Annotated in this window: 198 protein-coding genes, 3 tRNA genes, 1 other RNA gene and 7 pseudogenes (2 of these 209 running past the window's edge); 108 read left to right on the top strand and 101 right to left on the bottom strand. The window is 58.0% G+C overall.

Annotation, left to right across the window (positions count from 1 at the left end):
* The 3 genes from BLW70_RS09835 to BLW70_RS09825 all read left to right on the top strand — a co-directional run.
* Positions 1 to 1,163 carry the 3' portion of an S-type pyocin domain-containing protein gene (locus BLW70_RS09835; protein WP_074873836.1) on the top strand. It extends 1,135 nt beyond the left edge of the window, so only the last 1,163 of its 2,298 coding nucleotides appear in the window; its start codon lies beyond the left edge, outside the window; it ends in the stop codon at positions 1,161 to 1,163.
* 2 nt (positions 1,164 to 1,165) lie between these two features.
* Entirely contained in the window at positions 1,166 to 1,432 is a 267-nt protein-coding gene (locus BLW70_RS09830; RefSeq protein ID WP_074873835.1) for a bacteriocin immunity protein, read from the top strand.
* Between the two features lie 225 nt (positions 1,433 to 1,657).
* Complete coding sequence (locus BLW70_RS09825) at positions 1,658 to 2,425, top strand: N-acetylmuramoyl-L-alanine amidase (protein WP_074873834.1); 768 nt, start codon at positions 1,658 to 1,660, stop codon at positions 2,423 to 2,425.
* Positions 2,426 to 2,504: 79 nt separating this feature from the next.
* Here the strand turns inward: BLW70_RS09825 and BLW70_RS09820 are convergent, their stop codons facing one another.
* The 5 genes from BLW70_RS09820 to BLW70_RS09800 all read right to left on the bottom strand — a co-directional run bounded on the left by BLW70_RS09820 (position 2,505) and on the right by BLW70_RS09800 (position 6,422).
* Positions 2,505 to 3,416 (bottom strand): SDR family oxidoreductase, encoded by a 912-nt coding sequence (locus tag BLW70_RS09820; RefSeq protein WP_074873833.1) that lies wholly within the window; start codon positions 3,414 to 3,416, stop codon positions 2,505 to 2,507.
* 111 nt (positions 3,417 to 3,527) lie between these two features.
* Positions 3,528 to 4,430 (bottom strand): alpha/beta fold hydrolase, encoded by a 903-nt coding sequence (locus BLW70_RS09815; RefSeq protein WP_074873832.1) that lies wholly within the window; start codon positions 4,428 to 4,430, stop codon positions 3,528 to 3,530.
* On the bottom strand, positions 4,430 to 5,212 hold the full coding sequence (locus tag BLW70_RS09810; RefSeq protein ID WP_074873831.1) for a class II aldolase/adducin family protein: 783 nt from the start codon (positions 5,210 to 5,212) through the stop codon (positions 4,430 to 4,432). The genes BLW70_RS09815 and BLW70_RS09810 overlap by 1 nt, the downstream gene beginning before the upstream one ends.
* Before the next feature lie 147 nt (positions 5,213 to 5,359).
* Positions 5,360 to 6,046 carry an LrgB family protein gene (locus tag BLW70_RS09805; RefSeq protein ID WP_074873830.1) on the bottom strand — a complete coding sequence of 229 codons (687 nt, stop codon included), beginning with the start codon at positions 6,044 to 6,046 and terminating at the stop codon, positions 5,360 to 5,362.
* Positions 6,036 to 6,422, bottom strand: coding sequence for a CidA/LrgA family protein (locus BLW70_RS09800; RefSeq protein ID WP_074873829.1), 387 nt, complete (start codon positions 6,420 to 6,422; stop codon positions 6,036 to 6,038). Before BLW70_RS09800 ends, BLW70_RS09805 begins: the two co-directional genes overlap by 11 nt.
* 96 nt (positions 6,423 to 6,518) lie before the next feature.
* On the opposite strand from BLW70_RS09800, the gene BLW70_RS09795 reads away from it, so the two are divergent.
* Positions 6,519 to 7,415, top strand: a complete 897-nt coding sequence (locus BLW70_RS09795) for a LysR family transcriptional regulator (RefSeq protein ID WP_074873828.1) — start codon at positions 6,519 to 6,521, stop codon at positions 7,413 to 7,415.
* On the opposite strand, the gene BLW70_RS09790 is transcribed toward BLW70_RS09795, so the two are convergent.
* Positions 7,396 to 7,851: a flavodoxin gene (locus tag BLW70_RS09790; protein ID WP_074873827.1), complete on the bottom strand. Its 456-nt coding sequence runs from the start codon at positions 7,849 to 7,851 to the stop codon at positions 7,396 to 7,398. The genes BLW70_RS09795 and BLW70_RS09790 overlap by 20 nt on opposite strands.
* Before the next feature lie 153 nt (positions 7,852 to 8,004).
* Here BLW70_RS09790 and BLW70_RS09785 point away from each other — a divergent pair, with 153 nt between their 5' ends.
* Positions 8,005 to 8,481, top strand: a complete 477-nt coding sequence (locus tag BLW70_RS09785) for a PAS domain-containing protein (protein WP_074873826.1) — start codon at positions 8,005 to 8,007, stop codon at positions 8,479 to 8,481.
* A gap of 54 nt (positions 8,482 to 8,535) precedes the next feature.
* Entirely contained in the window at positions 8,536 to 9,141 is a 606-nt protein-coding gene (locus BLW70_RS09780) for a hypothetical protein (RefSeq protein WP_074873825.1), read from the top strand.
* A 1-nt stretch (position 9,142) separates the two neighbouring features.
* On the opposite strand, the gene BLW70_RS09775 is transcribed toward BLW70_RS09780, so the two are convergent.
* Entirely contained in the window at positions 9,143 to 10,102 is a 960-nt protein-coding gene (locus BLW70_RS09775) for a MerR family transcriptional regulator (RefSeq protein WP_074873824.1), read from the bottom strand.
* A gap of 211 nt (positions 10,103 to 10,313) precedes the next feature.
* Between BLW70_RS09775 and BLW70_RS09770 the strand changes: the two genes are divergently transcribed.
* The 11 genes from BLW70_RS09770 to BLW70_RS09720 all read left to right on the top strand — a co-directional run bounded on the left by BLW70_RS09770 (position 10,314) and on the right by BLW70_RS09720 (position 19,118).
* Positions 10,314 to 10,883, top strand: coding sequence for an antibiotic biosynthesis monooxygenase (locus tag BLW70_RS09770; RefSeq protein ID WP_074873823.1), 570 nt, complete (start codon positions 10,314 to 10,316; stop codon positions 10,881 to 10,883).
* Positions 10,884 to 11,000: 117 nt separating this feature from the next.
* Positions 11,001 to 11,711 (top strand): dihydromonapterin reductase, encoded by a 711-nt coding sequence (gene folM, locus BLW70_RS09765; protein WP_074873822.1) that lies wholly within the window; start codon positions 11,001 to 11,003, stop codon positions 11,709 to 11,711.
* A 22-nt stretch (positions 11,712 to 11,733) separates the two neighbouring features.
* Positions 11,734 to 12,309 (top strand): GTP cyclohydrolase I FolE, encoded by a 576-nt coding sequence (folE, locus tag BLW70_RS09760; protein WP_074873821.1) that lies wholly within the window; start codon positions 11,734 to 11,736, stop codon positions 12,307 to 12,309.
* Positions 12,310 to 12,311: 2 nt separating this feature from the next.
* On the top strand, positions 12,312 to 12,683 hold the full coding sequence (gene folX, locus BLW70_RS09755; protein ID WP_008150698.1) for a dihydroneopterin triphosphate 2'-epimerase: 372 nt from the start codon (positions 12,312 to 12,314) through the stop codon (positions 12,681 to 12,683).
* 68 nt (positions 12,684 to 12,751) lie between these two features.
* Entirely contained in the window at positions 12,752 to 13,048 is a 297-nt protein-coding gene (locus tag BLW70_RS09750; protein ID WP_074873820.1) for a DUF1244 domain-containing protein, read from the top strand.
* Positions 13,041 to 13,379: a HopJ type III effector protein gene (locus BLW70_RS09745; RefSeq protein WP_074873819.1), complete on the top strand. Its 339-nt coding sequence runs from the start codon at positions 13,041 to 13,043 to the stop codon at positions 13,377 to 13,379. The genes BLW70_RS09750 and BLW70_RS09745 overlap by 8 nt, the downstream gene beginning before the upstream one ends.
* A 279-nt stretch (positions 13,380 to 13,658) precedes the next feature.
* Positions 13,659 to 14,909: a 2-aminoadipate transaminase gene (locus BLW70_RS09740; RefSeq protein ID WP_074873818.1), complete on the top strand. Its 1,251-nt coding sequence runs from the start codon at positions 13,659 to 13,661 to the stop codon at positions 14,907 to 14,909.
* Positions 14,910 to 15,040: 131 nt separating this feature from the next.
* Positions 15,041 to 16,015: an amino acid ABC transporter permease gene (locus tag BLW70_RS09735; protein ID WP_074873817.1), complete on the top strand. Its 975-nt coding sequence runs from the start codon at positions 15,041 to 15,043 to the stop codon at positions 16,013 to 16,015.
* Between the two features lie 60 nt (positions 16,016 to 16,075).
* Entirely contained in the window at positions 16,076 to 16,804 is a 729-nt protein-coding gene (locus BLW70_RS09730; RefSeq protein WP_139273434.1) for an amino acid ABC transporter ATP-binding protein, read from the top strand.
* 46 nt (positions 16,805 to 16,850) lie between these two features.
* A complete protein-coding gene (locus BLW70_RS09725) occupies positions 16,851 to 17,678 on the top strand; it encodes a transporter substrate-binding domain-containing protein (protein ID WP_083383398.1) in 828 nt (275 codons plus the stop codon).
* 156 nt (positions 17,679 to 17,834) lie between these two features.
* Positions 17,835 to 19,118 carry an NAD(P)/FAD-dependent oxidoreductase gene (locus tag BLW70_RS09720; RefSeq protein ID WP_074873814.1) on the top strand — a complete coding sequence of 428 codons (1,284 nt, stop codon included), beginning with the start codon at positions 17,835 to 17,837 and terminating at the stop codon, positions 19,116 to 19,118.
* A gap of 235 nt (positions 19,119 to 19,353) precedes the next feature.
* Here BLW70_RS09720 and trxB read toward each other — a convergent pair whose 3' ends face one another.
* Complete coding sequence (gene trxB, locus BLW70_RS09715; protein ID WP_074873813.1) at positions 19,354 to 20,310, bottom strand: thioredoxin-disulfide reductase; 957 nt, start codon at positions 20,308 to 20,310, stop codon at positions 19,354 to 19,356.
* Positions 20,311 to 20,627: 317 nt separating this feature from the next.
* On the opposite strand from trxB, the gene cysZ reads away from it, so the two are divergent.
* Both cysZ and BLW70_RS09700 read left to right on the top strand, forming a co-directional pair.
* Positions 20,628 to 21,380 (top strand): sulfate transporter CysZ, encoded by a 753-nt coding sequence (cysZ, locus tag BLW70_RS09705; protein WP_074873812.1) that lies wholly within the window; start codon positions 20,628 to 20,630, stop codon positions 21,378 to 21,380.
* A gap of 40 nt (positions 21,381 to 21,420) precedes the next feature.
* Positions 21,421 to 22,620, top strand: a complete 1,200-nt coding sequence (locus tag BLW70_RS09700; protein WP_074873811.1) for a glycosyltransferase family 4 protein — start codon at positions 21,421 to 21,423, stop codon at positions 22,618 to 22,620.
* A 113-nt stretch (positions 22,621 to 22,733) separates the two neighbouring features.
* Here the strand turns inward: BLW70_RS09700 and BLW70_RS09695 are convergent, their stop codons facing one another.
* The 3 genes from BLW70_RS09695 to BLW70_RS09685 all read right to left on the bottom strand — a co-directional run bounded on the left by BLW70_RS09695 (position 22,734) and on the right by BLW70_RS09685 (position 25,086).
* The gene (locus BLW70_RS09695) at positions 22,734 to 23,837 is read right to left on the bottom strand and encodes an NADH:flavin oxidoreductase (RefSeq protein ID WP_074873810.1); all 1,104 of its coding nucleotides are present in this window, start codon (positions 23,835 to 23,837) and stop codon (positions 22,734 to 22,736) included.
* Positions 23,838 to 23,992: 155 nt separating this feature from the next.
* Positions 23,993 to 24,475, bottom strand: coding sequence for a glutathione peroxidase (locus tag BLW70_RS09690; RefSeq protein ID WP_074873809.1), 483 nt, complete (start codon positions 24,473 to 24,475; stop codon positions 23,993 to 23,995).
* Positions 24,476 to 24,600: 125 nt separating this feature from the next.
* Positions 24,601 to 25,086, bottom strand: a complete 486-nt coding sequence (locus BLW70_RS09685; RefSeq protein ID WP_008150718.1) for an FKBP-type peptidyl-prolyl cis-trans isomerase — start codon at positions 25,084 to 25,086, stop codon at positions 24,601 to 24,603.
* Here BLW70_RS09685 and BLW70_RS09680 point away from each other — a divergent pair.
* Genes BLW70_RS09680 through BLW70_RS09670 form a run of 3 tightly spaced genes read left to right on the top strand, consistent with a single transcriptional unit; the run spans position 25,055 to position 28,462 of the window.
* Positions 25,055 to 25,393 (top strand): DUF3565 domain-containing protein, encoded by a 339-nt coding sequence (locus BLW70_RS09680; RefSeq protein WP_074873808.1) that lies wholly within the window; start codon positions 25,055 to 25,057, stop codon positions 25,391 to 25,393. The genes BLW70_RS09685 and BLW70_RS09680 overlap by 32 nt on opposite strands.
* Before the next feature lie 60 nt (positions 25,394 to 25,453).
* Positions 25,454 to 27,553 (top strand): phosphate acetyltransferase, encoded by a 2,100-nt coding sequence (gene pta / locus BLW70_RS09675; RefSeq protein ID WP_074873807.1) that lies wholly within the window; start codon positions 25,454 to 25,456, stop codon positions 27,551 to 27,553.
* Positions 27,554 to 28,462 (top strand): acyltransferase, encoded by a 909-nt coding sequence (locus BLW70_RS09670; protein WP_074873806.1) that lies wholly within the window; start codon positions 27,554 to 27,556, stop codon positions 28,460 to 28,462.
* Positions 28,463 to 28,640: 178 nt separating this feature from the next.
* Here the strand turns inward: BLW70_RS09670 and cysN are convergent, their stop codons facing one another.
* The 3 genes from cysN to BLW70_RS09650 form a co-directional block, all read right to left on the bottom strand.
* Positions 28,641 to 30,539, bottom strand: a complete 1,899-nt coding sequence (gene cysN / locus BLW70_RS09665; protein ID WP_074873805.1) for a sulfate adenylyltransferase subunit CysN — start codon at positions 30,537 to 30,539, stop codon at positions 28,641 to 28,643.
* 9 nt (positions 30,540 to 30,548) lie between these two features.
* On the bottom strand, positions 30,549 to 31,466 hold the full coding sequence (gene cysD / locus BLW70_RS09660) for a sulfate adenylyltransferase subunit CysD (protein ID WP_030128620.1): 918 nt from the start codon (positions 31,464 to 31,466) through the stop codon (positions 30,549 to 30,551).
* A 248-nt stretch (positions 31,467 to 31,714) separates the two neighbouring features.
* Positions 31,715 to 32,473 (bottom strand): Nif3-like dinuclear metal center hexameric protein, encoded by a 759-nt coding sequence (locus BLW70_RS09650; protein ID WP_074873803.1) that lies wholly within the window; start codon positions 32,471 to 32,473, stop codon positions 31,715 to 31,717.
* A gap of 102 nt (positions 32,474 to 32,575) precedes the next feature.
* Between BLW70_RS09650 and algW the strand changes: the two genes are divergently transcribed.
* From algW to BLW70_RS09635, 3 genes are all read left to right on the top strand, one after another.
* On the top strand, positions 32,576 to 33,736 hold the full coding sequence (gene algW, locus BLW70_RS09645) for a Do family serine endopeptidase AlgW (protein WP_074873802.1): 1,161 nt from the start codon (positions 32,576 to 32,578) through the stop codon (positions 33,734 to 33,736).
* 110 nt (positions 33,737 to 33,846) lie between these two features.
* Complete coding sequence (locus BLW70_RS09640) at positions 33,847 to 35,952, top strand: TonB-dependent siderophore receptor (protein ID WP_074873801.1); 2,106 nt, start codon at positions 33,847 to 33,849, stop codon at positions 35,950 to 35,952.
* A gap of 12 nt (positions 35,953 to 35,964) precedes the next feature.
* Complete coding sequence (locus BLW70_RS09635; RefSeq protein WP_074873800.1) at positions 35,965 to 36,684, top strand: DUF4198 domain-containing protein; 720 nt, start codon at positions 35,965 to 35,967, stop codon at positions 36,682 to 36,684.
* 116 nt (positions 36,685 to 36,800) lie between these two features.
* On the opposite strand, the gene hisC is transcribed toward BLW70_RS09635, so the two are convergent.
* The 10 genes from hisC to BLW70_RS09585 form a co-directional block, all read right to left on the bottom strand.
* On the bottom strand, positions 36,801 to 37,853 hold the full coding sequence (gene hisC, locus BLW70_RS09630) for a histidinol-phosphate transaminase (RefSeq protein ID WP_074873799.1): 1,053 nt from the start codon (positions 37,851 to 37,853) through the stop codon (positions 36,801 to 36,803).
* Between the two features lie 2 nt (positions 37,854 to 37,855).
* Positions 37,856 to 39,181: a histidinol dehydrogenase gene (gene hisD / locus BLW70_RS09625; RefSeq protein ID WP_074873798.1), complete on the bottom strand. Its 1,326-nt coding sequence runs from the start codon at positions 39,179 to 39,181 to the stop codon at positions 37,856 to 37,858.
* Between the two features lie 125 nt (positions 39,182 to 39,306).
* Entirely contained in the window at positions 39,307 to 39,942 is a 636-nt protein-coding gene (hisG, locus tag BLW70_RS09620; protein ID WP_007901570.1) for an ATP phosphoribosyltransferase, read from the bottom strand.
* Positions 39,943 to 40,069: 127 nt separating this feature from the next.
* Positions 40,070 to 41,335, bottom strand: a complete 1,266-nt coding sequence (murA, locus tag BLW70_RS09615) for a UDP-N-acetylglucosamine 1-carboxyvinyltransferase (protein WP_046052892.1) — start codon at positions 41,333 to 41,335, stop codon at positions 40,070 to 40,072.
* Between the two features lie 22 nt (positions 41,336 to 41,357).
* Entirely contained in the window at positions 41,358 to 41,597 is a 240-nt protein-coding gene (locus BLW70_RS09610; protein ID WP_007912386.1) for a BolA family protein, read from the bottom strand.
* A gap of 113 nt (positions 41,598 to 41,710) precedes the next feature.
* A complete protein-coding gene (locus BLW70_RS09605; RefSeq protein WP_074873797.1) occupies positions 41,711 to 42,016 on the bottom strand; it encodes an STAS domain-containing protein in 306 nt (101 codons plus the stop codon).
* The gene (locus BLW70_RS09600; protein WP_074873796.1) at positions 42,013 to 42,669 is read right to left on the bottom strand and encodes an MlaC/ttg2D family ABC transporter substrate-binding protein; all 657 of its coding nucleotides are present in this window, start codon (positions 42,667 to 42,669) and stop codon (positions 42,013 to 42,015) included. The genes BLW70_RS09605 and BLW70_RS09600 overlap by 4 nt, the downstream gene beginning before the upstream one ends.
* A gap of 11 nt (positions 42,670 to 42,680) precedes the next feature.
* Positions 42,681 to 43,148, bottom strand: coding sequence for an outer membrane lipid asymmetry maintenance protein MlaD (gene mlaD / locus BLW70_RS09595; protein ID WP_008150743.1), 468 nt, complete (start codon positions 43,146 to 43,148; stop codon positions 42,681 to 42,683).
* A complete protein-coding gene (mlaE, locus tag BLW70_RS09590; RefSeq protein WP_008150745.1) occupies positions 43,148 to 43,945 on the bottom strand; it encodes a lipid asymmetry maintenance ABC transporter permease subunit MlaE in 798 nt (265 codons plus the stop codon). The genes mlaD and mlaE overlap by 1 nt, the downstream gene beginning before the upstream one ends.
* On the bottom strand, positions 43,945 to 44,754 hold the full coding sequence (locus BLW70_RS09585) for an ATP-binding cassette domain-containing protein (protein WP_046045860.1): 810 nt from the start codon (positions 44,752 to 44,754) through the stop codon (positions 43,945 to 43,947). Before BLW70_RS09585 ends, mlaE begins: the two co-directional genes overlap by 1 nt.
* Positions 44,755 to 45,030: 276 nt before the next feature.
* On the opposite strand from BLW70_RS09585, the gene BLW70_RS09580 reads away from it, so the two are divergent.
* The 10 genes from BLW70_RS09580 to BLW70_RS09535 all read left to right on the top strand — a co-directional run bounded on the left by BLW70_RS09580 (position 45,031) and on the right by BLW70_RS09535 (position 52,058).
* Positions 45,031 to 46,005 (top strand): KpsF/GutQ family sugar-phosphate isomerase, encoded by a 975-nt coding sequence (locus BLW70_RS09580; RefSeq protein WP_074873795.1) that lies wholly within the window; start codon positions 45,031 to 45,033, stop codon positions 46,003 to 46,005.
* Positions 46,005 to 46,529 carry a KdsC family phosphatase gene (locus tag BLW70_RS09575; RefSeq protein ID WP_074873794.1) on the top strand — a complete coding sequence of 175 codons (525 nt, stop codon included), beginning with the start codon at positions 46,005 to 46,007 and terminating at the stop codon, positions 46,527 to 46,529. The genes BLW70_RS09580 and BLW70_RS09575 overlap by 1 nt, the downstream gene beginning before the upstream one ends.
* Before the next feature lie 7 nt (positions 46,530 to 46,536).
* Positions 46,537 to 47,109 carry an LPS export ABC transporter periplasmic protein LptC gene (gene lptC / locus BLW70_RS09570; protein WP_046052887.1) on the top strand — a complete coding sequence of 191 codons (573 nt, stop codon included), beginning with the start codon at positions 46,537 to 46,539 and terminating at the stop codon, positions 47,107 to 47,109.
* The gene (gene lptA, locus BLW70_RS09565) at positions 47,096 to 47,644 is read left to right on the top strand and encodes a lipopolysaccharide transport periplasmic protein LptA (protein WP_046052886.1); all 549 of its coding nucleotides are present in this window, start codon (positions 47,096 to 47,098) and stop codon (positions 47,642 to 47,644) included. The genes lptC and lptA overlap by 14 nt, the downstream gene beginning before the upstream one ends.
* Complete coding sequence (lptB, locus tag BLW70_RS09560; RefSeq protein WP_008150757.1) at positions 47,644 to 48,369, top strand: LPS export ABC transporter ATP-binding protein; 726 nt, start codon at positions 47,644 to 47,646, stop codon at positions 48,367 to 48,369. Before lptA ends, lptB begins: the two co-directional genes overlap by 1 nt.
* A gap of 184 nt (positions 48,370 to 48,553) precedes the next feature.
* Positions 48,554 to 50,047, top strand: a complete 1,494-nt coding sequence (locus tag BLW70_RS09555) for an RNA polymerase factor sigma-54 (protein ID WP_074873793.1) — start codon at positions 48,554 to 48,556, stop codon at positions 50,045 to 50,047.
* A gap of 74 nt (positions 50,048 to 50,121) precedes the next feature.
* Positions 50,122 to 50,430, top strand: coding sequence for a ribosome hibernation-promoting factor, HPF/YfiA family (gene hpf, locus BLW70_RS09550; RefSeq protein ID WP_007941242.1), 309 nt, complete (start codon positions 50,122 to 50,124; stop codon positions 50,428 to 50,430).
* Between the two features lie 12 nt (positions 50,431 to 50,442).
* A complete protein-coding gene (ptsN, locus tag BLW70_RS09545; RefSeq protein WP_056742951.1) occupies positions 50,443 to 50,907 on the top strand; it encodes a PTS IIA-like nitrogen regulatory protein PtsN in 465 nt (154 codons plus the stop codon).
* Between the two features lie 2 nt (positions 50,908 to 50,909).
* On the top strand, positions 50,910 to 51,767 hold the full coding sequence (gene rapZ / locus BLW70_RS09540) for an RNase adapter RapZ (RefSeq protein ID WP_074873792.1): 858 nt from the start codon (positions 50,910 to 50,912) through the stop codon (positions 51,765 to 51,767).
* 15 nt (positions 51,768 to 51,782) lie between these two features.
* The gene (locus tag BLW70_RS09535) at positions 51,783 to 52,058 is read left to right on the top strand and encodes an HPr family phosphocarrier protein (RefSeq protein WP_074873791.1); all 276 of its coding nucleotides are present in this window, start codon (positions 51,783 to 51,785) and stop codon (positions 52,056 to 52,058) included.
* 42 nt (positions 52,059 to 52,100) lie between these two features.
* On the opposite strand, the gene BLW70_RS09530 is transcribed toward BLW70_RS09535, so the two are convergent.
* The 6 genes from BLW70_RS09530 to pmbA form a co-directional block, all read right to left on the bottom strand.
* Entirely contained in the window at positions 52,101 to 52,994 is an 894-nt protein-coding gene (locus tag BLW70_RS09530; RefSeq protein ID WP_074873790.1) for a ZIP family metal transporter, read from the bottom strand.
* A 30-nt stretch (positions 52,995 to 53,024) separates the two neighbouring features.
* Positions 53,025 to 53,636, bottom strand: coding sequence for a superoxide dismutase (locus BLW70_RS09525; protein WP_074873789.1), 612 nt, complete (start codon positions 53,634 to 53,636; stop codon positions 53,025 to 53,027).
* Between the two features lies 1 nt (position 53,637).
* Positions 53,638 to 54,066, bottom strand: a complete 429-nt coding sequence (locus BLW70_RS09520; protein ID WP_074873788.1) for a hypothetical protein — start codon at positions 54,064 to 54,066, stop codon at positions 53,638 to 53,640.
* Positions 54,067 to 54,093: 27 nt separating this feature from the next.
* Positions 54,094 to 55,470, bottom strand: a complete 1,377-nt coding sequence (locus BLW70_RS09515) for a class II fumarate hydratase (protein ID WP_074873787.1) — start codon at positions 55,468 to 55,470, stop codon at positions 54,094 to 54,096.
* Positions 55,451 to 55,858, bottom strand: coding sequence for a FagA protein (locus BLW70_RS09510; RefSeq protein ID WP_074873786.1), 408 nt, complete (start codon positions 55,856 to 55,858; stop codon positions 55,451 to 55,453). The genes BLW70_RS09515 and BLW70_RS09510 overlap by 20 nt, the downstream gene beginning before the upstream one ends.
* Positions 55,859 to 56,104: 246 nt before the next feature.
* Entirely contained in the window at positions 56,105 to 57,451 is a 1,347-nt protein-coding gene (gene pmbA / locus BLW70_RS09505) for a metalloprotease PmbA (RefSeq protein WP_046045848.1), read from the bottom strand.
* Between the two features lie 108 nt (positions 57,452 to 57,559).
* On the opposite strand from pmbA, the gene yjgA reads away from it, so the two are divergent.
* Positions 57,560 to 58,084 carry a ribosome biogenesis factor YjgA gene (gene yjgA, locus BLW70_RS09500; RefSeq protein WP_074873785.1) on the top strand — a complete coding sequence of 175 codons (525 nt, stop codon included), beginning with the start codon at positions 57,560 to 57,562 and terminating at the stop codon, positions 58,082 to 58,084.
* 48 nt (positions 58,085 to 58,132) lie between these two features.
* Here the strand turns inward: yjgA and tldD are convergent, their stop codons facing one another.
* The 8 genes from tldD to mreB all read right to left on the bottom strand — a co-directional run bounded on the left by tldD (position 58,133) and on the right by mreB (position 69,540).
* Positions 58,133 to 59,575 carry a metalloprotease TldD gene (gene tldD / locus BLW70_RS09495; RefSeq protein ID WP_074873783.1) on the bottom strand — a complete coding sequence of 481 codons (1,443 nt, stop codon included), beginning with the start codon at positions 59,573 to 59,575 and terminating at the stop codon, positions 58,133 to 58,135.
* Between the two features lie 18 nt (positions 59,576 to 59,593).
* Positions 59,594 to 60,442 (bottom strand): carbon-nitrogen hydrolase family protein, encoded by an 849-nt coding sequence (locus BLW70_RS09490; protein WP_074873781.1) that lies wholly within the window; start codon positions 60,440 to 60,442, stop codon positions 59,594 to 59,596.
* Between the two features lie 234 nt (positions 60,443 to 60,676).
* Complete coding sequence (locus BLW70_RS09485) at positions 60,677 to 64,480, bottom strand: YhdP family protein (RefSeq protein WP_074873779.1); 3,804 nt, start codon at positions 64,478 to 64,480, stop codon at positions 60,677 to 60,679.
* A gap of 75 nt (positions 64,481 to 64,555) precedes the next feature.
* A complete protein-coding gene (rng, locus tag BLW70_RS09480) occupies positions 64,556 to 66,013 on the bottom strand; it encodes a ribonuclease G (protein ID WP_074873778.1) in 1,458 nt (485 codons plus the stop codon).
* Between the two features lie 57 nt (positions 66,014 to 66,070).
* Positions 66,071 to 66,667 (bottom strand): Maf family protein, encoded by a 597-nt coding sequence (locus tag BLW70_RS09475; protein ID WP_074873776.1) that lies wholly within the window; start codon positions 66,665 to 66,667, stop codon positions 66,071 to 66,073.
* Positions 66,668 to 66,711: 44 nt separating this feature from the next.
* Positions 66,712 to 67,203, bottom strand: coding sequence for a rod shape-determining protein MreD (gene mreD / locus BLW70_RS09470; RefSeq protein ID WP_074873774.1), 492 nt, complete (start codon positions 67,201 to 67,203; stop codon positions 66,712 to 66,714).
* Complete coding sequence (gene mreC / locus BLW70_RS09465) at positions 67,203 to 68,360, bottom strand: rod shape-determining protein MreC (protein ID WP_074873772.1); 1,158 nt, start codon at positions 68,358 to 68,360, stop codon at positions 67,203 to 67,205. Before mreC ends, mreD begins: the two co-directional genes overlap by 1 nt.
* Before the next feature lie 142 nt (positions 68,361 to 68,502).
* Positions 68,503 to 69,540: a rod shape-determining protein MreB gene (gene mreB / locus BLW70_RS09460; RefSeq protein ID WP_002555108.1), complete on the bottom strand. Its 1,038-nt coding sequence runs from the start codon at positions 69,538 to 69,540 to the stop codon at positions 68,503 to 68,505.
* 214 nt (positions 69,541 to 69,754) lie between these two features.
* Between mreB and gatC the strand changes: the two genes are divergently transcribed.
* The 6 genes from gatC (at position 69,755) to BLW70_RS09430 (ending at position 74,967) form a co-directional block, all read left to right on the top strand.
* Entirely contained in the window at positions 69,755 to 70,042 is a 288-nt protein-coding gene (gene gatC / locus BLW70_RS09455) for an Asp-tRNA(Asn)/Glu-tRNA(Gln) amidotransferase subunit GatC (RefSeq protein ID WP_074873770.1), read from the top strand.
* A 16-nt stretch (positions 70,043 to 70,058) separates the two neighbouring features.
* A complete protein-coding gene (gene gatA, locus BLW70_RS09450) occupies positions 70,059 to 71,510 on the top strand; it encodes an Asp-tRNA(Asn)/Glu-tRNA(Gln) amidotransferase subunit GatA (protein WP_074873769.1) in 1,452 nt (483 codons plus the stop codon).
* 10 nt (positions 71,511 to 71,520) lie between these two features.
* A complete protein-coding gene (gene gatB / locus BLW70_RS09445) occupies positions 71,521 to 72,966 on the top strand; it encodes an Asp-tRNA(Asn)/Glu-tRNA(Gln) amidotransferase subunit GatB (protein WP_074873768.1) in 1,446 nt (481 codons plus the stop codon).
* Positions 72,967 to 73,103: 137 nt separating this feature from the next.
* The gene (locus tag BLW70_RS09440; protein ID WP_038978953.1) at positions 73,104 to 73,478 is read left to right on the top strand and encodes a septal ring lytic transglycosylase RlpA family protein; all 375 of its coding nucleotides are present in this window, start codon (positions 73,104 to 73,106) and stop codon (positions 73,476 to 73,478) included.
* Between the two features lie 50 nt (positions 73,479 to 73,528).
* On the top strand, positions 73,529 to 74,590 hold the full coding sequence (locus tag BLW70_RS09435; protein ID WP_074873767.1) for a calcium/sodium antiporter: 1,062 nt from the start codon (positions 73,529 to 73,531) through the stop codon (positions 74,588 to 74,590).
* A complete protein-coding gene (locus tag BLW70_RS09430; RefSeq protein WP_074873766.1) occupies positions 74,587 to 74,967 on the top strand; it encodes a carboxymuconolactone decarboxylase family protein in 381 nt (126 codons plus the stop codon). Before BLW70_RS09435 ends, BLW70_RS09430 begins: the two co-directional genes overlap by 4 nt.
* Before the next feature lie 157 nt (positions 74,968 to 75,124).
* Here BLW70_RS09430 and BLW70_RS09425 read toward each other — a convergent pair whose 3' ends face one another.
* From BLW70_RS09425 to kdgD, 5 genes are all read right to left on the bottom strand, one after another.
* Complete coding sequence (locus tag BLW70_RS09425; protein WP_074873763.1) at positions 75,125 to 76,066, bottom strand: AEC family transporter; 942 nt, start codon at positions 76,064 to 76,066, stop codon at positions 75,125 to 75,127.
* Between the two features lie 168 nt (positions 76,067 to 76,234).
* Entirely contained in the window at positions 76,235 to 77,788 is a 1,554-nt protein-coding gene (gene garD / locus BLW70_RS09420; protein WP_074873761.1) for a galactarate dehydratase, read from the bottom strand.
* 11 nt (positions 77,789 to 77,799) lie between these two features.
* Positions 77,800 to 79,167, bottom strand: coding sequence for an MFS transporter (locus BLW70_RS09415; RefSeq protein WP_074873759.1), 1,368 nt, complete (start codon positions 79,165 to 79,167; stop codon positions 77,800 to 77,802).
* Positions 79,168 to 79,348: 181 nt separating this feature from the next.
* Positions 79,349 to 80,794: an aldehyde dehydrogenase family protein gene (locus BLW70_RS09410; RefSeq protein ID WP_074873757.1), complete on the bottom strand. Its 1,446-nt coding sequence runs from the start codon at positions 80,792 to 80,794 to the stop codon at positions 79,349 to 79,351.
* Between the two features lie 60 nt (positions 80,795 to 80,854).
* Complete coding sequence (kdgD, locus tag BLW70_RS09405; protein WP_074873756.1) at positions 80,855 to 81,766, bottom strand: 5-dehydro-4-deoxyglucarate dehydratase; 912 nt, start codon at positions 81,764 to 81,766, stop codon at positions 80,855 to 80,857.
* A 236-nt stretch (positions 81,767 to 82,002) separates the two neighbouring features.
* Here kdgD and BLW70_RS09400 point away from each other — a divergent pair, with 236 nt between their 5' ends.
* Together BLW70_RS09400 and BLW70_RS09395 are read left to right on the top strand one after the other, a co-directional pair.
* The gene (locus BLW70_RS09400) at positions 82,003 to 83,319 is read left to right on the top strand and encodes a phospholipase (protein WP_074873754.1); all 1,317 of its coding nucleotides are present in this window, start codon (positions 82,003 to 82,005) and stop codon (positions 83,317 to 83,319) included.
* Between the two features lie 14 nt (positions 83,320 to 83,333).
* Positions 83,334 to 83,525, top strand: coding sequence for a hypothetical protein (locus BLW70_RS09395; protein WP_074873753.1), 192 nt, complete (start codon positions 83,334 to 83,336; stop codon positions 83,523 to 83,525).
* 52 nt (positions 83,526 to 83,577) lie between these two features.
* On the opposite strand, the gene BLW70_RS09390 is transcribed toward BLW70_RS09395, so the two are convergent.
* The 5 genes from BLW70_RS09390 to BLW70_RS09370 all read right to left on the bottom strand — a co-directional run bounded on the left by BLW70_RS09390 (position 83,578) and on the right by BLW70_RS09370 (position 89,354).
* Positions 83,578 to 84,327, bottom strand: a complete 750-nt coding sequence (locus BLW70_RS09390) for a FadR/GntR family transcriptional regulator (RefSeq protein ID WP_046045828.1) — start codon at positions 84,325 to 84,327, stop codon at positions 83,578 to 83,580.
* 241 nt (positions 84,328 to 84,568) lie between these two features.
* Positions 84,569 to 86,296: an ABC transporter ATP-binding protein/permease gene (locus tag BLW70_RS09385; RefSeq protein ID WP_074873751.1), complete on the bottom strand. Its 1,728-nt coding sequence runs from the start codon at positions 86,294 to 86,296 to the stop codon at positions 84,569 to 84,571.
* Positions 86,297 to 86,393: 97 nt separating this feature from the next.
* The gene (locus BLW70_RS09380; RefSeq protein WP_008148925.1) at positions 86,394 to 86,960 is read right to left on the bottom strand and encodes a response regulator transcription factor; all 567 of its coding nucleotides are present in this window, start codon (positions 86,958 to 86,960) and stop codon (positions 86,394 to 86,396) included.
* Positions 86,953 to 88,215: an ATP-binding protein gene (locus tag BLW70_RS09375; RefSeq protein WP_074873750.1), complete on the bottom strand. Its 1,263-nt coding sequence runs from the start codon at positions 88,213 to 88,215 to the stop codon at positions 86,953 to 86,955. The genes BLW70_RS09380 and BLW70_RS09375 overlap by 8 nt, the downstream gene beginning before the upstream one ends.
* Positions 88,216 to 88,406: 191 nt before the next feature.
* Positions 88,407 to 89,354 (bottom strand): IS110 family RNA-guided transposase, encoded by a 948-nt coding sequence (locus BLW70_RS09370; RefSeq protein ID WP_074871984.1) that lies wholly within the window; start codon positions 89,352 to 89,354, stop codon positions 88,407 to 88,409.
* Positions 89,355 to 89,707: 353 nt separating this feature from the next.
* On the opposite strand from BLW70_RS09370, the gene BLW70_RS09365 reads away from it, so the two are divergent.
* The 9 genes from BLW70_RS09365 (at position 89,708) to BLW70_RS09325 (ending at position 101,675) form a co-directional block, all read left to right on the top strand.
* The gene (locus BLW70_RS09365; RefSeq protein WP_074873748.1) at positions 89,708 to 90,424 is read left to right on the top strand and encodes an SIMPL domain-containing protein; all 717 of its coding nucleotides are present in this window, start codon (positions 89,708 to 89,710) and stop codon (positions 90,422 to 90,424) included.
* A gap of 487 nt (positions 90,425 to 90,911) precedes the next feature.
* Complete coding sequence (locus tag BLW70_RS09360; protein WP_074873746.1) at positions 90,912 to 92,537, top strand: ABC transporter substrate-binding protein; 1,626 nt, start codon at positions 90,912 to 90,914, stop codon at positions 92,535 to 92,537.
* A gap of 308 nt (positions 92,538 to 92,845) precedes the next feature.
* Positions 92,846 to 94,447, top strand: a complete 1,602-nt coding sequence (locus tag BLW70_RS09355) for an ABC transporter substrate-binding protein (protein WP_074873745.1) — start codon at positions 92,846 to 92,848, stop codon at positions 94,445 to 94,447.
* A gap of 170 nt (positions 94,448 to 94,617) precedes the next feature.
* Positions 94,618 to 96,033 carry an OprD family porin gene (locus BLW70_RS09350; protein WP_074873744.1) on the top strand — a complete coding sequence of 472 codons (1,416 nt, stop codon included), beginning with the start codon at positions 94,618 to 94,620 and terminating at the stop codon, positions 96,031 to 96,033.
* Positions 96,034 to 96,113: 80 nt separating this feature from the next.
* Positions 96,114 to 97,709 (top strand): ABC transporter substrate-binding protein, encoded by a 1,596-nt coding sequence (locus BLW70_RS09345; protein ID WP_074873743.1) that lies wholly within the window; start codon positions 96,114 to 96,116, stop codon positions 97,707 to 97,709.
* A 74-nt stretch (positions 97,710 to 97,783) separates the two neighbouring features.
* Entirely contained in the window at positions 97,784 to 98,794 is a 1,011-nt protein-coding gene (locus BLW70_RS09340; protein ID WP_007900379.1) for an ABC transporter permease subunit, read from the top strand.
* A 10-nt stretch (positions 98,795 to 98,804) separates the two neighbouring features.
* Positions 98,805 to 99,716 carry an ABC transporter permease subunit gene (locus BLW70_RS09335; RefSeq protein ID WP_074873742.1) on the top strand — a complete coding sequence of 304 codons (912 nt, stop codon included), beginning with the start codon at positions 98,805 to 98,807 and terminating at the stop codon, positions 99,714 to 99,716.
* Between the two features lie 10 nt (positions 99,717 to 99,726).
* On the top strand, positions 99,727 to 100,695 hold the full coding sequence (locus BLW70_RS09330; protein ID WP_074873741.1) for an ABC transporter ATP-binding protein: 969 nt from the start codon (positions 99,727 to 99,729) through the stop codon (positions 100,693 to 100,695).
* The gene (locus BLW70_RS09325) at positions 100,695 to 101,675 is read left to right on the top strand and encodes a peptide ABC transporter ATP-binding protein (protein WP_074873737.1); all 981 of its coding nucleotides are present in this window, start codon (positions 100,695 to 100,697) and stop codon (positions 101,673 to 101,675) included. Before BLW70_RS09330 ends, BLW70_RS09325 begins: the two co-directional genes overlap by 1 nt.
* A gap of 110 nt (positions 101,676 to 101,785) precedes the next feature.
* Here BLW70_RS09325 and BLW70_RS09320 read toward each other — a convergent pair whose 3' ends face one another.
* The 6 genes from BLW70_RS09320 to BLW70_RS09295 form a co-directional block, all read right to left on the bottom strand.
* Complete coding sequence (locus BLW70_RS09320; protein WP_074873734.1) at positions 101,786 to 102,031, bottom strand: hypothetical protein; 246 nt, start codon at positions 102,029 to 102,031, stop codon at positions 101,786 to 101,788.
* A gap of 146 nt (positions 102,032 to 102,177) precedes the next feature.
* Positions 102,178 to 103,416: an MFS transporter gene (locus tag BLW70_RS09315; protein WP_074873731.1), complete on the bottom strand. Its 1,239-nt coding sequence runs from the start codon at positions 103,414 to 103,416 to the stop codon at positions 102,178 to 102,180.
* A gap of 289 nt (positions 103,417 to 103,705) precedes the next feature.
* Positions 103,706 to 104,941 (bottom strand): MFS transporter, encoded by a 1,236-nt coding sequence (locus BLW70_RS09310; protein ID WP_074873729.1) that lies wholly within the window; start codon positions 104,939 to 104,941, stop codon positions 103,706 to 103,708.
* Positions 104,934 to 105,986 carry a hypothetical protein gene (locus BLW70_RS09305; RefSeq protein ID WP_235864992.1) on the bottom strand — a complete coding sequence of 351 codons (1,053 nt, stop codon included), beginning with the start codon at positions 105,984 to 105,986 and terminating at the stop codon, positions 104,934 to 104,936. The genes BLW70_RS09310 and BLW70_RS09305 overlap by 8 nt, the downstream gene beginning before the upstream one ends.
* Entirely contained in the window at positions 105,983 to 107,368 is a 1,386-nt protein-coding gene (locus BLW70_RS09300; protein WP_074873728.1) for a DUF6002 family protein, read from the bottom strand. Before BLW70_RS09300 ends, BLW70_RS09305 begins: the two co-directional genes overlap by 4 nt.
* 371 nt (positions 107,369 to 107,739) lie before the next feature.
* Positions 107,740 to 109,323, bottom strand: a complete 1,584-nt coding sequence (locus BLW70_RS09295) for a peptide chain release factor 3 (protein ID WP_074873726.1) — start codon at positions 109,321 to 109,323, stop codon at positions 107,740 to 107,742.
* Between the two features lie 363 nt (positions 109,324 to 109,686).
* On the opposite strand from BLW70_RS09295, the gene BLW70_RS09290 reads away from it, so the two are divergent.
* The 7 genes from BLW70_RS09290 (at position 109,687) to BLW70_RS09260 (ending at position 117,048) form a co-directional block, all read left to right on the top strand.
* The gene (locus BLW70_RS09290) at positions 109,687 to 110,403 is read left to right on the top strand and encodes an ABC transporter permease (RefSeq protein ID WP_074873724.1); all 717 of its coding nucleotides are present in this window, start codon (positions 109,687 to 109,689) and stop codon (positions 110,401 to 110,403) included.
* 20 nt (positions 110,404 to 110,423) lie between these two features.
* Positions 110,424 to 111,317: a glycine betaine ABC transporter substrate-binding protein gene (locus BLW70_RS09285; protein ID WP_074873722.1), complete on the top strand. Its 894-nt coding sequence runs from the start codon at positions 110,424 to 110,426 to the stop codon at positions 111,315 to 111,317.
* A 12-nt stretch (positions 111,318 to 111,329) separates the two neighbouring features.
* Positions 111,330 to 111,983, top strand: coding sequence for an ABC transporter permease (locus BLW70_RS09280; protein ID WP_074873720.1), 654 nt, complete (start codon positions 111,330 to 111,332; stop codon positions 111,981 to 111,983).
* Positions 111,980 to 113,137 (top strand): osmoprotectant ABC transporter ATP-binding protein OsmV, encoded by a 1,158-nt coding sequence (locus tag BLW70_RS09275; protein WP_074873718.1) that lies wholly within the window; start codon positions 111,980 to 111,982, stop codon positions 113,135 to 113,137. Before BLW70_RS09280 ends, BLW70_RS09275 begins: the two co-directional genes overlap by 4 nt.
* A gap of 496 nt (positions 113,138 to 113,633) precedes the next feature.
* Positions 113,634 to 114,797 (top strand): type III PLP-dependent enzyme, encoded by a 1,164-nt coding sequence (locus BLW70_RS09270; protein ID WP_074873716.1) that lies wholly within the window; start codon positions 113,634 to 113,636, stop codon positions 114,795 to 114,797.
* A 161-nt stretch (positions 114,798 to 114,958) separates the two neighbouring features.
* Entirely contained in the window at positions 114,959 to 116,014 is a 1,056-nt protein-coding gene (locus tag BLW70_RS09265) for an alpha-xenorhabdolysin family binary toxin subunit A (protein WP_074873714.1), read from the top strand.
* 32 nt (positions 116,015 to 116,046) lie between these two features.
* Complete coding sequence (locus tag BLW70_RS09260; protein WP_074873713.1) at positions 116,047 to 117,048, top strand: alpha-xenorhabdolysin family binary toxin subunit B; 1,002 nt, start codon at positions 116,047 to 116,049, stop codon at positions 117,046 to 117,048.
* A gap of 41 nt (positions 117,049 to 117,089) precedes the next feature.
* Here the strand turns inward: BLW70_RS09260 and BLW70_RS09255 are convergent, their stop codons facing one another.
* Both BLW70_RS09255 and BLW70_RS09250 read right to left on the bottom strand, forming a co-directional pair.
* Complete coding sequence (locus BLW70_RS09255) at positions 117,090 to 117,842, bottom strand: tetratricopeptide repeat protein (protein WP_074873712.1); 753 nt, start codon at positions 117,840 to 117,842, stop codon at positions 117,090 to 117,092.
* Complete coding sequence (locus BLW70_RS09250; protein WP_074873711.1) at positions 117,839 to 118,519, bottom strand: Fe2+-dependent dioxygenase; 681 nt, start codon at positions 118,517 to 118,519, stop codon at positions 117,839 to 117,841. Before BLW70_RS09250 ends, BLW70_RS09255 begins: the two co-directional genes overlap by 4 nt.
* 205 nt (positions 118,520 to 118,724) lie before the next feature.
* Here BLW70_RS09250 and BLW70_RS09245 point away from each other — a divergent pair, with 205 nt between their 5' ends.
* Together BLW70_RS09245 and BLW70_RS09240 are read left to right on the top strand one after the other, a co-directional pair.
* Positions 118,725 to 120,986 carry a TonB-dependent receptor gene (locus BLW70_RS09245; RefSeq protein WP_074873709.1) on the top strand — a complete coding sequence of 754 codons (2,262 nt, stop codon included), beginning with the start codon at positions 118,725 to 118,727 and terminating at the stop codon, positions 120,984 to 120,986.
* 237 nt (positions 120,987 to 121,223) lie between these two features.
* Positions 121,224 to 123,752: a PepSY domain-containing protein gene (locus tag BLW70_RS09240; protein ID WP_074873706.1), complete on the top strand. Its 2,529-nt coding sequence runs from the start codon at positions 121,224 to 121,226 to the stop codon at positions 123,750 to 123,752.
* 79 nt (positions 123,753 to 123,831) lie between these two features.
* Here BLW70_RS09240 and BLW70_RS30140 read toward each other — a convergent pair whose 3' ends face one another.
* A complete protein-coding gene (locus BLW70_RS30140; RefSeq protein ID WP_139273373.1) occupies positions 123,832 to 124,248 on the bottom strand; it encodes a hypothetical protein in 417 nt (138 codons plus the stop codon).
* Between the two features lie 140 nt (positions 124,249 to 124,388).
* Positions 124,389 to 125,930 (bottom strand): alkaline phosphatase D family protein, encoded by a 1,542-nt coding sequence (locus BLW70_RS09235; protein WP_074873704.1) that lies wholly within the window; start codon positions 125,928 to 125,930, stop codon positions 124,389 to 124,391.
* Positions 125,931 to 126,260: 330 nt separating this feature from the next.
* Here BLW70_RS09235 and BLW70_RS31270 point away from each other — a divergent pair, with 330 nt between their 5' ends.
* Genes BLW70_RS31270 through BLW70_RS09225 form a run of 3 tightly spaced genes read left to right on the top strand, consistent with a single transcriptional unit; the run spans position 126,261 to position 127,848 of the window.
* On the top strand, positions 126,261 to 126,386 hold the full coding sequence (locus tag BLW70_RS31270; RefSeq protein WP_268877118.1) for a hypothetical protein: 126 nt from the start codon (positions 126,261 to 126,263) through the stop codon (positions 126,384 to 126,386).
* A 15-nt stretch (positions 126,387 to 126,401) separates the two neighbouring features.
* Entirely contained in the window at positions 126,402 to 127,586 is a 1,185-nt protein-coding gene (locus BLW70_RS09230; protein WP_083383354.1) for an S-type pyocin domain-containing protein, read from the top strand.
* 7 nt (positions 127,587 to 127,593) lie between these two features.
* The gene (locus tag BLW70_RS09225) at positions 127,594 to 127,848 is read left to right on the top strand and encodes a bacteriocin immunity protein (RefSeq protein WP_074873702.1); all 255 of its coding nucleotides are present in this window, start codon (positions 127,594 to 127,596) and stop codon (positions 127,846 to 127,848) included.
* A gap of 172 nt (positions 127,849 to 128,020) precedes the next feature.
* Here BLW70_RS09225 and BLW70_RS09220 read toward each other — a convergent pair whose 3' ends face one another.
* From BLW70_RS09220 to ptsP, 3 genes are read right to left on the bottom strand one after another with little or no spacing between them, the layout of a single operon-like run.
* Positions 128,021 to 129,760, bottom strand: coding sequence for a PTS fructose-like transporter subunit IIB (locus BLW70_RS09220; protein WP_074873700.1), 1,740 nt, complete (start codon positions 129,758 to 129,760; stop codon positions 128,021 to 128,023).
* An 11-nt stretch (positions 129,761 to 129,771) separates the two neighbouring features.
* Positions 129,772 to 130,713, bottom strand: coding sequence for a 1-phosphofructokinase (gene pfkB / locus BLW70_RS09215; RefSeq protein WP_074873698.1), 942 nt, complete (start codon positions 130,711 to 130,713; stop codon positions 129,772 to 129,774).
* Positions 130,714 to 133,575: a phosphoenolpyruvate--protein phosphotransferase gene (gene ptsP, locus BLW70_RS09210; RefSeq protein ID WP_074873696.1), complete on the bottom strand. Its 2,862-nt coding sequence runs from the start codon at positions 133,573 to 133,575 to the stop codon at positions 130,714 to 130,716.
* Positions 133,576 to 133,863: 288 nt separating this feature from the next.
* On the opposite strand from ptsP, the gene cra reads away from it, so the two are divergent.
* Together cra and BLW70_RS09200 are read left to right on the top strand one after the other, a co-directional pair.
* Positions 133,864 to 134,859, top strand: a complete 996-nt coding sequence (gene cra / locus BLW70_RS09205; RefSeq protein WP_074873694.1) for a catabolite repressor/activator — start codon at positions 133,864 to 133,866, stop codon at positions 134,857 to 134,859.
* Positions 134,860 to 134,862: 3 nt separating this feature from the next.
* Positions 134,863 to 135,642: a TatD family hydrolase gene (locus BLW70_RS09200; protein ID WP_074873693.1), complete on the top strand. Its 780-nt coding sequence runs from the start codon at positions 134,863 to 134,865 to the stop codon at positions 135,640 to 135,642.
* 118 nt (positions 135,643 to 135,760) lie between these two features.
* Here the strand turns inward: BLW70_RS09200 and BLW70_RS09195 are convergent, their stop codons facing one another.
* From BLW70_RS09195 to BLW70_RS09180, 4 genes are all read right to left on the bottom strand, one after another.
* Positions 135,761 to 137,791, bottom strand: a complete 2,031-nt coding sequence (locus BLW70_RS09195) for a methyl-accepting chemotaxis protein (RefSeq protein WP_074873690.1) — start codon at positions 137,789 to 137,791, stop codon at positions 135,761 to 135,763.
* A 296-nt stretch (positions 137,792 to 138,087) separates the two neighbouring features.
* Positions 138,088 to 138,924: a regulatory signaling modulator protein AmpE gene (gene ampE / locus BLW70_RS09190; protein WP_074873688.1), complete on the bottom strand. Its 837-nt coding sequence runs from the start codon at positions 138,922 to 138,924 to the stop codon at positions 138,088 to 138,090.
* Complete coding sequence (gene ampD / locus BLW70_RS09185) at positions 138,921 to 139,481, bottom strand: 1,6-anhydro-N-acetylmuramyl-L-alanine amidase AmpD (protein WP_074873686.1); 561 nt, start codon at positions 139,479 to 139,481, stop codon at positions 138,921 to 138,923. Before ampD ends, ampE begins: the two co-directional genes overlap by 4 nt.
* Positions 139,482 to 139,545: 64 nt before the next feature.
* The gene (locus BLW70_RS09180) at positions 139,546 to 141,756 is read right to left on the bottom strand and encodes a DUF1631 domain-containing protein (RefSeq protein ID WP_074873684.1); all 2,211 of its coding nucleotides are present in this window, start codon (positions 141,754 to 141,756) and stop codon (positions 139,546 to 139,548) included.
* 276 nt (positions 141,757 to 142,032) lie between these two features.
* Here BLW70_RS09180 and nadC point away from each other — a divergent pair, with 276 nt between their 5' ends.
* Positions 142,033 to 142,881 carry a carboxylating nicotinate-nucleotide diphosphorylase gene (gene nadC / locus BLW70_RS09175; RefSeq protein ID WP_074873682.1) on the top strand — a complete coding sequence of 283 codons (849 nt, stop codon included), beginning with the start codon at positions 142,033 to 142,035 and terminating at the stop codon, positions 142,879 to 142,881.
* Between the two features lie 50 nt (positions 142,882 to 142,931).
* Here nadC and BLW70_RS09170 read toward each other — a convergent pair whose 3' ends face one another.
* The 17 genes from BLW70_RS09170 to rlmE all read right to left on the bottom strand — a co-directional run bounded on the left by BLW70_RS09170 (position 142,932) and on the right by rlmE (position 158,888).
* Positions 142,932 to 143,237, bottom strand: coding sequence for a DUF6388 family protein (locus BLW70_RS09170; protein WP_074873679.1), 306 nt, complete (start codon positions 143,235 to 143,237; stop codon positions 142,932 to 142,934).
* A gap of 137 nt (positions 143,238 to 143,374) precedes the next feature.
* Positions 143,375 to 143,447 (bottom strand) — tRNA-Thr (locus BLW70_RS09165).
* Between the two features lie 139 nt (positions 143,448 to 143,586).
* Positions 143,587 to 145,692 carry a polyribonucleotide nucleotidyltransferase gene (gene pnp, locus BLW70_RS09160; RefSeq protein ID WP_008005453.1) on the bottom strand — a complete coding sequence of 702 codons (2,106 nt, stop codon included), beginning with the start codon at positions 145,690 to 145,692 and terminating at the stop codon, positions 143,587 to 143,589.
* 197 nt (positions 145,693 to 145,889) lie between these two features.
* Positions 145,890 to 146,159 carry a 30S ribosomal protein S15 gene (gene rpsO / locus BLW70_RS09155; RefSeq protein WP_003176135.1) on the bottom strand — a complete coding sequence of 90 codons (270 nt, stop codon included), beginning with the start codon at positions 146,157 to 146,159 and terminating at the stop codon, positions 145,890 to 145,892.
* Positions 146,160 to 146,276: 117 nt separating this feature from the next.
* Positions 146,277 to 147,194: a tRNA pseudouridine(55) synthase TruB gene (gene truB, locus BLW70_RS09150; RefSeq protein ID WP_074873678.1), complete on the bottom strand. Its 918-nt coding sequence runs from the start codon at positions 147,192 to 147,194 to the stop codon at positions 146,277 to 146,279.
* A 3-nt stretch (positions 147,195 to 147,197) separates the two neighbouring features.
* Positions 147,198 to 147,599, bottom strand: a complete 402-nt coding sequence (gene rbfA, locus BLW70_RS09145; protein ID WP_008149016.1) for a 30S ribosome-binding factor RbfA — start codon at positions 147,597 to 147,599, stop codon at positions 147,198 to 147,200.
* A 159-nt stretch (positions 147,600 to 147,758) separates the two neighbouring features.
* Positions 147,759 to 150,287: a translation initiation factor IF-2 gene (gene infB, locus BLW70_RS09140; protein WP_033058116.1), complete on the bottom strand. Its 2,529-nt coding sequence runs from the start codon at positions 150,285 to 150,287 to the stop codon at positions 147,759 to 147,761.
* Between the two features lie 27 nt (positions 150,288 to 150,314).
* A complete protein-coding gene (gene nusA, locus BLW70_RS09135; protein ID WP_008024459.1) occupies positions 150,315 to 151,796 on the bottom strand; it encodes a transcription termination factor NusA in 1,482 nt (493 codons plus the stop codon).
* 47 nt (positions 151,797 to 151,843) lie between these two features.
* Complete coding sequence (gene rimP, locus BLW70_RS09130; protein WP_010463487.1) at positions 151,844 to 152,302, bottom strand: ribosome maturation factor RimP; 459 nt, start codon at positions 152,300 to 152,302, stop codon at positions 151,844 to 151,846.
* A gap of 138 nt (positions 152,303 to 152,440) precedes the next feature.
* Positions 152,441 to 152,517: transfer RNA gene (locus BLW70_RS09125), tRNA-Met, on the bottom strand.
* A 96-nt stretch (positions 152,518 to 152,613) separates the two neighbouring features.
* Positions 152,614 to 152,699: transfer RNA gene (locus BLW70_RS09120), tRNA-Leu, on the bottom strand.
* A gap of 22 nt (positions 152,700 to 152,721) precedes the next feature.
* The gene (secG, locus tag BLW70_RS09115; protein WP_030128079.1) at positions 152,722 to 153,105 is read right to left on the bottom strand and encodes a preprotein translocase subunit SecG; all 384 of its coding nucleotides are present in this window, start codon (positions 153,103 to 153,105) and stop codon (positions 152,722 to 152,724) included.
* 4 nt (positions 153,106 to 153,109) lie between these two features.
* Positions 153,110 to 153,865: a triose-phosphate isomerase gene (gene tpiA, locus BLW70_RS09110; protein ID WP_074873676.1), complete on the bottom strand. Its 756-nt coding sequence runs from the start codon at positions 153,863 to 153,865 to the stop codon at positions 153,110 to 153,112.
* Between the two features lie 66 nt (positions 153,866 to 153,931).
* A complete protein-coding gene (glmM, locus tag BLW70_RS09105) occupies positions 153,932 to 155,269 on the bottom strand; it encodes a phosphoglucosamine mutase (RefSeq protein WP_074873675.1) in 1,338 nt (445 codons plus the stop codon).
* Positions 155,270 to 155,285: 16 nt separating this feature from the next.
* Positions 155,286 to 156,137, bottom strand: a complete 852-nt coding sequence (gene folP / locus BLW70_RS09100; RefSeq protein WP_074873671.1) for a dihydropteroate synthase — start codon at positions 156,135 to 156,137, stop codon at positions 155,286 to 155,288.
* A gap of 8 nt (positions 156,138 to 156,145) precedes the next feature.
* Positions 156,146 to 158,056, bottom strand: coding sequence for an ATP-dependent zinc metalloprotease FtsH (ftsH, locus tag BLW70_RS09095; RefSeq protein ID WP_074873669.1), 1,911 nt, complete (start codon positions 158,054 to 158,056; stop codon positions 156,146 to 156,148).
* Positions 158,057 to 158,258: 202 nt separating this feature from the next.
* Positions 158,259 to 158,888, bottom strand: coding sequence for a 23S rRNA (uridine(2552)-2'-O)-methyltransferase RlmE (rlmE, locus tag BLW70_RS09090; protein ID WP_008005470.1), 630 nt, complete (start codon positions 158,886 to 158,888; stop codon positions 158,259 to 158,261).
* A gap of 105 nt (positions 158,889 to 158,993) precedes the next feature.
* Between rlmE and BLW70_RS09085 the strand changes: the two genes are divergently transcribed.
* Positions 158,994 to 159,302 carry a YhbY family RNA-binding protein gene (locus BLW70_RS09085; protein WP_008005472.1) on the top strand — a complete coding sequence of 103 codons (309 nt, stop codon included), beginning with the start codon at positions 158,994 to 158,996 and terminating at the stop codon, positions 159,300 to 159,302.
* Between the two features lie 9 nt (positions 159,303 to 159,311).
* Here the strand turns inward: BLW70_RS09085 and BLW70_RS09080 are convergent, their stop codons facing one another.
* The 8 genes from BLW70_RS09080 to grpE all read right to left on the bottom strand — a co-directional run bounded on the left by BLW70_RS09080 (position 159,312) and on the right by grpE (position 169,778).
* Positions 159,312 to 159,716, bottom strand: coding sequence for an MFS transporter (locus BLW70_RS09080; RefSeq protein ID WP_074873667.1), 405 nt, complete (start codon positions 159,714 to 159,716; stop codon positions 159,312 to 159,314).
* A gap of 28 nt (positions 159,717 to 159,744) precedes the next feature.
* Positions 159,745 to 160,221 (bottom strand): transcription elongation factor GreA, encoded by a 477-nt coding sequence (gene greA / locus BLW70_RS09075; protein ID WP_019651075.1) that lies wholly within the window; start codon positions 160,219 to 160,221, stop codon positions 159,745 to 159,747.
* Positions 160,218 to 163,439 (bottom strand): carbamoyl-phosphate synthase large subunit, encoded by a 3,222-nt coding sequence (gene carB / locus BLW70_RS09070; RefSeq protein ID WP_074873664.1) that lies wholly within the window; start codon positions 163,437 to 163,439, stop codon positions 160,218 to 160,220. The genes greA and carB overlap by 4 nt, the downstream gene beginning before the upstream one ends.
* A 118-nt stretch (positions 163,440 to 163,557) precedes the next feature.
* Positions 163,558 to 164,694 carry a glutamine-hydrolyzing carbamoyl-phosphate synthase small subunit gene (gene carA / locus BLW70_RS09065; protein WP_074873662.1) on the bottom strand — a complete coding sequence of 379 codons (1,137 nt, stop codon included), beginning with the start codon at positions 164,692 to 164,694 and terminating at the stop codon, positions 163,558 to 163,560.
* A 260-nt stretch (positions 164,695 to 164,954) separates the two neighbouring features.
* Positions 164,955 to 165,761: a 4-hydroxy-tetrahydrodipicolinate reductase gene (gene dapB, locus BLW70_RS09060; RefSeq protein ID WP_074873660.1), complete on the bottom strand. Its 807-nt coding sequence runs from the start codon at positions 165,759 to 165,761 to the stop codon at positions 164,955 to 164,957.
* Between the two features lie 9 nt (positions 165,762 to 165,770).
* Positions 165,771 to 166,895 carry a molecular chaperone DnaJ gene (gene dnaJ, locus BLW70_RS09055; RefSeq protein WP_074873658.1) on the bottom strand — a complete coding sequence of 375 codons (1,125 nt, stop codon included), beginning with the start codon at positions 166,893 to 166,895 and terminating at the stop codon, positions 165,771 to 165,773.
* Positions 166,896 to 167,192: 297 nt separating this feature from the next.
* Entirely contained in the window at positions 167,193 to 169,109 is a 1,917-nt protein-coding gene (gene dnaK, locus BLW70_RS09050) for a molecular chaperone DnaK (protein WP_074873656.1), read from the bottom strand.
* A gap of 102 nt (positions 169,110 to 169,211) precedes the next feature.
* A complete protein-coding gene (gene grpE / locus BLW70_RS09045; protein ID WP_074873654.1) occupies positions 169,212 to 169,778 on the bottom strand; it encodes a nucleotide exchange factor GrpE in 567 nt (188 codons plus the stop codon).
* A gap of 241 nt (positions 169,779 to 170,019) precedes the next feature.
* On the opposite strand from grpE, the gene recN reads away from it, so the two are divergent.
* Positions 170,020 to 171,693, top strand: coding sequence for a DNA repair protein RecN (recN, locus tag BLW70_RS09040; RefSeq protein WP_074873652.1), 1,674 nt, complete (start codon positions 170,020 to 170,022; stop codon positions 171,691 to 171,693).
* Between the two features lie 75 nt (positions 171,694 to 171,768).
* Here recN and fur read toward each other — a convergent pair whose 3' ends face one another.
* A complete protein-coding gene (gene fur, locus BLW70_RS09035; protein WP_003197684.1) occupies positions 171,769 to 172,173 on the bottom strand; it encodes a ferric iron uptake transcriptional regulator in 405 nt (134 codons plus the stop codon).
* Between the two features lie 97 nt (positions 172,174 to 172,270).
* On the opposite strand from fur, the gene BLW70_RS09030 reads away from it, so the two are divergent.
* Entirely contained in the window at positions 172,271 to 172,798 is a 528-nt protein-coding gene (locus tag BLW70_RS09030) for an outer membrane protein assembly factor BamE (RefSeq protein ID WP_074873650.1), read from the top strand.
* 61 nt (positions 172,799 to 172,859) lie between these two features.
* Here BLW70_RS09030 and BLW70_RS09025 read toward each other — a convergent pair whose 3' ends face one another.
* The 3 genes from BLW70_RS09025 to BLW70_RS09015 are packed head-to-tail and all read right to left on the bottom strand — an operon-like array spanning position 172,860 to position 175,012.
* On the bottom strand, positions 172,860 to 173,174 hold the full coding sequence (locus tag BLW70_RS09025; protein ID WP_074873648.1) for an RnfH family protein: 315 nt from the start codon (positions 173,172 to 173,174) through the stop codon (positions 172,860 to 172,862).
* On the bottom strand, positions 173,167 to 173,601 hold the full coding sequence (locus BLW70_RS09020) for a type II toxin-antitoxin system RatA family toxin (protein ID WP_033058141.1): 435 nt from the start codon (positions 173,599 to 173,601) through the stop codon (positions 173,167 to 173,169). The genes BLW70_RS09025 and BLW70_RS09020 overlap by 8 nt, the downstream gene beginning before the upstream one ends.
* A 7-nt stretch (positions 173,602 to 173,608) precedes the next feature.
* Entirely contained in the window at positions 173,609 to 175,012 is a 1,404-nt protein-coding gene (locus BLW70_RS09015) for a sodium-dependent transporter (RefSeq protein ID WP_074873646.1), read from the bottom strand.
* Positions 175,013 to 175,130: 118 nt separating this feature from the next.
* Between BLW70_RS09015 and smpB the strand changes: the two genes are divergently transcribed.
* Complete coding sequence (gene smpB / locus BLW70_RS09010) at positions 175,131 to 175,613, top strand: SsrA-binding protein SmpB (protein ID WP_008149046.1); 483 nt, start codon at positions 175,131 to 175,133, stop codon at positions 175,611 to 175,613.
* A gap of 128 nt (positions 175,614 to 175,741) precedes the next feature.
* Here smpB and BLW70_RS09005 read toward each other — a convergent pair whose 3' ends face one another.
* On the bottom strand, positions 175,742 to 176,509 hold the full coding sequence (locus BLW70_RS09005; RefSeq protein WP_074873644.1) for a GntR family transcriptional regulator: 768 nt from the start codon (positions 176,507 to 176,509) through the stop codon (positions 175,742 to 175,744).
* A gap of 262 nt (positions 176,510 to 176,771) precedes the next feature.
* Between BLW70_RS09005 and BLW70_RS09000 the strand changes: the two genes are divergently transcribed.
* From BLW70_RS09000 to BLW70_RS08930, 14 genes are all read left to right on the top strand, one after another.
* Positions 176,772 to 178,466, top strand: a complete 1,695-nt coding sequence (locus BLW70_RS09000; protein ID WP_074873641.1) for a lactate permease LctP family transporter — start codon at positions 176,772 to 176,774, stop codon at positions 178,464 to 178,466.
* Positions 178,467 to 178,618: 152 nt separating this feature from the next.
* Positions 178,619 to 179,443: a (Fe-S)-binding protein gene (locus tag BLW70_RS08995; RefSeq protein ID WP_074873639.1), complete on the top strand. Its 825-nt coding sequence runs from the start codon at positions 178,619 to 178,621 to the stop codon at positions 179,441 to 179,443.
* Positions 179,440 to 180,894: a LutB/LldF family L-lactate oxidation iron-sulfur protein gene (locus tag BLW70_RS08990; RefSeq protein WP_074873638.1), complete on the top strand. Its 1,455-nt coding sequence runs from the start codon at positions 179,440 to 179,442 to the stop codon at positions 180,892 to 180,894. Before BLW70_RS08995 ends, BLW70_RS08990 begins: the two co-directional genes overlap by 4 nt.
* Positions 180,894 to 181,565: a LutC/YkgG family protein gene (locus BLW70_RS08985; protein WP_074873635.1), complete on the top strand. Its 672-nt coding sequence runs from the start codon at positions 180,894 to 180,896 to the stop codon at positions 181,563 to 181,565. The genes BLW70_RS08990 and BLW70_RS08985 overlap by 1 nt, the downstream gene beginning before the upstream one ends.
* Complete coding sequence (locus tag BLW70_RS08980) at positions 181,562 to 184,381, top strand: FAD-binding and (Fe-S)-binding domain-containing protein (RefSeq protein WP_074873633.1); 2,820 nt, start codon at positions 181,562 to 181,564, stop codon at positions 184,379 to 184,381. Before BLW70_RS08985 ends, BLW70_RS08980 begins: the two co-directional genes overlap by 4 nt.
* 119 nt (positions 184,382 to 184,500) lie before the next feature.
* Entirely contained in the window at positions 184,501 to 184,773 is a 273-nt protein-coding gene (locus BLW70_RS08975; RefSeq protein ID WP_074873632.1) for a hypothetical protein, read from the top strand.
* Between the two features lie 233 nt (positions 184,774 to 185,006).
* Positions 185,007 to 185,258, top strand: coding sequence for a hypothetical protein (locus BLW70_RS08970; protein ID WP_074873630.1), 252 nt, complete (start codon positions 185,007 to 185,009; stop codon positions 185,256 to 185,258).
* A 115-nt stretch (positions 185,259 to 185,373) separates the two neighbouring features.
* Positions 185,374 to 185,767, top strand: a transfer-messenger RNA (tmRNA) gene (gene ssrA, locus BLW70_RS08965).
* A 186-nt stretch (positions 185,768 to 185,953) separates the two neighbouring features.
* A complete protein-coding gene (locus BLW70_RS08960; protein ID WP_073844153.1) occupies positions 185,954 to 187,210 on the top strand; it encodes an integrase domain-containing protein in 1,257 nt (418 codons plus the stop codon).
* A gap of 904 nt (positions 187,211 to 188,114) precedes the next feature.
* Positions 188,115 to 189,482 carry a YfjI family protein gene (locus BLW70_RS08955; protein WP_073844151.1) on the top strand — a complete coding sequence of 456 codons (1,368 nt, stop codon included), beginning with the start codon at positions 188,115 to 188,117 and terminating at the stop codon, positions 189,480 to 189,482.
* Positions 189,466 to 189,825, top strand: a complete 360-nt coding sequence (locus tag BLW70_RS30135) for a hypothetical protein (RefSeq protein WP_073844149.1) — start codon at positions 189,466 to 189,468, stop codon at positions 189,823 to 189,825. The genes BLW70_RS08955 and BLW70_RS30135 overlap by 17 nt, the downstream gene beginning before the upstream one ends.
* The gene (locus tag BLW70_RS08945; protein WP_073844147.1) at positions 189,803 to 190,783 is read left to right on the top strand and encodes an integrase domain-containing protein; all 981 of its coding nucleotides are present in this window, start codon (positions 189,803 to 189,805) and stop codon (positions 190,781 to 190,783) included. The genes BLW70_RS30135 and BLW70_RS08945 overlap by 23 nt, the downstream gene beginning before the upstream one ends.
* On the top strand, positions 190,780 to 191,058 hold the full coding sequence (locus BLW70_RS31025) for a hypothetical protein (protein ID WP_073844145.1): 279 nt from the start codon (positions 190,780 to 190,782) through the stop codon (positions 191,056 to 191,058). Before BLW70_RS08945 ends, BLW70_RS31025 begins: the two co-directional genes overlap by 4 nt.
* A 479-nt stretch (positions 191,059 to 191,537) precedes the next feature.
* A complete protein-coding gene (locus tag BLW70_RS08930) occupies positions 191,538 to 192,425 on the top strand; it encodes a hypothetical protein (RefSeq protein ID WP_047882044.1) in 888 nt (295 codons plus the stop codon).
* A 105-nt stretch (positions 192,426 to 192,530) separates the two neighbouring features.
* On the opposite strand, the gene BLW70_RS08925 is transcribed toward BLW70_RS08930, so the two are convergent.
* Both BLW70_RS08925 and BLW70_RS08920 read right to left on the bottom strand, forming a co-directional pair.
* Positions 192,531 to 193,445, bottom strand: a complete 915-nt coding sequence (locus tag BLW70_RS08925; RefSeq protein ID WP_073844143.1) for a Kiwa anti-phage protein KwaB-like domain-containing protein — start codon at positions 193,443 to 193,445, stop codon at positions 192,531 to 192,533.
* Between the two features lie 4 nt (positions 193,446 to 193,449).
* Entirely contained in the window at positions 193,450 to 193,956 is a 507-nt protein-coding gene (locus BLW70_RS08920) for a hypothetical protein (RefSeq protein ID WP_139273372.1), read from the bottom strand.
* A gap of 674 nt (positions 193,957 to 194,630) precedes the next feature.
* Here BLW70_RS08920 and BLW70_RS08915 point away from each other — a divergent pair.
* From BLW70_RS08915 to BLW70_RS08895, 5 genes and pseudogenes are all read left to right on the top strand, one after another.
* A pseudogene (locus BLW70_RS08915) lies at positions 194,631 to 194,921 on the top strand (IS5/IS1182 family transposase); the annotation flags it as partial.
* Positions 194,922 to 195,087: 166 nt separating this feature from the next.
* Positions 195,088 to 197,478 carry a type I restriction-modification system subunit M gene (locus BLW70_RS08910; protein WP_047882042.1) on the top strand — a complete coding sequence of 797 codons (2,391 nt, stop codon included), beginning with the start codon at positions 195,088 to 195,090 and terminating at the stop codon, positions 197,476 to 197,478.
* Positions 197,475 to 198,767, top strand: a complete 1,293-nt coding sequence (locus BLW70_RS08905; RefSeq protein ID WP_073844139.1) for a restriction endonuclease subunit S — start codon at positions 197,475 to 197,477, stop codon at positions 198,765 to 198,767. Before BLW70_RS08910 ends, BLW70_RS08905 begins: the two co-directional genes overlap by 4 nt.
* Before the next feature lie 10 nt (positions 198,768 to 198,777).
* On the top strand, positions 198,778 to 201,819 hold the full coding sequence (locus BLW70_RS08900; protein ID WP_047882040.1) for a type I restriction endonuclease subunit R: 3,042 nt from the start codon (positions 198,778 to 198,780) through the stop codon (positions 201,817 to 201,819).
* Between the two features lie 557 nt (positions 201,820 to 202,376).
* Positions 202,377 to 202,631: pseudogene (locus BLW70_RS08895) on the top strand (Arm DNA-binding domain-containing protein); the annotation flags it as partial.
* Here the strand turns inward: BLW70_RS08895 and BLW70_RS31020 are convergent.
* Positions 202,629 to 202,829, bottom strand: a pseudogene (locus tag BLW70_RS31020) (phage integrase central domain-containing protein); the annotation flags it as partial. The pseudogenes BLW70_RS08895 and BLW70_RS31020 overlap by 3 nt on opposite strands.
* Before the next feature lie 94 nt (positions 202,830 to 202,923).
* Between BLW70_RS31020 and BLW70_RS08885 the strand changes: the two are divergent.
* The 8 genes and pseudogenes from BLW70_RS08885 (at position 202,924) to BLW70_RS29765 (ending at position 208,353) form a co-directional block, all read left to right on the top strand.
* Positions 202,924 to 203,398: pseudogene (locus BLW70_RS08885) on the top strand (tyrosine-type recombinase/integrase).
* Positions 203,399 to 203,922: 524 nt separating this feature from the next.
* The gene (locus tag BLW70_RS08875; RefSeq protein WP_074873622.1) at positions 203,923 to 204,330 is read left to right on the top strand and encodes a hypothetical protein; all 408 of its coding nucleotides are present in this window, start codon (positions 203,923 to 203,925) and stop codon (positions 204,328 to 204,330) included.
* Positions 204,331 to 204,418: 88 nt separating this feature from the next.
* Positions 204,419 to 204,472: pseudogene (locus BLW70_RS31460) on the top strand (hypothetical protein); the annotation flags it as partial.
* A 36-nt stretch (positions 204,473 to 204,508) separates the two neighbouring features.
* Positions 204,509 to 205,195, top strand: a complete 687-nt coding sequence (locus BLW70_RS08870; protein ID WP_074873620.1) for a methyltransferase family protein — start codon at positions 204,509 to 204,511, stop codon at positions 205,193 to 205,195.
* Entirely contained in the window at positions 205,192 to 205,461 is a 270-nt protein-coding gene (locus BLW70_RS08865) for a DUF5676 family membrane protein (protein WP_074873618.1), read from the top strand. The genes BLW70_RS08870 and BLW70_RS08865 overlap by 4 nt, the downstream gene beginning before the upstream one ends.
* The gene (locus BLW70_RS08860; RefSeq protein ID WP_235864991.1) at positions 205,424 to 207,670 is read left to right on the top strand and encodes a heavy metal translocating P-type ATPase; all 2,247 of its coding nucleotides are present in this window, start codon (positions 205,424 to 205,426) and stop codon (positions 207,668 to 207,670) included. The genes BLW70_RS08865 and BLW70_RS08860 overlap by 38 nt, the downstream gene beginning before the upstream one ends.
* On the top strand, positions 207,667 to 207,885 hold the full coding sequence (locus BLW70_RS08855) for a hypothetical protein (RefSeq protein ID WP_074873614.1): 219 nt from the start codon (positions 207,667 to 207,669) through the stop codon (positions 207,883 to 207,885). Before BLW70_RS08860 ends, BLW70_RS08855 begins: the two co-directional genes overlap by 4 nt.
* Before the next feature lie 156 nt (positions 207,886 to 208,041).
* Positions 208,042 to 208,353, top strand: a complete 312-nt coding sequence (locus BLW70_RS29765) for a DUF2933 domain-containing protein (protein ID WP_083383352.1) — start codon at positions 208,042 to 208,044, stop codon at positions 208,351 to 208,353.
* Positions 208,354 to 208,498: 145 nt separating this feature from the next.
* Here the strand turns inward: BLW70_RS29765 and BLW70_RS08845 are convergent.
* A pseudogene (locus BLW70_RS08845) lies at positions 208,499 to 208,798 on the bottom strand (DUF411 domain-containing protein); the annotation flags it as partial.
* Positions 208,799 to 208,954: 156 nt separating this feature from the next.
* On the opposite strand from BLW70_RS08845, the gene BLW70_RS08840 reads away from it, so the two are divergent.
* From BLW70_RS08840 to rimJ, 3 genes are all read left to right on the top strand, one after another.
* Positions 208,955 to 209,878: a hypothetical protein gene (locus tag BLW70_RS08840; protein WP_074873610.1), complete on the top strand. Its 924-nt coding sequence runs from the start codon at positions 208,955 to 208,957 to the stop codon at positions 209,876 to 209,878.
* A 128-nt stretch (positions 209,879 to 210,006) separates the two neighbouring features.
* A complete protein-coding gene (locus tag BLW70_RS08835; RefSeq protein ID WP_074873608.1) occupies positions 210,007 to 211,413 on the top strand; it encodes a DUF2252 domain-containing protein in 1,407 nt (468 codons plus the stop codon).
* A gap of 212 nt (positions 211,414 to 211,625) precedes the next feature.
* Positions 211,626 to 212,228 (top strand): ribosomal protein S5-alanine N-acetyltransferase, encoded by a 603-nt coding sequence (rimJ, locus tag BLW70_RS08830; protein ID WP_074873606.1) that lies wholly within the window; start codon positions 211,626 to 211,628, stop codon positions 212,226 to 212,228.
* Here rimJ and BLW70_RS08825 read toward each other — a convergent pair.
* Both BLW70_RS08825 and pmrG read right to left on the bottom strand, forming a co-directional pair.
* On the bottom strand, positions 212,141 to 212,986 hold the full coding sequence (locus tag BLW70_RS08825) for a phosphatase PAP2 family protein (RefSeq protein ID WP_074873604.1): 846 nt from the start codon (positions 212,984 to 212,986) through the stop codon (positions 212,141 to 212,143). The genes rimJ and BLW70_RS08825 overlap by 88 nt on opposite strands.
* Entirely contained in the window at positions 212,983 to 213,654 is a 672-nt protein-coding gene (gene pmrG / locus BLW70_RS08820; RefSeq protein ID WP_074873602.1) for a lipopolysaccharide core heptose(II)-phosphate phosphatase PmrG, read from the bottom strand. The genes BLW70_RS08825 and pmrG overlap by 4 nt, the downstream gene beginning before the upstream one ends.
* 260 nt (positions 213,655 to 213,914) lie before the next feature.
* On the opposite strand from pmrG, the pseudogene BLW70_RS31455 reads away from it, so the two are divergent.
* The 6 genes and pseudogenes from BLW70_RS31455 to BLW70_RS08795 form a co-directional block, all read left to right on the top strand.
* Positions 213,915 to 214,976: pseudogene (locus tag BLW70_RS31455) on the top strand (methyl-accepting chemotaxis protein); the annotation flags it as partial.
* The gene (locus BLW70_RS31450; protein ID WP_404942676.1) at positions 214,971 to 215,834 is read left to right on the top strand and encodes a methyl-accepting chemotaxis protein; all 864 of its coding nucleotides are present in this window, start codon (positions 214,971 to 214,973) and stop codon (positions 215,832 to 215,834) included. The pseudogene BLW70_RS31455 and the gene BLW70_RS31450, both read left to right, overlap by 6 nt.
* A gap of 190 nt (positions 215,835 to 216,024) precedes the next feature.
* A complete protein-coding gene (locus tag BLW70_RS08810; protein WP_074873599.1) occupies positions 216,025 to 219,483 on the top strand; it encodes a Tc toxin subunit A in 3,459 nt (1,152 codons plus the stop codon).
* Between the two features lie 26 nt (positions 219,484 to 219,509).
* Complete coding sequence (locus BLW70_RS08805) at positions 219,510 to 223,433, top strand: Tc toxin subunit A-related protein (RefSeq protein ID WP_074873597.1); 3,924 nt, start codon at positions 219,510 to 219,512, stop codon at positions 223,431 to 223,433.
* Positions 223,430 to 227,956: a SpvB/TcaC N-terminal domain-containing protein gene (locus tag BLW70_RS08800; RefSeq protein ID WP_074873595.1), complete on the top strand. Its 4,527-nt coding sequence runs from the start codon at positions 223,430 to 223,432 to the stop codon at positions 227,954 to 227,956. The genes BLW70_RS08805 and BLW70_RS08800 overlap by 4 nt, the downstream gene beginning before the upstream one ends.
* Positions 227,953 to 230,686, top strand: partial view of an RHS repeat-associated core domain-containing protein gene (locus tag BLW70_RS08795; RefSeq protein ID WP_074873593.1) — the 5' portion only. Its footprint extends 101 nt past the window's final position; the window shows 2,734 of its 2,835 coding nt (coding positions 1-2,734); it begins with the start codon at positions 227,953 to 227,955; its stop codon lies off the right edge, out of view. Before BLW70_RS08800 ends, BLW70_RS08795 begins: the two co-directional genes overlap by 4 nt.

Raw genomic sequence — 230,686 nt, 5'->3', positions numbered from 1 at the left:
AGACCCAACGACAACTCGAGCAAGCACGCCTCCTGGCGCAATGGCGAGAGGAAACAGAGGCTCGGTGGCAAAGCCCCACGTTTGCCAATGTCGGTTCGATGGCGGCATTCGGCCCAACGTTTACCGGCACACTAGGAACTGTCGGCGTTAGCCCAGCGACCTCCTTGGCGCTCAGGACCGCGCTACGTGCTGCAGTATCCGCGGCTATCGCCGCACTCGCGTCAGTAGCAGCGCCGGTACTCGTCGGGTTCGCCGCTCTATTGGCTCCCTCCAGGCTGGGTAGCGGTGATCTTTTCTCCGTAAGTGTTCCGCTGTCAGAACTCGCTCCTGATTCAACGGCCGACCTGTATGAACTGGCAGCTATCGGAGGGGAAATCGACCTGCCGGTGAGACTCGGCTCAAGGACCATAGGCAATAGCGTAGAGATTGTCGTTGTTACCACTGACGGAGTAACAGTGCCCGCCAGTGTTCCGGTAAGGCTTGCTCACTTTGACGCACGCAAGAATGTTTACGTTTCCGGCAGCACCGTCTCCAACGGCCCCGTCATCACCTGGACGCCGCTGATAGAGCCGCAGGATCCTTCAACGGAATTTCCGCTGGTCGACACTGACCTGCCGATCTATGAAGGCGCTACCGTCACCCCCGGTGTGGGACGAATCGATCCGTTTCCGGAGCTGGACCGCTACGGGTTTGGCGGTTTCATCACCGTCTTTCCGATCGACTCCGGGATCCCTCCGACATTCACGATGTTCAGGGATCGGCGACAGGATCCCGGTGTTGCCAGCGGGAGCGGACAGTCGGTTTCAGGAAATTGGTTGGGTGCCGCCTCGACGCTGGAAGGGGCGCCGATCCCCAAGCAGATTGCGGATAAACTTCGGGGGCGGGAGTTTTCGAGTTTCAAAGCGTTTCGCAGAGTCTTTTGGAAGACAGTAGCAAGTGAGAGATTTTTGAATAGACAGTTCACTCCACTCAATAGAATTGATTTGAGAGATGGATTATCACCAAGTGCCAAGTCTTCGGAACAAGTGGGCAGACGGAAAAAATTTGAAATACACCACGTTAAGCCTATCAGCGAAGGTGGCGCAGTCTACGACATAGACAATCTTCGTGGACTGACACCAAAGCAGCACATCGAAGCCCACTCCCAAAAAGGAGAAATGTGAAAATGACACTTAAAGATAGATATGAAGATTACACAGAGTCCGAGTACCTGAACATTATAAAACGCTTGTTCCAGGGGAAGTTCTCATCAGAAGAAGAGCACGATGCTTTTGTGGATAACATTGTAAGCACTTCAGAACATCCAAACGGCACCGACATCTTATATTATCCAGAGAAGGGTGTGAAAGACGGTCCTGCCGGTGTACTAAAGGCCATAAAACAATGGCGGGCAGCCAACGGCAAACCCGGTTTCAAACCTGAAGCACAGTAATCCAAACAAAGAAGCAAGCATTCGTGCTTGCTTCTTATACTGCACACTCACCGCCAGTCTTTATGCAAACCCCCAACACTTCCGACCACTTACACACTTCTCGGAAAGCGACTACATAACTCTGTAATCACGCGAAGCATCCCAGCGATTAAGGTTAATCACAAGTCAGCCGCTCATTTAAAACCTTTTCTGACTTCAACCTAATTAATCGCGAGCAATATCCCCATGAAACCTATTAACTACAACAAACACCGCGACACTAAAAACATCAACACGCCCGTACGCTTTCTGATCTTCCACTACACCGCCGGCAACTTCTCCAGTTCAGTCAATGCCCTCACCGGCCCGAATGTCAGCGTCCACTATCTGGTTCCCGACATCACCGATCCGAGCTACTTGAAAGCAGGTTATACCAGGCAGGAAGTCTTCAACCTCGTCGACGAAACCAAGCGCGCGTGGCATGCCGGCGTCAGTGCCTGGGGCAATCGAAGTAATCTGAACGACACGTCCATCGGCGTTGAAATCGTCAACCTTGCGACGTTTAGCCAAGGGGTTTTCAACTTTCCGCCCTATCAGCCGGAACAAATTGCTGCCGTTGAAGAGCTGGCGTTGGACATCCTCGAACGCTACCCGGACATCAGCCCGACCCAGGTTCTCGGGCATTCGGATATTGCGGTCGGCCGCAAGAGTGACCCAGGGCCGAAGTTCCCCTGGCATGCCCTTTACTTGAAAGGGGTGGGTGCCTGGTTCGACGAAGTCACCCGGGACACTTATCTGCAGCAATACAACGAGACCGGCATTCCAGGCCGAAGCGACTTGCTCAAACTGTTCAAGACATACGGATACGACGTTTCCGGCGCGTCAACCGAACAAGGCTTCGCACACTTGGTCAGGGCCTTTCAGTTGCACTTTCGCCCGGAAACCTACAACGGGATCATGGATGCGAAAACGGCCGCGAATCTGGCGGCATTGGTTCACAAGTATTTTTCTTGATCACCGCTGCAAGCCAGATGTCGGAATCGACTATCAAGAACCAGCAAGATCGAAAAGCGGTGACCTTGCTGGTTTCCCATCAAATCGAATATTTCTGCAAATTCGCCATCATTTCCTTCAACGCTTCAAGGTTGTCCTGCGGGTGCGCCGCGCCTTCGAAGTCGCAGATCTGTTGCCAGTGCGCCGCCACATCTTCGGGGGAAAAACCAACCCGCGGATCAAACCCGGCGCCGAGGCTTCGCTCCCAACGCACCTTGCCCATCCAGCCGCCACCGACTTCAAACAACCCGGAGGTTTCCTGGCAGTTCTCGCTGGCGAGATACACCACCAGCGGGCTGACCAGTTCCGGCTTGAGTTGTTCGAAGACTTGCGGCGGGATCAGGCCTTCGGTCATGCGCGTGCCGCCTGTAGGCGCGATGGCGTTGACCAGGATGTTGTTTTTGCGGCCTTCAATGGCCAGGGTGCGGGTCAGGCCGTAGAGGCCGAGTTTGGCCATGCCGTAGTTGGACTGGCCGAAGTTGCCGTAGATGCCCGAGGTCGAAGCGGTGAAGATGACGCGGCCATAATTTTGCTCGCGCAGGTGCGGCCAGGCGGCGCGGGTGACTTTGTAGGCGCCTTCGACATGGACGCGGTAAACCAGGTCCCAATCGCCGTCTTCCATTTTGTGGAAGGTTTTGTCCCGCAGAATCCCGGCGTTGTTGACCACAACATCGACACGGCCAAAGGTGTCCAACGCGTTTTGAACGATTTTGTCGCCGTCGGTGACGGAGTCATGGTTGGCCTCGGCGACGCCACCGGCCTCACGAATTTCCGCCACTACCCGGTCGGCAGCCGAAGCGTTTGCGCCTTCGCCCTGAGCCGAACCGCCGAGATCGTTGACCAGCACTTTGGCGCCCTGTTTGGCGAACAGCAACGCGTGCGCCCGGCCCAGGCCGCCGCCGGCCCCGGTGATGATCACGACTTTATCTTCGAAGCGCACAGACTCATTCATTGGGGGACTCCAGCAGGCCAGGGGACAATTAGTTCGAGTGTCAGGCACGACAATGCGAGCCACAATGAACTGAGGTGAGGCTGAATGGTGCGCGATAAGTCAGCGGGATAGTCAGGAACAAGCGACCTTGCGCGGCGGTGAAACCAGCTGATCGCGAAACTCCAGGTAATGCTTGAGCACCTGCCCCGGCGCCTCCGTCTGAGGGTAGTGACCAATACCGGGCAACAAGACCGTGTCCGGATTCGGGATCAGTTCCCGGTAACGCTCGACCATGTGTGCGCCGGAGATGGGGTCGACCTCACCATCGATCACCCGCAACGGCACTTCACCACGTTGCATCGCACTGACCCAACGCTCGCGCCGGGCGCGCCGCTCAGGGATGTAGGCGATCAATTTGTGAATGATCCGTGGCCCGTGATTGCTCTCGATCAAGCTCCAGAAATCGTCCATCTCGCTCTCGCTGGGGCGGCTATGCGGACCGAAGATCTGTCGGAAACTCCTCACCAGGCTGTCACGGGAAAAGGCTCGCCCGATCATCCAGCCCAAGGGACTGAGCAGGAGTTTTTGCATCAGTATCGGGCGATGGGTTTCAGGAAACAGGCCGCCATTGAGGAACACACAACTGGCGATATCAATGCGCGCTTCGTAATGCCGGGCCAACAGTTCCTGGGCCACGCTGTCGCCATAATCGTGGGCCAACAGGTGCACCGGCTGCTCGACCTTCACATGCGCCAGCAAGGCCTGTTGCAGATCGGCCTGCTCCAGCAGGCTGTATTCGTGGTTCACCGGTTTGGCGGAGTCGCCAAAGCCGAGCATGTCGCAGGCAATCACCCGATAGCGCTGGGTCAGAGGTTGCCACAGGAAATGCCAGTCCCAACTGGCGGTCGGGAAGCCATGAATGAGCAACAGTGGCTCACCCTGCCCCGCCGTCCAGTAACGGATGGTCTGGCCACGGAATACGAACGTCTGGCCGCGTTTGCGCCAGACACACAGAGGGATCTCGGCGAGAGGCATTAGAGTTTATAACCCGGGTCTTGTTTATCGAGTTTGCGCAGCAACGCTGGCCAGGCCAGTGCGCCGCCCATCCCTTGAGCACTTTTGGTGACGCCGGCGATCATCGCCTTGGCGCCCGCCAGAATCTGCGGCTCGATGGCGATCAACTCGGCGCCACCGTTTTGCGCCAGCACCTGGATATCGCAGGCACGCTGGAAGGTGAACATCATCAGGAATGTGTCGGCGATGGTGCTGCCGCAGGTCAGCAGACCGTGGTTGTGCAGCATCAGGAAATTGTTTTCGCCGAGGTCGGCCTGCAGCCGCGCTTTCTCTTCAGGGTTAAGCGCAACACCTTCGTAGGCGTGATAAGCCAGGCTGGACAGGACAAACAACGATTGTTGGCTGATCGGCAAAATGCCTTGTTTCTGCGCCGACACGGCGACCCCGGCAGCGGTGTGGGTGTGCAGCACGCAGACGACATCGTGACGAACCTCGTGCACCGCGCTGTGAATGGTGTAACCGGCCGGGTTGATCTCGTAGGGGCTGTCCATCAGCTTGTTGCCGGCCTGATCGACCTTGACCAGGCTGGACGCAGTCATCTCGTGGAACATCAGCCCGAACGGGTTGATCAGAAAGTCTTCGGTACCGGGGACCTTGGCCGAGATGTGGGTAAAAATCAGGTCATCCCAGCCATGCAGGGCGACCAGACGATAGCAGGCGGCAAGGTCGACGCGGGTCTGCCACTCGGCGGCGCTGACCTGGTCTTTGACACTGTGTGGCGATTGGACGGGGGCAACGTTCACGGCAAGGAACCTCTGATTTTTATTCTTGGGGTTTCTATTGTTTACCGACGTTACACCAGTCTAGTCACGCCCCGGGGATCGTGTAGTTGCATTGGCAGCCAGCTTGATGGCCTGGCGAGTCAGTACGCCAATGAACGTGGATCCATGTCAAAGTACTGCCGCCAACAAGGGTGCGGCGAACAGATTCAGCAGCCCCGTCAGAACCATGACTAACCCCGCCACCGAGCCCTCTTCACCCCCCACTTCATGTGCTCGACTGACCCCGGCACCGTGAGCACCGACACCAAACAACGCCCCTCGAGCCAAGGCACTGCGCAGGGGCAACCACTTGAGCAGAATGCCGCCGAGCATCGCCCCGAACACCCCGGTGAACATCACAAACACCGCGGTCAGTTCCGGTACGCCCCCCAGGTCATGGGCCAGCGGCATGGCAAAAGGTGTGGTGATCGAGCGCGGCACCAGCGACATCGTCACCGAACTGTCCAGTGCCAGCGCCTTGGCCAACCCGAACGAACTGCCGATGGACGCCGCGCTGCCCGCCAGCATCCCCAGCAACAACGCCGACCAATGCCGCATCAGCATCTGCCGCTGCTGCCAGATCGGTACTGCAAAAGCGACGGTCACCGGGCCCAGCACCAGCATCAGCCAATGGGTGTTGCTCGAATATTCGGCATACGCGGTGTGCAACGGCACAGCGAGCGCCAACAGCATGGCTGGAACCAGAATCAGTGGCGACAACACATAGCGCCCGGTGCGCCGATAGATCCAGCGACTGAACAGATAGGCCAGCAGCGTGAAGGCCAGCCAGAACATTGGCATCAGCTCAAGCTTCACGAGACCTCCTCAACCGCACCACCAGTTCCACGGTAAAGGCAGTCACCAGCATCACCATCAGCGTGCTGACGCCGATCACCAGCAAAATTCGCCAACCGTCGTTGCGCAGCAGGCCGCCGTAATCGAGCAGGCTCATGAGCGCCGGAATGAAGAACAACAGCATCTCGGCCATCAACAGGCCGGCGCCCATTTGCAGCGCTGCTGGTTTGACCACACCCAAAGCGAACGCCAGCAGCAACAGCACCATACCGATGACACCACCGGGAATCGGCCAGGCAAACCACACGGCCATCTGGCAGCCGAGCAGGTAGATGGCGAGTAGCACGGCCAATTCGGTCGCCAGTCGAGCCAATTTTTTAAAGGTTGATGCATTCATGTCTTCGGTCCTCGCTGGTGCTCATGTTAAGGAGCGGGCTGTCATACCCGAAGCGAATTGTTAGACTCGAAGCCATTCCAAAATGGAATCATACAGATGGAATTCAAACAGCTACGCAGCTTCGTCGAGGTCATGCATCAGGGTGGTTTTACTCAAGCCGCCAAGACCCTGCACATCAGTCAATCAGCGGTGAGCAAACAGATCGCTCAGTTGGAACAGAGCCTCGGCACTGCGCTGCTCGAACGGCAAGGTTCGCAGCTGCGCCTGACAGCCGCCGGCCGCGTGGTTCTGCAACGGGCCGAAGGCATATTGCGACTGCGCAACGAACTGCTCAGTGAGCTGGATGACTTGAGCCAACTGGCCCGCGGGGAATTGCGCCTGGGTTTGCCGCTGCTGGGCAGCGACGCGCTGTTCGCCGGACTGTTCGCCGAGTACCGGCGACGCTACCCCAACATCAGCATTCAATTGCTTGAAGGCGGTAGCCTGAGCATCGAACAGGCCGTTTTGAGTGGAGAGCTGGAACTGGGTGGCAGCCTGTTGACGAAGGACCCTCAGTTCGCCTTCCAGCCTTTCTGCGATGAACCGCTGGACGCCCTGCTGCCGGCCGATCATCCGCTGGCGTCGAAGACTGTGATTGGGCTGGAGGAATTGGCCGACACGCCATTCCTGCTGTATCAGCGCAGCTTCGTGCTCAACGACCGCTTGCTGCAAGCCTGCCAGCAACTGGGTTTTACGCCGAAGGAAGGTGGTCGCAGCGGCCAGGCTGACTTTCTTGCGGCGCTGGTGGCGGCCGGTCAAGGAGTGGTGCTGTTGCCGCGCGTGGTGGCTCGCGGGCTGGTGCGGCCAGGCGTGGTGCGCCTGACCTTGAACGCGCCGAGCTATCTGCGCTGGGATATCGCCTTCATCTGGCGTCAGGGCGCGTACTTATCAAAAGCCGCGCAAGCCTGGCTCGCCTTGCTGCGCGAGCGGCCGGTCAGCCTCGCAGAGCGCTGACCAACTCTGCCAGCCAAGGCTCGGCGTCGGTTTCCGGCGTCACGCTTTCGCTGGCGTCCAGGCGCAGCATCGGCAGGGCTTCGCGCAGGCCCAGTTCGCCGAACAATTCGCGCATCAATTCGCCGCCACCGCAGAACGTGTCGCCGTAACTCGCATCGCCCAGGCCAATCACAGCGCCCGGCAAGCCACGCCAGGCAGCCGGCAACTGGTCGCGAATAGCGAAATACAACGGTTGCAGGTTGTCCGGCAACTCGCCCATGCCGGTGGTCGATGTCACCGCCAGGAAGGCTTCGGGACCAAAGGCCTGGACCTCGGCGAGACTTGCACGCGGGTTGTGCCAGGCTTCGAAACCTGCTGCTTTTAAAATATTGGCAGCGTGGCGGGCGACTTCTTCTGCCGTGCCGTACACCGAGCCGGAAAGGATGGCGACTTTCATCAATCTGATCCTGAGCTGAATAAAAAGACGGGGGATATTAACAGCCATGGCAAAAAAGCTGCGATTGACTCTCAATTAACGTTGGTGGCCAGTAGACAGCAATGAGTCTTCTTCTAGAATGCAGCGCTCAATCAAATTGGAAAGGATTCTCCGATGATTAACGCCCAACTGCTGCAAATGGTGATCAACGCCTCCAATGACGGCATCGTGATTGCCGAAAAGGAAGGCGAGCAAGACAACATCCTGATTTACGTCAACCCGGCATTCGAACGCCTGACGGGTTACACCAGCGAAGAAATCCTCTACCAGGATTGCCGTTTTCTTCAGTCCGGGGATCGCGACCAGGAAGCGCTTCCATCGATCCGCGAAGCCTTGAGCAGTGGCCGTTCCTGCCGGGAAATCCTCAGGAACTATCGCAAGGACGGCACGCCGTTCTGGAACGAACTGTCCCTCTCGACGATAAAGAACCCTGATGACGGACAGACTTATTTCATCGGTGTGCAGAAAGACGTCACCCTTCAGGTCAAGGCCCAGCAGCGTGTCGCGCAGTTGGAGGCGCAATTGGCTGAGGTCCAGGCCGAGCTTGCCGCACTAAAAGCGACGAACGGCGAAAACAAAACGAAGAATTGATTGTCATTAACTACAATCACCGGTGACTTTGTAACTTTTTCTGTCGAGCAGATCATGCAACGCGACGCACTCCTGACTCAGGATGAACTGGATTTTATCCAGACCATGCAACACAACCCGCAACTCAATGTGCGGGATGCGACGTCGAGCCTGCTCGTCAACGGTGGTTCACAGATCCGTGACCTGCTCACGCGCCTTGCCGCGCATGAGCAAGTCACCATCCAGGCCAACTTCGAAAACCAGCAAATGACTTTTCCTTTGCACTTGGTGGAAGACGAGTTTCACGCGATGCATTTACGCCTCGGCGTCCCCAGCATCTATGAAGACGGACCGATGATCCGGCCATGGCGCCTGGTCCTCGACGAACCGGTAGCGCTGGAGAATGCCAATGGCCAGCCCGGTACGATGTGGGTGCACGAAGTGTCTTTCAAAGGGGTTTTGCTGGAAGTTCGCAACAAGACCAAACCGCCCAAACATTTTGCCTTGTGGTTCAGCCCGTCTGGCTACGAGCGCATCGCGTTGCGCGGCACCTTAGAGAAAGAAACCGAGAACGGCTTCTATGCCTATCAGTTGAGTCAGGATGACAAGGACGAAACCGAACGCCTGCGCCAGTACATCCTTCAACAGCATCGGCTGACGCATCCGGCCATGCATCTCTGATTCAGGTGTCCAGGTTGCCTGTCAGGAATTGTTTCAAACGCTGACGCATGACCAATCCTTCGTTGCCCAGACATCCAATCGACGATCCCGCCAGGCTTTCCTGCACCAGATCGGACGCATCCCCCGCCAGCAACAACTGACAATCCAGGCTCAAGGCCAGGCGCTTCAGTCGCCGCGGCAACTCGAGCGCAGGCGCGTGATTGGAAATCAGCACCAGCGCCTGGGGTTTGACTCTTTCGCAGACCAGGGCCAGTTCATCGAATGGCTGACCGATAGCCAACACTTGAATAGCCGAATCGACACTGCTCAAAAACAGCGCCGTTACCAGCACATCGAGTTCACGACACTGATCGCTCAGGGCGCAGACAATCACCCGTCGCGGTTGCAGGACACGCACCAGCAGCAGGCGTTGCAACACTCGAGAACGCAGAAAACCATCCAGGAAAAGCCACTCGCTGGCCTGGCCGAATGCTTCATGGCGCTGGCGCAGTTGCTTCCAGAGTGGAAGCAGAATGTCCTGAAACACGACAGTCAGCGGATAACTGGAAAAGATCTGTCCATAAACCTGTTCCAGTTGCACCTCGTCGAATGCATTCACCGCCGCCTGAACCTGTTGCTGCCATTGCGTGTAGTCAGCCTGTACCAGTTCATTGGGGATGATGTGCGACAGAGCCTGAAGCGGCGCAATCCTGGCCAGGATCTTGCCGACTTTGCCGACCGCAACGCCGCGTTCGATCCAGCCAAGGATGCTGCGGATACGGTCGATATCGGTCAACGAATACAGCCTGTGCCCACTTTCGGTGCGCGCGGGCTGGATCAGCCCATAGCGGCGCTCCCATGCACGTAGCGTGACCGGGTTGACCCCCGTCAGGCGCGACACTTCGCGTATCGGAAACAGGTCTTCCTGTTCGAGTGGAAGACCGGGTTGCAATCCAGGGACAACATCAGTCAGGACAGGCATTTTTTAATTCTACGTCCATGTATAAATTGGATCCTATTCTACCTCCCTTGCCCCCATACCATTCAAGACGTTGCTGGCGACAAACATCACTGACGTACCCGGCAGAATCAGGAATAATCCTTGCTTGTTCCACGACGCAGCCCATCACCCCGGCGCTGCGCCTGGCGAAACTCCTACCCGGAGCGACGCGATTGTTATACGGAGATGCACAATGTCTACCTCACCCGTCACGCTGATGGTTGCGCGCCGCGTCGCCGTTGGGCGTTATCAAGACCTGATTACCTGGTTGCGCGAAGGCGAACAACTGGCCACCGATTTTCCCGGCTATCTCGGCTCTGGCGTGCTCGCTCCGCCGCCCGACGATGACGAATTCCAGATTATTTTCCGCTTTGCCGACGAGCAGACTTTGCACGCCTGGGAGCATTCCGCCTCGCGCACCGCATGGCTGGCACGCGGCAGTGACCTGTTTGCCGATCCAACGGAACATCGAGTCAGCGGCATCGAAGGCTGGTTCGGCGCGGCTGGCCAGCGCCCACCACGCTGGAAACAGGCCGTGGCGATCTGGTTGGCATTCTTTCCGGTTTCCCTGCTGTTCAACTTTATCCTCGGGCCATTGCTGAGCGACATGGGTTTGCTGAGCCGGGTGTTCATCAGCACCTTGTGCCTGACCCCGCTGATGGTCTACTTCTTCATTCCGCTGTCGACCCGTCTGCTGGCCGGTTGGCTGAACACCACGCCGCAACGGCCGCTGCCCGCTGCACCCACTCCTCAAAACCACTAACTTCCCTGTGGGAGCGAGCCGGCTCCGGGCGGCTCGCTCCCACAGGGAAAGCCCCACGGTAGGTGAATGCCGCCGCGCGCTGGTATAGTTTTGCTCTTACCGCGACGCGAGCCGTTCATGACCTCTTCCGTAGCCCCAATCCTCATCACTGGCGCCGGCCAACGTGTCGGCCTGCACTGTGCGCAGCGTTTGCTCGAGGATGGCCAGCCGGTGATCTTCAGCTACCGCAGTGAACGCCCCGGCGTGCAAGTCCTGCGCGACCTGGGGGCTATCGCGGTGTTTGCCGACTTCGCCACTGAAGCCGGGATCTTCGCGTTCATCAGCGAACTGAAAAACCACACCGACAGCCTGCGGGCAATCGTCCACAACGCCTCCGAGTGGCTGGCCGAAACCCCGGACACCGACGCCGCAGCCTTCACCCGCATGTTCAACGTCCACATGCTGGCGCCCTACCTGATCAATCTGCATTGTGCCGACTTGCTGCAACGCTCAAGCCCCGCCGACATCGTGCACATCAGCGACGACGTGACCCGCAAGGGCAGCAGCAAGCATATTGGCTACTGCGCCAGCAAAGCCGGGCTCGACAGCCTCACCCTGTCCTTCGCCGCGAAATACGCGCCGACAATCAAGGTCAACGGGATCGCGCCAGCCCTGCTAATGTTCAACCCCGACGATGACGCGGCATACCGCGCCAAGGTATTGGCCAAATCCGCGCTGGGCATCGAGCCCGGCGGCGAAGTGATCTACCAGAGCCTGCGTTATTTGCTCGACAACCCTTATGTCACCGGCACGACCCTGACCGTCAACGGCGGACGGCACATCAAATAAGCGGCCCCCGCGAGGATGTTCCATGACGTTTTCCCTGCCCCAGAACGCCTTGTCCCAGAGCTACCGCGAGATCCTCATCGGCCTCGGTGAAAACCCCGACCGCGAGGGTCTGCAAGACACCCCGGTTCGCGCGGCAAAAGCCATGCAGTACCTCTGCCGTGGTTATGAGCAAAGTGTCGAAGAAATCGTCAACGGCGCGCTGTTCGCGTCCGACAACGATGAAATGATCATCGTCGACAACATCGAGCTGTATTCGCTCTGCGAACATCACATGCTGCCCTTCATCGGCAAGGCGCATGTGGCTTATATTCCAACGGGCAAAGTACTGGGCCTGTCGAAGATTGCGCGACTGGTGGACATGTTCGCCCGTCGCCTGCAAATCCAGGAAAACCTCACTCGGCAAATCGCCGAAGCTGTACAGCAAGTGACCGGCGCGGCGGGCGTTGCGGTGGTCATCGAAGCCAAGCACATGTGCATGATGATGCGCGGCGTCGAGAAACAGAATTCGACCATGAACACCTCGGTGATGCTCGGCGCCTTCCGCGAGTCGAGCAATACCCGCCAGGAGTTCCTGCAATTGATTGGACGGAGCAAGTAGCAATGCCACAACTTCAACCAGGAACCGCACGCATCCGGGTCAAGAACCTGTGCCTGCGGACCTTCATCGGGATCAACGAGGATGAAATCCTCAACAAGCAGGATGTGCAGATCAACCTGACCATCCTGTATGCCGCTCAGGAAGCGGTGCGTGACAACGACATCGATCACGCGCTGAACTACCGCACCATCACCAAGGCGATCATCGCCCACGTGGAAGGCAATCGCTTCGCGCTGCTCGAACGCCTGACCCAGGAAATTCTCGATCTGGTCATGGCCAACGAGTCGGTGTTGTACGCCGAGGTCGAAGTCGACAAGCCCCACGCCCTGCGTTTCGCCGAGTCGGTATCGATTACCCTCGCCGCGAGCCGCTGACCGCGTCTGGCGCATTGTTCGTCAGACTTTTATCATCCGCGCCACGATTTGATTGCACAGAGCCCGCCATGAACGATCAACAACGCCTGGAACTCGAAGCCGCCGCCTTTCGCCGGCTGGTCGCCCATCTGGACAGCCGCAAGGATGTGCAGAACATCGACCTGATGAACCTTTCCGGCTTCTGCCGCAATTGCTTGTCCAAGTGGTACAAGGCCGCTGCCGATGAACGCCAGATCGAGGTCAGCCTCGATGAAGCCCGCGAAGTGGTTTACGGCATGCCGTACGCCGAGTGGAAAGCCCAATACCAGCAAGAAGCCAACGCCGAACAACAAGCGGCGTTCGCCAAAGGAAAACCCAATGAGTGATTTGACCACCCTGCGCGCCAGCCTCAAGAGCGGCGAACACGCTTTTGCCGACACCCTGGCTTTCATCGCCGCCGGCTACGACTATCAGCCTCAGGCTTTCAACAACGGCGGCGTGGAAAACGCAGCCGGGCAGAATGAAGGCTCGTGCAAGACATTGGGTCTGGCGCTGCTGGAAGGCTTGAGCGATGAAGAAGCGCTGTTGGCGTTCGGCGAGCATTACCGTTCGGTGGTGGCGACGCCTGAGGGCAGCGATCACGGCAATATCCGCGCGCTGATTGCTCATGGCCTGGCCGGTGTGAAGTTCACTCAACAGCCGCTGACTCGCCGCTGATTCAACGCCCGCAAAGTACATCACGAGCGACACTGAACCTGTGGCGAGGGAGCTTGCTCCCGCTGGACTGCGCAGCGGTCCCCTTCTTTTTAGATAAACAGGGTCGCTTCGCGGCCCAACGGGAGCAAGCTCCCTCGCCACAGGTTACGCGTCGCCATCGATCGGTACAGGCAACATCCCGACTTTTAAGATTGACCCGGCCACTTTATTTCGTTTGCCCCAAACCACTGCTCACGGCTTAGATAAAAAGAAGCATCCCTTCTTCAGAGTCGGTCATCCATGAGCAGCGAAACCATCAGCCAGTCGATCAACATCGTTCATCCCGTCACGCTCAGCCACGGCAAAAATGCCGAGGTCTGGGACACCGATGGCAAACGCTACATCGACTTCGTCGGCGGCATCGGCGTACTGAACCTCGGCCATTGCCATCCGCGCATCGTCGAGGCCATTCGCGAACAAGCCACGCGGCTGACCCACTACGCGTTCAACGCCGCCCCGCATGTGCCCTACATCGAACTGATGGATCGCCTCACCGCGTTTATTCCGGTGGACTACCCAGTCAGCGGCATGCTCACCAACAGCGGCGCGGAAGCGGCCGAAAACGCCCTGAAGATCGTGCGTGGCGCCACCGGTCGCACGGCCGTCATCGCCTTCGACGGCGCCTTCCACGGCCGTACCCTCGCCACGCTCAACCTCAACGGCAAAGTCGCGCCCTACAAACAGAAAGTCGGCGTGCTGCCGGGTACGGTTTTTCACTTGCCATACCCGAGCAAGGACAACGACGTGACCTGTGCCGAGGCCCTGAAAGCCATGGACCGGCTGTTCAGCGTCGAGATCGACGTTGATGACGTCGCCTGTTTTATCGTCGAACCGGTGCAAGGCGAATCGGGCTTCCTGGCGCTGGACGTGGAGTTCGCCCAGGCGCTACGCCGCTTCTGTGATGAAAAGAACATCCTGCTGATCGCTGATGAAATCCAGTCCGGCTTCGGTCGCACCGGCCAGCGCTTTGCATTTTCGCGACTGGGTATTGAGCCGGACCTGATCCTGCTCGCTAAAAGTATTGCCGGCGGCGTGCCACTGGGCGCGGTGGTCGGGCGCAAGTCGCTGCTCGACACCTTGCCCAAGGGCGGACTGGGCGGCACCTATTCGGGCAATCCGATTGCCTGCGCCGCGGCACTGGCCACCCTGGACGAGATGACCGATGCGAACCTGCACGCCTGGGGCTCGCAACAGGAAGAAGCCATTGTCAGCCGCTACGAGGCCTGGCGCGCCAACAAGCTTTCCCCGTTTCTGGGCCGCCTGACCGGCGTTGGCGCGATGCGCGGTATTGAATTGATCAATGCCGACGGCACACCGGCCTCGGCGCAATTGACGCAGCTATTGGCGTTGGCACGAGATGCCGGTTTGCTGCTGATGCCAAGCGGTAAGTCGCGCCACATCATTCGGCTTTTGGCGCCGTTGACCACTGAGGCCGCGGTGCTGGAAGAAGGGCTGGATATTTTCGAGGCCTGCCTGGCGAAGCTTTCCTGAAAAGCAAACTGCGATCCGGGACTGACATAGCGAATTATGTTCGCTTGTAGTCCCCGGTTTTGCGTCGCAATACTGACCAAATACCCCTCTTACCAAGCGAGATCACTACCACTTACAAGCCTGAGGCAGTCATGTATCACGACAATATAATTTATAAAAAAAAGTCCAATGATCCTCAATTCCTGCTTGGCGTAGCCGTGGTGCTGTTTCTCGGCTCCTACCTGATGAACCTGGGTAACAGCGCCCTCAGTCATTTCCTGCATCCGCTGCTGGGCAGTGCCCCGGACAGCTTGACTGCTCGCAATATCGCCATCGGCCTGGCGATTGCTGCACTGGGCACGCTGAACTTTCACGTCCTCGGGCGCTTGAAATTCAAGGTGCAGACCAGCGTGGTCTGGATCGAACTGCTGATCCTGTTCCTGGCGTTCTTCGACACCTTCGACCTTTCCTACAGCTTCATCCTCGACAAGATCGGTTTCCTGATCATCCAGGGCGCCGCGACCACGCTATACATTTCCGCCATCGCAATTGTGATTGCCTTCGTGCTTGCCTTGATCGGTGCTGTGGCCAAGCTGTCGAACAACGGCCTGGCCAATGCCATCGCCTCGTTCTACACCTCGTTCTTTCGCGGTGTTCCGCTGCTGATCCAGATCTACCTGATTTACCTCGGACTGCCGCAACTGGGTTATGTGGTGGACGCCGTGCCGGCCGGCATCCTCGCGTTGTCGCTGTGCTACGGCGCTTACATGACCGAGATTTTTCGGGCGGGCATCCAGAGCATTCCGGTAGGTCAGTGGGAGGCCTCGCGAGCCCTGGGCATCAGCCCGTTCAAGACCCTGAGCCGGGTGATCATGCCGCAAGCCTTGCGGGTGATCATCCCGCCCACCGGCAACCAGTTCATCGCCATGCTCAAGGACAGTTCGCTGGTGTCGGTGATCGGTGTCTGGGAATTGATGTACCTGGCCAAGACCCAGGGCCGCGCGGACTTCCGCCACCTGGAAATGCTGATCACCGCCGCGATGATTTACTGGGCCCTGTCGTTCATCCTCGAACGGGTGCAGGCGCGGATCGAAAAACGGGTCAACCGATCCATTGCAAGGGGTTGATGAGTGATGACCACGGCAGAACGACTCGACCTGGCACCTGTTGCGCAGGCCAGCCCTTCGATGATTTCCATCACCGGCCTGAACAAGTGGTACGGCGATTTTCACGCCTTGCGCAATGTCGACCTGAACGTTGCCACGGGCGAAATCCTGGTGGTGTGCGGGCCGTCGGGCTCAGGCAAGTCGACGATGATTCGTTGCATCAACCATCTGGAGAATTTCCAGGAAGGCCACATTCAGGTCAACGGCATCACCCTCACCAGCGAGGCAGAAAGTGTCAGCGCGGTGCGCCGGGAAATCGGCATGGTGTTCCAGAGCTTCAACCTGTTCCCACATTTAAGCGTGATGGACAACCTGACCCTGGCCCCGCAACTGGTGCAAGGCGTGTCGAGCGCCGAGGCGAAAAAACGCGCTCAGGTTTACCTGGAGCGGGTGCGAATTGCCGAACATGCCCACAAGTACCCTTCGCAACTGTCCGGCGGCCAGCAGCAGCGCGTGGCGATTGCCCGGGCGCTGTGCATGAACCCCAAAGTAATGCTGTTCGACGAACCAACTTCGGCCCTCGATCCTGAAATGGTCCACGAAGTGCTGGACGTGATGGGCGAGTTGGCCACCGACGGCATGACCATGATTTGCGTGACCCACGAAATGGGTTTTGCCAGCAAGGTCGCCGACCGCGTGCTGTTCATGGACCAGGGCCAGGTCATCGAACAAGCCACCCCTTCCGAGTTCTTCAACAACCCGCAAACCGAACGCGCGCAGAAATTCCTGTCGCAGATCATTGGTCACTGAGCAGCGCTTTGCCCCTTCATAACAAAAACGAAAAGTGGAGATGGACATGGTCAGCAGAAAACACGTAATCGCAGCCGCAATGTCGCTGGTGTTCGTCGGCGCCGCCAACGCCGGAGCGGTTCTGGACAAAATCCAGAGCAGTAAAACAATGACCGTCGCCACGTCGGCAACCTGGCCACCCCAAGGGTTTATCAACGACAAGAATGAAATCGACGGGTTTGATATCGACGTATCCAAGGAGATCGCCAAGCGTCTCGGCGTCGAGGTCAAGTTCATCACCCCCGATTGGGACGTGATCACCGCCGGCAAGTGGAATGGGCGCTGGGACATGTCCGTGGGCTCGATGACCGCCACCAAAAGTCGCGCGCGAATTCTCGATTTCCCCGCGACCTATTACTACGTGCCTTACGTGTTTGCGGTTCACAACAAATCCGCCCTCACCGACCACAAAGCGCTCAATGGCAAAACGATCGGTGTCGAAGGCGGCACCACGTCCGAGGACTATTTCAGCCAGGCGCTGGCCATCGAAACCACTGACGTGCCGCCCGTCATTTATGACGTAAAGACCACAAAAATGAAGACTTACTCCGGTTCCGTCGGACCGCTGGACGATCTGCGTCTGGGTGACGGTACCCGGCTCGACGCCATCCTCACTCAACGCAGCACACTGGACGCCGCTGTGAAGAGCGGTTACCCGCTGCGGGCCGTCGACAATGCAGTGGCGTTCTACGAACCCCTGGCCATTGCCACCGACAAGGGTGACGCGGAATTGAAGGCCAAGCTCGGCCAAATCATCGGCGAGATGCACAAGGACGGCACGCTGACCAAGCTGTCGAACAAGTGGTACGGCGTCGACTACTCAACCGTCAAATAACCCCACCTACCCCTGTGGGAGTGAGCCGGCTCCGGGCGGCGATCCGACGATGGCGGCCTAACATTCAACATTGATACTGAATGTTATGGCCTCATCGTCGGATCGCCGCCCGGAGCCGGCTCACTCCCACAAAAAAGCATTTTTCAAGGATTGACCATGTCCTTCCCCACCACCTGGTACTCCCAAACCTCGCTGCCCCGCGCGGCCAGGTCCGAATTGAACGCCGATGAAACCTGCGACGTCTGCATCATCGGCGCCGGGATCGCGGGCCTCACCGCTGCCCTGGAGCTGACCCGGCGCGGCAAACGCGTGATCATCCTCGAAGCCCAGCAAGTCGCCTGGGGCGCGTCCGGTCGAAACGGCGGCGTGGTCTCGCCAGGCTGGGCTGAAGGGTCGGGGGCGATCCGCAAGAAACTGGGTCTGGAGCAGGCCAAGGCGTTATTCCAAATGTCAGTTGAGGGCGTCGAGATCGTCCGCCACAACATTGCCGAACTGGCTCTGACCGGTTGCGCGCCATCGGCAGGCACGATCCGGGTCAAGCGTTACGACGACGGCGCCGAGGTGCAAAACCATATCGAGACCATGCGCCGCGACTTCGGTTATGAACTCAATTTCCTCGATACAGCCCAGGTTCGCGAACGCGCACACACCTTGCGTTATTTCCAGGGTGTCGAAGATCCGAACGCCCTGCACTTCCATCCGCTGAATTATTGCCTGGGCCTGGCCCTCGCCATCGAAGCGGCTGGAGGCCGGATTTACGAACAGTCAAAAATGCTCGCCTGGCATCGCGAAGGCGCCGACATAATTGTCCAGACCGCTCACGGCACCGTGTGCTGCCAGGACCTGGTGTTCTGCGCTGGCGGCTACGGTGGCCCAGAGTTGCAAAAACTCAGCCGCGCCTACCTGCCCATCGCGACCTATGTGGTGCTGACTGAACACCTGGGCGACTCGATCAAAAACGTCCTCGACTCCGGCGCCGCGTTCTCCGACGACCGTCGCGCCTCGGATTACTACCGCGTGGTCGAAGGCGACCGCCTGCTCTGGGGCGGACGCATCACCACCCGCAACGAACAGAACGAAAAGGCCCTCGCGACCATGCTCAAGGCCGACATGGTGTCGGTCTATCCACAACTGGCCCCGGTCAAAATCGAATTGGCCTGGTCGGGCCTGATGGGTTATTCCACCAACAAGATGCCCAACCTGGGATTGCTCGAACCGGGCGTCTGGGCCTGCACCTCGTTTGGTGGCCATGGCCTGAATACCGGTTCGATTGGCGGCAGGGTCATCGCCGAAGCGGTGTGCGGGGAAAGTGCGCGTCATCAGCTGTTCAAACCGTACTTGCTGGACTGGAACGGCGGACCGTTCGGACGGATTGCCGCCAATGCCATTTATCAATCGTTGAAGGTCATGGATTTCGTTCAGGAACGGCTGAAGGGTTGAAGGGCTGAACTGTATCCACCAAGGTAAACGCACTCCTGTAGCAGCTGGCGAAGCCTGCGTTCGGCTGCGAAGCAGTCGTAAAACTTGAGTGCGAGTTCTGCCTGACACACCGTATTGTCTGATTTCGCGACTGCTTCGCAGCCGAACGCAGGCTTCGCCAGCTGCTACAGGGATCTTTTGTGGGCACAAAAAAACCGGCCGAAGCCGGTTTTTTTTGTTTTCTACAGAATCAGAATCAAGCGTTCTGCAGGTCGTCGAGGTAGCGCTCGGCGTCCAGTGCCGCCATGCAGCCAGCGCCGGCCGAGGTGATGGCCTGACGGTAAACGTGGTCAGCCACGTCACCGGCGGCAAAGATACCTTCGAGGCTGGTGGCAGTAGCGTTGCCGTCACGGCCGCCCTGTACAACCAGGTAGCCGTCTTTCAACGTCAGCTGGCCTTCGAACAGCGACGTGTTCGGGGTGTGGCCGATGGCGATGAACACGCCGTCGACGGTCAGCTCGTCGAAGCTGCCATCGTTGTTCTTCAGGCGGGCACCGGTCACGCCCATGTTGTCGCCCAGGACTTCGTCCAGCGTCGCGTTCAGCTTCAAGACGATTTTGCCTTCGGCAACCCGGGCATTGAGCTTGTCGATCAGGATCTTCTCGGCGCGGAAAGTTTCGCGACGGTGGATCAGGGTCACCTTGCTGGCGATGTTGGCCAGGTACAGCGCCTCTTCAACCGCGGTGTTGCCGCCACCGACCACAGCCACTGGCTTGTTGCGGTAGAAGAAACCGTCGCAGGTCGCGCAGGCCGAAACGCCCTTGCCCATGAACGTTTCTTCCGACGGCAGGCCCAGGTAACGAGCGCTGGCGCCGGTAGCGATGATCAGCGCGTCGCAGGTGTAAGTCGCGCTGTCACCGGTCAGGGTGTACGGCTTGGCAGCGAAGTCCACGGCATTGATGTGATCGAAGACGATTTCGGTTTCAAAGCGCTCGGCGTGTTCTTTCATGCGGTCCATCAGCGCCGGGCCGGTCAGGCCGTGGACGTCGCCCGGCCAGTTGTCGACTTCGGTGGTGGTGGTCAGTTGACCGCCGGCTTGCATGCCGGTGATCAGCAGTGGCTTGAGGTTGGCACGGGCGGCATAGACTGCGGCGCTGTAACCGGCAGGGCCGGAACCGAGAATAATCACTCGCGAATGACGGACTTCAGACATGACCTGCTCCTGTTGACCGGCCCTAGACATCTGGCGCGGAACGCCGGGTTGCCGGCGGGAATAAAAAAGGACCGTTGAAAGCACTTGGGGAAGGCTTGGGCTCGACAGTCCTGTAAAAAGTAATGGGGTGCAGCGTATCGAGGGGGCGAAGATTAAGGAAATACGGTTTAACAATCCAGCTCATAGGCGGTCTCTATCCGGTCACGATGGATACATAGGCGCCTTTGTTACAGTTAATGTCGATGCTGCTACCGCGCTTTCGTCTGTCAGGCAAAGCCGGTAAGGTCGGCGCGTTTCCCCTTTGCTCGGAGCACGTTATGCCCGCCCCTGTTCTGTCCGGCCCGCAATACCTGCGCGAAGGCCTCAAGCTGGTCCTGAGCCCAAGCCTGCGTTTGTTCGTGCTGTTGCCGCTGGTGATCAACCTGGTGCTGTTCGTCGGATTGATCTACCTGGCCAGCCATCAATTCAGCCTGTGGGTCGATACGTTGATGCCGTCCCTGCCCGAATGGCTGAGTTTTCTCAGTTACATCCTGTGGCCGATTTTTGTCGTGCTTGTCGTTTTAATGGTGTTCTTCACCTTCACCATGCTCGCCAACGTCATCGCCGCACCGTTCAATGGCTTCCTCGCCGAGAAAGTCGAAGTGGTGGTACGCGGCACCGACGACTTCCCGGCCTTCAGCTGGGGCGAACTGATCGCCATGGTCCCGCGCACCCTGTCCCGCGAAATGCGCAAACTCGGCTACTTCCTGCCACGCGCCCTCGGGCTGTTCATCCTTTCGTTCATCCCGGTGGTGAACATCATTGCCGCGCCATTGTGGCTGCTGTTCGGGGTGTGGATGATGGCGATCCAGTACATCGACTACCCGGCGGATAACCACAAACTGGGCTGGAACGAGATGCTCGCCTGGCTGCGCGAAAAGCGCTGGCAGAGCATGAGTTTTGGCGGCAGCGTTTATCTGGTGCTGCTGGTTCCGGTGGTCAACATCCTGATGATGCCGGCCGCGGTGGCGGGTGCGACGCTGTTCTGGGTGCGTGAACGCGGCGCGGAAAACCTGGTGATCCAGCGCTGATCCGGTCACAAATTCATCATCCCACCGTCACATTGACGACATGGCCTCAGCCGACACTGAGGTCATGACGACAGCTCTGCATATCACTCTGATCACCGAAACCTTCCCTCCCGAAATCAACGGAGTGGCCAATACCCTCGGCCGCTTGTGTGACGGCTTGCGCGCGCGCGGGCATCAGGTCGAACTGGTGCGGCCACGACAGGGTTGCGATCAGCAACTGGGCAGCGACGATGCGTTGTTGCTGTGCCGGGGCTGGCCGCTGCCGGGTTATCCCGGCTTGCAATGGGGTCAGTCGTCGATGCACAAGCTGCTGCGACGCTGGAAGCGGCAGCGGCCGGACGTGCTTTACATCGCTACGGAAGGACCGTTGGGATTGTCCGCATTGCGCGCGGCCCGGCGCTTGGGGATTGCCGTGGTCAGCGGTTTTCACACTAACTTCCAGCAGTACTCCAGCCAATATGGGCTTGGTCTGCTGACGCGATTGCTGACCCATTACCTGCGCTGGTTTCACAATCGTTCGACGCTGACCCTGGTGCCGAGCGCGAGTCAAAGAATGGAACTGGAGCGCCGGCATTTCGAGCGCTTGGCGTTGCTGTCGCGCGGGGTCGACAGCCAGTTGTTTCACCCGACCAAGCGGCTGGCGTCACTACGCGAACAGTGGGGTCTGGCCGACAATGACATTGCCGTCATCCATGTAGGTCGTCTGGCACCGGAGAAAAATCTTGGCTTGCTCAAGCGCAGTTTCGAAAAGCTGCGTACGACTTATCCACAGAAAAACCTGAAGTTGATCGTGATCGGCGACGGCCCGCAACGAGCGGTCCTGGAGAAAGAACTGCCCGAGGCAATTTTCTGTGGCTCTCAACGCGGCGAAGCCTTGGCCAGTCACTATGCGTCGGGGGATGTGTTTCTGTTTCCGAGCCTGACCGAGACGTTCGGCAACGTGGTGCTTGAGGCACTGGCGTCGGGTTTGGGTGTGGTCGCTTACGATCAAGCGGCGGCGGCCCAGCACATTCGCCATGGTTACAACGGCGTATTGGCGATGCCGGGGGACGAAGAAGCGTTTTGCGATGCGGCGTGCTGGCTGCTGGAGAAGCGCGAAACCTTGCGCTGCGTGCGGCTCAATGCGCGCCAGCATGCGAGTCGCCAGGGTTGGGCGGCGATTATCGAGCAGTTCGAGGGGCAGTTGCGCGGGGCTTGCTTGCAGGGGCAAACCCTACCCGATGCAGCGTTTTTGCCTTGAAAGCATCGCGGGCAAGCCTTGCTCCTACGGTTTTGTGTCGATACACACATTTGTTTTCGACAAAGAACCGTAGGAGCAAGGCTTGCCCGCGATAGCGTCAGTGCAGTCGCCGCTTATACCAGCGTCATCAACGCCTCACGGCTGAACGGCAGGATGTCTTCTTCACGGCCGTCACGCACTTTCTGCGCCCAGTCCGGGTCCACCAGCAGCGCACGACCGACGGCCACCAGATCGAACTCATCATTGTTCAAACGCTCCAGCAGTTTCTCCAGGCTGGCCGGCTGCGCGATCTTGTCGGTGTTGACCATGAACTGCAGGAACTCGCCATCCAGGCCGACGCTGCCCACGGTGATGGTCGGTTTACCGGTGAGCTTACGGGTCCAGCCGGCCAGGTTCAGCTCGGAGCCGTCGAACTCCGGCTCCCAGAAACGCCGCGTCGAGCAGTGGAAAATATCCACGCCGGCGTCGGACAACGGCTTGAGGAATTCGCCCAACGCTTCGGGTGTTTGCACCAGACGCGCGGTGTAATCCTGCTGCTTCCACTGCGAAAAGCGGAAGATGATCGGGAAGCCTTCGCCGACCGCGGCACGCACGGCTTGAATCAATTCGATGGCAAAACGCGAACGGTCGGCCAGGCTGCCGCCGTATTCGTCGGTGCGCTGGTTGCTGCCTTCCCAGAAGAACTGGTCCACGAGGTAGCCGTGGGCACCGTGGATCTCCACGCCGTCCATGCCAATGCTCTGGGCATCTTTGGCGGCCTGGGCGAATGCGGCGATCACGTCCTGGATATCTTGCTGGGTCATGCCGTGAACCACGACCTGACCGTCCTTCAGTTTCTCCGACGGACCGTAACCCGGCACGCTGGCGTCTGGCTCGGTGCCGATGCGGCGCACGCTGCCGACATGCCACAGTTGAGGAACGATCTTGCCGCCTTCAGCGTGAACCGCGTCGACCACTTTCTTCCAGCCGGCCAATGCCGCTTCACCGTAGAAATGCGGCACGTTCGGGTAACCATTGGAAGCCTTGTGGCCGACGGTGGTGCCTTCGGTGATGATCAGGCCCACACCCGCCGCGGCGCGACGACGGTAGTACTCGATCACTTTGGAATTGGGCACGCCACCCGGCGAAAACGAACGGGTCATCGGCGCCATGACGACGCGGGTCGGCAGTTCGAGAGTGCCGAGGTGGAACGGTTTGAACAGGGCTTTGACAGGCATGGGACGCTCCACGAAACGGTATCGACGGGACAGAGATTTTATGACGGTGATAATATGCGGAGCGACAAGCGATGCACAGCACTATTGATTGTGGTGATTAAGGTTCAAAAGGCAGGCATAAAAAATCGCAGCTCAATGGCTGCGATTTTTTTGGTTCAGCTCAGCGCTTTTTCGATCGCATGAACGACAGTCGGATCATCCGGCGCCGTGCGCGGCGAGAACCGCGCCAGCACGCGACCATCCTTGCCCAACAGGAATTTCTCGAAGTTCCAGGTAATGTCACCGGGAAATTCAGCACCCTCGCCCGCCAGCAGACGGTACAGCTGATGGCGGTCGTGACCGTTGACTTCCAGCTTGCTGGACAACGGAAAACTCACGCCGTAGTTGAGGCTGCAAAACGCCTGGATCTCTTGCTCGGTACCCGGTTCCTGCCCGGCAAACTGGTTGCACGGCAGGCCCAGTACGCTGAAGCCTTTGTCCTTGTATTGCTGGTAGAGGTTTTCCAGCGCCGCGTATTGTGGGGTCAAGCCACATTTGGAGGCGACGTTGACCACCAGCACGACGAGCCCCTTGAAGGGTGCCAGAGGTAGTTCCTGACCATCCAGGCCTGTCAATTTAAGGTCGTGAAAAGCACTCATGACGAACTCCAGATTCCCGTGTTCTTCTCGAAACAGCCACTTGGCGGTGTCACCAGAGACAGCCGCGGACTAAAAAAGGCGCCCCTCGGGCGCCTCTCCAGTTCTCGAAAGCTTAGCGCAGAAAATCAGTGGTGATGGCCACCTTCGCCATGGACGTGACCATGAGCGATTTCTTCCTGGCTGGCATCACGGATGTCGATGATCTTGACCTGGAAATTCAGACGCTGACCGGCCAACGGGTGGTTGCCGTCGACGGTGACATCGTCGCCGTCCAGATCGCGAATGGTGACGATCTGCATCTGGCCGTCCGGAGCGGATGCGTGGAACTGCATGCCCACTTCCAGCTCGTCGACGCCTTCGAACATGCTGCGGCTCAAGGTGCTGACCAGTTCGGCAGCGTATTCGCCGTAGGCATCTTCAGGTTCAACGGCTACGGTCAGCTCGTCGCCGACTGTTTTGCCTTCCAGTGCCTTTTCCAGGCCCGGGATGATGTTACCTGCGCCTTGCAGGTAGACCAGCGGCGCGCCGCCGGCGGAGCTGTCGATGACCTCACCAGCGTCGTTGGTCAGGGTATAGTCGATGGAGACAGCCTTATTGGCGGCGATCAGCATGGGGCGAGACCTTTTGCATAAGAATGAAGAATGGCCAAGTTTAGCGAAGCAATCGCCCGAAAGCGAACACAACCCGGACAGACGGATGACGGCGAAAGGCTCGACGGTCACAGGCTTCCATCAAGATGAGGACGGGCACTGGGTGGCCGAGCTTTCCTGCGGTCACACCCAGCACTTGCGGCACCAGCCACCGTGGCAATCCCGAGCCTGGGTACTGGACCCTTTGCTGCGTATTGAAAAAATAGGCCAACCCTTTGATTGCGGTTGGTGCGCACAAGGCTCGGTTAGCGATAACCTTGGCGACTGAAATTCGGTAAACGGCCAGACATAGGCCGTCACCATTGCCATGCACCTCCAGAGAATTCGCATGCAAACTTTTTTTATCGCGCCCACCGATTTTGGTGTGGGTCTGACCTCCATCAGCCTCGGGCTGGTACGTACCCTTGAGCGGGCCGGCCTCAAAGTCGGCTTTTTCAAACCGATTGCCCAGCCGCATCCGGGTGACACCGGGCCTGAACGGTCCACTGAACTGGTGGCGCGCACCCACGGTTTGAAACCGCCTCAGCCGCTTGGTCTGGCGCACGTCGAGCGCATGCTTGGCGACGGTCAGCTGGACGAGTTGCTCGAAGAAATCATCACCCTCTATCAGCAGGCGGCAATCGGCAAGGATGTGCTGATCGTCGAAGGCATGGTGCCGACCCGCAGCGCCAGTTATGCCGCACGGGTCAATCTGCATTTGGCGAAAAGCCTCGACGCCGAAGTGATCCTGGTCTCGGCTCCGGAAAACGAAGTGTTGACCGAACTGTCCGGTCGAGTGGAATTGCAGGCGCAATTGTTCGGCGGCCCCAAAGACCCGAAAGTCCTCGGCGTGATCCTCAACAAGGTCAAAACCGACGAGAGCATGGAAGCCTTCGCCTCGCGCTTGAAAGAGCATTCGCCCTTGCTGCGCAGTGGCGATTTCCGTCTGCTGGGCTGCATCCCGTTCCAGCCGGAATTGAATGCCCCGCGCACCCGCGACGTCGCCGACCTGATGGGCGCGCAGATTCTCAATGCCGGTGATTACGAAACCCGGCGCATGACCAACATCATCATCTGCGCCCGCACCGTGCGTAATACCGTGGAGCTGCTCAAGCCCGGCGTGTTGGTGGTGACGCCCGGTGATCGCGACGACATCATCCTCGCCGTCAGCCTCGCCGCCATGAATGGCGTGCCGCTGGCCGGCCTGTTGCTGACCAGTGACACCCTGCCCGACCCGCGCATCATGGACCTCTGTCGTGGCGCGTTGCAGGCTGGCCTGCCGGTGTTGTCGGTGAGCACCGGTTCCTACGACACCGCCAACCAGTTGAACGGTTTGAACAAGGAAATCCCGATCGACGACCGCGAGCGCGCGGAGATCATCACCGATTTCGTTGCCAGCCACCTCGACGCCAAGTGGCTGCATCAACGTTGCGGCACGCCACGGGAAATGCGCCTGTCGCCCGCCGTGTTCCGTTATCAATTGATCCAGCGCGCCCAGGCCGCCAACAAGCGCATCGTCCTGCCCGAAGGCAGCGAGCCGTTGACCGTGCAGGCCGCGGCGATCTGCCAGGCCCGCGGCATTGCTCGTTGCGTGTTGCTGGCGAAACCGGCAGACGTCGAAGCCGTGGCCCGCGCCCAAGGCATCGAGTTGCCGCCGGGGCTGGAAATCCTCGACCCGGACCTGATTCGCGAGCGCTACGTCGAGCCGATGGTCGCCCTGCGCAAAACCAAAAGCCTCAACGCGCCGATGGCCGAGCAGCAACTGGAAGACACCGTGGTGATCGGCACCATGATGCTGGCGCTGGATGAGGTCGACGGATTGGTGTCCGGGGTCATTCACTCCACCGCCAACACCATCCGCCCGGCCCTGCAACTGATCAAGACCGCGCCGGGCTGCACGCTGGTGTCGTCAGTGTTCTTCATGCTCTTCCCCGAGGAAGTCCTGGTCTACGGCGACTGCGTGATGAACCCGCACCCGAGCGCCAGCGAACTGGCCGAGATCGCGCTGCAAAGCGCCGACTCGGCAGCCGCTTTCGGTATCACCCCGCGTGTGGCGATGATCAGCTATTCCAGCGGTGAATCGGCCAGCGGCGAAGAAGTCGAGAAGGTGCGCGAAGCGACGTTGCTCGCCCATGAACAACAGAACTCGCTGCTGATCGACGGCCCATTGCAATACGACGCCGCCGCCAACGAAACCGTTGCCCGGCAATTGGCGCCGAACAGCCAGGTCGCCGGTCGCGCCACCGTGTTCGTGTTCCCCGACCTGAACACCGGCAACACCACCCACAAAGCCGTGCAACGCAGCGCCGACTGCGTCAGCCTCGGGCCGATGCTGCAAGGCCTGCGCAAACCGGTGAACGACCTGCCGCGCGGCGCGCAAATCGATGACATCGTCTACACCATCGCGTTGACCGCGATTCAAGCTGCCAACCGACCTTTGGATCTTTAAATGCTGGATTCCCTACCCGCACCGTTGCGAGGCGTCATTGCCTCGCTGCTGTTGGCGCTGAACACGATTGTCTGCTGCACACCGCTGTTCATCGTGGCGATTTTCAAACTGCTATTGCCCTTCCCCGCCGCCCAGCGTTTTACCGATTGGCTGATGAGCCATATCCATGAAGCCTGGATCAGCAACAACAAGGCCTGGATGGACTTGCTCGGACACACGCGCTGGACACTCAGCGGCCTGGAAGGCCTGGACTATCAGCACTCGTATCTGATCACCAGCAACCACCAGAGTTGGGTCGACATCATGGTGTTGCAATACGTGCTGAACCGGAAGATTCGCCCGCTGAAGTTCTTCCTCAAACAGCAACTGATCTGGGTGCCGGTGATTGGTCTGGCGTGGTGGGCGCTCGGCTTTCCGTTCATGAAGCGCTACTCCAAGGCCTACCTGGAGAAGCACCCGGAGAAGAAAGGCAAAGACCTGGAGACCACCCGCAAGACCTGCGACAAGTTCCGCCATAACCCGGTGGGGATTTTCAACTTCGTCGAAGGCACGCGCTTCACCGAAGGCAAGCATGCCCAGCAGAAATCGCCGTTCAAGCATCTGCTCAAGCCCAAGGCTGGCGGCATTGCGTTTGTGCTGGATGCCATGGGTGAGCAGCTGGAAGCCATCGTCAACGTGACCATTCACTATCCGGCCGGCCGTCCTGGTTACTGGGATTTGCTCTGTGGGAACGTGAAGGATGTGGTGGTGCATTTTCAGGAGCTGAAGATTCCGCCGCAGTTCATCGGCAAGAACTACGACCAGGACGGGGAGTATCGATTGCAGTTTCAGGGCTGGATCAACCAGTTGTGGCAGGACAAGGATGCGCTGCTGGGGCAGATGCATCGTGAGTATCCCGCCAACGCTTGAGGTGTTTGCACTGGCCTCATCGCGGGCAAGCCCGCTCCCACAGGTTTTGAGGTGTTCACATCTCTCGCGTACGACGCGATTTCTGTGGGAGCGGGCTTGCCCGCGATGGCGTCCGACCAGACACAAAAAAACCCGCCGATGATCACTCATCGGCGGGTTTTTCATTAACGGCTATCGCTTAGATCGCGCCACGCTTGCGCAGCAGATCCAGCACTTGCTTGACGCTTTCTTCCAGCGACAGCGACTGGGTATCGACCACGAGGTCGGCGTCCAGCGGCACGTCGTACGGGAAGGAATCGCCCGGGATGTTATCCCCGGCCGCCGCGTACAGGCCTTGTGGGTCACGCTCGGCACAGACTGTCGGCGAGGCCTGGACGTAGACCGTCAGCAGACGCTCCTTGCCGATCAGCTCGCGAGCCTGCTCACGACCTTCGGCACTCGGCGCAACGAAGGCTGCCAAGGTCAGTAGACCGGCTTCGTTGAACTGACGCGCAACGTGCGCCGCACGACGCCAGTTCTCGGTACGCCCGGCACGATCCTGCGGCAGACCTTTGTTCAGGTCGTGACGCAGGTTCTGGCCATCGAGTACAAACACCGCGCGGCCCATATCGAACAGCTTGCGTTCAACGGCGTAAGCCAAAGTGCTTTTGCCGGCGCCCGACAAGCCGCTGAACAACACGGTGGCCGGTTGCTGACCGAAGCGCTGGGCGCGTTCTTCGGTGGCGACGTGCGCCAGTTTGCCGTGATGCGTGCTGGTGCCATGGCTCAACGGCTGAGCGATGATCATGCCGGCCGCGACGGTGCCATTGGTCAGTCGATCGATGACGATGAACGAACCGGTGGTGCGGTTGCTCGCGTAACCGTCCAGCGCAATGGCCGCGTCGAGGCTGATCTTCACCCGACCGATTTCGTTCAGGTGCAACGAACTGGCCGGACCTTCTTCCAAGGTGTTCACGTCAACGCGGTTGACGATGCTGGTGATCGAACCCGGCACGTAAGTGGTGGCGCGCTTGATGTCGTATTTCTTGCCCGGCAGCATCGGTTCTTCGGCCATCCACACCAGCATGGCGTCGAAGGCATCGGTCACTTGCGGCTGGTTGTCGGCGTGCACCAGCAAGTCACCGCGGGAGATGTCGATTTCGTCTTCCATGGTCAGCGTCACCGCTTGACCAGGACCGGCGTGCTCCAGTTCACCTTCGAAGGTGACGATGGACTTCACACGGCTGCTCTTGCCCGATGGCAACACCACGACTTCGTCGCCCTTGTGCACGACGCCGCTGGCCAGGGTACCGGCGAAACCACGGAAGTTCAGGTTCGGACGGTTAACGTACTGCACCGGGAAACGCAGGTCGGTGTAGTTGCGGTCGCTGGCGATTTCGACGGTTTCAAGGATTTCCATCAGCGACTGGCCGGTGTACCACGGCGAGCGCTCGGATTTGTTCACCACGTTGTCGCCTTTCAGCGCCGACATCGGAACGAAAGCCATGGTGGTCGGCTTGAACGCGATGCCGTCGGCGAACTTCAGGTAATCGGCCTTGATCGACTCGAAGACTGTTTCGTCGAAACCGTTGAGGTCCATCTTGTTGATGGCAACAACGATGTGTTTGATGCCGAGCAACGAGGCAATAAAGCTGTGGCGACGGGTCTGGGTCTGCACGCCGTAACGGGCGTCGACCAGGATGATCGCCAGGTCACAGGTGGATGCACCGGTGGCCATGTTGCGAGTGTACTGCTCATGGCCGGGGGTGTCGGCGATGATGAATTTGCGCTTGGCGGTGGAGAAGTAGCGGTAAGCGACATCGATGGTGATGCCCTGCTCACGCTCGGCCTGCAGGCCGTCGACCAGCAGTGCCAGGTCGATGTCATCGCCAGTGGTGCCGACTTTTTTCGAGTCGCGGGTGATGGCTTCCAGGTGATCTTCGTAGATCATCTTGGAGTCGTGCAGCAGGCGCCCGATCAGGGTGCTCTTGCCGTCGTCGACGTTGCCACAGGTCAGAAAGCGCAGCATTTCCTTGCGTTCGTGCTGGCCCAGGTAGGCGAGGATGTCCTCGCTGATCAAATCAGATGCGTGCGACATGACAACCCCTTAGAAATAACCCTGACGTTTCTTTTCTTCCATCGAGCCTGCGCCATCGTGATCGATGACCCGGCCCTGGCGTTCGGAAGTTCGCGTCAGGAGCATTTCCTGAATGATGTCGGTCAGGCTGGTGGCCTCGGACTCGACCGCACCGGTCAACGGGTAGTCGCCCAGCGTACGGAAGCGGACCTTTTTCTTGACGATGCGCGCCTTGTCTTCATCGCTCAGGTGATTGAGCAGGCGTTCGTCGTCGATCATGATCCAGGTGCCGTTCATCTCGATGACGTCGCGCTCGGCGGCGAAATACAGCGGCACAATCGGGATGCCTTCGAGGTAGATGTACTGCCAGATGTCCAGTTCGGTCCAGTTCGACAACGGGAAAACACGGATCGATTCGCCCTTGTTGACCTTGCCGTTGTAGACGTTCCACAACTCTGGACGCTGGTTTTTCGGGTCCCAGCGGTGCTTGGTGTCACGGAAGGAATACACGCGCTCTTTGGCACGGGATTTCTCTTCGTCACGACGGGCACCACCGAAAGCGGCGTCGAAACCGTACTTGTCGAGGGCCTGCTTGAGGCCTTCGGTTTTCATGATATCGGTGTGCTTGGCGCTGCCGTGGGTGAGCGGGTTGATGCCCTGCGCAACACCCTCGGGATTCACGTGTACCAGCAGGTCAAGGCCGAGCTCTTCGACCATGCGGTCGCGGAACGCGTACATTTCCTTGAACTTCCACCGGGTGTCGACGTGCATCACCGGGAACGGCAGCTTGCCCGGGAAGAATGCCTTGCGCGCAAGGTGCAGCATCACGGCGGAGTCTTTACCGACGGAGTACAGCATCACCGGGTTATCGAACTCGGCGGCGACCTCGCGGATGATGTGGATGCTTTCGGCCTCCAGCTGTTTCAGATGCGTCAGTTTGTCGACCATGGCTACTCACGAAAACGATCTTATGGACGGCCAGCGGGCCGTGTTCGAGCGAGGAATCCTAGCACAGCGTCCTCTTCTAATCAGGACGCCGACTAGATCGAAAGGGTATATGAATATACCTGCCCGTTCGGGTGCACCGGGTCCTGTGGGAGTAAGCCTGCTCGCGATAGCGGTGTGTCAGTCGCATCAATGTCGAATGTGACGCAGCCATCGCGAGCAGGCTCGCTCCTACAGTGGGTATGGGTGATTCAGATAGGATTCGGGCAATCGATGAAGATGTGCTCGAGGGCAAAGCGCCGGGCCAGATAATCGCCCAACGCCTGCACGCCATAACGCTCGGTGGCGTGATGACCGGCGGCGATGAAACTGATGTCGTTTTCCCGGGCGCTGTGGAAGGTCTGCTCGGACGCCTCGCCGCTGAGGTACAAGTCAACGCCAGCCAGCACGGCCTGATCGATGTAACCCTGGCCGCCACCAGTGCACCAGCCAACGCGGCGAATCATCTCGCTGCCTTCGATCAGCAACGGTTCGCGGCCCATGACTTCCTGTACGCGACGGGCAAAATCCCGGGCCGTCACCGGCTCGTTCAATGAACCGACCAGACCGACAACTTTAAGGTTGTCCGGATCCAATGGACCTTCCACAGTGATATCGAGCTGACGTGCCAGCTGAACGTTATTGCCGACTTCCGGGTGCAGATCCAGCGGCAAGTGATAAGACAACAGGCTGATATCGTGCTTGAGCAGGGTTTTCAACCGGCGCTGCTTCATCCCGGTGATGCACGGATTCTCGCCCTTCCAGAAATAGCCGTGATGCACCAGTATCAGGTCGGCGCGGACTTCCACAGCGGCGTCGAGCAATGCCTGGCTGGCGGTGACGCCACTGACGATGCGCATGACCTGCGGCCGGCCTTCGACCTGCAACCCGTTGGGGCAGTAATCGGCAATTTTTGCACTGTTAAGGTAACGGTCGGCTTCTTCGACCAGGGTGCTCAGGGCGACGGCCATAAAAGACTCCTAAATATCCCGTTCAGAGGCACGTTTCGCCTCGTATAATGCGCGACATTATGGGCGGTCTCATACCGCCTGCAACCTCTCAGGACGTGCTTAATGCTCAAGGCGCTGCGTTTTTCCGGCTGGCCGCTGTTGGCCGGCGTGCTTATCGCTCTGTTAATCATCCAGCGTTACCCGGAGTGGGTCGGGCTCCCAAGCCTTGACGTCAACATGCAACAAGCCCCGCAAACCACCACCATGCAACAGGGTCCGGTGTCCTATGCCGACGCGGTGACCACGGCTGCGCCCTCGGTGGTCAACCTGTACACCACCAAAGTCGTCAACAAACCGAACCATCCGCTGTTCGAGGACCCACAGTTTCGCCGCTTCTTCGGCGACAACTCGCCCAAACAGAAGCGCATGGAGTCGAGCCTTGGCTCCGGCGTGATCATGAGCCCGGAAGGTTACCTGCTGACCAACAACCACGTGACCAGCGGCGCCGACCAGATTGTGGTGGCGCTCAAGGACGGGCGTGAAACCCTGGCCCGAGTGATCGGCAGCGACCCGGAAACCGACCTCGCGGTGCTGAAGATCGACTTGAAGAATCTTCCATCGATCACTGTCGGTCGTTCCGACAATATCCGCATCGGCGACGTGGCGTTGGCCATCGGCAATCCGTTCGGCGTCGGCCAGACCGTGACCATGGGCATCATCAGTGCCACCGGGCGCAATCAGCTGGGCCTGAACAACTACGAAGACTTCATCCAGACCGACGCGGCGATCAACCCCGGCAACTCCGGTGGTGCACTGGTGGATGCCAACGGCAACCTGACCGGCATCAACACGGCGATCTTCTCCAAGTCCGGCGGTTCGCAGGGCATCGGTTTCGCCATCCCGGTGAAACTGGCCATGGAAGTGATGAAGTCGATCATCGAGCACGGCCAGGTGATTCGCGGCTGGCTCGGTATCGAAGTGCAGCCGCTGAGCCAGGAACTGGCGGAATCGTTTGGCCTGTCGGGGCGCCCGGGCATTGTGGTCGCGGGGATTTTCCGTGACGGCCCGGCACAGAAGGCCGGCCTGCAACTGGGCGACGTGATCCTTAGCATCGACGGCGAACCGGCCGGCGATGGTCGTCGTTCGATGAATCAGGTCGCGCGGATCAAACCGACCGACAAGGTGACGATCCAGGTGATGCGCAACGGCAAAGAGCTCAAGCTCACCGCCGAGATCGGTCTGCGTCCGCCACCTGCTCCCATCAAGGAAAAAGAACAAGAGTAAGCCGAGAGGAGCTGCGGCCTCAGCAGCTCCATAACTGCAAAGCCGTTAACAGCAGACATTCTCATTAGGCATGTTATATTGTTTCAATATCACTATTGGAACAACATAACATGTCGTCTCGAACAATGATTTCCCTCGCCGGCCTGGCCCTCGGTTTTCTGGGGGATCCGGTCTTCGCCGAAGAAGCGCAAACCGTTGAGCTGGACGCCATCAGCGTCACCTCCGACTACGAATCCCCCACTGGCCCGGTCCAGGGTTACCGCGCCACGCGCTCCTCCAGCGCAACCAAAACCGACACCGCCCTTCGCGATATCCCGCAATCGATCAGTGTGATTCCCGTCAGCGTGCTCAAGGACCTGGGCAGCACCAGCGTCGAACGCGCGCTGGATTTTGCCGGTGGCGTGTCGAAACAGAACAACTTCGGCGGCCTGACACTCTACGAATACAGCGTGCGCGGCTTCACCACGTCGGAGTTCTACAAGGATGGTTTCAGCGCCAACCGCGGCTATCCAAGCTCGCCGGACGTGGCCAACGTCGAACGCATCGAAGTGCTCAAAGGCCCGGCCGCCAGCCTCTACGGTCGTGGCGATCCGGGCGGCACGGTGAACATCGTCACCAAGAAACCCCAGCCCGAAGCCTTCACCACACTGCAAACCAGCGCCGGCAGTTGGGATCGTTATCGCACCGCCGTGGACGTCAACACACCGCTGGATGCTGACGGCAATGTTCTGTCCCGGGTGAACCTGGCTGTCGAGGACAACCACAGCTTCCGCGATCACATCGACAGTCAGCGCGTGTTCGTTGCGCCTTCGTTCAGCTGGCAACTGAACCCGGACACCAGCCTGTTGGTGGAGAGCGAGTTCGTGCGCCACAGCTCGACCTTCGATCGCGGTATCGTCGCGCCGAACAATAAATGGAGCGGTGTCTCCCGTTCGACCTTTCTTGGCGAACCCAACGACGGCAACATCGACAACCACAACAATCTGCTGCAAGCCGCCCTCGAACATCATCTCAACGACCGCTGGAAACTACGCCTCGCCAGCCATTACAAGGAAGGCAAGCTCTGGGGCTTCGCCTCCGAAACTCGCCCCTTGAACGCCGACGGCCATACCGTCAACCGCCGCTATCGCGAGCGCGACACCAACTGGCACGACAGCATCACCCAGCTCGAACTGCGCGGTATGTTCGACATCGGCAGCTGGCAACACGAACTGCTGATCGGCAGCGAATACGAGAATTTCCGCAAGAACGAACGGGTCACGACCATTGCCGGCGGTCCTTACGCCATCGATATCTACCGGCCGATTTATGGCCAGCCGAAACCCAATGGCGCACGCTCCGGGACCGACTTCTTCGAGCACGTCGAAAGTCGGGCGTTGAACCTTCAAGACCAGATCGTCTTCACCGACAAACTGCGCGGCATGCTCGGTGCGCGCTTCGAACATTTCGAACAAAGCATCGACGATCACAGCCGCAATGCGACCAGCCGCCAGCGCCACGACGCACTGACCCAACGGGCCGGGCTGCTCTACCAATTGACGCCCGAAGTGGGGTTATTCACCAACGTCTCCACCTCGTTCAAACCGAACAACGGCCTGGATGCCGACGGCAAATCCTTCGACCCGGAAGAAGGCGTCGGTTATGAAGTCGGGCTCAAGAGCGAACTGTTCGACGACCGATTGAGCAGCACCCTCGCCGCCTTCCATATCGAAAAGGAAAACGTCCTCGCGCTCGATCCGGCGACGGACTCCAGCCGCGCCATGGGCAAGGCTCGCAGCCAGGGTGTCGACCTGCAAGTCACCGGGCAAGTCACCGATGCCGTGCGAGTGATCGGTGCTTTCGCTTACATCGACGCCGAAGTCACCCAAGGCGACAAGGTGATCCCCACCGGCAGCCGAATTCTCGGCGTGGCCAAACGTAGCGGCAGTGTGCTGGGCGTCTATGAATTTCAGAATGGTCATTTGCGCGGCTCGGACCTTGGCGCAGCGTTCACCTATGTCGGTGATCGGTCGGGCGAAGCCGGCAGCGATTTCGAACTGCCGGCCTACCACACCGTCGACCTGCTGGCCCATTACAAGGCCAGCGAAAACGTCACCGTGGGCCTGAACCTGAACAACCTTTTCGACGAAAAATACTTCGAGCGCTCCTACAGCAACTACTGGGTCAACCCCGGCGAGCCGCGCAATTTCACCGTCAGCCTGACACTCAATCTGTAAAAGGAAATCACCATGCAAAACCTCAAACCCCTGGCGCTGCTTGGACTGCTGTTCGCCACTGAAGTCTCGGCCCATGGCCTGTGGACCGAAGAACGTCGCGGCAATATCGAAGTCATCTACGGCCACGGCGCCGAAGATAACGCCTTCAAGGCGCAGAAAATCAGTGGCGCGTGGGCTTATGACGTCGCCGGCAAAATGATCCCGGTGAGCGTGCAACGGCTGGCCGACCACGCCCGCCTGCAGCCGTTGAAACCGCCGGCGGTGATGGCCGTGGCGCTGGACAATGGCATGTGGTCGCAGACGCCGGATAAAAAATGGATCAACGAAGGACGCAGCAAAGTACCGGGGGCCATTGAGTCGACCCAGACCTTCAAGTACAGCCTGGCGATCTACCAGCCGGGGGCGAAACTGCCGAAGCTTGATCAGATGAAACTGCTGATTCTGCCGGAGGTTGATCCGTTGACTGTCGGGCCGGGTAAATCGTTACCGGTTCGAGTGCTATTGGATGGTAAGCCGGCGGCGGGCGTGAAGTTGGTAGGCGACTATCGTAGCGCGCCGAATACCTTGAGCACCGAGACCGACGCAGAGGGCCGGGCGCAAGTATTGGTGCGTAATGAAGGGTTGAATGTGATTTCGGCGCAGATGGAGATTTCGCTGAAGGACAACCCGGATGTGGCCACGCGTGGGCTGTTCACGTCGCTGACCTTCCTCGGCGAAGCGCATCACGAGTAACCCACAAACCCCTGTAGGAGCGAGGCTTTCCCGCGATGGGGACACCGCGGTGCAATAGGTAGACCGCGTTATCGTTTATCGCGGGCAAGCCACGCTCCCACAGGATCGGGGAAGCCTTACAGGTAGCCGAGGCCGTCGATCAGCGCCTGATTCTGTTCTGGCGTACCGATGGAAATCCGCAGGAACTGGGCAATCCGTTCCTGCTTGAAGTGCCGAACGATCACGCCTTGCTCACGCAACTTCGCCGCCAGCCCTGCCGCATCGTGTTTCGGATGACGGGCGAAGATGAAGTTCGCCGCCGACGGCAACACTTCAAAGCCTTTCGCTTGCAGTTGCGCAACGACCTTTTCACGATGCTCGATGACCAACCGGCAGGTCTTGTCGAAGTACTCGCGATCTTCGAACGCTGCGGCTGCACCGACATTTGCCAGACGATCCAGCGGATAGGAGTTGAAGCTGTTCTTGATCCGCTCCAGCGCCTCGATCAGGTCCGGGTGCCCCACCGCCAGCCCCACCCTCAGGCCGGCCAGCGAACGGGACTTGGACAGGGTCTGGGTCACCAGCAGGTTTGGATAACGATCCACCAGACTGATCGCCGTCTCACCACCGAAATCGATGTAAGCCTCATCCACCACGACTACTGAATCCGGGCTCGCCTTGAGGATTTGCTCAACCGCGTCCAGCGCCAACAGGCAGCCCGTCGGTGCGTTCGGATTCGGGAAGATGATCCCGCCGTTCGGCTTGGCGTAGTCCGCCGGGTTGATCTGGAATTGCTCGTCCAGCGGCACCGCGTCGAAGGCAATGCCGTACAACCCGCAGTAAACCGGATAGAAGCTGTAGCTGATGTCCGGGAACAGCACTGGATGATCGTGTTGCAGCAAGCCGTGAAAGATGTGCGCCAGTACTTCGTCGGAACCGTTGCCGAGAAATACCTGATTGCTCTGCACGCCGTAATAACTGGCTACTGCGTTTTTCAGCAGATCGCTGTTCGGGTCCGGGTACAGACGCAAGTTGTCATTCAGTTCGGTCTGCATCGCCGCCAAGGCTTTTGGCGATGGACCGTACGGGTTTTCGTTGGTGTTGAGCTTCACCAGTTTCGCCAGTTTCGGCTGCTCGCCCGGCACGTAAGGCACCAGATTCTTGACGAAGGGACTCCAGAATTTACTCATGCTTAGCTGTCCTTCTTATCGTCAACGATGCGGTATTCGGCACTGCGCGCGTGAGCGGTCAACGACTCGCCACGGGCCAGCACGGAAGCGGTTTTGCCCAGTTCCGACGCACCCTGCTCGGAGCAGAAGATGATCGACGAACGCTTCTGGAAGTCGTAGACACCCAGCGGCGAGGAGAAACGCGCGGTGCCGGAGGTCGGCAGCACGTGGTTCGGGCCGGCGCAGTAGTCGCCCAAGGCCTCGGAGGTGTGACGACCCATGAAGATCGCACCCGCGTGGCGAATCTTCGGCAGCCAGGCCTGCGGATCAGCAACGGACAACTCAAGGTGTTCCGGTGCGATGCGGTTGGCCACTTCCATGGCCTGGTCCATGTCGCGGACCTTGATCAGCGCACCACGGCCATTGATCGACGTTTCGATGATCTCGGCGCGTTCCATGGTCGGCAGCAGTTTGGCGATGCTGGCGGCGACCTTGTCGAGGAACTCGGCGTCCGGGCTGACCAGGATCGCCTGGGCGTCTTCGTCGTGCTCGGCCTGGGAGAACAGGTCCATGGCGATCCAGTCCGGATCCGTCTGACCGTCGCAGACCACGAGGATTTCGGAGGGGCCGGCGATCATGTCGATGCCGACCTGACCGAACACGTGGCGCTTGGCGGTGGCAACATAGATGTTGCCCGGACCGACCACCTTGTCGACCTTCGGCACGCTTTCGGTGCCGTAAGCCAGCGCCGCGACCGCTTGGGCGCCGCCGATGGTGAACACCCGGTCGACGCCGGCGATGCAAGCGGCGGCCAGCACCAGCTCGTTGATTTCGCCACGCGGCGTCGGCACCACCATGACCACTTCGGTCACGCCGGCCACCTTGGCCGGAATCGCGTTCATCAGTACCGAGGACGGGTACGACGCCTTGCCGCCGGGTACGTACAGACCGGCGCGATCCAGCGGCGTGACCTTCTGGCCGAGCACGGTGCCGTCGGCTTCGGTGTAGGTCCAGGAATCCTGCTTCTGTTTCTCGTGGTAGCTGCGTACTCGGGACGCGGCTTTTTCCAGCGCTTCACGCTGCGGCACGGTGATTCGGGTCAGGGCCAGTTCCAGGCGCTCACGAGGCAGGATCAGGTCCGCCATGGACGCGACCTGCAGGCCGTCGAACTTCTGGGTGAACTCCACCAGCGCCGCATCGCCACGCTCACGCACGGCCTTGATGATGTCCAGCACCCGCTGATTGACCGAGTCGTCGGACACACTTTCCCAGCTCAGCAGATGATCCAGATGATGTGCGAAATCCGGGTCAGCAGCGTTGAGTCGGCGAATTGCAGTCGGTGCGGTCATAGCGAGAGCCTCATAGGAATGGCAAAAAACTCAGGTACCCGAAGCTACCATCGATCCGCTTGGGCACCTGAGAATTCTGGCTATGAGGCGGATAGACGGGCGCGACTTAACGTCGCGCAGGTAAATCAGCCGCGGTGTCGAGACTCCACTGCCTTGCGCAGGGTGTCGATCAACGCCTGGATACGGGCATGCTGCATTTTCATCGAAGCTTTGTTCACGATCAGCCGGGAGCTGATGTCGGCAATGAAATCCTGGGGTTCCAGGCCATTGGCGCGCAGGGTGTTGCCGGTGTCGACCACGTCGATGATCTTGTCTGCCAGACCGATCAGCGGCGCCAGTTCCATCGAGCCATAGAGCTTGATGATGTCGACCTGACGGCCCTGTTCGGCGTAGTAGCGCTTGGCAACGTTGACGAATTTGGTCGCCACACGCAGGCGGCCCTTGGGCTCGACATCACCGACACGGCCGGCGGTCATCAGCTTGCAGAGGGCAATTCGCAGGTCCAACGGCTCGTACAAACCCTGGCCGCCATATTCCATCAGCACATCTTTACCGGCGACGCCCAGGTCAGCGGCACCATGTTCGACGTAAGTCGGTACATCGGTGGCGCGCACGATCAGCAGACGTACATCGGCCTGGGTCGTGGGGATAATCAGCTTGCGGCTCTTGTCCGGATTCTCGGTCGGCACGATGCCCGCTTCAGCCAGAAGCGGCAGGGTGTCGTCAAGGATGCGGCCCTTGGACAGTGCGATGGTCAACATGGGAAACGTCAGTCCTTATCAAGGTACTCATGCCCGGTCGCAAATGGCGCCGGACACACATCGAGCCGGAAACGGCTCGACTTGAAACGAATTCAACGGGCGCGTCCCTGCGCCCATGCAGCAGAAACTAGCCCGGTACGCGGCGGATCTTGGCGCCGAGCATCTGCAGTTTCTCTTCGATGCACTCGTAACCACGGTCGATGTGGTAGATGCGGTCGATCAAGGTGTCACCTTCAGCGATCAATGCCGAGATCACCAGGCTGGCCGAAGCACGCAGGTCGGTGGCCATCACTGGCGCGCCCTTGAGCTTTTCGATGCCGGTAACGATGGCGGTGTTGCCTTCGACCTGGATGTGAGCGCCCATGCGGTGCAGTTCGTAAACGTGCATGAAGCGGTTTTCGAAGATCGTCTCGATCACAGCGCCAGTGCCTTCGGCAATGGCGTTGAGGGAGATGAACTGCGCCTGCATGTCGGTCGGGAACGCCGGGTATGGAGCGGTACGCACGTTAACGGCTTTTGGCCGCTTGCCGTGCATGTTCAGCTCGATCCAGTCTTCGCCGCAGGTGATTTCGGCACCCGATTCCTTGAGTTTCTCAAGAACGGCTTCGAGGATGGTCGGATCGGTGTCCTTGACCTTCACACGGCCGCCGGTCACAGCAGCTGCGACCAGGTAGGTGCCGGTCTCGATACGGTCAGGCATCACCTTGTAAGTGGTCGGGTGCAGACGCTCGACGCCATCGATGGTGATGGTGTCGGTGCCGGCGCCAGTGATCTTGGCGCCCATGGCGATCAGGAAGTTCGCCAGGTCGATGACTTCAGGCTCGCGAGCGGCGTTTGCCAGAACGCTGCGGCCCTTGGCCAGAGCGGCTGCCATCATGATGTTTTCGGTACCGGTCACACTGACGGTGTCGAAGAAGAAGTGCGCACCGCGCAGGCCACCTTCAGGTGCCTTGGCCTTGATGTAGCCGCCTTCGACGTCGATGACCGCGCCCATGGCTTCGAGGCCACGAATGTGCAGGTCAACCGGACGCGAACCAATGGCGCAACCGCCAGGCAGTGCGACTTCGGCTTCACCGAAACGTGCAACCATCGGCCCCAGCACCAGGATCGACGCACGCATGGTTTTCACCAGTTCGTACGGAGCGATCAGGGTCTTGATGGTGCGCGGGTCGATTTCGACGCTGAGTTTCTCGTCGATCACCGGCTCGATGCCCATACGACCGAACAGCTCGATCATGGTGGTGATGTCGTGCAGGTGCGGCAGGTTGGCAACGGTCACCGGGCCATCGCACAGCAAGGTTGCAGCCAGGATCGGCAGGGCAGAGTTCTTTGCCCCGGAGATGCGGATTTCGCCATCAAGACGAACGCCACCGGTAATTATCAATTTATCCATAAGAATCTCGACGCCCTTGGGCTCAGGTGCGCTCGGCCCAGGCCGCGCTGCTGAAAAATTTCATAGTGACCGCATGGATGCTGCCATCGGTGATCCACGGGTTCAAATGGGCATAGATCTGCTGCTGACGCTTCACCGGGCTCAACGCCGCCAGTTCATCGCTAATCACGTTCAGCTGAAAGTTGCAGCCTTCGCCCTCGACTTCTACTAGGGTTCCTGGCAGCTTTCCTTCAAGGAAGCTCTTCACTTCTACGGCCTGCATGCTCAACCTCAATCGGCGCCCTGTGCGCGCGGGTCGGACATCATACAAAAAAGCCCCGCGCCTGCGAACCCCGCGAAGCAGGACTCTGACGGGGGGCTTCTTTATAGATGCGGTTAGGGATGCGCCAACAACTCGGTCAGTTCACTGACCTGAGCGATTTCACGCATGTCTTCTGGCATCCCGCGGATGCTCAGCGCCTTGCCGGCCGCCTCTGCATCACGCATGAAGCACAGCAGCAGCGACAAGCCGACACTGCTGGACTTCAACACTGCCGAACAATCGACTACCAGCGCAGCGGCCTTGCTGGATTTGATCAGCGCCTGCCCCTGTTTACGCAAACCGGGGCCAGTGCGGTAATCCAGCATGCCGCTGAGCATCAGCTCGCCGGATTCGCTCATGCGAATCGCCGACACACTCATTGAGCTTGCGTCTCGGGTGCTTGCTTCTGGCTGGCTTCCTTGGCCTTGGCGACTTCCCCGGCCCAACCATTGATGGTCTTGTCCAGGTCGTTGCCATTGCGCTGCATCGCATCAGCGAACTGATCGCGGAACAGCTTGCCGATGTTGATGCCGTTGATGATCACGTTGCGCAACTTCCACTCGCCGTTGATCTTTTCGAGTGTGTAGGACACAGGATAAATCGCGCCGTTGGTGCCCTTGACCGTCATGGCAACACTTGTACGGTTTCCCGACTCATCCTTGGCAGGGTCGACGACGATCCCCTGATTGTTGTACTCAAGCAAAGCGTTGCCATAGAACTGGAACAGACCCTTTTTGAAGTTTTCTTCAAAGGTCTTCATTTGCGCAGGCGTGGCTTTGCGCGAATATTTGACCGTCATGATGCTCTTGGAAATGCCCTCGGCATCCACAACAGGTCCGACGATGGTGTTCAGCGCCGCATAGAAGTCTTGCGGGTCTTGCTTGTACTTCTCTTTATTGGCCGACAGATCGGCAAGTAGCCGATTGGTGGTGTCCTGCACGATATCGTGCGCTGAGGGCGCTGCCACGGCGTTAGCCATCAACGGCAGGGCCGCGAGTAATACCAACAGGCCACGTCGCAAGGTAGAGATCATTCAAAGGCTCCTCATTTGGCGTCTTTACTAACGGTATTGAGCAGAAATTTACCGATCAGGTCTTCGAGTACCAGCGACGACTGTGTGTCGTGGATGGTTGAGCCATCCTTGAGCAAGCCTTCTTCGCCGCCCACGCTGAGACCAATGTACTTCTCGCCCAACAGGCCAGCGGTCAGGATAGATGCAGTGGAATCAGTCGGCAGGTTATCTACGCGTTTTTCCAGCTGCATGGTCACTCGGCCGGTGAAACTGTCGCGGTCCAGATCGATCGCCGTGACCTTGCCGATGGTCACACCGGCCATGGTCACTTTAGCTCTGACAGTCAAACCGGCGATATTGTCGAAATACGCATAAAGTTTATAAGTGTCGGTGGTTGCGCTCGGGGACAGGCCACTTACCCGCAACGCCAGCAACAGCAAAGCCAGGATGCCAGCCAGCAAGAAAAGGCCGACACCGATTTCCAGGGTGCGGTTTTGCATCAGAAATCTCCAAACATCAAGGCGGTCAGAATAAAGTCCAGGCCGAGTACAGCCAAAGAGGCATACACCACGGTCTTGGTAGTGGCACGACTGATCCCCTCGGAAGTGGGCTCGCAGTCATAGCCTTGGAATACGGCAATCCAGGTCACGACAAAGGCGAAAACGATGCTTTTGATGATGCCGTTGAGCACATCGTCAGCAAAGGTCACGCTGTTCTGCATGTTGGACCAGTAGGAACCTTCATAGACCCCCAGCCAGTCGACGGCCACCCACGAACCACCCCAGATGCCCACCACGCTGAAGATCATCGCCAGCACCGGCAGGGAAATGAAGCCGGCCCACAGGCGCGGGGCAATGATGTACTTGAGCGGGTCGACACCAATCATTTCCAGACTGGACAACTGCTCGGTGGACTTCATGTTGCCGATTTCAGCAGTCAAAGCCGAACCGGCGCGCCCGGCGAACAGCAATGCCGTGACCACAGGCCCCAGTTCGCGCAACAGCGTCAGCGCAACCATCTGGCCGACCGCCTGCTCCGAACCGTAGCTGGACAGAATATTGAAGCCTTGCAGCGCCAGCACCATGCCGATGAATACCCCGGAGACCACAATGATCACCAGGGACATCACGCCCACCGAATGCAGTTGCTTGATCAGCAAGCCAAAACCGCCGCCAATGCCGCCACGGCCAAGCAAGGCATGAAACAGGAATATCGCCGAACGGCCGAACACTCCCAGCACGTCAATGCCAGAGTGGCCGAACCTGCGAACCCGTTCTATCAGTGAAATCTTGCGCATCAACGCTTCCCCAGAAGATCTGCGCGGTAATCCGTCGCTGGAAAGTGATAGGCGACGGGACCGTCAGGCTCGCCTGTCATGAATTGACGGATGCGTGGCTCCTGCGAGTTCATCAGTTCCTCGGGAGTGCCCTGCCCCAATACCTGGCCTTCGCCGACGACATAGATGTAATCGGCGATGCTCGCAGTCTCGGCCAAGTCGTGGGAGACCACGATACTGGTGATGCCCAGCGCATCGTTGAGCAGGCGGATCAGGCGCACCAGCACACCCATGGCGATGGGGTCCTGGCCGACAAAGGGCTCGTCATACATGAGGATTTGCGGATCGAGGGCAATCGCCCGGGCCAGAGCGACACGACGTTTCATGCCGCCGGACAACTCGTCAGGCATCAGGTCGATGGCGCCACGCAAGCCCACTGCCTGCAATTTGAGCAGGACGATGTCCCGGATCATTTCTTCCGGCAGCTCGGTATGAACGCGTAGCGGAAAGGCAACGTTCTCGAACACATCGAGATCGGTGAACAGCGCACCACTCTGAAACAGCACGCCCATGTGCTTTCGCGCATCGAACAGGTCACTGCGCGACAGTTTCGGCAGGTTCTGTCCATTGACCCAGACTTCGCCTTTGGTGGGCCGCAACTGTGCGCCCATCAGCCGCAGCAGCGTAGTCTTGCCACACCCGGAAGGGCCCATGATGCCGGTGACCTTGCCGCGCGGGATACGTATATCGACGTTATTGAAAATGCTGCGCGTTCCGCGCTTGAAGGTCAGTCCCTTCAGCTCGACCGCGTAGGCTTTATCGGCACTCATCTAAACTCCTTGCGATGCAGCCTCTCACTCGGACGCCTGGCTTTCTGGCGAAAGCACATACCTCCCGGGCAGGCCGAACTGGCGGCGAACTATATCACTGCAAAGGCCAAGCGCCCAAGGCCCAAGCCAGGCCATGTTGAGCAACATGAAGGGGTAAAAGCTTCTATTTGGGCGTATTCGGTAACAGGGAATGACAAAGCGCGACGAACTTGCGTGAGGGTTTCGATCATTACCGTTATAATCGCCGCCTTTTCATCAGGCTATACGATTTCTGACATGAGCCAATCCAGCGACCTGATTCAATCAGCACAACGCACCGTCCGCCTCGAACTGGAAGCCGTACAAGGCTTGCTGCCCCGTATCGACGCAGATTTCGTACGCGCTTGCGAGATGATTCTGGCCAGCAAAGGGCGCGTGGTCGTGGTCGGCATGGGCAAATCGGGGCACATCGGCAACAAGATCGCCGCCACCCTGGCCAGCACCGGCACTACGGCCTTTTTCGTGCACCCGGCCGAAGCCAGCCACGGCGACATGGGCATGATCACCCGCGACGACATCATCCTGGCGCTGTCGAACTCCGGCTCTACCAATGAAATCGTCACCCTGCTGCCGCTGATCAAACGCCTGGGCATTCAATTGATCAGCATGACCGGCAATCCTGACTCACCGCTGGCGAAGGCTGCCGAGGTCAACCTCAACGTGCATGTCGAGCATGAAGCCTGTCCGCTCAACCTGGCACCGACCTCGTCGACCACCGCCGCGCTGGTCATGGGCGACGCCCTGGCCGTTGCGCTGCTGGAAGCCCGCGGTTTTACCGCCGAAGATTTCGCCTTTTCCCACCCTGGCGGCGCGCTTGGCCGACGCCTGCTGCTGAAAGTGGAAACCGTCATGCACGCCGGCGCAGAACTGCCCCAGGTGCAACGTGGCACGCTACTCAAGGACGCCTTGATGGAAATGACCCGCAAGGGCCTGGGCATGACCGCGATCGTGGAGGCCGACGGCAAACTGGCCGGGATCTTCACCGACGGCGACTTGCGCCGCACCCTTGACCGGACCATCGACATCCACCATACGACCATCGACGAGGTCATGACCGTCCACGGCAAGACCGCCCGGGCCGACATGCTCGCAGCCGAGGCTCTGAAAATCATGGAAGACCATCGAATCAACGCGCTGGTGGTGGTGGACAAGGAGGACCGACCGATCGGCGCCTTCAACCTGTCCGATCTGCTGCGCGCAGGAGTAATGTGATGAGCACCGACCTGCTGCAACGCGGCAAGAACATCAAACTGGCAGTTTTTGACGTCGATGGCGTACTGACCGACGGACGCCTGTACTTCCTCGAAGACGGCAGCGAATTCAAGACGTTCAACACCCTCGACGGCCAAGGCATCAAGATGTTGATGGCAGCTGGCGTGCAGACCGCTATCATCAGCGGCCGCAAGACCCCGGTGGTCGAGCGACGCGCGAAGAACCTCGGCATTCCACATCTGTACCAGGGGCGCGAAGACAAACTGGTGGTGCTGGACGAGCTTCTTGCCCAACTCAACCTAAGCTATGAGCAAGTCGCCTATCTCGGTGACGACCTGCCGGACCTGCCGGTGATTCGCCGCGTCGGCCTGGGCATGGCGGTGGCAAGCGCTGCCAGTTTCGTCCGTGAACATGCCCACGGCATCACCCAGGCCCGCGGCGGCGAGGGTGCCGCTCGCGAATTCTGCGAATTGATCCTGCGCGCGCAGGGCCGCCTCGATGCGGCAAACGCCGCGTACCTGTGAGCCAACTATGCTGAGCAAAAAGATTCGCAAATTCCTGGTGTTCGGTTGCATCGCAGCGATATTCGCCGCGGTCGGCTACTGGAACATCAGTCCGGAACGCTTCCTCGACAAGCCGGTGGCAAAGATCGATGAAACGGCGATCGACTATTACGCGATCAACGCCCACAGCGTGCAATATCTGCCGGACGGCAAACTGCAATACGAAATGACGTCCGACAAGGTTGAACACCTGAAAGCCACCGAAGTGACGCTGTTGACCAACCCCGACCTGAACATGTTCCGCGGCACCGAGTTCCCATGGCACGTCCAGAGCGAGCACGGCGAAGTGAACCCCGACGGCACCCAGGTCGAACTGATTGACTCGGTGCGCATCACGCGCTTCGACGAGAAAAACCGCAAGACCCTGATTACCACCACCCGCATGACAGTGTTCCCGCAGCAGCAATATGCGCAGACCGAGCAACCCGTTAGAATCGACGGCGCTGGTGGTGTGTCGACTGGCAAGGGAATGAAAGCGTATTTGAAAGAAAGCAGGATACACCTGCTATCGAACGTAAGAGGACAGTATGAGGCTCGTTAAAACCCTCCCTATTTTGCTCGGTCTGAGCGCAGCACTGGGAAGCGTGAGCGCCTGGGCTCTGCCGAACGATCAAGAGCAGCCTATCCGCATCCAGGCCGACGATGCCCAACTGGACGACAAGAATGGTGTTGCCACCTATAAAGGTGACGTGATCATTACCCAGGGCTCGATGATCGTTAAAGGCAATACTGTGACCATCACCCGCACGCCGGCCGGCGACATCGACGTGGTGACATCGGTGGGCAATCTGGCCTACTTCGAGCAGATGCAGACGGCTGGCGACACCAAGCCGGTTCAGGGCTACGGAGTGACCATCCAGTACCACGCCTCGCAAAACCGCGTCGTACTGATCGATCGCGCCAAAGTCATCGACAAGGACAACAACGTCACCCAAGGCGAGAAAATCGTCTACGACACGGTGAAAAAGCTTGCCAGCGCCGGTCGTGCGACGGGCAACAAGGTTACCGAGTCGCGTCCGCGCATCGACATGGTGATCCAGCCGAAGAAGAAAACCGACGAGCAAAAGGCCCAGTAATGGCAACTCTGAAAGCTCAGCATCTGGCCAAGAGCTACAAGAGCCGCCAGGTCGTGCGTGACGTCAGCCTGTCGATCGACAGCGGTCAGATCGTCGGCCTGCTGGGTCCCAACGGCGCCGGCAAGACCACCTGCTTTTACATGATTGTCGGCCTGGTACAGGCCGATCAGGGCCGCGTACTGATTGACGACCTGGATGTCAGTCACCAGCCTATGCACGGTCGTGCGAAGGCCGGCATCGGCTATCTTCCGCAAGAAGCATCGATCTTCCGCAAACTCTCGGTAGCCGACAACATCATGGCGATCCTCGAGACCCGCAAGGAACTCGACAAGGCCGGTCGTCGCCAGGAGCTGGAAAGCCTGCTGCAGGAATTCCACATCAGCCACATCCGCGACAACCTCGGGATGAGCCTGTCCGGTGGTGAACGCCGCCGCGTGGAGATCGCCCGGGCACTGGCTACCAACCCGAAATTCATCCTGCTCGACGAACCATTCGCCGGCGTGGACCCGATTTCGGTGGGCGACATCAAGCAGATCATCTATCACCTCAAGGCCAAGGGCATTGGTGTGCTGATCACTGACCACAACGTCCGTGAAACCCTGGATATCTGCGAAACCGCCTACATCGTCAACGATGGCCAGCTGATCGCCGAAGGTGACTCTGCCACCATCCTGGCCAACGACCTGGTCAAGGAAGTGTATCTGGGCCATGAGTTCCGCCTGTAAGCACTCAGGTGTCTGGCTGGTTGCCCGGGCGCTTGTCTCGATAAAAAATCAACATTTTTTTATTGTTACAGCGCTCTAGGCAAACGCTGCAGTTTCGGGCATATAATTTGCTTATGTTTGGCGCTCCGGCGCCCTGTAGTGGATGGCGCATGTGCGCCGGCGAATAAGGTGTTAAGCCCCTGCCATGAAACCATCGCTAGTCTTGAGAATGGGCCAGCAGCTGACGATGACACCGCAGCTGCAACAGGCCATCCGCCTGCTCCAATTGTCGACCCTGGACCTGCAACAGGAAATCCAGGAGGCCCTGGAGTCCAATCCGATGCTCGAACGCCAGGAAGAAGGCGACGACTTCGATAACGCCGACCCCTTGGCCGACAAAGCCGAACAGCTACCCAACGCCGATGTTTCGGAACCCTCCTACCAGGAAACCGCCCCGACGGTTGATAACCTCGATGAAGGTGACTGGAACGAGCGCATCCCCAACGAACTGCCCGTCGATACCGCATGGGAAGACGTCTACCAGACCAGCGCCAGCAGCCTGCCGAGCAACGATGACGACGAGTGGGACTTCACCACCCGGACATCGGCCGGCGAAAGCCTGCAAAGCCACCTGCTGTGGCAACTGAACCTGGCGCCGATGTCCGACACCGATCGCCTGATCGCCGTGACCCTGATCGATTGCATCAACAATCAGGGCTACCTGGACGAGACCCTCGAGGAGATTCTCGAAGCCTTCGACCCGGAACTGGACATCGAACTGGACGAAATCGAAGCCGTCCTGCACCGTATCCAGCAATTCGAACCTGCCGGTATCGGCGCCCGTAACCTGGGCGAATGCCTGCTGCTGCAATTGCGCCAATTGCCCGCCAAGACACCTTGGCTGGTCGAGGCCAAACGCCTGGTCACCGAGTACATCGACCTGCTCGGCAGTCGCGATTACAGCCAGCTGATGCGTCGCATGAAGCTCAAGGAAGACGAACTGCGCCAGGTGATTGAACTGGTGCAGAGCCTCAACCCGCGCCCAGGCTCGCAAATCGAGTCCAGCGAAGCCGAATACGTCGTTCCCGACGTGATCGTACGCAAGGACAACGAGCGCTGGCTGGTGGAGCTGAACCAGGAATCCGTGCCACGACTGCGGGTCAACGCTCAATACGCCGGCTTCGTGCGCCGCGCCGACACCAGCGCCGACAACACCTTCATGCGCAATCAGTTGCAAGAAGCCCGCTGGTTCATCAAGAGCCTGCAAAGCCGCAACGAAACCCTGATGAAAGTGGCCACGCAAATCGTCGAGCATCAGCGCGGTTTTCTTGAATACGGCGACGAAGCCATGAAACCGCTGGTCCTGCATGACATCGCCGAAGCGGTAGGGATGCACGAGTCGACGATTTCACGGGTAACCACGCAAAAGTTCATGCATACCCCTCGGGGCATATATGAACTGAAATACTTTTTTTCCAGCCACGTCAGCACCTCCGAGGGCGGTGAATGCTCGTCCACGGCAATCCGCGCGATCATCAAAAAACTGGTTGCCGCGGAAAATCAGAAAAAGCCGTTGAGTGACAGCAAGATCGCTGGTTTACTGGAGGCACAAGGCATTCAGGTGGCTCGCCGCACCGTCGCCAAGTACCGCGAATCCCTAGGGATCGCGCCTTCGAGCGAACGCAAGCGGTTGATGTAGAGCCACGCCACAGCGTTCCAGTGGCAGGTATTTCTGCCTGCCGCTTTATGCACTGGCAACGAAGGAGAAGCTGTATGCAAGTCAACATCAGTGGACACCAACTGGAAGTGACCGAACCTCTTCGCACCTACATCGGCGAAAAACTCGAACGATTAGAGAGGCATTTCGACAAGATCACCAACGTGCAGGTCACGATGACGGTCGAAAAGCTCAAGCAGAAAATCGAAGCCACGCTGCATATTCCCGGCAATGAAGTGGTCGCAAACGCGGAGCATACCGATATGTACGCGGCGATCGACGCGCTGACCGACAAGCTGGATAAACAACTCAAAAAGCATAAGGAAAAGACCCAAAGCCTCCTCCAGGGCGCGACCGGTCGTTAACACTCCCTACCCATGATCCGACTTGAAAGCATCCTGACCCCCGGCCGTTCCCTCGTGAACGTGCCGGGCGGCAGTAAAAAGAAAGCCCTCGAGCAAATTGCCAACCTTATCCATAAAGAAGTACCGGATCTGGAGATGCAAGATGTCTTCGAGGCTCTGATTGCCCGTGAAAAACTCGGCTCAACCGGCTTTGGCAACGGCATTGCCATTCCCCACTGCCGCCTGAAGGGCTGCACCTCGCCCATCAGCGCCCTGATGCACCTTGATGCACCCATCGATTTCGACGCCATCGACGGCGCACCGGTTGACCTGCTGTTCGTTCTGCTGGTCCCGGAAGCCGCTACCGATGCGCACCTGGAGTTGTTGCGCCAGATCGCCAGCATGCTCGACCGCAAGGAAGTGCGCGAAAAGCTGCGCAGCGCCCCGAGCAATGAAGCCTTGTATCAGGTTGTCCTGGACGAGCAAAACGGTCATTAATCATGCGCTTGATCATCGTCAGTGGCCGCTCCGGCTCAGGTAAAAGTACTGCACTCGATGTTCTCGAGGACAACGGCTTCTACTGCATCGACAACCTGCCCGCCGGCCTGCTGCCGGAGCTGGCCGAACGTGCGCTGATCCATACCGAGCTCGCGCAACCGCTGGTGGCCGTATCGATCGATGCGCGCAACTTGCCGAGTCACTTGTCGCGTTTTCCCGAACTGCTGGAAGAAGTGCGCAGCCGGCATATCCAGTGTGATGTGCTTTATCTGGACGCCGACGAAGAAACCTTGCTCAAGCGTTTCTCGGAAACCCGCCGTCGTCACCCGCTGAGCAATTCCAATCGCTCGCTGGCCGAGGCCATCAACGATGAGACCGCCCTGCTCGGGCCGATTGCCGATCTCGCCGATCTCAAGGTAAACACCACCAACCTGAACCTGTATCAGCTGCGAGATACCATCAAGCTGCGCCTGTTGAACCAGCCGGAATCCGGTACGGCGTTCCTGGTGGAATCTTTCGGCTTCAAGCGTGGAATGCCGGTGGATGCTGATCTGGTGTTCGACGTGCGCTGCCTGCCGAACCCTTACTGGAAGGCAGAGTTGCGCGATCAATCGGGTCTCGACCAACCGGTTGCCGAGTACCTGGCGGCACAGCCGGACGTCGAAGAGATGTTCCAGGACATTTCCTCCTACCTGCTAAAGTGGCTACCCCGCTTTGCTGCCAGCAACCGCGCTTATGTCACCATTGCCATTGGCTGCACCGGCGGCCATCACCGCTCCGTCTACCTGACCGAACGTCTGGGCCAGGCCCTGCAAAAATCCCTGAAGAACGTCCAGGTTCGCCACCGCGACCTCAGCTAAAGGATTCACACCGCGATGCCTGCTCTGGAAATTGAAATCATCAACAAGCTGGGCCTGCATGCCCGCGCTTCTGCGAAATTCGTTGGCGTCGCCGGTGAGTTCAAGAATTGCACGATCAGGGTAGGACGCACGCCGGAATCCACGGTCGACGGAAAAAGCATCATGGCAATGATGATGCTCGCTGCGGGCAAGGGCACCAAAATCCACCTCAGCACCGAAGGTGAGCAGGCTGATGAGGCGCTGCAGGCCCTGGTGGATTTGATCAACGACTACTTCGGCGAAGGCGAGTAACGCTCGCCCTGTAGCAGCAGGCCTCGCCAGTTGCTACAGCCGTTAAGTCAACGCCGTATCCATCACCATCATCAAGCAAAACCCGATCAGCAACCCGAGACTTGCAAGCTTGTCGTGACCATTGCGGCGCGACTCGGGAATGACTTCATGGGTGACCACCAGCAACATTGCCCCGGCCGCCAGCGCCAACCCCAAGGGCAACAACAATTCGGCCAGGCTCACCAGCCAGGCGCACAACAACGCAAAGACCGGCTCGACCAGACCTGACGCAGCTCCGATCAGGAACGCCTTGACCCGCGACATCCCTGCCCCGGCCAGTACCAACGCGATCACCAGACCTTCCGGTACATCCTGCAAGGCGATGCCCATGGCCAGGCTATCGGCATCGGGCATGCCCCCTCCCGCCGACACACCGACCGCCATGCCTTCGGGGATGTTGTGGGCAATGATCGCAAACACAAACAACCAGATTCGCGGCGGGATGACCGGTCGTTCCAGCGTGCCTACGAGCATTTCCGGCGATGCACCCGACACCTTGCGATCCACCAGGAACAATCCAAACGCCCCCAGCATGATGCCGAAACTGATCAGTCCGCTGGCCGCCCAAGGCGTCAGCCCCAAGCTTTCAGCGGCAGTGATCCCCGGAACGATCAACGAAAACGCTGTCGCTGCGAGCATCACCCCGGCCCCAAAGCCGAGCAGCGTATCGCTGAGCACTTGAGGCATCCGTCGAATGACCAGCACGGGCACCGCGCCCAAGGCTGTGCCCAAGGCGCAGATCGCCCCGCCTTGCAACGCGCGCAGCAGTTTCGGCTCAAGGTCCAGCCACGCCAGGCCTTGAGCCACCAACAACGTCATGCCTGCCAGCAGTAACAGCGATCCGAACGCGTAACGAAACATTCGTCCACTACCGATCGCCAGTGTTTCAGTGCTCATAGCCAGCCCTGGATTGCTTTTGCAGAAGTCTTAAACCAGTGCAGCCTGATAGCGCGTAGCGACTTCAGGCCAATTGATCACGTTGTAGAACGCGTTGATGTATTCCGGGCGACGGTTCTGGTATTGCAGGTAATACGCGTGCTCCCAGACATCCAGGCCGAGGATGGGCGTATTGCCGTTCATTAATGGACTGTCCTGATTGCCGCTGCTTTCAACGACCAGCGTCTTTTGCGGCGTCACACTGAGCCACGCCCAGCCGCTGCCGAAACGAGTCAGCGCGGCTTTGGTGAAGGCTTCCTTGAAGCTGCTCAAGCCGCCCAGTTGCTCGTCGATCGCCGCCGCCAGTGAGCCTTCGGGCTCGCCGCCGCCGTTGGGCGCCATTACTTTCCAGAACAGCGAATGGTTCGCGTGCCCGCCGCCCTGATTAATCACCGCCGCGCGCAGCTTCTCCGGCAGCTGCTGGACCGCAGACACCAGTTTCTCCACCGGCCATTCGGCAAACTCGGTGCCTTCAACCGCAGCGTTGAGGTTGTTGATGTAGGTCTGGTGGTGCCTGGTGTAGTGGATTTCCATGGTCTGCGCATCGATGTGCGGTTCCAGGGCATCGTAGGCGTAGGGCAAGGCAGGCAAGGTAAAAGCCATTTCAATGAACTCCGTGATGTAGGGGCACAGGTGAGGCGGCATCGATGTGCAGCAGTCGATGCGTACGCGGGTATTCGCCGTGTTCGCTGATGAAATTCAGCAGCTCGACGTAGGTTTTGCTGCTCTGGCGCAACGCTGCTTCACGCAGGGCGGGCGCCAGTCGTGGGTCCTGCATGGTCTGCAACAATCGCTGATGGATGGCGCACAGGTACTCGGCGCTCTCCTCCGGCTGGTTCAGACGCAAATGCAGGTCTGCCAGGTTGTGGTGGGAAATCACGCAGGCCGCCACCGCTTCGTCGGCATCCGCCCAGCGCTCGAATAACACCTGGGCCAGGGCCAATGCCTGCAAGTAAGCCTCGCGGGCATCGACCAGTTCGCCCAGCATGAAACAACGATTAGCCCTTTCGATCGTGCGTTTCCAGTGCTCCATGGTGAGCCTCCAAAGCGGTAGCGGTGATTACACGCCGCCTGCGGTGAGCTTCTCTGGATTGAGTAACTCTTCCAGTTGGCTGCGCGTCAGGTCGGTGTGTTCCAGAGCGACATCGATCACCGGCCGGCCTTGTTGATAGGCCTTCTTGGCGATCTCCGCGGCTTTTTGGTAACCAATGATCGGGTTGAGTGCGGTGACCAAAATCGGGTTACGCGACAACGCTTCCTTGAGCCTGGCTTCGTTGACCTTGAAGCTGGCGATGGCTTTTTCACCCAGCAAATGGCTGGAGTTGGCCAGCAACTCGATGCTGCTCAGCAGGTTCTGGGCGATGATCGGCAGCATCACGTTCAGCTCGAAATTGCCCGATTGACCGGCGATGGTGATAACCGTGTCGTTACCGATGACCTGTGCGGCGACCATGGCGGTCGCTTCCGGGATCACCGGGTTGACCTTGCCAGGCATGATCGAAGAACCCGGCTGCAAGGCTTCGAGCTCGATTTCACCAAGACCGGCCAACGGGCCGGAGTTCATCCAGCGCAGGTCGTTGGCGATTTTCATCAGCGAAACGGCCGTGGCCTTGAGCTGACCGGAAACACTGACCGCCGTGTCCTGAGAGCCGATCAGCGCAAACAGATCCTCACCCGGTTTGAATTGCACCTGGGTCAGCTTGCTCAGTTGCTCACTGAAACGCGCTGCGAATTGTGGGTGAGCGTTGATCCCTGTGCCCACCGCCGTGCCGCCCTGAGCCAGGGATTGCAGACTCGGCAGCAAATCGTTCAGATGACCGATGTTGGCCTTGAGCTGCTGCGCCCAACCGTTGAGCACCTGGCTCATGCGCACCGGCATGGCGTCCATCAGGTGAGTGCGGCCGGTTTTGACGTGGTGATGAACCTCATCGGCCTTGCGCTCGATCACCTGAACCAGACCCACCAGTGCCGGCAACAATTGCTCATGCAACGCCAACGCAGCACTGACATGGATGGTGGTCGGGATGATGTCGTTGCTGCTTTGGCCGCAATTCACGTGATCGTTGGGGTTCACCGGCTCACCGAGCAGGCGGCTGGCCAGGGTGGCGATCACTTCGTTGGCGTTCATGTTCGAACTGGTGCCGGAACCGGTCTGGAAAATATCCACCGGGAAGTGCTGCATGAAGTCGTCCTGAAGCAGGCCCAGTGCCGCATCGACGATGGCTTTGCCCTGGGACTCGCTGATTTGCTTGAGCTCGACGTTGGCTCGGGCAGCGGCGGCTTTCGCCAGGATCAGCGCACGAATGAACTGCACGGGCATCGGTTTGCCGCTGATGGGGAAGTTATCCACCGCACGCTGGGTCTGCGCGCCATAAAGGGCGTCCACCGGGACCTGGAGCTCGCCCATGCTGTCGCGCTCAATACGAGTCTTGGTCATCTGTAAATCCTTGCACCAGTTCTATGAGAGGAATCGAGGGCTGCAACTCGCAGGTCGCCAGTTGCCAGGTGTAGCTCTGCCAGCGCTTGAGGCGACACTTGCACAATGAGAGGCGTTCCAGATCGCGCAACGGCCGCCAGGCCTGATCCAGGCAGTAGGTTCGCCAGTGCCAGGGCAGCGCGACATCGGCGGCGGTGTCGAGCAACAGACGGAAAGAAGTTTCGGCGATTGTCCAGGGCGAGGTTGCCGTGCAGCAGGCGAGATACCGGCCTTCAGCCAGGTAATGTTCGATCAGGCGAGGTTCATCAGGGTCCATCGCGCAACGGATCTGGCGACTCATCCAGCGCCAGCTTTCGAGGTAAGGCTGCTCGTGCAAGGCAGAACTCATGATCCGGGCTCATTCGGTAATGAGATTTATTATTAGATGATAATGAGAACCAACACAAGAGTAGCAAAACGCTCAGTGCTTATTGTGGGAGCGGGCTTGCTCGCGAAGGCGGTTTACCAGCCAACAAAATTTTGGATGTGAAGTCCCCTTCGCGAGCAAGCCCGCTCCCACAGGGGATCGTGCAGCAACAATAAAAAAAGGCGCGCCACCCAATGGGTGGCACGCCTTTTTGTGTGTCGGTACGGGTTAGCTACCCGCCACCGTCATCCGCTCGATCAGCACCGAACCTGTACGAATGTTGCTGCGCAGTTCCAGGTCATTACCAACCGCAACGATCTGCTTGAACATGTCACGCATGTTGCCGGCGATGGTCACTTCCTGGACCGCAAACTGGATTTCGCCGTTCTCGACCCAGTAACCCGCCGCCCCACGGGAGTAATCGCCAGTGACCATGTTCAGGCCCTGGCCCATCAATTCAGTCACCAGCAGGCCGCGTCCCATGCGGCGCAGCAAGGCTGCCTGGTCTTCGTCGCCATGGGTGACGAACAGGTTGTGCACGCCGCCAGCGTTGGCGGTACTCGGCATTCCAAGCTTACGGCCGGAGTACGTGCCGAGAATGTAGGAAACCAACTCGCCTTTTTCGACGAACGGCTTGGCGTAAGTGGCCAGCCCATCACCATCGAATGCAGAACTGCCCATGGCTCGCATCAGGTGCGGACGCTCATCGATGGTCAGCCATTCCGGGAACAGTTTCTGCCCCAGCGTCCCTTCCAGGAACGAGGATTTGCGATACAGACTGCCGCCGGAAATCGCCGAGAGGAAACTGCCGAACAAGCCACCGGCCAACTCCGCGGAAAACAGCACCGGCACTTCGCAGGTCGGAACCGGACGTGCGCCCAGACGGCTCGCCGCCCGTTGCGCGGCACGCTGGCCGATGCTCTCCGGAGAGGCCAGCAAATTGCCCTGACGGTTCACGTCGTACCAGTAATCGCGCTGCATCTGGCCGTCGGCCTCGGCGATCATTACGCAGCTCAGGCTGTGCCGGGTCGACGCGTAACCGCCAATAAAACCGTGGCTGTTGCCGTAGACACGGCAGCCCTGATGGGTGCTGAGGGTGGTGCCGTCGGCGTTCTTGATCCGGCTGTCCGTGGCGAACGCCGCCGCTTCACAGGCCAGGGCCTGCTCGATGGCTTGCTCCGGGGTGATGTCCCATTGGTGGAACAGGTCGAAATCCTGCAGATCCTTGGCCATCAGGGCGGCGTCTGCCAGGCCCGAAGCTTCGTCTTCCGACGTGTGCTTGGCGATGGCCAGGGCGGCGGCGACGGTTTCGCGAATCGCCTCCGGACCGCTGGCGGACGTGCTGGCCGAACCTTTTCGCTGACCGACATACAAGGTGATGCCAAAGCCCTGATCGCGGTTGAATTCGACGGTTTCGACTTCACGCTGACGCACGGAGGTGGAAAGGCCCTGCTCCAGGGACACCGCCACTTCACAGGCACTGGCGCCCTGGCGCTTGGCTTCAGCGATGATCTGCTCGACTTGTTCTTGCAGTGCCGGCAACGCTTGTGGGCCGACGCTTTCAACTGCACTCATGCTGTTCTCCACTCAAATTCTGCTTTCGGCTAGGGCCTTCGAGCGACCGGGCCGGACAAGCGGCCCCCGACTGGTTATCATGGCGGCGTTTCTTTGCGGACGGCCACCATGGTTGATTCTTACGACGACTCCCTCGATACGGGAGAAAAAAGCAAATCCCAGGTTAAACGCGAGCTTCATGCTCTGGTTGACCTCGGCGAGCGCCTTACAACGCTCAAGCCTGACTTGCTGGCAAAACTGCCGTTGACCGACGCTATGCGCCGGGCACTGGCTGATGCGCCCAAGCACACCGCGAATATCGCGCGTAAACGGCACCTTATGTTCATCGGCAAACTGATGCGCGATCAGGACACTGACGCCATTCTGACGCTGCTCGATCAACTCGATGCCTCCACTCGGCAGTACAACGAACGTTTCCATGGCCTGGAACGCTGGCGCGATCGCTTGATCGCGGGCGACGATGCGGTCCTGGAGAAGTTCGTGGTCGACTTCCCGGAGGCTGATCGTCAACAATTGCGCTCCCTGATCCGTCAGGCCCAGCACGAACTGGCGACCAACAAGCCACCGGCATCGAGCCGTAAAATCTTCAAGTACATCCGTGAGCTGGACGAGACTCAACGCGGTCTGCGTTAAGTCCCTTCTCGGGTGAGCCGCCAAGCGGTTCACCCGAAGCTCCATCCCTCAAGATCCTGTGCCACCCACAGTGATCGCATCGATTTTCAGCGTTGGCTGGCCGACACCCACCGGCACCGACTGCCCATCCTTGCCACACGTCCCTACGCCGCTGTCCAGCGCCAGATCGTTACCGACCATCGACACCTTGCTCATCGCTTCCGGACCGTTACCGATCAATGTCGCGCCCTTGACCGGGGCCGTGATCTTGCCGTCTTCGATTAGGTACGCCTCGCTGGTGGAGAACACGAATTTGCCGCTGGTGATGTCCACCTGCCCGCCGCCGAGGTTGGCGCAGTAGATGCCGCGTTTCACCGAGGCGATGATTTCTGCCGGGTCGCTTTCGCCCGCCAGCATGTAGGTGTTGGTCATGCGCGGCATTGGCAGATGCGCGTAGGATTCGCGACGACCGTTGCCAGTACGGGCCACGCCCATCAGGCGGGCGTTGAGTTTGTCCTGCATATAGCCTTTGAGTACGCCGTTTTCGATCAACGTCGTGCACTCGGTCGGCGTGCCTTCATCATCGACGCTCAGGGAGCCGCGACGACCGGCCAGCGTGCCATCATCGACGATGGTGCAGAGCTTGGACGCAACCATTTCGCCCATGCGCCCGCTGTAGGCCGAACTGCCCTTGCGGTTGAAATCGCCTTCCAGACCATGGCCGACCGCTTCGTGCAGCAGCACGCCGGACCAGCCCGAACCCAATACCACCGGCAACGTGCCGGCCGGCGCAGGGATGGCTTCCAGATTCACCAACGCCTGACGCAGCGCTTCACGGGCATAGCTCATGGCGCGGTCATCGCTGAGGAAATAACGGTAATCGGTACGACCGCCACCGCCATGACCGCCGCGCTCACGGCGACCGTTCTGCTCGACGATCACGCTGACGTTAAAACGTACCAGCGGCCGTACATCGGTAGCCAGGCCGCCGTCGGTCGAGGCCACGAGGATTCGTTCCCAGACGCCGGCCATGCTTACGGTGACTTGCTGGATACGCGGGTCGAGGGCGCGAGTCGCGACGTCGATACGCTTGAGCAGTTCGACCTTCTCGGCACGGCTCATCACTTCCAGTGGATTATCCGGCCCGTACAACTGGGCGACATCCTGAGTGGTGAAGGCTTGCACCGCGCCGTTCTGACCGGCGCGGGAGATCGAACGTGCAGCACGGGCCGCGGCGCCGAGGGCTTCGAGGGTAATGGCATTGCTGTAGGCAAAACCGGTTTTCTCACCCGATTGCGCACGCACACCGACACCTTGGTCGAGATTGAAGCTGCCTTCCTTGACGATCCCGTCTTCCAGCGCCCACGACTCGGAAATCTGCCCCTGGAAATACAGGTCGGCCGCATCGATGCCCGGGCCGGCCAGATCGCCAAGCACACCTTGCAGGCTCTCGATGGTTACGCCGCCGGGCGCCAGGAGGTGTTCACTGACTGAGGACAACAACTCGCTCATATGCTTTACGCCTTAAATTCATCGTTCTGAGGCAGGTCGCCGGGCGCCCTGCGAGAAAAAGCGCCGGTGACTGGACACCGGCATCCGCGCCCTGATGGACGCCTGTTCGCTGCTATCGCGTTCGGCCAGCAGCACGGCCTCGCCTTGATCCTGTTGCGCCAGCACACGTCCCCACGGGTCGATAATCGCGGCATGACCAAAGGTTTCTCGTGGCCCCGGATGCGTCCCACCCTGGGCGGCCGCGAGCACATAACATTGGGTTTCGATGGCCCGCGCGCGAATCAGTATTTCCCAATGCGCTGCGCCGGTCACCGCGGTAAAGGCCGACGGCGCGGTAATCAACTCTGCACCGGCGGCGCGTAATTCGCTGTACAGCTCCGGGAAGCGCAGGTCGTAACACACCGTCAGCCCGACTCGACCGACGGGCGTGTCCGCCACGACTACCCCGCTGCCATAAGCATAGTCATCGGATTCGCGATAACGCCCGCGATTGTCCGCCACATCGACATCGAAAAGGTGCACTTTGTCATACCGTGCAACGGTTTCGCCGTGATCATCCACCAGCAGCGAGCAGGCATGCACTTTGGCCGTCGGTTGATCCACCGGCGGCAACGGCAATGTGCCGGCCACGATCCATAACTTGAGGTCACGGGCGGCCTGTTTCAACCATGGCAGGATCGGGCCTTCGCCCAACGCCTCGGCGCGGCCGATGTCGGCAATGTCGCGACGGCCCATGGCGGCGAAATTTTCCGGAAGCACAGCCAGTTGCGCACCACCGGCTGCCGCTTGCTCGAGCAGCCGACGGGCCTTGGCCAGATTGGCCAGCACATCGCTCTGGCTGACCATTTGAATCACCGCTACAGACATGGCCTTTCCTTCTTGAAATCTGTACACCGCCCTGTAGCAGCTGGCGAAGCCTGCGTTCGGCTGCGCAGCAGTCGTAAATCCGGGATGCACGGTTTATCTGAAAGACCGCGGTGTCTGATTTTACGACTGCTGCGCAGCCGAACGCAGGCTTCGCCAGCTGCTACAGGAGATCTGCGCCGCTCTGTGTGGTCATGCTACTCCATCGGCCCCGTGCATGGCTTTTCAAAAAGACAGTCAAAAAGGCTTGTCGAAGGTGATCTTCGGCTCTTTCCACGGCCCCTTGACCGTGTATTGGACGCTGGCGAAACGCGCCACACGGTCACCGATCAGCTTATCGATCAGGAACAGCGCACCACCAATAGCCGGTGCGCCGACGATCAGGGCGGCAATCGGCAGGTTGTTGGTCACAGGCAACGTCACCAGCAACTTGGCATCGATCTGGTCACCCACCAGGTTCAAAGTGCCGTTGAGTTCAACATTACTCGACGGACCGGTCATCTGGATCGGCTCCTTGGTCACGTAAACGCCGTTGGTCGCGACGAGCAGGCCTTTGACCCGGTCATAACTCAAGCCTTTGCCGAACAGATCGGAGAAGTCCAGTCGCAGCCGACGACCAATGGAGTTGAAGTTCAGCAGGCCAAATACCCGCAAGGCCTGGGCGCTGCCCTCGACTTCAACGAACTGGCCTTTTTTGAGCGATGCATCAAGGGTGCCGGAGAACCGCTTGCTGGCCAGCCAGGCCGGAGAACCCGGCCAGCGACCATCGACATCCATATGAAACTCTTCACTGGTGACACTTGGCGCATAACCCCAGCCCTTCAACACATCGGCGAGATTCTTGCCGCTGATCCGGCCCTTGTACCAACTGATGCTGGAACCGGGCACACCTTCCCAACCGCCGCTGCCCTGCAGGAGAATGCCCTTGAGGCCCAGATCCAGCGTGTTAAGCGCAATGCCCTTGGCGGTCGGACGGACTTTCAGATACCACGCTCCGACGAGGTCCTTGCCCTGGAACAGCTGATTGATGGTGATATCCAGTGCCGGGATCTTCGTCGGATCCACCGAGGCCAGTGGATCCGGCGAGTTTTCGTCAGCCAGGACCGTGGGGTCTGGTGCCGGCAAACGCACGTATTGCAGATTGATCGCAATGGGCGCGCCTTTCGCGTCGGGGATGCCGGCACTGCCCTTGACCTGCTGACTGTCGAGTTGCAAAGCCCACGCGGCAGGTTTGCGGTTCAACTGCACCGACGCCTGATCGAGCGTGGTGCCGACACCGCTGAGTTTGCCGACCTTGAAGTCCGCGCTGCTCAGCAACTGCTTGGCGTTGCCGCCCGGATCCTGGCCGGCGTATTTGTCGACCAGGTCCTTCCAGGGGCGGACATCCAGTTCCGACAGCACACCGCGCACTCGCAAGCCTTTAGCGCCAGGTAGCACGGCATTGCCGCCCCCCAGGAACAACTCGCCGCGCCCATCGGCAAAATTGCCGGGCGGTGCCGCAAACGTAAAGTTAGCCAGCTCACCGTAGTTGACCCAGTAGCGCCGCTCCGCCCCCTGCAGGGTCATGCGGAACGTGGTGTCGCGGCCGACATCGGCCGTCATGCCGAAAGGCGCCGGCAAATCGACTGCTACGCCCTTCAGGTTGGAGCTGACCATCAATTGACTGTCGGCCCCGTCAAGGTTCAGTTGCAGCTGATAAGGAATCACACCGGACACTGGCAACGGCTGAGTAACACTCAGCCACTCAGTCAGTTTCTTGACCTCGACCTGCCCCGAGCCGACGACGCGAGTCTTAAGGTTGCCGGGGCTGCCCTCGGCGAAAATCTGTGCGCTAACCGGTTTATCAAAGGCTCGCGCGGTGATGTTTTGCCCGCTCAAACCCTTGGTGCTGTCGAAACGGAAATCGCCCTTGAGCTGAGTCAGCTCCAGGGTTGGCTCAGCCAGTTTCAGGCGAGCCTTGGCGGTCTTGAAGTCGACGAGGATCTTTGGCTGTTCGCCTTTGACCAATGGAATGTCCAGTTTCAGTTTGCCTCGCAGATCGCCCTCGCCTTCCCAGCCGGCAAAGGTGGCGGCGGTGCCGATCGGCGCTTCCTGGAGAATCTTCAGGCCATCGCCCAACCCGCCGGCAAATCCGCCATCGAGGAAAAGATGGACGCTTTGCCCCGCTGGCGCACGGGGAATATTGACGTAAATGTCATTGACCTGGGTATTGAGCAGTTGGCCCTTGCTGGCCAGGATCCGCACACCGCTGTCTTCAACAAATACGTCACCCGTGACATTACTGACATGTGGCCAGCCTGGCTGGAAGGCCAGTTCGGCATCGTGAACCTTGAAGAACAGGCTGATGCTGCGGGCTGTGTCGGCGGCCCCATGGTTCAGCGAACCCTGGTACTGGAAGAAGCCTTCGTCCACCGCACCTTTGAGAATCGCCGTACGCAGCCATTCGTCCAGCCCGGGGCTGAGCATCGTCGGCAAGTACTTGGCGGTGTAACGACCGTCGCCGTCCACCAGACCGACCCGTAGGTCCATGTAGTCTTCCTGGGTGTGGTCGAAATGCAGGCGGATCAGGAAGTCGCCAGCAATCTTGCCCTCCTCGCCCAGCACCTTCAGATACGGCGCGATCAAGGTGAAAGCTTGTTTGTCGAGTTTCCAGGTCAGACGGGCATTGGCCTGAATGTACTGCCATGGTTTGGCAAAAATCGGGTCCAGGTGCAGGGAAAAGTCCTTGCTGTCCATACGCAGTTCACCACTGCCCAGATCACCGCTGATGCTGCCACTGACATTTCGCGCCGCCGGAGCGCCGTGGTAGGCATCGAAGCCGACCCGATCCAGGTTGGCGGCAAAGCTGAATTTGCTGTCGTCGGTGGCATTGGGTCGGAAGTCGATCAGCACATTACGCAGGCCACCGGTCACTTTGAGTCGCTCGACGGCCGTAGCAACGCCTTCGGGCAGCGGTCCCAAGGCATTCAATATCGGGGTGATCGGGGTGAGGTCGAGGCGGTCGGCTTGCAGGTGCCAAAGCTCTTCAGACTTTTCTGTGGCCTTGGTCTGTTTGAGTTGCAGATGCGATTCCCAACGGGTCTCGCCAAGGTTCATGGCCAGCGAATCCAGGGTGATCAGTGCGCCTTCGGAACTGCGCTGGAAATAGCCGTTGAGCGCCAGGTTGTTGATCTGGATCGGCTTGCGTTCGGCGTACGCGCCCTTGAGTTGCGGCGCGTTCAAGCGAATCGCCGCACTCTGCAGGGCGCCCTTGTTCCAGTTCACCCAAAGCTCGCCGCCGGCCTTGAACTCGGAAAAATTCCATTGTTGGGTCAGGCGCTCAGGCAACCATTTCGACCAGTCGCTTTGCGGCAGGCTCAAATAAGCTTCAGCCTCGCCGTCTTTCCATTCGCTGGCGCGCAGACGGGTACGCAGGCTGATGGCCACCGGTTGCCCGTCAGGCAGGGTCAAACGGGCGTCGAGTCGCTGGCGGGAGACGCCGGTTTTCAGACTCAGTCCGACGTAAGTCAGGGTCAGCGGTTGCTCTTGCAGTGGCTGCAAAGTGACTTGGCTATCGAGTACCGACAGTTGCTGAACCATCTGCATGCGATTGAGCAATTGCTCAGGATCCAGCGGCTGATCCTGCTGCACCGGTAAACCTTCCAGCGCCCAATGGCCGTCCTCGCCTTCCTTGAGGCTGATCTTCAGGCCGCTGAGTTCCAGATGAGCGACGCGCACTTCACGAGCCATCAGACTGGCCCACAGATCCGGCACCACGCGCACCTGATCCAGACGCAGGGCATTGGCGCCCTCACCGACCATCACGTCGTGAGCCAGCATGATCGGAGCAAAACCGCTCCAGCTACCTTCCAGCTCGCCGATGTTCAGCGGCATGCCCAAGGCCGCGCTGGCTTTGGCTTCTACTTCGGCACGGTACTCGGCCACCAGCGGGGTCAGCTCTCGGCCGAGGCTGACGTATAACGCCAACGACACCAACACCAACGCACACAGCCCCAGCCCCCAGCGGGTCAGTGCGGCTAAAATGCGTGTCAGACGCTCCATGTCAGTTGGCTCCCATGGCAAAAAAACTGCAAAAAGCTGAGGCCAGCCGTTCTGTCCGGGTTGAAAGACAGCGATTCAGAGCAGCACCACGTCGTATTGTTCCTGGGAATACATGGTTTCCACCTGGAACCGGATGGTGCGTCCGATAAAACCTTCGAGTTCGGCGACATTGCCCGATTCTTCATCGAGCAAACGGTCGACCACTTTCTGGTTTGCCAATACACGATAGCCTTCGGCCTGATAGGCGCGAGCTTCTCGGAGGATTTCGCGGAAAATCTCGTAGCAAACGGTTTCCGGCGTCTTCAGCTTGCCGCGTCCCTGACAGCTGCTGCACGGTTCGCACAGTACTTGTTCAAGACTTTCGCGGGTGCGCTTGCGAGTCATCTGCACCAGGCCCAACTCGGTAATGCCGATGATGTTGGTCTTGGCGTGATCGCGCTCCAGTTGCTTCTCGAGGGTGCGCAGCACCTGACGCTGGTGTTCTTCATCTTCCATGTCGATGAAGTCGATGATGATGATCCCGCCCAGGTTGCGCAGGCGCAGCTGGCGAGCAATGGCGGTCGCGGCTTCGAGGTTGGTCTTGAAAATGGTTTCTTCGAGATTGCGATGACCGACGAACGCCCCGGTGTTGACGTCGATGGTGCTCATGGCCTCCGCCGGATCGACCACCAGGTAACCGCCGGACTTCAGCGGGACTTTGCGTTCCAGGGCTTTCTGGATTTCGTCTTCGACGCCGTACAGGTCGAAAATCGGCCGTTCGCCAGGGTAATGCTCAAGACGATCGGCGATTTCCGGCATCAGCTCGGCGACGAACTGTGTGGTTTTCTGGAAGGTTTCCCGGGAGTCGATCCGGATCTTCTCGATCTTCGGGCTCACCAGGTCACGCAGGGTGCGCAGCGCCAGGCCAAGGTCTTCGTAGATCACGCTTGGCGCGCTGATGGTTTTGATCTGCTCGTTGATCTGATCCCAGAGACGACGCAGGTAGCGAATGTCCATGAGGATTTCATCGGCACCAGCTCCTTCGGCAGCGGTACGCAGGATGAAACCACCGACTTCTTGAATACCTTCTTTGGCCACGCAATCGGTGACCACTTGTTTGAGACGTTCGCGCTCGGCTTCGTCTTCGATCTTCAACGAAATGCCAACGTGTGCGGTGCGCGGCATGTACACCAGATAACGCGATGGAATCGACAACTGAGTCGTCAGGCGTGCGCCTTTTGAGCCGATCGGGTCCTTGGTGACTTGCACCACCAGACTCTGGCCTTCGTGGACCAGAGCGCTGATGCTCTCGACCGCCGGGCCTTCGCGCAGGGAGATTTCCGAGGCATGAATGAAAGCGGCGCGGTCCAGGCCGATGTCGACGAAGGCCGCCTGCATGCCCGGCAATACCCGCACGACCTTGCCTTTATAGATGTTGCCGACGATCCCGCGCTTTTGCGTGCGCTCGACGTGGACCTCTTGCAGAACACCGTTTTCAACCACCGCCACGCGCGATTCCATCGGCGTGATGTTGATCAGGATCTCTTCACTCATGGCAGGGTCTCGTTCAGGCATGTTCACGATAATGGCCGCATCTTGTCAGTACGACGCTCAACGCGCGTTAAGGGTTTGCCAACAGGGTATGCCGAAATGGCCGAGCAGCTCAGCGGTTTCGCACAGCGGTAACCCGACCACCGCCGAGTAACTGCCATTGAGGCCGGCGACAAACACCGCGCCGAGCCCTTGAATGCCGTAGCTGCCAGCCTTGTCCTGCGGCTCGCCGCTGGCCCAGTAGGCCACCGCTTCGGCGCGACTGATGTGGCGAAAGCGCACCAGACTGCGCACCACCCGAGACTCGCAACGCTCACCGTCGAGTACCGCGATCGCCGTCAGGACTTCATGCTCACACCCGGACAACATCATAAGCATGGCGCACGCTTCGGCTTCGTCCACCGGCTTGCCGAGAATTTTCCCGTCCAGCACCACAGCGGTATCGGCGCCCAGCACGCAAGAATCTGCGTCGGACACGAGCGCGCCGCGTCCGGCCTCGGCCTTGCCGCGCGCCAGGCGCTCGACATAGGCCGACGGGGTCTCATTTTCCATAGGGGTTTCATCGATGTCCGCACTGACGGCGGAGAACGGCACGCCGATCTGCGTGAGCAGCTCACGTCGACGCGGTGAGCCTGAGGCAAGGTAAAGCTGTTTCATCAAGACATCTCCCTTGTCGAGGTGCGGGCAAATGCCTGACCGAATTAATTGATTTTGTAGCGTCGAAGCAAGCCGCGCAAACCGTAGCTGATCCAGGGCCAGAGCAATGCGCTGACCAGTGCCGGCAAGACCAGCGCCAGCGTCGGCTGACGATTGCCGGTCAGGGCGCTGAGCCACAGTTGAACAAGCTGCGCGAGGCCGAAGATCACCAGGATCACCAGGCTCTGTTGCCACATCGGGAACATGCGCAGGCGCTGTTGCAGCGCCAGCACCAGGTACGTGATCAGCGTCAGGATCAACGCGTTCTGGCCCAGCAGCGTGCCATAAAGCACGTCTTCGGCCAGGCCCAGGCACCACGCGGTGACCATCCCGACTTTCTGCGGCATGGCCAACGCCCAGAATGCCAGCAGCAAGGCCAGCCACAGTGGACGGAGGATCTCCATAAATTGCGGCAGCGGCGAAACGCTGAGCAGCAGGCCTATGGCGAATGTCAGCCAGACTATCCAGCCATTTCGGGAGGCAGTAGCACCAACCATTATTCTCGTCCCCCAGTGGTAGCCGGCGCAGAAACAGGCGGTTTGGCAGCAGGCCTCACAGCAGCGGCTGGCGTGGCCGGCGGTTTAGCCGCCGCAGGTTGCGCCGCGGGCGGCTTGCTGGCGGCAGGTTTCACAGCGACAGGATGAGTTGCCGCAGGTTTGGGCGGGGTTGCGGCAGCCGGGGTAGCGGTGGGCGCCACCGGGGTCACGGGCGCAGCAACAGCAGCCGGGACGATGGCAGGTTTCGGTACTGTCGCTGGAATGATCGGGCCACCACCGTGCTGGTCCAAGGCTTCTTGAGCCTGGGCAGCTTCGTTGGCGCGCTCTTCGGCTGTGCGGCCGTCGGTGAACACCAGCAACAGATAACGGCTGCGGTTCAAGGCGGCGGTCGGCACGGCGCGCACGATTGCGAACGGCTGACCGGAATCGTGAATCACTTCCTTGACCGTCGCCACCGGGTAACCCGCCGGAAACCGCTGACCCAGACCGGAGCTGACCAGCAGATCGCCTTCCTTGATATCGGCGGTATCGGCCACGTGACGCAGCTCCAGGCGTTCCGGGTTGCCGGTGCCGCTGGCAATCGCCCGCAGACCGTTGCGGTTCACCTGCACCGGAATGCTGTGAGTGGTGTCAGTCAGCAACAGCACACGAGAGGTGTACGGCATCAACTCGACCACCTGGCCCATCAGGCCACGGGCATCGAGCACCGGCTGACCGAGGACCACACCGTCGCGCTCACCTTTGTTGATGATGATGCGGTGGGTGAAGGGGTTGGGGTCCATGCCGATCAGTTCGGCCACTTCGACCTTCTCGTTGACCAGCGCGGAGGAGTTGAGCAACTCGCGCAGCCGAACGTTCTGCTCGGTGAGGGCGGCAAGCTTTTGCATGCGGCCCTGCAACAGCAGGTTTTCGGTTTTGAGTTTTTCGTTTTCGGCGACGAGCTCGGTCCGGCTGCCAAATTGGCTGGCCACACCCTGCCATAGCCGCTGCGGCAGGTCAGTGATCCAGTAAGACTGCATCAGTGCCAGCGACATTTGGCTACGCACTGGCTTGAGCAGTGTGAAGCGGGCATCGACCACCATCAGTGCGACCGATAGCACGACCAGCACCAACAAGCGCACGCCCAGTGAAGGCCCTTTGGTGAAAAGCGGTTTAATAAGCCGCTCCTCCCAGGCAAATGTTCTCTTTATTCATACGGCATCAAACCGGCCTGGATGCAGACTGACAGAAGATAAACGCCAACAGGCAGCACTGCAAAGTGCTGCCTGCGCGCCAACAGCATAGAGGCGATCCGGCGACTTATTCGCTGGAAAGCAGATCCATGGTGTGTTTATCCATCATTTCCAACGCACGGCCACCGCCGCGAGCAACGCAGGTCAGCGGGTCTTCGGCAACGATCACCGGCAGACCGGTTTCCTGGGCTAGCAACTTGTCGAGGTCACGCAGCAAGGCGCCACCACCGGTCAGTACCAGACCACGCTCGGCGATATCGGAAGCCAGTTCCGGAGGCGATTGCTCCAGTGCACTTTTCACGGCCTGAACGATGGTGGCCAGGGACTCTTGCAGAGCTTCCAGCACTTCATTGGAGTTCAGGGTGAATGCGCGCGGAACGCCTTCGGCCAGGTTACGGCCGCGAACGTCGACTTCGCGAACTTCGCCGCCCGGGTAGGCAGTACCGATTTCCTGTTTGATGCGCTCGGCAGTGGATTCGCCGATCAGGCTGCCGTAGTTGCGACGCACGTAAGTGATGATCGCTTCGTCGAAGCGGTCGCCGCCAACCCGTACGGATTCAGCGTAAACCACACCGTTCAGGGAGATCAGTGCGATTTCAGTGGTACCGCCACCGATATCGACAACCATCGAACCGCGAGCTTCTTCAACCGGAAGGCCGGCACCGATCGCAGCCGCCATTGGCTCTTCGATCAGGAACACTTCACGGGCACCGGCACCGAGGGCCGACTCACGGATGGCACGACGCTCAACCTGGGTGGACTTGCATGGAACACAGATCAGCACACGAGGGCTAGGCTGCAGGAAACTGTTTTCGTGAACCTTGTTGATAAAGTACTGCAGCATCTTTTCGCAAACGCTGAAGTCGGCGATCACGCCATCCTTCATCGGACGAATGGCAGCAATGTTGCCCGGTGTACGGCCGAGCATGCGCTTGGCCTCGGTGCCGACAGCAACGACACTTTTCTGGTTACCGTGTGTCCGAATAGCCACAACCGATGGCTCATTCAGAACGATTCCGCGCTCGCGCACGTAAATAAGGGTGTTGGCAGTGCCCAGGTCAATGGAAAGATCGCTGGAAAACATGCCACGCAGTTTCTTGAACATGGGGAAAGGACCCTAGGCAACGCGTGGGTAAAAAAGTGCGGCAAACTCTAACAACGACAGGGATTTTGGGCAAGGCGCCAATATGTTAAATTGGCCGCTTTTCTGTGCACCAACCCCCACAATCGCGGCCTTATGACCGTAGAAATGCGGTAGTGTTCCGACAATCTAACACACGGATAGCATCCGTTCTGTTTTCCTTCCACTGGAGAATCCCATGACGCTTGAACGCTCCGACGTGGAAAAAATCGCTCATTTGGCCTGTCTTGGCCTTGATGATGCCGATCTTCCACACATCACTTCGGCCCTGAACAGCATTCTGGGGCTGGTCGACGAAATGCAAGCGGTCAATACCGACGGTATCGAGCCGCTCGCCCACCCACTGGAAGCCAGCCAGCGCCTGCGTGCGGACGTCGTGACCGAGACCAATCATCGCGAGGCTTATCAGTCCATCGCACCAGCGGTCGAAAACGGCCTGTACCTGGTTCCGAAAGTCATCGACTAAAGGGAAAGAGCCTGCAATGCATCAATTGACTCTGGCCGAGATCGCCCGCGGTCTCGCCGATAAAAAGTTTTCTTCCGAAGAGCTGACCAAAACCCTGCTGGCGCGTATCGCCCAGCTCGATCCGCAGCTCAACAGTTTCATCAGCCTCACCGAAGACCTCGCGCTCCAGCAGGCGAAAGCCGCTGATGCACGCCGGGCCAATGGTGAGAGCGGCGCCCTGCTCGGTGCGCCGATTGCCCACAAAGACCTGTTCTGCACCCAGGGCATCCGCACCAGCTGCGGCTCGAAGATGCTCGACAACTTCAAAGCACCGTACGACGCCACTGTCGTTGCCAAGTTGGCCGCCGCGGGTGCCGTGACCTTGGGCAAGACCAACATGGACGAATTCGCCATGGGTTCGGCCAACGAGTCGAGCTACTACGGCGCAGTGAAAAACCCGTGGAACCTGGAACACGTGCCCGGCGGTTCGTCCGGTGGTTCGGCCGCGGCCGTGGCCGCTCGCCTGTTGCCGGCCGCCACGGCGACCGACACCGGCGGCTCGATCCGCCAGCCCGCCGCGTTTACCAACCTGACCGGTCTGAAACCGACATACGGTCGCGTTTCGCGCTGGGGCATGATCGCCTACGCGTCCAGTCTCGATCAGGGCGGCCCATTGGCCCGCACCGCCGAAGACTGCGCGATCCTGCTGCAAGGCATGGCCGGTTTCGACCCGCAAGACTCCACCAGCATCGACGAGCCCGTGCCGGATTACAGCGCCGGCCTCAACGGTTCGCTGCAAGGCCTGCGCATCGGCGTGCCTAAAGAGTATTTCAGCGCCGGTCTCGACCCGCGCATCGCCGACCTGGTCATGGCCAGTGTCGAAGAGCTGAAAAAGCTCGGTGCCGTGGTCAAGGAAATCAGCCTGCCGAACATGCAACACGCGATCCCTGCGTACTACGTGATCGCTCCGGCAGAAGCGTCTTCCAACCTGTCACGTTTCGACGGTGTGCGTTTCGGCTATCGCTGCGAAGACCCGAAAAACCTGGAAGACCTGTACAAGCGTTCCCGTGGCGAAGGTTTCGGCCCGGAAGTGCAGCGCCGGATCATGGTCGGCGCCTACGCGTTGTCCGCTGGTTACTACGACGCTTACTACCTGAAGGCGCAGAAGATTCGCCGCCTGGTGAAGAACGACTTCATGGCGGCCTTCAATGAGGTCGACATCATCCTCGGCCCAACCACGCCAAACCCGGCCTGGAAGCTTGGCGCCAAAAGCAGCGACCCGGTTGCTGCGTACCTGGAAGACGTCTACACCATCACCGCCAACCTCGCCGGCCTGCCGGGCTTGTCCATGCCAGCCGGTTTTGTCGATGGTCTGCCGGTCGGCGTGCAATTGCTCGCCCCGTACTTCCAGGAAGGCCGTTTGCTCAATGTTGCGCACCAGTATCAGTTGAACACTGACTGGCACACCCGCACCCCAACCGGCTTCTGAGGAGAAACACATGCAATGGGAAGTCGTGATCGGGCTGGAGATTCATACCCAGCTCACTACCCGGTCGAAAATCTTTTCCGGTAGCTCCACCACCTTCGGTTCCGAGCCGAACACCCAGGCCAGCCTGGTTGACCTCGGCATGCCCGGCGTATTGCCGGTGCTGAACCAGGAAGCGGTGCGCATGGCGGTGATGTTCGGTCTGGCGATCGATGCCGAGATCGGCCAGCACAACGTGTTCGCCCGTAAAAACTATTTCTACCCGGACCTGCCCAAGGGCTACCAGATCAGCCAGATGGAATTGCCGATCGTTGGCAAAGGCCACCTGGACATCGCGCTGGAAGACGGCACGGTCAAGCGCGTCGGCATCACCCGCGCGCACCTGGAAGAAGACGCCGGTAAAAGCCTGCACGAAGAGTTCAACGGTGCCACTGGCATCGACCTGAACCGTGCCGGCACACCGCTGCTGGAAATCGTCTCCGAGCCGGACATGCGCAGCGCCAAGGAAGCCGTGGCTTACGTCAAGGCGGTCCACGCGCTGGTCCGTTACCTGGGCATCTGCGACGGAAACATGGCCGAAGGCTCGCTGCGCTGCGACTGCAACGTGTCGATCCGCCCGAAAGGCCAGGTTGAGTTCGGCACGCGCTGCGAGATCAAGAACGTCAACTCGTTCCGCTTCATCGAGAAGGCGATCAACACCGAAGTGCAACGTCAGATCGAGCTGATCGAAGACGGCGGCCGGGTGATCCAGCAGACCCGTCTGTACGATCCGAACAAGGACGAAACCCGTCCGATGCGTAGCAAAGAGGAAGCCAACGACTACCGTTACTTCCCCGATCCGGACCTGCTGCCTGTGGTCATCGAGAACTCGTTCCTCGACGACGTGCGCGCCACCCTGCCGGAATTGCCACCACAGAAACGCGAGCGCTTCCAGGCGCAGTTCGGTCTGTCGGTCTACGACGCCAGCGTCCTGGCCACCAGCCGCGAGCAAGCCGATTACTTCGAGAAAGTCGCGAGCATCGGCGGCGACGCCAAACTGGCGGCCAACTGGGTGATGGTTGAACTGGGCAGCCTGTTGAACAAACAGGGCCTGGACATCGACCAGTCGCCGGTCTCGGCCGAGCAACTGGGCGGCATGCTGTTGCGCATCACCGACAACACCATCTCCGGCAAAATCGCCAAAGTGGTGTTTGAAGCCATGGCCAACGGCGAAGGCAGCGCGGACGAGATCATCGACAAGCGCGGCCTGAAGCAAGTGACCGACACCGGCGCGATCTCGGCAGTGTTGGACGAAATGCTCGCGGCCAACGCCGAACAGGTTGAACAATACCGCGCGGCAGACGAAGCCAAACGCGGCAAGATGTTCGGCTTCTTCGTCGGCCAGGCCATGAAAGCGTCCAAAGGCAAGGCCAACCCGCAACAGGTCAACGAACTGCTGAAAAGCAAGCTCGAAGGCTGATTGCTATCAATGGTGCGGGTGGGATGTTGTGTCCGACTCAAACCCTGTGGGAGCGGGCTTGCCCGCGATGGCGGTGTATCAGATACATTGCCATCGCGGGCAAGCCCGCTCCCACATTTGTTTCTGGGATACAGTTTATGAAGCGTCTGCTCAGTGCCTGCGCCCTGCTCTCTCTGCTGGCCGGTTGCGCCAGCACGGATATTGTTGATCCACACGGCTACGACAAGACCGGCGTAGCTTCGTATTACGGCGCCAAACACCATGGCAAACGCACCGCCAGCGGCGAGCGTTTCAACCAGCACGGCCTGACCGCCGCTCATCGCCAGTTGCCGTTCGGCACCCGGGTGAAGATTACCAACCTCAATAACGACAGATCCTGCGTGGTGCGCGTCAACGACCGCGGGCCATACTCACGTGGGCGCCTGATCGATGTTTCACGCGAAGCGGCCGAACAGTTGGGCATGTTGCGCAGTGGCACCGCGAAGGTTCGCGTGCAAGCCCTCGACGACTGATAGACGGAGCGCTGACCATTTTCGGACTTGCCGATATACCCCTGATCAGCGTGATTGAATTGCTCAGCGGCTTGCTGTTGCTGATCGCCGGCGCCGAGCTGATGGTGCGCGCCGCTGTGCGCCTCGCCGCACGTTTGCATGTACGACCGCTGATTATCGGCCTGACCATCGTCGCCCTCGGCAGCAGCGCGCCGCAAATGGCTGTCAGCCTGCAAGCGACCCTGGCGCAGAACGCTGACATCGCCGTCGGCAGCGTGATCGGCAGTAGCATCTTCAACATCCTCGTCACACTCGGGCTCTCGGCGCTGATCATCCCGCTACGGGTTTCACGGCAGCTGGTGCGCCTGGATATTCCGCTGATGATCGGCGCCAGTCTTTTGGTGTTCGTATTGGCGTGGAACGAAGAACTGACCCGCGCCGATGGCGTGATGCTGCTGGCGGCGATGGCGCTGTATCTAGGCCTGTTGTTGCGCCAGTCGCGGCATTCGACCCGTCCGCAATCGACCCGCCACGAAGTCCCGCAAGCACCATGGATCAGCAGTCTGCTGATGATCGTCGCGGGATTGGCGATGCTGGTCTATGCCGGGCACTTGCTGTTGGGCGCAGCGGTTTCGGTTGCGACTGATCTGGGGTTGTCGGAGCGGATCATCGGCCTGACCATCGTCGCCGTCAGCACCTCCCTGCCGGAACTGGCGACCTCGTTGATCGCCGCCTTGCGTGGTGAGCGCGACATCGCCGTGGGCAACGTGATCGGCAGCAACCTGTTCAATCTCTTGGGCGTGCTCGGGCTTACCGCGTTGATCGCGCCGTCGCCGCTGTCGGTATCGCCCAACGCCCTGGATTTCGACTTGCCGGTGATGCTTGGCGTCGCGGTGCTGTGCCTGCCGGTGTTCTATTCCGGTTATCGGGTGACTCGCGCCGAAGGTCTGCTGTTTTTGGGTTTGTACCTGGCCTATGGGCTGCACGTGGTGTCGTTCACCACCGGCATGCCGCTGGCCGGCAAGCTTGAACACCTGATGCTGTTTTTCGTCCTGCCGGCGCTGGGGGCGTTTTTGCTGTTCACCTCGCTGCGCGCCTGGCGTCGCCAACACCACAAGAGGGAATTGCCATGAGCACTGATAAAAAGCCTGGGATTGAAGTCCGACGCCAAGTGATGGGCGACGCCTTCGTCGACCGCGCCTTGGGCAACGCCACCGAGTTCACCCAGCCGCTGCAGGATTTCGTCAACGAGCACGCTTGGGGCGGGGTCTGGAACCGTGAAGGTCTGCCGTTGAAAACCCGCAGCCTGATCACCCTCGCCGCGCTGACCGCGCTGAAGTGCCCGCAGGAATTGAAAGGCCACGTGCGCGGTGCGCTGAACAATGGCTGCACCGTGGAAGAGATTCGTGAAGCGCTGCTGCATTGCGCGGTGTATGCCGGTGTGCCGGCGGCGATCGATGCGTTTCGCGCGGCGCAGGAAGTAATTGATAGCTACCAGAAGCCGGAGTAACAAGCAGACATTTGTGCTGGCAGGACTATCGCCATCGCGGGCAAGCCCGCTCCCACAGGGGATCTCCTTTGTTGCACAAATTGTGTGAACACCAAAGATCACTGTGGGAGCGGGCTTGCCCGCGATGAGGCCCTGAAGAACACCGCAAAACCGTCGGTTAAATCCACCCACCCCACTGCAACAAAAAGATCCCGACGTTGGTGGTGACCGCCGCCATCAACGTGGTGATCACGATGATCGCTGCCGCCAGTTCATGATTGCCATTGGCCTGACGGGCCATGACAAAACTGGCCGCGGCGGTCGGGCTGCCGAAGTACAAGAACAGAATCCCCAGCTCCGCCCCCCGAAAGCCCCACAGCCACGCCCCCAGCGTCGCCAGAATCGGCAGGCCGATCATCTTCACCAAGCTTGAGCTCAGCGCCATGTTGCCGCTTTTGCGCAGCGCTGCCAGCGACAGCGTGCCGCCGATGCAGATCAACGCCAACGGCAAGGTGGTTTGCGCCAGGTACTGGCCGGACTTTTCCAGCCATCCCGGCAAACCGATTTCGAAATAGGCAAACGGCGCCGCGGCAAACACGCTGATGATCAGCGGGTTGACCATCACGCTTTTGCAGATGCTCCAGGGGTCGGACTTGATCACCGGGCTGTACACCGCCAGCACAATGGTCGAGAGCGTGTTGTAAAACAGGATCACCAACGCCGCGAGAATCGCCCCGAGGGAAATCCCGTAGTCGCCGTACATGCTCGCGGCCAACGCGAGCCCGATGACCCCGTTGTTACCGCGAAACGCGCCTTGGGTGTAGATGCCTCGGTCTTCGCGCGGGCACTTCCAGATCGCCCAGCCCCAGGCGATGGCGAAACACGCCAGAGTGGCGAGCGAGAAATAGATCAGCAGCGCCGGTTGCAGCGCGGCGTGCAGGTCGGCATGCAGGATGCCCAGAAACAGCAACGCCGGCATGGTGACGTTGAACACCAGGGCCGACGCAGTGTGGATGAAGTTGTCGTTGATCCAGTCGATGCGCTTGAGCAACACCCCCAGAAACAGCATGGCAAACACCGGCGCGGTGATGTTCAGGGTTTCGAGGAAGATAGCCAGCATGCCGGGGATAACCTTGGGTGAGCGTCGTTAGGGGGCTAATGATAAGCCACTTTCACCCGGATCGTTCCCACGCTCTGCGTGGGAACGCCTCTTGTGACGCTCTGCGTCACGCTTTTGGGACGCAGAGCGTCCCGGGCTGCATTCCCACGCAGAGCGTGGGAACGATCATTACGTGATCGGCGCAGGGTTGAACAAGGTGATGTCGTTGTGCAGCTTATGCTGCTCCGCCCACGTCTGTTTCTTGCCGCTGGCCACATCCAGGTAGTAGTGGAACAACTCCCAGCCCAGGTCCTCAATCGAGGCCCGCCCGGTGGCAATCCGCCCGGCATCGATGTCGATCAGGTCTGGCCAACGCTGCGCCAGTTCCGTGCGGGTCGACACCTTCACCACCGGCGCCATCGCCAAACCATACGGCGTGCCACGCCCGGTGGTGAACACATGCAGGTTCATCCCCGCCGCCAATTGCAACGTCCCGCAGACAAAATCACTGGCCGGGGTCGCGCAGAAAATCAGCCCTTTGCGCTTGAACCGCTCGCCAGGGCCCAGCACCCCGTTGATCGCGCTGCTGCCGGATTTGACGATCGAGCCCAACGACTTCTCGACAATGTTCGACAACCCGCCCTTCTTGTTCCCCGGCGTGGTGTTGGCGCTGCGGTCCGCTTCGCCCTTGGCCAGGTAACGGTCGTACCAGTCCATCTCGCGCACCAGCTCCTTGGCGACTTCCTCGGTTTCGGCGCGGGACGTCAGCAAGTAAATCGCGTCGCGAACCTCGGTGACTTCGGAAAACATCACCGTCGCACCGGCCCGCAACAACAGGTCCGAGGCATAACCCAACGCCGGGTTGGCGGTGATCCCGGAAAACGCATCGCTGCCGCCACACTGCATGCCGAGGATCAGTTCGGACGCCGGCACGGTTTCCCGGCGACGCTGATCGAGCTTCTTCAAACGGGTTTCGGCCAGCGCCATGATCTGCTCGATCATCTCGGTGAAACCGTGACTTGAATCCTGCAAGCGGTACAACCACGGATCACTCAAATCCACTGAGCTGTCGTTCTCGTGCATCACCTGCCCGGCCTGCAATTTCTCGCAGCCCAGGCTGATGACCAAGGCTTCGCCACCCAGGTTCGGGTTGCGCGCCAGGTTGCGCACGGTACGGATCGGGATGTACGCGTCAGTCGCGGTAATCGCCACGCCACAACCGTAACTGTGGGTCAGCGCGACCACGTCATCGACGTGCGGATACTTGGGCAGCAACTCGTCCTTGATGCGCTTGACCGCATGGTCCAGCACGCCGGTGACGCACTGAACCGTGGTGGTGATCCCGAGAATATTGCGCGTGCCGACCGTGCCGTCGGCGTTGCGGTAACCCTCGAACGTGAAGCCTTCCAGCGGTGCCTGCGCCGCCGGCACTTCGGTGGACAGCGGCAAGCTGTCCAGCGGTGGCGCGGTGGGCATGCGCAGTTGATCTTCCTTGACCCAGCTGCCGCGCGGAATCGGCTGCAAGGCGTAACCGATGGTTTGCCCGTAACGAATCACCTGGCCGCCCTCGGGAATATCTTCCAGGGTGACCTTGTGGCTCTGTGGCACGAAATCCACGGTGACCAGGCCGTCCGGAAATTCGGTGCCGGCCGGCACGCCTTGGTCATTGACCACGATCACGACGTTGTCCCGCTCGTGCAGGCGGATGTAGCGCGGCGAGTCGGAATGTTCAATCAACTGCATGACGCCGCTCCTCAGGAATGCGCTTCAGATAATTTGTTGCTGGTTTCAGGACCGCTGACGGGCGGTTCTTTCAACACCACACGTTTGATTGGACCAACGATCACCAGGTAACTGAACACCGCGACCAGGGCGTTGCAACCGACAAACACCAGCGCCCATTTGAACGAACCGGTGGAGCTGATGATGTAGCCGATGACGATCGGGGTGGTGATCGACGCGATGTTGCCGAAGGTGTTGAACAAGCCACCGCTGAGACCGGCGATCTGTTTTGGCGAGGTGTCGGAGACCACGGCCCAACCCAGCGCGCCCACACCTTTGCCGAAGAACGCCAGGGCCATGAAGCCGACGACCATCCATTCCACGTCAACGTAGTTACAGGCCACGATGCTGCTGGAGACCAGCAAGCCAGCAATGATCGGCGCCTTGCGGGCAAACGTCAGCGAGTGACCTTTGCGCAGCAGGTAATCGGAAATCACCCCGCCAAGCACACCACCGATGAAGCCGCAGATCGCCGGCAACGAGGCAATGAAACCGGCCTTGAGGATGGTCATGCCGCGTTCCTGCACCAGGTACACCGGGAACCAGGTCAGGAAGAAGTAGGTGATGCCGTTGATGCAGTACTGGCCCAGATAGACGCCGAGCATCATGCGGTTGGTCAGCAACTGGCGGATATAGTCCCACTTCGGACCGTCGCCTTTTTTGCCTTTGCCTTTGTCCTGGTCCATGTCAACCATGCCGCCGTTGTCGGCGATGTGCTTGAACTCGGCGTCGTTGATCATCGGGTGCTGACGCGGGCTGTAGATCACCTTCAGCCAGATCCCCGAGAAGATAATGCCGATCACGCCCATGACGATAAACACGTGCTGCCAGCCGAAGCTGTAGACGATCCAGCCCATCAACGGCGCAAACAACACGGTGGCGAAGTATTGCGCCGAGTTGAAAATCGCCGACGCCGTACCGCGTTCAGCGGTTGGAAACCAGGCAGCCACGATGCGTGCGTTACCGGGGAAGGATGGCGCTTCGGCCAGGCCCACCAGGAAGCGCAGCATGAACAGCGCAACCACCGCGGTGGACATGCCGAACTCACCGACATAACCCTGCAGCACAGTGAACAGCGACCAGGTGAAGATGCTGAGCGCGTAGATTTTTTTCGAGCCGAAACGGTCCAGCAGCCAGCCACCGGGAATTTGCCCGGCCACGTAGGCCCAACCGAATGCGGAGAAGATGTAACCGAGGGTGACCGCGTCGATGCCGAGGTCTTTTTGCAGGCTGGAGCCTGCGATGGCGATGGTAGCCCGGTCGGCGTAGTTGATCGTGGTCACCAGAAACAGCATGAGCAGGATCAAATAGCGGACGTGAGTCGGCTTGGTCGATTGCATTGTAGATGTACTCCCACTGATTATTTTTATGCGCGGGTGAAACTGTTGATCCCTGTAGCAGCTGTCGAGTGAAACGAGGCTGTGATCTTTGCTTTTAAAGATCAAAAGCTCGCAGCCTCGTTTCACTCGACAGCTGCTACAGGGAGTTGCGGTGTTCGGTTGAGCCGGACACCACGGTGGATCAGGAACCGATATAAGAGGTCTTCACCACGGTGTAGAACTCTTGCGCATAGCGACCTTGCTCACGTGATCCATAGGATGAACCTTTACGCCCACCGAATGGAACGTGGTAATCCACGCCCGCGGTCGGCAGGTTGACCATCACCATCCCGGCCTGGGAGTGGCGCTTGAAGTGGTTGGCGTACTTCAACGACGTGGTGGCGATGCCCGCCGACAGACCGAACTCGGTGTCGTTGGCCATGGCCAGCGCGGCCTCGTAATCCGCTACGCGAACCACGTTGGCCACCGGGCCGAAGATCTCTTCGCGGCTGATACGCATCGCCGCTGTGCTGTCGGCAAACAGGGTTGGCGCAAGGTAGTAGCCTTCGGTGTCGCAGGTCACCAGACCACCGCCGCTGACCAGACGCGCACCCTCGGACTGGCCGATGTCGATGTACTTCATGTCTTGTTCAAGCTGCGCTTGCGAGACCACCGGACCAATGTCGGTGCCGGACTTCAACGCGTGACCGACCTTGATCGACTTCATACGCTCGGCCACAGCTTCAACGAACTTGTCGTGAATCCCGGCGGTGACGATGAAGCGGCTCGAAGCAGTGCAACGCTGGCCGGTGGAGTAGAACGCGCTCTGTACCGACAGCTCGACCGCTTGCTTGAGATCGGCGTCGTCGAGAATGATCTGCGGGTTCTTGCCGCCCATTTCCAACTGAACCTTGGCCTGGCGCGACACGCAGCTGACCGCAATCTGACGACCAACGCCCACGGAACCGGTGAAGCTGATGCCGTCGACTTTCGGGCTCTGCACCAGCGCATCGCCCACCACACGACCGCTGCCCATCACCAGGTTGAACACGCCGGCCGGGAAGCCTGCGCGGGAGATGATTTCGGCCAGCGCCCAGGCGCAACCCGGCACCAGATCCGCCGGTTTCAGCACGACGCAGTTGCCGTAGGCCAGGGCCGGGGCGATTTTCCACGCAGGGATCGCGATCGGGAAGTTCCATGGCGTGATCAGACCGACCACGCCCAGCGCTTCGCGAGTCACTTCAACGTTCACGCCCGGACGCACCGATGGCAGATAGTCGCCGGACAGGCGCAGGCATTCGCCGGCGAAGAACTTGAAGATGTTGCCGGCGCGAGTCACTTCGCCGATGGCTTCGGGCAGGGTTTTGCCCTCTTCCCGAGCCAGCAAGGTGCCGAGCTCTTCGCGGCGGGCGAGGATTTCGCTGCCGACTTTATCCAGGGAATCGTGACGTGCCTGAATTCCGGAAGTCGACCACGCCGGGAACGCGGCGCGAGCGGCGTCGATGGCAGCGTGAACCTGAGCCAGATCAGCCTTGGCGTATTCGCCGATGGTGTCGGTCAATTCGGACGGGTTGATGTTGTTGCAGTATTCGCTACCCGCAACCCATTCACCGTTGATGTAGTTATCAAAACGCTTTGAATCAGCCACAGAGAATCTCCTCACGCAAAAGGCCGCTGATCACTCAGCGGCCTTGTTTAATCGGATGTGTTACTGCGCACCTTGCTTGTCGATCAGCGCAGCCAGAGCTTCGTACTCGTCTGGCAGCAGATCGGTCAGCGGCGCACGCACAGGACCTGCGTCATAGCCGGCAATTTTTGCCCCGGCCTTGACGATGCTCACCGCGTAGCCAGCTTTGCGGTTACGGATGTCCAGGTAAGGCAGGAAGAAGTCGTCGATGATCTTGCCGACGGTGGCGTGATCTTCGCGGGCGATGGCGTGGTAGAAATCCATCGCGGTTTTCGGGATGAAGTTGAACACCGCCGAGGAGTAAACCGGTACGCCCAATGCCTTGTAGGCGGCGGCGTAGACTTCGGCGGTCGGCAAACCGCCCAGGTAGCTGAAGCGATCACCGAGGCGACGACGGATCGACACCATCAACTCGATATCGCCCAGGCCATCCTTGTAGCCGATCAGGTTCGGGCAGCGCTCGGCCAGACGTTCCAGCAACGGCGCGGTCAGGCGGCAGACGTTACGGTTGTAAACCACCACGCCGATTTTCACCGATTTGCACACGGCTTCAACGTGGGCGGCAACGCCGTCCTGGCTTGCTTCGGTCAGGTAGTGCGGCAGCAGCAGCAGGCCTTTGGCGCCCAGACGCTCGGCTTCCTGTGCGTATTCGATGGCTTGACGAGTCGAACCGCCAACGCCGGCCAGAATCGGCACGCTGGTTTCGCAGGTGTCGACGGCGGTCTTGATGATTTCCGAATATTCGCTGGCCGCCAGAGAGAAGAACTCACCGGTGCCGCCCGCGGCGAACAATGCCGAGGCGCCGTATGGGGCCAGCCATTCGAGACGTTTGATGTAGCCCGCGCGATGGAAGTCGCCCTGAGCATTGAAATCGGTAACCGGGAAAGACAGCAGACCGGAAGAGAGGATGGACTTCAGTTCTTGTGGATTCATTATTCGAACACCCTGGATAGCGACGTATGTGTGAGAAAATCGTTCAGCCTTCGCCGAAGTTGTAGGTCATCGTACAACTTAAATAATTACCGTCAACTGCATTTCATCGCCAACCACAAAATTTGAGTCGGAAAGGTATTTTCTTGACGTAGGAAATTTCTCACCTATGATCCAGATGACTGTATATGCATACAGTCATTTTTTGATCGTACCGACGACATATCAAGGAGATAGAAATGTCAGGTCTACACGCACAACAGAAAGAAAAACCGAAACAGGTCATTGCCGAACTGGATGATCTTTTTACCGAGCATGGCATCTCTCTCATCGGGGATAACCAGCACCTGGTCTTGCAGATTGCTGATCATCACAACTCTGCGCCTGCCCTTCCCGCACCTCTGCCCACAGCCTCCGGCAATGCCCTGAAAGGCAGGCCACAGCTGAGGTTCGAGGGTGGCGAACACACCGCCATCGGCGACAGTACGCTGCTGCGTTTCATCAAGGACGCACCGGCGATTCCCGCTTCGCAGGTGGAGCTGCATCTACCCAATGGGCTGGCGCTGACCTATGGCCAGGTCATTGCGCTGGGGGGCGATTTCTATGGCATTCCCGATCAACCGATCAGCGAAGGCGCGATGGCCGCCGACCGAATCCAGCGATTTACCAACGCCTTTGAGTCGCTGGCAGTGCTGCCTGCTTCTAACGCCGAGGCCAAACTGATCCTCGGCGTGATGCAAAAGGAAATCGCCGCGATCCAGCAGGCGATCAAGGACGGGAAACAACCCCACGAGGCCTATGACGCCCTCGGTGATACGTTGTCGGAAGAGTGGAACAAGATTACCGGCGGCGGCAGTTTCGTCTCGGCGCTATTCCCGTTGGGGCGTTATCTGAAACTGGCCGCCAACAATGCTGACCACTTTGCCGAATGGGCGTTGCTGGCCTACATCGCCGGGCACACCGCAGCGGTGCAACAAGCGGTGCGGGCCCACGCCAACGGCGATGAAAAGCAGCTGGAACTGGCCTATGCGATGAACGCTTTTGCCGATCACTACCTGACCGACCTGTTTTCCGCCGGCCACCTGCGCGTGCCGCGCAAACAATTGGCGGCGGTGGTCACACCGAGCGATCTGGGTTCGTTGATCACGCGATTCATGCACGACGAAGACAGCAAATTCGGCCTCAACGTGCGCAATGGCAACGGCGATCAATGGCACGCGTATGGGGACAAGCGCTACTTCGACGCGATCGACAGCGTCAATCGCGTCCAGGTGAATCAGGCAGTTCAGGTGTCTGCGGATGAAGTGTTCGCGGCGTATATCAGTGGAATCGCTCCGTCGGCCGCCAATTTCGGCGCCTTGAAAAAGCTGCCTGATCTGCAAGCCGTCCTGAACCTGGCGTCCAACTTCTCGCCGCTGTTCAGGGTCGAGGGCAACAAGGTGCTGCGACGCAAGGACGTCAACAACCTGAACGACACCGCCACCGTGGATGACTGGTGGGGCTGGAGCACTTATTTGCTGCTCAAGGATTACCAACCCACTGGCAACGTTGCCTGATAAGGAGATCGATGATGACTATCAAATTGAAACTGGAACTGGCTTCGGGGCAATCGCTGAAGGGGGCGCCGTTGGAGTTGTTGGCAATGGGAGTGCCGATTGCTCGGGCGGTGGTGGATGAGCATGGCCATGTGGCGTTCGATGCCAAGGCTGGGGTTTCTGAGTGGGCCGTGAGGGTGGATCGCTCAATTCTCAGGACCGACTGATTCCCCGTACCTGATTGTTCCCACGCTCTGCGTGGGAACGATCTATAACTTCCTACCCGCGCTGAGCTTCTGCCTCTTCATGCGCATGGCGCAGCCGCTCGCGACTGTTCGTCAGGTGCAACCGCATCGCCGCCCGCGCCGCATCCGAATCCTGACGCGCAATCGCGTCGTAAATCTCTTCGTGCTCACGACTCAGGCGATTCATGTAGTGCTGCTGATCGTCATGGGCCAGGCGCGCCGAGTTCAGGCGTGTACGCGGAATGATGCTGGTGCCCAGGTGGGTCATGATGTCGGTGAAATAGCGGTTGCCCGTCGCCAGGGCGATTTGCAGGTGGAACTGGAAGTCGGACGCCACGGCATCGCTGGCATGGGAAACACTTTCATTCAATGCATCCAGCGCAGCACGCATCAAGGCCAGCTGCTCGGGGCTGCGGCGTTGTGCGGCGAGGCCGGCGGATTCCACTTCAAGGCTGATGCGCAGTTCCAGAATCGCCAGTACATCCCGTAGCGTGACCACGGTCGCCGGGTCGATACGGAAACCGCTCGGGCTTGGGGTATCGAGCACGAAAGTGCCGATGCCGTGGCGGGTTTCAACCTGGCCGGCCGCCTGCAAACGGGAAATCGCTTCGCGCACCACGGTGCGGCTGACGCCATGGGCATCCATGATCGCCGACTCGGTGGGCAACTTGTCGCCACGCTTGAGGTGACCGTCGCGGATCTGCTCGGACAGCACCGTCACCAGCTCCTGAGCGAGGCTGCGGCGCTTGCGAGGGAGGCGGGGTGCGTCGATCGGGTTTTCCATGGTGAACGTCTTTCTCGAAGTTGCGGCTGAAACCGCATCATAGCTCAACGCGGTTGTACGATCACCGTCGGCAAACACTATCCCTGTGGGAGTGGGCTTCTGTGGCGAGGGGGCTTGCCCCCGTTCCAGTGCGCAGCACTGGCAAAATCTTGTAAGCATGCGAGATTTTGGGGCTGCTTCGCGACCCAACGGGGGCAAGCCCCCTCGCCACAAAGGCTCCATCCAAAAGGAAGGCGGTGGTTTATGCGGTCACGGTCTGGTCCACCAGATGGCCATTCTCGATACGCACATGACGTGGATGGAACCGCTTCAGGCTGCTGCGGTGCCCGACGCTGACGATGCTCAATCCCGGAATCTCATCGATCAAGGTCTGATACAGCGACGCTTCGTCCTCCTCGTCCATCGCCGAGGTCGCTTCGTCCATGTACAGCCATTGCGGCGCGTAAAGCAGCGCACGAGCGAAGGCCAGACGTTGCTGCTCACCCGGCGACAACATGCGCTGCCAGTGATTGGCTTCGTCCAGACGGGCAACGAGGTGCGGCAAACGGCAGGCCTCCAGCACATGAACGTAGCGTTCCTGCGGATACGTATCGCCAGCCTGTGGATAACTCAACGCCTCGCGCAGCGTGCCAATCGGCAGATACGGTTTTTGCGGCAGGAACAGATAACGCCCCGTCGGCAGACGAATGCTGCCATGGCCAGCCGGCCACAGATGCCCCATCGCCCGCAGCAAGGTCGACTTGCCGCTGCCGGAACGGCCACTGAGCATGACCCGCTCGCCCTCCTCCACGGTCATCTCGGCGTTGGTCAGCAGGTGACGACCATCCGCCAGATCGAGGCCGAGGTTGTGCACCTTCAAAGCCGAGCCCGAATTCTGCACATCAATCGTCGGTGCACGATTTTCGTTGTCAGTCATGGCCTGGCGGAAACTCAGCAGACGATCACAGGTAGCCCGCCATTCGGCGAGGTCCTGGTACGCCGTAATGAACCAGCTGAAGTTGTCCTGGACGTTAGCGAACGCCGAGTTGATTTGCATCAGCTCACCCAGCTCGATCTTGCCAGCGAAGTATCGCGGCGAGGCGACCATGAACGGGAAGATGACGGCGATCTGCTCATAACCGGATGTAAAGAAGGTCAGGCGCTTGGACACCTTCATGATGTCCCAGTAGTTGTGCCAGACCATTCCAAAACGGCTGCTCAAGCGACGATTTTCATTCGGCTCGCCGTTGTACAGCGCAATGCTTTCGGCATTCTCGCGAACCCGCACCATGGAGAAACGCAGGTCGGCTTCGAAGCGTTGCTGGTTGTTGTTGAGGCCGATCAGGCGACGGCCAATCAAATGCGTCAGCCAACTGGCGACGGCGGCGTAGACCAGCGCGCACCAGAACATGTAACCGGGAATCGTGAAACCAAATACTTCGATACTGCCGGACACGCCCCACAAAATGATCGAGAACGAGACGAGGCTGACAATGTTGCGGATCAAACCAAGGCCCAGGAGCAAGGTGTTGGTGGTGAATTTATTGAGGTCTTCGGAAATGCGCTGGTCCGGGTTATCGGTGTAACCACCCTGCTCCAGCTGGTAGTAATTCTTGTTGTCGAGCCAGCGGGTGAAGTGCTTCTCGGTGAGCCAGGCCCGCCAGCGGATGGTCAGCATCTGGGTCAGGTAGAGCCGATACACCGCGCCGAGAATCGCCACCGCCGCAATGCCGCAGAAATACAGGATCAACTGCCAGAACGCGGCCTCATCCTTCCTTTGCAGGGCATTGTAAAAATCCTTGTACCAACTGTTGACCCACACCGAAATCGCCACGCTGAACAACGACAGCGCGATCACCGCGATCAGCAACGTCCAGGCCTTGCCCTTCTCTTCGCTGCGCCAGTAAGGCGTAGTCATTGCCCAGACTTTGCGAAAAAACTGCCCGCGCACAGCATCATTGACCGCGGAATATTCAGCGTTCTGATTCATGGATAAGGCTCGATAAAGAAAAGAACACACACGAACCGATCATAGAGGATCGGTTCGGTTTGTCGCGAGGTGCGGCCCGCATTCGTTCAGCGCAGGTTCAGCGACGAACGGGACGCTTCTGCAGTTTGCGCTGCAGCGTGCGGCGGTGCATGCCCAGGGCCCGGGCAGTGGCGGAGATATTGCCTTCGTGTTCGGTCAGCACGCGCTGGATGTGTTCCCACTGCAGGCGATCCACCGACATCGGGTTTTCCGGCACCAGCGTGTCGAGGTCGGCATGTTCGGAAAGCAGCGCGGCCAGCACGTCATCGGCGTCCGCCGGTTTGCACAGGTAATTGCAGGCGCCGCGCTTGATCGCCTCGACGGCGGTGGCGATGCTCGAGTAACCGGTGAGGATCACCACGCGCATTTCCGGGTCCAGCTCAAGCAGCTTGGGCAACAGCACCAGGCCAGAATCGCCGTCCATTTTCAGGTCCAGCGCGGCGTAGTCCGGCAGGTCGGCCTGAGCGATGGTCAGGCCTTCTTCGGCGGAACCGGCGGTGCTGACGCGAAAGCCGCGGCGGGCCATGGCACGGGCCATCACCCGGGTAAAAGTTGCGTCGTCGTCTACCAGCAGCAAATGCGGCAGTTCTTCGCCTTCGCCTTCGACTTGGATCTCGTCACTCATGTTCGTCTCCTCGGGCGACACGGGGCAGGCGCAGCTCGGTGAGCGTGCCGCCTTCCTCATGACTGTAGAGTTTCACTGAGCCGCCGGCGCGTGTCACGCTGGCCTTGCTCAAAAACAGGCCCAGGCCGAAACCTTTGCCCTTGGTGGTAAAAAACGGCTTGCCGATCTGCTCGGCGATAGCCAGCGGCACACCGGCACCGTGGTCGCGGATGCTGATGGTCAGGTCTTCGGCATTCCAGTCCAGCGTCACTTGCAGCCCTTCGGGGCAAGCGTCGGCGGCATTGTTGAGCAAATTCAGCAGCGCCTGGGTCAGGTCCGGCGGCGGCGCCATGCGCGGCACGGGGCCTTGGCCCAGGCGCTGGAAGCGATAACTGGCTTCCGGGCGCATCAGGTGCCAGCGGTTCAGGGCTTCGTCGAGCCAATCGGTGACGTCCTGCATCTCCACGGCCAATCGACGATTGGCTTCGGCGGCGCGCACCAATTGCTGCAAGGTTTCCTTGCAGAGTTTGACCTGATCCTGGAGCACGCTCAGGTCCTCCTGCAACATCGGGTCGTGATGGTCCTGGCGCATTTCCTTGAGCAATACACTCATGGTCGCCAACGGCGTGCCCAATTCATGGGCGGCACCCGCAGCCTGGGTCGCGACGGCCAGCAATTGCTGATCGCGCAGGCCTTCCTCGCGACGGATGGCGCGCAATTCTTCCTGACGACGCAGCTCTTCAGCCATGCGTGCGGCGAAGAAAGTGATGACCGCCGCGGCCAGGGCGAAACTCAGCCACATCCCGTAAACCTGCAGGTTTTCCCGAGCGATCGGGAAGGTTTGCAGCGGATAGAAGCGCGCCAGCAGCAGGGTGTACATCGTCAACGCGATGCCGGACAGAATCACCGAATAACGCCACGGCAACGTCACCGCGGCAATGGTCAGCGGCACCAGGTAATAAGAGACGAAGGGGTTGGTCGAGCCGCCGGAGAAGTACAGCAAGGCACTGTGGATAAACAGGTCGCAGGCCAGTTGCACGGCGTATTCGAGTTCGGTAACCGGCCATGAGGTGCGCAGGCGAATGGCCGTGAATGCACACAGCAGCATCGAACAGCCGAGGGTCGCAGCCAGTTGGAACCAGGGCAGCGGCAGCAAGTCGAGCCAGTAGGCCAGGCCCACGGAACCGGCCTGAGCGGCCAATACCAATGTGCGGATGAACGTCAGCCGCCAAAGGTTCTGGCGAGTTGCGGAAGTGATTTGAACGGGGGCGAGCATGAGCTCTCCTGATGAGCGCTCCAGGCGGATCGCACGGAGTATAACCAAGCACGGGGGCTGGCAGGCAAAAGTGCGGCAAACGGCCACATGGCAGAAAGAGTTGTGGCGTCTATAAGACCGCTATCGCGAGCAGGCTCGCCCACATTGAAATGCGTCCCCTTGTGGGAGATTCTATGGTTGAGGGAAAGCCCTCAACTGGCTTTTGGCTGATATTCGCTTTGCCCTTTCAGCAAGGCGAATACCACCCGAGCAAGCTTGCGAGCCAGCATCACCAGCGCCTGAGTGGTGCTGAAACCCCGCGTTCTTTGTTCTTCGTAATACCCTTTCCAGGCTTTCGTACGGCTAGCCGACATCGCTGCATTGTGCAGAAGTCGGCGGGCCTCGGGGTCGCCGCGCTTGGTCAAACTGCGGCGAGCGTCCTTCTGTCCTGATTTCGCCACCCGTAAATCCATGCCCAGGAAGGCGATAAAGGCATCCGCGTTTCTAAAATCTCCTCGCTGAAATGCAGTTATCAAGCGGGCCCCAGTCAAAAATCCAATACCCTCAACTTTCAGGCAGCGCTTCAATTGACCGAGCAAACCGGCTTCTTTGAGCTGATCGTTGATCGTCTTTTCGATCAGCGTCTCAAGCTGCTGCATGGACTTCACTTGCTCGGCAAAAGCCGCCTTAAGCAGCGGCTCATTCGACCAGCTCTGCACCAGGCCGACCCTGGCCTGGACCAAGGCTGCGCGGCGGCGGAAAAGGCTCAGGAGCTGGCGGTACAGCGGTGAGGGCGGGGTCCAAGGACGCAACTCCTCGGCTTCGTTCTTCAGGTAACGAGCCAGTAGCTTGGCATCCAGTGCGTCGGTTTTGGCGCGGATCTTCACGCCTTCGCGATAATGTTTGAGCTCATAGCCTCCCACCATGTAAATCGTGCAACCGGCCTCATAGGCCAGATCAGCGAAGTCCAGGTGGTAAATGTTGGTCGCCTCAATGGCAATAGCCACCGTCCCCGACAACGCCTTCAGCCACTGTTTGATGGATGTTTTGGTGTTGGGAATCTCTTCAAGCAAATCCCCATCAGACTGATAAATCACCAGTTCATTCTTGGCGACATCCACACCTACGATCGGCTTTGTGACAGAAACCGGCATTGCCATTGGATTTCCTCCGGGATATGGTTTTAAGCACTTGAAGGGCTCACCCAGAGGCGCAGGCTTGTTCCTATCGTCGGTCTAGCCAGATGCATTCTTTATCGGCGCTTGGGTGAAAGGAGGAGGGGCGAAATCTCCCACGGTCTGTACTGCGTCAACAGTCAGAATCGAGCCTTGTCCCTCCTCCTCCCTTCAAGTCCTACCATACAAGCGAGCCTGCTCGCGATTGGCTGCGAAGCAGTCCCCTGCGATCGATCTGTATAGAAGTTGTAACTGTGCGAACCGGATCATAAAAGCTAGAGTCTGATGGTTTCACGCAGGCCCGGACATTACCCCTGCGCATCGCCCAAGGAGCTTTCATGCACACATTCCGCCGCAGCGCCGCCCTTCTTGCCCTTAGCGCTGGCACTCTCGCCAGCCTGCCGGCCCTCGCCGCCGACGAGCTGCACTACAACCAGATCGCCCTGCGCGCCGAAGTCAGCCAGGAAGTGGCCCGCGACCTGATGATCGTGACGCTCTACACCGAAGAACAAAACACCGACCCGGCCAAACTCGCCGCTGACGTCAGCACCACCATGAACAAAGCACTGGCCCAGGCCAAGCAGGTCAAAGACATCACCCTGCGCCAGGGCAGCCGCAACAGCTACCCGATCTACGATACCAAGGGCCAGAAAATCACCGGTTGGCGCGAACGCGCCGAACTGCGCCTGGAAAGCTCCGACTTCGCTGCGCTGTCGAAACTGACCGGCGAATTGCTCACCGACCTGAAAATGGGTGGCATGGACTTCGCCATCGCCACCCCAACCCGCAAAGCCAGCGAAGATGCGCTGCTTAAAGAAGCCGTGACAGCCTTCAAGGCCCGCGCTCAATTGGCGACCGACGCGTTGGGCGGCAGCGGTTACAAAATCGTCAACCTGAACCTGAACAGCAACGGTTATCCACAACCGTACATGCGTGGGCCGATGATGATGAAGGCGGCGAGCATGGATTCGGCACCAGTGACGCCTGAGGTTGAGGCGGGCACCAGCCAGGTCAGCATGACGGCGGATGGTTCGATTGAAGTGTTGATGCCTTGATCAGCTAAACCCCGCACACAAAAACGGCGATCACCGAAGTGATCGCCTTTTTTTATGCAGGACCAAAAAGCCAGGGCACCACCCACAGATGTCCACTGGCAAACAGTAACGGAACAATCTGCCCCCACAGACACAACACTCCTTTAAACAACAAACACTTGGCCACCAAACAAGAACTCAATCCCATTCGCGTCATTCGCACCCGTCGTAATGGGTATAAATAAGTAACACCGCGCTCCAATCGAGTGCGCAAGACAGCCACGGCGCCCCGCCCAGGTGCGCCATATGCACCGTAAAAAACCTGCGCAAACGGTCAAATGCGCGTGAATTTATACAAATGCGACATTAAGGTACGTTCGTGCCACTGTTTAAGGCCCGTGGCCGCTCTGGATCTTGCATTGGGTATGGCCCCTGCATAAGTATCCGCAGGCACGACTCACGAGGTCGTCCTCTAATTCCAAAAATGACAACAAATCATGAGGCCACCATGCTTAAACACGCGGTCATTCCGTTTTTAGTCGGCGCAAGCTTATTAGCCAGCGCACCTTTCGCCCAAGCGGCGACTAACCTGGTGTTTTGCTCCGAAGGGAGCCCGGCCGGTTTTGATCCTGGTCAGTACACCACCGGAACCGACTTCGACGCCTCTGCAGAAACCATGTTCAACCGTCTGACTCAGTTCGAGCGCGGCGGCACCGCCGTTATTCCTGGTCTGGCGACCAAATGGGACATCTCCGATGATGGCCTGACTTACACCTTCCACCTGCGTGAAGGCGTCAAGTTCCACACCACCCCGTATTTCAAGCCGACTCGTGAGTTCAACGCCGACGACGTGCTGTTCACCTTTAATCGCATGATTAACAAGGATGACCCGTTCCGTAAGGCGTACCCAACCGAATTCCCGTACTTCACCGACATGGGGATGGACACCAACATCGCCAAGATCGATAAAGTCGACGACAAAACTGTCAAGTTCACCCTGAAGGAAGTCGACGCCGCGTTCATCCAGAACATGGCCATGAGTTTCGCGTCCGTCCAGTCCGCCGAATATGCCGCCCAACTGCTGAAAGAAGGCAAAGCCGCGGACATCAACCAGAAACCGGTCGGCACGGGTCCGTTCGTGTTCAAGAGCTACCAGAAAGACTCCAACATCCGCTACACCGGGAACAAGGACTACTGGCTGCCTGACGACGTCAAGATTGACAACCTGATCTTCGCCATCACCACCGACCCGTCGGTACGCATCCAGAAGCTGAAAAAGAACGAGTGCCAGATCACTCTGTTCCCACGTCCGGCCGACCTGAAGGCTCTTCAGGAAGACAAGACTCTGAAAGTGCCTAACCAGGCTGGTTTCAACCTGGGTTACATCGCCTACAACGTGATGCCAGTGCTCAAGGGCCGCACCGACGCCAACCCGCTGGCCGAGCTGAAGGTTCGTCAGGCGCTGGACATGGCAGTGAACAAGCAGCAGATCATCGACTCGGTTTACCAGGGTGCAGGTCAACTGGCGGTCAACGCCATGCCACCGACCCAGTGGTCCTACGACACCACCATCAAGGACGCCAAGTACGATCCTGAGAAAGCCAAGGAGCTGCTCAAGGAAGCGGGCGTCAAGGAAGGTACCCAGATCACTCTGTGGGCCATGCCGGTTCAGCGTCCATACAACCCGAACGCTAAATTGATGGCTGAAATGCTGCAATCCGACTGGGCGAAGATCGGCCTCAAGGTCAACATCGTCAGCTACGAATGGGGCGAGTACATCAAGCGTTCCAAGGGCGGTGAGAACCAGGCGATGCTGATCGGCTGGAGCGGTGACAATGGTGATCCGGACAACTGGCTGAACGTGCTGTTCGGCTGCGATTCGCTGCAAGGCAACAACTTCTCCAAGTGGTGCGACAAGAAGTTCGACGGCATCGTTAAAGAAGCCAAGCGCACGACCGATCAGTCCAAGCGCACCGAACTGTACAAACAGGCGCAACACGTCCTCAAAGATGCTGTTCCAATGACACCTATCGCTCACTCGACGGTGTTCCAACCCATGCGCGACAACGTGCAGGACTTCAAGATCAGCCCGTTTGGCTTGAACTCCTTCTACGGCGTCAGCATCAGCAAATAAGGATTTGCAACGGCGACGTTTTTGACGTCGCCGTTGTTTTATCTGCCGAGAAAGTAGGAAACAACCTACATCCAATTCCGCTGAGTATTACAGCAGCGGAGTCGGACGCGTCGCCATTTCCTACGAGTCTTTAGGACTCTACGCATTTACTGCCAGACCCGCGGCTCATACCGTCGGGCTCTGACCAGTTCATGCGTGGCCTCTCGGTTATTGCTGGATGTCATGGCTTGAGATCAGTGATACCTCCACCTCCCTGGACGAGGCGGCGGACCATTGAAAACACTTAGCGAAAGAGAAAAGGGAGCGTCATGCGCCATACCTTGGTTTTATCCGCATTGCTGGGCACCGGCCTGCTGGCCGTCACTTCCATCAGCCAGGCCGCCAATAACAGCCTGGTGTTCTGCTCCGAAGGCAGCCCCGCTGGCTTCGACACTGCGCAGTACACGACCGCGACCGATAACGACGCCGCCGAACCGTTGTACAACCGACTGGCAGAGTTCGAAAAAGGCGCCACCAACGTCGTACCTGGCCTGGCCACCCGCTGGGATATTTCCGAGGACGGCCTCAAGTACACCTTTCACCTGCGCGAAGGGGTGAAGTTTCATACAACCAAATACTTCACGCCGACCCGTGATTTCAACGCCGACGACGTGCTGTTCACGTTCAATCGCATGCTCGATCCGCAGCAACCTTTCCGTAAGGCTTATCCGACCGAGTTCCCGTATTTCAACGGAATGAGCCTGAACAAGAACATCGCCAAGGTCGAGAAGACCGGGCCGCTGACCGTGGTCATGACGCTCAACAGCGTGGACGCCGCGTTCATCCAGAACATCGCCATGAGCTTCGCCGCCATCCTGTCCGCCGAATACGCCGACAAACTGCTGGCCGACGGCAAGCCGAGCGACATCAACCAGAAGCCGATCGGCACCGGGCCGTTCGTGTTCAAGAGCTACCAGAAAGATTCCAACATCCGTTACACCGGCAACAAGCAGTACTGGGACCCGAGTCGGGTCAAACTCGAGAACCTGATTTTCGCCATCAACACCGACGCCTCGGTGCGGGTGCAGAAGCTCAAGGCCAACGAGTGCCAGATCACCCTGCACCCGCGCCCTGCCGACGTGACCGCGCTGAAGAACGACCCGGCACTCAAGCTCATCGAGAAGCCCGGCTTCAACCTCGGTTACATCGCCTACAACGTGCGCCACAAGCCTTTCGACCAGCTCGAAGTGCGCCAGGCGCTGGACATGGCGGTGAACAAGCAAGGGATTCTCAACGCCGTCTATCAAGGTGCCGGTCAACTGGCGGTCAACGCCATGCCACCGACCCAATGGTCCTACGACGAGACCATTAAAGACGCCGCCTACAACCCGGAAAAAGCCAAGGAACTGCTCAAGGCTGCCGGCGTGAAGGAAGGCACGGAAATCACTTTATGGGCGATGCCCGTTCAGCGCCCTTACAACCCGAACGCCAAATTGATGGCCGAAATGCTCCAGGCTGACTGGGCGAAGATCGGACTCAAAGTGAAGATCGTCAGCTACGAATGGGGCGAGTACATCAAGCGCACCAAGAATGGCGAGCACGACGTCAGCCTGATCGGCTGGACCGGTGACAACGGGGACCCGGACAACTGGCTCGGCACGCTTTACAGCTGCGACGCCATTGGCGGCAACAACTACTCCATGTGGTGTGATCCGGCTTACGACAAGCTGATCAAGCAGGCCAAGGTCGTCACCGACCGCGACCAGCGCACCGTGCTCTACAAACAAGCGCAGCAGTACCTCAAGCAGCAGGTGCCGATTACGCCAGTCGCCCACTCGACGGTCAACCAGCCGTTGAGCGCCAAAATCGAAGGATTCAAGGTGAGTCCGTTCGGTCGTAACGTGTTCTCGGGCGTCAGCATAGAAAAGTAACCGATTAGCCAGAAACGCTGGGGGCGGATTCCGCCCTCACGCAAGCGCATTGCCGTAATTCGTCAATTCGGCCTACAGCAAACGTTTGCGATGCCTTGAATGAGTTCCAAACCAAATAGCCGCATCACCAAAAAAAGATCGGCATCAAAAAAAGAAAAGGAGCTTCACCCATGAAACTGAGCAGCACCGCGTTACTGGCCTTGGCCATCAGCAGCGTAACCGCCACGGCGTACGCAGAAACCCAAAGCCAGGCGTTCACCCCGGTTACCGTGAAAGAGAAAAGTGCCCAGAGTGAAGCCACTGGCTTCGTTGAAGGGCAATCGATCACCGGGAGCACGCGTAACTGGTATGCGAACGAGCAACTGAAGCGTGGTAGCAAGTTCAGCTACAACAAAAACGGTGCATTGGTCGACACCGACCGCCGCATCAACTGGGTCCAGGGCACAATCGTCAAGTACAACTCGGGCTTTACACAAGGCACTGTCGGTTTCAACACCGAAGTCGCGGCTTACAATGCCATCGCCCTGGATCGTGATCGCGAAGACTTGGCCTCGCGTTTCGGTGGTGTACCGGGTGACCGTGCAAAGCCTGGCTATAACCGTACTCTGACTAAAGAAGGTGGCGACGCCGTTGGCCAGTGGAGCAAACTGGGCCTGGCCAACGTCAAGGCCCGTTTCTCCAACACCACCCTGACCGCCGGTCGTCAGAACTTCAGCAGCCCGCAAGTGGACGTCATCGGTAACCGTCCACTGCCTTCGAGCTTCCAGGGTGTGTCCCTGCACAGCGAAGAGCTGGAAAACCTGACTTTTGACTTGGCCACCTTCGACCGCAACTCTCCACGAACTGAACAAAGCCAGCGTAAATTTCGCTCCGAATACGCTGACGAAATCATTGAAATCGATCACGTGAACACCGCTGGTATCACTTACCAGCCATTCGCCAGTCTGACCACCAGCCTGTGGGGCACCCAGGCCGAAGACATGTGGAACCAGTACTACTTCGGCGCCAGCCATGTACTGGGCGACAGCTCGGTTCTGAGCCTGACCACTGGCCTGAACTACTACAAGACCGTCGACGAAGGCAAAGCCGTACTGGGCGAGATCGACAACGACACCTACTCCCTGTCGCTCGGCCTGACTCACCAGGCCCACAGCCTGACCTTCTCCTACCAGGAAGTGAACGGTAACGAGTACTTCGACTACCTGCACGAAACCAACGGCATCTACCTGGCCAACTCCCTGCTGTCGGACTTCAACGGCCCGAACGAGAAGTCCTTCCAGATCGCCTACGGCCTGAACATGGCTGAATACGGCGTACCAGGCTTGAAATTCAACATTTACCAGGCTCGCGGCTGGGGCATCGACGGCACTCACAACAAAGGCGGCGCTTACGCCAGCGTGCAGACGATGGATGGCGAACACCATTACGAGTACGGCATCGGTAGTTCGTACGCCATTCAAAGCGGCCCACTCAAGGCCACTACTGTGCGCGCGACCTACACCGCTCACCGCGCCAGCGAAAACCAGTCTGATGGCAGCATCAACGAGTTCCGTCTCGTGACCACCATCCCGTTCAACATTCTGTAAATGCACCTGCCAAACGGCTGATTCAGTGACGAATCGGCCGTTTGGCTTTGTCCTTTTAACCGATTGCAGAGGGTTCTTTGATGAAAATGCTTCCCCTACGTGCGGCCATTGCAGCCGCGTTGCTGAGTGTCGCCGTCGGCGTCTCGGCCAAACCCCTGGTGGTCTGCACCGAAGCCAGTCCGGAAGGCTTCGACATGGTCCAGTACACGACTGCAGTCACCGCCGATGCGGTGGCCGAAACCATCTTCAATCGTCTGGCGGACTTCAAGCCCGGCACCACAGAAGTGATTCCGGCACTGGCCGATTCCTGGGACATCAGTGAAGACGGCCTGACCTACACGTTCCACCTGCGCAAAGGCGTCAAGTTCCACACCACCGACTACTTCAAGCCGACCCGTGACATGAATGCCGACGACGTGGTCTGGAGCTTCCAGCGTCAGCTGGACCCGAATCACCCGTGGCACAAACTGTCGAGCGTGGGCTTCCCGTACTTTGAAAGCATGGGCTTCAAGGAACTGCTCAAAAGTGTCGAGAAGATCGACGACAACACGGTCACCTTCACCCTGACCCGCCGCGAAGCGCCGTTCCTGGCCGACATCGCCATGGCCTTCTCCTCGATCTACTCCGCCGAATACGCCGACCAGTTGCTCAAGGCCAACAAGACCGGCGACCTGAACAACAAGCCTGTCGGCACCGGCCCGTTCGTTTTCCAGCGTTACGCCAAGGACGCTCAAGTCCGCTTCAAGGCCAACGCGGACTACTTCCGTGGCAAGCCACCGGCTGATTCGCTGATCCTGGCCATCGCCACCGACAACAACGTGCGCCTGCAAAAACTGAAAGCCAACGAATGCCAGATTGCGCTGTACCCCAAGCCAGATGACATTCCGAGCATCAAGAAAGACGCCAAACTGAGTGTCGATGAACTGAACGCGATGACCGTCTCGTACATCGCCATGAACACCTCGCACAAATACATGAGCGATGTGCGCGTACGCAAAGCCATCGACATCGCCTTCGACAAGGCCGCCTACGTCAACGCGCTATTCGGCAAAGGCAATGCGACCGTGGCGGTCAATCCGTACCCGGACACCCTGCTGGGCTACAACCACGACCTGAAGAACCCACCGCGTGATCTGGACAAGGCCCGCGCCTTGCTCAAGGAAGCCGGCGTGCCGGATGGCACTACGTTTACCCTGTTCACCCGTAACGGCGGCGGTCCAACCAACCCGAACCCGATGCTCGGCGCGCAGATGATGCAGGCCGACCTGGCCAAGGTCGGGATCAAGATTGATATTCGCGTCATGGAGTGGGGCGAAATGCTCAAGCGCGCCAAAAATGGCGAACATGACATGGTGTCTGCCGGATGGGCGGGTGATAACGGCGACCCGGATAACTTCCTGACGCCTATGCTCAGTTGCGAGGCCGCCAAAAACGGCGAAAACTACGCACGCTGGTGTAACGAGAAGTTCCAGGCGCTGATCGATGAAGCCAGGGCTAAAGTAAACCCGGCCGAACGCGCAGCGCTCTATGAGCAAGCCCAGGTGATTTTCAATCAGGACCAGCCATGGATCAGCATGGCGCACACCCGTATGTTCACCGCAATGCGTAACAACGTAGAGGGCTATCACATTAGCCCGCTCACCACTAATAACTTCGCCACCACCCAGGTGAAGTAGATAAGAAAACTCCCGGCGCCCCTGATCCCAGGGGCGCCAGGCACGCCTAACCGGCTGATGAGGTACACCACACGATGTTTAGTTTTATTGCCCGCCGACTGGGGTTATTGATCCCCACGTTCTTCGGCATCACCTTGCTGACTTTCGCGTTGATTCGCATGATTCCAGGCGACCCCGTGGAAGTGATGATGGGCGAACGTCGGGTCGACCCCGAAATGCATGCCCAGGCAATGGAACGCCTTGGTCTGAACAAACCGCTGTATGCCCAATACCTGGACTACATCGGCAAGTTGGCCCACGGCGACCTTGGCGAATCCCTGCGTACTCGCGAAAGCGTCTGGACCGAGTTCAGCTCTCTATTCCCCGCGACCCTGGAACTGTCCATGGCCGCGCTGTTGTTCGCCGGCATCCTGGGCCTTCTGGCCGGGGTGATTGCGGCACTCAAGCGAGGATCCCTGTTCGACCATGGGGTGATGGGCATCTCCCTGGCGGGATACTCGATGCCGATCTTCTGGTGGGGCCTGATCCTGATCATGTTCTTCTCGGTGTCCCTGGGCTGGACCCCGGTTTCCGGGCGGATCGACCTGCTCTACGACATCGAGCCGCGCACCGGTTTCATGCTGATCGATACGCTGCTGGCCGATGACGTCGGGGCGTTCTTCGATGCCCTGCATCACCTGATCCTCCCGGCCATCGTGCTCGGCACCATCCCGCTGGCAGTGATCGCGCGGATGACCCGTTCTTCGATGCTCGAAGTGCTGCGTGAAGACTACATCCGTACCGCCCGCGCCAAAGGCCTGTCGCCATCGCGCGTGGTATTCGTTCACGGTTTGCGTAACGCGCTGATTCCGGTGCTGACCGTGGTCGGCCTGCAAGTCGGCACATTGCTGGCCGGTGCGGTCCTGACCGAAACCATTTTCTCCTGGCCCGGCATCGGCAAATGGCTGATCGAAGCCATTGGCGCACGGGACTATCCCGTGGTGCAGAACGGCATCCTGTTAATCGCCTGCCTGGTGATTCTGGTCAACTTCGTGGTGGACATCCTCTACGGCTTTGCCAACCCACGCATCCGTCATCAGCGCTGAGATCAAGACCATGACCACTCTCACTACACCGGTAGCAGTCGATCAAAGCCTGCTGTATCCGTCGCCCTACAAAGAATTCTGGCACGCGTTCTCCAGGAACAAAGGCGCCGTCGCCGGCCTGATGTTCATGCTGCTGGTGATCTTCTGCGCGATCTTCGCGCCGTGGGTTGCACCGCATGACCCGAGCGAGCAATACCGCGACTTCCTGCTGACCCCGCCGTCCTGGCTGGAAGGCGGGCAAATCCAGTTCCTGCTCGGCACCGACGAACTGGGTCGCGACCTGCTGTCGCGGCTGATCAACGGTTCGCGCCTGTCCCTGCTGATCGGCTTGTCGTCGGTGGTGATGTCGCTGATTCCGGGCATCCTCTTGGGTCTGTTCGCCGGGTTCTTCCCGCGCTTGCTCGGCCCGACCATCATGCGTCTGATGGACATCATGCTGGCCCTGCCGTCCCTGCTGCTGGCCGTGGCGATTGTCGCCATCCTCGGCCCTGGCCTGATCAACACCATTATTGCCATCGCCGTGGTTTCGTTGCCGTCCTATGTTCGCTTGACCCGCGCCGCGGTGATGGGCGAATTGAACCGCGACTACGTAACCGCCGCGCGCCTGGCCGGTGCCGGTCTGCCACGCCTGATGTTCGTCACCGTGCTGCCCAACTGCATGGCGCCGCTGATCGTTCAGGCTACCTTGAGTTTTTCTTCGGCAATTCTCGATGCCGCGGCACTGGGCTTCCTCGGCCTTGGCGTACAACCGCCAACCCCTGAGTGGGGCACCATGCTGGCTTCGGCTCGCGACTACATTGAACGCGCCTGGTGGGTCGTCAGTCTGCCTGGTTTGACCATTTTGCTCAGCGTGCTGGCAATCAACTTGATGGGCGACGGCCTGCGCGATGCGCTGGACCCGAAACTCAAGAACGCCGCCTGAGGAGATTCAAATGTCACTGTTAGAAATCAAGAATCTCAACGTTCGCTTCGGCGACGCCAACGCCGTTCCGGTGGTCGACGGCCTCGACATCACCGTGGACAAGGGCGAAGTGCTGGCCATCGTTGGCGAATCGGGTTCCGGCAAGTCCGTGACCATGATGGCGCTGATGGGCCTGATCGAACATCCGGGGATCGTCACCGCCGACGCCCTGAATTTCGACGGCAAGAACATGCTTAAGCTGAGCAACCGTCAGCGTCGGCAAATCGTCGGCAAAGACCTGGCAATGGTTTTCCAGGACCCGATGACCGCGCTGAATCCGAGCTACACCGTCGGTTTCCAGATCGAAGAAGTGCTGCGCCTGCACCTGAAAATGTCCCGCAAGGACGCCCGCAAGCGCGCCATCGAACTGCTGGAAAAAGTGGAGATCCCGGGCGCCGCCAGCCGTATGGACGCCTACCCGCATCAACTGTCCGGTGGTATGAGCCAACGTGTTGCCATCGCCATGGCGATTGCCGGCGAACCGAAACTGCTGATCGCCGACGAACCGACCACCGCGCTGGACGTAACGATTCAGGCGCAGATCATGGACCTGCTGCTGGCGTTGCAGAAAGAACAGAACATGGGCCTGGTGCTGATCACCCACGACCTCGCGGTCGTGGCCGAAACCGCTCAGCGCGTGTGCGTGATGTACGCCGGCCAAGCGGTCGAAGTGGGTCAGGTGCCTGAGCTGTTCGACATTCCGGCGCACCCGTACAGCGAAGCACTGCTCAAGGCGATTCCGGAACACAGCCTGGGCGCCACCCGCCTGGCAACGTTGCCGGGCATCGTTCCCGGTCGTTACGACCGCCCGCAAGGTTGCCTGCTGTCGCCTCGTTGCCCGTACGTGCAAGACAACTGCCGCCAGCAACGTCCAACCCTTGACCCGAAAAGCAACAGCCTCGCCCGCTGCTTCTACCCGCTGAATCAGGAGGTGGCGTAATGGCCGTCGTACTTACCGCCCGCGACCTGACCCGTCACTACGAAGTGTCCCGCGGCCTGTTCAAAGGCCATGCAACCGTACGCGCCTTGAACGGTGTGTCGTTTGAGCTGGAAGCCGGCAAGACCCTCGCTGTCGTCGGCGAATCGGGCTGTGGCAAATCCACTCTCGCCCGCGCCCTGACGCTGATCGAAGAGCCATCCTCCGGCTCCTTGAAAATCGCCGGGCAGGAAGTCGCCGGCGCTGACAAGGCTCAACGCAAACAACTGCGCAAAGACGTGCAGATGGTGTTCCAGAGCCCGTACGCGTCGCTGAACCCACGGCAAAAGGTCGGTGACCAACTGGCCGAGCCATTGCTTATCAACACCAACCTGAGCGCCGCCGAACGTCGCGAGAAAGTGCAGGCGATGATGAAGCAGGTGGGCTTGCGACCTGAGCACTACCAGCGTTATCCGCACATGTTCTCCGGCGGTCAGCGCCAGCGGATCGCCCTGGCCCGCGCGATGATGCTGCAACCCAAAGTGCTGGTCGCGGATGAACCGACCTCGGCGCTGGACGTGTCCATTCAGGCACAGGTGCTGAACCTGTTCATGGACTTGCAGCAAGAGTTCAACACCGCCTACGTGTTCATCTCCCACAACCTGGCGGTGGTGCAGCACGTCGCCGATGACGTGATGGTGATGTACCTCGGTCGCCCGGTGGAAATGGGCCCGAAGAACGACATCTACGAGCGTCCTCTGCACCCGTACACCCAGGCGCTGCTGTCGGCCACCCCGACCATTCACCCGGACCCGAACAAGCCGAAAATCAAGATCGTCGGCGAGTTGCCTAATCCGTTGAACCCGCCGTCCGGCTGCGCTTTCCACAAGCGCTGCCCGTACGCGACCGAGCGTTGCAGCACTGAAGAGCCGGCCCTGCGCCTGCTCGATGGCCGCCAGGTGGCTTGCCACTACGCCGAGCAGTTCCTCGACGGCGCGGCATAAAAAACTGTACGAGCGAGCCGGCTCCCACCGGGATAGGTGAGCTGTTCACAAACCCCTTCTTCCTCGGCTGCGCGTCAGTCGGGTAGCAGGGGTTTTCTTTTGTCTGTCACTCAAGCCCCTTCAGCCTCATCGCTGTCCGGCTCGTCAGTGGTCGAATCGTCATCGTCCGCGCTGCCGCCCTGCCCCTGATCCCCCGGCTCGGATTCGGACTTGGCGAGCATCAACTCACCCTGCCCGACCTGCCCACTCGAAGCCTGGGCGTCGTGTTTCTCGCACTCGGCCCAGACCGCCGAACTGCCGAGGGCCAGCATTACCAATACTTTCAACATCAATACAACGCGTAGCAATCTGTTCATAGCCGAATCCATCCATTTACAGGTGAAACCGCGGTGCCTCTCTGGCGCTGAGTCAAATCTAGTTCCGATTGATTCCGTGGACGCTAACTAATGGACGGAATACCCGTTGCCGGGGAGATTGGTTGTGAATAACGCCTATAACCAGATCAGCTAAGTGCAGCAGGCTCGCCGCGTAATGCTGGACGAACCTTTGGCGCCCCTGACAAGCGGGTCGCTTGATAAATCAGCGGTATGGACAGGACCGCCAGAGCCGCACTGGCCAGCCAGACGCTATGCCCACCGAAGTGACCATAGAGCTGCCCTCCAAGCGCAGGCGAAAGCAGTGCACTCGCACTCCAGCACATGAAGAAAAGACCAAAGTAATGCCCGCTTTTCCCTCCTTGCGCATGCTGCATGACCAGCACGTTCAGGGGCGGCATGAAAAGAGCTTCGCCCAGCGTCCAGATCACCGTCGACAGGCAGACATAAAGCACCCCGGAACCCAAGGGCAACATCCCGAGCCCGCAGGCCAATAACAGGCTCCCCGCCACCAGTTGCCGACGTACGCCCCATTGCTCACTCCAATGTGATAACGGTATTTGTAGCAGCACCACCAACATCGCATTGAGTGCAAATTGCCACCCAATGACCTCGGTGCTCAACCGGTAATACTCGAGTAAATAATTGCCCAACATGCTGTAGACCGGGTCAAAGGCCAGGCCAAGCACGACAGCAGCCGCCAACAACCACAGGAACGGTTTGTTTCGATACGGTACGCATGAACCTGAAGCAATTTCAGGCACCTCATCCGGTATCAAGACCGGTCGATGAAACGTCGTCCGGACAAACCACAAAAACGCCACCAGCGTCAGGGCCGCACTGACAAAAAACACCCAGCGAAAGTCAGTCTGCGCCAGGATCCCACCCACCACTCCGGCGACAGCCATCCCCAGGTTTCTGGCAACGCGACTCAATGACTGCGCACGAACACGCTGCGCAACCTGGCAATACTCCATGATCAACCGCTGATGAAGGGTCCGAATCGCCCCATCGAGTACACCGCTGAACAGCAGCAACCCAGCCAGCAAAGGCACGTCAGTAACCAGCCCCAGCAAGACCAACACCCATGCCGAGACAAAAAACAGCGCCGCAGTGAGGCGCGCCGTGGAGAAATGATCACTCAGTAGTCCGCCGACCATTGACCCAATCAGCAAACCGGCACCGTACCCGGACAACAACCAGCCAACGGTTTCAATCGCGAGCCCCAGTTCCTGGCGCAGGTACAACGCCATGAACAGCTTGACCATGGTGCTCAAGCGATTGATGAACAACAGCGCCGCCAGCACCCAGGCCATTACGCAGAAATAGCCGTCCAGCCGCAGCAGGTGAGTAAGCCGACTGGTCATTCCATTGATCCCTTGTGCTCCTGCTCGTGGAAAGTGCTGCTTGTGAAGTGTGCCCTGTACGTTAGACGTCAGCGATTTGGTTGTCGCGGGTAAAAGTACCGAGAACAGAAAAACAGAGACAAGCTACGAAATCAGGAAAAAAGACCTACAGAAAAACCTTACTCGACAATCTGGCGCTGAATAAAATCCAGTTCCGATTGATTCGGTTCTCCAGATAGGACGCTAACGAAGGGACGGAATGCTCCTTGGTGGGGAGATGGGTTGTGAACAATGCCTATAACCAGATCAGCTAATTGAAGCAGGCTCGCCGCGCGCTGAGGGAAGAACCCTTCGAGGCCCCGATAAAACGAGTCGCCTGATAAATCAGCGGTAAGGCCAGCAACGCCAGAGCCGCGCTAGCGATCCAGACACTATGCCCGCCAAAATAACCATAGAGCTGGCCTCCAAGCGTCGGCGAAAGCAGCACGCTCGTGCTCCAGCACATGGCAAAAAGCCCAAAGTACTGCCCGCTCTTTCCCGCCTGTGCACGCTGCATGACCAGGACATTGAGGGTCGGCATGAAAAGAATTTCACCAAGCGTCCAAATCACCGTCGACAGGCAGACAAACAACACTCCGGTCCCCAGAGGCAGCATTCCAAGTCCGCAAGCCAACAAAAGACTGCCAGCCAGCAGTTGCCGTCGAGCCCCCCATCGCTCCCCCCAGTGAGAAAACGGAATTTGCAGCGTCACAACGAGCATCGCATTGAGTGCGAATTGCCACCCGATGAACTCAGTACCCAACCGATAGTAATCAAGTAGATAGTTACCCAACATGCTGTAGACCGGTTCAAAGGCCAGGCCCAGCAGCACAGAAGCCGCCAACAACCAAAGGAAAGGCTTGTCCCGATACGGTGTGCATAATCCCGAAACTGTATCCGTGCCCTCCTCCATCAAAAAAGCTTCGCGATGAAATGTCGACCGTACAAACCAGACCAAGGCCAGCACCGTCATCGCCGCACTGACAAAAAACACCCAGCGAAAATCAGTCTGCGCCAGGACACCACCCGCCACCCCGGCTACCGCCATCCCCAGGTTGCTCGCGACGCGGCTCAACGACTGCGCGCGAGCGCGTTGCTTAACTTCGCAATGCTCCATAAGCAAACGTTGATGAAGCGTACGAATCGCCCCGTCGAGAGCACCACTGAGTAGCAACAATCCGCCAAGCAAAGTCACATCAGTCACCAGCCCCAACAAGACCAGTATCCATGCAGAAACAAAAAACAACGCGGCCGTGAGCCGCGTCGTGGAGAAATGATCACTGAGCAGTCCGCCGACCATTGACCCTATCAGCAAGCCGGCCCCGTAACCGGATAACAACCAGCCAACCGTCTCAATCGAAAACCCCAGTTCCTGACGCAGGTACAGCGCCATGAACAGTTTGACCATGGCACTCAAGCGATTGATAAAGATCAACGTGGCAAGGACCCAGGCCATTGAACAGAAGTATCCAACCAGCCGAGTCATGTGGGTGAACCGACTAATCATGCCATTGGTCCAGATTAAGACTCACATGGCTGTGAATGCCTTTTGAAACGAAAGAAATGTCCGAGCGAATCTTATGATTTGCATCGTAAAAATACTGCGCTTGGAGCCGACCCTCAGCATCCAGACCAATCAGGGGGTTGTTGATCAGGAATTGTCGGGTTGAAGCACAAAGCGTTGGCGTTCGAATCAATATCAGCCATTGGCCAAACGCGTTATCCGGAACAAAGGCCTGAGCCCCAAAGCGTTTTTTGTACTGGAATGTTCCCTTACTCAAAAATGGCTCACAGCCCTGAAAGTCGACAGAATCAATGAAGGGTTGATTGGATGCCCATTCCAGAATCGCGTGATAAACAAAGTTCTGCGCCCCATTTTCCCGGCAAACCGCGGCACCACCCTTTACCCCGATCAACCGTGCATTCAAGGTACGCACCGATTTATCAATCTGGGAAACACTGCCCGCTACCCAATCATCATTCAAATGAACCCGAAACAATACTCCTCGTTTGAACAAATCCAGATAAGCCGCATCCTCCGGCACACTCCGAGCAAATGAACCGTAGCGAGCACTCATTGTCGGGATATGCATGGAGCGGTAGAAGGCGAAAAAATCTTCATCTTCAAGCGATACGTCGAAATCAAACCCTTGCCTGACAGCCTGAATACGACGTTTGCTTTCTCGATGGGAGATCTGACTCAGAACATGCTCCCAACCAGCAGAAACGTCGACTTTCTGGTGAATCCGGCTTACGCCCACAATATCGCCCTGCTGCTGGCATAGATGAACAACCTCTTCGGGAGCCATCAACACGCACATAGTGGTTCGGTTCCTCTTTATGAATATCTCAAGTTGATTCCACTCCAGAGTCCCTTCCCGCTCTACAGAGGAAGACTCGAAAAAACATTGATCCACGAAAGGAGCGATGTAGAGCAGCCCTTCTGCTACTCCGACATAAACAAGACTTGCAGGTCTTCCAGCTCTGGAATGTCCCCTGTAAACACGGAAGTGGCAGAGCGCTTCGCCAGGCATGGAAGGTCTCGCACTCATGACTTAGAGCACCTGCTGAGGATCTCCATCATCTCTTCAGCGCTGCTGATGAATGACAATCCCTCGGCTGGAATCGCTTCGTAGTCCTCCCGACAGTAGGAGCCCGAAGCATGAATGGTGCAACCGTCCATACCCTCTAGTAACTGTCGATCAATCGCATTCATGCAACCTGTCATCGTCATAACCAATGACCACTCTTTCAGGTCCCGTGGATCGGCTGGCAAACTGACTGGCGTATCGGCGAGCAACTGAACGCATTCGCTGTAACGCTGCATGCACTCATAAAGCGAAACGATTATTCCTGAGCCGCCATTGGCCCTGACGTGCCCAGTCATTTCTTCTGCAGTAGGCGGCAAGTGAGTATAAAAAGTGGGCTCTAGAACCTCATCGGGACTCCAGGTCGCAGCAGGAAAATGCGCAGACACTGTCTGCACCCACAACCCGTTTGGAGCTTGGGTATAGCTGGGTGCAGAAGCACCCTCGAAGTTTCCGTCAAGTAAGTGCAGCACCATATCGCTGGTAGCTAGATGTTGAACCAGTAAAAACGAAGGCATGGAAATTGGGGTCCTTTGACGTTTCAATACCTCCACACCTGAGCAATATCCCAAAAGACCGTATGCGCTAGAGACCGCATGCACATGTACGGTCCTGCGATCGGTGTCCCAGGCGTCGCCATATTCACAGTCAAAAAACGCCCGGACCTGGTCAGAAAACCGGTAATTCTCAAGCCGCAGGAAATGCCACAACTTCGAATCACCTAATGGACGGCGATTGAAAAGAGCCTTGAATTGCTGTCCGACAACCTTCACCGCTTCCGGCGACTCGGTATCAAGCACAAATACAGGGTTGAGTGCACGCAACCGAGGGTCGTCATAAAGTTCGGTTCTACGCAATTTCCCGGTCGTCTGGGCAGGCGTCAGCGTGACAATCCGCAATTGCTCGGGATGTGCCAACTTGGTCTTCAATGCACGCAGAACTGCATCACGCAGTGCAATCGCCTTGTTACCGGAGGATGGCGAAAACAACAGGATGCTTTCACCGGTTTCCTGAATATGCCGGATGGCACGTGCAACGATTAGTGTCGAGGCAAAGGTCTTTGTTGTTTGAGTATTTGCGTTCTGCCTCAGGTCGAGCAGACGCAACGGCACATCCCGGTAGCGGCCCATTTCAAAAAACTGCGCTGTAGCGACCGACAGGAAGGCCTGCATACGAGGATCCAGCTCAGGCAACCTCATTGAGGGTTCGAAAGCATCGTCGCTGCTGCTGACTTCGAAGCCGGGAGCACTGGCGACGATCAGATCGTAGTAGCGCTCGATAACCGGAATGGGCTCCTGAGGTCTCCGGGTTACCAGTGCACCTGTACCGCTTTTCATCACATCCATTTGTCCAGCGCTCCTGTTCGTGGATATTCGCTACTTGCGAATGTCTCTCGAACGCTAGACGTCAAGGATGCCCTTGTCTCTGGTCAAAACCTTGATAACTGAAAAGCAGACCCAAGCTACAAACCTCAGCGAAAACGCTTACAGAAACATCCCACGTGCGTCGTCTCGGGCCGGACCAGAGATAAAAACGGGCCCTCCGTGAGTTTCGGGTGACATCTCTTCGCTGAGTGATGTTTACGCACCGCAAGGAGTTTCACGCCCAGCCAACATCCGTCATCAGTGCCAGATTAATCTGGGGTTCGAGCTCGAAATCGGGGCAATAAAAAACCCCGCAGCTTTCGCAACGGGGTTTTGGATATCACCATCAGCGCTTAGTGATGCTCACGCGTCGCACGGAATTTCACGTCCGGCCAGCGCTCTTCCATCAACGCCAGGTTGACCCGCGTCGGAGCCAGGTAGGTCAGGTGACCGCCGCCGTCGATGGCAAGGTTTTCCACAGCCTTGACGCTGAACTCTTCGAGCTTCTTCTTATCGTCGCAATCGATCCAGCGCGCGGAATACACAGTGATCGGCTCGTAAGAGCACTCGACCTTGTATTCCTCTTTCAAGCGGCTGGCGACCACATCGAACTGCAGCACACCGACGGCGCCGAGGATGATGTCGTTGCTGCGCGTCGGGAAGAACACCTGAGTGGCGCCCTCTTCTGCCAATTGCTGCAGGCCCTGACGCAGTTGCTTGGATTTCAGCGGATCACGCAGACGTACGCGACGGAACAGTTCCGGGGCGAAGTGCGGGATACCGGTGAAGCCCAGGACTTCGCCTTCAGTGAAGGTGTCGCCGATCTGGATGGTGCCGTGGTTGTGCAAACCGATGATGTCGCCGGCGAACGCTTCTTCCAGTTGCTCACGCTCGGAGGAGAAGAAGGTCAGCGCGTCGCCGATCCGCACGTCTTTGCCGGTGCGCACGTGGCGCATCTTCATGCCTTTTTCGTACTTGCCGGAGCAGATCCGCATGAAGGCGATACGGTCGCGGTGTTTCGGGTCCATGTTCGCCTGGATCTTGAACACGAAGCCGGCGAATTTTTCTTCGACTGGCTCAACAGTTCGCTCGTTGGCGACACGGGCCAGCGGTTTCGGCGCCCAGTTGACCACGGCGTCGAGCACGTGATCGACACCGAAGTTGCCCAATGCAGTCCCGAAGAACACCGGGGTCAGTTGGCCGTCGAGGAATTCCTGTTGATTGAATTCGTGACAGGCGCCCTGCACCAGTTCCAGCTGATCGACGAAGCGATCGTACTCGTCGCCCAAGTGCGCGCGAGCCTCATCGGAGTCGAGCTTTTCGATGATTTTCACATCGGTGCGCTCGTGGCCGTGCCCGGCGGTGTACACGATGATGTAGTCGTCGGCGAGGTGATAGACGCCCTTGAAGTCGCGGTAGCAACCGATTGGCCAGGTGATCGGCGCGGCCTTGATCTTCAGGACCGCTTCGATTTCGTCGAGCAGTTCGATCGGGTCGCGGATGTCACGGTCGAGTTTGTTGATGAAGCTGACGATCGGCGTGTCACGCAGACGGCAGACGTCCATCAGCGCGATGGTGCGTGGCTCTACACCCTTACCGCCATCGAGGACCATCAATGCCGAGTCAACCGCTGTCAGGGTGCGGTAGGTATCTTCGGAGAAGTCTTCGTGGCCCGGGGTGTCGAGCAGGTTGATCATGTGGTCGCGATACGGGAACTGCATGACCGACGTGGTAATGGAAATACCCCGTTGTTTTTCCATTTCCATCCAGTCGGAGGTGGCATGGCGGTCGGATTTTCGAGATTTCACCGTGCCCGCAATCGCAATCGCCTTGCCCATCAGCAAGAGCTTCTCGGTGATGGTGGTTTTACCGGCATCGGGGTGGGAAATAATGGCGAAAGTGCGGCGTTTCGCGACTTCGGCGGCCTGTTTGGTCATGGGAAATCGCCTGGCAGGTGATTCAAAAAAGGGCGGCGAGTATAGCGCAAACCGACCTCTACGGACCACCGTTCGCCCTGTCGCCAATGGCGAGCGATGGGCCGGAAGGGAGATCATGGGTGGCTAATTGCTGCTAAATATGGAACCTTTTAAAAGGTGCAGACGTCCACTCCCCTGTTACGGCACTCGTACCAGGGGCTGAAAAATCAGCAAGTTGGCCTGACGAGGCTGCGCTTATGGCTCGATCTCATGCGGTTTTATCAGCATGAAGAGCTGCTTCTCGCGAACGTTGTTTTCCCGGCAGCCAGGAATGGCATTGCCACACGGGACTGCGTCCGCCGACTGAAAAAAAGGAGTCCGCCTGTGGCTATTCGCTATGGCAAGGGGCTGATAGGAGGTGCGGTTGTCGTCGCCCTCCTGGCCCTGCTGGTCCACTGGATTGGCATCAACACGATCGAACAGTACCGCGACGATTTGTTGTTTTACCTGCAAGCCCATTTGATTCTCGTCCTCGCGTCCATGCTGGCCGCCCTTGTTGTGGGCATACCCGCTGGCATCTTCCTCAGCCGCCCGACCATGGTGGGCCGCGCTGAACGCTTCATGCAGATCTTCAACATCGGCAACACCGTGCCGCCTCTCGCCGTACTGGCCATCGCCCTGGGCATTCTCGGCATCGGCAGCGGCCCTGCGATTTTCGCCCTGTTCCTCGCCTCGCTGTTGCCGATTGTGCGCAACACCTATGAAGGCTTGAAAAACGTTCAGGGTTCGCTCAAGGAAGCAGCCGTCGGTATCGGCATGACACCGACTCAGGTGCTATGGCGGGTCGAACTGCCGAACGCCGTGCCGATCATCATCGGTGGCGTGCGTGTGGCGCTGGCGATCAACGTCGGTACCGCACCGCTGGCGTTCCTGATTGGCGCCAACAGTCTGGGCAGCCTGATTTTCCCTGGCATCGCCCTGAATAATCAGCCGCAACTGCTGCTCGGCGCGGCCTGCACCGCCCTGCTGGCCTTGCTGCTCGACGGCCTGGTGACACTCGCCAGCCGCCTCTGGCTCGAACGCGGCTTGCGCCCGTCTTAAGCCTCGGCAAAGGAATCCACATGAAAAAAACAAGCTTAATACTAGGCTGCGTCCTGCTGTTCGCAGGGTTTGCCCAAGCCGCTGAAAAACCGGTGATCCGCATCGGCGCCCGGGTGTTCACCGAACAAACCCTGCTGGCGGAAATTACTTCCCAATACCTGCGTACCAAGGGTTACGACACCCAGGTGACCGGCGGTCTGGGCAGCAACCTGGCCCGCAGCGCCCACGAAAGTGGTCAGCTGGATCTGATGTGGGAATACACCGGCGTGTCGCTGGTGGCTTACAACCATGTCACCGACAAGCTCGACAGCGCTCAGTCCTACGCCCGGGTGAAAGAACTCGACGCGAAAAAAGGCCTGGTCTGGCTCACCCCGTCGAAGTTCAGCAACACCTACGCCCTGGCCCTGCCAGAAAACACCGCGAAGGCGTATCCGCAGATCAACACCATCAGCGAGCTGAACACAGTGCTGCAGGCTGAGGCGAAGACCAACCACCTCGTCGCCCTGGACACCGAGTTCGCCAACCGTTCCGACGGTCTGGACGGCATGGTCGACCTCTACAGCATGAACCTGACCCGCAAAAACATCCGGCAGATGGACGCCGGGCTGGTCTACACCGCCCTGCGCAACGGTCAGGTGTTTGCCGGTCTGGTCTACACCACGGACGGTCGTTTGAACGCCTTCAAGCTGAAACTGCTGGAAGACGACAAACACTACTTCCCGGACTACACCGCTGCGCCGGTGGTACGCCAGGTCTACCTCGACGCCCATCCGAAACTCGCCGAAGAGCTCAAGCCGCTGGCCGAACTGTTCGACGACGCCACCATGCGTCAGCTCAACGCGCGGGTCGATGTCGATCACGAAAGCCCTTCATCCGTTGCTGCAGATTTCCTGCGCCAGCACCCCATCAAGTAAGGAGGAAAAGACATGGAATTTCTGAACGCCTTTTCCCATCTCGACTGGCCGCAGGTTTTGCAACTGACCGGACAGCACATCACCCTGGTTGGCATTGCCGTAACCCTGGCGATTCTGGTCGGCGTGCCGCTGGGCATCCTGATGACGCGTTTCCCGACCCTCGCCGGTCCCTTGCAAGCCAGCGCCACGGTGCTGCTGACGGTGCCGTCGATTGCCCTGTTCGGCCTGCTGCTGCCGTTCTACTCCAAGTTCGGCCAGGGCCTGGGCCCGATGCCGGCGATCACCGCGGTGTTTCTGTATTCGCTGCTGCCGATCATGCGTAACACCTACCTCGCCCTGACCGGCGTCGACCCAGGCATTCGCGAAGCCGCCCGCGGCATCGGCATGACCTTCGGCCAGCGCCTGCGCATGGTCGAACTGCCGATCGCGGTGCCAGTGATCCTCGCCGGTGTGCGCACCGCCGTGGTCATGAACATCGGTGTGATGACCATCGCCGCGACCATCGGAGCCGGCGGCCTCGGTGTACTTATCCTCGCATCAATCAGCCGCAGTGACATGTCGATGCTGATCGTCGGCGCCGTGCTGGTCAGTCTCCTGGCCATCTTCGCCGACCTGCTTCTGCAATGGCTGCAACGCACGCTGACTCCAAAAGGACTGCTCAAATGATCGAACTTCAAAACCTCAGCAAGACCTTCCAAAGCAACGGCAAAGATGTGAAAGCCGTGGACTCGGTAAGCCTGATCGTCAATGAAGGCGAAATCTGTGTGTTCCTCGGGCCATCGGGCTGCGGCAAAAGCACCACGCTGAAGATGATCAACCGCCTGATCAAGCCGACCTCCGGCAAGATCCTGATCAATGGCGAAGACACCACTGACCTCGACGCGGTGACCCTGCGTCGCAACATCGGTTATGTGATCCAGCAGATCGGTCTGTTTCCGAACATGACCATCGAGGAAAACATCACCATCGTTCCGCGCCTGCTGGGCTGGGACAAACAGAAATGCCACGACCGCGCCCGCGAGCTGATGAGCATGATCAAGCTGGAACCCAAGCAGTACCTGAATCGCTACCCGCGTGAATTGTCCGGTGGCCAGCAGCAGCGGATCGGCGTGATTCGTGCCTTGGCAGCGGATGCGCCGCTGTTGTTGATGGACGAACCGTTCGGCGCGGTCGACCCGATCAACCGCGAGATGATCCAGAACGAATTCTTCGAAATGCAGCGTGCGCTGAACAAGACCGTGATCATGGTCAGCCACGACATCGATGAAGCAATCAAGCTGGGCGACAAGATCGCAATCTTCCGCGCCGGCAAACTGCTGCAAATCGATCACCCGGATACGCTGCTGGCGCATCCTGCTGATGACTTTGTCAGCAACTTCGTCGGCCAGGACAGCACCCTGAAGCGCCTGTTGCTGGTGAAAGCCGAAGACGCCGCGGACAACGCGCCGTCGGTGAGCCCGGAAACGCCGGTGGCTGAAGCCCTGGAGCTGATGGACGAACTTGACCGTCGTTACGTGGTAGTCACCGATAGTGGGAACAAGGCGCTGGGTTATGTACGACGTCGCGACCTGCACCGTCAGACCGGTACTTGCGCGCAGTACTTGCGCGAATTCAACGCCACCGCCGCGTTCGACGAACATTTGCGCATCCTGCTGTCGCGCATGTACGAGTTCAACCGCTCGTGGTTGCCGGTGATGGATGCCGAGCGGGTGTTCCTCGGGGAAGTGACTCAGGAATCGATTGCCGAGTACTTGAGCTCCGGTAAATCCCGTGGCGGCAAGACCAGCATTGTTTCGCCGGCCGAGGCGGCTGTCGCCTGATCTGACCCTGTGGCGAGGGGGCTTGCCCCCGTTGGGCCGCGAAGCGGCCCTGAAACCAGAGAACGTAATTGTTCTGATATACCGAGTACTTTGGTTCAACGACTGCTGCGCAGCCGAACGGGGGCAAGCCCCCTCGCCACAAAGGCAATGCAAATCCCTCCAAAATCCCTCATTCAGGGAACATCACACTGTCATGCAGGTCGGTTACATCAGTAGCTGTGCGGGACCGCACGACGGAAGCGTGCAAAAACGCGACATTTTTTGTTGATCTCAAGCCCCTCACGCCCTAAAGTTCGCGCCGAACGTCCATGCTGGAAACGATCCATCCGGCTCAAGTACTGACGACGAGACAGCAAGGCCAAGGGAAAGCACCGCTTCCCATGGCCTTTTTGCTTTCGGCGACATGCCTTGGGAAGTAGGCGAACCAAAGTGGGGATACGGAGGACGTTCATTTGCGCCCATTTATTTTTTTGTTTGCCCTGTAGGAGTCCCAAGCATGTCGATCAACGTCGAAGACTATTTCGCGCGCGATACCTTCAACAAAATGAAGGCCTTTGCCGACAAACAAGAAACCCCATTCGTGGTGATCGACACCGCGATGATCAGCCAGGCCTATGACGACCTGCGTGCCGGTTTCGAATTCGCCAAGGTCTATTACGCGGTGAAGGCCAACCCGGCCGTCGAAATCATCGACCTGCTCAAAGAAAAAGGCTCGAACTTCGACATCGCTTCGATCTACGAGCTCGACAAAGTGATGAACCAGGGCGTCGGCCCGGATCGCATCAGCTACGGCAACACCATCAAGAAATCCAAAGACATCCGCTACTTCTACGAGAAGGGCGTGCGTCTGTATGCCACCGACTCCGAAGCCGACCTGCGCAACATCGCCAAGGCTGCACCGGGTTCGAAAGTCTACGTGCGCATCCTCACCGAAGGCTCGACCACCGCTGACTGGCCTCTGTCGCGCAAATTCGGCTGCCAGACCGACATGGCCATGGACCTGCTGATCCTCGCTCGTGACCTGGGCCTGGTGCCTTACGGCATCTCGTTCCACGTCGGCTCGCAACAGCGCGACATCAGCGTCTGGGACGCCGCGATCGCCAAGGTCAAAGTGATCTTCGAGCGTTTGAAAGAAGAAGACGGCATCGTTCTCAAGCTGATCAACATGGGCGGTGGCTTCCCGGCCAACTACATCACCCGCACCAACAGCCTGGAAACCTACGCGGAAGAAATCATCCGTTTCCTCAAGGAAGACTTCGGTGACGACCTGCCGGAAATCATCCTGGAGCCGGGCCGTTCGTTGATCGCCAACGCCGGTATCCTGGTCAGCGAAGTGGTGCTGGTCGCGCGTAAATCCCGTACCGCGGTAGAGCGATGGGTGTACACGGATGTGGGCAAATTCTCCGGCCTGATCGAAACCATGGACGAAGCCATCAAGTTCCCGATCTGGACCGAAAAGAAAGGCGAGATGGAAGAAGTGGTCATCGCCGGCCCGACCTGCGACAGCGCCGACATCATGTACGAGAACTACAAGTACGGCTTGCCGCTGAACCTGGCGATTGGTGATCGTTTGTACTGGTTGTCGACCGGTGCTTACACCACCAGCTACAGCGCCGTTGAGTTCAATGGCTTCCCGCCGCTGAAGTCATATTACGTATAAAAGTTAGCAGCACCTGAAAACCCGTGCCTTGGCACGGGTTTTTTATTTAAACATGAAAAAATCAACACTGCCCAATAAAAAGTTACACACAAGACATATACCAAACACTTTAATCACGATTAGCCTGCGAACTCACAACACACTTTAAAAGGAATTAAAAAGTGCAAACGAGCTCAACCAAGCTGATTACAAAAAACGACATCCAGAAAATCAAGAACTACATAGCGACGGCAAAAGCTCTGCCCCGCACGATTGAAGCCGTCGAAAACCAACTACAAGCCAAAAGCACCAACATTGTCGGCCTTGAACCTTATGACATTGTCGAACTCAATCACACAATCATTAACAACGCCAACTCGTGGAATGATATCGAATCGTCCATGAAACGAGTTGGTGGCAGCCTGGCAACATTTTCGGAAGACCTGGAAAGTTTCGGCCAGGAGATTATCGACGCCATCGTGAGCATGCCCGGTTATGTAAATTATGTCGGCACGATCAGCACGCTTACTGAAGAAGAAATCAATAGCCTGCCCCCCCTGGAAATCGGGAAGACGGAGAAAATACGATTTGGCTCTATTCGAGAGTCACTGGTATTTATTGCCAACTCCATTGACGAGAAGAAACTGAACAATCAGGACATTGTATTGCGTTTGCAGTACTTCAAGACTGAACTCAACGATAAAGTGGCCATTGGCATCGGCAGCAAGATGAAACTGGCCAATACAAGTGAAATCAATCGGCAGATTACCGATCTGAACCTGGCTATCGACAAAGCGCAGGCACTTCTTGATGAGAAGCTTCGAGAAGCCGAACCTGGTTTCTTCACACATGTGTTTGCTGTAATGAGCCCTTATCCGCAAGGAATTTATCAATTTGCGAAACTCCATACACTTAAATACATAATCCCTCTAATCAATCAACGAGATTTACTGGTCGAGCAGGTTAAACAAAAAGACATTCTCGCCGGCACTCTCCTGCTGCTAAGCACCGACCTGGAGAGCCTATTGCTATACGTAGAAGGCGCAATCCAAAGCACATCGCAACTTGAAACATTGTGGATTTCGATCTCCGAATACATCAACGCGTCGCAAAACAAAATAATGGGCATGAATGACTTTCTGACCCTCAGGAGTTTCGTATCGAGTTTACGAGTGGTTCTGAAAAACTGGAAAACCATTCAAAACAATGCCAACGCGCTTATTAGCGCATTCGAATAACCTTCATAAAACTAACGAAAAAGGATTTCTTTATGACACTCGCTACTTACATACTTCCCGACCTGACGAATATTCGCAACAGCCGCGAGGCGATCCGTTATCAAGCCCTCGTGGGCTCTGCCAACTTGTACATCAAAGCGTTGGGTGATGAACTGATCGGTCTCAATAGTGCCCTCAGCAAAGCAGATCAACTGGTCGCCAACGCCATCACTTCAGTAATCACGGCGCTGGAAAGCGATGACTTGCGCGAGACCCTGCATGCCCTGAGCGCTTTGAAAGAGCGCCAACCAGACACGCAAACTCAAAGCACAATCGAGAGCTATTCGAAAATTACCAGTCAACTGATGGAGCTTTGCACTGATAAAATCTCGCAACTGCACGCAAGCCTGGAAGACGGCGTATTCAATGTGCAGAGCGCGAGCATCAGCAACAACCGCTTCAGGCTCGCTGAACTTGCCGATGCAAGAGTTCAACTGGAACAGCAACACAGTACCGAACAAGTACCGCTTGCCGAGCTGATTGCTGATCTGGCCGTGCTCAACGAAGCGATCAAGGAGTTCGAGAAGCTGACATTCATCGACCGACTCAAGCCACTGCTGGAGCAATTGAAGTCGTTGATCGGCAATAAACCGGCAACCCCTCAGAGCGCCGCGCTGGAAGGCGGCGTGATAGTTGCCACCAAGTTTCTGGACGAGGCCAACGAGCTGATCAAATACCAGAGTCTGACCAAGGCTCGGGGCATCATTCAGACCCGCATCTCGCAGCGTGAGGAACGGGTATCGTCTCTGGCAAGACAGTTGCGCGATAATGACGACAGGACCCGCCAGTTGAATGACACCCAGAAAGTCATTCCCCATCAACAGACTTATGTCAGTGAAACCAACAAGCTGATCGATTCGCTGTATGCCTTTCTCGACACCGTCCTGTATGCGCCCCGCGATGAAATCCTGGCTCGCGGCGAACTCATGCTCAAGAACAGTCAAGCACTGCACAGTTACATGAGTAAGCTCCAGGGACGCTGGCTGCGCGGTTGATCGCCGTCCGTTGCCCTTTACTACAAGATAGGGGGCACGGTCTAAGCACCCAGTAACGCCATTCGCTGCCGGCAGGCTTGGGCCATGGAGCGAATGGCCGGATGTGGGGAAGCAAGCAGCGACTCGCTGCTGACACGAAGAAACGGCAAGTTACCTGCGGTCAATGCGTCCCCCAGCCACTTGAGTGCCTCTTCAAAACGCCCCTCATCCGCCAATACCGCCGCAAAACTGAACTGCCCGCGAAAATCCCCTCCCTCGGCCGAACGTCGATACCAGTCACGCGCCGCTGCCGAGTCCGCCGGGCACACCAAGCCTTCTTCCAGATAACGCCCGAGTAGATTCATCGATTTGGCGTGACCCGCTTCAGCGGCACGCTGATACAACGCCAGCGCCTGAATCTGATCCACCGCCACACCGCGTCCGGTCGCCAGCAGATTGGCGAGGTTGTACATCGCCCAGTCCAGACCGGCCTCGGCGGCGATTCGATAATGCCTCGCTGCAACCGCAGCATCCGCCACACATCCCCAACCATGCTCATGACAACGCCCGAGCATGTTGCGCGCCATCAAGTGCCCGCCCTGGGCGGCGATCTCGAACCAGCGCAAGGCCAGCGGCTGATCCTGCTCGATGCCCTGCCCATCCAGAAGAATCTGCCCGAGCAAGGCCTGGGCATCGAGTACACCTTCGCGGGCGGCGATCAGAATCGCCTGCGCAGCGCGCCCCGGGCTTTCCTCGAGCATGGCTTTAAGACGGTCACCGTCGAGGACTTCCTCGCGGCGCAGTTGATAACTCATACCTCGACCCAGCGACGCAACAGGTTGTGATACGTGCCGGTGAGGCGAATCAGCGAAGGGTGGTCGGGCATGTCTTGGGTCAGTTGCTGGATCGCCCCATCCATCTCGAACAGCAAGGCACGCTGGCTGTCTTCGCGGATCAGGCTTTGGGTCCAGAAGAACGAAGCGTAGCGAGTGCCGCGTGTCACGGCGTTGACTTTGTGCAGGCTGGTGCCGGGGTACAGAACCATGTCGCCGGCCGGCAACTTCACCCGTTGGGTGCCGTAGGTGTCCTGGATTTCCAGTTCGCCGCCGTCGTAGTCGTCCGGTTCGCTGAAGAACAGGGTGGCCGACAAATCGGTGCGCACCCGCTCGATGCTGCCCTTGGGCTGGCGCACGGCATTGTCGATGTGAAAGTCGAAACTGCCGCCCGCCGTGTAACAGTTCAGCAACGGAGGAAAGACCTTGTGCGGTAACGCGGCGGACATGAACAGCGGATTTTTCCACAGCCGTTCCAGCATCGCCGCGCCGATTTCCTTGGCCAGCGGATGACCTTCCGGCAATTGCAGATTGTGCTTGGCCTTGGCCGACTGGTAGCCGGCGGTGATTTTGCCATCGGCCCAATCTGCCTGTTCCAGAGCCTCGCGAATGCGCTGCACTTCTTCTTTCGCGAACACGCCGGGAATGTGCAGCAGCATGGGATGACACCTGAAGGCAAAGGGGTGCCAATGGTATTGATTCTTATTGCCCGTGTAAAACACCGTGACGAACGAGACAGCAAAAACCGTAAGGGTAAATTGTAAAGAATGTAAATTTGTCGCGAATAGTAACGTTTCGCAATTGATACAAATAACTGTTTACCCTATATTCCGCGGCCTCAAATCCTTGGGGAGGGGAATTCTCATGTCACGCCAACAATCACAATTACCGGTCAGTTCACCGCGTTTGCTCGCGTCTGCAATTGGCGTGGCGATCACTGCCGGCTCTGCGGGCCATATGGCTTTCGCGGCTGAAAAGACTGACGAAAAAGCACCGGGCAACGTGATTTCCCTGGGCGCTACCGCTATCAACGGTGAAGCCCAGGACGAGACCTCCTACAAGACCGATACCTCGGCCAACAAGAAATACACCGCGCCGCTGCGTGAAACGCCGAAAACCGTCACCGTGATTCCGCAACAAGTGATTCGCGACACGGGCGCCACCAGTCTGGTCGATGCGCTGCGTACCACACCGGGTATCACGTTCGGTGCCGGTGAAGGCGGCAACCCGGCCGGCGATCGCCCGATCATTCGCGGCTTCAACGCAGAAAGCGATGTGTTCATCGACGGCATGCGCGACCCGGCCTCCCAGAGCCGCGAGATCTTCAACGTAGAATCGATCGAAGTCAGCAAAGGCCCGGGATCAGCCTTCACCGGCGCCGGTTCCACCGGTGGCAGCCTGAACCTGGTGAGCAAGACCGCCAAGCTCGGTAATGCCTACAACGGCGGCTTCACCTGGGGCTCGGACCAGACCAAGCGCACCACCCTCGACCTGAACCAGCAGATGACCGACACCTCGGCCTTTCGTCTGAACCTGATGAAACACGAAGCCAACGTCGCCGGCCGTGATGCCGTGGACGTCAGCCGTTGGGGCGTGGCACCGTCCTTCGCGTTCGGCCTGGGTACCGACACCCGCCTGACCGTCGGTTACTACCACGTCGAAACCGACGACATGCCCGACTACGGCCTGCCGTTGTCCTTGAGCCCCAACCGCAGCAAGTACAACGTCGATAAACCTGTGCATGTCGATCGCGACAACTTCTATGGCCTCACCGGTCGCGACTATCGCCAGACCAGCAATGACAGCGGCACCATCGAGATCGAACACGATCTGAACGATAACCTGACCGTGTCGAACAGCTTCCGCATGTCCCGTTCCACGCTCGATTACATCGTCACCAACCCGGACGACAGCAAGGGCAACGCGGCACTGGGCAGCGTGTATCGCGGCGCGAAAAGTCGTAACTCGACGTCCAGCGGCTGGATCAACCAGACCGACCTGAGTGCAAAATTCAACACCGGCGCCATCGAGCACAGTCTGGTGACCGGCCTTGAGTTTTCCTATCAGGACACCCACAACCGCCCGTACATCCTGACCTCGACCGCCAGCGGCACCCGCTGCAACCGTGCCCTGTTCAACTCCGGCGACTGCACCAGCCTGCAGAACCCGACGCCAGGGGATCACTGGAACGGCTCGATCACCGACAGCGCCGCGTTCACCGACACCGACACCAAAACCGCTGCGGCCTACGTGTTCGACACGCTGAAGTTCAACGAACAATGGTCCCTGAACCTGGGCCTGCGTTACGACAACTATCAGGTCAAATCCAGCGGCCACGCCAACGCCAGCAGCACCGTGCCAGCGAACGATTTCTCCCGTGAGAACACCAGCGACCTGGTCAACTACCAGATCGGCGTGGTCTACAACCCGTTGCCTAACGGCAGCATCTACGCGGCCTACTCCACCTCCAGCAACCCGTCCGGTGAAACCAGCGGCAACGGTGGCCTGGAACTGGCGGCGAACAACAGTGATCTGGACCCGGAAAAGAACCGCAACTACGAGATCGGTACCAAGTGGGACTTCTTTGGTGACGACCTGTCGCTGACCGCCGCACTGTTCCGCACCGAGAAAACCAATGCGCGGATGAACGATCCGGATGGCGCCACCACGCAAGTGCTGGACGGCGAGCAGCGGGTAAATGGCGTGGAGCTGAGCTACAGCGGCAAACTGACCCGTAACTGGAGAGTCTTCGGCGGCTACACCTACATGGAAAGCGAAGTGGTCAAAACCACCCTCGCCGCCGATGAAGGCAACCACATGCCAAGCACCCCACGGAACAACTTCACGTTCTGGTCGACCTACGACCTGGTGCCGGACAAGTTGACCGTCGGCGCCGGTGCCACGTTCGTCGACTCGCAGTTCGGCAACATCGCCAACTCGGTGGAGATCCCGTCCTACTGGCGCTACGACGCAATGGCCAGCTATGCGCTGACCAAGAACGTCGACCTGCAACTCAACGTGCAGAACCTGACCGACAAACGTTACTTCGACCAAGTGTTCCAGACGCACTACGCCCACGTGGCGGCGGGTCGCACTGCCCTGCTGAGCGCCAACTTCCACTTCTGATCCTGTGGGAGCGAGCCTGCTCGCGATGACGCCGGCACATTCAACATTGATGTTGGCTGACACACCGTCATCGCGAGCAAGCTGTGCTCCTACATGCGTGCGGATGGAAGCTGAAATCAGGGAAGGCCCCGTTCATCCAGGTGAACGGGGCTTTTGTGCGCAAGAAAGAATCTTTCTCGACAACCCACGGCATAATGCGCGCCGTGATCATATTTTCGAACGAACAAGGCGAGTGACGTGTTGAAGAAAACCCTGTTCCAGTTGCACTGGTTTTTCGGCATCAGCGCCGGACTGGTCCTGGCCCTGATGGGCATCACCGGGGCGACGGTATCGTTTCAGGATGAAATCCTGCGCGCGCTGAACCCTTCTGTGTTGCAGGTCGAAAAGCAGGTCGCTGGCGTCCTGCCGCCCGCCGAACTGGTGGAAAAAATCGAAGGCGCCTCGGGCAAGAAAGTCTCGATGCTCTGGGTCGAGACCGACAGCGGCAACGCCGCGCGCGTGATCTTTACCCCGCCACCGGGCGAACGACGTGGGCAGATGCGCTACTTCGACCCGTACACCGCCGAGTTCATGGGCGATGCCACTGGCCAGGATTTCTTCGGCCTGATGCTGCAACTGCACCGCTTCCTCGCCATGGGCGATACCGGTCGGCAAATCACCGGCGCATGCACGCTGATTCTCGTGTTCTTCTGCCTGTCCGGTCTGTACCTGCGCTGGCCGCGTCAGTGGAAAAGCTGGCGTGCCTGGCTGACCCTCGACTGGAAGAAAAAAGGCCGCAGCTTCAACTGGGATCTGCACTCGGTGGCCGGTACCTGGTGCCTGGTGTTTTACCTCCTGGCCGCGCTCACCGGTTTGTCCTGGTCCTATGAGTGGTACAACAAGGGCCTGACCCGACTGCTTTCCGACTCGCCGCAGAACGAGCGCGCCCGCAGCGGTCGCGGTCCTGCGCCAAGCGGCCCGGCGCCCACCGCCGATTACGCCGCGATGTGGAGCAGCATCTACAGCGCTGCCGGTCCGGCACTGAGCGCCTACAACATCCGCATGCCGCCCGTGGCCGGAAAACCCGCCACCGTGTTCTATCTGTTGAACAGCTCGCCCCACGACCGCGCGCTGAACCAGATCACGATGGACCCGGCGACCGGTATCGTCGCGCGGCATGATCGCTACAGTGACAAGAGCCTCAAGGCGCAACTGCTGACCAGCATTTACGCGCTGCACGTCGGCAGCTATTTCGGAATCATCGGGCGGATCATCCTGACGTTCAGCTCGCTGACGATGCCGCTGTTTTTCATCACGGGCTGGTTGTTGTACCTCGATCGCCGGCGCAAGAAAAAGCAGATCAAGGATGCCCGCAACGGCCTCGCGCAACCGGGTAGCGACACGCCGGCATGGCTGATCGGCTTCGCCAGCCAGAGCGGCTTTGCCGAGCAACTGGCATGGCAGACCGCCGGGCAATTGCAGGCTGCGGGCCTGCCGGTGAAGGTGCAGCCGCTGGCGGACGTCAGCGAGCAAGACTTGCGTGATTCCAGCAATGCGTTGTTCGTCGTCAGCACCTTCGGCGACGGCGAAGCGCCGGACAGCGCCCGAGGGTTTGAGCGCAAAGTGCTGGGGCGGACGTTGAGTCTGGAAAGCCTGAACTACGCCGTGCTCGGCCTCGGTGATCGGCAGTATCAGCACTTCTGCGGTTTCGCCCGACGCTTGCACACCTGGCTGGGCGAGCACGGCGGCAAGACCCTGTTCGCGCCGGTGGAGGTCGACAGCGGCGACCCTTACGCCTTGCGTCACTGGCAGCAGCAACTGGGCTTGCTGACCGGGCAGGCGCCCGTGGACACCTGGCAAGCGCCAAGCTATGACAACTGGACCCTGACCCGCCGTGATTTGCTCAACCCTGACAGCAGCGGTTCGGGCGTTTACCTGCTCGGTCTCACCGCCCCCACCACCAGCAGCTGGCTGGCCGGTGACCTGGTGGAAGTGTTGCCGCGCAATTGTCCGTGGGCGATCGAACATTTCCTCGATGGCCTCGGCATTGACGGTCGGGCGATGGTTGCGCTCGATGGCCTGTCGCAATCGCTGGAACAAGCCCTCGCCAGTCGACAACTGCCGGAAAACAGAGCTCACCTGGTCGGCCTGCATGCCCAGGCGCTGGTGGATGCGCTGGTGCCCCTGGCCATGCGCGAATATTCCATCGCCTCGATCGCCGCCGATGGCATCCTCGAACTGATCGTGCGCCAGGAACTGCACCCCGACGGCAGCGTGGGCGTCGGCTCCGGCTGGCTGACCGAACACGCCCCGGTGGGCGGCACCATCAGTTTGCGTGTGCGGCGCAACAGCGGTTTCCACCTGCCGGTCGAACCGGTGCCGATGATCCTGCTGGGCAATGGCACCGGCCTGGCCGGGCTGCGCAGTTTGCTCAAGGCGCGGATCGCCGATGGCCAGCAACGTCATTGGCTGTTGTTCGGCGAACGCAATCGCGAGCATGACTACCTGTGTCGCGATGAGCTTGAGGAGTGGTTGATTTCGGGGGATCTGGAGCGGCTGGACCTGGCGTTCTCGCGGGATCAGGCCGAGAAGATCTACGTGCAGGATCGACTGCGCGAGTCGGCGGGCGAGTTGAAAAAATGGCTGGCCGAGGGTGCGGTCATCTACATCTGCGGCAGCCTGCAAGGGATGGCTTCAGGCGTGGATCACGTACTCAACGAAATACTCGGAATTGCAGAGGTCGACCGGTTGATCGAGCAGGGCCGTTATCGGCGGGACGTATACTGAATTCACAAAGCATTCGATGAACATCCTGACGTCACGTTAACAACATGGCGTCAGGATAGAAGCCTGCTCAAATAAAAACTCAAGGTGACTTTAATAGATCGCTGCCTGTTGATCGTTTACTTAGCCGCTTATTGAGCTCTTCGATCTTTTCAGCACTTAGGCATTGAACTTTCGAACAATTGTTGTTCAGACGGCACATCTCGTTGCAATCAATGGGCGCCATCTGTTCCGGGCCATCAACGACACATTGATCGCTAGTGCCACTTTGATATGCGCCATTACGATCATTATCCTTCCCCACAAAAACACAAAGCACTTCCGCTCGTCCTATAGGGATAATATCGCAATAATAAGCCCCGACCATACCCCAATTCCCATTACACAAACCAGCGTTGGTTTCATTGGCATCTTTGCAGGCCGTAAGAAAAAGCGTACAGAGGACCAGCGATACAACGGCCGTCCATATTGATCTTTGTTGTGCACGAATAAGTTTCATCGGCTGTTACCCGGTTGATTTTGGGTTCAGCCTATATAAAACCCACCAAAAAACACCTGTAAAAAATGACAGGCAACTATACTGATTAGCTATATGACGGGGGATTTAAACTAAAGAAACCGATGGAACAATACCTCCCCCTACACCGGTTGCACTTTCTGCTCAAACACCCCAACCCCATCCAGATCCCGCAACACCACACTCATCTCCCCCGTCTGCCCATCAATATTCACCTCACCAAAAAACTGAAACCCGGCAAACGGCGAGGTGTTCTGTGCCGGAGGTGCTTTCTCGAACACCACCTGCGGACCAAAGGTCTTATCCAGCGAATCAGGCCCGAAACTCCCCGCATTCAAAGGCCCGGCGACAAACTCCCAGAACGGTTCGAAATCCTGAAATGCCGCTCGATCCGGGTGGTAATGGTGCGCGGCGCAGTAATGCACATCCGCCGTCAGCCAGACAAAATTGCGCACCTGCTGCGCCCTCAGAAAACCGAGCAATTCGGCGATTTCCATTTCACGCCCCTGGGCCGGTCCCGGCTCGCCATTGGCCACGGCTTCCCAACGCGTCACGCCAGGGCTGACTTCACCGTCCGGTACGCCGAGGCCAATCGGCATATCAGCAGCGATGACTTTCCACTGGGCCTTGGAGGCCTTCAACTCACGTTTGAGCCAGTCCAGTTGTTCACGACCCAGGAACGGTTTGGCGGCGCCCAGATTGTCGTCATTGGCCCCGCGATAACTGCGCATGTCGAGCACGAACACATCGAGCAACGGACCGTAACCGAGCTTGCGATAAATCCGCCCACCGCCATCGGCGCTCTGCAACCGCATCGGTGCATATTCGAGCCAGGCCTGACGCGCGCGACCGACCAGGCTGTGGATATCTTTACTCTTGTAGCGCTCATCCAGTTGCTTGCCCGGCGACCAGTTGTTGACCACTTCATGGTCGTCCCACTGCCAGATCTGCGGAACCTCGGCATTGAAGCGGCGGATGTTTTCGTCCATCAGGTTGTAGCGGTAATTGCCGCGATAATCGTCGAGGGTTTCGGCGACTTTGCTCTTGGCTTCAGAGGTGATGTTGCGCCACACGCGGCCGCTCTCTGTGGTGAGCTGCGCAGGTATCGGACCGTCGGCGTAGATGGTGTCGCCGCTGTGGATAAAGAAGTCTGGCAGGCGCAAACGCATGGCTTCGTAGATGCGCATGCCGCCGATGTCCGGGTTAATGCCGAAGCCCTGGCCGGCGGTGTCGCCGCTCCAGACGAAACGGAGGTCGCGACGGGTTTGCGGCACGCTGCGCAGATGGCCGAACCACGGTTCGCTGGCGACGCCGCTCTGGGCGTCTTCGAAGTGCACGCGGTAGAAAATCGCCTGGCCCGCGGGCAGGCCGGTGAGTTCGACACGGGCCGTGAAATCGGTATCGGACACGGCCAACGGCGAGACAAAACGACGGGGATTGCTGAACAGGCTGCGGGTGTCCCATTCCACCACCATGCGCGCAGGGCGATCGCAGCGGCTCCAGATCATCGCCCGGTCACCCAGCACGTCGCCGGACTGCACGCCATCGGTGAGTTGCGGCCGATCCTTGACCGAGGCAATGACGGCCGGCGCCAGGCCCGGCAACAACAGCCCGGCCCCCACGGCTTGCATGACACGCCGGCGGCCAAGGTCGAATTCGCTCATGGTGCTCTCCCTGAAAAAGGAAAACTAAAGCATGGCTGGATGACTCAGGCATGACATAGAAATCAGCCAACACCACAAATCCCTTGTGGGAGCGGGCTTGCTCGCGAAAGCGGTGCAACAGTCACTACTTTCGTTGAATGTTAAACCCTGTGGGAGCATGGCTTGCCCGCGATGAAGGATAACGCGGTCATGCTGACTCGCCACCAAAACCCCTGCAACACCAAGAAATAGGAAATTTCAGCGCCGCTTTTAGGAAACGTCCTAACGCCAATACCCGAGCGCCCTGGATAAGTTCGAGGCTGCTCCGGACACACGCGAAAAAGGACGCCTATGGCACGCGACAAGGACATCCCGCAAGTCTGGGAACACAGCACTGGTGGCGGCGGCTCGGGCATTGGATACCGTTACCTGCGAGACATGACCCCGGCTGAGTTAGCCGAGCGTGAGGCGAGGTAAAAGACTTACGACGACATGCTCGCCCGGCAACAGGCTTATGAAGATCGCATCTTCAAAGAAGTCGAACAGAGCAAACAGTTCGCCACACGAGGCTGCGTATTCGCCAAAAGCTGCAACCTCCCCGACGGCGTCATCAATCACGACAACCCCGCCGGGTTTGTCCCCGTCGAGAAACTGGCTGACTACGGGTTGTGGGCCGTGCTTGGCACCGGCGCAGCGATTACCGCCGAAGGTGCACCGCTCAAATGGGCAGCCAGCTCAGCAACGGGCAACATCTTGGCGCAACGTCTTGGCGGTTCGCTCGCCCTTGCCTTGACTGGTTCGGCGGTGACGGCGGGTGCCGCGACAGGAACCGTGGCGCTACTGATGCCGAACACCCTTTCGCCCGACAGTGCTTTCTACAAAAACGAGCAATACGCGCTGTTGGAGAAGGGACGAACTCGCGTCCGTGTGAACGTGAAGACGTTGCCCGACGGTTCCGTCAGCGCTTACGGTTTCTACACTGGAGGGAAGAAGGACTGGGAATTCGTCACGGTCATCAAGGCCAAACAGGAAGGTGAAAAGTTCGTCGCCGACCTCGGCAACGGCATTGGCCTGATCTGGACGCCCGCGGCAGATCCTGACGACGCCCCGAAGATCCCTGCCCTGGAGGGCGCCCCGCCGCTGCCGACGATCTGGGTGTACCCGCCCACCGAACAGGCCGACAAGATCCTGGTAAACCCGGAGCATCCGCCCGAGTATCAGGATGCGATCGTCTGGTTTCCTGCGGATGCCGGGCTTGAGCCGATTTACATCGTGCTCAACGCCCGGTATGAGCCGGGTGGCGTTACGGGGGTGGGTGAGGATGTGGCAGGGATTTGGCTTGCTGGGGCGAACGCTGGATTAGGTGCACCAATCCCGACACGAATTGCAGATGCACTGCGAGGGCGTGAATTTAAAAACTTCAACCAATTCAGAACTGCATTCTGGACAGCCGTAAGGAATGACCCGGCGCTTTTCAGCCAGTTTAATGAAGACGCTCAAGACCGTTTAATTTCAGGTAATGCCCCCGCTGTTCGTGAGAAAGAGGCTGTTGGAAACCGGGGTACTTTCGAGATACACCACGTCGAACGAATTGCCGATGGTGGCGCAGTCTACGACGTTGATAACTTAAGAGTGAACACCCCTAAGAACCATATCAACCAGCACAGGACGAAGTAGGCACACCATGCCAAACATTTCCGATTACACCGAGGCAGAGTTTATTAGCTTCATTCAAAAGATTCGTGCCATCAACAAAGTGGGCTCAGACGAAGAACTTGGCGAGTTGCTGGCGCAGTTCAGAAAGCTTACCGGCCACCCAGATGGCACTGACCTAATGTTCTATCCGGAACCCGGGCAGGATAATTCCGCCGAGGGCGTGACACGGACAGTGAAGGAATGGCGTGCGGCCCAGGGCTTACCTGGATTTAAAGAAAAATGAAGCATGGCGACGTTACCCAGACATGACACAGAAATCTGCCGGTGCAGCAGATCCCTTGTGAAGCGGCGGTGCGGCGATCCGACTTACTCGCGAACGCGGTCTAACAGCCAACATATTTGCTGAATGTAAGTCCGCCATCGCGAGCAAGCTCGGCTCCTACAAGGGATAGGTATCAGGCGCTGACGGGCTCTATTGCCAGTTCAACTACTTCGGGCCGCTTGACCACCGCATACACCACCGCCGTCAGCAAACTCCCGGCCACGATCGCCAGCAAATACAGCAGCGCATGGTTGATCGCATTCGGGATCGCCAGTACGAACAACCCGCCGTGCGGCGCCATCAGTTTGCAGCCGAAATACATCGACAACGCACCGGTCAGCGCACCACCGGCGATGCTCGCCGGGATCACCCGCAGTGGGTCTTTCGCGGCAAACGGAATCGCGCCTTCGGAGATGAAGCACAGCCCCAACACCAACGCCGCTTTACCGGCTTCGCGTTCGGTCTGGGCGAACTTGCGCCGCGCAATAAACGTAGCGATGCCCAGGCCAATCGGCGGCACCATGCCGGCCGCCATGGTCGCGGCCATCGGTGCATAACTTTGCGACGCCAGCAGCCCCACCGAGAACGCATACGCGGCTTTGTTGATCGGCCCGCCAAGGTCGACGCACATCATCGCGCCCAGCAGCACACCGAGCAGAATCGCATTGGTGGTGCCCATGCTGTCGAGGAAGTGCGTGAGGCCTTCGAGCATCCCGGCCACCGGTTTGCCGACCACGTAGATCATCACCAGGCCGGTGAACAGACTCGCCAGCAACGGGATGATCAGGATTGGTTTGAGCGCCTCAAGACTTTGCGGCAAGCGCGCATAACGGTTGATCGCCTGCGCCGCGTAACCGGCGATGAAACCGGCAATGATCCCGCCGATAAAACCGGCGCCCAGGGTGCTTGCCAGCATGCCGCCAATCATCCCCGGCGCCAGGCCCGGACGGTCGGCGATCGAGTAGGCGATGTACCCCGCCAGCAGCGGCACCATCAGCTTGAACGCGGTCTCGCCGCCGATCTGCATCAGCGCCGCCGCGAGGGTACCTTCCTCCTTGAATGCGGTGATGCCGAACACGAACGACAAGGCGATCATCAAACCGCCTGCCACCACCATCGGCAGCATGAACGACACGCCGGTCAGCAGGTGTTTGTAGACGCCGGTCTTCTCTTGCTTGGCCGGGCCTTTGGCACCGCTTGCAGCGGTTTCCTGCGTGCCTTCGGCCAGCGCTTTATTCAGCGTCGCTTCGGCTTGTTTGAGGGCGATGCCGGTGCCGCAACGGTAAATCTTCTTGCCGGCAAAACGCTCGGTGGCGACTTCGATATCGCAGGCCAGCAGCACCACGTCCGCATCGGCAATTGCCGCGGAGCTCAACGGATTGCGCGCACCGACCGAGCCCTGGGTTTCCACTTGCAGGTCGTAGCCCAGACGCTTGGCCGCTTGCTGCAAGGCTTCAGCGGCCATGAAGGTGTGAGCGACGCCGGTCGGGCACGCGGTAATCGCGACCAGACGCGGAACGTTTTTCACGACGGCAGCAGGTTCGGCCACGGCTTCAGGAGCGACGTAAACCTGAGCCTCTTCAGCACCGCGACGCAGCACCGCTTCGACATCTTGCAGGGCTTGCGCCGGGGTACTCTGGAACACCCGCTTGCCGACGAATCGCGACATATCCACCGGTGTGCTGGTCACCAGCAATACCCACTCGGCCGCCTCGATCGTGGCCGCCGACAATTGGCGTTCAGGGTGCGCGGCATCGTTGACTTCGACGCTGGTGCTCCAGCCCTGACGCTGGGCCGCCGCGTCGAGCAAGCGGGCGCACAGCACACTGGTAACCATGCCGTTCGGGCAGGCCGTAACAATGGCTAACTTCATGACAAACCCTCTTATTGTTCTGTCAGGGGGCGCACGCGCACACCCTGTTCGAGCCGCGCCAACTGCGTGGCGTCGCCAATACCGAAACCGATCTGGGTGACCGCCATCGCGGCAATCGCCGTGGCGGTGCGCAACGTCTGCTCAGGCGTATCGGCGCTGAGCAAACCGTGGAGCATGCCGGCCAGTAACGAATCGCCCGCGCCCACGGTGCTGACGACACTGACCTTGGGCGGCGTGGCATGCATGGCCGAGCCGATACTGAACCAGTTCACGCCATCGGCACCGTCGGAGATCACCACGTGCTCGATGCCTTGAGCATGCAAGCGGCTCGCGGCTTCAGCCTGTGCCGCGACCGAAACCATCTCGCAGCCCATCACGTCGGCCAGCTCTTCGGTGTTCGGTTTTATCAACCACGGAGCGGCATTGAGCGCGGCCCGCAAGGCTTCGCCACTGCTGTCCAGCGCCACGTTCAGACCGAGATTTTTCAAACGCACAATCAACGCCTGCAACCACTGCGGGCTGATGCCTTGTGGCAGGCTGCCGGCAACGACGACCGCGTCATGATCGGGTGCAATCTGATCAAGTCGATCAAGCAACGCCTGTTGCGCGGCTTCACTGACCAAGGGGCCGGGACCGTTGATGTCGGTGATGCGCCCATCGCTTTCCGCCAGTTTGATATTGCTGCGCGTCTCACCCGGAACACGGATGAACGCGTCGACAAAGCCGCGTTTGGCGAACAGGGTTTCGAACGCTTGAAGGTTGTCCTCCCCGAGGAAACCGCTGACCGTGAGCTGATGCCCGAGGTCCGCCAGCACCTGTGCCACGTTCACGCCTTTACCGGCGGCATGCGTGTGCATCTCGTCGCTACGGTTGACTTGGCCGGGGGTAAGCAGCGGCAACTGGACCGTGAGGTCCAGCGCCGGGTTGAGGGTCAAGGTCAGGATCTTGGCCATTTACAGGGCCTCCACTAGTGCGCGCACTTCATTGGCGCTGCCCACGGCCAGGGCCTGTTGGGCAAGAATTTGAGTCTGGGCCAGGCTGAGCTCGCGAACCCGCGCCTTGACCTCGGCGATGCTGCGACCTGACACACTGAGTTCGTCCACGCCTAGGCCGACCAGCACTGGCACCGCCAGCGGATCGGCCGCCAACTCGCCGCACACGCCGACCCACTTTCCGTGGGCATGGGCCGCGCGCACGGTGATGTCGATCAGTTGCAGCACCGCCGGGTGCAAGCCGTCAGCCTGGGCCGACAAGGTCGGATGACCACGGTCGATGGCCAAGGTGTATTGGGTCAGGTCATTGGTGCCGACGCTGAAGAAGTCGACCTCTTTGGCCAGCACCGGCGCCAGCAAGGCAGCCGACGGCACTTCAATCATGATCCCCAGTTGCAGGTCGGCAACCGGAATTTCCAGACGCAGACGTTCGGTCATGTCCCGGGCTTGGCGCCACTCGTCGACGCTGCCGACCATGGGGAACATGATCCGCAGTGGACGGTTGTCCGCCGCACGCAGCAGCGCGCGCAATTGCGCTTCCATGATCTGCGGGCGTTGCAGGGTCAGGCGAATACCGCGCACGCCGAGGAACGGGTTTTCTTCTTTGGCAATCGGCCAATACGGCAGCGGTTTGTCACCGCCAACGTCGAGAGTGCGGACCACCAGCGGCCGACCGGCCAGGCCATCGAGCACGCGACGGTATTCGACTTCCTGGGTCGCCTCGTCCGGCGCCTGCGAGTGGGCCATGAAAATCAATTCGGTGCGCAGCAGGCCAATGCCTTCGGCGCCCTGCTCCACCGCGCTGGTCACGCCCGCGCTTTCGCCAATGTTGGCGAACACTTCGACCGCATGACCGTCAGTGGTCAGTGCCGGTTGATGACGTTGTTCGGCGGCCGCTTTCAAACGTTGCTCGCGGGTGTCGCGCTCTTCGGTGGCGCGCTGCAAGGTCGCCGCGTCGGCGTCCACGTGCAGGCGACCGCGTTGACCATCAATCAGTAACGGCGTGCCCGGCGCCAGCAGCAACACGGCCGGGCCGGCGCCGACCAGCGCCGGAATACCGAGGGCTCGGGCGACAATCGCACTGTGCGCGGTAGCACCGCCACGGGCGGTGAGGATGCCGGCGACACGGGCCGGATCAAGGCGGGCGACATCGGACGGGCCGACTTCATCCATCACCAGAATGTACGGTTGCTCAGGTTCGCTCGGGGTTTCGACGCCACTGAGTTGCGCGAGCACTCGACGGCCGATATCACGCAAGTCGGCGGCGCGTTCGGCGAGCAAGGCGTCCTGCAGCGATTCCTGTTGTTTGGCCGCTGCTTCAATCACCGCCATCCACGCTGCTTCAGCGCTTTCGCCCTGCTTGAGACGGGTGTCGACTTCATCGGTCAATTCCGGGTCGTCGAGCATTTCCTGGTGGGTGATGAAAATCTCGCGAATGGCCTTGGATTTGCTGCGTTCGATCAGGCCTTCGATGTCGCGACGTACGTCCGCCAACGCCTGCTGGAGACGCTCGCGCTCAATCGCAGCAGACTCGCCACGCAGCGGGTAATCAATGGTTTGCAGCACTTGAATGTGCGCCGGGCCGATGGCGATGCCCGGTGCGGCGGCGATGGCCTGGATCAGGCTGCCGGAGGCTGGCGCGAGGATTACCTCGGCTATATCGGCGATCACTTCGCGCTGCTGGCTGACGGCTGGCAACGGCTCGACTTCTTCACCGAGGCCTTCTTCGATGGCGGCCAGCAAGGCTGGCAAGGCATCGGCGGCGATGCTCGGCTCGGCAACAAATTCCAGCACCTGACCGCGACGGGCGCCGAGGCTGAGCAGTTTGCTCAAGCTCTTCACCGACACCGCGCTATCCTGGCCATCGACGATGCGTACGCGGATTTCACCTTCAAAGCTTTTCGCCAGTTGCGCGAGGATCTTCGCCGGACGCGCGTGCAAGCCGTGGGCGTTGGCCAGGGCGATGCGAGCGCTCGGCCAATCGGCTGGCAGTTCACCGCCCAGGACTTCAAGGACTTTACGGCTGCTGGTGGCGCGGCCCAGTTCGTGGCCGCGACCTTCGATCAGCAACGCACAAAGGCGTTCGAGCAAGGCTTGGTGAGCTTCACCGAGGCTGGCCAGGCAGAACAGACCGCTGAGCGGCTGACCAAGGTAACGCATCGGTTTGTCCGGCGTGACGAAGGCCAGGCCCGGACGCTTGACCGTTTGCTCGCTGTGCAACCACCACAGCCCATCGCCCAGCGGCAGCGCGTCGACCTGCTGCAACACGGCGGAGAAACCGTTGCTCACACAATCGGCCTGACGCAGCAAACGTGCACCGCGCCAGACCAGCTCTTCGAAGTCGTCGGCGGACACACCGAGGCCGATCATCTGGGCATCCAGCGCCAGTTCTTGCGGCGCGCCTTGCAGCAGTTTCAACAAGGCTTCGGCGGAACTGGCGCGGCGTAGTGCCTGGCCCAGGTCGGTTTCGCCGAGGGCGCGGGTCAGCAGTTGCAGCAAGCGCAGGTGTTCATCGGATTTGGCCGCAATACCAATCGCCAGGTAGACGATCTGACCGTCGCCCCAGTCCACGCCTTCAGGGAACTGCATCAGCCGCACGCCGGTGGAAAACACCAGATCGCGGGTTTCCGGCGTACCGTGAGGGATGGCAATACCTTGACCGAGAAAGGTCGAGCCCTGGGCCTCGCGCGCCTGCAACCCGGCGAGGTAACCCTCGGCCACCAGACCATCGGTGACCAGATGCTGCGCCAGCAGGTGCAACGCTGCGGACTTATCCACGGCCGATTGGCCCATGGATATCTGCTCTATAGTGAGCTCGAGCATGCTTTCTCCTTTTTGGCGTCTTGTGACGCCAGGTATTGTTTTGAATGATTCAGCTTAGGCTCTTGGTCATCACTTTTGGCGGTTTCGCGGCAGAACCGGCAAAGAAGCCCATAACGTAGAAAATACGCTTGCTGAAACGTTTAATCTAGAATGATTGGCACGTTACTCGATTATGTCTCATCCTTGAAGTCCAATTGTCGGATGCGTCGCGACGATGGTCGTCTGCCTTAATCGGGTAGGATTGGCGAAAATGTCGAGGCAAGCTCGAAAAAACAAGGAAAAACCGGGTTGAAACTCAGTGATATCGCCCAGTTGGCCGGTGTGTCCGTAACCACCGCCAGCTACGTCATCAATGGCAAGGCAGAACAACAACGTATCAGCAGTGCCACCGTCGAGCGCGTACGCGCGGTCGTTGAAGAACATGGCTTTACGCCCAATCCGCAGGCCGCCGGGTTGCGCAGTCGGCACACCCGCACCTTGGGTTTCATTCTGCCGGACCTGGAAAACCCCAGTTACGCGCGCATCGCCAAACTGCTGGAACAAGGCGCCCGGGCTCGCGGCTATCAGCTGCTGATCGCCAGTTCCGACGATGCACCGGACAGCGAACGACAATTGCTGAAGCTGTTCCGGGCCCGGCGCTGCGATGCATTGATCGTTGCCAGTTGCCTGCCGGCCGGCGATGACAGCTACCGCCAGTTGCAGGCCAAGGGCATTCCGATCATCGCGATCGACCGGGTCATGGAACCTGAGCATTTCTGCTCGGTGATCAGTGATGACCGCGAGGCCAGCCTGCAACTGACCCGCAGTCTACTGGCCCCGTTGCCCAAGCAGATCGCACTGATTGGCGCACGCCCCGAACTGAGCATCAGCCAGGAGCGGGCGGCCGGTTTCAAAGGAGCGTTGAACGGGTTCAAAGGCGAGGTGCTGATAGAGCACGGCGAGTCGTTCAGCCGTGAGTGCGGCAAACAGTTGATGGAAGAACTGCTACAGCGCCTGGGCCATTTGCCGGATGCGCTGGTGACCACGTCCTACGTGCTGCTTCAGGGCGTGTTCGATGCATTGCACGACTTCCCGCTCAAAACCCGCCCGTTGCGCCTCGGCACCTTCGGCGACACGCAGTTGCTGGATTTCCTGCCGTTGCCGGTCAACGCCATGGCCCAGCAACATCAGCTCATCGCCGACAAGGCGCTGGAACTGGCCCTGGCCGCCATCGAGCAATCGGATTACCAACCCGGCGTGCAGGCCATCGCGCGGACCTTCAAGCAGCGTATTCGCCAGGACTGAACCGTGGAGCTGATCGACAGCCACACTCATCTGGACTTTCCGGACTTCGACGAGGATCGCGCGGCGGTGTTGGCCGAGAGCCGCGCCCTCGGAGTGCGGCGGATGGTGGTGCTGGGGGTTTATCAGGGCAATTGGCAGCGGGTCTGGGACCTGGTGCAAAGCGATCCCGACCTGTATGCGGCGTTCGGTTTGCATCCGGTGTATCTGGATGATCATCGCCCTGAAGACTTACACGAACTGGGTGATTGGCTGACTCGGTTGGCGGGTCATCGACAGTTGTGCGCGGTGGGCGAGATTGGCCTGGATTACTTTATCGAAACCCTGGACCGTGAACGCCAACAGGTGCTGTTCGATGCGCAGCTGCAACTGGCGGCGGACTTCAATCTTCCCGCGCTGATTCATGTGCGACGCAGCCACGCGGCGGTGATTGCCACGCTCAAGCGGTTTCGCTTGAAACGCGCGGGGATCATTCATGCCTTCGCCGGCAGCAAGGAAGAGGCCCGCGAGTACATCAAGCTTGGTTTCAAACTGGGTCTGGGTGGTGCCGCGACCTGGCCTCAGGCCTTGCGCATGCATCGTGTGCTGGCCGAACTGCCGCTTGAATCAGTGGTCCTGGAAACCGACTCGCCGGACATGGCGCCCGCCATGTTCCCCGGTCAACGGAATAGTCCGGCGCATCTGCCGGCGATCTGTACGGCGCTGGCGGGGATCATGGCGATCACGCCTGAACAACTGGCCGTCGCCAGCACTGCAAATGCCTGTGAACTGTTCAACTGGCGTTAGTCACCGATCGTTCCCACGCTCTGCGTGGTAACGCCTCCTGTGACGCTCTGCGTCACGACTTTTGGGACGCGGAGCGTCCCGGGCTGCATTCCCACGCAGAGCGTGGGAACGATCCTGCTTAAACCCGGAACGCGCTGATCAGCTGCTTCAATTCCACCACCTGAGCCGACAACGCACGACTGGCATCCTCAGTCTGGTGCGCACCTTCGGCAGTACGCTCACCGGCGCGGTTGATTTCGACAATATTCTGGTCGATGTCATGGGCCACGGCGGTCTGCTGCTCTACCGCGGCGGCGATCTGTTGGTTCTGATCGACGATCATGCCGACCGCACCGAGGATGTTTTCCAGCGCTTGCTGAACCTTTTCCGACTGCCCCACCGTGCCGTTGGCCATCTGATGACTGGTCCCCATCGCCTTCACCGCAGCGCCGACTCCGCTGTGCAGCTTGGCGATCATCTGCTCGATTTCCTCGGTAGATTGCTGGGTGCGCTTGGCCAGGGTCCGGACCTCGTCCGCCACCACCGCAAAACCACGACCTTGCTCACCGGCCCGAGCGGCTTCGATGGCCGCGTTGAGCGCCAAGAGGTTGGTCTGTTCGGCGATGCTCTTGATCACCTCCAGCACACGGCTGATGGACTGGCTGTCGCTGGCCAGTTGATTGATCACCAGCACCGACTGGTCGATCTCACTGGCCAGTGCCGCGATGCTGCCCTGCTGGGATTCCACCAGCCCACGACCGCTGATGGTCTCATCGTTGACGCTATGAGCGCTGCTGACCGCTGCCGCGGCACTGCGTGCAACCTCCAGGGAGGTGGCGGACATCTGGTTCATGGCCGTGGCGACCTGCTCGATCTGCGTGCGCTGCCCCGCCACCGCCTGGTTGCTCCGGGCGGAAACGTTCTCCACCTGCCCGGCTTGGCGCTCGACCTCAGTGACGGTCTGGCCGACCCGCTCGATCAGGTCATGGATTTTCTTCACGGTGCCGTTGAACACCTCGCCCAGCTCGCCCAGTTCATCGCGGCTGTTGGCGCTGAAGGTCACCGTCATGTCGCCGGCCGCGACCTTGTCCATCACCGCGCCAAGACGCTTGAGGGTGGTGCGGGTCGAGGCGTAGAAGCCGCCATAGAGGTAAAAAATCAACACGAACACCACCGACAGCGCCAAGGCCTGCAAGACCATGTGGGTGCGGTTCTGCTCCAGTCGCTGCTGCAATTGGGTGCCAAGAAACTTCAGCGTGGCTTCGTTGAGTTGGTAGGTTTGGTCCATCAGGCCCGTGACCTGGTCGTAAAAGCCCTGCCAGGGCGCATCCAGCGTGTCGGCCATCACGACCTGTTCTTCGAACAGTTCACTGGCCTTTTTCAGCGATGCCTTGCTGTTTTCGGCCTGAGCCGCCAGGGTTTCGCGTGCCGCTTTGCTGGAGCCCAGCGCGTCCTGCAACTTCAGGGCATATTCGGCCTGCAGTTTTTCGATCTGCGCCAGCAACTCATCAAAACGGGTACTCGATGCCGAGTTGAGAAAACCCTGCCCCAGCGAAAAAGAGCCCATCGCCCGGCCTTCGCCGAGAATCTGGGTGACCGGTGGCGTGACGTTGGTAATGAGTTCGCTGAGCTGGCGCATGTCGCTCTGGGTGTCGCGGCTGAGGCCGGCCTGACTGGCGATGACCTGGCTGAAAATTTGGGCGTTGCCGAGCAACTTGCCGATCATCGCACTTTTGCTTTGCAGGGAGCTTTCCGCTTGCTGGGCCTTGAACGCGGCGATCATCTCATCGCGTTTGCCATCGAAAACCGTGATCTGCTCGGGGTCCGTGGTCATCGCCGTCAGCCCTTGCAAACGGGTCAGCACATTTTGCCCCAGGGTACTGATCTGCGACTCGACATTGCCGGCCTTGCCGGACTGACCAAGGGTGACGTTGATCTGCACCAGGTTGTTCAGGGTTTCCAGATCGCGCCGCAACGTCAGGCTGCTGCCCAGCAGGTCAAGACTCTGCAGCTCGACCCGGGTGCCCTGGAATTCTCGATAAGAATCGCGCACCAGATAGAAGTTGGTCACCAGCATCGGCACAAGGAACAGCACGCTGATCAGGCTGAACTTCATGCCAAAGCTCAGGCGGTTCATCAGCGCGACGGCGGGATAGAGCAAGCTCTTCACTATGAAGTCTCCCTTCGATTTCTTATTTTTATTGGCAGGCGCAGGTCGAGAGCAGATAGCCACTATTCGGCGCTGTCTCTGTATAGCTTAAATCGGCGGGATGTTTTGTAACTTAAGGTTAACGGCGAGATGCACACTTAGGACGATAGATACCCCTGTGGCGAGGGGGCTTGCCCCCGTTCGGCTGCGAAGCAGTCGCAGAACCTGATTGCACAGTTTGACTGGAAAAATGCTAGGGGCCGCTTCGCGACCCAACGGGGGCAAGCCCCCTCACCACAACGGAGTCCACTCCAGAACTAAGCAAGAACGGTCCACAGCGCGAAACCGGCGTACCAGAGCACTGCCGCGCGCAGCAGCAGTTCCCAGATCCGGTCGAGGCTGTTGATGCCGTCAGGCCCGACCATTGGCGCCGGAATTTCACCGGCCACCAAGCCCACCTTCTCGATCAATTGGGCGGCGCTGATGTTCCAATTCAGCAGCTCGTTCAACATTACCCGGCCGACTGCGACAAAGTTGCCGACCAACGCAAAACTCGCCGCCAGCAGACGCACCGGCACCCAGTCGAACGCATGACGCAGTTTTGCGGCGCGCTCGACCACGGCCGGGGTCTGCCCGTGTTCTTCGGCCAGGGCCAGCAGTCGATAGCTCAGGGCTGCGACCGGCCCCAGCAGGAAGTACCAGAAAATCACCGCGAAAAAGCCCTGATAAGCCTCCCACAGCAAATGCCCTTCGACCCGTTCCAGCAATTGTTCGCCGCTATCGGCGCAGATACCCACATCACGGTCCGCTACATGAGCGGCCGCTTGCAGGTCTTCCCGGCGCCAGGCATCGCGAAACGGCCCCAGACCGGCCAGCAGATCACCCCGGCCCAGACTGTAAATCACCACCAGCAGGTGCACCGGCAACGCCAGCAGACCGTAAGCCACCGGGTCCAGAACCAGTAGCAGCAAACCCAGCAATGCCACTGGCAACAACACCAGTATCACCAGGATCAGCCACGGACTTTTTGCCAGACGCGGACTGACCTCAAGCTTGTTCAGCTCGCGAACCCATCCACCATCGCGCTGAATCCGATGACGCAGGGCCGAGAATTTCTCGATCCAGACCGCCAACAGCAACACCAGAAAACTCATTGTTGTTCCTCTTTTGCCAGGGCGGCGCGATAGCGTGCCCAGTCGAATGCAGGCCCGGGATCGGTTTTACGCCCCGGTGCAATGTCGCTATGCCCGCAAATGCGCTCTGCGGTGATGGCCGTGAACGTGCTTTGCAGCTGCCGGGTCAGGGTCGTCAACGCTTGATACTGGGCATCGGTGAACGGCAAATCATCCGTGCCTTCAAGTTCAATGCCCACGGAAAAATCGTTACAGGTTTCCCGTCCTTCGAAACTCGAGACGCCGGCATGCCAGGCACGCTCAAGACAAGAGACAAACTGAGTGACGGTGCCGTCACGTTCGATCAGAAAGTGCGCAGATACACGCAGGTCGGCGATCCCTTCAAAGTAGGGATGTTCCGTGACATCCAGACGATTCTGGAAAAACGCCTGCACCTTGCCGGTGGCGAATTGCGCAGGCGGCAGGCTGATGTTGTGGATCACCAGCAGGGAAATTTCATCCGAGGGGCGCGCATTGAAGTTGGGCGATGGGCAAATATCTACGCCCTGACACCAACCGCTCGCGGGGTCCAACTGCATACAGGTTCCTTCAACGACGACTGTGTTGGCGCCCAGTATGCCGCGATAGCCCCTCCGGGCGCGATCACTTGCCGCGATTGAGGCGCCGCAGGTTGCCAATCACCGACTCCAGCGCCCGGTCGAACAGCAAAGTGTCGTCCAGTGTGCGCACCGCGCCACGACGGAATTCCAGCGCCAGGCCGGTGCGGCTGCGTTCCAGCACTTTCATCCCGGTGCGGTTGACGAAAATGTATTTGCCGGTGGCTTCAATGATCGCCGCCAGTTTGCAGCGAAGGGTGTTTTCCTCGTCTTCCTGAAACTCGACCCAGCCCCCCAACCGCAGTTGATCGACCTGAAGCAGGCCGGCATCGTCTTCCGGCAAGCGCACTGACGCCGTATCGACCGGCCCTTCGTCGGCGGTTCGCAGGACGACTTCCTGCTGCACTTCGACCATTACCGGCGTATCGACAGACTGTGCAAGCTTTGGCCCTGGACGTTCGAACAGCTGAACGTGCAAGGCTTCCAGCTCACTGAAAAATTCGCTGGTGGCGAACGGATCGAAGGCCGAACGGCTCAGCCCGTCGCGCAACGATTTGAGCAACCCAGGCACCAGCGCCAACAAACGCTGGCTCGCATCGGGCTCGTCATGACGCTGCACGCTCCAGATCAATTGCTCCATGGTCTGCACATCGGCGTGCCATTCGGCCGCCTGATCGCCGTGCTTGAGGCACGTCAGCAGCAACACCTGGCTCCACGCTTCCTGGACAAACGCCACCACCCGCTGCGGCAATACTTTGCCCAACAAGGCCTGATTCAGCACCTGTTCGACGCGCTGGCGGGCCAGTTCAGTCCTGGCGCGGCCTTCTTCGGCGTCGCGGGTGCGTTGCTCGAGCAGCTCACTGCGACGGCGTTCATCGCTGGTGAAGGCGAGAAAATCCGCGAGCAATTCGGAGAAGACCGCCGGATCATCGACAAAATCGTTGAGCAAGCGTTGCACCACCTGTTCGATGCGCAGATACAGGCTGTCGCGCTCATGGTCATCGCACTCCCCCCAACCCATGGCGGCGGTGGCGATTTCATTGAGCAGGCGTCGGGCCGGGTGACTGCTGCGGCTGAAGAAGCTCTTGTCGAGCACCGCCACTTTCAGCATCGGAATCTGCAAACGGCCGATCAACGCCTTGAGCGAATCCGGCAGGTTGCGGTCATCGAGGATGCATTCGAAGAGCATGGCAATCAGGTTGATCACGTCTTCGTCGGCCACCCCGACCACGCGTGACTTGCCACTTTTGACGCTGACCCGGGTCAGCAGCTCTTCGAGCTGGTTTCGCAGATCGAAGTCGTCCTGGGCTTCCGGCGCCGGCACGTATTGCTGCAGGTGCGAGAGCAGGCGCATCAGGTCACGGGTGGTAATCGGCTGTGTCTGGGCGCTGGCTTCAAGCGTGGGCGCGACACTGCCACGCACGTTAAGCAGCAACTCCTGCAACGCCGCGAAGACTTCCTGCACGCTGTCGTCGGTCGGCGGGCCACTGGCGCGAGTGTTGGCGTGAGCCGGTTCAGTATCAACGTCGGCTGCCGCACGCTCCTTGACCCGGCGCGCAGGCGCAGGCTTGAGCTCAGGCAGAACACCGGTGGCGAGCAGCAACTGATTGGCTTCGGCGTAAAGCTGATTGGCATCCCTGAGCACATAGCGGTCGAACAGTTTGAGGATGATCAGCTTGACCTTGATCTCCACTCCCAGGTTGCGCCCGGCCTGCAAAAAGTACTCGCAGAGCATCGACGGCGCCATGGGATTGTGCTGATCGAGCAACTCCCTCCCCAACAGTGCGCTGAAGCGGGCGGTCAATTGGCCCAGGGCGAAACCGTCGCGGCTCAGCACTTTGCTGACCATTGCCTCCACTGCCACCCTGCGCTCCACGTCGTCATCGGGCAGTGCCACCGAGGCATCGAAGGCCAGCGACTGGGGCAAGGCAGATTGAGTGCTGTCGTACCGGGTGAGGCTGACAAAAGCCTCGAAGAATTGTTCGAGAAAGCCGCGTTCGATGTTTTTGCGTTTAAGGCGCAAGTCGCGCATGGCTTCGAAGAACAGGTTCTGTTCGACGTCATCGCGGGCCCGGTCGGCCATTTCGAACAGCGTGTCGTCGGCGTTATCGAACAGTTCCTGCAAACCATGCCTGAGCTGTTGTGCGGCCTTGTCGCGAACCTGAAGCAGAATCACAGGCAGGCGGGCGAGCGGCGAGTGAGTCGCCTGGTCGGTAGCGACCTTGTGCAAAGGCACTACATTCCCGTCGTTGTGCATTCAGCCCTCCTGAAACGGTGAGTCTTCAAAGTCGTCAATCACGTCAAAGCCATGACGTCAAAAGCAAGGCGGATTATCTTGCAAAAGATGTCTTCTCTACCAGCAGACTCTGCGTTTCCTTTTGAAATAGACGCTCGCGGCAGACGCTGACTTAGTACCGATTGCTCAGGCGAATCGACCAAATGCAGGTTTCAGAGCGATGGGAACGCCTCTGATGCCTTGGGTTGCCCAGCACCATGGCCCTATAATCGGGCCACTTTGTTTGTGGAGTCCGTTATGCCGAATCTACGTCTCGCCGATTTGACCGCCGAAATCGAAGCCAACGTGCGCCGTGCGTTGCTCGAAGACATCGGCAGCGGCGACATCACCGCACAGCTGATCCCGGCCGAACGCCTGGCCAAAGCCACGATCATCACCCGCGACGCTGCCGTCATCTGCGGCACAGCCTGGGTTGATGCCGTGTTTCGGCAGCTGGACCCACGTGTTGCGGTGCACTGGCAGGTGCGTGATGGCGAGCGGGTGAAACCCAATCAGGCGCTGTTCCACCTGGAGGGCCCGGCGCGTTCGCTATTGACGGGCGAACGCAGTGCACTGAACTTCCTGCAGTTGCTGTCTGGCGTGGCCACGCGCGCGCAATACCTGGCGGATTACGTTGCCGAGACTCAGGTGAAGTTGCTCGACACCCGTAAAACCTTGCCGGGGCTGCGTCTGGCGCAGAAATACGCCGTGACCTGCGGCGGGTGCCACAACCACCGCATCGGCCTGTACGACGCCTTCCTGATCAAGGAAAACCATATTGCCGCCTGCGGTGGCATCCCGGAGGCCATCAAGGCCGCGCACAAGATTGCCCCGGGCAAACCGGTGGAGATCGAAGTGGAAAGCCTGGAAGAGCTGAAGGAAGCCCTGGCGGCTGGTGCCGACATCATCATGCTCGATGAACTGAGTCTGGATGACATGCGCGAAGCCGTGCGTCTGAACGCAGGCCAGGCGAAACTGGAGGCCAGCGGCGGCATCAACGAAAGCACGCTGCTACCGATCGCCGAAACCGGGGTGGATTACATCTCGATTGGTGCGATGACCAAGGATGTGAAAGCTGTCGATCTGTCGATGCGCCTGAGCCTTTGATAACGCCTGTGTGAATGAAAAACGCCAGCCTCGTGAGGCTGGCGTTTTTGTCAGACCACCAGATTATTCATCTCGCAGTACTCTTCCCACTCGACACCCAACACCTCGGCAGCCTCCTTGTGCAGAACAAGGCGCGCAGCCTCGAACTCTTCAGGGGTTGAGGTGTACTTGAGCGTCAGCTCCCACGGCTGCAAGCCCTGGGACTCTGCCTCATCCTCGAACGCCCACTGGATCTGGTCTTTCTGATCGTCAGCGGGCAAGTCCTTGATCTCTTCGGCTAGCTGAGGCGACTCCGCCAAATACTTCTCCAGCGCTTTTTCGTGTCTGGCTTCTTGGGTCAATTCTTTAACGGTCATGGCGTTCTCTTTGATCTGAGGAATGGAAGATGGATCTGGATCATCAAGGATCTCTCTGACGCAAAAAAACCGTTTGAAGCCCGGTTTGTCTGGCCTTCAGAACCATTCGGGATCATCTGAAAACAACGTGTCGCTCGTGCCCGAGACAGGAATCGAACCTGCGACCTTCGCGTTACGAGTGCGCTGCTCTACCAACTGAGCTACACGGGCAGTGGGCTAAACCTAGCACTGACTTTGGGGTCAGGCAACTTCATGGCTCGTCTCATTTTTTTGCAGGCAAAAAAATGCCCCGCAGCTTTCACTGCAGGGCATTTTTTACAACGTTGAAGCGGTCAGGCGTGGGGAGTGATTAAACGCCCGAAGCCTTGGCTGCTGCTACGTCTTTGATGGACAGCTTGATACGGCCGCGGTTGTCCACGTCCAGTACCAGTACTTCCACTTCCTGGCCTTCTTTGAGGATGTCGGTCACTTTTTCTACGCGAGCGTCGCTCAGCATCGAGATGTGAACCAGACCGTCCTTGCCCGGCAGGATGTTGACGAATGCGCCGAAGTCGACGATGCGCTCAACCTTACCAACGTAGATCTTGCCGATTTCAGCTTCTGCGGTGATGCCCAGAACGCGCTGACGTGCAGCTTCAGCAGCTTCTTTGGTTTCGCCGAAGATCTTGATCGAGCCGTCGTCTTCGATGTCGATCGAAGCCTTGGTCTCTTCACAGATCGCACGAATGGTCGCGCCGCCTTTACCGATGACATCACGGATTTTGTCGGTGTCGATTTTCATCGCGATCATGGTCGGAGCGTTTTCCGACAGCTCGGTACGCGACTGGCCAATGATCTGGTTCATCTGACCGAGGATGTTCAGGCGCGCTTCCAGGGCTTGGCCCAGAGCGATCTCCATGATTTCTTCGGTGATGCCCTTGATCTTGATGTCCATCTGCAACGCGGTCACGCCTTTGGCGGTACCGGCTACTTTGAAGTCCATGTCGCCCAAGTGGTCTTCGTCACCCAGGATGTCGGTCAGGACGGCGAATTTCTCGCCTTCTTTAACCAGACCCATGGCGATACCGGCAACCGGTGCCTTCATCGGAACGCCGGCATCCATCAGAGCCAGGGAAGCGCCGCAGACCGAAGCCATGGAGCTCGAACCGTTGGACTCGGTGATTTCCGACACAACACGGATGGTGTACGGGAACACGTCGGCAGCAGGCAGCATGGCCTGAACCGAACGACGAGCCAGACGGCCGTGACCGATTTCGCGACGACCGGCGCCACCCATGCGACCACACTCACCTACCGAGAACGGAGGGAAGTTGTAGTGCAGCATGAACGGGTCTTTTTTCTCGCCTTCCAGGGTATCCAGCAGTTGTGCGTCACGGGCGGTGCCCAGTGTTGCAACTACCAGAGCCTGGGTTTCGCCACGGGTGAACAGAGCCGAACCGTGGGTCTTCGGCAGAACGCCGACTTCGATGTTCAGCGGACGTACGGTCTTGGTGTCGCGACCGTCGATACGTGGCTTGCCGTTAACGATGTTTTCGCGAACGGTGCGGTATTCGATTTCGCCGAAAGCCGCTTTGACTTCAGCGGAAGTCGGTTGGCCTTCTTCGCCGGACAGCTTGGCAACCACCTGGTCTTTCAGTTCGCCCAGACGAGCGTAACGGTCGGCCTTGATGGTGATGGTGTAGGCCTGGGAGATCGCGTCGCCGAACTCGGCACGGATAGCGCCCAGCAGAGCAGTGGCTTCTGGCTGTGGAGCCCAGGTCCAGGTCGGCTTGGCAGCTTCAGCGGCCAGTTCTTTAACGGCGTTGATCACCACCTGGAACTCGTCGTGAGCAAACAGTACCGCGCCCAGCATCTGGTCTTCGGTCAGCTCTTTGGCTTCCGATTCAACCATCAACACGGCTTCCGAAGTACCGGCAACGACCATGTCCAGGCTCGAAGCTTTCAGTTGTTCGTAAGTCGGGTTCAGCAGGTAGCCGGTGCTTTCGTGGAACGCAACGCGGGCAGCGCCGATCGGGCCATCGAAAGGAATGCCGGAGATGGCCAGCGCAGCCGAGGTACCGATCATCGCAGCGATGTCCGGATCGGTCTTCTTGCTGGTGGAAACGACGGTGCAGACAACCTGCACTTCGTTCATGAAGCCTTCTGGGAACAGCGGACGGATCGGACGGTCGATCAGTCGGGAAGTCAGGGTTTCTTTCTCGGAAGGACGGCCTTCACGCTTGAAGAAACCGCCAGGGATCTTACCGGCAGCGTAAGTTTTTTCCTGGTAGTGAACAGACAGAGGGAAGAAGCCCTTGCCTGGATCGGCTTGCTTGGCGCCGACCACAGTCACCAACACGCTGACGTCGTCGTCAACGGTGACCAATACTGCGCCGGAGGCCTGACGGGCGATACGGCCAGTCTCGAGGGTAACGGTCGACTGACCGAACTGGAATTTTTTGATTACCGGGTTCACGGTGTCCTACCTTCTTTTGTGGCTCTTGGGGAACTTGTCTTCTTGCGAAATTCTTGGGCAACGCCGGGTATCGGCCCGACTGTCATTGTCCAGGTAAAGCAGGTATCCAGATAAAACTTGAGGCTGGGAGCCTGCCATGCGCCAGCGGGAAACCCACTGACGTACGACAGACAACCAACCTCTAGCGCAATCGCTTATTAGCGACGCAGACCCAGGCGACCGATCAGAGCCTGGTAACGGCCCAGATCCTTGCCTTTCAGGTAGTCCAGCAGCTTACGACGCTGGTTTACCATGCGGATCAGACCACGACGGGAGTGGTGATCTTTACCGTTGGCCTTGAAGTGACCTTGCAGCTTGTTGATGTTGTGGGTCAGCAGTGCAACTTGCACTTCTGGCGAACCAGTGTCACCAACAGCTTGCTGGTAGTCAGCTACGATTTGAGCTTTTTCTTGAACGTCGAGAGCCATGAGGCAATCCTTTTATCAGGAAACTGTTTCAAAGAAACAGTTTCAACAGGCCAGGGACAAATCCCTGTATCTAAAAATGAGTAGTGACCGTGCCTGTTAACAGCCACCCTCGTCCGGTCATTCTGACCGAATCAGTCGACGTGGCGCGATGCGCCCGTCTTCGCTCACTTCACCGATACCGATGAAGCGGCCATTGTGATCCTGTACCCGCACCATGCCGAACTTCGGTGCATCCGGGGCTCGTACCGGTTGGCCGTTAAGCCAGTAGAACGAGCTGTGCTCCGAGAACTGCAACAGTGGCCAATCCAGCAGGCCGCTGTCCGAGGGCATCAAAAAGCGGTCGACCGCTTCGTTGCCGCCTTCGGCATGTACCGCTTCCAACTCTTCCAGCGTGACTGTCTGTGCCAGCGTGAAGGGCCCGGCCTGGGTACGTCGCAGTTCTGCAACGTATGCGCCACAACCGAGTTGCTCACCGATATCCTCCACCAGGGTGCGGATATAGGTGCCTTTGGTGCAATCCACTGCAAGCCGCGCAGTATCACCTTCAAAGGCCAGTAATTCCAAGCGCGTAATAGTAACAGAACGCGGTTCACGCTCCACTACTTCACCTGCCCGGGCCAGCTTGTACAACGGCTGGCCATCACGCTTGAGCGCCGAGTACATGGGCGGTATCTGGCTGATTTGCCCACGAAATTTCGGCAGTACCGCTTCGACATCGGCGCGACCAACGGTCACCGGGCGCTCCAGCAAAACTTCACCTTCGGCATCGGCCGTGGTGGTGGTCTTGCCCAGTTGCGCCAGGGTTTCGTAACCCTTGTCGGAATCGAGCAGGTATTGCGAAAACTTGGTGGCCTCACCGAAGCACAACGGCAACACGCCGGTGGCCAGCGGGTCGAGACTGCCAGTGTGCCCGGCCTTCTCGGCGTTCAGCAGCCAGCGAACCTTCTGCAACGCCGCATTGGAGGTGAACCCCAAAGGCTTGTCGAGCAGGATGATGCCGCTGACGTTACGACGGATACGTTTGACCTGAGCCACCGATTACTCCTTGGTGTCTTCGGCTTCTGCCGCAACCGGATGCTGATTGTCTTCAGCGACCGCACGTTCGATCAATGCCGACAGATGAGCACCACGCACGACGCTTTCGTCGTAGTGGAAGTGCAACTGCGGAACGCTGCGCAACTTCATTTCGCGAGCCAACTGCATGCGCAGGAAACCGGCGGCGGAGTTGAGCACCTTGATGCTTTGCGCGATGTCTTCGGCGTTGTCCTGCCCCATCACCGTGATGAAGATCTTGGCGTGACCGACGTCACGGCTGACTTCAACAGCGGTAATGGTGACCAGGCCGACGCGCGGGTCTTTGACTTCACGACGGATCAGCTGTGCCAGCTCACGCTGCATCTGATCGCCGATACGTTGGGTACGGCTGTATTCTTTTGCCATGTCTTGTTACCTGTTACTGCCCCACGGTGAAACCCGAAGGGTCTGAAAGCGGCAAACGCCCGGCCTGACAAAAGCCAGACCGGGCGTTGCGTTTAGAGTCCTGACGATGCGCCGTGCATCTGCATGCGGCGGCTCATCGTGGCCCTTGAAGTGCGCGAGTTAGAGGCTGCGAGCAACCTGAACCTTCTCGAAGACTTCGATCTTGTCACCGACTTTGACGTCGTTGTAGCTCTTCACGCCGATACCGCATTCCATGCCGGCACGTACTTCGGAAGCGTCATCCTTGAAGCGGCGCAGGGATTCCAGCTCGCCTTCGAAGATAACGATGTCTTCACGCAGTACACGGATTGGACGGTTACGGTGAACAACACCTTCGATAACCATGCAACCGGCGATCGCGCCAAACTTCGGCGAACGGAACACGTCACGCACTTCAGCGGTACCCAGGATGTTCTCGCGAACATCGCTGCCCAGCATACCGGTGAGGGCTTTCTTGACGTCTTCGATGATGTCGTAGATCACGTTGTAGTAACGCATATCCAGACCTTCCTGCTCGACGATCTTGCGAGCGCCAGCATCGGCACGCACGTTGAAGCCGAACAGTACAGCGTTGGAGGCCAGTGCCAGGTTGGCGTCGGATTCGGTGATACCACCGACACCGCCACCGACAACACGCACTTGCACTTCGTCGTTACCCAGGCCGTTCAAGGCACCGTTCAACGCTTCCAGCGAACCACGGACGTCGGATTTGAGGACGATGTTGAGCGTCTTCTTCTCTTCCTGACCCATGTTCTCGAAGATGTTTTCAAGCTTGCCAGCGTGAGCACGGGCCAGTTTGACTTCGCGGAACTTGCCTTGACGGAACAGAGCCACTTCACGGGCTTTCTTCTCGTCAGCAACTACGCTCATCTCGTCGCCAGCGTCCGGGGTACCGTCCAGGCCGAGAATCTCGACAGGGATGGAAGGACCGGCTTCCTTGATTGGCTTGCCGTTCTCGTCGAGCATGGCGCGAACGCGGCCATAGTTCGAACCGACCAGCACCATGTCGCCTTGGCGCAGGGTACCGTCTTGAACCAGAACGGTAGCAACCGGGCCACGACCTTTGTCGAGACGCGATTCAACCACGACGCCACGGCCAGGAGCCGAAGGAGTCGCTTTCAGTTCCAGAACTTCAGCTTGCAGCAGAACAGCTTCGAGCAACTCGTCCACGCCAGTACCGACTTTCGCCGAAACCGATACGAACGGGGTGTCGCCGCCCCACTCTTCCGAAGTCACGCCGTGAACCGACAGTTCGCTACGGATGCGATCGAGATCAGCGCCCGGCTTGTCGATTTTGTTCACCGCAACAACCAGTGGAACACCAGCGGCCTTGGCGTGCTGAACGGCTTCAACGGTCTGCGGCATTACGCCGTCGTCCGCTGCAACCACCAGGATCACGATGTCGGTCGCCTTGGCACCACGGGCACGCATGGCGGTAAACGCGGCGTGACCAGGGGTGTCGAGGAAGGTGACCATGCCGCGTTCGGTTTCAACGTGGTACGCACCGATGTGCTGGGTGATACCACCGGCTTCGCCAGCAGCTACCTTGGCACGACGGATATAGTCGAGCAGCGAGGTCTTACCGTGGTCGACGTGGCCCATTACGGTCACAACCGGTGCACGGGAGAACGCTTCACCTTCAAACTTCAGGGACTCGGCCAGGGAATCTTCCAGGGCGGTGTCGCTGACCAGGGTCACTTTGTGGCCCAGCTCTTCGGCAACCAGTTGGGCAGTTTCCTGATCCAGTACCTGGTTGATGGTCGCTGGAGTACCCAGTTTGAACATGAACTTGATGATTTCAGCAGCCTTGACCGACATCTGCTGGGCAAGATCGCCAACAGTGATGGTCTCGCCGATCTTCACTTCGCGCACTACAGGGCCGGTTGGGCTCTGGAAACCGTGAGCGTTGCGTTTCTTCAGCTTGGCCTTGCCGCGACCACCACGACGGAAGCCATCGCTTTCTTCGTCGGTAGTACGTGGAGCAACGCGTGGAGCAGGCGCTTTCTCTTTGACCGAAGCACGATGCGGAGCGTTTTTGCGCTCACCATCGCCACTGCCACGACGACTGTTATCGTCGGCACGTGGTTTGTCCGGACGGCGCTGTTCGTTCTGCTTGTTACGAACGTCGGCAGACGGTGCTGGTGCAGCCGCCACAACCGGCGCGCTTTCACGTACTGGCTCGGCAACTGCAGCAGGCGCTGCAACGGCGTCGTTAGTAGCGGATTGCGCAGCAGCAGGCTGGCGACGTGCTTCTTCTTCGGCGCGACGCTTGGCTTCTTCTTCAGCCTTCTGACGTGCAGCATTTTCTACTGCGCGACGTTCTTCCAGTTCGCGTTTGCGCTCGGCTTCGATTTCTTCCGGGCTGCGCTGTACGAAAACTTTCTTTTTACGTACTTCAACACTGATGCTTTTGCTGCCAGCAACACGCAATGTGCTGGTGGTTTTACGCTGCAGTGTGATCTTGCGTGGTTCTTCCACTTTCGCCTTGTGGCTGCTTTTCAAGTGAGTCAGCAAAGATTGCTTCTCACTGTCAGTCACATGTTCTTCGGCGGCGGTGTGCGGCAGACCTGCCTCACGCATCTGCTGCAACAGGCGCTCTACCGGTGTTTTGACCTCATCGGCCAGTTGTTTCACCGTGACTTGCGTCATGCACTTCTCTCCTCAGGCCGCGCCTAATTACTCGAACCAGTGGGCTCGGGCGGCCATGATCAACTTGCCGGCACGATCATCGTCAATGCCGTCGATGTCGAGCAGGTCGTCAATAGACTGCTCGGCCAGGTCTTCGCGGGTAATTACGCCGCGCACCGCCAGTTCCATCGCCAAATCCTTGTCCATACCCTCAAGCGAGAGCAGGTCTTCGGCCGGATGGGCGTCTGCCAGCTTTTCCTCAGTAGCGATGGCTTTGGTCAACAAACGATCCTTGGCGCGAGCGCGAAGCTCGTTGACGGTTTCTTCGTCAAAGCCGTCGATGTTGAGCATTTCTTCCAACGGTACGTAGGCAATCTCTTCCAGGCTGGTGAAACCTTCATCTACCAGCACCTGTGCCAGGTCTTCGTCGACTTCCAGCTCGTCGATGAAGTTGCGCAGGATGTCGCCGGTTTCTGCTTGCTGCTTAGCCTGGATGTCCGATTCGGTCATCACGTTCAGGGTCCAGCCAGTCAACTGGCTAGCCAGACGCACGTTCTGACCACCTCGACCAATGGCCTGAGCCAGATTGTCTGCGCCAACGGCGATGTCCATTGCATGGGCATCTTCGTCAACGATAATTGCCGCCACTTCAGCCGGCGACATTGCATTGATTACAAACTGAGCCGGGTTGTCGTCCCACAGGACGATGTCCACACGCTCACCGCCCAACTCACCCGACACTGCCTGGACGCGCGAACCGCGCATACCGATGCAAGCGCCTTGCGGGTCGATGCGTTTGTCCTTGGAGCGGACCGCGATCTTGGCGCGCGAACCCGGGTCACGGGATGCTGCCATTACTTCGATCAGGCCTTCAGCGATTTCCGGCACTTCGATGCGAAACAACTCGATCAGCATTTCCGGCGCGGTACGCGACAGGATCAGCTGCGGGCCGCGGTTCTCGGTGCGGATTTCCTTGAGCAGCGCACGCAGGCGCACGCCAACCCGGAAGGTTTCGCGAGAAATGATGTCTTCACGAGCCAGCAACGCTTCGGCGTTGTTGCCCAGGTCGACGATCACGTTGTCGCGGGTCACTTTCTTCACGGTGCCGGAGATGATCTCCCCCAGGCGCTCGCGATAGGCATCAACGACTTGAGCGCGCTCGGCTTCGCGAACTTTCTGCACGATGACTTGCTTGGCAGTCTGCGCAGCGATGCGACCGAACTCAATGGACTCGATCTTTTCTTCGACTACATCACCAACCTGAGCACCAGGATGCGTTTCGGCAACCTTGCTCGGCCAGGTTTCGATGGCCGGATCGTCCAGGTCTGCTTCCTCGACGACCGTCCAGCGACGGAATGTCTCGTAAGCACCGGTGTGGCGATTGATTTCCACACGCAGATCGACTTCGTCCTCGAAACGTTTTTTGGTAGCAGTGGCCAGAGCCAGCTCCAACGCTTCAAAAATTACGTTTGCCGGTACGCCCTTTTCATTGGATACCGACTCAACAACCAGCAGTACTTCTTTGCTCATCGTACGCCTCGCCTTTCGCAAGCCATTGGATCCGCGGGATCCGCGTCTCAGTCAAAACTGGGAATAATGTTGGCCTTGTCGATCATATCGATCGGCAACAGGAACTCATGGTCTTCTACCTGCACCACGACGTCCTGCTCTTCTACACCGCGCAGAAGGCCCTGAAAGTTGCGTCGGCCTTCAAAAGGCGAGCGCAGCTTGATCTTCACTTGTTCACCGGCAAATTTTGCAAACTGCTCAATAGTGAACAGCGGGCGTTCCATGCCAGGCGAGGAAACTTCAAGGGTGTATTCAACGGCGATTGGATCTTCAACATCCAGAACACCACTGATCTGACGGCTGACAATGGCACAATCGTCCACCAGCACACCGCCCTCTTTATCGATATAAACGCGCAACATTGAGTGGCGACCTTGAGCCGAAAACTCAATACCCCAGCATTCATAGCCTAGGGCCACGACCACCGGGGCCAGCAAGGCCTGCAACTCTTCTAGCTTGCTCGACACCTGAACCCCCTCGTGCATGTATGTGCATGCTGTGCAAAATAAAAAAATGGGCGAAACGCCCATCCTTGAAACGCCGTCGAACAGCGGCGTTGAAAGTGTCCAGCTAACAAAAAGCCCCTTAAAAGGGGCTCCTTAAACTGGTTGCGGGGGCCGGATTTGAACCGACGACCTTCGGGTTATGAGCCCGACGAGCTACCAGACTGCTCCACCCCGCGACAAAGCTGGGGCGGAAGTATACGACCGATCCCTGACAGGGTCAATGTAACCTTCCACCTACAAGAAAGCCCGCTACTGCGGGCTCTCCTGATAATTGGTACCGAGAAGGGGACTCGAACCCCTACACCCTATGGGCACAACCACCTCAAGGTTGCGTGTCTACCAATTCCACCACCTCGGCAATACTACGTTTGAAACTCTTCTTACTTTTGCTCTTGAGCTGGAGGCACGTCAGTCGCTGGAGTAGCCGACTTTTGCTCTTGAAGCACCGGTACATCATCAGAAGCCGGTTGTTGCTTTGGAACTTCCAACACTGCTGGATTTGGCAAACCTACTTGAGTCAGCTCATGAGCCTTCTCTTTAGCAAAGTAACCTAACCCTAAGCTGGTTATGAAGAAACCGGCGGCAAGTATAGCAGTAAACTTACTAAGAAAGGTAGAGGAACCTTGGCTTCCGAACACAGTATTTGAAGCACCTGCTCCGAAAGACGCGCCAGCATCCGCACCTTTACCCTGCTGAAGCAATACCAGAGCAACTACGCCCAACGCACCCAGCAGATGAAAAACGACTACGACTGTTTCCAGCATTTTTTCAGTTTCCCGCGGCGCGACAAATCGCACCGAACTCATCTGCATTCAGGGAAGCCCCACCAATGAGCCCCCCATCGATATCCGGCATGCCGAACAGTTCGACCGCATTGGCCGCCTTCACGCTGCCGCCGTATAGAAGCCGCACACCTTGTGCGACCTCAGAATTCTCTGCCGCCAACTGAGCGCGAATGGCTGCATGCACATCCTGCGCTTGTTGCGGCGAAGCAGTCAGCCCGGTGCCAATGGCCCAGACCGGCTCGTAAGCGATTACTGCCTTTGCAAAAGCACCAACACCGAGCTCCTCAATGATACTGCCTAGCTGACGCCCGACAACCTCAAGAGTTTTTCCAGCTTCGCGCTCTTCAAGGGTTTCCCCTACGCACAACACTGGAATCAAGCCACATGCCTGTGCCGCTGCGAACTTGCGAATCAGCATTCCGTCCTGCTCGCCCATTATCTGGCGGCGCTCGGAGTGCCCGACAAGCACCAGGGAACAACCTGCATCTACCAACTGACTCGGCGAAATCTCACCAGTCAATGCACCTTGCATGGATTCCACCGCAGAATTCTGCGCGCCGACCGAAATCGACTTTCCTTCCAGGCCATCAATCACTTGATTGATATGCAAGAAAGGCGGGAATACCGCAACATCAACATCGCTCGGCAAGGCCAGATGACGAAGGCCATTGATCAGCTCAGCGACGCTGGCGCGGGTACCGTGCATCTTCCAGTTACCAGCTACCATAGGGCGACGCATGCTGTACCTCGTCGGTCAAAGTGGGCGCAGATGTTACCCAACACAATCATGGCTGGCAAGCCGAAATCAGGCAGAAACTTCAGTAACCAGTTTTGCCAGCTCTTCGGCATAGCCGCGAACCTGTTTTTCGTCCTCGCCTTCGACCATGACCCGCACCAGCGGTTCCGTCCCGGACTTGCGCAGCAGCACGCGCCCACGACCAGCCATGGCCTGGGTAACGCGCTCGCTTGCCTCTGTGACGAACGGGTGATCAAGAGGGCTCGCACCGCCGCCGAATCGAACATTGATCAGCACCTGAGGACACTTGCGCAGCGCCTGACGCGATTGCGCAAGCCCCTCGGAGCGAGTCTTCAGCGCCATCAATACCTGCAATGCAGCAATAATCGCGTCACCGGTGGTGGTGTGGTCGAAGCAGACAATGTGCCCGGAGTTTTCACCGCCCACCAGCCAATTGCGCTCCAGCAACTCGGAGATAACGTAACGGTCGCCAACATTGGCCCGCACAAAAGGAATCGCCAGATCCGCCAAGGCCAACTCCAACCCCAGGTTACTCATGAGCGTGCCGACAACACCGCCCTGCAACTTGCCGCGCTCATGCAAGTCGCGAGCAATGATGAACAGCAATTCATCACCGTCGACAACTGTACCGGTGTGATCAACCATCTGAACACGATCACCATCACCGTCAAAGGCAATACCCAAATCGGCATGCTCGGCCAACACAGCAGCTTGCAGCGGCTCCATATGGGTCGAACCGCAGTTTTCGTTGATGTTCAGGCCATTAGGATGAGCAGAAAGTACAACGACTTCGGCTCCCAGCTCACGGAATACACTCGGAGCCACCTTGTAGGTCGCGCCGTGAGCGCAGTCGATCACAATCTTCAGGCCCGCGAAACTGGTGCCTGTAGGGACGCTGCTTTTGCAGAATTCGATATAGCGACCTGAAGCATCGTTGATGCGCGATACCTTGCCGATCTTGCTCGACTCGACCACGGTCATCGGCGTGTCGAGCAACTCTTCGATCATATGTTCTACTTCATCGGGAAGCTTGGTGCCTTTCCCGGAGAAAAACTTGATGCCATTGTCATCGTGAGGGTTGTGCGAGGCACTGATGACGATGCCCGCTTCGGCCTGGAAAGTACGCGTCAAGTAGGCGATGGCCGGTGTCGGCATCGGGCCCAGGAGCATGACATCGGCACCCGCCGAAGTAAGTCCGGCCTCGAGCGCAGATTCGAACATATATCCGGAAATCCGGGTGTCCTTGCCCACCAATACCTTACAGGCGCCCATTTTGCGGAACGCCATGCCCGCAGCCCAGCCGAGCTTGAGCATGAAGTCAGGAGTAATCGGATATTCGCCGACCCGACCACGAATGCCGTCGGTACCAAAGTATTTCTTAGTCATAAGTACTCCATCATTCTTATTCGGCTGATTCCACTGCAGCGATCATTCGCACCACATCGACAGTTTCAGCCACATCATGGACGCGCAATATACGCGCGCCCTTGACCGAAGCCAGCGCTGCAAGCGCCAGACCGCCATATAGACGCTCGCCAACCGGGCGACTCAAAGCCTGACCGATCATGCTCTTTCGCGAAACCCCGACCAGCAGGGGTCGCCCCAAGGCATGCAAGGCTTCCATATGCTTGAACAAGCTTAGATTGTGCTGCAAGGTTTTTGCGAAGCCAAAGCCCGGATCAAGGATGATCCGGTCCGCTGTAATTCCTACCGACGCACACTGAGCCATGCGCTCGGCGAGAAACTCGCCCACCTCTTTCGTGACATCCCGATACTGCGGATTATCCTGCATGTCGCCCGGCTCACCGAGCATATGCATCAGACAGACTGGCAGGCCAGTGGCCGCAGCCGCATCCAGAGCGCCATCGCGCCGCAGAGAACGCACGTCATTGATCAACCCTGCGCCAAGTCGTGCAGCTTCGCGCATCACAGCTGGCGTCGAAGTGTCGACCGAGATAATGACATCCAGCTCCCGGTGAATTCGCTCGACGACCGGAGCTACGCGCTCAAGCTCTTCCAGCGGTGAAACCACCCTTGCACCTGGCCGGGTCGATTCGCCACCAACATCAATCAACGTCGCGCCAGCCGCCACCATAGCCTCGGCATGACGCAAGGCCGCATCGAGCTGGCTATATTGGCCGCCATCAGAGAAGGAATCGGGAGTGACATTGAGAATACCCATGACATGCGTCAGGGCTAAATCAAGAACCCGATTGCCGCAAGGCAACCGGGTCGAGGACTGAACAGAAGTCATTTCAAACCTTAAACGTCAGCAGCCGGACCGCCGATCGGTGTTTCCGGACGCGGATCCTGTGCCACCGGAGGCGTTCCGGAGCTACCGGCGCCGCCTGACCAGTCGCGAGGCTCACGAGGCGTACGACCCGCCATGATGTCGTCGATCTGATCAGCGTCGATCGTTTCGTACTTCATCAAGGCATCAGCCATGGCGTCGAGCTTGTCACGGTTATCGGTGAGGATCTGCTTGGCCGTGCCGTAGCACTGATCAATGATGCTGCGTACTTCGGAGTCGATCAACTTGGCTGTCTCACCGGAGAAGCTTGCACCCTGACCGCCACCGCCTCGACCGAGAAAAACCTCGCCCTCTTCTTCTGCGTACATCAACGGGCCGAGTTTTTCCGACAAGCCCCACTTGGTGACCATGTTCCGTGCAATCTGGCTGGCACGCATGATGTCGTTGGACGCACCGGTGGTGACGCCGTCGAAGCCCAAGGTCATTTCTTCAGCAATACGGCCGCCGTACAACGAGCAGATCTGACTGATCAATGCACGCTTGGACAGGCTGTAGCGATCTTCTTCCGGCAGGAACATGGTCACACCCAGCGCACGTCCGCGCGGGATGATCGACACCTTGTAGACCGGATCATGCTCAGGCACGACACGACCAACAATTGCGTGGCCAGCCTCGTGGTAAGCGGTGTTCTGCTTCTCTTTCTCGGACATAACCATGGATTTGCGCTCGGCGCCCATCATGATCTTGTCCTTGGCCAATTCGAACTCTTTCATTTCGACGATGCGCTTGCCAGCCCGGGCCGCGAACAACGACGCCTCGTTCACCAGGTTAGCCAGGTCGGCACCGGAGAAACCAGGGGTACCACGAGCGATCACAGCCGGAGCGACGTCGTCACCCATTGGCACTTTGCGCATGTGAACCTTGAGAATCTGCTCGCGACCACGGATATCCGGCAGACCGACGACGACCTGACGGTCGAAACGGCCCGGACGCAGCAGCGCAGGGTCCAGTACGTCCGGACGGTTGGTTGCAGCGATGACGATAATGCCGTCATTCATTTCAAAGCCGTCCATCTCTACCAGCAACTGGTTGAGAGTCTGCTCGCGCTCGTCGTGACCGCCACCCATGCCGGCGCCACGGTGGCGACCGACGGCGTCGATTTCATCGATGAAGATGATGCATGGCGCGTGTTTCTTGGCCTGTTCAAACATGTCTCGAACACGGCTGGCGCCGACACCGACGAACATTTCAACGAAGTCGGAACCGGAAATGGTGAAGAACGGCACTTTGGCTTCGCCGGCAATCGCCTTGGCGAGCAAGGTTTTACCGGTACCAGGAGGACCCACCATCAGCACACCGCGAGGAATGCGACCGCCCAGACGCTGGAATTTGCCCGGATCACGCAGGAACTCGACCAGTTCACCAACCTCTTCCTTGGCTTCATCACAACCGGCAACGTCACCCAAGGTGGTTTTCACCTGATCTTCGGAGAGCAGGCGTGCCTTGCTCTTGCCGAAGCTCATTGGCCCGCCCTTGCCACCGGCGCCGCCCTGCATCTGCCGCATGAAGAACATGAACACGGCGATGATCACCAGGATCGGGAAGCTAGCGACCAGGAGTTGAGTCCAGATGCTTTGCTGTTCAGGCTGCTTGCCTTCGACTACGACATGGTTGTCCACGAGGTCGCCAATCAGACCGTTGTCCTGGATTGCCGGACGAATCGTCTTGAAGCTGTCGCCATCGTTGCGTTTGCCGGTAATCACGTAGCCATCAACCGCTACGCGCTCGACCTTTCCATCCTTGACCTGCTGGATGAAATCGGAATAGTTGAGGGTCTGCGGCTCGTTAGGGCTGGAGAAGTTGTTCATCACTGTCACCAGGACAGCCGCGATGATCAACCACAGGATCAGATTCTTTGCCATATCGTTCAATTAACTACCCTCTGAAGCAAGCTCCGCTAATGGCGCGCGCTTCGCATGATATTCACCGGCCTAACTTACTACATTACCTACGGCTCTGGCAGGCGCCGTCTGTAACCCTTTGTGAAACACTTTCTACACAGTATTCGCTAATGCTCACGGGGCGAAATACGAAAAACCTATCGACCCGCAAAAAAACCTCGATTTACTCACTACGGCCGCGATAACCCCAAGCCAGCATGTATTGCTCGCGGGAACTGCCACGGGAAGAGTCCGGCTTAATCATCTGAACCTTGTCGAATTTCTGACGAGCGTCCTTCACGTAAGCATCAAACCCTTCGCCCTGAAACACCTTGATCACGAAATTACCACCCGGCTTGAGTATCCGAGCCGCCAGATCAAGAGCCAGCTCACATAGAAACATGGCTTTTGGCATGTCCACCTCAGGCGTACCACTCATATTGGGGGCCATATCAGAAATCACAAGGTCCACCTGCGAATTACCCACGGCTTCAAGGATCTGAGCGAGCACTTCGTCCTGGGTGAAGTCACCCTGGATGAAAGTCACGTCCGGAATGCTGTCCATTTCCAGGATGTCCGAGGCGATCAGACGCCCCTGACCACCGATCAGCCGACTAGTGACCTGCGACCAGCCGCCGGGCGCCGCACCCAGGTCGACAACGCTCATACCCGGACGGATCAGCTTGTATTTCTCCTGGACCTCCAGAAGCTTGTAACTCGCACGCGAGCGGTAACCATCCTTCTGCGCCTGCTTCACATAGGGATCATTGACATGTCTTTGCAGCCACTTAAGGCTTGTCTTGGAACGGGCCACAGGCCACCTCGAAAATAAAACGGGTCGTGATTAATTGGGCGGTCCCGGACTCGCTCGGGTAAACTGGCCGCCGCTTTTTACAAGATCAGACGCAGGGGTCAGATTATGCCGCTCACTCAAGAGCAGAAGAAACAGTACAAATCCATTGGCCACCATCTGAAACCAGTTTTGACTGTGGCTGACAACGGCTTGACTGAAGGTGTGTTAGCCGAACTTGAACGCGCGTTGGCGGATCACGAGCTGATTAAAATCAAGCTCAACATCCTCGATCGCGAGTCGCGCCTGGCGAACATTGCAGAACTGTGCAAGGTCGGCAAAGCGGACCTGGTTCAGGTCATCGGCAAGATGGCACTGATTTACCGCAAGAACTTCAGCGTCAACAAGCAGCTGTCGAACGTTCATCGCTTCAAGTGATGACAAGGGTCAAGGGTGTGCTTCGCGCACCCTGGCACCCCACCCTGGCACCGGCTGCAACACCAGCACCAGTCCGGAAAAACCCAGGACAAGATAGCTGAACACCTGCCAACGCACGGCATCCGGCCAGCCAATACGCACCGCGACATACATCGCACACGCATACAGCGCCATCAGCAGCAGTTGCCCGCGAATATCCCGCCATAGACTGGCAAGGCCCTCGGCCTGAACCAGCACCAAAGCCTGAAAGATCACACACGCTGCGGCGAACCCCACCATCAGCGCATCAAACATGCCTGCAATTTCGTCGATCAGCAGCGGCGCCAGGCCAATTTTGCCCAGCACCGGCAGCAGACCGATATGCAACAGCCACAGACCACCCACCCATAACATCTGAGCGAGCTGCCAAAGCATGGCGCCCGCACGTAGCGGGCGCCTGCGTTTAGATGTGGCGAACTTCGACAATCTCGTACTCGATAACGCCGCCAGGCGTTTTCACGGCAACCACATCACCCTCTTCCTTGGCTATCAAGGCGCGAGCCAGTGGCGAGCCGACCGAAATCTTGCCGAGTTTGAAGTCAGCCTCATCCTCACCCACGATGTGGTAAGTGACGCGTTCGTCAGTCTCGACATTGGCGATTTCAACGGTAGTGCCGAAAATCACTTTGCCGGTGTGAGGAATGGTCGTGACATCAATGATGACCTGATTCTGAATCCGGCCTTCAATGTCACGAATCCGCGCCTCAACCATACCTTGCTGCTCGCGAGCAGCGTGGTATTCGGCGTTTTCTTTCAAGTCACCCAACTCGCGGGCCGTACCGATGTCCTGGCTGAGCTTCGGACGGACGACCTTGGTCAGGTGAGCGTGTTCTTCTTCCAGGGCCTTCGCGCCCTTGACGGTCATTGGATACTTGATCATGCCTTCAATCCTGCGTGTAGATCCTGCAAGCGGCGCACGGTCTTCTCGGGACCGAACTTCAGCGCTTCGCAGATAGCTTCGCCAGCAGCAATAGTTGTGGTGCAGTAAATCTTGTGCTGCAAGGCATTACGACGAATGGAATAGGAGTCAGCGATCGACTGACGGCCTTCGGTGGTGTTGATGATCAGAGTGACTTCGTCGTTCTTGATCATGTCGACCACGTGCGGACGACCTTCGGTCACCTTGTTCACACGACGCACTTTCAGGCCTGCGGCTTCGATCAGCTTGGCAGTACCGGCTGTGGCGACCACTTCGAAGCCCAAGTTGATCAGATCACGCGCCACGCCTGCAACCAGTGGCTTGTCGTCATCACGCACGCTGATGAACGCAGTTCCGCCGGTCGGCAGCACTTCGCTGGCACCCATCTGGGCCTTGGCGAACGCTTCGCCGAAGGTGTCGCCCACGCCCATCACTTCGCCGGTGGACTTCATCTCTGGGCCCAGGATCGGGTCCACGCCAGGGAATTTGGCGAATGGGAACACCGCCTCTTTCACGCTGTAGAAGTTCGGAATGATTTCTTTGGTGAAGCCGATTTCCTTCAGGGTTTTACCGGCCATCACGCGAGCCGCGATCATTGCCAGGGAAACACCGATGCACTTGGACACGAACGGTACGGTACGGGAAGCGCGCGGGTTGACTTCGATGACGTAGATGTCTTCGCCTTGCAGCGCCAACTGAACGTTCATCAGGCCGACAACACCCAGTTCCAGGGCCATTTTCTTGACCTGTTCGCGCATCTCGTCCTGGATGTGTGCAGGCAGCGAGTACGGCGGCAGGGAGCATGCGGAGTCACCGGAGTGAACGCCAGCCTGCTCGATGTGCTGCATGATCGCGCCGATCACCACGTCGGTGCCGTCGCAGACTGCATCCACGTCCATTTCGATGGCGCAATTGAGGAAGTGGTCGAGCAGCACCGGGCTGTCGTTGGACACTTTCACCGCATCGCGCAGGTAGCGCTTGAGCTCTTCTTCTTCGTAGACGATTTCCATCGCACGGCCGCCCAGTACGTAGGACGGGCGAACCACCAGCGGGTAACCGATCTTGGCGGCGGCACGAATTGCTTCGTCTTCGCTGCGCACAGTGGCGTTTGGCGGCTGACGCAGGTTCAGGCGCTCAACCATTTGCTGGAAGCGCTCACGGTCTTCGGCACGGTCGATAGCGTCAGGGCTGGTGCCGATGATTGGCACGCCAGCTTCTTCCAGGGCACGAGCCAGTTTCAGCGGGGTTTGGCCGCCGTACTGGACGATCACGCCTTTTGGCTTCTCGACGCGGCAGATTTCCAGCACGTCTTCCAGGGTCACTGGCTCGAAGTACAGGCGATCGGAGGTGTCGTAGTCGGTGGATACGGTTTCCGGGTTGCAGTTGACCATGATGGTCTCGTAACCGTCGGCGCGCAGGGCCAGTGCCGCGTGCACGCAGCAGTAGTCGAACTCGATGCCCTGGCCAATACGGTTTGGACCGCCGCCCAGGATCATGATCTTGTCGCGGCCCGTCGGTGCGGCTTCGCACTCTTCCTCGTAAGTCGAGTACATATAGGCGGTGTCGGTCGCAAACTCGGCCGCGCAGGTGTCAACGCGTTTGTAGACCGGGAAGATCTCCAGCTTGTGACGGTGGCGACGCAGCGCCTTCTCGGTCACGCCCAGCAGCTTGGCCAGACGCATGTCAGAGAAGCCTTTGCGCTTTAGGCGGAACATCAAGTCGCGGTCGATGCTGGCCAGACCCAGGGTCTTGACCTTCTCTTCTTCCTTGATCAGATCTTCGATCTGCACCAGGAACCACGGGTCGATCATGTTCATGCCGAAGATGTCGTCGACCGACAGGCCGGCGCGGAAGGCGTCAGCCACGTACCAGATACGCTCGGCGCCCGGCACGGTCAGTTCGCGCTTGAGGATGCTCATGCTTTCCGGGTTGCTCAGGTCGAGCTTCTCGTCCAGGCCGCAAACGCCCACTTCCAGGCCGCGCAGGGCTTTCTGCAGGGATTCCTGGAAGGTCCGGCCGATGGCCATGACTTCACCGACCGACTTCATTTGAGTGGTCAGTCGTGCGTCGGCTTTCGGGAATTTCTCGAAGGCGAAGCGTGGCAGCTTGGTCACGACGTAGTCGATGGACGGCTCGAAGGATGCAGGAGTAGCGCCGCCGGTGATTTCGTTCTGCAGTTCGTCCAGGGTGTAGCCGATCGCCAGCTTGGCGGCGATGCGCGCAATCGGGAAACCAGTGGCTTTCGAGGCCAGTGCCGAAGAGCGGGATACACGCGGGTTCATCTCGATCACGACCATACGACCAGTGTCCGGGCAAATGCCGAACTGGACGTTGGAGCCGCCGGTTTCCACGCCGATCTCACGCAGTACCGCCAACGAGGCGTTACGCATGATCTGGTATTCCTTGTCCGTCAGGGTCTGTGCCGGAGCAACGGTGATCGAGTCACCGGTGTGCACGCCCATCGGATCAAAGTTTTCGATCGAGCAAACGATGATGCAGTTGTCCTTCTTATCGCGGACAACCTCCATTTCGTATTCTTTCCAGCCGATCAGGGATTCGTCGATCAGCAGCTCTTTGGTCGGCGACAGATCCAGACCACGGGCGCAGATTTCTTCGAACTCTTCACGGTTGTAAGCGATACCGCCACCAGTGCCACCCATGGTGAAGGACGGACGGATGATGCACGGGAAGCCGAGCTTCTCGAGGACCGCGTTGGCCTCTTCCATGCTGTGGGCGATACCCGAACGCGGGCAGTCCAGGCCGATGGATTTCATCGCCTTGTCGAAGCGCGAACGGTCTTCGGCCTTGTCGATGGTGTCAGCGTTTGCGCCGATCATCTCTACGCCGAACTTCTCCAGAACGCCTTCGCGCTCCAGGTCCAGTGCGCAGTTCAGAGCGGTCTGGCCACCCATGGTTGGCAGCAGCGCGTCTGGACGCTCTTTCTCGATGATCTTGGCAACGGTCTGCCACTTGATCGGCTCGATGTAGGTCGCGTCGGCCATGTCCGGGTCGGTCATGATGGTCGCTGGGTTGGAGTTCACCAGGATGACGCGGTAACCCTCCTCGCGCAGGGCTTTACAGGCCTGGGCGCCGGAGTAGTCGAATTCGCAGGCCTGGCCGATCACGATCGGGCCAGCGCCGAGAATCAGGATGCTTTTAATGTCTGTACGTTTTGGCATGGGTTTGTCACTCAAATCCGCAGGTCAGTCGGCAAGCCGTCTTGTTCAATCTTTGAAGTCTTGAGGGGGCCGCCGGTGTCGGGACCGCCCTCAAGCTTTGCTACATCACGGCGAGCGATTAGCGTCGCTTGGCCATTTCATTGATGAAGCGATCGAACAGGGGTGCTACGTCGTTCGGGCCAGGGCTGGCTTCAGGGTGACCCTGGAAGCTGAAGGCGCTCTTGTCGGTAAGTTCGATACCTTGCAGGGTGCCGTCGAACAGCGATTTGTGGATCGCGCGAACGTTGGCTGGCAAGGTCGTTTCATCTACCGCAAAACCGTGGTTCTGGCTGGTGATCATCACCACACCGGTATCCAGGTCCTGGACCGGGTGGTTGGCACCGTGGTGGCCGTGCCCCATTTTCAGGGTCTTGGCACCGGAGGCCAGAGCCAGCAGTTGGTGACCAAGGCAGATACCGAAGACCGGAATTTCGGTTTCCAGCACATCCTTGATCGCCTGGATCGCGTAGTCGCAAGGCTCCGGGTCACCAGGGCCGTTGGACAGGAACACGCCGTCCGGCTTCAAGGCCAGCGCTTCAGCAGCCGGCGTCTGTGCAGGCACTACGGTCACGCGGCAACCGCGCTCGACCAGCATGCGCAGGATGTTCAGCTTGACGCCGTAGTCGTAGGCCACCACGTGGTACGGCAGCTCGGAGGCTTCGATGGTCGCGTGGCTGTCGGTTTTCAAATCCCAGACAGTCGAGCGCCACTCGTACTTCTCTTTGGTGCTGACGACTTTCGCCAGGTCCATGCCTTTGAGGCCAGGGAAACCCTGGGCGGCGGCGATGGCGGCTTCTTCTGAAATGTTGTCACCGGCCATGATGCAGCCGTTCTGCGCGCCTTTTTCACGCAGGATGCGCGTCAGGCGGCGAGTGTCGATACCGGCGATTGCCACAACGTTGTTGGCTTTCAGGTAGTCAGACAGAGACATCGTGTTACGCCAGTTACTCGCAACCAGTGGCAGGTCACGGATAACCAGGCCCGCGGACCAGACGCGGTCGGACTCGGCGTCTTCCGGCGTGGTGCCGGTGTTGCCGATGTGCGGGTAAGTCAGGGTAACGATCTGTTGGGCGTAGGAAGGATCGGTAAGGATTTCCTGATAGCCGGTCATGGCGGTGTTGAACACCACCTCACCAACGGTTTGACCGTCGGCTCCAATGGCTTCGCCGCGAAAAATGCTGCCATCAGCAAGGGCGAGTATGGCTGGCTTAGTCAAGAAGACCTCCCGTAAATAAAGCCTGAAAGGGCGATCGCAGGTTGTAAAAAAGCGGAGTGACGTATGGACACGTCACCCCGCTTCTTCACCGAATTATTCTGCGCGCTTTTAGTGGACACACTAAAGCTGTAGCTTACAGAAAAAGGCTTTTTTGGTCTACCGCCAATGAGCCTTAAAGGCCGAGGAATGCGACAGGACGTCGCTTGGCGGAGTAAAACCGGGCTCAAACACTCTCTTTGAACCCGATTTCGGGGCGCATCTTAACGCAGATCGAGGACGTCTTGCATGTCATAAAGACCTGGCTCACGACCGTCCAACCACAACGCAGCACGTACCGCGCCCTTGGCGAAGGTCATGCGACTGGACGCTTTATGCGTGATCTCCAGCCTTTCCCCCTCACAGGCGAACAGCACCGTATGGTCGCCGACCACATCACCACCGCGAACAGTGGCAAAGCCAATCGTTTCACGTTCGCGAACACCGGTATGACCTTCACGGCCATACACCGCAACCTTCTGCAGATCACGATCCAGGGCACTTGCGATGACTTCACCCATACGCAGAGCAGTACCTGAAGGCGCATCGATCTTGTGCCGATGATGAGCCTCGATGATCTCGATATCCGCGTCATCACCCAGCACACGAGCAGCCATGTCGAGCAGCTTCAGCGACAGGTTTACACCGACACTGAAATTGGCTGCGAACACGATCGGGATATCCTTGCCGGCCTCGGCCAGCAGCTGCTTCTGCGCGACGTCCAGCCCTGTCGTGCCGATCACCATGGCCTTGCCCGCCTTACGGCAGAACGCCAGGTTTTTCAGCATGACTTCCGGAAGGGTGAAATCGATCAGCACGTCGAACTCATCAGCCACCGCGTCCAGATTGCCGGACAACGGAACACCGATACGCCCCAGCGAGGCCAGTTCACCGGCGTCCACGCCAATCAGCGTGCTGCCGGGGCGAACGATGGCTGCCGTCAGCCCGGTCAGCGGCGCGCGTTGCTGCACCGCCTCGACCAGAATCTTGCCCATGCGCCCGGCAGCGCCCATCACAGCTATACGTCGCATGCCGACTCCTTACAAATCGCCGAAGAAGCGCTTCACACCTTCGAACCAACCCGTGGTTTTAGGCGAATGGCTGTTGTTTTCCGCCAGCGAACTGCGGAACTCTTCCAGCAATTCGCGCTGACGACGACCCAGGTTGACCGGGGTTTCGACCGCCACACGACACATCAAGTCACCAGCACCGCCGCCGCGCACTGGCGCAACGCCCTTGCCGCGAACACGGAACTGCTTGCCGGTCTGCGTCCCTTCAGGGATTTTCAGTTTGACTCGACCATCAAGGGTCGGAATCTCCAGCTCACCACCCAGCGCAGCATCGACAAAGCTGATAGGCACTTCGCAGAACAGGTGCTTGCCGTCGCGCTGGAAGATCGCGTGCTCACGCACGTTGATCACCACGTACAGGTCGCCAGTCGGACCACCCTGAGCCCCCGCCTCGCCTTCGCCGGACAGACGAATGCGGTCACCGGTATCGACACCGGCCGGCACTTTCACCGAGAGGGTTTTGTACTCTTCGACACGCCCTTGACCGTCGCACGAGTCGCACGGATCGGAAATGATCTTGCCCTGGCCATGGCAGCGCGGGCATGTCTGCTGCACCGAGAAAAAGCCCTGCTGCATACGGACTTGACCGATACCGCCACAGGTGGGGCAAGTGATCGGCGAGGAGCCTTTCTTGGCTCCCGAACCGTCGCACGGCTTGCAGTTGACCAATGTCGGAACACGGATATTCACGGTTGTACCGCGCACCGCTTCTTCCAGATTCAGTTCCAGGGTGTAACGCAGGTCGCTGCCACGCTGAGCGCCGCCACGAGAACCGCCGCGACCGCCGCCGAAGAAGTCACTGAAGACATCACCAAAGATGTCGGAGAAGTTCTGGCCGCCAAACCCGGCACCGCCGCCGCCCATGCTTGGGTCGACACCGGCATGACCGTACTGGTCGTACGCCGCGCGCTTGCTGGAATCGGACAGGACTTCGTAGGCCTCGTTGGCCTCCTTGAACATATCTTCCGACGCTTTGTCATCAGGATTACGGTCCGGGTGGTGCTTCATCGCCAGGCGACGGTAGGCCTTTTTCAGGTCTGCTTCGCTAGAGCCGCGCTCAACACCCAACACTTCGTAATAGTCACGCTTTGCCATAAGTCTTTGCACTCTTAAGGACGTTCGGCAAACCCCTCCTGAGCCTTGCCAAACTCGTTGAGCCCCAATACAGGCCCGGACCCAACTCACGTCAATTCAACGATCCTGGTCTTTGATTCATTGCAGTACTTTCGGCTCGAAAAGCAGGAGCATTTCCGGCCATACCGCCAACACACGAGCCTTGTCGCACGCTGTAAAAATTCGCTAACTCCAGACACGCCAACGCGGGAGCAAGCCCCCGCGCGGCGACATCCTACCAGTCACCGCCTAAAGGCAGTCAACCGGCCGACCAACAACTTACTTGTGGTCTTTGACTTCTTCGAACTCAGCGTCGACGACGTCGTCAGCCTTCTCGGCCGATTCGCCTTGCGGTGCAGCACCTTCAGCAGGTTGAGCCTGCTCGGCGTACATCTTCTGCGCTACTGGAGCGGAGACTTTCGACAACTCTTCAACCTTGGCTTCGATCGCGGCCTTGTCGTCGCCTTTGACAGCGGCTTCCAGCGCAACCACAGCGGCTTCGATTGCAGTCTTCTCTTCAGCAGTCACTTTATCGCCAGCGTCTGCAACCATTTTGCGCGTCGAGTGAACCAGCGCATCGCCCTGGTTGCGAGCGGTTGCCAGCTCTTCGAACTGGCGATCTGCGTCGACGTTGGCTTCAGCATCGCGAATCATCTGCTGAATCTCTTCCTCGGACAGACCGGAGTTGGCCTTGATCACGATCGACTGAGTCTTGCCGGTAGCCTTGTCTTTGGCGCCTACGTGCAGAATGCCGTTGGCGTCGATGTCGAAGGTCACTTCAATTTGTGGCACGCCACGTGGTGCTGGTGGAATCTCGGCCAGGTCGAACTTGCCCAAGGACTTGTTCTGTGCGGCTTGCTTACGCTCACCTTGCAGCACGTGAATGGTCACAGCGCCCTGGTTGTCGTCGGCAGTCGAGAACACTTGCGATTTCTTGGTAGGAATCGTGGTGTTTTTCTCGATCAGCGCAGTCATCACGCCACCCATGGTTTCAATACCCAGGGTCAGCGGGCTAACGTCCAGCAGCAGAACGTCTTTCACGTCACCGGCCAATACTGCGCCCTGAATAGCAGCACCCATGGCTACAGCTTCGTCCGGGTTCACGTCTTTACGCGCTTCTTTACCGAAGAACTCGGTCACCAGCTTCTGAACCAGTGGCATACGGGTCTGACCGCCGACCAGGATCACGTCGTTGATGGCGCCAATGTCGATGCCGGAGTCTTTCAGAGCGATGCGGCAAGGGTCGATGGTGCGTTGAACCAGGTCTTCTACCAGCGCTTCGAGCTTGGCGCGGGAGATTTTCACGTTCAAGTGCTTAGGACCGGTGGCGTCTGCAGTGATGTACGGCAGGTTCACGTCGGTCGAATTGCTCGAAGACAGCTCGATCTTGGCTTTTTCAGCGGCTTCTTTCAGGCGCTGCATGGCCAGCGGGTCACCTTTAAGGTTCATGCCGCTTTCTTTCTTGAATTCGTCAACGAGGTAGTCGATCAGGCGAATGTCAAAGTCTTCACCGCCCAGGAACGTGTCACCGTTGGTGGCCAGAACTTCGAACTGGTGCTCGCCATCGACTTCAGCGATTTCGATCACGGAAACGTCGAAAGTACCGCCGCCCAAGTCGTAAACGATCACGGTGTGATCGCCCTTCGCCTTGTCCATACCGTAAGCCAGAGCAGCTGCGGTTGGTTCGTTGATGATACGTTTTACGTCCAGGCCCGCGATGCGGCCGGCGTCTTTGGTGGCTTGACGCTGGCTGTCGTTGAAGTAGGCCGGAACGGTGATTACCGCTTCGGTCACTGGCTCGCCGAGGTAATCTTCGGCGGTCTTCTTCATTTTCTTCAGAATTTCAGCCGAGATTTGTGGCGGCGACATTTTCTGGCCGTTCACTTCAACCCACGCATCGCCGTTATCAGCCTTGGCGATTTTGTACGGGACCATCTTGATGTCTTTCTGTACGACTTCTTCGTCGAACTTACGACCGATCAGACGCTTCACCGCATACAGGGTGTTGTGCGGATTGGTCACAGCCTGACGCTTGGCCGATTGACCAACGAGGATTTCACCATCGTTGGCATAAGCGATGATCGACGGCGTGGTACGCGTGCCTTCAGCGTTTTCAATAACTTTGGCTACGCCGTTTTCAAGCACGGAGACGCAGGAGTTGGTAGTCCCCAGGTCGATACCGATAATTTTGCCCATGTTAACTCTCCCGAAACTTTGGATTTGGTTGCCGCAGCAGTGGTGGCTAACTGCGGTAGCACTTAAACGCTTGACTTCTAAATGGGGGCCTTGCGGCTAATTTCAAGCCTGCTCGTCAATCGAAGGCGAAACCGGTGCCGGCGCCTTGCTGACCACGACCATGGCCGGGCGCAACAGGCGACCGTTGAGCTGATAGCCCTTCTGGAACACCTTGAGCACGCTGTTCGGCTCGACGTCGGCGCTTTCCTGCATGGCCATTGCCTGATGCTGAACGGCGTTGAACGGTTCGCCATGCGGATCGATCGCTTCCAGCTGATAACGCTTCAGGGTGTCCTGGAACATTTTCAGGGTCAGCTCGATGCCTTCGCGCATTGGACGAATGCTTTCGTCGTCCGGGCTGGACAATTCCAGACCACGCTCCAGGCTGTCGATGATCGGCAACAAGTCACCGGCGAATTTCTCCAGGGCGAACTTGTGAGCCTTTTCCACATCCTGCTCGGCGCGACGGCGGACGTTCTGCAGATCAGCCGCTACACGCAAAGCCTGATCATGAGCACCAGCCAATTGCTCTTCGAGCACTTGAATACGAGCCGCCAGCTCATCACCCGAATCCTGGGCAGCCTGATCTGCGTCTAGATTTTGCGTATCCACTGTCTGTTCGTCAGCCATAGATTTCTCCTTTCAATATCGTCCGCGAGCTCAACTCACGCTTCTGCCCAGCTATATGGGGCCGCAAAATCCAGCTTCAAGGGGCGCTTATTTATTAACCCTACAAAAAACAGCTGCATTGTCATTCCTGGGTGCACTAAGGATTTCGTCGGGCCAAGCAAATCGAGCTAAGGGAGGGCATTGTCAGCCAGAAACAAAACACTGTATAAATAACCAGACCTAAACCCTGGGAGCGGCCTTCATGCTGGTGCACCTTTCCGTACATAACTACGCCATCGTTGAACATCTCGATCTCGAACTTGATCGCGGGATGAGCGTGATCACTGGGGAAACCGGCGCCGGTAAGTCGATCATGCTCGACGCCCTCGGCCTGACCCTGGGCGATCGCGCCGACAGCGGCGTGGTCCGTCCCGGTGCCGACAAGGCCGATATCCTGGCAACCTTCGATCTGGTCGATATTCCAGAAGCCAGTGCCTGGCTGGCCGAGCGCGACCTGGAGAGCGACGGCCCGTGCATCCTGCGCCGGGTGATCACCGCCGAAGGGCGCTCGCGTGGCTACATCAACGGCACGCCCTGCCCCCTCGGCGACCTCAAGGCCCTGGGTGAACTGCTGATCGATATCCACAGCCAGCACGAACATCAATCCCTGCTCAAGACCGACACACACCGTCGCCTGCTCGATGAATACGCGGGTGCAACAGACCTTGCCCGTCAGGTACATCTGGCCGCCCAACGCTGGCGCCAGACCCGCCTGGAGCTGGAACGTCTTTCCAATTCCGGCGATGAGCAGCGCGCCCGCCATCAATTGCTCAGCTATCAACTCGAGGAACTGGAAAACCTCGGCCTCGGCGAAAATGAGCTGGAGCAGCTGGAACAGGAACACAAGAACCTGACTAACGCCGAAACCCTGCTGGGCATTTGTCGGCAAGTGGTCGAACAATGCAGCGAAAGTGACTCCGGGAATGTGCTGAACGCCCTTACTGCCAGCCTCAATCGCCTTTCGAGCGTCAATAATTCGATTGGCGCCCTGGGCGAAGCCAGCAGCCTGCTGACCAGCGCACAGATCCAGGTCGAAGAAGCCGTGGGAGAACTGAACCGCTTCCTTGACAACTTCGATGCCGATCCAGCGCGTCTTCAGTACCTGGAGGAGCGCCTTGATGCGATCTATACCATGGCGCGCAAACACCGCATCCAGCCGACCGAAGTCGCCGAGATGCAGCAGCGCTTGCTGGATGAAATCGAAACCCTGAACGCCAATGACGAATCCATCGAGCGACTGAGCGATGAACTGGCCTCCTATGCCCGTCATTATCAGGAAAAGGCTCGCGAGCTCAGCGATTTGCGTCATCAGGCCTCAAGCAGCCTTGCCAGCGCCGTGGAGCATGAAATCCAGCGACTGGGCATGCCTGGTGGGCGCTTCACTATCGAGCTGCGCCCCAACAGTAGCGATGAACTGCTACCCAATGGTCTTGAGCAGGTAGAGCTGCTGGTGAGCGCTAACCCGGGCCAACCTTTGAAAGCGCTGGCAAAAGTGGCATCCGGCGGCGAACTGTCACGGATCAGCCTGGCAATTCAAGTGATCACCGCGCAAACCTCCCGGGTACCGACCCTGGTGTTCGATGAAGTAGACGTGGGCATCGGCGGTCCAACCGCCGAAATCGTAGGCCAGTTGTTGCGTCGACTTGGGGAGCGCGGGCAGGTATTGACAGTCACTCACTTACCGCAAGTAGCTGCACAGGGACATCAACATCTATTCGTACACAAAGTGCGCGGCGAAGATGCCACTCACACAGCCGTCGCCAAGTTGAGCAAGAACGATCGTGTCGAAGAAGTCGCGCGAATGCTGGGAGGCATCGACCTTACAAAGGAATCTCTGGCTCACGCCAGGAAAATGGTCGTCACCGCAAAAATTTAAGATCGATAGAAAGCACGAAGGCGACCCTGGGGTCGCCTTCGCTCGTTTCGCGAACCTTAAGTTCGCGCGACATGCTTACTTTTTCTTGCGTACGTACAGTACGAGATTGTGATCCACCATCTCGAAGCCATACTTGTCGACGATTGCTTTCTGCAGTCGCTCGATTTCTTCGTCGAAGAATTCGATCACTTCACTGGTCTCGACGTTGACCATATGGTCGTGATGCTTGCCGTCGTCCAGCTCGAAGACCGCATGGCCCCCGTCGAAGTTGTGTCGCACCACAAGGCCAGCTGCCTCGAACTGGGTCAGGACACGGTAAACCGTGGCCAGACCGACGTCCTCACCAGCCTCCATCAGCGCCTTGTAGACGTCCTCGGCACTCATGTGGCGTTGCTCGGCGGAATCGAGCATTTGCAGAATTTTGACCCGTGGAAGGGTCACTTTGAGGCCGGCTTTGCGTAGTTCGCTATTTTCAACCATGGTCAGCTTTCTCGCGATGCTGCTTCGCAGCTTCTCTTAATGCGGGTATGATCGGCGTTTACGTTGTCCCAGCCAAGATAGTGGAAGTCGCCCACCGATGCAAAACACCAAGCTCTTGCTAACCAGTTTCACCTTTGTGGGACTGCTCGCACTCGCCGGTTGTTCATTCCCCGGGGTTTACAAAATCGACATCCAGCAGGGCAATGTCGTCACGCAGGACATGATAGACCAGTTACGCCCGGGAATGACCCGCAAGCAAGTACGGTTTATCATGGGCAACCCTCTGTTGACCGACACGTTCCATGCCGATCGCTGGGATTATCTGTACAGCCTGCAACCGGGTGGCGGTGAACGCCAACAGGAACGCATTAGCGTTATCTTCAACCCAAATGACCAACTTGTCAGCCTCTCTGGCGATTTCATGCCAGGCGTGAGCCGCGACGAAGCCATTCTCGGCAAGGACAGCGGCACTACAGTTGCTGCACCAGCAGAAAACGTCGAGACGCCGAAACCGGAGAAACCGGTCAAGCCAGGTTCGTTGCTGGACCAGATCCAGAAGGATGTCGACGGTGTAGAAACCGTTCCAGTCCCGACTCCAGAACCTCTGGAAACCTCGCCGCAATAATTTGCGACGCAATAAAAAACCCGGCATGTCCGGGTTTTTTATTGTCCAGCATTTAAGCGAATCATTGATTCCGGGTTTTGGCCTCAGCAGCTTTGGCTGCGCGCAACCGACGAACTTCTTTCGGATCAGCCTGCAATGGCCGGTATATTTCGATGCGATCTCCAGCCTGGACAAGATGTTTGTCCGGATCAGCAATGACTTTACCGAAGATCCCCACCGGACAGCTGGCCAGATCCAGCTCGGAAAACGCCTCGCCGAGGCCTGACTTCAGCAAAGCCGCCCGCACGGTCGTTCCTGTCGGCACAGTTACCGACATGAGCACTTGACGATCAACGGCGGCATACACCACTTCAATCTCAATCATCGACTCAACCATGCATCTGTTTGGCGCGCTGGCAGAAAGCATCCACCAGCGTATTGGCCGCCTGATTGAACAACGGCCCCAGGGTCGCGCGCACAATCGGCCCGGCGTAATCGAACGACAGGTCCAGACTGATCTTGCAGGCTTTCTCGCCCAAGGGCTTGAACACCCAGACGCCATGCAATTGATTGAACGGCCCCTCTTCGAGGTTCATCTCAATCGAATGCCCAGGCACCAGCGTGTTGCGCGTTACGAAATGCTGGCTGAGACCACCCTTGGCCACGCCGACGCTAGCGCGCATATGCTCGGGAGAACTCTCCAGGACTTCGGCCGATGAGCACCACGGCAGAAATTCCGGGTAACGCGCCACGTCGTTGACCAGGTCATACAGCGCTTGCGCCGGATACGGCAGCAGGGCCGAACGTTGAATGTGTGTCGTCATGTCAGCGTCACTTCCACAGCTGGGCGGCAAATACTACGAGAATGCCGATGGGCGCCACATAGCGCATCAAGAACAGGGACAGGGCGAACAGCGCAGGGTTGCGGATCGACAATTCGTCGCGTACCGCTTCACGGCCCATCACCCAGCCTGCAAACACCACGAAACACAAACCACCGAGTGGCAGCATGATCCGCGAGGTGAAGAAATCGATCACACCAAAGAAGTCCAGGCCACCGGCCGCGCCCCATTGATAGAGATGGAACATCCCGCCTTCGTTCACGAAAAACTTGGCTTCCTTCCAGATATTGAAGGAAAACACCGTGCCCAGACCGACAAACCAACAAATGAAGGCCAGCCAAAAAGTAACCCATGCGCGGCTGACTTTCGTGCGCTCAACCAGGTAAGCCACCATCGGCTCAAGCAGGGAAATCGCCGAACTCCAGGCGGCAATCGCTACGAGCACGAAGAACACTACGCCCATCAACTGGCCGAACGCTACGTTACCAAACGCAAAGGGCAGGCTGACGAACATCAAGCCAGGACCTTCGCTTGGGTTCAGGCCGCCAGCGAACACAATCGGAAACAACGCCAGACCGGCCACCAGGGACACGAAGGTATCGAGCAGTGCCACGCCGACGATGGTGCCGGAAATCGATGAATTCTTTGGCATATAAGCGCCGTAGATCATGATCGAACCGACGCCCACGCTCAGTGAAAAGAACGCGTGCCCCATGGCTGGCAGCAAACCGTCGAGTACTTTTTCCGGGTGGAAGTCGAACATGAAATGCACGCCTTCCATGAAATGCCCGGTAGTCATGCTGTAGCCCAGCAGAACAAGCACCATCACAAACAGCAGCGGCATCATGATTCGCAAGCTGCGTTCCAGCCCCGCGACCACGCCTTTGGCGATCACTACGGCCGATAGCAGCATGAAAATCGTGTGCCAAAGTGTCAGGCGCCACGGATCAGCGATCACATTGCCGAAATAAGCGCCGACCTCATCAGGCGTTGCACCCTGGAAGTCGCCACGACCCATGTCGATGATGTAATCCAGCGACCAGCCGCCCACCACACTATAGAAAGACAGGATCAGCAACGCCGTGATCATCCCGGCGAATGCGCCCCAGGACCATTTGCCCGAATGCCCGGCTTCCAGCGCCAATACCTTCAAGGCGTTGGCCGGGCTTTGACGTGCACGACGGCCGATCAGGGTTTCGGCCAGCATGACCGGCACACCGATCAGCGCGATACAGGCCAGGAACATCAGCACGAAGGCGCCGCCGCCATAGACACCGACCATGTACGGGAATTTCCAGATACTACCCAGGCCCACGGCCGAACCGGTCGCGGCGAGTATGAAGACCCAGCGGCTAGCCCAACTGCCGTGGACAGAAACCTTGTCTGTCGACATCGTTATCACGCCCAAGCGTTCAAAAAAGAGGCCGCATTGTCCGGGATTCAATCAACCTGCTCAAGCACGTAGCGATACCGTAGCCGACTCGCGTGCAACTCCCTATAATGCCGCCCCTATGGCTAAACAGAAGAAACACCCAACAGGGACCATCGCGCAAAATAAAAAGGCGCGACACGATTACTTCATCGAGCATAAGTTCGAGGCTGGTCTGGTCCTGGCCGGCTGGGAAGTAAAAAGTCTGCGGGCAAGCAAGCTGCAACTGGTTGACAGTTACGTATTGCTCAAGGATGGCGAAGCCTGGCTGCTCGGCAGCCACATTACGCCACTGATGACCGCCAGCACCCACGTCATCGCTGATCCGACCCGCACCCGCAAATTGCTGCTCAACCGGCGCGAGCTGGAAAAACTGGCCACGGCCGTGCAGCAAAAAGGTTACGCCTGCGTATGCCTGTCCTGGTACTGGAGCAAGCACATGGTCAAGTGCGAGATCGCTCTGGGCAAGGGCAAGAAGGAATACGACAAGCGTGATACCGAACGCGAGCGCGACGCCGGTCGCGAGTTGCAGCGCGCGGTGCGCAACAAGGGCAAGGAAGATTAATCTTCCTGCCCTGTGGCGAGGGAGCTTGCTCCCGCTGGGGTGCGAAGCAGCCCTCGCTTGACGACTGCCGGCAACTGCTGCGCAGTCGAGCGGGTGCAAGCTCCCTCGCCACAATCATCCCCTTATCACTACATCCCCTTGCGCCGCTCCGCTCGAGCCATGCGCTGTACTTCCTGACGCACTTCTTCCAGCACTTCCTGCACATACAAAATGTGTCGGCTGGAGACTTCCCGCGCCTGCTCGGCCCTTCCTTCAATAATTGCCAGGTACAACTCCCGGTGCTGGGTGATCAGCATGTCGCGGGTTTCCGTGCGTTGCTTGTACATCCCGCCGATGTTGGTCACCACGTTACGTTTGAGCAGATCGAACAATCCGCGAATGGTGTGCAGCAACACCGCGTTGTGACTGGCCTCAGCAATAGCCAGGTGGAATTTCGCATCCGCCGCGCCCTCTTCCGCCCGACTTACCTCGTCGTGACGCGTATAGCAGTCCTGCAATTCATTGAAAGCCGCGGTCAATCGCTCGCGATCAACGTCCGTAGCACGCATGGCTGCGTAATAGGCACAGGAGGCTTCCAGGGTGTGACGAAATTCCAGCAGATCGCGCTGCGCCTCAGGGTTGCTTTCCAGCAGATGCAGCAGCGGATCGCTGAACGTTGTCCCCAGCGACTCCACCACATAATTGCCACCGCCCTGGCGACTGACCAGCAAGCCTTTGGCCGCCAGTTTCTGAATCGCTTCGCGCAACGAAGGGCGTGACACGCCGAACTGCTCGGCCAGCGCACGCTCGGCCGGCAAACGCTCACCCGCCTTCAGCGTGCCCTCGAGAATCATCCCCTCGAGCTGCTCGACAATATCGTCAGACAAACGGCGCTGACGAATTTGATCAAACCCCATAACTCAATTCTCCACGATCCCGACGGCTCGCCGGGGTGTCTATTCTGGCCTATCAGGGCTGCTTCAGCACCTGCCAGACAGCATTTGGTCGAGCGGACCAGATGGCTTGCGCACCGCGTATTCGACAAAAGTTTTAGAGCGGCAAATTGACACGCCGCCTACAACGCTTTTACCCTAGCCAACAGCGATTGTAAATTGGTATTACCAATTATCCAAGAACGCTGACCAGTGCCTGACCAACAACAATTAGGGGCCACCCCATATGCAAACCTGGCAACAGCTCTATTCTCCGCTCGGCAGTCTCGGCGTGTCCGCGCTCGCGGCCGTTATCCCCATCGTGTTTTTCTTCCTGGCATTGGCCGTGTTCCGACTCAAAGGACACGTGGCCGGCAGCATCACGCTGGCCTTGTCCATTGCCGTGGCGATCTTCGCCTTCCAGATGCCGGTCGACATGGCTTTCGCCGCCGCCGGCTATGGTTTCGCCTATGGCCTGTGGCCGATTGCCTGGATCATCGTGGCGGCGGTATTCCTCTACAAACTGACGGTCAAGAGTGGTCAGTTCGAAGTGATCCGCAGCTCGGTGCTATCGATCACCGACGACCAGCGCCTGCAAGTGCTGCTGATCGGTTTCTGCTTCGGCGCCTTCCTGGAAGGTGCCGCCGGTTTCGGTGCACCGGTCGCGATTACCGCCGCACTGTTGGTCGGACTGGGCTTCAACCCGTTGTACGCCGCCGGCCTGTGCCTGATCGCCAACACCGCACCGGTGGCCTTCGGCGCCCTGGGGATTCCGATCATCGTTGCCGGGCAGGTCACCGGTATCGACGCCTTCAAGATTGGCGCCATGACAGGCCGCCAACTGCCGCTGCTGTCGCTGTTCGTGCCGTTCTGGCTGGTGTTCATGATGGACGGCCTGCGCGGCGTTCGCGAAACCTGGCCGGCAGCACTGGTAGCCGGCTTGAGCTTTGCCATCACCCAATATTTCACGTCGAACTTCATCGGCCCGGAACTGCCGGACATCACCTCGGCCCTGGCCAGCCTGGTTTCCCTGACGCTGTTCCTGAAAGTCTGGCAGCCGAAACGCGCCGCAGGGCAACACATCGTCGGTGCCGTCTCGGCTTCCGTGGTGGGTGCCAGCGCTGGCGGTTTCGGCCTGCCGCGCAGCACTGTGGCTTCGCCCTACAGCTTTGGTGAAATTCTCAAAGCCTGGTCACCGTTCCTGATCCTCACCGTGCTGGTCACCATCTGGACACTGAAACCGTTCAAGGCGATGTTCGCTGCTGGCGGTTCGATGTACAGCTGGGTATTCAACATCGCCATCCCGCACCTCGATCAATTGGTGATCAAGGTTGCGCCGATCGTGACCGCCCCGACCGCTATCCCGGCAGTGTTCAAACTCGACCCGATTTCCGCGACCGGCACGGCGATTTTCTTCTCCGCGCTGATCTCGATGCTGGTGCTGAAGATCAATGTCAAAACTGGTCTGACCACTTTGAAAGAGACCTTCTACGAGCTGCGCTGGCCGATTCTGTCCATCGGTATGGTGCTCGCCTTTGCCTTCGTCACTAACTACTCGGGCATGTCCTCGACCATGGCGCTGGTTCTGGCAGGCACTGGCGCAGCATTCCCGTTCTTCTCACCGTTCCTCGGCTGGCTGGGTGTGTTCCTGACCGGTTCCGATACCTCGTCCAACGCCCTGTTCAGTTCGCTGCAAGCGACCACTGCGCACCAGATCGGCGTCAGCGACGTGTTGCTGGTAGCGGCGAACACCAGCGGTGGCGTGACCGGCAAGATGATCTCGCCACAATCGATCGCCGTGGCCTGCGCCGCGACCGGTCTGGTGGGCAAGGAATCGGATCTGTTCCGTTTCACCCTCAAGCACAGCCTGTTCTTTGCAACGATCGTGGGCTTGATTACCTACATCCAGGCCTACTGGTTGACCGGCATGCTGGTGCACTAAGTACTACACGATAAAAAGCAAAAACCGACGCCGGACCACGATTCCGGCGTCAGCTATTCACAACCCGGTCTGTAAGGCTGCTGAAAGCTTGCCTCTCTATATTTCAGCAGCCTCGACAGACGGATAACCGGGACCACCCGGAGACACGCCTGATGAGCGAGCTTTTTTACAACGCTGTGCCGAACGCGACCCGCGTCGCCCCGCCACTGCCCGAGCCCCGGCAATACCCCAGCGAGAAACCGTCACGGGTCTACCTGTTCGGAACCTGTGTGGTGGATTTGTTCTACCCCGAAGCCGGGATGGACGCGATTCACTTGCTGGAACGCGAAGGCATTCGTGTCGAGTATCCGCAGGGGCAAAGCTGCTGTGGACAACCGGCCTACACCTCGGGTTACACCGAGCAGGCGCGGACCGTGGCACGCTCGCAACTGGCGCTGTTTGCCGGGGACTATCCGGTGGTGGTGCCGTCGGGGTCGTGTGCCGGGATGTTGCGCGAACACTACGCCGACTTGTTCAAGGACGAGCCGGACATGCTGAAACAGGTTCAGGCGCTGGCGGCCCGGACTTATGAACTGGCCGAGTTTTTGTTGTTTGTCTGCAAGGTGCAGCTCAAGGACAGTGGCGAGCCCGTCAAAGTAGCGTTGCACACGTCGTGCTCGGCACGCCGTGAGATGAACACCCACTTGCATGGCCGCGAGTTGTTGGCGCAGCTGCGTAACGTGGAGCGAGTCGACCACAGCCATGAAAGTGAATGCTGTGGCTTCGGTGGGACTTTCAGCGTCCGTATGCCAGACATTTCCGGTGCGATGGTGGCTGACAAGACCCGCTCGTTGAAGGAATCCGGCGCGCACCAGGTACTCAGTGCCGACTGCGGTTGTCTGATGAACATCAACGGCTCGCTGGAGAAACAGCAGGAAGCATTGCGCGGCCAACACCTGGCCAGCTTCCTTTGGCAGCGAACCGGAGGTGTTCTATGAACGCTTCCGCGATTATTCCTACGGTTGCCGTGGAAGAAGATTTTCGCATCCGGGCTCACAAGGCGCTGGATGACAAGCAACTGCGAAACAACTTTCGCACGGCGATGGATTCGCTGATGACAAAACGGGCAGCGTCCTTCAGCGATGCCCACGAAAGAGAACATTTGCGAGCGCTGGGCAATGCTGTCCGCGCCCGCGCGTTATCCAAGTTGCCCGACCTGCTCGAGCAACTTGAACAGAACCTGACCCGCAACGGTGTGACAGTGCACTGGGCGGAAACGGTGGACGAGGCCAATGGCATCGTCCTCTCGATCATCCGCGCTCACGAGGGGCGGCAAGTGATCAAGGGCAAATCGATGGTCAGCGAAGAGATGGAAATGAATCACTTCCTCGCTGAACAGGGCATTGAATGCCTGGAATCGGACATGGGCGAGTACATCGTCCAACTCGACCACGAGAAGCCTTCACACATTATTATGCCGGCGATCCACAAGAACGCCGGTCAGGTCGCGTCCTTGTTCCACGACAAACTTGGCGTGGAATACACCAAGGACGTTGACCAACTCATTCAGATCGGTCGCAAGGTCTTGCGGCAGAAATTCTTCGAAGCGGACATCGGCGTCTCCGGCGTCAACTTCGCCGTGGCCGAAACCGGCACCTTGCTGCTGGTGGAAAACGAAGGCAACGGGCGCATGACCACCACCGTGCCGCCGGTTCACATCGCCGTCACTGGCATCGAAAAAGTCGTGGAAAACCTGCGCGATGTGGTGCCGCTGCTGTCACTGCTGACCCGTTCAGCCCTCGGCCAGCCGATCACCACCTACGTCAACATGATCTCCGGCCCGCGCAAGCAACATGAACTCGACGGCCCCCAGGAAGTGCACCTGGTATTGCTCGACAACGGTCGAAGCCAGGCCTTCGCCGACAGCGAACTGCGCCAGACCCTGAACTGCATCCGCTGCGGCGCCTGTATGAATCATTGCCCGGTCTACACCCGAATCGGCGGTCACGCCTATGGGGAGGTTTACCCTGGGCCTATCGGAAAAATCATCACTCCGCACATGGTCGGCCTGGCGAAAGTCCCGGACCACCCGAGTGCCTCGTCGTTGTGTGGCGCCTGCGGTGAAGTCTGCCCGGTAAAAATTCCGATTCCGGCGCTGCTGCGTCGTCTGCGGGAAGAGAACGTCAAAGCCCCGGACAGCCCTCATCAAGTGATGCGCGGCCAGGGCAGCAAGTACTCGCGTAAAGAACGGTTTATCTGGAATGCCTGGGCGAAGCTCAACAGTTCTCCCACGCTTTATCGACTGTTCGGCTTCTTCGCCACTCGCTTGCGCACGCTGGCACCGAAAAACGTCGGCCCCTGGACGCAAAACCACAGCGCACCGAAACCCGCTGCCCGCTCACTGCATGACATGGCCCGCGAACATCTGGCCAAACAGGGAGATCGCTGATGAGCGCCAAGCAAAATATCCTCGCCAAGTTGCGGAACAGTCTGACGGGCACCACACCAGTGCCTGACGATTTTGACGTCGAACTGGTGACAGCGCCCTATACCTACACCGCCGAGCAACGCATCCCACAGCTGCGCAAACAGATGGAAGCGGTGCACACCGAAATCCATCTGACGTCAGGCGAAGGCTGGCCTTCGTTGCTTGCTCAGTTGTTGCTGGACCGTCAGTTGCCGAGTTTGTTGATTGCACCGACTACGCCTCACGGGCAACGCGTCACTCAGCACTGGGCGAAAAATCCTGATCTGCCAACGCTCAAATCCTACGACCGTCCGGTTGAAGAATGGAAAGCCGAGTTGTTCAACGACACGCCGGCCAGCCTGACCGGCACCCTCGGCGCAATCGCCGCCACAGGTAGTCTGATTCTCTGGCCGACGCGGGAAGAACCGCGCCTGATGAGCCTGGTGCCGCCCGTGCATTTCGCCCTGCTCAAGGCCAGTGAAATCCGCAACAACTTCTATCAAGTGCAGCAGGAATTCGATTGGGCCCAAGGCATGCCGACCAACGCCCTGCTGGTGTCCGGCCCGTCGAAAACCGCTGACATCGAGCAAGTTCTGGCTTACGGAGCTCACGGTCCGAAAGACCTCGTGGTCATGATCCTGGAGGACCAATGAATCTACCCGCGGCTTTCCTGCGAGATGCGCAGCAACTGATTCCTCAGGAGCGACGTTTCGACGACCCGCTGTCGACGTTGGCCTTTGGCACTGACGCCAGTTTCTACCGGCTGATTCCGAAACTGGTGATTCGTGTCGAGTCTGAAGATGAGGTCGTGGCGCTGCTCAAACTCGCGCAAAGGGATCAAGTTCCGGTGACCTTCCGCGCCGCCGGCACCAGCCTGTCCGGACAGGCTATCAGCGACTCGGTGTTGATCGTGCTGGGGGATAACTGGAACGGTCGCGAGATTCGCGGGCAAGGTATGCAAATCCGCCTGCAACCGGGTGTGATCGGCGCGCAGGCCAACGCGTGGCTGGCGCCGTTCGGGCGCAAGATCGGTCCGGATCCAGCGTCGATCAATGCCTGCAAAATCGGCGGCATCGTCGCCAACAATGCCAGTGGCATGTGTTGCGGCACGGCGCAAAACACCTATCACACGTTGGCTGGCATTCGTCTGGTACTGGCGGACGGCAGCCGTCTCGATACTGAAGATGCGGCGAGTGTTGCGGCGTTTCGGGAGAGCCACGCTTCGCTGCTTGAACGCCTGGCAACGTTGGGCCGCGAGACCCGCGCCAATGCCGAACTGGCGGCAAGAATTCGCCACAAATACCGTCTGAAGAATACCACCGGGCTGTCACTCAATGCGTTGGTGGATTTCGACGAGCCTGTGGATATCTTGAGCCACTTGTTGGTGGGCTCCGAAGGCACCCTCGGTTTCATCAGCGCGGTGACTTACGACACAGTGATCGACCACCCGAACAAGGCCTCGGCACTGATCGTGTTCCCGGATGTGGAAACCTGCTGCAATGCCGTGACGGTGCTGAAAAGCCAGCCGGTGTCGGCCGTGGAACTGCTGGACCGGCGCAGTCTGCGTTCAGTGCAAGACAAACCCGGCATGCCCGCTTTCGTACAACAGCTGTCGAACAATGCCTGCGCGCTGCTGATCGAATCCCGCGCCGCATCGTCCACTTTGCTACAGGAACAACTGGCGCACATCATGGCGTCGTTGTCCTCGTTCCCGGTAGAAAAACAGGTCGACTTCACCGAAGACCCGGTGGAAAACGCCCGGCTTTGGGCGATCCGCAAAGACACCTTCCCTGCCGTAGGCGCCGTGCGCAAAACCGGCACCACGGTGATCATCGAAGACGTGACCTTCCCGGTTGAACAACTGGCCATCGGCGTAAACCGCCTGATCGAGCTGTTCGACAAACATCACTACGACGAAGCGATCCTTTTCGGACACGCGCTGGAAGGCAATCTGCACTTCGTCTTCACCCAAGGCTTCAACAACCCGGAAGAAGTCGCACGCTATCAGGCGTTCATGGACGACGTGGCGCAACTGGTAGCGGTGGAGTTCGGCGGCTCGCTGAAAGCGGAACACGGCACCGGACGCAACATGGCACCCTTTGTCGAACTGGAATGGGGCAGCGATGCCTACCAGTTGATGTGGCAGCTTAAACGCCTGCTCGACCCCAACGGCATTCTCAACCCGGACGTGGTGCTCAGCGAGGATCCGCAGATCCACCTCAAGCACCTGAAGCCGTTGCCGGCCGCCGATGAGATTGTGGACAAGTGCATCGAGTGCGGTTTCTGTGAACCGGTCTGCCCGTCGAAAGGCCTGACCCTGAGCCCGCGCCAGCGCATCGTGATCTGGCGTGACATTCAGGCGAAGAAACGCGCTGGCGTGGACACCACCAAACTCGAAGCCGCTTACGAATACCAAGGCATCGACACCTGCGCTGCCACCGGCCTCTGCGCACAACGTTGCCCTGTAGGAATCAACACCGGCGAGCTGGTGAAAAAACTCCGCAGTCGTAAGGCAACTCATACGAAAACCGCCAATTGGCTGGAAGGCAATTTCGCCACTGCGCTGCAAGGTGCTCGTTTCACTCTGCACGTGGCCAACGGTGCGCGAATGCTGTTGGGGGCGCCACGACTGGCAAAACTGTCTGCGACGTTGACGCGCCTATCCAAAGGCCAGGTCCCACAGTGGACTAACGCCATGCCGCAACCGGAAAAAGCCATTCGCTTCAGCCCGACAGTGTCGGACGAACGCCCTCGGGTGGTGTACCTCGCGGCCTGCGTATCGCGGGCAATGGGCCCGGCGGCGGGTGATAAAGAGCAAATGTCGCTGTACGACAAAACCCGAGGGCTGCTGGAAAAGGCCGGTTATCAAGTAGTCTTCCCGGACAATCTGGACAATCTCTGTTGCGGGCAACCGTTCGCTTCCAAGGGCTACGCCGAACAGGCCGAACACAAACGCCAGGAACTGATCGGCGCCTTGCTGCACGCCAGTCGCGGCGGGCTCGACCCGATCTACTGCGACACCAGTCCGTGTACGTTACGGCTGGTTCAGGACCTGGGCGATGTGCGCCTGGACCTGTACGACCCGGTGCGTTTCATTCGTACGCATTTGATGGATCGTCTGGATTTCACGCCGCAGGAAGCGTCGATTGCCGTGCACGTCACTTGCAGCACGCAGCACCTTGGTGAAAGCCAGGCTTTGATTGATCTGGCGCGTAAATGCAGCAAAAACGTGGTTATTCCCGAAGGCATTCACTGCTGCGGTTTTGCGGGGGATAAGGGTTTTACTACGCCGGAACTGAACGCACATTCGCTGCGCACGCTCAAGGATGCGGTTCAGCAGTGCAGCGAGGGGATTTCGACCAGCCGCACGTGTGAGATAGGTCTGACGCAACACGGTGGAATTGATTACCACGGGGTAGTGTATTTGGTGGATCGAGTAACGAAGGCGAGGGGCATGCACGAAAAATAGAACCCTGATGCGCTGTCATAGTCCACAGAATAAGCCCGGACGTTATCGGGCTTTTCCCAAACTCGGCAGCCCGTCCTGACGGCCAGCGATGCCTGGACCCTCAGTTCAAGGAGATACTCATGAAACGTTCTGTACTGTTAAGTCTGTTCGTTACTGCCTCACTGATGGCGCCCACCTCGTTTGCCGCTGAAGACCTCTGTGCGGTCAATTTGAAAACCATCGAAAATGCCAAGGCACAGACTCCTCCGGAGATGGCTGATCAGGTCATGGAAAGCGTCACGAAAGCCAAGGCAGATCAGGCAAAAGGCACCAAGGAAGGGACTGACGACTGCATCGCCGAGACCGAACAAACCATCCAGCAAATCAAGAACGCTAACAAAGGCGGGAAGTAACCCGGCTCAAGGCCAACCTTCGGGTTGGCCTTGTTGGCGTGCGCTTGGAGCTGCACATTTAAGCCATAACGCGATCCGTATGCGTTGCTGGTGAAATTGCTCCCCAAAAACCGAATTCCTGCGCAGCGCCGTGGTCTTTTGAGTAGGCCTCATCCATCGTGGCTTGTTTTTCGACTCGGCCGAACCGCCCGCTCATACGGCAGCACCGAGACCATCAGTACTAGGAGATATCCATGAAACGTACCGCACTCGCTGGTTTGTTCATGTCTGCTGCAATGTTGGCCTCTCCCGTGTTTGCAGCGGACAACGACCTTTGTACGAGCAAACTGCAGGAGCTCGAGGCCAAAGTGAATTCGCTACCAGCGACCTCCACCAACGCACCGGAGATCAAAAGACTGCTGGCCAGCGCCAAAACTTCAAAAGCCTCCGGGGACGACAAGAAATGCGCCACCGAGGCTATCCAGGGATTGGCGCTGACACACTGAGTTATGAACCCAACCCATGATCACTCGCGACCAACCTTCGGGTTGGCCTTCTGACGTGTGTTGGCGTACACTGCGCAGGCTTGTTGCTCACTTTGATTCACAGAGCTACAGGCTCGGGGCCGTTTAGGATTCGACGCCGGTTGCGAAACTTTAGGTGCATGCCGAGTTGGTAACAGAACTCGTAAATCCACTGTTGCAACTTTCTATAGTTGCCAATGACGAAACCTACGGGGAATACGCTCTCGCTGCGTAAGCAGCCTTAGCCCTTCCCTCCTGGTACCTTCGGGTCCAGCAATCATCAGGGGATGTCTGTAAACCCAAAGTGATTGTCATATAGAACAGAATCGCCGTGCAGTACGTTGTGGACGAAGCGGCTAAAACTTACACAACTCGCCCAAAGCACCCTGCCCGTCGGGTCGCTGAGGGTTAACTTAATAGACACGGCTACGCATGTAGTACCGACAGCGGAGTACTGGCGGACGGGGGTTCAAATCCCCCCGGCTCCACCACTTCATCATCTAAAGACGTCCACGGACGTCTTTTTTTGTGCCTGAAACCCAGTAAATACGGGGCTTTCACCGCCATTGGCTTCCACAGAAGCTTTTAGAGTTCCAGGCGTTTTGGTATCCCAGTTGGTATCCCGAGCCCACTGGTGCTATTTTTGGGATACCAAAACGGTGTCAGAGGTAGCTCTCATGCCTACTAATGCAGCCCGCCTATCAGACCGCCAACTCAAGGCAGTCAAGGCAACAGGAAAAGACTTCGTTCTCACTGACGGCGACGGCCTTCAACTCAGGGTCAGAGCCAGTGGCTCGATGATCTGGAACTTCAATTACCGCGCGCCGGTAACCAAAAGCCGCCTCAACATGGCGCTCGGCCCTTACCCAGCCCTCTCGTTGGCAAATGCCAGAAAGAAAGCAGCTGAGGCACGCGAACTGCTGGCGCAAGGCATCGACCCCAAAGCGCACCGCGATGAGCTAAGGCAGGCCAAGCTGGCAAAAACCGAGCACATATTCGAGAAGGTGGCCACCGCTTGGTTCGAGTTGAAAAAACACTCCGTCACAACGGCCTACGCCGAAGACATCTGGCGCTCACTCACGCTGCATGTTTTCCCCAGCCTCAAAGCCACACCCCTCGCAGACATCACCGCCCCCATGATCATCAAGCTCCTACGCCCGATCGAGGCCAAAGGCAGCCTGGAGACGGTCAAGCGACTTTCCCAACGTCTCAACGAAATCATGGCCTACGGCGTCAACTGCGGACTGATCTTCGCGAACCCGCTCAGCGGCATACGGGCAGCCTTCAAAAAGCCGCAAAAAGAAAACATGCCGGCACTTCCCCCCGAAGAACTACCCGACCTCATGGTGGCGATTGCCAACGCTAGCATTAAACGCATCACCCGCTGCCTCATCGAATGGCAACTGCACACCATGACCCGCCCTGCCGAGGCTGCCGGAACGGCCTGGGCAGAAATTGATTTCGAGAAACGCATCTGGACCATCCCAAAGGAGCGCATGAAAAAACGCCGAGCGCACCCCATCCCCCTGAGCGACCAGACGCTCGCGTTGCTAGAGACACTCAAACCCTATAGCGGCCACCGGGAACATGTGTTTCCGGCAGACCGAAATCCGCGTACTCACGCCAACAGCCAAACCGCGAACATGGCGTTAAAACGTATGGGTTTTCAGGATCGGCTGGTCAGCCACGGCCTGCGATCAATGGCTAGTACCATCCTCAACGAACATGGATGGGACCCGGAGTTGATTGAAGTCGCACTCGCCCATGTCGACAAAGACGAAGTCCGAAGCGCGTACAACCGAGCGGACTACATCGAGCGAAGACGCCCGATGATGACTTGGTGGAGCGACTACATTCAAAAAGCCGCCACCGGCAATTTGTCGGTGACGGCCATTCATGAAAACAAAAACGGGAACGTCATCCCGTTTCGTTAATCAGTTCCTACTGGCGACAGCGGCGACACTGGCGACAACCCACTTATTTAGCGGTCCTGCGCATGGCGACAAAGCGGCGACCGTCGCCACCATCTGCATCGCCCACAAGCTTTTAAGGCCCAGCCCCTGAGGGCAGGAAGGCTTTGCCTTCCCGCCCTCAGGGGCTCACTTTAAAAACCGACGAACGGCCCACTGTCCATTCAAAGCCACCGTCTTCCATACACATCCATCGCCTAAAAACCCCACCCCATACACGGTTGACCACCCTCCGAGCACGCGCTACACCAGAGCCGTAGAGCGCTGTCATCGACAGCATTGCCCAGGTAGCCAGGGATCTTTAAGGCTACGCCCTACAGTGGTGGTCCCAGCCATGCGCGCTCGCTTCCAATTAGGCGCGCAGTCACGCCCAACGTGATCGAAGCCAACTTATCCACAGTGCAAATGCGGCAGCCCACGCCCGTCTCTTTCTCCAGGAAAGAGACGGGCGCCGAAACCACTGCCGCAGCCCTTGCCGGGCAACACATTGCAGCGTTTGTCAATGTGACAATCGGCGTGACAAACCCCGATGTCACACGCAGCAGCAATGCAGATGATGGTGCCGCAGCCCACGGAATGGACTGCACCTGACTGACAGTCAGGCACGCCCTGGTCATCGCATTACTGCCTGCAACAGACTCAGGATCTCGCGGCGCTGGTCTCGTCAGCCAACGCAGCCTCCACCCGCCCACCGTTATCGGTGCTCAGGAGGCAAGATCATGAGATGCCCAAGCTCCCGGTCGTAAAGAGCCGCCCGTCCCGCGTAAGTGGACACCCTCACAGGCTGCAGGGGCCTTGATCCCTGATAACACTCAACAACCGTGGCGGGGAGAGTGAGGGGGAAATTCGAAGCACCAGGAGAATGACGATGCAATTGTGCGAAGCGTTTGACCTGCCACAGCCGCTGCTGGAATACCGGCCCGAGCCGCTGGCGTATCCGGTCGAAGCGTTGGGACAGATATTAGGACCAGCCGTCGAACGCATGGCAGAGGTGATCGGCGTGCCCTGCGCCATGGCTGCGCAATCGGTGTTGGCCACTGCCGCCCTGGTGGCCCAGTCGCACGCCAATGTGCATCTCGATGGCCGTGTTTATCCGTTGTCCCTGTACATGCTGACGGTGGCATCGTCGGGTGATCGGAAAAGCGCAGTGGATCATCTGGCGCTGGCGGCTGCGCGTGAGTGGGAGCGGCGGCAGTGGGCGTTGTATTTGGAACAACTGAAATCCAATCGCGCCGCCATTCGAGGAAAGCACGAAGCTCGTGAGTTATCCGACCCCATACCGCCCAGGTTGATCATCGCCGAGCCCACCATTGAGGCGCTGATCAAAAACCTATGCCAGGGCTTGCCCAGCATGGGGTTATTCAACGATGAGGGCGGCCAGTTTCTGGGCAGCAGCACCATGAGCAAAGAGAACCAACTCAAGGCCATCACCACCCTGTCAGCACTCTGGGACGGCAGCCCCATCGACCGGGCGCGCTCCATGCCTGGCGAAAGCCTGCGAGCTTATGATCGTCGCCTCAGTCTGCATCTGATGCTGCAACCTTACCTGGCCACCCAGCTACTCACAGACCGGATGATCAACGGCCAAGGCATCCTTGGCCGTTGCCTGATCAGTTGGCCCGAACGCCTAGTGGGGCGACGCTTGTACAAGGCGGTCGACCTTACGCGAGATGCCAGGATCCAGCGCTACCAAGCGCGCATTACCGCTCTGCTGGATAAGCCGCTGTCGCTACACAACGACGGCTCACTTAACCCTGACAGGCTGGAACTGACACCCAGCGCTCGCGGTGCCTGGATCGATATTCACGACACCATCGAATGCCAATCTGGTGAGTTTGGCGAGCTGGCCGGCATTCAATCTGTCGCCGGGAAAGCAGCCGCCAATGTACTGCGTATCGCCGGGGTATTGGCGGTGATTGAAGACGCGCCCGTAGTGGACGAACCCCATATCCAGCGCGCCTCGACGCTGATGGATTACTACCTGGCCGAAATCCAGCGCCTGACGGAGCAAGAACCCATCAACAAGTTACGCGAGGAGGCGGATCGACTGCTGCGCTGGCTGACGCAAAAAGGCTGGACCCAATTTACCGTCCGCGACCTCAATCGCAATGGCCCCCGCTTTGCCCGCAAAAGCAGTCATCACACCATTACGCTGCTGGTCGAATTGATCTCACATAGCTGGCTGGACTCTTCTGACGGAAAGACCTTCGAGGTGCGCCATGTTCCGCCTCAATGACGCGGTGCGCCGTTACCAGGCGCAGCATCAGACACGACCTGCATTGCGGAGTGTCGCCACTTCCGTCGCCGCCTTGTCGCCATGCTTCAGAGCAGCAACTACAAGGGTTGTCGCCACTGGCGCCGTTGTCGCCACACCCGCCTTAGGGCCTGTCAACATCGGCCAACTGATCCACCAACTGCGCGAAGAGGGAGCAATGCTGCGGCATCAGCAAAACGCCCTGATTATTCGTCCCGCACATTGGCAACAAGTGAACAAGATCAGCGCCCACTGGAAAGCGGTGCTGCGCTTTCTGCAAGACAATGAAAACGGTGAAGCCGATGGCATTGGTCGGCCGACGTGACGGGCGCAACTTTGGCTACGGCCGTCAGCTCAGCTATGCCGGCCCACAAGCGCTGAAAGATCTGTTTGCCGGCGGCCACTTCGCTACGGTCAAAGCACACAGTGATCGCTGGCAGGCTTTCGTGAAGTGGTGTCGGTCAGCGGACGGCCCCGGTTACAACGACGCCCGCCAGATAGATCGCAGTACCTTGCACAGCTACGCCACACACCTGCGTCAGCAAATCCAACAAGGTGAAATCTGCATCGCCACCGCGCAGAACCGCCTGAGTAGCGTAAACCGTACCCTCGCAGCACTACGCGGCGACCAGTACGTGAAAATCGCCAGCCCGAGCAAGGCACTCGGCATGCAGCGATCAAGCGTACGCACCCGCGCACCGAATGGCCAAGATCACCAACAACTGAGTCGAGTGATTGAAGCGCTTCGCGAACAGCAACACCACCGCGTCGCTGCGATTGTCTGCTTGGCCCGCGCAACCGGCATGCGCTTGCGCGAAACGATCTTGGCTGACCTGCCACGTTTGCAACGTGAGGCTAAACACTTAGGCCGCATCAATATTCAGGATGGGACCAAAGGCGGCCGGGCTGGAGCTTCAGCAGCGCGCTGGATCATCGCAAATAACGAGGTTAAGGCAGCCTTGCAGATGGCTCGTCACGCCTCGCCACCCCACAGCCGCAATTTGCTGGCCGAAGGTGAAAGCTACGCCAAGTTCCAGCAACAGACGGTGAGGCCAGCCCGTGAATTGCTTCAGAAGCTGGGACTGAAGGGGGTTCATGAATTTCGAGCGGCTTATGCGTGCGAGCGCTACATACAGCTCACGGGCCACGCGGCCCCCGTCAATGGTGGCCGATGCTATCGCATCGACCACGCTCTGGACCAAAGCGCGCGACGGCAAATTAGTCTTGAGCTTGGGCACAATCGAATCGAGGTGGTTTCGGCTTACATTGGGGGTAGAGCGTGAGCAAGCCTTTCGATATGGCACTTTTCCTGGGTGGAGTACTGAACGGTTCGACAGCCACGCAGCAAAGACACATTCGACAAGCTCGTATCATGCAGGCAGCTATCCAACAGAGGTGGCAGCGCGATAACCCTTGGGGCTGGCACTTCAAGCATGTGCGTTGGTTTTTGGTACACCAGCTGAAGGACCGCTCAGAAGCCACCCGTTACTACTACAGGCTCACCGCACAACTTATCTCGAAAAGATTAGGCCGGAGCTGGCTTTGCCTTGATATCTAAGCGCCGACCGTCCCGGCCACATAAGTGGCCCTCCACGTTGACATTTCCCTTGACAAATGGTTATCTCGATAAAGACCATGGTACTTAGTGCCGTTAAGAGCCGTCTAGGTGCATGGGGCCGGTGAAACAGGCCCCATGCACCTAGACGGCACCCTAACCCATGCATTTCGTCGGCTAATCCCTTGCAACCACAGCCCTTCGCCTATAAATGCGCCAACTGAATGTGCTAACCTCAAATCCAAGTCTATTTCCACCCTTATGGGTACTTTCGCCATGATCAGCGGCCACCAGCATTCAAAAGACCTTAGCTTTGCGGAAATGATGAGCCTTAAAAGCAGCTCACGTGACCGCCAGGTTGATGCTGTCTATGCTGCAGACCCTGAGATGCTTGAAATGGCTGCTGCCCGTGCCAAAGCCGCCCTTCGTGGCAACTCTGCTTCAATCGCTCGCCCACTACGATTCTCTGCGCTAAGCAACTGATGCCCGAAGCGGCAAACGAAGACGCTCCGTTCGCCTTACTTGAACGTTCAGAGCTCTTCGCATTTCTGCTCGATCTAATTCAGCGCGTCTACCGCCCCTCAATTCAATCAGCTGTCACCGATTACGGCCTTGTGATCGTTGGCGGGCAATCGCTTACGCTTTGGGCCCGGCAATACCTCATCGACGAAATGACAGGCGAGGATGTCGGATTCGTCACTAGCGATGATTTGGACTTTATCGGTAAACCCAACTCTATTGATTATTGCGCCCGCGTGATGGGAGTCCCTTTTCGCAAGGCTAAGATGGACGACAACACTATAAACATTGCCGCCGCGTATATTGACTGGGTTGACGGTAAAGAGGTCATTGTCGATATCCTGGAAATGGACAGCGTCGGGGGCGCGCCTCAAAAAGAGATTTTCAAGTATTTATCTGTCCTGGATATCGAAGGTGTGCAGATCGCCGTCATCGACCCCATCACATGTCTGAAGTCTCGTTTATTCAATTTATTCTCTTACTGGCAGGATCGGCCACATCGGGAATCCGTGCGGGTGACGATTGCACTTCGCGCGTCGAACCATTATCTGCGCGACCTGCTGGTAAATGATGGGTATCGAGTCATATCAGAGCATATCCGCCGGATCAAGGCCTTAGCCCTGACACCGCTCGGCAAGCGTGTTTATGTCGAATATGGAATCGACGTGCTGGATGCCATCCCCTACGATCCGGCGCTATTCCCAACCGCCTACATGGATCGGGAACGACCGAACATGCTTCGCCAAATAGGTGATGCACGCCGACGGAAGTTAATTCAGTACCAACGATTCGCTTGTGGTCCTATTCACCTGAGCCATCTTCATCCCGCGGTAGAGAACGATCCAAGATAAGAGAATCTGGATAACGCAAAACACTCACGCGGTCATCTCATCGACTCTGCAACCAAGGATGGTGACGGAGACAAGGCCACAGCTATAATAGCTACCGATAGAGTATTAAATATTTTCAATATTTTGTACGTCGTAATACTCTCCAGAGAAACGGGAAAACAACCGATGATTGAGAAGAGCCAAAAAAATGTACTTACAACTTTCGGCGCTTGGCACTATTTTCCCGTTCAAATCAAAATCAATTAGCAGTTGCATTTCCACAGCATTATTACGAATATTTTGTATATAAACATCATTATTGTAGTGGGCCTTTTGCTTAATTGCGGAGGCTCTTCTTAACTGAATCTTATTGTTTCCCACATAGGCATCAATCTCATCCATACTGGAAAACAATGATGAAAATTTCGGCTCCAGCTTTAACAACCCAAAATCTTCTTTATGAGCCTCTTTATAGCTTAATATTGACTCCGTCTTATTTTTTTGCTTAGCAATTACATCGCCGTCAAAAATGAAAAAATCTATACTCTTAGAAATATTAAAAGTTGGCGTATTATCGATATCCAGAGCATTGTCTTTGAATACCGCCCTATATGCGCCAGCCAGCTTCTTTAACTTCCAAGAGTCATCGGTCGATTTTACTGCATAGAGAGAATTTTGATCATCAAGAGTAAGCCTTATTGCATAAAAATGGGCATTCTGTATATCTTTAAGTTTTTTCACCTTCTTTTCATCGCGAGCCACGCACTCTTGTATCAATTGTCCTGCATGTGTTTCATCTGCTGGAATCGACAAGACACTAGTTTCGTTATTTTCGGCGAGCAGCGAGTATTCTCGAATTTCTTCGACACTTTGGACTGCAGCATTGACATTTTCTTTTATTTTAGCATCCAAAAGTTCAGAAGTCTCAACCCAGCGCCCTGTGTAAACTATTTTACCCGCGCGAGTAGATCTCTTGAAAACCCACAGAGTAACAGTTGAATTGAGGACATCAAACGCTTTCAATGCTAAAAGATCGGCCATAATGTTAGTCTCGTTGTTTTAGAATTTTGACTTTATCAATACTGCTATAACGAAGAACATCACCAGTTAACGGTTGAAACTTAGCCAAACAACCTTCTGCATTCGATATAGAGTCGCCTTCATATCGATACTTTATTTCGTAATGTCCCCAACCAAACGCAACCAGCGCAGGATTTAAAATCACTTGCCCCGACTTGTAAGTCAGCCAAAATATCCAAGCCAGAAATATAAAAAAACCCAGAAATTTACCCGTCTCTTGATAATCCAAACTCATAAATGAAACCACATAAGGCAAAACGTAGTTCATTAGATCTGCTGGAACATGCTTGCACTCTTCCACAATGATTTTCCGCTTTGGTGTGGCGAGCCAAATTGTTCCTAATGATATTGAGAGCGAAATGAGACAGAGGGTAAAAAAACCAAGTGCTAATAAGGGATGCTTTAACGGCAGCTCACATTGACTGGCGAAATTTTTCCAGTCTGAGCACAGACTTTGAGCAGTCGAACCCATTGTAAAATCTTGGACGAGTAAGATCATGCTCAGGGGAAGGTAAGATCCTAAGTAGATCAATAATGCGACTAAAATCCTTGTCTGCATTTTGTAAATAGTCCTGAATCTGGTGATCTTTATTTAAAGGATTCTGGTGGCGGTCAGCCCCACAAAAACGCCACACAGCTCACTAAACTAGACAGAGCCAAGCTAGCATATTGCCATCTACAGGTCTAACCCTCCTGCGTTCTTTATCGGTTGGCGTTCAAGTTGCTGGCGGCTTCCTATCCGACAGCGGCGCGATCCTGGGTCACCAACAGACGCTCGTAGTAGAGCATGCCGATCTATCGATCCAGCACACGAGTACTCCAGTTTTGCGTGGCGGCCTCAGTCATATATCACCGGCGGCGCTACCAACCTTGAGCAAGGTGCGGTAATAGATCTAGCTCAATTCGGTACGCAATCCGTTCCAAATTGGTAAGGCCATCGTGACCTAATCCCTGAGCAAGAGCGCGGTTGAAGTAGCGTTTCAGGACATCGCAGCGGGTCACACTGCAAGCCCGTACTTCGTCCAGCCTATTGGTTATTGTCGTCTTTCTTTGCTGCCTGTGCGGAGGTTGGAGCTTTCGGCTGCGTAATATGTCAGGAATGACGCTGTGACTGTTACCGCTGACCGAAAACTGACCCGGTAAAGGCTGGTTGCCGACAAGGGCTATAACGCAGAGGCATTTCGTCAGCACTCTGACCGTTATCGAATGCAGCCAGTCATCCCGCTGCGCAAGATGATACGTAAGCCAAAGCCCGCGGCACCCCGCCGGCTCAACAAGCCCCAATACACGAGACGAGACATCATTGAGCGGATGTTCTGCTGGCTGAAAGACAACCACCTGATTGGTAACCGCTACGACAACCTCGCGGACAGCTTTTCTGCGATGCTCTCGCTGGACTGTTCGCTGCGGTGTTTACGACAGCTGGTTTCGTACAGAGTCCAGACCTCACCGAATGTTCGTATTCATGGGTCTCCTTTAATGGATTTGACAAGTAAAAAACACCACGGTGGCCGAGTCTGTAACGCTCATGGATAATGGTGGGTTTACGGCCGTTCAGCTACACGTCGCGCCCCTTTGACACCAGGACAATAGCCCCTTCCCCATGAACCATTACGCACATACCAAACTTGTCTCATTCATTTGGTCTATCGCGGATGACTGCCTTCGCGACGTTTACGTCCGGGGCAAATACCGTGACGTCATCCTGCCGATGGTTGTTCTGCGTCGCCTCGATACTCTCCTCGAGCCCACCAAGGCCGAAGTCCTGGAGGAGGTCCGCTTTCAGAAAGGCGAAATGAAGGCGACTGAGCTGGACGATGCACCGCTAAAGGCGGCCTCTGGCTACGTATTCTTCAACACGAGCAAATGGACACTGAAGCTGCTGCATGCAACCGCCACTAACAACCAACAGATACTGCTGGCCAACGTGGAAGACTACTTGAACGGGTTCAGCGACAACGTCAAAGAGATCATCTCGCGCTTCAAGCTACTGGAGCAGATGCGGCACATGGCAAACAAGCAGGTCTTACTGGACGTGCTAGAAAAGTTTATCTCGCCCTACATCAACCTCACGCCACATCAGGTCGAAGACCCTGACGGTAACACCCTGCCAGCCCTCAGCAACCTCGGCATGGGCTATGTCTTCGAAGAGCTGATCCGCAAGTTCAATGAAGATAACAACGAGGAGGCGGGCGAGCACTTTACTCCGCGTGAAGTGATCCACCTTATGACCCACCTGGTCTTCGACCCGATCAAGGATCGGCTGCCCCCCGTTATGACCATCTATGACCCCGCCTGTGGTAGCGGCGGCATGCTAACGGAGTCGCAGAACTACGTCATTGACCCCGATGGTTTGATCAAAGCTACCGGCGACGTCTATCTGTACGGTAAGGAAATCAACGACGAGACCTATGCCATCTGCAAATCCGACATGATGATTAAGGGCAACAACCCCGAAAACATCAAGGTCGGCTCCACCCTGTCCACCGATGAGTTCGCCGCCCAGCGCTTTGATTTCATGTTATCCAACCCGCCCTACGGCAAAAGCTGGAACAGTGAACTCAAATACATCAAGGACGGCAACGACGTCATCGACCCGCGCTTCAAGGTCGAGCTGAATAATTACTGGGGCACCAGGGAAACCAAAGACGCAACCCCCCGCTCCAATGACGGCCAACTGCTATTCCTGATGGATATGGTGGGCAAGATGAAGTCCACCAAGGACAGTTCCATAGGCTCGCGTATCGCCTCGGTCCACAACGGCTCCAGCCTGTTTGCAGGCGATGCTGGCAGCGGCGAGTCCAACATCCGCCGCCACATCATCGAAAACGACCTGCTCGACACCATCATCCAGTTGCCGAACAACTTGTTCTACAACACCGGCATCACCACCTATATCTGGCTGCTGACCAACGCCAAGCCCGCAGCACGACAGGGCAAGGTGCAACTGATCGACGCCAACCCGCTATTTCGTAAGCTACGCAAAAACCTTGGTGACAAGAACTGCGAATTCGCTCCTGAACATGTCGAAGAAATCACAAGCGCCTATCTTGCTTTCCAATCGGTCGAACGGAAGCTGGATGCCAACGGCGACCCCACCGGCATTGCCGTGCAGATCTACGACAACACCGATTTCGGCTATCACAAGGTCACTATCGAGCGCCCCGACCGCCGCCGCGCCCAGTTCAGCGCTGAACGGCTTGCTCCCCTGCGCTTCGATAAATCCCTGCGCGAACCGATGGAGTATCTGTGGGAAGCACACGGTGAGGCGGTCTATGAGCCGGGCTTCCTGAATGCGCATGCTAAGCCGGTCATGGAGTGGTGCGAAGAGCAGGGCATCACCCTGAACGCCAAGGCCCGCGCCAAGTTAATTGATACCGCCAACTGGAAGCGTCTGCGCGAATTGCTCGATCACGGACACCAGTTGATGCAGGCCATCGGTACGGATGAAACTGCCGACTACAACGAGTTTTGTGATCGCATTAGCAAGGTGCTGAAGACCCGAAAGATCAAGCTGTCAGCGACCGAGAAGAACGCCATCTTGAATGCGGTGAGCTGGTATGCCGAGGACGCAGAAAAGGTGATAGACAAATCTCTTCGCTTTACCGACCTGGAGCTCGCATCGGTAGCTGCGCAGCTAGGCTGCGACGTATCAGCGCTAGGCGATTTTGGCTTTTATGCACAGGCCGATGGCACCTGGCTGACCTACGCCTCAAACACCGACCTCCGCGACAGCGAGTCTGTGCCGCTGAAGGACAGCATTCACGGCTACTTCCTGGCCGAGGTGAGGCCCTATGTCGAAGAGGCCTGGATCAACCTCGACTCGGTCAAAATCGGATACGAGATCAGCTTCAACAAATACTTCCACTATCACAAGCCGCTGCGGAGTTTGGGCGAAGTTACGGCGGATATTCTGACGCTGGAGCAGCAGGCTGACGGACTGATCTCGGATATTTTGGGTGTCCCGATGGCGGCGTTGTCGGAGGTGGGATGATGGATAGGTTTGGGTTCGAGCAGTACGAAAGCTACGCAGAAAGTAATGTTAGATGGATTGGTAAATTACCATCGCATTGGAAAGTTGAGCGAAGCAAATGGCTTTTTTCTGACCGCAAAGAGCGCGCAAGACGGGGCGAGCCACAACTTGCAGCTACTCAAAAATACGGCGTGATTCCTCAATCGCAATTCATGGAGATTGAGGGACGCCGAGTGACCCAAGTCTTTCTTGATTTTGACATTCTAAAACATGTTGAATCTGGCGACTTCGTGATGAGCATGCGTAGCTTCCAGGGCGGAATTGAGTACTCTGAACACACGGGGTGCGTTAGTTCAGCATATGTCGCTTTGCGACCTGGACCGCGCGTAGAGCCAGCCTTTTTTCGCTATCTACTTAAAAGCACCAGATATATTGAGGCCCTACAAAGCACATCCAATCTAGTGCGTGATGGGCAGGCGCTTCGCTTTGACAACTTCTCGGCGGTCGACCTATTCATCGTTCCCATTGAGGAGCAGCGTTCGATCGCGACATTCTTGGACGAGAAGTGCGCCAAGATCGATGTAGCTGTGAAGATCAAGGAAGACCAGATCACGCTGCTACGCGAGCGGCGTCAGATCATCATTCAGGAAGCCGTAAACCGCGGCCTGAATTCCGCCACTCCATTGAAAGACAGCGGCATCGACTGGATTGGCCAAATCCCAGCGCATTGGGAGGTGCGGCGCAGCAAGTTTGTCTTCACGCAACGCAAAGAGTTGGCGCGAAAGGATGACATTCAGCTTTCTGCCACCCAATCCTATGGGGTTATTCCTCAAGAGAAGTTTGAGGAGCTGGTTGGTCGCAGGGTCGTGAAAATCCAGACGAACCTCGAAAAACGCAAGCACGTAGAGTTGGACGACTTCGTGATCAGCATGCGCAGCTTCCAAGGCGGCCTGGAGCGAGCTTGGGCGGCGGGCTGCATCAGGTCCTCCTACATTATTTTGCGACCGCACGAGGAGATTTGCCCGACCTTCTTCGGCTACCTTTTCAAAAGCCCTCGATATATTAAAGCCCTGCAAACAACTGCAAGCTTCATTCGCGACGGGCAAGACTTGACCTTCGAAAATTTCGCGATGGTCGACCTTTTCCTTCCACCCATCAATGAACAGCGTGAGATTGCGGACGAAATCAAAAGAAAATGCGAGAAGGTTGAGAATGGTATTGCCATCAAAGAACGCCAGATCGCCGCGCTCAAGGAATACAAAGCCAGCCTAATCAACGCGGCCGTCACCGGCAAGATCAAGGTTATTTAAGGGATAGTATATGGTCAGCAATACTAGGGAAGTTGCACTCGAGCAGGCGATTCAGAAATATCTGACCGGCTGGACGACCGAAGAGCTGGCAGGCAAGCCCGTGCCGGTTGGCGGCGGCCCCTATAGCATCGGCCTGCCCGGTGACTTCAACGCCCAGTATGCGCTAGACACTGCCATGTTCTGGCAGTTTTTGGAGTCGACACAGGGCAAGGAGCTGGCCAAGCTGCAATCGCGCAACCCATCAGATTGGCAAGCTAAGATCCTTGAGCGCTTTGATCGGATGATCAAAAGGCACGGCCTGCTGCATCTGCTGAAAAAGGGTCTATCGGTCGATGACGCGTTCTTCTCACTGATGTACCCCGCTCCGCTGGCCAGCTCTGCCCCCCGCATCCACGAAAACTTCGCTGCCAATATTTGGAGCATCACTCGACAGGTCCGCTATTCGCAGAGTAACCCTCTGGAAGAAATCGACATGGTACTGTTCCTGAACGGCATACCCTTGGTCACGGTCGAGTTAAAGAACGCCTGGACTGGGCAAACTGCCCGCTTTCATGGCCAGAAGCAGTACCACGAAAAACGCGACGCCACCCAGCCTCTGCTGCAATTTGGCCGCGCACTTGTGCATATGGCGGTGGACACCGACGAGGTGTTCATGACCACCAAGCTTACCGGGGCCTCGACTTTCTTTCTGCCGTTCAACAAGGGCCACAACAATGGCGAGGGCAACCCGCCGAACCCCAGCGGCCACAAGACCGCCTATCTGTGGGAAGAGGTGTTCCTGCCCGCCAGCCTTGCGGGCATCATCCAGCATTTCGTTCTGCTGGAGGGCAAAGCCACCGATCCGCTGGCGAAGAAATCGCTGATCTTCCCGCGCTATCAGCAGTTGGACGTGGTGCGCCGCTTGCTGGACCACGCGTCCACCAACGGTGTCGGCCACAGCTATCTGATCCAGCATTCGGCGGGATCAGGCAAATCGAACTCGATCACCTGGGCGGCCTATCAGCTGATCGACGCGTACCCCAATAGCGTCGGCCTCCCTGGCGCCAAGGGCCTAGACCAGCCCTTGTTTGACTCGGTTATTGTGGTGACGGACCGGCGCTTGCTCGATAAGCAGCTGCGCGACAACATCAAGGACTTCTCTGAGGTCAAGAACATCGTCGCCCCAGCGCTGCGTTCAGCCGACCTAAAATCCGCGCTGGAGAACGGCAAGAAGATCATCATCACGACAATTCAGAAGTTCCCCTTCATCATTGATGGCATTGCGGACCTAAGCGAAAAACGATTCGCCGTGATCATCGACGAGGCGCACAGCGGTCAAAGCGGCCAGGCCCATGACACCATGAACCGCGCGATGGGTGCCGGGGACACCGACCTGGACGAGGATGATCCGCAAGACCGAATCCTGGCGGCGATGCAGTCCCGCAAAATGCGCGGTAACGCGTCCTATCTGGCCTTTACCGCAACGCCTAAGGCGACCACGCTTGAGAAGTTTGGCGAACAGCAATCCGACAGGAGCTTCAAGCCATTCCATCTTTACAGCATGAAGCAGGCCATTGAAGAGGGTTTCATCCTCAATGTGCTGGCTAACTACACGACCTATAAAAGCTATTACGAAATCCAGAAGTCCGTGGAGGGAAACCCGCTTTTTGACACCCAGAAGGCTCAGAAGAAGCTGCGGGCCTATGTCGAACGCAGCCAGCACACGATCAACACCAAGGCCGAGATTATGCTGGACCATTTCATCCCACAGGTCGTGAATGCCAAGAAGCTTCGCGGCAAGGCCAAGGGGATGATCATTACCCAGAATATCGAATCCGCAATCCGTTATTACAAGGCTGTAAACAAGCTGCTCGACGCACAAGGAACCCCGTTTAAGGCGTTGATCGCTTTTTCGGGAGAGAAGACCGTCGATGGGTTGAAGCACACCGAAGCCGAAATGAACGGCTTTCCTGAAAGTGAGACGCGGGAAAAGTTCGACACTGACGACTATCGGCTGCTGATCGTGGCCAACAAGTATCTGACCGGGTTTGACCAGCCCAAGCTGGCTGCGATGTATGTGGACAAGAAGCTGCAGTTCGTCCTAGCCGTCCAAGCCCTGTCTCGCCTGAACCGTTCGGCCCCAAAGTTGGGCAAGCGAACGGAAGATCTGTTCATCCTCGACTTCTTCAACAGCGTCGATGACATCAAGACGGCCTTCGATCCCTTCTACACCGTGACAACGCTGTCCGAGGCGACCGACGTCAACGTGTTGCACGAGCTGAAGGACGCACTGGACCAAGTTGGAGTATACGAGTGGCAGGAGGTCGAAGACTTCGTCACACGTTATTTTGCCGGTGAAGATGCCCAGGCCCTCAGCCCGATCATCGATGTTGCAGCCAATCGCTTCAACACTGAGTTGGAGTTGCTGGACCCCGAGAAGATCGACTTCAAGATCAAGGCCAAGCAGTTCGTGAAGATCTACGGTCAGATGGCGTCGATCATCCCGTTTGAAGTGCTGGTGTGGGAAAAGCTGTTCTGGCTGCTGAAGTTTCTGATTCCCAAGCTCATGATCGAAGATCCCAATCAGGATATGCTCGACGAACTGCTTGAGGCCGTTGACCTGTCATCGTATGGCTTGGAGCGCACGAAGCTGAACCAGGAAATCGGCCTCGACGATTCCGACACGGAACTGACGCCGCAAAACCCGAACCCACGCGGCAACCGCGACGGCGATCCGGAAACTGATCCGCTGGATGAAATCATTCGCAGCTTCAACGAGCGGTGGTTTCATGGCTGGAGCGCGACGCCTGAGGAGCAACGTGTCAAGTTCGTCAACATCGTCAACAGCATCCGCGCACACCCGGACTACACAGCCAAGTACGAGGACAATGCTGACCCTTACAATCGCGGCCTCGCATTGGAAAAGATGCTCCAGGACGTGATGCTGAAAAGGCGAAAGGACGAGCTGGAGCTCTATAAGCTGTTTGCCTCTGATCCGGCGTTCAAAGCGGCATGGAGCCAGAACATCGAGCAGGTGCTCAAAAAGAACTTGGACAATCAGGCCAGCGCATAAAGCGAAAAAACTGGGGGAGTCTACCGGCTGCACAAGCACGCAGACGGCGACTATAGCCTCGACCCAGCCACCGCTGTAGTCAGAGGTAAGACCCATGATTCGGAGAAGACGCGGGTGTCGGAGATCATCAAGGCGCTGAGAGACAGCTTCGTTGCTGAGGTAAGGGGTTCTTTACCGACATCGCTAATCACATCAGCCGGCAAAAGGATTTGATGGCTCATGGTCACGAAGCGTGCTGGTCAGATCGAATGCAAACGTGTGGGCAAGTGGAGTGCAGTATTCCAATTGGTATTCCAATTAAAAATTTGGAACTATATTGATCTTATAAATCAATATTTTACGCGACGGATTCAAATTACCCCGGCCCACCACTTCAACATCTAAAGACGTCCACGGACGTCTTTTTTTGTGCCTGAAATCCAGTAAATACGGGGCTTTCAGCGCTTATGGGAGCTTTGGAGAGTTTCTGAGTTCCAGGCGGTTTGGTATTCCCAATGATTTTCCAAGGCATCCGGTGCTTTTTGGGGGATACCAAAACGGTGTCAGAGGTAGCTCTCATGCCTGCTCCAGCCCTCCGCCTTTCCGACCGCCAGTTCAAGGCAGTCAAAGCTAAAGCCAACGATTACGTCCTCAGCGATGGTGACGGCCTGCGCCTCCGGGTCAGGAGCAACGGCTCAATGCTGTGGAACTTCAACTACCGCGATCCGATAACCAAGAACCGTATCAACATGGGACTGGGCACTTATCCAGAGCTCTCGTTGGCGAACGCTCGAAAGAAAGTCGTTGAGGCACGTGAGCTACTTGCACAAGGAAATTTTCGAAAGCGGCGTTGTTTTCAGGTCCGGAATACATGCAGTGTGAGCGACCGCCAAATGTCCTCGGCGTACGCTGGGGGTGACGGAGTCCTTCTTCAGCTCAAACCAAGCGGCAGCAACGTTCTCGAATGTGTGTTCTGTCTCCGCTCGCTTGGCTTCGTTCTGAATGTTGCGTTGCACCTTGGGATCTATCGCTATCACCTGATGAGCTTCCGGAGCTCATGCTGAAATTGCCAACGCCACAATCAAAAGAACGACCCGCTGCCTGTTCGAATGGCAGTTGCACACCATGACCCGTCCTGCCGAAGCGGTAACCACCCGATGGGTAGACATCGACTTCGACAGACGGATCTGGACCATCCCCCCCGGAGCGCATGAAAAAACGTCGCCCGCATAACATCCCATTGTCTGAACAGGCACTCGCGCTGCTGGAGGCACACAAGTCCCACAGCGGCCACAGGGAGTACGTGTTTCCGTCGGACAGAAATCCACGTACCCACGCCAATAGCCAGACTGCCAACATGGCGTTGAAACGTATGGGTTTCCAAGACCGCTTGGTCAGCCACGGCATGCGCTCCATGGCCAGCACCATCCTGAATGAGCATGGCTGGGATCCGGAACTGATCGAGGCTGCTGAGCATGAAGTCTCCGTTCACCACCGATTCAAGGCGAGCCTTGACCTCAACATCGAACCATCCATTAGTTTGATTTTGATCAACCTCTCCTTGGCTTTGCTAGCTAGACTGAAAATCAATACGACGTAATAAGTCGAGGGTGTACTTCATGTACTGGTTCCGCCGTCACCGCCAAAGCCTATTACACCTCATCCTTGTGGGATGGGTGCTAGCTGTGGCCGTGATGGCAATCCAGGGTTGTCTGGTGCAACCGAATCACAATATAGCCGCGCCACACCATGCCGAGCAGCATGTAGTGGATGGTCATGCTCTCCACACCAGTGGTTGCCTTCAAAACTGTGAGGACACTGCCACGGCGATAAAACCTGCAGCGCAGATTCCTGCGTTGGATCCTATCCAGTGGGCCGTTCTTTTACTGTTAACTGCTGCAGTAGTAATGTGGGTGCTTGCCCCTGAGAAAAAAACCTCCTTCGCCACTCTTGTGCTGAAGCGCCCCGCCCCACCGAAAGTCCCAGCCCGCCTGACTTTCGTCCGTTTCAACGATTAACCCCCCCTGCCTCAGAGTGACAGAGCACTGATTGCTCTGTCCTGCTGCGTCGCTTTTTTGCGGCTCGGTTATTCCTGCTTACCTCCCACAATCTCAGGAGTTCACCATGCAAATGCATTCTAAATTCGTTCTAGCTGCCATCTTGGCTAGCAGCGCACTCATTGCCTCTGCCGAGGATGCGCATCATCCAGCCGATGCACCCGTTGACTCAGCCGAGAACACAGCCTCCGCATCGACGGACATGACAAAAGCCATGACCGAGCAAATGCAGAAAATGCAGGCAGCACATGACAAAGCGGCATCGGCTAAAACGCCTGTTGAACGCCAAGCCGCCATGCAAGAAGGCATGAAAGTGATGAAGGACAGCATGGCCATGATGGGCAAGGAGCAGAGTGCAATGGGTTGTATGGGCATGTCTGGAGCTAAGGACGGCGCAGGCAAAGGAATGATGGGCATGATGATGCAGATGATGGAGCAGCAGTCGTCGATGATGGAAATGCCAATAAAAAAGTAAATGTGCAGTAGCGCTGCGGCACATCACATGGGGCTGGTGCTGGCTGGGTTAACGCAGATCGCACCCGTCTGATGTGTGTTGAGCCTGCCCACTTGTGCACCTGTTTATGCCCCACGACCACGGCGACCATCAGCAAAAGGCGAACAGCAAACACACGCGGCAAAGAGGAGTACCTACCATGAACCATACCGAATCGGCCTACGGTCTCTGGTCGCTGGTCATCATCAACTCACTGGTGTTTATCTTGTTCGCCTTCAGCTTCGTCCGGCCGAAGACGAGTCGCGATTGGCGCTCCTTCGGCATGTTCTCGGCGTTCCTGGTGGCTCTGTTTACCGAGATGTACGGTTTCCCGCTGACGATCTACCTGTTGATGCCCTGGCTCACTCGCAACTTCCCCGGTATCGACTTCCTCTCGCACGATGCAGGGCATTTGCTCGAAACCGTTCTGGGCTGGAAGGTCAATCCGCACTGGGGACCATTTCACATTATCAGCAACCTGCTGGTCGCTGGCGGCTTCTGGTTATTGGCGGCCGCGTGGCGCGTGCTCTACAAGGCCCAAGGTAGTGGGCAACTCGCGCTCGAGGGGCCCTATGCGCGGATCCGTCACCCGCAGTACGTTGGCTTCGTGCTGATCATGTTCGGCTTTCTATTGCAGTGGCCGACATTGATCACCCTGGTGATGTTTCCAATCCTCCTGCTCGTCTACGCCAAGCTCGCGAAGCGGGAAGAACGGGAGATGCTTGCGCACTTCGGCGATGCCTACCGCACTTACTGCGAACAGACGCCGGCGTTCCTGCCCTGGTCAACCCCCCGCAGTCCCGACATCCCTACTGACGCGCCTCCCAGTTCAGGAAAACAATCATGAACGCTCCCTGGAAAACCGGCATTGCTCTGGCCCTGACCATGGCCATTTCCTACACGGTCTGTGCGCTGCTCTATGCGCTATGGCCGGCGCAAGGTATCGCTTTTCTCAACGCCTTGTTCCATGGACTCGACTTTGGTCGTCTTCAAGCCCCGCAAGACTACGGGTTAACGGCTTTCGTCGGGCCACTGCTGGTCTTGACCGTATGGGGCGCGATAGTCGGCACCTTGTTTGCCTGGCTGTCCGGCAAGCTCTGTGGCAAGTCTTGATAGCCGCTTCAGGCAGGAGACAGTGATGAACGAATCACACATGCAGCATAGCCAGCACCAGCCGGCGTTTGCATCAGGGAACATGGCGAAAGATCCGATCTGCGGAATGATGGTCGATAAGACCACAGCGTTGTCACGGGAACGTGGTGGGCGCAGCTATTACTTTTGCAGCGATACCTGCCTGCGCACCTTCGAGTCGCCAGAAAGAGAACTGAAGGCGATGAAAACCCGCGTGACTATCGCCCTCACCGGTGTACTGGCCCTGGCGCTTTTGCGTGCGGGCGCCTTCATCGCGCTGGCCGCCGGTGCCACGCTACTGACTTGGGTACCGATCCCTGCGCTCCCTTGGTTCACTTGGGGTATATGGCTTTTCCTGTTGGTCACTCCGGTGCAGTTCATCGGTGGCTGGAGTTTCTACAAGGGGGCGTGGAACGCCATTCGCACCCGTAACATCAACATGGATTTCCTGATCGCCCTCGGCACATCGGTCGCCTATTTCTACAGTGTCGCGGTGCTGTTCTTCCCCGACGTCCTGCCGGTGAAGGTGGCCGAGCGCGACGTCTATTTCGAAGTGTCGGCGGTCATCATCGCCTTCGTACTGCTGGGTAGGTACATGGAGGAGATCATCAAGAAAAAGTCCTCGGCCGCAGTACGGCGCTTACTCGATCTCAAACCGGCGATCGCGCATGTGATTCGTGACGGGCAAGAAGTCGACTTGCCCGCTGAAAGCGTCATGGCCGGCGAGTTCCTGATAGTCAAGCCAGGCGAAAAAATCCCTACCGATGGCGATGTCAGTGACGGTCAGTCAACGGTAGATGAGTCCATGCTGACCGGCGAGTCGATGCCGGTCGACAAACACCCGGGCAGTCCGGTGATCGGAGGTACGCTCAATGGCAGTGGTGTGCTCACTTTCAAGGCGAGCAGGATCGGTGCCGATACCGCACTGGCGCAGATCATCAGGATGGTCGAGGAGGCACAGAGCAGCACCGCGCAGATCCAGCGCTTGGCCGATCAGGTCACTGGCTATTTTGTGCCTGCGGTGGTGGCCGTCGCGCTGTTGGCGCTGGTCGGCTGGTCTCTTGCGGGGAATTTCCCGCAGGGGCTGTTGGCCTTTATCGCGGTTCTGATCATTTCCTGTCCCTGCGCACTCGGCGTGGCGACGCCCGCCGCGTTAATGGTCGGTGTTGGCAAGGGGGCTGATAACGGCATCCTTATCCGGGGCGGCGAAGTACTGGAGCGGGCAGAAAAACTGAGTACGGTGGTGTTCGACAAAACCGGCACCATTACCCGAGGCGAACCCAATGTAACCGACGTGATTTCGTTCGGCACAGCGTCGGAAAACGAGGTCTTGAAGCTCGCTGCCGCCGTGGAGTCCGGTTCAGAACATCCGCTGGGAGCTGCGATAGTGCGCGCCGCCCGGCATCGCGACATCAGCCTGCCGAAAGCGACCGGCATCAATGGCATCGCCGGTCACGGCATCGAAGGCAGTATCGACAGTCGCAAAATCTGGCTGGGCAATCGGCGTTTATTCGCCCGCCAAGGCATTGCAACCGAGGCGGCCGAGGAGCACCTCATCCGCCTGGAAGCCGATGGCAAGACCGCCATGCTGGTCGGTGTCGACGACCGTTTGGTTGGGGTGATTGCGGTGGCCGACACCATTAAACCCGAAGCGGCTGAAGCCGTTGCGGCATTGCAGGCAAGCGGCATCAAGGTCGTGCTTCTGAGCGGTGACAACCACCGTACTGCCGAAGCGGTCGCGCGACAGGTTGGCATTGAGCGAGTGATTGCCGAGGTCTTGCCGGACGACAAGGTCGCAGTGATCCGTCAATTGCAAAGCGAAGGGCAGGTCGTGGCCATGGTTGGTGATGGTGTCAACGATGCACCGGCACTGGCCACCGCTGACATTGGCATCGCCATTGGCTCGGGTTCCGATGTAGCGAAGGAAACCGGCGGCATCATCTTGCTCAAGAACGATGTACGCGACGTGGTCAACGCGATCAAGCTGTCGCGCGCAACCATGGTCAAGATCAAACAAAACCTGTTCTGGGCATTCATCTACAACAGTATCGGCATTCCAATCGCGGCCTTTGGACTGCTTAATCCCATCATCGCTGCCGCCGCAATGGCACTCAGCTCCCTATCGGTAATCGCCAACTCCGCGCTGCTGAAGCGTGCCCGCATTGGCTTGAGTCAGGAGGCTAAATCATGAACCGCGAAGTTTTAATTATCTGTCTTTTAGTGAGTATTGTGGGCATTGCAACGGTGGTTTACCTGTTGGGGCTGACCGGCAAATCGTTCGCCATAGCAGCAATTTTCCTGCTGTGCCCGGTCTTGGTCGGGGTGCAACTTTTTCGCGGCATGCGCCAATTTGATAAGGACATGGCCGAGGCTCATCGGCAACTGAAAAGGAAGAATCTGCCTTGATGCTTTATGCGACTCACCGCCCTAAATATCCAACGCATTGGACACATAAACCGATGCTCTGGCTCGCTATGCTCACATCTACGATAGCGCTTAAGCAGAATTGGAAGTGGCCTTACGTTATAGCCGTCCCTCCCGTTCCCTCCAAGGAGTGCCATCATGAATCAACATAACTTGCCCCAGCACCGCGCGAGGGGAACTAACTGGTACTTTTTAGGCTTCCTGGCCATCGCCGGTTATTTCCTGTTCACCGAGCACAGGGCTCACGTTCTTCCGTATCTGCCATTCCTGCTACTACTGGCCTGTCCACTGATGCATTTTTTCATGCACCGTGGGCATGGGCATGGGCATGGCGGACATGAGCATGGTGAAAGTGGTGAGCATGACAGTTGCTGTGGCCATCAGCACACCAGCGCTCGCAATAGCCAGGAGCATGATCACGATGGTCTACCCGATAACAAGACGAAGTAACCCGATCGTCCACATTTGATCCGTTGACAGGCAATCTCCATTCATAGCTGAGACTGAAGGTGCAGAGTTATCGTCGATGTTCACCTCGAACTGCGTGCGTCATGGCTATGTCGCTAACCATGCGGGACAGGATTGAGGAGCCAGATTAGTTTCCGGGGTATTCAGCAATGACCTGGTCTGCGCCTGCTTTGGACAAGCCGATTACCCGGTAAGCATCATGTTTCCCGTTGACTTCCATGCCTGGAGATCCAGCCGGCATGCCATGAACGGCGATCCCGAGAAGGTCGTCACGTTTGCTCATCGCAATGATTTGCTCGGCGGGCACGTGACCTTCAACAAACTTTCCATTGATCATTGCTGTGTGGCAGGACGAGAGTCGTGGAGCAACACCGAGAGCTTTCTTGACGGCGCTAATGTTGGTTTCTAAATGGTCACAAACCTTAAATGAACAGCATTACCGCCAAGTGCGGGCTTTGTTGCATCTGGGGTTTGGTCAATTCTGCAGGCAGCATCACCATCACCCGGCAAAACATTCCTACGGCTCCTATGCTGCGGTGCACCTGCAACCACTTGAGCAACAACTTCACTCAGGAAGATCAACATGAACATATGGATCGCAGCCGTCCTGGCCGTCATGGTTTCGGTGCATGTACACGCCGCCACCGAGATCGCCCCTCATGTCGAGCAGGTCGCCTTCAAAAAGGGCTCCGACACTGTAAAGTTCGCCCATTCCATCAAAGGCCCGCTCACCGCGCAGTACCGTCTGAACGCGAAGGCCGGCCAGATGATGACTGTGGACTTCAAGTCTTCCAACGCCTCTGCCTACTTCAATATCACCGCGAAAGGTGCGGACTATGCGCTCTTTAACGGATCGATCATGGGCAATCACTTTTTGGGCCCCTTGCCCGCCGATGGCGAATACACGGTTCAGGTATACCTGATGCGCAACGCCGCTCGGCGCAATGAAGTGGCCAACTACAGCCTTTCATTAAGCCTGAGCGCCGGTGATGCGACGAACAGCAATCAGCCGTTCGACCAGACACTTGAATTGCAGGGCATTGGTTTTCATGTGAAGAGTGTGTCGGTCGATGGAAATCGCGCTCTACACATTGCGCCCCAAGGTCTGGAAATCGATAACTCAGAGATCGTACGCCCCCTCACCGGCACCATCGTCCGAGCCGAGGTCGCCGACCTTGATCGCAATGGCTCCCCAGAGATTTACGTGTTCATCAGGTCTCCGGGGCGCGGGATGCCCGGCGAGCTCATTGCTTACGCTGCCAACCGCAAGAAGTCGCTTAGCGAGATTTATCTGCCAGCTGTCAGCGAGAACCCGAAAACAGCGGTCGGCTACCAGGGCGAGGATGAGTTTGCCGTGGTGGAAAATACGTTGGTGCAGCGGTTCCCGGTTTATGACAGTACGGATGCCGATGCAGGCAGGACGGGGAAAATCCGGCAGGTTCAGTACACCTTGATGCCTGGTGAGGCTGGGTGGGTTTTGAGGGCTTTGGGGACGACTGAGTATTGAAGGGTGCTCGCTGGCAAAGTGGTTCCCGTTCGTCCCTGCGGTCAAAGCCCGAACACTTCGGATGAAGACGTGAAGCCCTTCTACACTCATCTCTCACACGTTCGAAAACACTCATCAAACGAGCCCCCATGACCACCCTCAAAGACCGCTTGAAGCAAGGCAAGGATGCTCGCAAGAACTGCTCCCGCGGTTCGCAGGCAGCCCTGGGGAAAATAAATCGCGACCCGCTGCCGCTGATCAAAACGTCCAGTGAAGGCCGCATCAAGTCACTGGTCGAGTTGCGCTACGGCCGCATGCTGGTCTCGCCGTTCACCTTCTACCGCGGCAACGCGCTGCTGCAAGCCCACGACTTGGCCGCAACTCCCAGCATGGGTCTGGTATCGCCGATCTGCGGCGACAGTCATCTGATGAACTTCGGCGGTTTTGCAACGCCGGAGCGCAATCTGCTGTTCAGCATCAGCGATTTCGACGAAGCCCATCCCGGCCCTTGGGAGTGGGACTTGAAACGGCTGGTGGCAAGTTTCGTGGTGGCGGCGCGCGACCTGCGTCATGGCGACACGGTCGAAGAAACGGTCTGCCGCCAAGTGGTCGGCGCCTACCAGCAGACCATGCTCGAATGCGCCGAACAAAGCGCCATGGAAACCTGGTACGAGTCCATCAGCTACCGCGATCTGCGGCAACAAGCGAGCAAAGCGACCCTGGAGCATGTAGAGCGCGCCATCGAAAAAGCTGAACGGCGTACCCATGCTGAACTGCTACCGAAAATCAGTGAACGTGACGCACAGGGCCGTCTGGTCATTCGCGATGACCTGCCGGAAATTTTCCATTTACACGAAAACTCCACACTGCTGGATGCCGACGACGACTGGTTGCGCTTGTCGCACTGGCGTGCACTTTACGACGCGTTCATGCGCGACTATCCCGGTACGCTGCAAGCCGACCGTCGCGAGCTGTTGGCGCGTTTTCACGTTCAGGACATGGCGTTCAAAGTGGTCGGTGTGGGCAGTGTCGGGACGCGATGCCTGGTGGCACTGCTGACCGACGATCAGGAGTTCCCGCTGTTCCTGCAGTTCAAGGAGGCCCGTCGTTCGGTGCTTGCCAGTTATGTGAAGACTAAATCGCGAGTGCGGCATAACGGTCAGCGCGTGGTCGATGGCCAACGGTTGATGCAATCGGCCAGTGACCTGTTCCTTGGCTGGACCACCGGCCCCAGCGGTCGACACTTCTATGTGCGCCAGTTGCGCGACATGAAAGTCTCGGCGGAACTCGAGACGTTCGACGCTGAAACCTTCGCCGCCTACGGCCGCGTTTGTGGTCGCGCGTTGGCCCGCGCCCACGCAAAATCGTCGGGTAACGCCGCACACATCAGCGGCTACATCGGCAAGAGCGATGCGCTGGCCGACGCGTTGTTCAAGTATGCGCAAAGCTATACCGCGCAGAATGACCGCGACTTCGAACGATTCCAGCAGGCCTGCCGCAAGGGCCGTTTGCGGGCGCGATCGGAAGCGGACTTTGCGGCGGATCATTTGCCGTAGGTGAGTCTCACGGGCGTGAAGCGGCGAGCACTCATCGACATGAATTTTTCTTCACCCCACGACCTTTCAGCAACGGGTACATTGCGCTCGCTCATTCAAGAAACTACGGTTTGCCCGCCCTCCCGCGGGCTTTTTTTTGCCTGCGGTTTTGTTGTGTTTTCCCGCTGGCCACGCAATGCTTGCGCGACGATCCCCGTGAACCGGAGCCCCTTATGCCGCTGCTTTCCCTGCCCTGTAAACGCTTGACGCTGGCAGTGCTCGACCCTGAACAGGCGGCGCTGGAAAGCGAGTTCTACCGGCGCAACCTGAGGCATCTCGCCCGGTGGTCGCCGATTCGCCCCGTCGATTACCACAGCCCTGAACGCATCCGCCCGCGCCTTGAAGTGCAAGCCAGCGCTTTCCAGGCGGGTCTGGCGGTGCATTTCGCGTTGCTGGATCCGCACAACGGCCAGATGATCGGCGCGTGCAACTTCAGCGGCATCACTCGCGGGGCATTTCAAGCCTGCTATCTCGGTTACCACATCGACGAATCTCATCAGGGCCAGGGCTTGATGCAGGAAGCACTCGAAGCGGGAATCGGCTACATGTTCGATGAGCAGAAACTGCACCGGATCATGGCCAATTACATCCCGGGCAATGAACGCAGTGCGCGGCTGCTGGAGCGCCTGGGATTTGAACGTGAGGGCTATGCCAAGGCCTACCTGAGTATCGCCGGGCGCTGGCAGGATCATGTGTTGACGGCGTTGATCAATGATCGCTTTGAAACGCCGGAAGAGCGCTGGTCCAGCGGTTGCTCCAGTCGCGCTCGCCCATAGAACGCCAACGCTGTCAGCAAACACGCCAGCCATACGAAGATCCCGGCCCAGAAGGTGTGGGACATGTAGTGCCAGCCTTGCAGAACCCGCGTCGTGCCATAGACGAAACCGAGCAGCAGCGAGCCGTACATCACCGCTTTGGAATAGCGCCAGCGGTAACGACGCGCCACGAAGTACAACGCCAGCAGGGTGAAGCCGCCCGAAGCATGTCCGCCCGGCCAGCAGCGCCCGTCACCCGCGACTTTCAGCAAATCGAAATTCTCATACCACTCTTTGTGCTCGATTTTCCCGCCGTACTGGGTCGTTTCAATCGGGCAGTACACGCTGGTGTGGCTCTTGAGGTAGTGGATCACCCCGGTGCTGATGGAGAACGCAAACACCACGTAGAGGAAATCCCGACGGTGCTTGCTGGCAAACCGAAGCACTGGCGCAACTTTGATCTTTTCCAGGAACGCGATGATTTTCGAATGTTTTTCGGCCTTCAGACGCGGCCAGAGAAACGACAGCAAGGCGCCGACAATCGCTAGTTCTCCTGTCCAGTTCGGGATGATCCTCGCCCATTTATGGGTGATCTTTTCGAACAGGTGGACATGATCCAGCGGAAACGTCTGCGTGACCGGGTCGTAAAAGAGATCATTGAACGCGATGTCGATTTTGGTCAGGTCGAACAGCAGGAAAACCACGACCGCACAGGCCAGCGGAATGCCGAAGTTCACCCAGTAAAAGCGGTAACGGGAAGACCCAGAAAGTGAATTCATTTAACGGTCACCGAGCGCCAGTCCGAGGCTTCGATGAAACCGAGCATGCGAGGTGCCTGGGGCGTTTCGGCGGAGATAAACAAAGACGCGCCGTAGCCCAGCGTAGAGGCCGGCAACTTGAGGTCTTTCTCCAGTTGCGACATGCATTCGCTGTGGGTCACCAGAATCAGGTTTCGCCCGGCCACCTTGTGCGCCAGCGCGTCACGCAGCATGGTGCCCCTGCAATTGATCAACCAGTCTTCCCCGCCCCCGACCTTGTTGAACATGTAGCCAGCGGTCTGCGCTGTACGGATGACCGGGCTGTTGTAGATGTCAGCCCTGTTCAGTCCCAGTCGTTCGAACTGCGCACCGACACCCACCGCGACGCTGCGAGAGCGATCGGTGATGCCATCGTTACCGCTCAGGCAGGCGGCACTGGAGTGATCGCAGCGTTCGACGTGACGCACCAGCACGATCACGTCGCCCTTGGCCCAATTGGCCGCCAACGCCCGGGCGCCGGCCACGTTGCCGTGGGCCAGATCCGGCACAGCGGCCGGCTGCAACAGCCACATAGTGAGCGGAATCACCAACAGCGCCGAGGCGAGCACGACAGCCGCATTGCGATAGCGGGCAAAACGGCTCAGATCAATCGAGCGTTTTATCCCGAACAGACTCAGTCTCAATTCCACATCAAACCGCCTCGCCGGCACGCATCACTGTCATTCGATGCCGCGAGGTTAGAGAGGCTGGCGTCGGCAGCCGGTGAAACTCATGTGAAAAAAAGCTTAAGACCGCACGAAGGTCTTGTTACATATCCGCCTTACAAAAACCATTCAGCTCTCGCAATTGCTGCCGATACAGTCCTGCTACACACCTTGCTGGCGACCAAAAACAACAATCTTCCAGCCAACCGACGATCTAGAAGCACAACGTTCCTGGAGGATTTTTGATGAATAGCTGGCTCGGCAATATCAGCGTGAACATGAAGCTGGGCTTGGGGTTCGGCCTGGTCCTGGCCCTGACCTGCGTCCTCGCCCTGACCGGCTGGACAAGCCTGGGCGGGTTGATTGACCGCAGCAACTGGATGAGCGATATCACCCAGCTCAATGCCGGCCTGACCAAGCTGCGCGTGGTTCGCCTGCAATACATGCTGACCAATGGCGACGAAACCGCCGCGCAGAACGTCCAGACCACGCTCGAGGCCTTCTCCACTCAGCAACAGGCGCTGCTGGTGAAGTTCAAGAGCCCGGAAAACCTCAAGCTGCTCAAAGAGCAAGGCGCCGTCATCGACGCCTACAAGACGTCCCTGAACAAAATGCGCAGCGCGTACCGCACCGGTAACAGCGCGCGCGACACCATGGGCGCCAATGCCGAGACCGCGAATACGCTGATCAACGCCATCAATACCGCCGTGCAGCAAATGCCGCTGAGCGACCAACGCTTCGAACAATTCCAGGCCATCACGGCAGCCAAGGAAGCCTTCTTGCTGGCCCGCTACGAAGTGCGCGGCTACACCGCGACCACTAACGCCGAGACCGAACAAAAAGCCATCGGCCAACTGGACCTGGCCATCGCCAGCCTGAAACCTCTCAACGTGCATTTCGCCGACACTCAGCAAGACGCCCTGCGTCAGCTGGAAACCGCACTGAGCAACTACCGCAGCGCCTTGCAGGCTTATAAAGCGGCGAACAGCGATGCGGTGCAGGCGCGCAAGGAAATGACCGAGCAGGGTGCGGCTATCGTGACCCTGAGCGACCAGCTGTATCAGATCCAGCTCGACCGCCGTGACGCCGAAAGCGCCCAGGCTCGCACCCTGCAACTGATCAGCACCTTGCTGGCGTTGCTGGTGGGCATCATTGCTGCCGTGATCATCACCCGTCAGATTACCGGCCCGCTGCGCGACACCCTGGCCGTGGTTGAACGCATCGCCAGCGGCGACCTGTCCCAGGACGTCAAAGTGACGCGCCGCGACGAACTCGGCGTGTTGCAACAAGGCATCGCTCGCATGGGCGTAACCCTGCGCGACTTGATCAGCGGCATCCGCGACGGCGTCACCCAGATCGCCAGCGCTGCCGAAGAACTGTCCGCCGTAACCGAGCAAACCAGCGCCGGGGTCAACAGCCAGAAGATCGAAACCGATCAAGTGGCCACCGCCATGCACGAGATGACGGCCACCGTGCAGGAAGTCGCGCGCAATGCCGAAGAAGCCTCCCAGGCGGCCGCCGCTGCTGACGGCGAAGCTCGTGAAGGCGACAAGGTGGTCAACGAAGCCATCGCCCAGATCGAACGCTTGGCCACCGAAGTGGCGCGTTCCACCGAAGCCATGAGTGTGCTGCAACAGGAAAGCGACAAGATCGGCAGCGTCATGGACGTGATCAAGGCCGTGGCCGAACAGACCAACCTGCTGGCGCTCAACGCCGCCATCGAAGCGGCCCGTGCCGGTGAAGCCGGTCGTGGCTTTGCGGTGGTGGCCGACGAAGTCCGTGGCCTGGCTCAGCGCACGCAGAAGTCCACTGAAGAAATCGAAGGCCTGGTGGCCGGTCTGCAGAACGGCACGCAACAAGTGTCCGCCGTGATGAACAACAGCCGCGCCCTGACCGACAGCAGCGTCGCGCTGACCCGCAAGGCTGGCGTGTCACTGGAAAACATCACCCGCACGGTGTCCAACATCCAGTCGATGAACCAGCAGATCGCTGCCGCCGCCGAGCAGCAAAGCGCCGTCGCCGAAGAGATCAGCCGCAGCATCATCAACGTGCGCGACGTCTCCGAACAGACCGCCGCCGCCAGCGACGAAACGGCGGCGTCCAGTGTTGAACTGGCGCGGTTGGGCAGTCAGTTGCAGCAGATGGTCAGCCACTTCCGGGTCTAAAAACCTGCTCGCTCCCCTTTCAGCTATCGTGCTGGTTGGGGGAGCGCTGTGTGTCGAAATCCTACAGGTCGATAGGCCCCCTTCCCGAGCCAGCGACGTCTTTTCCCTGCGTCGCACCTTAAAGAGCTGACAGAGCTCAATTGCAACACGCAGTAATGTCGATACTCCACTTATAGGAGTGTTCATCGGCATGGAAAAATACCCGCTACTGCAGTCCCTTATCAAATCCCTTATCAAGCCCCTCACCCCCGAAAAACAAACGGAACTGGAAGAATTATTTAAAGACAAACTGAAGTTCACCTCTGTATTCGACATTACCCGACTTACCGAAAACGGCTTTAAGGAAAAAGTCGAGAATGAGTTCAAGAGCAAATATGCAAAACCGCTGGTCATCTCCAGCGCCAGCCTCGTCAAGTTCTACAACGATGCCAAATGCCTTGCCGCCCAGATCAGCCATCTGTATCGGGAGAAACAATTATCCTCAGGGGAACCCCAACACCGCTGGCACCCGGCAGGCATTCGCGCGGTCGAGAAAGAAGGTCCCACTTACACCAACCTGTTCAAGGAAAACTGGGACGACTCTTGCAAAATCGATTCGATCGCATCCATCGACTCGCCTGTCGCTTATCTTAGAGCGCTCTATTTATTTGCCGAACAACTGGAAATGAGTGCCTCGCAATCAAAAACTGAAATTGCGGTTAAAACAGAAAAAGAAGAAAAAACAGAAACAGAAACAGAAACTAAAACTAAAACAGAAACAGAAACAGAAACAGAAACAGAAACAGATAAAAAAACAAAAGCTAAAACTCCAACCGACAACCGGATACGTTTGAAAACGCGACGGCCGGAACTCGCGGAGTTAGTAATTGACCAGCACAACACTTTCACCCCACAGCCGATGCTCAAAATAGTCAACGACCTCTTGGAAAAAAACATTAAGGAGGCGATGAAGTACGGCCCCGATAAAGAAAAATCCACGTATGAGCTACTGGCGTTACGAAGTTACCCCTTCGCTCTGCCCTATGAAATTTCCCATCATCAATGCCTGTTAGGACTCAGTGGGGAAAAACCGTCGCTGGGCGAACTGAACTACCGCATCACAACACACCTTCCGCTCACACAGACAGTCAACTTTAAGTATGGCCAGATAAGGAACTCCACCCCGAGTGTCGCACAACAGCTGATGTCTGGACTAAGTCCAAAACAGCAGGATTTGTTGATCGAAGACCTGATAGCCACCCCCTCGGATAACTATTGGAAAAAAATCTATGGCACTGCAAAAAAAAACAGCCTGAAGGATCTTGACACCTTTCTGAAGCACACCGGGTTGAACGCAGAGCAACTTGAAGCACTGCTTGCGCAAGGCAAAAACTCCCCCCGCCTCTCCAGCAATTATCCAACGCCCATTGCACTTGACGGACTGTATGGAGCTCGTTACGTCCACGGTCCTTCCTTCAGCAACATCATTGACAACATGAAAGTCGTCGCCAAGGAGATTACCGCTACGTCATATGAGCGACTCCAACGCATGCAACGAATGATCCGCCTGCAACGCTGGCTGGATATTTCTTTCGTCGAACTGGATACCCTGATCATCAGCGCGTTCAACTCGTCGACGCCCATTAATCACGATATGCATCTCGACACTCATACCCTGCGTACCCTAGGGGTCTATCGCCATTTAAAGCGTCGATACTCTATTAACGCCGACGAGTTCGCGGCTGTACTTTATCAGCTATCCCCCTATGCTATCGGCGATCAAGTTTCCTTGTTCGACAGAGTATTCAATCAAACCCGTCTTTTTGAAAAACATCTTGCACTCGATGGTCGGTCATTCTCGACCGATGATACTGATAAGGCATCGCACACGGTCCTCCAACACTTGAGTGCCAGCCTTGGTCTGCCCTTGGCCGAGGACTCACTATTGAAGGTCGTAAAGAACACGCAGAAACACCTTGGCTCTCTCAAGGTTGCCTTGGACACCTTGTCCTCAATCTACAGACAAGCGCGGATCGCTCGAATGTTCGGTATCTCGATCGCCGACTGCACAACGCTGGCTACCTTGTTGGGAGGTGAAAGCGTGACGAGTTGCCTGACGAATCCAATCGATAACATTCGCACACTAAAAGTGACTGCCCGCGAAGGCAATATGAGTGTTGAAGTGGTCGCACGCTTTCACTTGCCTGGGCAGTTCTATCATGACTACCTCCCCACGCTCCTGCCAGGCTCAACACTGAAAACAAGTACTTCATGGTTCGCCAACACAGATACCGTCAATGCGTTTTCAGTCTTGTTTCCCATCCTTCCCGGCTCGAATAAAGTTGCCACGATCAGTATCAACGGCATTGTTACTGCCGCCCCGAATAGCGTGGTCTCTCTGGCGGGGTGTGGAATCAAGGTGATCCACGGTAATTTCGATGAACTTATCAAGCGAGATGCTTCTTGGGTGACCCTTACAAGGACTGAGCTCAGTGGCAGCGATATAGTACTTCCGCTCTTCAACACCCAGCTGCAACAGACTGAGCCCCTGAGGCCTGATCCCTCCAATATGCTTGATGTACTGATGCAATTGGACTGGATCACAAATTGGCTCAGTGAATCCGTCTACACCATCCCCAAGCTGAAACACCTCCTCCTGAGCACCACGAACAGCAATGATCATGCATTGCAGAACATGCAGCAGCACCTCACCAAACTGAAGAAAGATTCTGACCAGCACAAGATAACTACTGCGGAGATAAATGCGCTGTCGCTACCAAAGCTACCAGAAGATTCAACGTGGTGGTCTCTAATGGCCAGCACGTTGCTTGACGCCAACGGCCTGGTGAAGAACTTCGCACCCACCATCACAGACGATGTACCGAAAAAGCTGGTTGATGTGCTGCAGAGCGTCATAGCGCCACTGGTACTGAACATCGACGCTGCCGAAAACGCCAGGCTCAAAGACGACTGCCAGAAGAAGCTTAAAGACCTGCTGCTACTTGCCCATGACCGACAATTGCACCTGGTCGAACAGCTTTTACAGGAAACCTGTCAACTTCCCATGAACAGTGCAAAGGGTGTGCTGGTATGGGCCAATACATCGGCCTACGAGATCCTGATCGCGACGCAAGACGATGCGAATAACGAATCATACTTAACAAAACTTTCCAAAACGCTGCCCAAGGTACTGCGCCATGCCGAGGCTGCCGTTCAGTTGCACCTGAGCAGAAGCGCCCTGCACTTGTTCCTGGAACACCCCGACTGGTTGGAGCCGTCGGACACGACGCAGAAACTGACGCTTACATTGAGCAGTTTGTATCTTCTGGATCGTTTCAATCATGGGATGACCACCCATCAATACCCTGAAGAGAATGTTCTGAGCTATTTGAAATTCGCCAACTCGGAAGCCACCACAGCCGAAAAAAACAGCTTGCTGGCCGGCTTGCTGAACTGGACAACCGAGCAAGTTACCGTGCTGACAGCAACACTGACACATCAGCAAGCCCGAACCGTGAAAGACCTGGATTGGGTCATGCGTTGCTACACAACCTGTAAAGCCACAGGCCTGACAACGGGTTCACTGCTTGACGCCACAGCCCTGAACAACAACAGCACAACAGACGACTGGAAAAAAATCGGTGAAGCCGTCATGGCTACTAGTCGTTGATCCCACTACATGCTCAAGGAGTGAACATGTCTGCCACGATTGAAAAGCAACTCAACGAAAGCTTGCGTGATGCCCAACTCGCGCTCTACCTGCATGAAATAGTGCCCAACAATGAAGATTTGAAGACGTTGAATATCGCAACGCACCTCAACACTGCCAATGACCTCTATCACTACTGGTTACTTGATGTGCTGGTTAGCCAGGACGTGCCCACCAGCCAGGTGGACTGTGCCATTGCAAGCCTGCAGCAATACATCAACAGCATTCTGGCCAATATGGAGCCTGGGTATAACACGGCGATCATTGCGCCGGATCAGCTCGAAACCTGGCGTACGGTGATGCACCACTATTCGACATGGGCGTCCAGTCAGCAGCTGCACTATTTTCCGGCGATCTACCTTGACCCGACCCTTCGCACAGCCAAGACCGAGAGTTTTCAGCAACTGGAAAATGACCTCAACCAGAACCAACTGACATCCCGGTCCGTTCAAACAGCAGTAGTGAGTTATCTGACGAAATTCGAAGAAATTTCCAATTTGAAGACGCTCAATGGTTATATCGACGGAATCGACTTCGCCAACAGCACCTATTACTTCATTGCCAAATCCCGCGCCGCCAATACTTACTATTGGCGCTCGCTGGACATGTCCATGCGCCCCGAGAGTCCCCCCACGACTTCCGCTTCTACAACTGATCCTAAAGCTAATTCCGACAGCAAATACGATACGCCAGAGCCACAGGCCTGGTCAGACTGGAAACGCATCAACCTGCCGATCTCCGAAAGCGCCATCGAGCACACTATTCGTCCGGTCATGTTCAACAATCGTCTGTATGTAATCTGGGCTGAGTGTATTTTTCAGGACAAAAACTCTGTGAGCGGCGTTCAAACCAACAGTCGGGCGCCCACCAATCCGCTGTTTCGTTTGAACATGTGCTACAAAAATTACGATGAAAGCTGGAGTACGCCTCAAACCTGTCTACAGGGCTACGGCGGGAACGAAATGTTTCACGCCAAGACACTGACCGAGCTCAAGGGCATTACACATACAGTTGCCGTCCATGATGGGACACACTCTACAGAGTCACTACTCGTTGTCCTCTACGTTGGCAATAACGAAACGGGCAAAACAGAGAACACAGAGCACAACCTGAAAGCCCCGTTCTGGATGGCCGCGCATATTGATAAAGATTCTGAATCCAATGCAACATTCTCCCCCAAGAACGTGCCAGAAAACCCACCCAAACAAGAGGATGCTGAAAATCTACTCGATCGCCTCAAAACAGAATTCGGAAAATGGGTGACGGTATTTCTGCCTGTCAAAGCCGAGACCGAGCGCAATGTAAATCTCCAATTCAGGCACTCGACTTCCAACTTCGATCTGAAGCCACCCCGTATCAAATCCAGCAAACACACTACGTTAGGAACTGCAGAATTCATTGATTTTTCCGACTCGGATATCAAGCACAGCAACTATCAGGAAACCAAGGTTCGCGCCCCTGTTCGGTTGAACATCACCTTCGCCAAGCATTTGATTCATCGTGCCGAAACGAGTATGGACGAGTTGCTGAGCTGGGACTCCCAGCACTTGCAGGAACCTGCGATGGAACAAGGCAAGCGCGAGGAAAAGATGGATTTCTACGGCGCCTATGGGCGCTACTTTGTCGAGTTGTTCCTGTACTTGCCATGGCTGGTCGCCCACCGTTTCAACCAGTCATCCCAATACAGCGAAGCCGAGCGCTGGTTGCATTACCTGTTCAACCCCAGTCGTAAGGATGTCAAGGGTGGTCATCCAAACTATTGGAATACCGTGCCGTTGACCATTCCCACTTCACAGCCTGGCCAATCCACCTATGCCATTCAAGGCCCACAAGACCCGCATCAAATAGCCCTGAGCCATCCGGTGCACTTTCGCAAAGCCTTGTACATGCTCTATATCGATATTTTGATCAATCGCGGCGACATGGCTTATCGCTCATTGGCCCCCGATGAGCTGGCGCAAGCCAAGCTTTGGTACATCCGCGCCCAGGATCTGCTGGGCCCGCGCCCGGACCTCAAACAAACTGACGACTGGACCCCCACTACCCTCGGCGCCTTCATTGCCGCTAAAAACGAGGAATTGCGAACGTTTGAATACAAACAGGGCACTGAAAAAAAACACATCAACTCAAGCGACTCCGACAATCCGGTGCCCGAAATTTGTGTTCGACCTTATGCCCCCCCTCCTTCGGTGCATGCGATAGACACCCCCCATTTGCGTTTACCGTTCAACCCTGTGTTGATCGCGCGCTGGGAAAAACTCGAGAGTCGCCTGCATAACCTCAGGCACAACCTCGACATCGTCGGCAAGCCATTGAGGCTTCCACTGTTCACCGCTCCAGCGATACCAGCCGGACAGCTCGGCGCCAACCCGCAACGGGCCGCAGAGCCGGAAATCTATCAACGCCTGGGTTCGACTATCCCGCCTTACCGGTTCAGCGTCATGCATGCCCAGGCCATGAGCGCAGTGGAGACAGTGATTCAGTTCGGTAGCACGCTGTTGTCATTCATCGAACGCGCCGAGCAGGCCTTCTATCAGGAAACACAGCAGCAACACATCTGGGATATGGCGAACATTGCCGTAGACCTGCAAACCCAGGCGTTGAAAGTCGATCAAAAAAACAAGGAAGCCTTGCTCGCCAGTAAAACGATCGTGCAGGAGCGAGAACGTTATTACAGTGAGCGGGTGGATGAGGTGATCAACCCGGAAGAAGCCGCCGCCGCCGCATCGCACCTGGCGGGACGTATCGCAGAGGCCTCCGCCTACGCGGCCCAGGTGATTGGCCAGGGCTTGAAGGTGGTCCCCAACATTTTTGGCATGGCGGACGGTGGACATCGCGTGGAGGGGATTCCTCTTGCGGTCATGGCTGGAGCTCAAGGCCTGGCGGCAGCAGCGCATGGCACAGGTGAGGCGCTCGAGCGTGCAGCGCAATATCGTCGGCGCCATCAGGAGTGGACTCTCGCACGCGATCAGGCAAGGCTTGAAATCGCGCAACTCGATGCGCAGCTGGCGCTTGAAGCCGAACGAGAAATCGCCTCCGCTCTGCAGTTGCGACAAACACAAACGACACTCATGCAAGCCAGGTCCACCTATACCTTCCTCACCAAGCGCTTTACCAACGCACAGCTTTACCAATGGTTCACCGGCCAGATGTCCATTTTCTACTACCAGGCCTATGACTCCGCTTTGTCGCTGTGCCAATTCACCGAACAATGTTGGTGCTATGAGATGGCCGACACCACAACACAATCGTTCTTTCAACCCAAGACCTGGAACACCACTTATCGCGGACTTGGTCCCGGGGAGCCGATGAAGCTCGGCTTGGTGAAGATGAAGACCGCCTACCTTTTGGGCAACGAGCGCGAGCTGGAAATTCGCAAGACCGTGTCGTTACGCCAACTAAAAGAGAAGGATGCGAAGACGGGGGCAATCCATAAGGTCTGGGAGGATGGTGTCACAAAGGACGGGGTCAAAGATGACCTTATCAAAAACGGCTCCTGTCAATTCGAACTGACCCAGTCCCTGTTTGACGATGACTACCCAGGGCACTGCCTGCGTCGGATCAAGAGCATCAGTATCTCCCTGCCGACGACTCTGGGCCCTTATGAGGACATTCGCGCCCTCCTGACCCAGACCTCCAGTGAAGTCGTCATGCCCGGTGCCGAGAAAAAGTCCATAAAAGGCCAACGCGCCAACCAGCAGGTCGCCCTCTCGACAGGCATCGACGACAGCGGCCTTCTCACGCTGAACTTTCAGGACGAACGCTACCTGCCCTTCGAATACACCGGCGCGATTTCAAAATGGAAGTTGTCCTTCCCCAATCATGTTTCACAGAAAGCCATGCTCGAATCACTTACCGATATCATCGTGCATGTGAAATACACCGCCAGGGTGGATGGGGGTGAGCAATGAACGAACAGAGCTCCGTCCCTATCGCGCCTCCGGCGCTGCCCAAGGGTGGCGGCGCCATTCAAAGCATCGGCAACAACCTCGGTTCGGTTGGTACAAGAGGCACGGCGTCCTTTGAAATTCCCTTGCCTGTTACCCCGGGTCGCGGATTTGCCCCGGCCTTGACCCTGCGTTACAGCAACGCGCAAGGCAACGGTATGTTCGGCCTCGGTTGGGCTCTTTCCCTGGGCACAATTGCACGACGTACCCGACTGGGCGTCCCGGCCTACACCGATGACGATCTGTTCGTCGGGCCCGACGGCGAGGTATGGATGCCGGAGCGGGACAAGACGACCGGTGCGTTCATTTCCAAATACGCGCTGAGCAGCAATGGCAAGACACTGGAGCAATACACTGTCGTTCGCTACTACCCTCGAGTCGAAGCGGCTTTCGACCGGATCGAACATTGGTTCAGTGCGACCGACCAACCGGGCTTCTGGCTGATCTACCGCGCTGACGGCAGTCAACATCTGTTCGGAAAAACAGCGGCAGCGCGCCGCGCAGACTCCAACGCCCCCTCGCGGGTAGGTGAATGGTTGCTCGAAGAAAGCATGAATGCTCATGGCGAGCATATTGTTTATGAGTACACCGCTGATGAGGTGACTGCTCGGGGCCCGGCCGATAACCGTGCCCAGCGTTACCTGAGTCGCGTTTGCTATGGCAACTTCACGGCTGACTCGCAGTTGTACTTGTGCAAAGTCGATGGCCTCAAGGATAAAAAATGGCATTTCGAGCTGTGTTTCGACTACGGCGAACGCAGCGTTCGTCTGGAAGACACACCCGGGTACAAAGGGACGCAACCGTACGCTGTACGCAGTGATCCATTCTCGGACTTCGCCTACGGTTTTGAGTTGCGTACTCAACGCTTGTGCCAACAGGTTCTGATGTTTCATTACTTCCCGAATGAACCATCAATGGGCGACAAGCCAGTACTGATTCGCCGCCTCTTGCTCCAGTATCAGACTTGCGCGCTTTCCTACAGCTGTCTGAGTGCGGCGTTGCCCCAAACCTTTGGCGAAACACACACCGATCGATACCAACCGCCTCTTGAGTTTGGCTACTCCGGTTTCACGCTCAAGCCCGAGGCTCGACACTACAAACCTTTCGAGGCACTGGCCAGACTCAACCACCAGGACCAGTTTCAGTTCGTCGATCTGAAGGGAGAAGGGTTGCCAGGCATTCTTCATCGAACCGATCAAAGCTGGCGCTATAGCCAGCCCTTGCGGGACGACAGAGGCGGGGATCACATCGTGTACGCGGCATGGAGCGAACTGCCCCGAATACCGCTGGCGGACAGGCGAAAGTCTCCTCGACAGTATTTCAGTGATCTCAACGATGACAGTCGTCCGGACTGGATCGTGGCGCACCCCGAGTTCAGCGGTTTCTTTACGCTGAATTCGAACGATGAATGGTCGAACTACACCCCGCTTGCCGCTGTTCCCACCGAGTTCTTCCATCCTGAAGGGCAGTTAGCCAGTCTGATGGGGAGTGGGCGCAACGATCTGATCATGATCGGACCGCGCAGTGTGCGCCTGTACGCCAACCAGAAAATAACCGGCTTCGCCCCGGCAACGCAGGTTTCACGTCACGCCGATGAAGATGACCTGCCTCAGCCCGGTAACTCACCCAGTGAACTGGTGGCCTTCAGCGATCTTCTGGGCAGTGGCCAACAGCACCTGATCCGTGTTCGCCACAACGAAGTGAAATGCTGGCCTAACCTGGGCCGCGGACGCTTCGCAAAGGGCCGAGTAATCGCCTCCCTGGACTTTGCATACGAACAGTTCGATGCGTCACGCATCCTGCTGGCCGACCTGGACGGCTCAGGGGCTGCTGACCTTATTTATCTGCAACCCGATTGCGCAAAAATTTTCATGAACCGCGGCGGCAATGGCCTGGCCCCCGCGGTCGAACTGCCCTGGCCCCAAGGACTGCGCCATGACCGGTTCTGCAAGGTCAGCGCCGTAGATCTGCTGGGGCTCGGCTGTTCGAGTCTGATATTCAGTGTGCCGGGGGACGCAACCCGGCATTGGCGCTATGACTTCGTGGAGACCAAGCCCTACTTGCTCGAAACCAGCAATAACAATATGGGGGCTGCCTGCAGCGTCAGCTATCGAAGCTCTGCCCAGGAATGGCTGGATGAAAAAAAACAGCTGCTCAAAAACAACAAACCAGCAATCTCCCACCTTCCATTTCCTCTGTTTTTGGTCAAACAGCAGAGCCAGCACGACGAAATTACCGGCAATCGTCTGACCCAGAAATTCAAATATCGTCGTGGCTTCTACGACAGCATCGAACGAGAATTTCGCGGGTTCGGTCTGCTCTTGCAAACCGACAGTCCAACCCATGGCAAGGGGGCACAAACCAGCCCCCATAGCGCACCGATGCTGACCAAAACCTGGTTCCATACGGGCCAAGCTATCGACCCACTCAATCGTGATTACGACCGCAACGACAAGGACGCCATTGGCCTTCAGGCAACTATCCAGGTTTGGGGCGAACATTGGGGACCACCCGCGCCAACGCCCGAAGCAGCCCTCGCCAACGCCCATGCCCGGCAGCGCGAGCTCGCTCGAGCGCTTGGCGGCCGGACTCTGAGGGTAGAGATTTTCGGCCTGGACAAGGGCACAGAAAAAGAGAGGCAGCCCTATTCAGTGCAACAACATCGATATCGGGTCGTTGAACGCCAGGGCCTGGGTAAATACAGCCCTTACTCGATCATGCAACCGTTGGTTGTGGAATCCATAAGCTACCAGTATGAGCGCATCTCTGATGATCCTCGCTGTACTCACACGATCAATCTTGAATGGGACGCCTACGGCCACCTCACCCACAGTCTGGAGATCAGCTATGCGCGGAGAAAAACACCTGCCGACGCCCCTCCTTTCACGGATACCTGGCTGCAAAAATGGTGGCGCGATGCCCATGACGAGGATCAGCAGTATTACTACCTGAGCGAAACCAAGGCTCAGTTCATTCACATAGCTACAGCACAGGCCCTACGCCTTGGCCTGCGTTACCTACAACGCACCAATGCTTTGAGGTTGCCTAAATCGCCCTTGGCCGCAGGGCTATCCCCCCAGGATATCCATTATGAAAACCTGCTAGAGCGGAGCACTTCAAAGACCTGGGAAGACAGGCGGACCCTGACCGGTTTGTCTGTACAGCGTTACCGCAAACCCGATGCAAGCGGCACCTTCGATGACGGTCAGGCGAGCGTCGAAGGGTTGATTGATCACCAGGAAACCGCCGAATTCAATAAGCTGGCGTTGAGCGTCTACGACGAACACAAATCGGAGGATACGTCTTTTGATGTCACCAAACTTCTCCAGGACAATGGCTACCGAAAAATGCCCATTGCTTTACCGCCTGACGAAGACTGGGACAAAAACAATCCACTCTGGTCTGTACGTCGCAGCTTTTCCACGTATTACAAACTGGCCGGCTTTTACAGGGCACAGACCTTCAGGCAAAGCCAACAGCATGGCCCGACGACCATCACCCATGACCCCTATTCCTGCCTGATCGCCACTGTCGAACTGCCCGACCAATGCACCACCCGCGCGACAAAGATTGGCTATCGAACACTTCAGCCAAAACAGATCAGCGACCCCAACGGGAATTTCCAGGAAGCGCAATACAGTGAGTTGGGACAGGTACACGCCCTCACCTGGTACAAAAATGGCGTAAGTGAAAATGTCGGATTCAAACCGATGGCCACCTATAGCCGCCCTACCGATGATCGCCCCGACACCGCCATCGATGATCCGGGCAAGGCACTCCAGAATATCGCGAGTGCCTTTTTCTATGACTCGCTCAGCTGGATGGGGCGTATTCCCGCCGTTACAGGCGAAGAGTTGGCCTGGCGCAAAAAAGCAGTGGATAACAATGATCTGCTACCGACTGGGCACATCCGCGCAAGTACCCGTGCTCGCCTGACCGGCCTCAACATCAAGACGCTTTACGAGCAAACTCTTCAGACGCGAATAGACGGCGTACAACGCGAACCGGTTCACTGCGTCACGATGCAAGCGGACCGGTTCTCCTCCGACAGCGAAAAACAGGTACGCATCACCATCGCTTGCTGGGATGGCTTTGGTCGACAACTGCAAAAAAAACAACGCGTCGACCCAGGAAAAGCCCTGGACATCAATGAAGACGGCACATTGAAACTTGAAAACGACACACTGCAGGAGCGTGATGTCAGCTTTCGATGGCGTGTCAGTGAGCGTGTCGAGTACGACAACAAAGGCTTGGTCATTCGTACCTACCGCCCCTATTTCAGTGCCAGGCATCGCTACGTCAATGATGAATCCCTGCGCAAGTCAGGACTTTGTGATCAGCAATTCCACGACCCACTGGGTCGACTCCTTCGTGTCGTCAATGCCAACGGCGATGAGCGTCGGCACACCTATCACCCCTGGTACTCAACGATCGAGGATGAAAACGACACCCAACCCGACACTACGACTCAGGGAGGTGCTCAATGAGCTCCCATATTCACAGTCACACTCCAACCTTGAACGTCGTCGACAGTCGTGGACTTCAAGTCCGCGAAGTCACCTACTTGCGTAATCAATCCATAACACAGCCTCAAGCCCGCATTACCCGCCACCTGCATGACATCAACGGCCAGGTGCTTGAGCAGCGCTTGCACACCAATAATGCACAGACCGCTGATTTGAAGCAGGTCCGCAGCCTGTCGGGCGCCCTGCTATTGAACTCCAGCATTGACGCAGGCTGGCGCCTGGCCTTCTGTGGCGAGGCCGGTCAAACCCTGAAAAGCTGGGATTCTCGCGGCAGCCATTGGCAAACGGACTATGACGATCAGCTACGCCCGCTGGTCATCAGCGAACAGTCCAAAGGAGGAGTCCTCCAGGCCATCGAGCGCTTTACCTATGCCGATAACTCAAGTGCCCATACGCAAAACAACCAGTGCGGACGCTTGATTCGCCATGATGATCCGGCGGGAAAACGACTGTTGTCCAAGTATGACCAGGCAGGACAACTGCTCAGCGAAACGCGACATTTCCTGAAGGAGCAACAGCCTGCGAACTGGCCGCAAGCAGTCGATGATCGCGATAAGTTGCTCGAAGACCAGACCTACACCACCTCCTGGCAGTACGCACCCACTGGTGAAACCCTCGAACAAACAGATGCCAAAGGGCATACGCAGCGCTTCTGGTTCGATGTCGCTGGCCAACTCAGGAAAGTCACCCTGCAACTCGCGAGTGCCACCCAACAAACGGTGATTCTCGATCAAGTCAAATACAACGCGCAGGGTCAGATCGAATCGCAAACCCTGGGAAGCAAGATCTTAAGTGAAGCGACTTATACGCCTGCGAACGGCCGCACGAACCGGCGGACAATTTCACGGACGGGGGGAAGCATTCTCCAGAAACTGCACTATGCCTATGACGCGGTCGGCAATGTGTTGAGCGTCGAGGACCACACGAAACCGGTACAACACAACGCCAACCAACGCATAAAGCCGGTCAACACTTATGTCTACGACAGCCTTTATCAACTGGTCCAGGCTTCAGGCCGTGAAGAGCAGGGAGCAAGCATTCGCGCCCCTCTTCCCGATTGGTCGACAAGGCAGGGTGACCGGAGCCGACTGCTCAACTTCACTGAGCATTACACCTACGATGAACGTGCAAACCTGATCAAGCTGCAGCATCGCCGCGAAGGCAACAACTACATCCGCAATATGCATATCGCCTCTGGCAGCAATCGCGCATTGCCATGGAAAACAGGCGATGCTCCAGCCGACTTTGCAAAGGGCTTCGATGCCAACGGCAACCTGCAATGGTTGCAGACAGGCCAACCCCTGCAATGGAACGCGCGCAACCAATTACAACGTGTGGAACTGGTCGAACGCGACAGTGAGGGCGCGGATGCAGAAACCTATCTCTACGACGGCAACGGTCAGCGTGTCCGAAAACAGCAGACTAAAAAAGTGCACACCATCACCCATGTCCAGGACGTGAGCTATTTACCAGGACTAGAGCTTCGTGAAAGAGCCACTGAAAAACTTGAGGTGATCACCCTACAGGCTGGAGGCTCCACGGTACGCTGCCTTCATTGGAGCCAAGGCACTCCTGCGCAGATCACGAATGACGCTTTGCGATACAACTTCACCGACCACCTGGGCTCAACGACCCTGGAACTGGACGCCGAGGGCAGACTGATAAGCGAGGAGGGTTACTACCCCTTCGGCGGTACTGCGTGGAGGGCCGCGCGCAACACGCTGGAGGCGAAATACAGAACCGTTCGCTACTCGGGCAAAGAACGCGATGCCAGTGGCCTCTACTACTACGGGCATCGCTATTACGCGCCGTGGTTGCAGCGCTGGATCAGCCCTGATCCGGCGGGAACCACGGATGGGTTGAATCTGTATCGATTCGTCGGCAACAACCCTGTCACTCATCAGGATTATTTAGGTCTGATGAAGTACGAAATCGCACCATTCAGTACCGCCGCCACGGCAGATGCACCTCTGAGCACCCAGATAGTCACCGCACACAACACGTTCAACTCGAGATTCATAACGAATACACAAGATATAAACAATTACGTGTTGGCCTATGACCTTACCTGGACCACACGAGGACTGCTCTACATGGGGGCTGGCAACCAGATAGGGGACATACTTAATAGCCGTGAACACTCTTGGGGACTCACCCACCAACTACGAACAAATATCGGTGCATATCCATCAACCCAAGTCAGGGCAGAACATGCCGTGGCAGCCGGGGCAGGTATGTGCGATGAATTTGCAGCGGTCAGTTCGCGTTTGGCGGCCTCTTCATTACGCGGATACGGGACACCTATCCATATAGCGCAAATACCAGGACATACCTTCACCCTGCTGGGTGATCCCACGCGGGATCCGCTCGTCGTCGACCCCTGGGTGTCCTACCCGATCCCGGATCGACTTTCCCTAAGCCGCTACAACCACCCACAGTTGCAGGCATTCAATACCACACCTGCCATGCCCCAGGACCCAGCCTATGCGATTTCACTCGCCAACGTCGCCACTCACACCCCTCTGTACACTGGAGTACGGCCATCAATGCAGCCTCCTTTGCATCAGAACATTCAAAATGACCTCAACAGCCCGGCCGGAGTAAGCAGTTGGGTCTGGGATCAAATGTCATCGCAACAGCAGTCCAGTGACATTTGGGCCTTTTCAAATTCCACGTTACTCAACTTCGCAC

Origin of the sequence: Pseudomonas frederiksbergensis (assembly GCF_900105495.1) — a bacterium.
In the GTDB taxonomy this organism is placed as follows: domain Bacteria; phylum Pseudomonadota; class Gammaproteobacteria; order Pseudomonadales; family Pseudomonadaceae; genus Aquipseudomonas; species Aquipseudomonas frederiksbergensis.
Note: the sequence above shows the minus strand (reverse complement) of the source record. Positions and strands in the feature narration are given on the sequence as shown.

Excerpts from the sequence above, each read along its gene's own strand:
- BLW70_RS08875 (WP_074873622.1), top strand. The coding sequence starts at position 203,923 with ATGCAAATGCATTCTAAATTCGTTCTAGCTGCCATCTTGGCTAGCAGC.
- rpsO (WP_003176135.1), bottom strand. The coding sequence starts at position 146,159 with ATGGCTCTCGACGTTCAAGAAAAAGCTCAAATCGTAGCTGACTACCAG.
- BLW70_RS08810 (WP_074873599.1), top strand. The coding sequence starts at position 216,025 with ATGGAAAAATACCCGCTACTGCAGTCCCTTATCAAATCCCTTATCAAG.
- BLW70_RS08920 (WP_139273372.1), bottom strand. The coding sequence starts at position 193,956 with ATGGGTTCGACTGCTCAAAGTCTGTGCTCAGACTGGAAAAATTTCGCC.
- BLW70_RS09510 (WP_074873786.1), bottom strand. The coding sequence starts at position 55,858 with ATGAGTTCTGCCTTGCACGAGCAGCCTTACCTCGAAAGCTGGCGCTGG.
- BLW70_RS09085 (WP_008005472.1), top strand. The coding sequence starts at position 158,994 with ATGCCGCTCACTCAAGAGCAGAAGAAACAGTACAAATCCATTGGCCAC.
- rapZ (WP_074873792.1), top strand. The coding sequence starts at position 50,910 with ATGCGCTTGATCATCGTCAGTGGCCGCTCCGGCTCAGGTAAAAGTACT.
- BLW70_RS08870 (WP_074873620.1), top strand. The coding sequence starts at position 204,509 with ATGAACCATACCGAATCGGCCTACGGTCTCTGGTCGCTGGTCATCATC.
- BLW70_RS09255 (WP_074873712.1), bottom strand. The coding sequence starts at position 117,842 with ATGAGTTATCAACTGCGCCGCGAGGAAGTCCTCGACGGTGACCGTCTT.
- nadC (WP_074873682.1), top strand. The coding sequence starts at position 142,033 with ATGCCGAATCTACGTCTCGCCGATTTGACCGCCGAAATCGAAGCCAAC.
- BLW70_RS09370 (WP_074871984.1), bottom strand. The coding sequence starts at position 89,354 with ATGGCAATGCCGGTTTCTGTCACAAAGCCGATCGTAGGTGTGGATGTC.
- BLW70_RS09350 (WP_074873744.1), top strand. The coding sequence starts at position 94,618 with ATGAAACTGAGCAGCACCGCGTTACTGGCCTTGGCCATCAGCAGCGTA.
- BLW70_RS09785 (WP_074873826.1), top strand. The coding sequence starts at position 8,005 with ATGATTAACGCCCAACTGCTGCAAATGGTGATCAACGCCTCCAATGAC.
- BLW70_RS09315 (WP_074873731.1), bottom strand. The coding sequence starts at position 103,416 with ATGACCAGTCGGCTTACTCACCTGCTGCGGCTGGACGGCTATTTCTGC.
- BLW70_RS08985 (WP_074873635.1), top strand. The coding sequence starts at position 180,894 with ATGAGCGCCAAGCAAAATATCCTCGCCAAGTTGCGGAACAGTCTGACG.
- smpB (WP_008149046.1), top strand. The coding sequence starts at position 175,131 with ATGGCTAAACAGAAGAAACACCCAACAGGGACCATCGCGCAAAATAAA.
- algW (WP_074873802.1), top strand. The coding sequence starts at position 32,576 with ATGCTCAAGGCGCTGCGTTTTTCCGGCTGGCCGCTGTTGGCCGGCGTG.
- folE (WP_074873821.1), top strand. The coding sequence starts at position 11,734 with ATGACGTTTTCCCTGCCCCAGAACGCCTTGTCCCAGAGCTACCGCGAG.
- rng (WP_074873778.1), bottom strand. The coding sequence starts at position 66,013 with ATGAGTGAAGAGATCCTGATCAACATCACGCCGATGGAATCGCGCGTG.
- BLW70_RS09395 (WP_074873753.1), top strand. The coding sequence starts at position 83,334 with ATGACTATCAAATTGAAACTGGAACTGGCTTCGGGGCAATCGCTGAAG.
- BLW70_RS08825 (WP_074873604.1), bottom strand. The coding sequence starts at position 212,986 with ATGAATTCACTTTCTGGGTCTTCCCGTTACCGCTTTTACTGGGTGAAC.
- BLW70_RS09555 (WP_074873793.1), top strand. The coding sequence starts at position 48,554 with ATGAAACCATCGCTAGTCTTGAGAATGGGCCAGCAGCTGACGATGACA.
- BLW70_RS09485 (WP_074873779.1), bottom strand. The coding sequence starts at position 64,480 with ATGGAGCGTCTGACACGCATTTTAGCCGCACTGACCCGCTGGGGGCTG.
- BLW70_RS09295 (WP_074873726.1), bottom strand. The coding sequence starts at position 109,323 with ATGACCAAACAGGCCGCCGAAGTCGCGAAACGCCGCACTTTCGCCATT.
- BLW70_RS09730 (WP_139273434.1), top strand. The coding sequence starts at position 16,076 with ATGATTTCCATCACCGGCCTGAACAAGTGGTACGGCGATTTTCACGCC.
- BLW70_RS09270 (WP_074873716.1), top strand. The coding sequence starts at position 113,634 with ATGTCGATCAACGTCGAAGACTATTTCGCGCGCGATACCTTCAACAAA.
- BLW70_RS09610 (WP_007912386.1), bottom strand. The coding sequence starts at position 41,597 with ATGCAGGCCGTAGAAGTGAAGAGCTTCCTTGAAGGAAAGCTGCCAGGA.
- BLW70_RS08975 (WP_074873632.1), top strand. The coding sequence starts at position 184,501 with ATGAAACGTTCTGTACTGTTAAGTCTGTTCGTTACTGCCTCACTGATG.
- BLW70_RS09365 (WP_074873748.1), top strand. The coding sequence starts at position 89,708 with ATGCACACATTCCGCCGCAGCGCCGCCCTTCTTGCCCTTAGCGCTGGC.
- ptsP (WP_074873696.1), bottom strand. The coding sequence starts at position 133,575 with ATGCTCGAGCTCACTATAGAGCAGATATCCATGGGCCAATCGGCCGTG.
- BLW70_RS08865 (WP_074873618.1), top strand. The coding sequence starts at position 205,192 with ATGAACGCTCCCTGGAAAACCGGCATTGCTCTGGCCCTGACCATGGCC.
- BLW70_RS09670 (WP_074873806.1), top strand. The coding sequence starts at position 27,554 with ATGCTGGATTCCCTACCCGCACCGTTGCGAGGCGTCATTGCCTCGCTG.
- ptsN (WP_056742951.1), top strand. The coding sequence starts at position 50,443 with ATGATCCGACTTGAAAGCATCCTGACCCCCGGCCGTTCCCTCGTGAAC.
- BLW70_RS09650 (WP_074873803.1), bottom strand. The coding sequence starts at position 32,473 with ATGGCCGTCGCCCTGAGCACCCTGGTCGAAGAAGCCGACCGTTACCTT.
- hisD (WP_074873798.1), bottom strand. The coding sequence starts at position 39,181 with ATGACCGCACCGACTGCAATTCGCCGACTCAACGCTGCTGACCCGGAT.
- hisC (WP_074873799.1), bottom strand. The coding sequence starts at position 37,853 with ATGAGTAAATTCTGGAGTCCCTTCGTCAAGAATCTGGTGCCTTACGTG.
- ampE (WP_074873688.1), bottom strand. The coding sequence starts at position 138,924 with ATGAGTTTTCTGGTGTTGCTGTTGGCGGTCTGGATCGAGAAATTCTCG.
- BLW70_RS09000 (WP_074873641.1), top strand. The coding sequence starts at position 176,772 with ATGCAAACCTGGCAACAGCTCTATTCTCCGCTCGGCAGTCTCGGCGTG.
- BLW70_RS09535 (WP_074873791.1), top strand. The coding sequence starts at position 51,783 with ATGCCTGCTCTGGAAATTGAAATCATCAACAAGCTGGGCCTGCATGCC.
- BLW70_RS09830 (WP_074873835.1), top strand. The coding sequence starts at position 1,166 with ATGACACTTAAAGATAGATATGAAGATTACACAGAGTCCGAGTACCTG.
- BLW70_RS09320 (WP_074873734.1), bottom strand. The coding sequence starts at position 102,031 with ATGAACAGATTGCTACGCGTTGTATTGATGTTGAAAGTATTGGTAATG.
- cysD (WP_030128620.1), bottom strand. The coding sequence starts at position 31,466 with ATGGTCGACAAACTGACGCATCTGAAACAGCTGGAGGCCGAAAGCATC.
- gatC (WP_074873770.1), top strand. The coding sequence starts at position 69,755 with ATGACGCTTGAACGCTCCGACGTGGAAAAAATCGCTCATTTGGCCTGT.
- BLW70_RS08905 (WP_073844139.1), top strand. The coding sequence starts at position 197,475 with ATGATGGATAGGTTTGGGTTCGAGCAGTACGAAAGCTACGCAGAAAGT.
- BLW70_RS09280 (WP_074873720.1), top strand. The coding sequence starts at position 111,330 with ATGGAATTTCTGAACGCCTTTTCCCATCTCGACTGGCCGCAGGTTTTG.
- secG (WP_030128079.1), bottom strand. The coding sequence starts at position 153,105 with ATGCTGGAAACAGTCGTAGTCGTTTTTCATCTGCTGGGTGCGTTGGGC.
- BLW70_RS09330 (WP_074873741.1), top strand. The coding sequence starts at position 99,727 with ATGTCACTGTTAGAAATCAAGAATCTCAACGTTCGCTTCGGCGACGCC.
- lptB (WP_008150757.1), top strand. The coding sequence starts at position 47,644 with ATGGCAACTCTGAAAGCTCAGCATCTGGCCAAGAGCTACAAGAGCCGC.
- nusA (WP_008024459.1), bottom strand. The coding sequence starts at position 151,796 with ATGAGCAAAGAAGTACTGCTGGTTGTTGAGTCGGTATCCAATGAAAAG.
- BLW70_RS09360 (WP_074873746.1), top strand. The coding sequence starts at position 90,912 with ATGCTTAAACACGCGGTCATTCCGTTTTTAGTCGGCGCAAGCTTATTA.
- mlaD (WP_008150743.1), bottom strand. The coding sequence starts at position 43,148 with ATGCAAAACCGCACCCTGGAAATCGGTGTCGGCCTTTTCTTGCTGGCT.
- BLW70_RS09015 (WP_074873646.1), bottom strand. The coding sequence starts at position 175,012 with ATGTCGACAGACAAGGTTTCTGTCCACGGCAGTTGGGCTAGCCGCTGG.
- BLW70_RS09735 (WP_074873817.1), top strand. The coding sequence starts at position 15,041 with ATGTATCACGACAATATAATTTATAAAAAAAAGTCCAATGATCCTCAA.
- BLW70_RS09245 (WP_074873709.1), top strand. The coding sequence starts at position 118,725 with ATGTCACGCCAACAATCACAATTACCGGTCAGTTCACCGCGTTTGCTC.
- folX (WP_008150698.1), top strand. The coding sequence starts at position 12,312 with ATGCCACAACTTCAACCAGGAACCGCACGCATCCGGGTCAAGAACCTG.
- BLW70_RS09580 (WP_074873795.1), top strand. The coding sequence starts at position 45,031 with ATGAGCCAATCCAGCGACCTGATTCAATCAGCACAACGCACCGTCCGC.
- BLW70_RS09380 (WP_008148925.1), bottom strand. The coding sequence starts at position 86,960 with ATGAGTGACGAGATCCAAGTCGAAGGCGAAGGCGAAGAACTGCCGCAT.
- hpf (WP_007941242.1), top strand. The coding sequence starts at position 50,122 with ATGCAAGTCAACATCAGTGGACACCAACTGGAAGTGACCGAACCTCTT.
- BLW70_RS09780 (WP_074873825.1), top strand. The coding sequence starts at position 8,536 with ATGCAACGCGACGCACTCCTGACTCAGGATGAACTGGATTTTATCCAG.
- BLW70_RS09820 (WP_074873833.1), bottom strand. The coding sequence starts at position 3,416 with ATGAATGAGTCTGTGCGCTTCGAAGATAAAGTCGTGATCATCACCGGG.
- BLW70_RS09305 (WP_235864992.1), bottom strand. The coding sequence starts at position 105,986 with ATGAGTGCGAGACCTTCCATGCCTGGCGAAGCGCTCTGCCACTTCCGT.
- BLW70_RS09475 (WP_074873776.1), bottom strand. The coding sequence starts at position 66,667 with ATGAAACAGCTTTACCTTGCCTCAGGCTCACCGCGTCGACGTGAGCTG.
- BLW70_RS09235 (WP_074873704.1), bottom strand. The coding sequence starts at position 125,930 with ATGAGCGAATTCGACCTTGGCCGCCGGCGTGTCATGCAAGCCGTGGGG.
- folM (WP_074873822.1), top strand. The coding sequence starts at position 11,001 with ATGACCTCTTCCGTAGCCCCAATCCTCATCACTGGCGCCGGCCAACGT.
- BLW70_RS09635 (WP_074873800.1), top strand. The coding sequence starts at position 35,965 with ATGCAAAACCTCAAACCCCTGGCGCTGCTTGGACTGCTGTTCGCCACT.
- hisG (WP_007901570.1), bottom strand. The coding sequence starts at position 39,942 with ATGTTGACCATCGCACTGTCCAAGGGCCGCATCCTTGACGACACCCTG.
- lptC (WP_046052887.1), top strand. The coding sequence starts at position 46,537 with ATGCTGAGCAAAAAGATTCGCAAATTCCTGGTGTTCGGTTGCATCGCA.
- BLW70_RS09600 (WP_074873796.1), bottom strand. The coding sequence starts at position 42,669 with ATGATCTCTACCTTGCGACGTGGCCTGTTGGTATTACTCGCGGCCCTG.
- BLW70_RS09345 (WP_074873743.1), top strand. The coding sequence starts at position 96,114 with ATGAAAATGCTTCCCCTACGTGCGGCCATTGCAGCCGCGTTGCTGAGT.
- ampD (WP_074873686.1), bottom strand. The coding sequence starts at position 139,481 with ATGCAGTTGGACCCCGCGAGCGGTTGGTGTCAGGGCGTAGATATTTGC.
- BLW70_RS09750 (WP_074873820.1), top strand. The coding sequence starts at position 12,752 with ATGAACGATCAACAACGCCTGGAACTCGAAGCCGCCGCCTTTCGCCGG.
- BLW70_RS08925 (WP_073844143.1), bottom strand. The coding sequence starts at position 193,445 with ATGGCCGATCTTTTAGCATTGAAAGCGTTTGATGTCCTCAATTCAACT.
- BLW70_RS09390 (WP_046045828.1), bottom strand. The coding sequence starts at position 84,327 with ATGGAAAACCCGATCGACGCACCCCGCCTCCCTCGCAAGCGCCGCAGC.
- BLW70_RS09725 (WP_083383398.1), top strand. The coding sequence starts at position 16,851 with ATGGTCAGCAGAAAACACGTAATCGCAGCCGCAATGTCGCTGGTGTTC.
- BLW70_RS09400 (WP_074873754.1), top strand. The coding sequence starts at position 82,003 with ATGTCAGGTCTACACGCACAACAGAAAGAAAAACCGAAACAGGTCATT.
- BLW70_RS08900 (WP_047882040.1), top strand. The coding sequence starts at position 198,778 with ATGGTCAGCAATACTAGGGAAGTTGCACTCGAGCAGGCGATTCAGAAA.
- BLW70_RS09800 (WP_074873829.1), bottom strand. The coding sequence starts at position 6,422 with ATGAATGCATCAACCTTTAAAAAATTGGCTCGACTGGCGACCGAATTG.
- BLW70_RS09700 (WP_074873811.1), top strand. The coding sequence starts at position 21,421 with ATGGCCTCAGCCGACACTGAGGTCATGACGACAGCTCTGCATATCACT.
- BLW70_RS08990 (WP_074873638.1), top strand. The coding sequence starts at position 179,440 with ATGAACGCTTCCGCGATTATTCCTACGGTTGCCGTGGAAGAAGATTTT.
- BLW70_RS09530 (WP_074873790.1), bottom strand. The coding sequence starts at position 52,994 with ATGAGCACTGAAACACTGGCGATCGGTAGTGGACGAATGTTTCGTTAC.
- BLW70_RS09745 (WP_074873819.1), top strand. The coding sequence starts at position 13,041 with ATGAGTGATTTGACCACCCTGCGCGCCAGCCTCAAGAGCGGCGAACAC.
- BLW70_RS08930 (WP_047882044.1), top strand. The coding sequence starts at position 191,538 with ATGCCCGAAGCGGCAAACGAAGACGCTCCGTTCGCCTTACTTGAACGT.
- yjgA (WP_074873785.1), top strand. The coding sequence starts at position 57,560 with ATGGTTGATTCTTACGACGACTCCCTCGATACGGGAGAAAAAAGCAAA.
- kdgD (WP_074873756.1), bottom strand. The coding sequence starts at position 81,766 with ATGAATCCACAAGAACTGAAGTCCATCCTCTCTTCCGGTCTGCTGTCT.
- BLW70_RS31270 (WP_268877118.1), top strand. The coding sequence starts at position 126,261 with ATGGCACGCGACAAGGACATCCCGCAAGTCTGGGAACACAGCACTGGT.
- BLW70_RS09575 (WP_074873794.1), top strand. The coding sequence starts at position 46,005 with ATGAGCACCGACCTGCTGCAACGCGGCAAGAACATCAAACTGGCAGTT.
- BLW70_RS09740 (WP_074873818.1), top strand. The coding sequence starts at position 13,659 with ATGAGCAGCGAAACCATCAGCCAGTCGATCAACATCGTTCATCCCGTC.
- glmM (WP_074873675.1), bottom strand. The coding sequence starts at position 155,269 with ATGACTAAGAAATACTTTGGTACCGACGGCATTCGTGGTCGGGTCGGC.
- BLW70_RS09230 (WP_083383354.1), top strand. The coding sequence starts at position 126,402 with ATGCTCGCCCGGCAACAGGCTTATGAAGATCGCATCTTCAAAGAAGTC.
- dapB (WP_074873660.1), bottom strand. The coding sequence starts at position 165,761 with ATGCGACGTATAGCTGTGATGGGCGCTGCCGGGCGCATGGGCAAGATT.
- BLW70_RS09335 (WP_074873742.1), top strand. The coding sequence starts at position 98,805 with ATGACCACTCTCACTACACCGGTAGCAGTCGATCAAAGCCTGCTGTAT.
- BLW70_RS09685 (WP_008150718.1), bottom strand. The coding sequence starts at position 25,086 with ATGCTGATCGCCGCCAATAAGGCTGTCTCCATCGACTATACCCTGACC.
- lptA (WP_046052886.1), top strand. The coding sequence starts at position 47,096 with ATGAGGCTCGTTAAAACCCTCCCTATTTTGCTCGGTCTGAGCGCAGCA.
- BLW70_RS09030 (WP_074873650.1), top strand. The coding sequence starts at position 172,271 with ATGCAAAACACCAAGCTCTTGCTAACCAGTTTCACCTTTGTGGGACTG.
- tpiA (WP_074873676.1), bottom strand. The coding sequence starts at position 153,865 with ATGCGTCGCCCTATGGTAGCTGGTAACTGGAAGATGCACGGTACCCGC.
- BLW70_RS08980 (WP_074873633.1), top strand. The coding sequence starts at position 181,562 with ATGAATCTACCCGCGGCTTTCCTGCGAGATGCGCAGCAACTGATTCCT.
- ftsH (WP_074873669.1), bottom strand. The coding sequence starts at position 158,056 with ATGGCAAAGAATCTGATCCTGTGGTTGATCATCGCGGCTGTCCTGGTG.
- BLW70_RS09520 (WP_074873788.1), bottom strand. The coding sequence starts at position 54,066 with ATGGAGCACTGGAAACGCACGATCGAAAGGGCTAATCGTTGTTTCATG.
- recN (WP_074873652.1), top strand. The coding sequence starts at position 170,020 with ATGCTGGTGCACCTTTCCGTACATAACTACGCCATCGTTGAACATCTC.
- BLW70_RS09025 (WP_074873648.1), bottom strand. The coding sequence starts at position 173,174 with ATGGTTGAGTCGATGATTGAGATTGAAGTGGTGTATGCCGCCGTTGAT.
- trxB (WP_074873813.1), bottom strand. The coding sequence starts at position 20,310 with ATGTCTGAAGTCCGTCATTCGCGAGTGATTATTCTCGGTTCCGGCCCT.
- cysN (WP_074873805.1), bottom strand. The coding sequence starts at position 30,539 with ATGTCGCACGCATCTGATTTGATCAGCGAGGACATCCTCGCCTACCTG.
- fur (WP_003197684.1), bottom strand. The coding sequence starts at position 172,173 with ATGGTTGAAAATAGCGAACTACGCAAAGCCGGCCTCAAAGTGACCCTT.
- BLW70_RS08995 (WP_074873639.1), top strand. The coding sequence starts at position 178,619 with ATGAGCGAGCTTTTTTACAACGCTGTGCCGAACGCGACCCGCGTCGCC.
- BLW70_RS09525 (WP_074873789.1), bottom strand. The coding sequence starts at position 53,636 with ATGGCTTTTACCTTGCCTGCCTTGCCCTACGCCTACGATGCCCTGGAA.
- greA (WP_019651075.1), bottom strand. The coding sequence starts at position 160,221 with ATGATCAAGTATCCAATGACCGTCAAGGGCGCGAAGGCCCTGGAAGAA.
- folP (WP_074873671.1), bottom strand. The coding sequence starts at position 156,137 with ATGACTTCTGTTCAGTCCTCGACCCGGTTGCCTTGCGGCAATCGGGTT.
- BLW70_RS09790 (WP_074873827.1), bottom strand. The coding sequence starts at position 7,851 with ATGAAAGTCGCCATCCTTTCCGGCTCGGTGTACGGCACGGCAGAAGAA.
- BLW70_RS09430 (WP_074873766.1), top strand. The coding sequence starts at position 74,587 with ATGAGCACTGATAAAAAGCCTGGGATTGAAGTCCGACGCCAAGTGATG.
- BLW70_RS09285 (WP_074873722.1), top strand. The coding sequence starts at position 110,424 with ATGAAAAAAACAAGCTTAATACTAGGCTGCGTCCTGCTGTTCGCAGGG.
- pta (WP_074873807.1), top strand. The coding sequence starts at position 25,454 with ATGCAAACTTTTTTTATCGCGCCCACCGATTTTGGTGTGGGTCTGACC.
- BLW70_RS09490 (WP_074873781.1), bottom strand. The coding sequence starts at position 60,442 with ATGTCTGTAGCGGTGATTCAAATGGTCAGCCAGAGCGATGTGCTGGCC.
- carB (WP_074873664.1), bottom strand. The coding sequence starts at position 163,439 with ATGCCAAAACGTACAGACATTAAAAGCATCCTGATTCTCGGCGCTGGC.
- grpE (WP_074873654.1), bottom strand. The coding sequence starts at position 169,778 with ATGGCTGACGAACAGACAGTGGATACGCAAAATCTAGACGCAGATCAG.
- BLW70_RS09385 (WP_074873751.1), bottom strand. The coding sequence starts at position 86,296 with ATGAATCAGAACGCTGAATATTCCGCGGTCAATGATGCTGTGCGCGGG.
- BLW70_RS08835 (WP_074873608.1), top strand. The coding sequence starts at position 210,007 with ATGACCACCCTCAAAGACCGCTTGAAGCAAGGCAAGGATGCTCGCAAG.
- BLW70_RS09310 (WP_074873729.1), bottom strand. The coding sequence starts at position 104,941 with ATGATTAGTCGGTTCACCCACATGACTCGGCTGGTTGGATACTTCTGT.
- BLW70_RS09515 (WP_074873787.1), bottom strand. The coding sequence starts at position 55,470 with ATGACCAAGACTCGTATTGAGCGCGACAGCATGGGCGAGCTCCAGGTC.
- mreD (WP_074873774.1), bottom strand. The coding sequence starts at position 67,203 with ATGGTTGGTGCTACTGCCTCCCGAAATGGCTGGATAGTCTGGCTGACA.
- mreB (WP_002555108.1), bottom strand. The coding sequence starts at position 69,540 with ATGTTCAAGAAACTGCGTGGCATGTTTTCCAGCGATCTTTCCATTGAC.
- BLW70_RS29765 (WP_083383352.1), top strand. The coding sequence starts at position 208,042 with ATGAATCAACATAACTTGCCCCAGCACCGCGCGAGGGGAACTAACTGG.
- BLW70_RS08955 (WP_073844151.1), top strand. The coding sequence starts at position 188,115 with ATGCAATTGTGCGAAGCGTTTGACCTGCCACAGCCGCTGCTGGAATAC.
- BLW70_RS08805 (WP_074873597.1), top strand. The coding sequence starts at position 219,510 with ATGTCTGCCACGATTGAAAAGCAACTCAACGAAAGCTTGCGTGATGCC.
- BLW70_RS09250 (WP_074873711.1), bottom strand. The coding sequence starts at position 118,519 with ATGCTGCTGCACATTCCCGGCGTGTTCGCGAAAGAAGAAGTGCAGCGC.
- mlaE (WP_008150745.1), bottom strand. The coding sequence starts at position 43,945 with ATGCGCAAGATTTCACTGATAGAACGGGTTCGCAGGTTCGGCCACTCT.
- BLW70_RS09220 (WP_074873700.1), bottom strand. The coding sequence starts at position 129,760 with ATGAAGTTAGCCATTGTTACGGCCTGCCCGAACGGCATGGTTACCAGT.
- BLW70_RS09585 (WP_046045860.1), bottom strand. The coding sequence starts at position 44,754 with ATGAGTGCCGATAAAGCCTACGCGGTCGAGCTGAAGGGACTGACCTTC.
- BLW70_RS08910 (WP_047882042.1), top strand. The coding sequence starts at position 195,088 with ATGAACCATTACGCACATACCAAACTTGTCTCATTCATTTGGTCTATC.
- rbfA (WP_008149016.1), bottom strand. The coding sequence starts at position 147,599 with ATGGCAAAAGAATACAGCCGTACCCAACGTATCGGCGATCAGATGCAG.
- BLW70_RS08855 (WP_074873614.1), top strand. The coding sequence starts at position 207,667 with ATGAACCGCGAAGTTTTAATTATCTGTCTTTTAGTGAGTATTGTGGGC.
- murA (WP_046052892.1), bottom strand. The coding sequence starts at position 41,335 with ATGGATAAATTGATAATTACCGGTGGCGTTCGTCTTGATGGCGAAATC.
- cysZ (WP_074873812.1), top strand. The coding sequence starts at position 20,628 with ATGCCCGCCCCTGTTCTGTCCGGCCCGCAATACCTGCGCGAAGGCCTC.
- infB (WP_033058116.1), bottom strand. The coding sequence starts at position 150,287 with ATGACGCAAGTCACGGTGAAACAACTGGCCGATGAGGTCAAAACACCG.
- BLW70_RS30135 (WP_073844149.1), top strand. The coding sequence starts at position 189,466 with ATGTTCCGCCTCAATGACGCGGTGCGCCGTTACCAGGCGCAGCATCAG.
- BLW70_RS09825 (WP_074873834.1), top strand. The coding sequence starts at position 1,658 with ATGAAACCTATTAACTACAACAAACACCGCGACACTAAAAACATCAAC.
- BLW70_RS09640 (WP_074873801.1), top strand. The coding sequence starts at position 33,847 with ATGTCGTCTCGAACAATGATTTCCCTCGCCGGCCTGGCCCTCGGTTTT.
- pfkB (WP_074873698.1), bottom strand. The coding sequence starts at position 130,713 with ATGGCCAAGATCCTGACCTTGACCCTCAACCCGGCGCTGGACCTCACG.
- BLW70_RS09605 (WP_074873797.1), bottom strand. The coding sequence starts at position 42,016 with ATGAGTGTGTCGGCGATTCGCATGAGCGAATCCGGCGAGCTGATGCTC.
- BLW70_RS09770 (WP_074873823.1), top strand. The coding sequence starts at position 10,314 with ATGTCTACCTCACCCGTCACGCTGATGGTTGCGCGCCGCGTCGCCGTT.
- BLW70_RS09795 (WP_074873828.1), top strand. The coding sequence starts at position 6,519 with ATGGAATTCAAACAGCTACGCAGCTTCGTCGAGGTCATGCATCAGGGT.
- BLW70_RS09225 (WP_074873702.1), top strand. The coding sequence starts at position 127,594 with ATGCCAAACATTTCCGATTACACCGAGGCAGAGTTTATTAGCTTCATT.
- BLW70_RS08840 (WP_074873610.1), top strand. The coding sequence starts at position 208,955 with ATGAACATATGGATCGCAGCCGTCCTGGCCGTCATGGTTTCGGTGCAT.
- rimJ (WP_074873606.1), top strand. The coding sequence starts at position 211,626 with ATGCCGCTGCTTTCCCTGCCCTGTAAACGCTTGACGCTGGCAGTGCTC.
- tldD (WP_074873783.1), bottom strand. The coding sequence starts at position 59,575 with ATGAGCGAGTTGTTGTCCTCAGTCAGTGAACACCTCCTGGCGCCCGGC.
- BLW70_RS08960 (WP_073844153.1), top strand. The coding sequence starts at position 185,954 with ATGCCTACTAATGCAGCCCGCCTATCAGACCGCCAACTCAAGGCAGTC.
- BLW70_RS09080 (WP_074873667.1), bottom strand. The coding sequence starts at position 159,716 with ATGCTTTGGCAGCTCGCTCAGATGTTATGGGTGGGTGGTCTGTGGCTG.
- BLW70_RS09355 (WP_074873745.1), top strand. The coding sequence starts at position 92,846 with ATGCGCCATACCTTGGTTTTATCCGCATTGCTGGGCACCGGCCTGCTG.
- BLW70_RS09300 (WP_074873728.1), bottom strand. The coding sequence starts at position 107,368 with ATGGATGTGATGAAAAGCGGTACAGGTGCACTGGTAACCCGGAGACCT.
- BLW70_RS09170 (WP_074873679.1), bottom strand. The coding sequence starts at position 143,237 with ATGACCGTTAAAGAATTGACCCAAGAAGCCAGACACGAAAAAGCGCTG.
- BLW70_RS09425 (WP_074873763.1), bottom strand. The coding sequence starts at position 76,066 with ATGCTGGCTATCTTCCTCGAAACCCTGAACATCACCGCGCCGGTGTTT.
- garD (WP_074873761.1), bottom strand. The coding sequence starts at position 77,788 with ATGCAGTTGATTGAACATTCCGACTCGCCGCGCTACATCCGCCTGCAC.
- pmbA (WP_046045848.1), bottom strand. The coding sequence starts at position 57,451 with ATGAGTGCAGTTGAAAGCGTCGGCCCACAAGCGTTGCCGGCACTGCAA.
- BLW70_RS09415 (WP_074873759.1), bottom strand. The coding sequence starts at position 79,167 with ATGCAATCGACCAAGCCGACTCACGTCCGCTATTTGATCCTGCTCATG.
- BLW70_RS30140 (WP_139273373.1), bottom strand. The coding sequence starts at position 124,248 with ATGAAACTTATTCGTGCACAACAAAGATCAATATGGACGGCCGTTGTA.
- BLW70_RS09440 (WP_038978953.1), top strand. The coding sequence starts at position 73,104 with ATGAAGCGTCTGCTCAGTGCCTGCGCCCTGCTCTCTCTGCTGGCCGGT.
- BLW70_RS09690 (WP_074873809.1), bottom strand. The coding sequence starts at position 24,475 with ATGAGTGCTTTTCACGACCTTAAATTGACAGGCCTGGATGGTCAGGAA.
- BLW70_RS09005 (WP_074873644.1), bottom strand. The coding sequence starts at position 176,509 with ATGGGGTTTGATCAAATTCGTCAGCGCCGTTTGTCTGACGATATTGTC.
- BLW70_RS09775 (WP_074873824.1), bottom strand. The coding sequence starts at position 10,102 with ATGCCTGTCCTGACTGATGTTGTCCCTGGATTGCAACCCGGTCTTCCA.
- BLW70_RS09375 (WP_074873750.1), bottom strand. The coding sequence starts at position 88,215 with ATGCTCGCCCCCGTTCAAATCACTTCCGCAACTCGCCAGAACCTTTGG.
- BLW70_RS31450 (WP_404942676.1), top strand. The coding sequence starts at position 214,971 with ATGGGCGTAACCCTGCGCGACTTGATCAGCGGCATCCGCGACGGCGTC.
- BLW70_RS08945 (WP_073844147.1), top strand. The coding sequence starts at position 189,803 with ATGGCATTGGTCGGCCGACGTGACGGGCGCAACTTTGGCTACGGCCGT.
- BLW70_RS09020 (WP_033058141.1), bottom strand. The coding sequence starts at position 173,601 with ATGACGACACACATTCAACGTTCGGCCCTGCTGCCGTATCCGGCGCAA.
- BLW70_RS09680 (WP_074873808.1), top strand. The coding sequence starts at position 25,055 with ATGGAGACAGCCTTATTGGCGGCGATCAGCATGGGGCGAGACCTTTTG.
- gatB (WP_074873768.1), top strand. The coding sequence starts at position 71,521 with ATGCAATGGGAAGTCGTGATCGGGCTGGAGATTCATACCCAGCTCACT.
- BLW70_RS09720 (WP_074873814.1), top strand. The coding sequence starts at position 17,835 with ATGTCCTTCCCCACCACCTGGTACTCCCAAACCTCGCTGCCCCGCGCG.
- dnaK (WP_074873656.1), bottom strand. The coding sequence starts at position 169,109 with ATGGGCAAAATTATCGGTATCGACCTGGGGACTACCAACTCCTGCGTC.
- BLW70_RS09275 (WP_074873718.1), top strand. The coding sequence starts at position 111,980 with ATGATCGAACTTCAAAACCTCAGCAAGACCTTCCAAAGCAACGGCAAA.
- gatA (WP_074873769.1), top strand. The coding sequence starts at position 70,059 with ATGCATCAATTGACTCTGGCCGAGATCGCCCGCGGTCTCGCCGATAAA.
- BLW70_RS09695 (WP_074873810.1), bottom strand. The coding sequence starts at position 23,837 with ATGCCTGTCAAAGCCCTGTTCAAACCGTTCCACCTCGGCACTCTCGAA.
- BLW70_RS08800 (WP_074873595.1), top strand. The coding sequence starts at position 223,430 with ATGAACGAACAGAGCTCCGTCCCTATCGCGCCTCCGGCGCTGCCCAAG.
- BLW70_RS09340 (WP_007900379.1), top strand. The coding sequence starts at position 97,784 with ATGTTTAGTTTTATTGCCCGCCGACTGGGGTTATTGATCCCCACGTTC.
- BLW70_RS09180 (WP_074873684.1), bottom strand. The coding sequence starts at position 141,756 with ATGCACAACGACGGGAATGTAGTGCCTTTGCACAAGGTCGCTACCGAC.
- BLW70_RS08970 (WP_074873630.1), top strand. The coding sequence starts at position 185,007 with ATGAAACGTACCGCACTCGCTGGTTTGTTCATGTCTGCTGCAATGTTG.
- BLW70_RS09260 (WP_074873713.1), top strand. The coding sequence starts at position 116,047 with ATGACACTCGCTACTTACATACTTCCCGACCTGACGAATATTCGCAAC.
- BLW70_RS09325 (WP_074873737.1), top strand. The coding sequence starts at position 100,695 with ATGGCCGTCGTACTTACCGCCCGCGACCTGACCCGTCACTACGAAGTG.
- BLW70_RS09815 (WP_074873832.1), bottom strand. The coding sequence starts at position 4,430 with ATGCCTCTCGCCGAGATCCCTCTGTGTGTCTGGCGCAAACGCGGCCAG.
- dnaJ (WP_074873658.1), bottom strand. The coding sequence starts at position 166,895 with ATGGCAAAGCGTGACTATTACGAAGTGTTGGGTGTTGAGCGCGGCTCT.